Here is a 230,686-nt window from a genome sequence, read left to right as displayed (position 1 = left end):
ATCGGTTACGCTATAATGGTTTGCCTGTACCAGATTGGCACCCACTCAACACGGGCAATAGAGATCAGGTTAAATACCATGGTTTGCAGAGTATCCCGGTGGTGTTAGCGGCACCGGGAATAGATCCTGAGGACTATATTATTTAATTTCGTATTTGTAATATTTCTCATTGAGGTAGGTTGCGACATCTAACACTTCATCATCAAACCAGCCTGTATTTAAATTTACATTACAAAAGTTTACAGCAGCGACAAGACGTTCAAAATTAGGTGTTTTTGCCGTACTATAGGGGTTTGCAGTATGGCAACTTAAGCAATTTGCATCGCTGTGTAGTGATTCGCCTGCGCGTGGGTCACCACCTTGAGCATGCACATAAGATGTACTAGCTAATAAAAGACTTGCACCGAATAGCGTTAAAGCACGTTTCATATAAACCTCCAATAGGTAGGGTATAGATTTGGAAAAGTACAGCTATCTGTTTGAACATATTTACAATTTTATTCTAGCGCTAAGTCATCAATAAAAGCAAAAATAAATTAAAAAATAATTTATTGACCAATAAAACAGGATACCTCATGAGTGAACAAACGTTAATTAAGGGCAAGGATGCGAGTCTTGAAGCTTCATTACTAAAAATGCAGGCTATTTTTGATAATCTAACGATCGATTTAGATAAGCAACAGTGGCTAAATCCGGCAGAAAATATTTATTCGTTACATATTTTTGATAAAGCATGTCCGGCACTTTTTACCAATGGCAAAGGTGCTAGCCGCAAAGCGACCCAAGCGAGTGCAATGGGTGAGTATTTAGAGCGTCTGTCAACTAACTATTTTTTCTCTGATTATTATTTAACCCTGCGTGAAGAACGAGATGGTCAGCAGTTTAATGATTGGCTGTATTATCCCCATGATCGCCATTTTGCCCTAGAGGATTATCGCCAGGCTTTAACACCTGAGCTGTGGCAAATCTATGACCCCCATCAGGAGCTTACCGCACATCACTTGTTAAGCTTCAATGATACGAGTCCAATAATTCGCGCTATTGCTATGACCGAACAAACAACTAGTGAGCGCGTTTATTTTCCAGTTAATATGTTAAGTAATTTATATGCCAGTAATGGTTTATCAGCAGGGAATACGCCATTAGAATCAGCTGTGCAGGGTTTGTCAGAAGTTTTTGAACGCTGGGTAAAAAATAAAATCCTGACTGAAAATATTTGCTTGCCTGAAGTGCCAGATGAGGTAATTGCTGGATTTCCAGCGATTTCGCAAGCTATTGCGGATTTACAAGCCCAAGGACTGGCGGTATCGGTGCGTGATGCGTCATTAGGTGGGCGTTTCCCGGTGATGAATGTCACGCTATTTAATCCGAAAACAGGTCAGTGTTTTGCGTCCTTTGGAGCTCATCCGTTGTTTGAGGTGGCTTTAGAACGTACTTTAACCGAATCCTTACAAGGGCGGCATTTACAAAATCTCGATGGCTTTCAAACGCCTACGCTGGATCAGATTGCTGTTGCTGAAGCAGAAAATTTAGAAAATCACTTTATTGACTCGTCAGGATTAATTAATTTGCACATGTTAGCCAGTACACCTGATTATGAATTTTGTGCCTGGGAGGGTGCTCAAACTACTTCAGAGCAGTGGTCTGAGCTTGTAGCTAAAGTAACCGAATTGGGTTTTAAGGTTTATCGTGCAGATTATCAGCATCATGATTTTTGTGCGACACGCTTGATTGTGCCAGGCATGTCCGAAGTCTATCCGATGGATGAGTTGGTGCTTAAAAATCAAAATGATGGCCGTTTATTACGGGAAGCTTTATTTAGTGCTGAACAGGGTGATTATGCCGCTGTGTTAAGTGTATTAGATCAAGTGGGCTTTAGTGATCATCAAGGTGTGGCATCGCTGATTGGCTTAATGCCTGATCCTAACCAGGCCTGGTCAGTGTTAAAAATAGCCGACCTGCGTTTTTGGACTGAACTGGCATTACAGGACTATGAGGCCGCGGCCGATTCACTTTATATCGCAAAGGCCTATGCGACAGCGGGCGCTGCAAGCTGGCAACCCATTTACGAGTTAATGGATTTATGTTTAGCCTTAAAGTTACAAGATAAAGAGTTTGGGCACTACAAAGCAGTCTTATCAAATTTGTTTGGTCAGGATAGGGTTGACAGGGCGCATCAACATATTGATGGTGACGCAAGATTTTGGGGATTGTCCTTGGGGCGTGCTATGTTTTTTGAAAGCCAGCGCCATCTTGCTATGTTGGCGGTTTTGGATAAATCGCGTGTTGCGAAACAGACTTTTGGCTATCAAGATTGAGGGTTAATTGAGGGTTGTATGTAGATAAAAAGCCTAGCAAAGGCTTTTTATCCTTAGAAGTAAGGCATTAAAAACGATAAATGAGCGACAGATTGGTTTCGCCATCCGTCTTTTTCGCATCACCTGGATTCGAGTTGTAACGATATTTGTAGCTAGCACTGACTGAGAATTTGCTATTGAGAGCCGCGCGTAAGCCGGTGTTGGTTTCAACTTTATATTGTTCGGGCCCAGCAAAATAAAGCAGGTCTTGTACAAAGCTATAGGTCTCATTAAATTGGTGGTCAAAGTCGAGTTTTAGACGTCCTGTTGCTTGATCGAAGTCATCATCTTTTTCAATAAATTTTACTGTTTGATAACCTATACCGGCTTCACCTTTTAATAAGCTTGCATCCGTTCGATAAAGTACGCGACCTAAACCCACTGCTATACTTAAATCCGAATCAAGGTCGGCAAACTTATCGCGCTCTCCACGCGTGTTTACAAAGGCATAAAAATCGCGTGTCGCGTTTAGATATCGATCGGCTTGAAGGTCAATGACATAACGCTCTGAGGTAGTGTCATTGTTTTCTGAGCGATACTGAATCTCAAATAAGCTTTTATATTCAATAACTTCCTGAATGTAATTAACGCGAAGTCTAGCATTTAAACTTTCGCTAACATTATTACCCGTGCGACTATTAAAGCCTGCTTCACCCGTACCGTTCCATCCTAGAGCGGGAGTTTGAGCTTGTGCTAACAAGGGTGTCATTAAACCAGCACTAACTAGGCCAGCTAAGAGTGTTTTTGAAGGGGTTTTCAACATAGTTAATCCTAGTGATAAGTTTAAATAAAAACGATAAGCAGTATATCAAGCTGAACAAGGAGGTCAAATTTACAAAAATTTGATATTATAGGCACATTATTACCAATGGGATGGATCCATGAAGTTTGAATTTTTAGATTTTGAGCAACCAATTGCCGAGCTTGAGGCCAAAATTGATGAATTACGTCACCTTGAGGGCAATCAGGATTTTGATTTGCTGCAAGAAATTAAGTCCTTGGAAGCAAAAAGCCAGGCGTTAACAGAATCTATTTTCAAAAGTCTATCCGATTGGCAGATCTCGCAGCTCGCACGTCATCCACAGCGACCTTACACATTCGATTACATAGCTAATATGTTTGGTGATTTCGAGGAACTTCATGGTGACCGTGCCTTTGCTGATGATAAGGCCATTGTGGGTGGCTTGGCACGTCTTGAGGGTCAACCAGTGATGGTCATTGGTCAGCAAAAAGGCCGTGATACCAAAGAAAAAATTCGTCGTAATTTCGGTATGCCACGCCCGGAGGGTTACCGAAAAGCTTTGCGATTAATGAAAATGGCTGAACGTTTTAATATGCCAATCTTAACCTTTATTGATACACCTGGTGCATATCCCGGTATTGACGCAGAAGAACGAGGCCAGAGTGAGGCAATAGCACGAAATTTAATTGAAATGGCCGAGTTAAAGGTTCCAATAATTTGTACTGTGATTGGTGAGGGTGGTTCTGGGGGTGCATTGGCCATAGGTGTGGGTGATAAAACCATTATGATGCAATACAGTACTTATTCGGTTATATCGCCAGAAGGCTGTGCGTCTATCCTATGGAAAAGCGCCGCGCATGCTTCTGATGCAGCAGCGGCATTAGGGGTAACAGCACAACGCTTAAAATCACTTGGATTGGTAGATGCGATTGTGCCAGAGCCTTTGGGCGGTGCGCATCGTTCGCCAAAGCAAGCAGCTGATAATCTTAAGCAACAACTGCTCGATGAATTGGCACGATTAAAATCGATGCCGATTGATAGTCTTTTAGCTGAACGCTACCAGCGTTACATGAGTTATGGTAACGTTGAGCTCTGACCTTAATCAGGCGTTTGAGCAGTTTATTCATCAATTTCGTCTTATCTCCGATCCCATGCCGCCAGTGGTGGTGGCATGGAGTGGTGGCTTAGATTCTACCGTATTATTGCATGCACTCCAGCAGTTTACCCAGTCTAAGTCACTGCCAATCAAGCTATCAAGTATTCATGTCAATCATGGCTTAAGTCCGCTTGCTTTGGAGTGGCAACAACATTGCGAACAATTGGCGCAAAGATGGGGGATTGCTCATCAGTCAATTCAGCTTAATCTAACACCGGGTCGTAATCTTGAAGCACATGCAAGAGAAGCACGTTATAAGACTATGGCGGCTTGCATACCAGAATCAGTTTGTTTGTTGACAGCGCATCATCAACAAGACCAGGCTGAGACATTTGTAGCTAAGCTTATGCAGGGGGCTGGGCTTCAAGGGTTAACCGCTATGCAAATGCTGCAACCTCTAGTTTATGGTGGAGAAAAACAGTGGCTAGGACGACCTTTGTTAGGCATAGGCCGGCAGAATTTATTGGATTATGCTAAAGCGTTTCAGTTGAGCTGGGTTGAAGATCCTATGAACATGGATACGCATTTTGAACGAGTTTATTTGCGCCAGCGACTTTGGCCCGTGTTGGCTGAACGTTACGATAAGCCCATTCAAAATATCGCAAAGTCAGCAGGTTGGTTGCAACAAACACAGGCTCTGTTGGTTGAATATCAGCAGCAGGATTGGCAGGCTTGGGCGCCCGAGCCAAAATGTTTTGACTGGGGGTTTTTAAGCGATATGAGTTGGCCGCGTCAGCAAGCACTTATCGCACGGTGGTTTGACGAATACCACGGTTTACGTTTGCGTCAACCACATTGGCAATGGTTGTTGACGCAAGCACGTTCGGCTTCTATGCAGCGGCATCCGCAGATTCAGATAGCGGGTCAGCCAATGCAGCGTTATAGACATAAAATATACTATCCAGCCGTAGCGCCACGTTTTGATGTGACGTTTACTGATCTAGCAGCACTTCAAGCCTGGTGTAATGTTCATTGGCCCATTCCTCTTACATTGGCTTGTGACCAGGACATCTTCCCGGTAAGGTTAAGAAATCGTCATATTGATGATGTTTTTGGCGGTGAGCGTTTAAAAAAATGGTTTCAACGCCATAGCGTGCCACCTTGGTTGCGTGATGGGTGGCCAGTATTGCAAAGTCAGCAGGGCTGTTCCTTGCTGGGCGTGAATTAAATTGAAGCTCAGCCCTTTTTGAGCTAAAATGCCATTCCATTCTAAGCTATAAAGTTTTTGCACTTTTTACTGCACTAATCTAATAGCGTTTCTTGCGTCCTCAAGTTTTTTACAAAGTGTGTGTAATGACCAAATATATTTTTGTTACCGGCGGTGTGGTTTCCTCATTAGGCAAGGGCATTGCTGCCGCTGCGTTGGGTGCATTGCTAGAAGCGCGTGGTTTGCGCGTTAGTATGTTAAAGATGGATCCATATATTAATGTAGATCCGGGCACAATGAGTCCGTTACAGCATGGTGAAGTGTTTGTAACGGACGATGGCGCTGAAACAGATCTGGACCTAGGGCATTACGAGCGCTTTGTACAGCGTAATTTTAGCCGGGCTAATTCATTTTCAACCGGACAGGTCTATGAAAAAGTGATTCGTAGAGAACGCCGTGGTGACTATCTCGGTGGTACAGTTCAGGTGATTCCACATATTACTGATGAAATTAAATCACGGATTAAAGCTTCTGCTTTGGATGCGGATGTCGCACTGGTTGAAGTGGGTGGTACTGTAGGCGATATTGAATCTTTGCCATTTCTGGAGGCCATTCGTCAAATGGGCGTCGAGGTAGGTCGTGATAATGCTATCTTTATGCATCTGACATTGCTTCCGTATATTGCAGTAGCCGGTGAAGTTAAAACCAAGCCTACCCAGCACTCAGTTAAAGAGTTACGTTCAATTGGTATTCAACCTGATGTATTGATTTGCCGATCAGAGATTCCATTAGCAGACGCCGAAAGACGCAAAATCGCGCTATTTACCAACGTTGAAGAGCGGGCTGTCATTAATTCTGTAGATGCCAAGTCTATATACCAAGTACCTAGAATGCTCCATGAACAGGGTATGGATGAGCTAGTGTTGAACCGTCTAGGTTTAACTGGCACCAAAACACTGGACTTAAGTGATTGGGATCGGGTTGTAAATGCCCAACTCAATCCACAAGCAGAAGTTGATATTGCCATGGTGGGCAAATATGTAGACCTAACCGAGGCCTATAAATCACTGATTGAAGCACTTTTGCACGCGGGTATTCATTCTGCGACTAAAGTTAATATTCACTACCTTGATTCTGAGGAGTTAGAAGTTTCGGGGGTTAGTCAGCTAGAAAAGATGGACGCTATTTTAGTACCGGGTGGCTTTGGCGAGCGTGGCGTAGAGGGTAAAATCCTTGCGATTAAATATGCGCGTGAATCTCGCAAGCCATACCTTGGTATTTGTTTAGGTATGCAAATGGCGGTGGTTGAATATGCTCGTCATGTTGCGGGTCTGTCAGGTGCGCATAGCACCGAGTTGAATCCAAATACCCCTCATCCTGTAGTCGCCTTAATTACGGAGTGGACGGATGAGCAGGGTGCTATTGTGGCGCGTTCGGCGCAATCTGATTTAGGTGGCACGATGCGTCTTGGCGGCCAAAATTGTAATGTTAAGCCAGGTACTAACCTTGCCAATATTTATGGTCAAGCAGTTATTCGTGAACGCCATCGTCATCGCTATGAAATGAACGAAGGCTATGTTGCTCGACTAGAAGCAGCAGGCCTGGTATTCTCGGCCCATTCGGCAGATGGTAATTTGGTTGAGTCGATCGAGATTCCTGACCACCCCTGGTTTGTAGCTTGCCAATTTCACCCTGAATTCACCTCAACGCCGCGCAATGGTCACCCATTATTTAGTGCATTTGTTTCAGCGGCACTAACGGCTAAACAAAAAGGATAGGTATGCAACTTTGCGGCTTTAATGTAGGTATTGATCAACCTTTTTTTCTGATTGCGGGTCCCTGTGTCATTGAGTCAGAACAGCTTGCCATTGATACAGCAGGCAAGTTAAAAGAATTGACGTCACAATTAGGCATTCCCTTTATTTTTAAGTCTTCGTATGACAAGGCTAATCGTTCTTCAACAGCGAGTTTTCGTGGTTTAGGGATTGATGAGGGTTTGCGTATTTTACAAAAAGTTAAAGATGAAATCGGTGTGCCGGTCCTAACTGATGTTCATGAAGATACGCCGTTGGCCGAAGTGGCATCAGTGGTTGACGTTATGCAAACGCCCGCGTTTTTAGTTCGTCAAACTAACTTTATTCAAAATGTCTGTCGCCAAGGCTTACCGGTCAATATTAAAAAAGGCCAATTTCAAGCACCTTGGGATATGGATCAAGTGGTCGCGAAAGCGCGCGAGGTAGGCAATGAGCAAATCATGGTTTGTGATCGTGGTACGTCGTTTGGTTATAACACGCTCATTTCTGATATGCGCGGTTTGGCCTCAATGCGCCGTACCGGGTGTCCGGTCGTGTTTGATGCCACTCATTCCGTGCAGCAGCCTGGTGGACAGGGCAGTACATCGGGCGGTCAACGAGAGTTTGTACCAGTGTTAGCGCGTTCAGCGGTTGCGGCGGGTATTTCCGGTTTATTTATGGAAACTCACCCAGATCCGGCGAACGCCAAAAGTGACGGCCCTAATATGTGGCCACTGGCTAATTTAAAACCTGTTCTTGAGGTGCTTAAAGCGCTCGACCAGGTTGTTAAACAGCATGGTTTTGTTGAAAACGAGTTACTTTAACTTTCCTGTCACAAAGCCTGATTAGAATTCGATTTATTTTATTAATTTTTACTACTCAAAAGGTTAAAAGATGTCATTGATTAAAGAAATCAAAGCGCGCCAAATTATTGATTCACGTGGTAATCCCACTGTTGAAGCCGACGTAATTCTAGAGTGCGGTGCCGTTGGGCGTGCAGCCTCACCATCGGGTGCCTCAACCGGTTCACGTGAAGCGATTGAGCTACGTGACGGTGATAAGTCTGTATTCATGGGTAAAGGTGTCATGAACGCGGTCAACAATATCAAAAATGAAATTGCTTCGGCTTTAGTGGGTAAAGAAGCGACCGAACAAGCTCATATCGACCAAATCATGATTGATTTGGACGGTACCCACAACAAAGCCCGTTTAGGTGCCAACGCGATTTTAGCGGTGTCAATGGCTTGTGCCAAAGCGGCGGCGATTTCAAAAGGTCAAGCCTTGTTTGAATACCTAAAAAATGACGACTACCGTATGCCAGTACCGATGATGAACATTATCAACGGCGGTGAACACGCTGACAACAGCGTCGATTTCCAAGAGTTTATGATTATGCCAGTAGGGGCACCAAGCTTGTCTGAAGCGCTACGTTACGGCGCAGAAGTGTTCCATACCTTGAAAAAAGTATTGCACGACAAGGGTTATAACACCGCAGTCGGCGATGAAGGTGGTTTTGCCCCAGATCTAAAATCAAACGAGGAAGCGATTACCGTTATCTTAGAAGCGATTGAAAAAGCGGGTTATGTGCCAGGCAAAGATATCATGATCGCACTAGATGTGGCCGCGTCAGAGTTATATAAAGATGGTAACTATGTGCTTGCATCTGAAGACCGTACTTTAACCAGCGCTGAAATGGTTGATTTTTATGCTGACTGGTGTGCGAAATACCCAATTATCTCTATTGAAGATGGTTTTGATGAAAGTGACTGGGATGGTTTCAAGATGCAAACCGAGCGGATGGGTAAGACTGTTCAACTGGTCGGCGACGACTTGTTTGTAACCAATACCAATATCTTAAAAGAGGGTATTGAGAAGGGCATCGCTAACTCTATTTTGATCAAGGTTAACCAAATCGGCACGCTAACTGAAACCATGAACGCGATTCAAATGGCAAAAGATGCCGGTTATACCGCGGTCATTTCGCATCGTTCAGGTGAAACCGAAGACGCAACGATTGCTGATATTGCTGTAGCGACTGGTGCCGGTCAAATCAAAACTGGTTCAATGTCACGCTCTGACCGTGTGGCTAAATACAACCAATTGATTCGCATCGAAGAAGCCTTGAACGAAGCGGGCAGTGCGGTTTATCCGGGTCAGTCGGCGTTTTACAACCTTAAGTAAGGTTACCAATACCCTATGAAGCGCGCATGGCTTAATTTTGCACTTATTGTCGCGCTCTTTGGGGTGATGTTTAGTTTGCTGTCTTCACAAGGTGGTTGGGGTGAGCGACTCTACTTAGAAGCTCGCCTAGCTGAAGTTGAGCGTGAAGTGGCGATGCAAGAAGCCGAGAATGCAGTTTTGCAAGAACATATTGATAGTTTGCACTCGGGTCATCATGCGATCGAAACCGTGGCACGCTATCGACTAGGTATGATCCAAGAAGGTGAGGTGTTTGTTCAGTTTCTTATTGAGCGTCCTGACCCTAGCAGTACAATGGATCAGTCGGTTGATGTATCTGAGCAACCTATCGAATCGCCACTGCCGTTTAATCGTCTTGATAACTAGTCGTTAAATGTCGTCAATTGTTTTTTAAATAGAACATACACGGCACCTGTGCCACCATGTTTAGGTTGTGCTGAACAAAACCCTAGTAGATCAGGGTAGCGAGCTAAAATATTGAGTACACACTCTTTGATAATAGGGCCCGCAATTGAATTGTAGCCTTTGCCATGCACGATCCGAATACTGCGAACACCTGATTGTTTTTTAGTGTTCAAAAAATCTAATAACTTAGGTACAGCTTGTTCTTGAGTAAACCCATGCAAATCAAGTTCACCCTGGCATGGATAATTTCCTTGTCGCAATTTTTTTATATCCTGCGAGCGCAAACTGGGGTGAAACCAGCTCACAAAGCCTGAAGGCAGCATGTTGACCTTGTAGCCATCAGTGTCAGTTAATGGTTCTATCGCATGATCGTTACCTTGTAGGTGCCTAGTAGGTTTTTTCATATTTTTAGGCGCAGTTTGCCGGGCATTGTTGTACTTCGGAAGCTTTGGTTTAAGAGGCTCTACATCGGCAAAAGCTTGTTCTAGCAGTAATTTATCTTCTTTAGATAGCTCAGACACTTTATAATTCTCACATCTTAAAATTTTGCCCCAGTAGGTAAGGACAATAGGTATGCGTATTTTACTGTCAAATGATGATGGCTATTTAGCTCCCGGTATTCAAACATTATTTGAATTTTTAAACAACCATGTGCGTGTACGTGATTGCGTGATGATTGCACCTGATCGCAATCGCAGTGCTGCTAGTAATTCATTAACCCTTACTCATCCATTGCGAATCCATGATTACGCGCCAAATATTCTGAGTGTAGATGGTACGCCAACAGATTGTGTTCATTTGGGTATTAATGGCGCACTTGATTATCAAGCTGACATGGTGATATCAGGGATTAATGAAGGTGCGAATATGGGTGATGATGTGCTTTACTCTGGCACCGTTGCAGCCGCTACAGAAGGACGCTTTTTAGGGTTACCCGCCATGGCTGTCTCTTTATGTGGCCATCAACACTATGATGCAGCGGCTCAAGTGGTGGGGGTATTACTCAATAAATTACCTGGCTTGAAGTTGGATCGCAATACGGTATTAAATGTTAATGTACCAGACATTCCGTTCAAGCAGATTCGTGGCATTCAAATTACTCGATTAGGCAAACGCCATGCATCAGAACCGGTGGTATCATCGCGCGATCCACGTGGTAAGTTGATTCACTGGATTGGCCCTGCTGGACAAGCCGCTGACGCAGGTCAAGGTACAGATTTCTATGCGATTGAACGGGGATTTGTGTCTGTGACGCCATTGCAAATTGATTTAACACACTATCGCATGCTAGAACCTTTAGCTGACTGGTTAAATACATGATTGATGGTATGAGCCTGCTGTAATGACGGTGTTAAATGAAGCGCTTGCCTATCCAAACCCTGCCTATCAACAGCTACAAGGCGTTGGTCTAACATCGCAGCGTCGCAGAGATCAAATGGTGTTGCGCCTGGAGCAGCAATCGCATTTGTCACTGGATGCGGATGTATTGCGTGCGATACGGCATACTCCGCGACATTTATTTGTTGACGAAGCTTTGGCACAACGTGTTTATGAAGATTGCTCTTTGCCGATTGGTTATGGTCAAACTTTATCTAACCCACGTACCGTTGCCATAATGACGTCGTGGCTAAATCGTGATCACTTTTTAGTTAACCAAAAAATTTTAGAGATAGGGACTGGCTCTGGCTATCAAACGGCTATATTAGCTTGGTTTAGCGGTAGAATTTACTCTGTTGAGCGTATTGAACCTTTGCAGAATTTGGCTAAGCGGCGTTTAGCCAGTTTAGATAAGCAGCTGGTCACCTATGCTGTTGCTGATGGTGAGTTAGGTTGGCACTTGTTCAGTCCTTATCCTGCTATTTTATGTGCGGCAGCCGCAGCCAAAGTGCCTGAGTCATTAATCGCACAATTGGCTAATGGTGGTCGTTTAGTTCTCCCAGTGGGTACTAGCACACAACGCCTAATCGGTATTGAAAAAGATCAGTATGGGCGGATTACTCAAGTTGATTTGGGTGAGGCGCAGTTTGTTCCATTACTATCAGGATTACATGAATGAAATTATTTGGCCCTTTATATGATTGGGTTTTGAGCTGGTCGCGTCATCGTCATGCTCCGCGCTATTTAGCTGGGATGAGTTTTGCGGAATCGTCCTTTTTTCCTATACCACCAGATGTGATGCTCATGCCAATGAGCTTGGCTCGGCCTGAAAAAGCAATGTATTTTGCTTGGCTTACCACGTTTTTCTCTGTGCTTGGCGGTGTACTGGGCTATTTTATTGGTATGTGGTTATTGGAGTGGGTTTGGCCCATCATAGAGCGGGTAGGTTACGCACACTACTATGATGTCATGGTTGAGCTTTTTGCAGAATATGGTATCTGGATTATTTTAGTAGCTGGATTTAGTCCTTTACCTTACAAAATGTTTACCATCACGGCAGGTGCAACAAGCATGGCGTTATTGCCCTTTATATTGGCTTCTATTTTGGGTAGAGGCGCACGTTTTTTTCTTGTTGCCAGCTTAATGAAGTGGGGCGGCGTCAGAATGGAACCCTATATTCGTAAATGGATAGAGTGGTTAGGTTGGGCGTTTGTAATATTAGTGTTTGGATTTATTGGGTATAGGCTTTTATGACTTGGCAACACCTTAAATGGACTACACTGTTGTTAGCAGGCCTGCTAGTAGGGTGTGGTCAAGCGCCGCGAGCTTACTTGGATGACAGTGACCGCCGTGCTGCTGCGCAAAAAAACGCGACTGATTCAGCCGCTAGCCAAGCTACAACCTCTTCGTCCGGGGGAGGGTTTTTAGCGCGTTTTCGTTCGCGCTGCTCGGTTAAGGACGGGTATGAGGTGCAACCTGGCGATACCCTGAGTGAAGTGGCGGTAACCTGTAATGTACCTTTCAGTGACTTAGTGGCATGGAATGGGTTAAATGAGCCCTATTTAATTTTTCCAGGGCAGCGTTTACGTTTAGCGGCAGATGCTTCAACACCGACTGCAAGCTCTTCTGGTCATTCAACATCAGTTCAAACGGCTCAAGCATCGCGTTTAAACTGGTTATGGCCGACACCTCGATATGATAATTATCGGTGGCAAAAGGACAGCGTAGGGCGAGAAGGTTTGATTATTCGATTAGCACCCGGTCTTGATGTGATTGCAGTAGAGGCGGGTGAAGTCATGTTTGCTGGTGAGAGCATCAGTCAATTTGGCCAAATGGTGATGATTCGGCACGCTAATGGCTTTATGACTATCTATGCGCATAATCGTCATTTGCTCGTCTCTGAAGGGCAACAGGTCATTAGGGGTCAAAAAATTGCCGAATCAGGCCAGTCTGGTACAGCCGCTCATCCGCAACTTTATTTTGAAATACGAAAAGATAACCAAAAAGTCAATGTCAGTGATTTTTTACGCCCAACCAGTGGGCGATAAAGGTATTATTTTGCGTTAGCCGGCTGCATTATAAGCGCAATAACGACTTCACGATCTTCTGTCGTAAGGATATTGTAGGTTCGGCATGCGGCATCATTCGTCATCACTTCCAAGCTAATCCCTTGTTGAATAAAAAATTGCATGACTGACGCAGGTGGGAAAATCTGGCTTTCACCTGTGCCCAATATCAACACCTCTGGTTTAAGGTCACTCAGGGTCATTAAATTTTGTTGGCTAAGATCCTGCATGTCGAAAACCGGCCAGTCAGCGAGCAGATGATGCTGACTAACAATACAACTTTGTTTAATTGCTTGATCGTTTACATAAACCCGACCAGGCTCGTAACGACGAATTAGATTAACCCCGGGATTTAGGTGTTCGGTAAATTTCATTTTATGCCTCGATAATACCAAAATTACTGTGCTGATTTTACCTTGAATTAATTGACGAATTTTGTAGATTCTGTATCATTTAGGGTTTATTTTTACTTTCAATAACTTCTTAAATATTTAACGCATTAACCTTAAAAGGCCATTTCGTGACTAGCGAATTTCAAAGAATTAAGCGTCTTCCCCCCTACGTATTTAACATCGTTGGAGAGCTCAAAGCCGAAGCCCGTCGTCGTGGTGAGGACATCATTGATTTTGGAATGGGAAATCCAGATCAAGATACCCCAAAGCATATAGTTGATAAGTTGGTTGAAGTGGTACAGCGTGAAGGAACGCACCGATATTCGGTATCACAAGGGATTCCACGGTTGCGCAAAGCCATCTGTAACTGGTACAAAACGCGATACGATGTTGAGATTGATGCCGATAAAGAAGCGGTCGTCACGATTGGCTCAAAAGAAGGCTTAGCGCATCTCGCCTTGGCTACCGTTGATCAGGGTGACACAGTCTTAGTACCCAACCCGGCTTACCCGATTCACCCTTATGGCTTTGTCATCGCTGGCGCCGATATTCGCCATGTTGAAATGTCTCCTAACGTGGATTTTTTTGAAGAACTTGAAAAAGCGATAAAGGATTCTTGGCCCAAACCCAAAATGTTAGTTCTCAACTTTCCAGGCAATCCAACAACGCAAACGGTCGAATTGGCGTTCTTTGAGCGAGTGATTGCGATTGCAAAAGCCCATAATATGTGGGTTATTCATGATTTGGCTTATGCTGATATTGTTTTTGATGGTTATGTTGCTCCGTCAATAATGCAGGTAGAGGGTGCTAAGGATATTGCTGTTGAGTTTTTTACCCTGTCTAAAAGCTATAACATGCCAGGTTGGCGTGTTGGTTTTATGGTGGGTAATCCAACCTTATGTCATGCATTAAAGCGAATGAAGTCCTATCTCGATTATGGCACTTTTACGCCTATTCAGGTGGCGGCGATTGCTGCATTAGAAGGGCCACAAGACTGTGTGCAAGAGATTTGTGAAATGTATCGAATCCGCCGTGATGTATTGTGTAATGGTCTCAATGCAATTGGTTGGCCAGTCGAACCGCCAAAAGCAACGATGTTTGTTTGGGCTCCTATTCCCGAAGCTTATCGTGACATGGGTTCAATTGAATTTTCCAAAAAACTATTGATTGATGCCAAGGTTGCTGTTGCACCAGGTATAGGTTTTGGTGATTACGGTGATGGCCATGTCCGCTTTGGTCTGATTGAAAATGAATTACGTACCCGTCAAGCCATCCGCGGTATTCGTGATATGTTTAAAAAAGATGGGTTAATCAATGGAGTTTAATGTGCAACCGATTAGATTAGGAGTGGTCGGTCTTGGTACGGTTGCGAGCAGCTTAGTTTCTATTTTGGAGAAACAGGCAAAAGCGAGCCGTTCTAAGATCAATCAAACGTTTGAAATTAAAAAAATTGCCGTCCGTGATCTTTCGAGGCCTCGTAGTGTCGCAACCGGTGATATAGCCATAACGGATGATCCATTTGAGCTTGTTCAAGATCCAGATATTGATGTTTTGGTCGAGTTAATGGGCGGCACAACGCTGGCTCGTGACTTGGTTGAACAGGCAATTCGAAATGGTAAACATATCGTGACGGCCAATAAGGCGCTCTTAGCACTCTATGGCAATGAATTATTTGCGCTTGCTGAGCAATACGGTGTGCAGATTTATTTTGAGGCAGCCGTTGCCGGTGGTATTCCAATTATAAAAGCCTTGCGTGAAGGGCTAATAGCTAATGATATTAATTGGCTTGCAGGTATTATCAATGGAACTGGGAACTATATTCTTACTGAAATGAAAAAACCCGGTGCGCAGTTTGATGTTGTATTGGCAAAAGCACAGGAGTTGGGTTACGCCGAAGCCGATCCTACTTATGATGTAGAGGGGATTGACGCTGCGCATAAACTTGCTATTTTGGCATCTCTAGCTTTTGGCATTGAACTGGCTTTCTCACGTGTCTATACCGAAGGGATTAGTCAAGTGTCTGCAGATGATGTGCGTTTCGCGCAGGCTTTTGGTTTTGAAATTAAGCATTTGGGGATTGCGGTTAAAGAAGACGCTGGTTATTCATTACGCGTGCATCCTGCCCTGGTACCTAAAAGTGTTTTATTGGCAGATGTAAATGATGTGATGAATGCCGTATTGGTTCATGGTGATCAGGTCGGTGCCACGATGCTCTATGGTCCAGGTGCTGGAGGCGCTGCAACTGCATCAGCTGTCATGGCCGATCTCTATGACCTTGGCCGGGTTTGGAAAGCCGGGCATTGCCACTGCGTTCCTCCTTTAGGTCGTTACACAGCTGATTTAAAAACATCGGCTAACATACTGAATATAGATGCTATTCATACCGGGTTTTATGTGCGTTGTTTAGTTGAAGACCACCCGGGTATGTTGGCCGCTATTTCTCAAACTTTAGCTGATTTTGCGATTAGTATTGAGCATTTGAATCAAGAACCAATAAGTCATGATGATCAGGCTAATCAAGCCTTATTGGCCTTCACAACCAACAAGGTTTGTGAGGCGACCTTTAATCAGGCACTGGCCAGATTAGAAGGGCTTGAAGGTGTGTTAGGTAAAATTAATAAAATCCGTATGAGTGATTTTTAACTCATGACTCAAGAGTCTCAAGCCTTAACACTTTGGGTATCTCCAGCGCTAGGCGTGCAAGAGGTTGCTCATGCATCAAAAGGATTGGAAAAAAAACAGTTGGCTGCTTGGCATAAGCTTCTAAGTAGAGGCGATTTAATTCCACAACAGCCTAAGCACTTCTATGCAAAAGCCGCTTATCTCATGCATCAAAAGGCTATGCCTGCCATTGCAGCAACAGAAGCCAGTTATCAGGTGCTAGGGTTTAATGAGCAGGATTTTTGGTTGAAAGTCTCGCCTGTTCATTTGCGTCCTGACCGCGATACGCTGGTACTTATTCCTGAAAATGAACTTGCTGTCACGGTTGATGAAGCTAAATCATTAAAATTTGCATTTAATCGACATTTTGAGGCAGAAGGCTTACAGCTTGAAGGCACAGGTCAGGCTTGGTTTTTACGTTTGCCGCAAGTGATAGACTTCAAAAGCGATATATTAGATAGTCTCAAGTATGCTTCAATCCAAGGGCGTTATCCAACTGGGGCAAGTGCCAGCTATTGGCGTCGACTTATGAATGAAGCCCAAATGTTATTTCATACGCATCCCGTTAACGAGCGTCGCCGTGAGCAAGGACAGCTAGAAATAAACAGTGTTTGGATCTGGGGGGAGGGTAAACTCGATCTAGACAATATTGTTTTGCGCAACGATGCGCAAATTTGGTCAGATCATTCGTATTTTACCGGTCTATCAAAACTGATCCAAGCAACGCAAGTTGATCCTGTTTGTCAGTACACTCAGTGGCATCAGCACGTTGATTTTTCAAAAGGTCGTCATCATTTGCTTCAAGTGTCGCCGCCAGAACTGACGAGTGCCGAGGATTATTTGATCTGGTTGGAGCAAAGTTGGTTAAGTCCTATTGCAGCAGGCCTGGTTAATGGTGAATTACACTCAGTTTATATAGATTTTGACTATAGTATGGGGTGGTTGTTAGAGCCTCGTTATTTAAAACGTTTTTGGCGCCGAAACATCCCATTTAAGATGATTAAAGAGTAGGTTAATAATGAATTTTATTGAAACACGCGGCAATGACGGGCACTTCCCGACAAAATTTAGTTTTTCGCAAGCAATCCTAAGTCCGATGTCATCTTACGGTGGCTTATATTCACCTGAATCTTTGCCTAGCTTAGACCAAGCCTTCCTTAAAGACCACCTTGAATCGGACTATAAAACCCTTGCAAAAGCGGTACTGATGAAGTTTGAAGTCGATATCCCTGAACAGGTGATTGACCGTGCTTTGGCCTTATATGATCAGTTTGATGATCCTAAGCATCCAGTACCAGTTGTCAAGGTCACCGATCGTATTTTTGTAAGCGAGCTTTTTCATGGCCCCACGCGTGCGTTTAAAGACATGGCGTTGCAACCCTTTGGCACCTTGTTGTCTGCAGTTGCACAAGCGCGTCAAGAACAGTTTTTGATCCTGGCAGCAACCAGTGGTGATACCGGGCCTGCTGCGTTAGACACCTTTCGCGATAAACCGAATGTTCAGGTGGTTTGTATGTATCCTGAAGGTGGCACTTCGGATGTACAGCGTTTGCAAATGGTCACTGAAGCGGGTAAAAACCTCAAAGTCATTGGGATTAAGGGTGATTTTGATGATGCACAGTCAGCATTAAAAACCCTGCTAACTTCGGATGAGTTTAAAGCGACTTTACAGCAAAAAGGGATCTCGGTATCGGCCGCTAACTCGGTCAATTTTGGGCGCATTATTTTCCAAACGCTTTACCATATACATAGTTATCTTGAACTGGTTCGGATGGGCGAAATTACCCTTGGCGATCAAGTTTATTTAAATGTACCTAGTGGTAATTTTGGTAATGCATTAGGAGGGTATTATGCCTATAAGATGGGTTTACCTGTTGCCAAAATCTTAATTGCGTCGAATGATAATAATGTCTTAACTCAGTTTATTAATGACGGGGTATATGATTTGCGTGGGGCTCAGGTTCAACCGACCAAGTCACCGGCTATGGATATTCTAAAGTCATCGAATATAGAACGTATTTTGTTTGATCTGTTGGGGGCCGAGCGCACCCGCGAGTTGATGTTAGCTTTGGATAAAGACAAGTATTATCAACTTTCATCGGCTGAACTGGCTAAAGTACAAGCGATTTTTGCAGCGGATTACTGTACGGATGAAGAAGGTGCGCACTATATTAAACAGCACTTTGAGCAGGGTTATTTGATGGACCCCCATACGGCGACCAGTTTTAAAGTCGATGCTACCCAAGTGGATAACCCGGCGATTAAGTCGATTATTTACTCGACTGCGGAATGGACTAAGTTCTCACCATCGATCGTAGCAAGTATTTTCGGTGATGAGCAGGTGAATGATGAAACAGCTTTGCAAAAAATAGCTGCAACAGGGAAGGCGTCTATTCCAGCTCAAATTGAGGCTTTATTTAACCTGCCTGCTGTACAAGACAAGGTTATTGATAAAACTGAGATCGAAGCCGAAATACTTGGCTTTTTTGAAGGATAACCCCCAACCATAACGACTGTTATTTTCCTGCGCTTGTATTAGATCAAGCGCAGGAAATCCAGCCGAAGTTGTAATTGAGTACGTCCCATAAACTCATTACGCTGTAATTGATAGAGACAATGAATCTTGGGTTGCTCCGTTTCCTTAAGTGTTAAAAACTGCGTTAATATTTGTTCCGACGGGTTAAAAAATATCGCATTAATTTGATTGGTATTGTCATCTAAGCGCAGCTTTAAACTAAGATGTTGTGACGCCTTACCGACACAACGCCATGAGACGACTTCAAACACCCCATCAAACCGCGGGCTGGGCCAGTCACGCCCATAGGGTTCTAGAGCATCGATATCGTCAAACGTTGTTAAATGCAGCTGCTCTGATGTTAACTCGCCATCACTATAAAGCGTGAGTTTAGGGCGTTCGTTACCTAGCTGTTTTGCAATCTGTAAATTGATTTCACGTCGAAATAGCTCAAGGTGTGAGGCAGGAATTTGGCAGCCCACGGCCGCTTTGTGTCCTCCCTTCGTATTAAATAAGCAAGGGTGCTGCTCAGCCATGCTATTGAATGCGCTGATTAAATTTACGTCTTCGACAATAGCCCGTCCACTGCCTGCGTACTCATCCTCACTCAGTTGCGTAAGCGCAATACAAGGCAATCCGTAACGTTCGCCAATTCGCGCCGCAATGATTCCTTGAATCCCCGGATTGCCAGCGAGCGCAATGACAATGCAAAATGGGTTTTCAATGAGTTGATCTTGTGCTTGTTGAATCGCTTCAGCCATCATCTGTTGTTGTTGCTGTTGTCGCAGTGCATTATCACGATCTAATTGAGTATACGCATCCAAAGCCTCGGCAAGATTCTGGGCATTGATAAATCGAAACGCGTTTTGTACATCATTCACGCGTGATGCTGCGTTTATGCGTGAGGCGATTTGGAAGGCAATAAACTCTGCAGTTAACTGACTGGGTTTTTGGGGATGCGCTTGCTGCACAGCCTGCCAAATTGGATGGTTGAACTGATTCATTTGCAGCAGGCCTGCTTTTACGACGGCACGATTGTTTAAACTTTTTAAGCTTACACTATCTGCAATCGTTCCTAACGCAACTTGGTGGAGTAGTGCGCGTAGATTAGCAGCGTCACTATTAAGCACGCCTTGATCAATCAAGGTCTGGCGTACTTTTGACATTACCAAAAACAACACGAAGCAACCACAGATATGTTTGTCATATTCACAACCCTCAAGTTGTGGGTTAACAATACTTGCTGCACTGACTGGTGGGCCGGCCACCGGAATTTGATGATGATCTGTTACACATACAGCAATACCACGTGCCGCCAAATAAGCAATCTGGGCTTCATCACTCGAGCCTTGGTCCGCTGATATGACTAAATCAATAGGTTGCTTGAGTGCGCTAATACGTTCACATAACTCTTGCGTGAGTCCGTAACCGTCTGCACGCTCTGAAATAATACAGACCACACGTTCTGGCTTAACGCCAAAATACTGCGTTAAACTTTGGTAACCCACCCAAGCCGAGGTGACTCCGTCAGTATCATAATCAGTAGCGAGAACAATTAAGCCATCGGATTGAACTGCACGAGCAATCAGCTCAGCGGCTTGATCAATGTTTTTTAGGTCACGAGGATGCTGTAAGTGCTTTAATTGGGGTTGCACCCAAAAGTGCAGCTGCTTAGAGGAAGACTGCGCAAGGTCAGTGCTATCGAGTCGCTGTGCTAATAATCGAGCCGTTAGTGAACTTAAACCTTCATCAATGGCTTGCTGATAGATGGTGGGATCACAAGAGCGGTGTTGAATGCAAATGGTTGGCGCATGAGAGGAGGTCATTACAGCAGTCACATATTTGAAAGAATGGCTATTCTAACAAACTCCTTGGACACTCGCGACTAAACCAGTTCAGTAAATGCCGCCAGTTTGAAGATTCCATCGGGTTGACTTCCTCAAACACAAAAGCGAGTTCGTCGGGTTCTGGCGCTTCAAAATGGGCTATTTGACGTTGCATTACCTCAATGGTAGCGTCAGATGGATCCTGTTGCTTAGCTAGGCGTTCTGTGATGCGCTGTTTAGCTAGCGCTGGATTGGGGATCAGTACGAGAGTGGCACAGTCGGCTTGATGGCGAGTTGCCAACGAATAAAAACGTTGGCGGCTGATTTTGGCTAAAAAAGTGGCATCAACAATGACATCGCGACCTGCTTGTAAAGCGGCTGCACAAGCCTCATAGAGGCGCTGATAGGTTGCTTGATTGGCCTCACTACTATAGAGCTGGCTTTGGGCTTGTCCCGATACGCGTTCGGTAGCCCTAATCCCAAACCAACGTTTACGTTCGCGGTCAGAGTTTATCCAGATCGCGCCTGTTAGATCAGCGAGTTTTTGAGCAAGAAAGCTTTTGCCGCTTCCAGAAATACCCTGCATTATTAGTATCTTAGGCGGCTTTGTTGATGGGAAAGCATAGGACTCAGCTAAATTAATGTAAGCAAGTGTTTGGTCTAAAACGCTTGTTGCTTCGGCTGAACCTGGCATTAATTGTTCGTAACGTAATCCACTGATCTTAGCGCGAACCATAGCGCGATAAGTTTGATAAAAATTAACAATACCTAAGCCTTCATAGTCACCTGTTTCAATGAGATAGTAATTGAGCAGTTGTTGGCTGCTGAGTTTACCGTTATTGGCATCGAGGTCAGTTAATAGAAAAGCTAAATCCGAAACGACATCAATTAAACGAAACTGTTCGTTAAACTCTATTCCGTCAAACAGGACGAGCTGGTCTTGATAATACGTAATATTGTCTAGATGCAAGTCACCATGGCAGGCTCTAACAAAACCTTGTTGCTGCCGCTGTGCCAGTAAAGGGGCGACTAATGTATGCTGTGTTTGAGTATGTTGTTTAAGAAGATCTAGTCGGGTAAGGTTGGAAGGACTTTGCTGTTGTTCAGCTGTCAGGCGCTCAAATAAGTTTTGTAAGCTAGGAAAATTGGCGAGCATAGGTTGTAGCACACATTCAGCGGAGCCCCAGAAAGAAGGAGGGGCAATAACCTCCGCTTGACGGTGAAATTTGGCAATGCGTTTTGATAATTCTGTCACGGTGTCAAGTGTTAAAGGCGCTTGATTAATTTGTTGACTTAATACCTGGCTAGGATCAAATTGTCGCATTTTGACTAGGTAGTCAACGACTTGCCAATCTGTTTGATCAGCACAACTGGAGGCAAGGCTGAATTCATCTTTGACATTATGACGGTAGACATTTACTACATCCAGGTATAGATCATTGGCTGTGCGACGATTAAGTTGGATTTCTAATTCACAAAAGTGCCTGCGTTGTTCAGGTGTACTGAAATCTAAAAACTCAAAACACACTGCTTTTTTAAGTTTGTAAGCATACTCACCCGTTAAAAATACACAGGATATATGGGTTTGAATAAGCTTAACTTGTGTAACTGGGTGCGGGTAATGCTGGGCTTTTTTTAACCAGTTAATTAAGTTGGTTTGTGTTTTAAGTGTCTTCATCCTAGAGAGTAGTGTCTTTGGTCTGCAAAGCTGGGGGTAATCTGCGCCCAATTATCTTGAATAATGCTCAGTATCTCATTGTCTGGCATTTTAACATTAAGTAAATCACCTAGCCCAAATAGCTTGGCTATTTGATAAAGTGCGCCCTGATTTGGCCAAACAGCTGTGCTTCGAGCTGACTTGCTCAGCTTAATGCCTTGAGCATTTATTAACAGTGGGTGATGCTTGAAAACAAGCTTGGGTGCTTGTGGGTGCCATATTTTGCGGAGGTAGCTCTGAGGCCAGCTTGCACCCAGTAGGTCTTGGCCTCTTACAATATGAGTAATACCCATTTGCCACTCATCCCATGCACAGGCAAGGTGATAGCCATAGATTTGGTCACGTCGCCAAATAATCGGATCCTCACTCGTGTTAGTGCTCACTTGCGAACCACACCAAGCATCATGCCATGGTGCTTGCTGGCAAGGCAGTTTTAACCGCCAAGCTTGGTCACGGTCAAATGGATGGTGACGATGACGACAGTAATTATCATAGTTAACCTGACCCTGTTGCCGATCACGAATCATTTGACGCGAGCAATGACACACATAGCAGGCCTGTTGGTTTTGCAACTGTATTAACGCATGATTGTAGTCATCCAAATGGTGTGATTGATAGTAAATATCATCATCCCAATGTAAGCCAAACGCCTCAAGTTGGTGCAGTTGTTGATTGATCGCTTCGTTTTGAACGCGTGGTGAATCTAGATCATCAATGCGCAGACGCCAAACGCCTTGGTGGGATTTTGCATCACAATAAGATATGACCGCAGCTAATAACGAGCCGAGATGGAGTGGGCCGGAGGGCGAGGGCGCAAAGCGCCCAACGTAGAGTGTGTTAGGCAACGCCTTGTTTTTCACGAATTTCTTGTTGGCGCTTCATTTCAACCGTCAAGGTAGCGGTGGGTCGGGCTTCCATGCGAAGCAGGCCAATTTCATCGCCACTCAATTTGCAATAGCCGTAGTCACCAGTTTCTATGTCTTTTAATGACTTATCAATCTTCGCGATAAGTTTGCGTTCGCGATCACGAGTACGGAGTTCAAGGGCAAACTCTTCTTCTTGTGTGGCTCGATCATTGGGATCAGCCGGTGTTGAAGAATCAGAACGCAAGTGACTTACGGTCGACTCTGCTTCATCCATTAATTGTTTTTTCCAGGCTAAGAGCTTTTGCTTAAAATGCTCTTTCATTCGAGGGCTCATATATTCTTCACCCGGCTCAGGCTCGTAAGCGGGATAATCTTCAATGAAGGTATTGTCAAGTTCCATGGTAGAACGCTCCTAAATACACAAGGAAAAGCAGCTATAAAAAGCGGATTACATCGAGAAATCCAATATAACCCCAAAATTTAAACGGGATTTATATCAGGTTTAGATTGTTTGCACAAGTTATAAAAAGATGAAATAGCGATGTCTTGATGCTGAATGAATGGTAAAGCTGGGTATTTATCTGTTAATTTTGCTATCATTAGCGCACTTTATTATGAGAGGTGTTTATGGCATCTAAGACAGATTTGTCAGCATTGTTATTTGATGTAGATGGTACGCTAGCTGATACCGAAAAAGAGGGGCATCGCGTCGCTTTTAACCAGGCATTTAGCGATGCCGGTTTAGACTGGAACTGGGATGAAGACTTATACGGCAAGCTTCTTAAAGTAACCGGCGGCAAAGAGCGGATAAAATTTTATTTAGCTCAGTTCAATACCCAATTCAATGCGCCAACCGATTTAGATGGTTTTGTTAAAGGTTTACACCTTGCAAAAACTGATCGTTACATGCAGTTAATGGCCGAAGGTAAAATTCCATTGCGCCCAGGCGTTGAACGATTGTTAGATGAAGCTTTAACCGCAGGTGTGCGTTTAGCAATAGTGACTACGACCACACCTGAAAACGTGACCGCGCTACTAAAAAGTACACTGGGTCGTGATGCGATTAAATGGTTTGATGTGATTGCAGCTGGCGATATTGTCCCGGCTAAGAAACCTGAACCGGACATTTATCTTTGGGCGATGGATCAAATGAAAATCAACCCAAATCAGGCGATGGCTTTTGAGGACTCCCATAATGGTTTAAAGTCGGCATTAGATAGTCAGCTAAAAACGCTTATTACCATTAATGACTATACAGCGCATGAGGACTTTACGGGCGCAACATGGGTGCTTGACCAATTGGGTGAACCGCTCAAGCCATTTCAGGTGCTTGGCGGCAAGGTGTCATCTAGTGTTAACGCAACCTATGTCGATATGAGTCTACTACACTACCTTCATCAAGCATAATTTTTAAATCGTAAATAAGGCAGTAAGGAGTTTCACATGTTACTGGCAATAAGAAGTAAGGTTCAGGGTTGGATTGCCTGGGCAATTGTAATTGCACTGATTATTCCTTTTGCACTTTGGGGGATAGACCAATACGCTACGGGTGATCGAATTGTTGTGGTTGCAGAGGTAAATGATGAGCGAATTAGTGCTACTGAGTTTATGCAAGTCTACAATACGCAACGGATTCGTTTACGTCAACAATTTGGCGATATGTATGATCAGGTTGTTGAGGACGAAGAACTTCGTGAACAAGTGCTTGATAGCTTGATTACCAGTGAATTGATACGTCAGTGGGCACACGCTAATCGCGTTGTTATTACCGATGCGCAGTTAGCAGCCGTGATTCAAGGTGCGGATGTTTTTTATGATGAAAACGGGGTTTTCTCGCAACGTATTTATCAGGACTTATTGGCTCGTAATGGCTTCACACCTGCAACTTTTGAACGTGATCAACGTAATTTTTTATTGGAAACGCAATTCCAAAATTTAATGGCGAGTTCAACACCGGTGTTTCCATTTGAAAAACAAGCATTACTTGAGCTGCAGACACAAACTCGTCATATTGATTATGTGCGAGTCGATCAACGTGTATTTAACAAAGAAGCGGACATTACTGACGAGCAAATAGCTCAGTTCTACACGGCTAATGAAGATGACTTTATGTTGCCTGAGCGTGTTTCGTTGGAATATGTCACGTTGTCATTAGATGATCTTGCCAAAGACATCGATGTAACTGAGCGCCAAGTAGCAGATTACTTTGAGTTAAATCAACGTTTATTTGCTGTACCGGAGCAGCGTCGAGCCAGTCATATCTTATTGTCTGATCAAGGCGAAGATACCTTAGCTAAATTGTCCGAATTACAGCAACGTTTAGCGGATGGTGAAGACTTTGCAGCACTTGCTCAAGCTTATTCTCAAGACCCAGGTTCGGCACGCCAAGGCGGTGATTTGGATTTCTTTGAAGCGGGTATGATGGTCGATGAGTTTGATCGGGCGGTTTTTGATTTAGAGATGGGTCAAGTCAGTGAACCAATACTGACCGAGTTTGGCTACCATTTAATCAAACTAACTGATATTAAAGCGATGCAAATGCCCTCGTTAGATGACATTCGTGACGATGTTGTACAACAAGTACGTTTAGAGCAGGCTGAACGAGTGTATTTTGAGATGCTCGAAGATATGACACAAATTGCTTTTGAACAACCAGATAGTTTAGAGCCCATCATTACCCAGTTAAATCTTCAAGTTGCTACCACAACAATGGTGGAACGCAGTGGTGGTAGTGATGAAGTCACGTCTCGCCGAAATGTGATGGAAGCCGCCTTTTCTGAGGATGTGCTGCAACAGCGTTTGAATTCGGCACCGGTCGAAATTGGACCTAACAAGACTGTTGTCGTGCGTATTGCCGAGCATCAACCTTCTCGCTTACAACCTTTGTCCGAGGTTCGTGATGATATTGAGCGTCAACTCGTTCGCGAGTTTAGTATTGCGCGTTCTGCAGAGCGCGCCAAGTCTTTATTGACGCAAGTTCGTGACGGTGTGGCAGTAGAAACACTAATTGGTGAAGGTGTGGAATGGCATCCAGTGGGTTGGATTAGCCGTGAAAATCAACAAATTTTGCCACAAATTACCGCTGCGGCTTTTGCAGCTGCTAAGCCCCGTGATAATCAGCCCACTTGGAATAAAGTTCAATTAGTGACGGGTGATAGTGTATTGGTGAGAGTAAATGAAATTGGTCGAAGTGAGCAAGCCGATGATGCGACTTTGCGTAACCAATTAGCACGAATTCTTCAAGAAACCTATCAAACGGCTGAAGTTGAATCGTTAATGGCTAGTTTACGTTTGGATGCCAAGATAGAGAAACGATCTAATTACCTGAGTTTGAGGTAGTAAGATTGTGTGTTAAGTTTTAATAGCCGTGCTTGTCACGGCTTTTTTATGGGTTGCAACACTAGCAATAGTGACTTTTTATGGTTAGGAATAATTTAAGCTTTTTCTTTTAGCGCTTCATCACTAAAGCGAATGCCTGCCCAGCCATGTAGCATAAACTGGCGAATGTTCTGATGGTCTGTTGCATCCGGGAACCCTAAAACATCGTGCGTGTAAAAGTCACCAAATGCATTCAATGTCGTTTGTGAGTCAAGATTATGCCATTTTGCGAAAGCAAAAATCTTACACGAACCATTGTTTTGTCCTGCCTCATTGGCTTGGCTACCATTGACGAATTTTGTTGGCGTGAAGGTGTAATAATGCTCGATTGTTGCTATCACTTGGTTAAACGCCACGGGGCCCTGATGAAGTTGTTGAATAAGTTCTGAAGGTGAGAGTGTATTAGACATGTTTAGCTTCCTAGTTAAAATTGATCCGTGATTAATCGTGTGACGCCATAAGCAGCCGAATTATGGGGTGCATCTGGGTTAGGTAAGGGCGCTAGTTTATCACCAAATATATCCATGCGTCGTGCTTGCCAGGCCTGGTTTTGTATGCCTCCGCCAATACTGAATATTCGCGAGATTGTTGCGCCCATTTGATTGAGTTGGTTATAGACGGCCTGTTCAAGTTTAACTAAACCTTCGGTCATGCTGATAAATGCCAGTTCATCGTTTAGGTCACTAAAATCGCTGGCTGGGAAGTTTGGGTCGGCAATGGGAAAGCGCTCGCCAATTTGTGCTAATGGATAACGTGCAATGTCGGGATTTGCGATACCCTTGAGTTGTTGACTCAGTTGCGTGAGGCGAGGCGTATCAAAACGCGTCGTGTAAATGGCGCCACCCGCGTTTGAAGCGCCACCCACTAACCAGGCCTGGTTAAGACGGTGACTATAGATGCCATGTTGGGCGGAGGCTAGCGGTTGTTCACTAAGTAGCTTAAATGCCAAAGTCGACCCCATTGCAATCACTAAATCACCGGGTTTTGTGGCGGGCGTAGCTAAAAAGCTGGCAATACTATCGGTGGTGCCTGCATAGACTTGGCAGTGGCTTGGGAGTTTCCAACGCTTCATCGCGTGTTGACTGACCGATCCAATTGGCGTGCCTGGTAATAAAATTTGCGGTAGCGGCCATGTAGCGAGTGATTGAATCGGTTTCGGCCAAGTTAAGTTCGTGGGGTCAACGCCCATCTTTAGCTGGGTATTGACATCTGAATAACTGGACTGCAAAGGTGGATCAAGCAGCTGCGCATAGAGCCAATCTAGTTGGTGCCAAATCTGTCGCGCTTTAGTGTGTTCAGTTAGCCATAGCGCTTTGGCTAAACTGGCTTGGGCGCCTTGAGCGGATGAATCGCTATCTAGCATATGTCGATAAGCGCGTGCTTGTGTTGTAGCACGACTATCGTGGTACATGATGGCGGGTTCGATTACCCGACCACTTGAATCTACGCCTACTAGGGTGCTGGACGTTGCATCAGCAATAAGTGCGTTAACCCGAGGTAAATAATCGGTCAACTGCGCAAAAAGGCCATCAAGCATCAACAACCAGTCTTGCGTGACTTGTTCTGTTGTTGAGCATGATAGTTTTCGTGCATAAGTGTCAATGCGTGACTGGTGAGCAGAAAAAACTGTTTTGCCATTACTAACAAGTTGCGCACGAAACCCAGAGGTACCTAAATCCAAGCCAAGAATAAATGAAGAAGACATAGTGAGATAGCTAAAAACCTGTGCAAAAAATAAAACCCTATTATAATCCTTGCAACAATATTCTCATTACCCTATTTAATTGAACTGAGCATGCGCTTAACACAAATAAAAATTGTTGGTTTTAAATCCTTTGTAGAGGCTACTAAGCTAAACCTTGCGCGCCCTTTGACTGCGATTGTAGGGCCGAATGGCTGTGGCAAGTCGAATAGCCTGGACGCGGTGCGCTGGGTGATGGGGGAGAGCTCGGCGCGTGAATTGCGTGGTGGGGAGATGAATGACGTACTCTTTAGTGGTAGTGATCAGCGTGCTCCGGTTAGTCAATGCAGCGTCGAATTACTGTTCGATAATAGCAGTGCAAACGAAGCGTCAAGTGCACAAGCAGCGTTAGCAGGGCCTTTTGGTCAGCTAACTGAGATAGCTGTAAAGCGTGTTCATCATCGCGAAGAGGGGACGCGTTATTATTTAAATAACCAACCTTGCCGTCGACGTGATGTACTAGACTTATTTAATGGTACGGGCCTTGGGCCTCGTAGTTATGCATTAATAGGTCAAGGCTCGATTAGTCGCATCATTGAAGCAAAGCCTATCGATCTGCGCCAGTATATTGAGGAAGTAGCCGGTATTGCTGGTTATCGGCAACGTCGTAAAGAAACACTCAGCCGCCTTAACAAAGCGCAAGACAACCTGAACCAACTCAGTTTGTTACAAGAAGAGTTGCAGCAACAGCATCAGCATCTTGTACGTCAAGCAGAACAAGCGCAAGCCTTTCAAGATAGTCAGCAGCGCATCAAAACCTTATCTTGGCAGGTTTATCAAACAAAATGGTATCAAACGCTAAATCACCTCGCGGATCTGGGTGATAGACTGCGCAGTCAGCAGCAGGCGTTTAGTGAAACTAAGCAAGCTTGGGATGAGGCCCAGCAGGCTTGGATTGCGGCTAAACAACAACGTCAAGCCAATCAGCAGGCCTGGCAAGCTCAAACTCAAGCCTATCATCAACTGGATAAAGCCGTGAGCCGGCTCCAGCAACAACAAGACTTCATCGCACAGCAAACGCGTCAGCAGCAACAGTTAACCGAACATTTAGAGCAGCAAAAACAGCAGGCAGAATCGGCACTCGTGTCCCTTAAAGATTCCGAAAACGCGCTTCGCCAAGCTTTGGATGAATGGGAGGTGGAACAAGAAAGTCAGTTAGCATTGCTGGACGAATTGGGCGAGCGTATTGCAAATACTGAAATGCAACAAAGTCAGTATCTATTGGCTAAAACGGATGCTGAATCTCGTGTTCAGCGACTTAATCAACAATGTCAACAAGCGGAACTGAGCAAGCAAGATCTATGGCGTCAAATTGAGCAAGCTAAACAGCAGCAGGCCTGGTTAGCCGAAAATCTAGTGGTTAGGCCAACCAGCAATCCATCAGAACTGCCAAGGTCTGATTTGCAGGAACTTAGGGAACGAATTACAGCGTCCGAAGCAGAGCGTTCTCTACTAGCCGAATCTGTGCAAAAGGCCTTAGCGTGTCAACAGCGCTTACAGCAACAATTACAACTAGCTCAACAAGACTGGCAATCTCAGCAGGCACACTACCAAGCGCTCTGTAAGCTACAACAAAGTTGGCAGCAGCAAGCGCAAGCACAACTAGACCAATCAATCCATCAGCAAATAAGCGATAAGCAGTATCAATGGTTAATTGACCTATTGGTAGTTGATCCCGACTGGCAGCCAGCGGTTACGGCATGGTTAGGACCACGAATTCATGGTTTAGTGGCGAGTCACTTTCCAGCCGAGTGGCTTGGATCAGATAAACTTTTCTCGGCTAATGTGCCTTTTATTGTTTGGACAGAGAAGGCTAAGGTCGCGGCACCCGCGAAGGGAAGCTTAGCAGAAGTTATAAAAGCGCCGATTGCGTTACATGCCTTAGCCAATAGCCTACAGCGCCGTGACACCGGTGTGTCGCTGCAACAGCAAATACAGATGCTGTCTGCAAACGAAGCCATTATTGATCGAGATGGCAGATTGTTCTTTCCGCAAGCTTGGCAAGCGCCTTATGAAGGGGAAGGTGCCATTTATTTAGCCCGTGCTGATGAGATTGCCAGCCTAGAACAGCAACTACCTGCGTTAGAACACCAGTTTAATTTAGCCAAAGAGGCGCTAGCAGAACAAGATCAGCAATTACAGACCCATCAGCAGGCCTGGCAAACATTACAAGCACAACTGCCCATTTGGCAGGAACAGTTGCAAGCACTTGAGCAGCAGCAAGCTCAGGAGCAGGCACGCCAAGCCATAGCGACAGAGCAACAGCAACGTTATCAACTGCAATTAGAGCAAGTACAAAAGCAGGTTAAAGCACTGGAGCAAACATTTGAGCAAACGGATGCTGATCTAGAAATGCTTTATGATCAACTTGATCAAGCGCAAGCTGACTTAGATGAGCCACAAGCGGCCTGGACACGATTAGAGCAAACTAAACAGCCGCTTTTGCAACAGCAACAACGCATTGAACAAGCCTACACGCAGCAGCAAGCACAACATCAAGCAGATCAACAACGCTGGCAAACGCTACAACAGCAAAAAATACAATACCAGCAACAGCTCGCTCAAGCTCAGCAAGGGATAGCGCAGTTGCCCACAGCACAGATAGCGCAAAGTGACGTCTCGACGGAGGCTTTGGCTGATCAAGTCGCTAAGCTGGCAGACATGTCTCAGGATTTGACCCGCTTAGAACAAGCCCTAGCTGATTCGGAGCAGTGGGTTGAACAAGCCGAACAGCAGGCACAAACTTGCCAACAAGCACATCAAACCGCGCAGCAAGAATTGGAAACTACACAACAGCAACTTTCTTATAAACAGGAACAATTGCAACAACTTAGCGATCAAATTAAACAAGATGGTTTAGCTTTGCCGAGTGCTAATCTTCCAGCAGAATTAACCGATCGATCATTACATGCCCTTGAGGCGGAGTTGCGTGAAGCCCGAAAGCGTGTTCAGGCGCTGGGGAAAGTAAATATGACTGCGATAGATGAGCGTGATCAATTAGCCGCGCGTCTTGAAGAATTGGAACATAATTACACCGATATTGCAGAATCGATTGCTGAACTTGAGCAAGCTATTTTAGCGTTGGATCATCAGAGTCGCACGCAACTGCTTGATTGTTTTGAACAAGTGAACCAGGGGTTTGCTGAACTATTTCCTCAGCTTTTCAAAGGGGGTAAGGCTGCATTGAGCTGGTTAAGTCATCATGACGACCCTCTTGAAGATGGTCTGGCCGTTATGGCACAGCCTCCAGGCAAGCGTAATAGCCGTATCCAGTTGTTATCAGGTGGCGAGAAAACCTTAACAGCCCTTGCGCTCATTTTTGCGATCTTTCAGTTACGCCCAGCGCCTTTCTGTATACTAGACGAAGTGGATGCGCCACTGGATGATTCGAATGTTATTCGCTTTTGTGGACTAGTCAGAAGCCTATCTGAGAAGGTACAATTCATTATTATTACTCACAATAAAACGACCATGGCAATGGCACATCAATTGCTAGGTGTTAGTATGAACGAGCCGGGCGTATCTCGGTTAGTCAGTGTAGATTTAGCGAAAGCCGTTGAAATGATAGGAGACGATGGCGCATGAATGAAATGCAATGGATATTATTGGCTTTTGCGGTAGTGGTAGTGATTGCCATTTATGTTGTCAGTCAAAAACGCTCTTTTCGTCAATCTAAGCCACAAGAGCAGGCAACTAACGCTAATGCTGTTGCTAAAAAGCGGTGGGCAAAAGTTGGTTTAGGTGCTAAAGAAGATGTTGCGATCCCGTCTATGAAGCCAAATAGCGATTTGCATACTGAATCAAACTCAACTGATAATCGTGATCAACCTATTACTGAACAACCGATCGACACGTCGGATAAGCATGATGCGTTTGATTATTTACAAGCCAAGCTCGAGTTAGAAGCAGAAATGGAGCGAAAGCAAGATTTAGCGGCCTCGACCTATGCCTCACAAACGCCATCTGATGAAGCAAAACATAAGGTTTTAGAAATTGATGATATGTACCCGGCAGACAATACCTTCTACGCAGCCGAAACGCGTGATGGTCGTAGCGAATCAATGAGCGCTGCTAGTCAACTGGAAGTGCCGCTTGACAATTCTGAGCCTGAAAACTTTGCCATTTTAGTGCTATCCATTGCAGACGAGTTTTCGCTCAAAGCCATTGATCAAGTGCTCAGAACAAATGGCTTAACCTTTAATGGTGAAGCGGGCATCTTTGTAAAAAGAGTTAATGATAAAACCGTTCTGCGCGTCGCCAATATTTTTGAACCTGGCGTGTTTCCAGCTGAGTGGGAAGAGGGTGCCAGCACCGCGGGCATTGCGATTATTTTACAACTGCCTACTCACATTAAAGCGCCTCGTGCGATGGACGAGTTGATTCTGACAGCGCGACGCGTATCACAAAGCTTGCGTGGTCGGATGTATGATATGGAACGTCGTATGATTCGTGAAACGGATTTACAAGCAATGCGTGAGCGCGCGCTTGACTATGAAACCAAGCGCATGTGATAGTAAATAGCCTAGCATGACCAATAATACTGTCGATGTGAAAGATTATTCGCAACAAGATTATCAGCAACTCTGTGCCACCATTCTTCAGCACAATAAAGCTTATTATCAGCTTGATAACCCGACTATCACTGATGCTGAATATGACCTACTTTATCAGCAACTTTTGGCGATCGAAGCCAGGCACCCAGATTGGGTTAATCAAGATTCGCCATCGCAACAGGTAGGGTTTAAGCGGCATCAAGCCTTTTCGCCAGTTAGCCATAGTGTACCTATGCTATCGTTAGATAATAGTTTTGATGATCAAGCTCTGATGGCATTTTATCAACGCGTTTATGATCGCCTAGTGCAAATCCAGCATGCCTTAGTGGCTTCAGGCGACTTGGAAATCACTTTTTTTGCTGAACCAAAACTTGATGGCTTGGCGCTTAGTTTACGCTACGAGGCAGGACGATTGGTTAGGGCTGCAACCCGTGGTGATGGCGAAACCGGTGAAGATGTCACACACAACGTATTGACCATTGCAGACATCCCTAAGCGCTTGCATGGGGATAACTGGCCTGCTGTGCTAGAAGTACGAGGTGAGGTCTTTATGACCAAGGCGTCGCTGGCATCGCTAAATGCGCAACAACTTGCTAAAGGTGATAAAGCCTTTGCTAATCCCCGTAATGCAGCGGCAGGTAGTTTAAGACAATTAGATGCGAAAATCACCGCACAACGCACCCTCAGTTTTTTTTGTTATGGCTGGGGCGAGGTCAGTGACGATACCTATTGGCCGCAGGATTATCCCGGGGTAATGGATTTATTGGCGCAATGGGGTTTGCCGATCAATCCGTTGGGTCAGGCGGTAATAGGTCCTGTAGGTATGACAGATTATTATCTTGAACTGTCTGAGCAGCGTGCTAAGCTCGCCTATGAAATTGATGGCATTGTCTATAAATTAGCAGATTTATCGGCGCAAAAGGCGCTTGGTTTTACCGCTAAATTTCCGCGCTGGGCGATTGCACGCAAGTTTCCGGCTCAAGAAGTCACGACTGACCTATTAGGCATCGACATTCAGGTTGGGCGTACCGGTGCACTTACCCCCGTTGCACGATTGACACCTGTGTCAGTGGGTGGCGTGCTCGTATCTAATGCCACCTTGCATAATTTGGATGAGATTCGCCGTAAAGATATTCGCATAGGGGATAAGGTTATCGTTAGACGTGCTGGAGATGTCATCCCCGAGGTCGTTGCTTCCGTCATTGAGCATCGCAAAGAAGATTTACCCCTGTTTGATATGCCGCAGTCTTGTCCTGTGTGTAATTCAGCCGTGTTTAAAGACCCAGATAAAGCGGTTTATCGTTGTAGTGGCGGGTTATATTGTCCTGCTCAACAGCAACGTGCACTAGAACACTTTGTCTCCCGAAAGGCCATGGATATTCAAGGTTTAGGGGCTAAGCTGATCACCCAACTCGTTACTAGTGGTTTGGTATCTCACCCCGATGATTTTTATCGCCTGACACTAGATAGCTTGTTAAAGCTCGATCGAATGGCTGAGAAGTCTGCACAGAATCTTCTTAAAGCAATTATGGCGTCTAAGCACACAACCTTTGCACGCTTTATTTTTGCGCTTGGTATTCCAGAAGTGGGCGAAGTGACGGCAAAAAATTTAGCTAAAATATTTGGCACGATGGATGAGCTAATGGCTGCAGATAGGTCGCAGCTTGTTGCAATTGATGATATTGGTCCTGTGGTCGCGGAACAAATCCGGCGGTTTTTTGCCCAGTCCCATAACCAAGAGGTGATAAGGGAGTTGACCAAAGCCGGCATTCATTGGCCAAGTCCAAGTCAAGATATAACTGAGTCCACAGATCAGGCTACGGATAATCACCCTTTTGCCAATAAAACGCTGGTGATCACTGGCAGCTTTGCTGAATTATCCCGTAGCGAATTAGCTGAACACTTTGAAAGCCTAGGCGCTAAAGTCACCAGTAGTGTGTCAAAAAACACCGATTTTCTTATTGCCGGTGATAAAGCCGGCTCCAAACTAACCAAAGCCGTTGCATTAGGAATACCCGTTATCACGGCTGATGAATTAACGCGCGTTTTAGGAGCAGCAGATGGTTCGACCACGTAATGTGGGCAAGGTAAACCGAAAAAAACCTATTCCAGAATGGGAGCAGGAAGCGTTTACTAGTCGTACAGATATTAAATTAGCCGCGCAGGAAGTGACCGAGATAGGGACGTCACTTGCTGAGTTTAGTGAAAGTCAGCTTAAAAAAATGCAGCTTCCACAAGAACTATTAGACGCTGTACTATTATTGAAAACCATGACGGCCGGCCCGGCGATCAAGCGTCAACGCTTATATATCGGTAAATGGTTGCGTCAGCATGAAGAAGAGTTAGCAGAGATTAGAACGCGTTTAATTGAAGCAGAAGAGCGTGCTAAAAAGCAGAATTTGCACTTTCAAAAGTTAGAGCGTTGGCGTGATCGTTTATTGACTGGTGGTGACGAGGCATTGAATGCGTTGCTTGAAGATTTTCCACAAGCTGACCGTAGTTTGTTACGTCAACATGTACGCAATGCTGTAAAAGAAGCCGCGCAGAATAAGCCGCCGAAGGCTGCGCGAGCTATTTTTCAATATTTAAAAGGTTTGGAGTGGTAATGAATAATCCATTTATTAAAATGATGTTGCGCCGTTTCATTATGCAGCTGGTCAATAAATTTATGCGCAAAACAATGGGTAAATCCCCACGGCGTCCGGGTCGTTTCTAAGGCTTTAATCGGGTTTGCCGGCGCTGGTTGAACAGCCGATAAAATCTTTCTAACTCGAATAGTAGCAGGCCTGCTACTATTAAAATTGCGCCAAGAATCACCGCTAGGCTTAGCTGCTCTTCATTTATCCAGACCCCCAGTGCCACTGCAAACACGGGGGTGATCATCGGAATCATCCCTAACCTTAATGCATCAAGGTGTTTAAGAACATAATAGTAAAGCGCAAAGCCGATAACTGTACCCACAAAGATCAGATAGCCTAAAGCCCAACTCGTTCGCGTTGAAAGTTCTGGCCAGTCTAGTAACACAGTGGGTTTAAACATTAAAAACACAATACTCGTGATCCATAGTGCCCCTGTCACGACATGCAAAGGGGGGAGGTTATGAGCGGTTTTTTTAACCAGAACCGTACTTAATGAGTGAAAAAAGACCCCGATTAACGCAACAATAAGCCCTTGGAACAGGAGGTCTTGTGCAGAAGCAGATTCAAGGTTAGGTATAAAAAGTACCATTAAACCAGCAACACTGACACCGATACCCAACCACTTGGCCAGTGTTAAGCGTTCTGTTTGTAAGACAAAGTAAATTAATAATCCCGTGACAATGGGGTTCATACCCCAAATTAACGCAATCCATCCAGATGGCATGGTTTGGGCTGCCCAATAGACAGGTGTCATTCCGCCTAGCAAGCCGAGCGATGCTGCACCATATACCTTCATGGCTGGCCAGCTGAGATCAAAACGTTGTTGTTTAAATAGTATGATGAGTGGCAGGATAATGAGCGCACTTAAAATTAATCGCGCAGCTACGCCAAAAAACCAGTCTGCTTCGCCACTCCATTGAATCGCTAAAGGCGTCGTAGTCCAGATCAGAATGACCACTAAATAGGCAAGGGTAATGGGCAGCATTAAAGAGCTAAACCTAATGGTGTACGTTAGGTATGCAGGTCTGTTACAAAGACACCGCGTGAACGATCTTTTTGAACTTGATTGGCTAAAAAAATCTGACCATTCATTGCAATATAAACGCCTGCTGGCAAAAGTTGTGCCGCCATCAGCGCACTACCAAGGTTAAAGCTGGCATCTGATTGGCCGAGCTGAAATGGGCGCATTGCACCAGTAATAACAAGCGTTTTATTCTTTAATTGATCGATGCGTTCAGCTAAATAAGCTGCAGTGTGGGGCATAGTATCCGTGCCATGCGTGATCACAATTTTTGAATTTATCGCCGCTGAGCAAGCCTGATAAACTCGTTCACGATCGGCATCATTCATTGCTAAGCTGTCCTTTAGCATGACGTTAGTGAGGGTAATATTTAAGGTATGATTGGCTTCTGCAAGTAGTTTAGGTAAGTGACTCTGACTAAAAGTGAGTTCGCCTGTTAGGGGGTCATAATCCTTGTCAAGGGTGCCACCACAGACTAACAGTGTCAGATTATTTAAGCTATTGTTCATATAAAATATTAACTAGGGCGTAAGATGCCACGGACAATACCGAGAATTTCAATGTCTTGGTTTTTTAAAAAAATGGCTTTCATTTCAGTATTGGCTGGTTGTAAACGCACCCCATCAGCTTCAATAAAAAGTTTTTTCATGGTAATTTCTTCTTGGTTAATGCGAACCACCACTGACTCACCGTTTTCAGCAGAATTACAGCGCTCGATTATAACAATATCGCCATCACAAATATCTTCATCTATCATCGAGTCACCTTTTACTCTTAAGGCAAAGGTTTCTTTTTTAACCAAGCTTTTGGGAACGCTAACCGAGTCATAATCCAATTCCATTTGGCGGGGTTCGCCAGCGTAGGTCCAGCCTACTAGAGGAATATCGATCCACTCTTCATCCATTAGTTCAAATGCAGCATTGCCATCAAAAGCGAGTTTTTGTTGACGTTTGGGTATCAGGTAGGCGAGTTTGCTCATTTTGGAAACACCTGTTTAAACGGTTTAACTTCAACGGCGTCATATATGCCGGCAGCAACGTAAGGATCATCCTCGGCCCACTGGGTAGCCTCTTCAAATGAAGCAAAGTCAGCAACGATTAAACTGCCACTGAATCCTTCTTGGCCATCAAGAAGTGGATGAGGTCCCGCTAAAATCAGGCGCCCCTCTGCATCAAGTGCTTCTAAGCGAGCTAAGTGATTGGGTCGGGCGCTTTGGCGTTTTGGCAAACTATCAGCTACATCCTGAGCGACTATCGAAAATAACATTGCTACTCCTTACACTATGGTGCTGTATTAATCTTTTTTAGTATCGGCCGGTTGAGTGGATTCTTCAGTCAATTTATCCGTCGATTCCTCACTCTCATCTTGCTGAGCATAGCGGCTAATATAGATCCCCTGTATCAAGATGAATGCAAAGGTTAGTCCCATGAGTCCAAAGAGTTTAAAGTTTACCCAAGCGTCTAATGAAAAATTGTAGTACACCCATAGATTTATCACACCACTGAAGACAAAGAAGGCCGTCCACATATGGCTCAAGCGTATCCAAGCCTGATCAGGCATTTGAATTAACCCTTCCATCATGCGACGAACGATCGGTTTATTGCCAAACATGTAATGGCTAGCTAAGAAAACCGCTGCAAAGCCCCAGTTTACAATGGTCGGCTTCCATGCAATAAAAGCTTCATCTTGCAATAGGATGGTTGCTCCCCCTAAAACGACAATAAGGGCGAGGGTAATTAAGTGAATTTTTTCCACTTTGCGGTAGCGCGCATACAAGTAGCCTACCTGTACAATGGTCGCTACGATAGCCACAGCGGTTGCTATATAAATGTCGTACATTTTATAGGCTATAAAAAAGAGAATGACAGGAAATAAGTCGAATAATATTTTCATCTAAGCATGAATCTCATGGTTATTTAAGGTTGTGCGTTATTCTATAAGCTAACTGGTTATAATAACAGCCTAAATAAAGTGAATTGCAGAAAGGAGCCGGGTGAATAAAGTAGATTTTCACTGTCATACCCAAGCATCGGATGGTAGCTTGTGCCCAAAAAGCATCGTTGATTTAGCAATAAAAAATCAACTCGATAGTTTAGCGATAACCGATCATGACACAACGGCAGGCTATGAACAAATACTACCTTATGCACAACAACAAGGGTTTGATCTAATTAGTGGTGTAGAAGTATCGGCGTTATGGCAAAACCGAACGATACATATTGTGGGCTTAAATATGGCGGTAGATGATGCCAGCTTACAAGCGATGTTGACCAAAATACGCGCATTACGCTGGCAACGTGCCGACGCAATTAACCTGCGTTTACAGCAGCGCGGCCATCCTTGCATGGCATCCAGACTAAAAGAATTAGTAGCCGAGGGTGTGGTGGGACGCCCACATATTGCGCAGATATTAGTTGAGCGGCAATATGTAAAATCAATTAATCATGCATTTGATAAGTTTTTAAAGCAGGGTCGAATAGGATATGTCGCCGCTAATTGGCCCGCACTTGATGAAGTTGTAGATGTGATAAATGCAGCGGGCGGGCAAGCTGTATTGGCTCACCCTGGAAAATATAGGCTAACCAGTCGCAAACTAAATGGCTTATTAACTGACTTTAAATTAGCCGGTGGTAGCGGTTTAGAAGTTGTCACACAAAAGTTTGCTAGCGCTGAAGCGATTGGCATGGCTGATCGAGCCAAGCGACATGATCTTTTTGCATCGGTAGGTTCTGATTATCACGGACCGGAACAAACTTGGCGTCAATTAGGTGCCCTCGCGCCATTGCCAGCGGGCGTGACGCCAATTCAGCAGGCCTGGCTAAATGATTAATTTAAACCTCTAACAAAAGAAACCTTTATGGCAAAGCAGTGTATCTATTTTGAAGTCCATCCTGAAAACCCTCAATCACGTCTTATCACACAAGCCGTTGAGCGATTAGAGGCTGGCGGGATTGTCGCCTTTCCAACCGAGTCAGGTTATGCACTTGGTTGCCTGCTTGACAATAAGGAAGGCGCAGAAAGAATTCGCCAGCTTCGCCGCCTAGATGATAAGCATGATTTCACACTCATGTGCCCAGATTTAGGTCATTTGTCTCACTATGCTAAGGTCGGTAATGTTCAGTTTCGCTATTTAAAAGCCCATTTACCCGGTCCTTATACTTTTTTACTCCCTGCGAGTCGCGAAGTACCGCGACGTCTGCAAAACGTAAAACGCAAAACCATTGGATTACGTGTATCACCTAATAAAGTGTGTCAAATGTTATTAAGTTACTTCGATAAGCCATTGATGTCGGTATCTTTAATCCTGCCGGGTGATACGCTACCCATGGCGGATGCCTGGTCAATAAAAGAAGCTTTAGAATCGCAATTGGATGTCATAATTGATGGAGGATTTGGTGGCTTTGAGCCTACAACTATTATTGACTTCACCGATGATATCCCCGTTTTGATCCGCCAAGGGCAAGGAGTGTTTGACGAATGATGGCAATGAATGAGCTCAATTTTATGCAGTTATTGGCTATTTGGGCACTACCAGTTATTTTTGCTATTACTTTGCATGAAGCAGCGCATGGTTGGGCGGCCGAGAAGTTGGGCGATAAAACGGCTCGAATGCTGGGACGGGTTACGCTGAACCCGATTAAACATATCGATCCTATTGGAACTCTATTGGTGCCGGCGGCTTTGTTATTTTTGGGTGGTTTTATTTTTGGCTGGGCAAAAGCCGTACCGGTAAGTACACGTAATTTTAAACACCCCGAACGAGATATGGCCGTAGTCGCAATCGCTGGGCCTGCGGCGAATTTAATCATGGCTGTTGCCTGGGCCTTGGTACTCAAACTGGGTTTTATGTTCGTTGACAGTCAACCAGATATTGGACAATTTTTAATTTATTCAGGTATTGCTGGGCTGAGCATTAATATCATTCTAATGTTGCTAAATTTATTGCCTATTCCACCGTTAGACGGTAGCCGTTTGGTGTCGGCTGTGCTTCCCAAGCCGCTCGCATGGCAATACAACCGGTTAGAGCCATTTGGTTTATTTATTTTACTCGGTCTTGTGGTCTTGGGCGTGGTAAGTTTGCTACTCAGCGGGCCTTATCAAGCAACCTATCGGTTTATGCTAAGTTTGATAGGGGTTTAAGGTGAACGAAGATTTACCTGTTCAGTTAGAACTACCCTTAGCCTGGGTTAAGGGTGAACCGATCACCCGATTACCTAAAAATCTATATATCCCACCTAAAGCGCTTAAGGTGCTGCTTGAAACCTTTGAAGGGCCACTGGATTTACTTTCCTATCTGATTAAGGTGAATCGTTTTGATATTGCTGACATACCCGTGGTGGAGATTACCCGACAATATCAAGTCTACTTAGGCATGATGCAGGAATTAGATATGGAGCTAGCAGCCGAGTATCTTTACATGGCAGCCTGGCTAACAGAGATTAAGTCACGCATTTTGTTGCCCCAGCCGCCTGCAATAGATGACGAACCACTCGAAGAAGACCCCCGTGAAGCCTTGATGCAACAGTTATTGGAGTATCAAGCCTATCAACATAGTGCATCATGGTTAGCTGAATGGGTTACCCAGGCTCATGCTGATTATCCGGTGACGCTTGTGCCTGATTGGGAAGAGGTAGAAAGCTTAACTGCGCAGCAAACGCCATCAACGCCTAATATTGCTATGGCAGATTTATGGCAAGCAATGAGCCGGGTTATTAATCGCCAAGCGCTAGTCAAACCTCATAGAGTGGGTGAGGAGAAAATATTAATCAGTCAGAAGATCACTTATATTGAGCAATGTCTAGCCAAACGACCCGCTCAAAGGCTATCGCTTGTAGAGTTAATGATTAGCAATGAAGGTAAACCCGGTTTGGTGGTCACCTTTATTGCGCTGCTAGAATTATGGCGGCAGCGACGGGTACAGCTTTTTCAACACGAAGCTGATCAGTGGTTAGAGGTTGAGGCTGTAGCATCATGAGTCAACTCAATAGCTTTAACCCTTTACAAGCGCAGTTGATGACGTTACTCATTACCGCCGATGAACCTTTGCAGCCAAGTACATTGCGTCAGCATTTAGCCGCAACCTCTTCGCAACCCTTCAATCTGGATGGACTGCTTATTAACCTTAGCGCTGCGTTACAGCCATTAGGTTTGTGTTTGAAAACGAATCAAGCAGGGGTGCGTTTGATATTGTCACCGGAGCAGCAGGCCTGGTTAACGCAGTTTGAACCTCAGCGCACGCCAAAGCTCTCACGTGCTGCATTAGAAATTTTAGCTATCTTAGTTATTAAGCAACCGATTACGCGAGCAGAAATTGAAGCAATTAGAGGCGTACAAGTCAGCAGCAGTAGCTTGCAACAGCTTAAAGAACTTGGTTGGATTGACCAGCAAGGACAAAAACAAGTGCCAGGCTTACCCTACCTTTGGGGGAGCACCGATAAACTTGTTCAGGATTTAGGGTTAGCCACAGCCACAGCGTTACGTGACCAGTTAGCAGAGCGAGTGGCCGAATACAAATCTAATCTTGATCGGCAGCCGCAAACCTAGTTGAAAGTGCTAGAATTCTTTTTTATTGATCAAAACACAAGGATGCATGGGCAAACACCATGACAGATGAAAAACTACAAAAAATTTTAGCGCGTGCCGGTTATGGTTCGCGCCGTCAAATAGAGCAAATGATTGAACAAGGGTTAGTTCAAGTCAATGGTCGTACTGCAAAACTGGGTGATCGTGCTAATGATCAAGCACAGTTGTCTGTACGCGGTCAGAAGGTTAAAGCGTCCCGCCTTGAGCAGCAACCGACACAAGTTATTGCCTATCATAAACCCGAAGGCTTAATCTGCTCTCGTCACGATGAACAGGGGCGTGATAGCATTTTCAGTCAGTTACCTAAGATTATAAATGGGCGTTGGATCAGTATTGGGCGCTTGGATCTTAATACCAGCGGTCTGTTATTACTAACCAATAACGGCGAATTAGCCAATAGAATGATGCATCCTTCCTATGAAGTTGAGCGTGAATATGCCGTGCGAGTCTTCGGCGAAGTAACCGAAGCTATGTTAACCAACTTACGTACTGGCGTAACGCTTGATGATGGAGTATCAAAGTTTGATTATGTAGGCCGCTTACCGTCTGATGAAGAAGCTCAAAACCAGTGGTTTCGGGTCATTTTGCGTGAGGGAAAATACCGAGAAGTGCGCCGTTTATGGGAAGCGCAAGGCGTGAAGGTGAGTCGGTTGATCCGCGTCAGATATGGCGACATCAGCTTGCCAAAAGGGCTGCGCCGTGGCAAGACAGAGATGTTGAATTGGGTACAAGTTAATAAGTTACTTAAAGCCGTCGCATTACCTGAAGAAGAACGCCCTGATTTACGTCACCGCCCTGAGGCGGCAGCGCGGCAGAAGCGTGTGATGGCTGAACGGGCTAAGCGTTCGGCTAAGTTTGCAAAAAGACGGCGGTAAGCCTTAATGATGTGGCGAAAGGTGACGCGTATCGGGTTAGTCGGCTTGCTGGCCTTGCCGCTATCGATTTATGCCCTTAATGGCTCGGCAAATGATTCGGCTAATGACTTGGATAAGGCTTCAAATAAGGCTCCGATGAATGCAGCGGATCGCCTGTTACCTCGTTTATCGACTATAACGGAGTCCGAGCTTACAGAACTGGCTAACCGTATTCGTTTTAATGAAACGGCGAATCGTGCCGAATGGCAGGTGTTTTGGAGTCCTCATGAAGCTTTTCCTTCCTTAGGCTTAGGGCATTTTATTTGGTTGCCTGCTGATGTGGCAGTCGAGTTTGAACCGGCATTTCCTGCAATGGCGCAGTTTGTTGCTCAACATTACCCCACCGCAGCATGGCTGCTGGCTGAGCATGCGCCCTGGGCAACCCGTGCTGAATTTGTGGCCGCACAACAAGCTGGTCATGAGGATATTCAAGAATTGCAGGCCTGGTTGTTAGCCACGCAAACATGGCAAATGGTGTTTATTTTAGAACGCTTCGCGGAGCGCGCAGAGTTAGCCAAAGCACGACTGGCACTAACGGACCCAGACCCGCGATGGCAGCTGTTCATGCATCTAATGACCAGTACAGCCGGGCGTTATGCCTTAATTGATTACAGCAACTTTAAGGGTTGGGGTGATTTGGAACAAGAGCGCTATCAGGGTCAGGGTTGGGGTCTGTTTAATGTGCTTAATCAAATGCTAGTGACCAATGAAAATATTATGAAGACCAATAAAAACAATCTATTGAAAAGCTTTGCTGATGCCGCTTATCAGGTATTGGAGCAGCGAGTAAGCCTAGCACCGAACCCCGAAGAACGATGGTTGCCTGGCTGGAAAGTGCGCACCCAAACCTACCGTAAGGAGTTTTAATCTTGACGCAATCTTCAGCCTCGACTTGTCATGGCTATTGCACGATTCGTGCCCTATGGCATACCAGTCGGCCTAATTTTTTGATTTTGGCATTGGTGGTTACAGCATTAACCGTCGCTTGGCTCGTTTGGGCGGGCTTTGAGCTGTCACCAGGCCTGGTGCTAATGGTTAGCTTGGCTGCACTTGTAGTTCATGCCAGTGTTAACTGGCTCAATGAAGTGCATGACGCGCGTACTGGATTGGATCAGCTCACCCAGCGCACGCCATTTAATGGTGGCAGTGGTGCCTTACAAGGTTATCCCGAGGCACTAAAAAATGTCCAAACAGCTGCGTATATCGCGCTAGCTGTTGCAGTCGGATTCGGTATCTATTTGGTTTGGTTATGGGATTGGCGCATTATTCCGTTAGGATTGCTTGGGCTGGTGGTGATTCTCAGCTACAGTCCTTGGATGACACGTCAACCGGTTTGGGGTTGGTCGTCACCAGGATTGGGACTGGGTTGGGTGTTGATGTTAGGTGTCGCCTTTGCGCTGACTGGACACTATCCTACTGAGCTGATGGCGCTGGCCTTGCTGCCTTTTTTATTGATCAATAATTTGTTGTTGCTCAATCAATTTCCAGATAAACAGGCTGACCAGCAGGTTGGCCGTCGAACCTTGCCCTTAGCGGTAGGTGATCGCCACGCGCTGTGGGTGTTTAAAGCAAGCCTATTAGTCAGTGTGCTGTTACTAGTAGGCTTGATTGGATTGGGTGTGTTGCCATGGTTGAGTCTAATGGCCTTGGTCGGCTTTGTGCCGGCGGGTTTGATTTGGTCCAGATTGCAACCTGGTTTTGAGCTTAGAAAAGATGTTGTTTTCATCCTAGCGATGAATGTGATGATGATTTTAGGAACCTTAGCACTACTAGCAGTAAGCTTACTAATTAATGCCTGGATAGGTTAGGAAGAGCGATGAAGATTAATAATATGACCGACCTGATCGGCAATACCCCGCTAGTGCGGATAACCCACATGGCCGATTTAGCCGAAGGCGCGGAAGTGTGGGCCAAAATGGAAGGGCAAAATCCAGCCGGTTCTGTAAAAGACCGTCCAGCTTATAACATGATTCTGCAAGCGCAACGCCGCGGTGATATTAAGCCAGGTGATACCTTAATTGAAGCAACCAGTGGCAATACCGGTATTGCGTTGGCGATGGTCGCGGCAATGATGGGGTATAAGATGGTGTTGATTATGCCGGCCAATATGAGTATTGAGCGACGTGCTTCTATGGCTGCTTATGGCGCAAAACTGATTTTAGTCAGTCAAGAAGAGGGCATGGAAGGTGCGCGTGATTTGGCGTTGGCGATGGCAGCGCGCGGTGAAGGGCAGGTTTTAAATCAGTTTGCGAACCCTGATAATTATTTAGCGCATTTTAATAGCACTGGCCCGGAAATTTGGCGTGATACCGATGGCCAGTTAACCCATTTTGTCAGCGCAATGGGCACGACCGGCACCATAGTCGGTACGTCTTTGTATCTCAAATCACAAAATCCAAGGGTGCAAATTGTCGGAGTGCAACCCACCGAGGGAGCATCCATTCCGGGGATTCGTCGCTGGCCAGCAGCTTATTTGCCGGCTATTTATAAACCCGAACAGGTTGATCGTATTATCGATATGTCACAAGACATGGCTGAAGAAACGACGCGTCAATTAGCGGCTAAAGAAGGTATTTTTGCGGGCATTTCGTCAGGCGGTTGTGTCGCGGCGGCCCTACAAATCGCACAAACCACCCCGCATGCCAAGGTGGTGTGCATTATCTGTGATCGTGGCGATCGCTATCTATCAACCAATGTATTCCCAGCGGGTTAGGGCAGAGCAAGCCGATGAGTGCCGTATTAGTATTTGATATTGAAACCGTGCCGGATCTTGCGTCGGCTCGTCAGGTCTATGGCTGGCAAGAATTATCTGATCAAGATTGTTTGGCGGCGCTCAGTTTAAAACGACGCATTGAAACGGGCAGTGATTTCCCCAAACACTTTTTGCATCAGGTGGTGGCGATTTCGGCGGTGTTAAAAACGGCTGATGATGTCAAGATTTGGTCCATTGGTGAGGTTGATGACAACGAAGCCAGCCTCTTGCAGCGGTTTTTCGATGGTATTGGTCGTTTTCAGCCCACCCTGGTTACGTGGAATGGTGGCGGGTTCGACTTGCCGGTATTGCATTATCGTGCGCTAAAACATGGGATTAACGCGCAAGTATATTGGGATATGGGCGACTTTAATCGCGAACGTAAATGGCACAATTACATTAGTCGCTATCAGTTTGCCCATATTGATTTGATGGATGTGATGGCCGGTTATCAACCCAGAGCCAATGCCAAACTCGATGAAATCTCGCTGATGCTGGGGCTGCCAGGCAAAATGGGTTTGAGTGGTGCGGGGGTTTTAGAGCAATATTTAGCGGGTGATATTCAGGGTATTCGTGACTATTGTGAATTAGATGTGATCAATACCTATTTGATTTATCTAAGATTTCAATTAATGCGCGGCTGGTTAGATCAAGCGGCCTATCAGCATACACTGGCAGAGTTAACTGAGGTGTTAAAAAATTCAACCCATTCACATTGGCAGGCCTACCACCAGGCCTGGCAAGCAATGCAATCCACACAAAATTAAAGGTTAGGGCATGGCCAGAGAAATAGAGCGTAAGTTTTTAGTCACCGGCGATGCTTGGCGTGACCAAGTGATTCAGCAGACACGATTTGTGCAGGGCTACCTCAATTCAATCGAGGAAACTTCTTGTAAAAGTTCAGTGCGAATTCGCATTGAAGGTATGCAAGCGAATATTAATATTAAGAGCCTTGAAATAGGTTTAAGTCGTGATGAATATGAGTATCCTATTGCGCTCGACGATGCCGAAAATATGCTTAAAAAACTGACAGTTGGGCCGATTATTGAAAAAATTCGTTATCTGGTACCCGCGGCGATTGGCGTGTGGGAAATTGATGAATTTTTTGGTGATAATGCCGGTCTGATTATTGCAGAACTAGAATTACCTGATGAACAAACAGTCGTGGATCTGCCGGATTGGATTGGAACAGAGGTGACAGATGATTTGAAATACTATAATGTTAGCTTATCTAAAAATCCTTATTGTCAATGGAAGCATCATGAAGCAAATTAAATGTAAACTAAATCAATGGCTTAGTGGCTGTTCTTTTGTTGGAATCATGCTAGTGAGTGGCGCAGGTTATGCCGCACCAGGCCTGCTAGATGTTTATCAGATGGCACTGATCCATGATGCCGAACTTGCCCAAGCGCGCTCTGACTTAGAGGCGGATCAACAGCAGCTCAGTCAAGCACGCTCGTTACTATTACCAAAGGTAAATGCAACAGCCGGCTTAAGTTATCCAGATGTTGATCGTAACCAAAATCGCCAGACCCTAGGTTTGCGTTTAGATCAACCGATCTATAATCGTGAAGCCTTTAGTTTGTTTGATGAAGCAACGATTGGGTTGAATTTGGCAGAGTTACGATTTACTGCTGTTAAGCAAGGATTGATAATGCGTGTAAGCCAAGCTTATTTTGATCTATTGTTGGCTCAACAGACATTAGATTTTGCGCAAGCACGTGAAGCGGCCGAGAAAATCCAATGGGAGCGTGCCCAAGCCGCCTTTGAAGTGGGGTTGGCGAGTCGTACCGATGTGTTGCAAACGCGCTCAGCCTATGACCTGGCGATGGCTGATCGTATTGATGCAGAAAACAGTGTTGATATTACGCAAGAAGCCCTGCGTCGTTTAACCGGTCAACCGGTGTTACAAGTTCAAACCTTACCCCTTGATCAACAATTACAGCCAGATGCACAGTTAGTACGCTGGGCAGAACAAGCGGGGTTAAATCAAGATTTTAGTCAAAACCTTGCTGTGCAACTGGCTACTGAACAGCAACGTCTTGCAGAGCAAGGTATTGCTACACGTCAAGCAGATCGCTGGTTTGACGTAAATTTAAGTTTGTCGCATACCCGTACTGAATGTGGTGGTAGTGATCGTGATCCGATGGTTTGTCGGAGTGGTGATAATACCGAGGTGTCAATTAATGCTACTTTACCTCTTTATCAAGGTGGGCTTACTAGCTCACGGGTTGATGAAGCCCGTTTTCGTAATCAAACCGCAATGACTGCAGTACGTGAAGCGCGTGAGCAGGCTAGTTTAGATGCGCGGGTGAGTTTGCGCAACCTAGAGCGAGGTCAAGCGCGTATTAATGCATTACGCGAGGCAGTTAAATCTAATGAAGCCTTTTTAGAAGCCGCCGAAGAGGGTTATCGGGTGGGATTACGCAATTTGATTGATGTGGTCACAGCGCGATCGAACTTGTTTAATGCGCAAAATAATTTAGCACAAGCGATGCAAGCATTCGTGTTAGACCAGTTACAACTTAAACAAGTTGTAAAGCAACTCAATGCCGATGATTTATCTCAAGTCGATAGGCTATTGGTTAAGCCTTAGATTATTGTATTATGTCCATGAAGTTAGGGCGGCGAGATGCGTTAAAACTCTTTGGGATTAGTAGCCTCAGTTACGGCTTGGTTGGGTGCCAGTCAATAGATGTTGGCGATAGCATTAAAATGGGCGTAACAGGCCGTCCTCGCACGCTAGATCCTGGTCGTGCCACCGATGCGCTGTCTAGTCGTTTAAATCGCTTGATATATCAAGCCTTAATTGACTTTAATGAGGCGTCGCAACCGCAACCCGCCTTAGCTGATTGGCAGATGCTAACCCCCACCCACTATCAATTTACCTTGCGCGAACCCTTCGCGCTCTTTCATCATGGCCAACCGCTGACTGCACAGGATGTAGTCGCCAGCTACAAGCGCGTATTAGATGCGGATTTTGGCTCGCCTCATCGTGGTAATTTAAGAAATATAGCCAGCGTTGAACTGGATAGTGAGAGGCAGGTTAGTTTTAGGCTCCATCAGTCAGATCCCTTGTTTGTGAATCGTTTAACGTTGGGCATTTTGCCTGCTGATTTAATTGCTAAGGGTCACAACTTTGGTCAATCACCAATCGGTAGTGGGCCGATGCGCTTTATCAGTTCAAACGAACAGGGCGTAGTGTTGCAACGCCAAGATGGGGTAGAGATTCAGTTTATTGTGGTGACGGATGCCTTGGTGCGTGTGCTGAAACTGGTGCGTGGTGAGCTTGACTTGATTCAAAATGATTTATCGCCCGAATTAGTGGCTTACTGTCAACAGCATTCAGCATTAAATGTTGCCTGGCAAATTGGCAGTAACTTTGCCTATGTCGGGATGAATATGAGTGATCCATTATTATCAAATCCCTTATTGCGTCAAGCGATTGCGATGGGCATTGACCGTCAAGCAATTATTGATGCGATGTTTAAGGGGCAGGCTCGTTTAGCCGGTGCGTTATTGCCAGCTGAGCATTGGGCAGGCCACGATGCCTTAACGGGTGTTAGCTATAACCCGGACCAAGCGGCCGCTTTTATCAGTGAGTTGCGTCAACAGCAGGCGGTGCCCAGCAGCGGTTTGCTTCCACTAAGCTTTAAAACCTCCAGTGATCCGACTCGAATTCGTATTGCCACACTCTATCAGGCTCAATTAAGGTCGGTTGGTATTGATTTACAAATTCAAAGTTATGACTGGGGCACGTTTTACAGCGATATTGTTCAAGGACGCTTTCAGTTATTTAGCCTAGCTTGGGTAGGGATTAAGAGTCCGGATATTTTTGATTATGTATTTGCTTCCCATGCCTTGCCGCCAAATGGCGCCAATCGTGGGCGTTATCAAAGTGCGCGAGCCGACGAGTTGATTATTAAAGCAGGGCAGAGCAGTGATTTAGCACTTCAAGCGCATTATTACCGCGAATTGCAAGCACATTTAGCTGATGATTTACCGGTTATTCCGCTTTGGTATGAGAATCAATATGTGGTAACGGCAAGAAATTTACAGGGTTATCAGTTGTATAGTGATGGTCGATATGATTCCTTGGTGCAAGTAACAAAAAATTTATAAAAAGTGCTTGACGCTAGGCGCTGACTCTTTATAATACGCCCATCAACGCGAGGGGCTATAGCTCAGCTGGGAGAGCGCTACAATGGCATTGTAGAGGTCGGCGGTTCGATCCCGCCTAGCTCCACCAACACCTTCGCGAAGATGTAATTAGTCCCGTTCGTCTAGAGGCCTAGGACACTGCCCTTTCACGGCGGTAACAGGGGTTCGACTCCCCTACGGGACGCCATTGCGGGAATAGCTCAGTTGGTAGAGCACAACCTTGCCAAGGTTGGGGTCGCGAGTTCGAGTCTCGTTTCCCGCTCCAAATTTCGCTACATGGCTTCCTAGGCCCTTAGCCATGTAGCAAATGTTAAAAAATTAGTCCCGTTCGTCTAGAGGCCTAGGACACTGCCCTTTCACGGCGGTAACAGGGGTTCGACTCCCCTACGGGACGCCACTTTTTAAAGCCAGTTATGCTTGCATGACTGGCTTTTTTTATGGCTATTTTTTATCAAAAGCTAATAAACCGCATTATCTCTGTTAATCTTATGATAAATTTTAAGCATGTTTATCAAATTCAGAAGGAAGTGGCCATGCAACAGAGTGATATAGGTTTAATTGGTTTAGCGGTCATGGGGCAGAATTTAGTGCTAAACATGGCTGATCATGGTTTTCAAGTGTCGGTCTATAATCGTTCGCCAGGCAAAACTGAAGAGTTTATGGCACAACGTGTAGGCGAGTTACCCATTCAAGCCGCTTATAGTCTTGAAGACTTAGTCCAGCAGCTCGCCGCACCACGAAAAGTTATGCTGATGGTTAAAGCAGGTCAGGTCGTCGATGATTTTATTGCCCAGCTTGTGCCTCTACTCAGCCCTGGCGATGTCATTATTGACGGGGGTAACTCGCTTTATACCGATACCACCCGTCGCAGCCATGCCTTGGCAGAACAGGGTATTCATTTTATCGGTACCGGTGTCTCGGGAGGCGAGGAAGGCGCGCGCTTTGGGCCATCGATTATGCCGGGTGGGCATCAGCAGGCCTGGCCGTTAGTCAAACCTATATTTCAAGCGATTGCGGCCAAAGTAGGTGATGAAGCTTGCTGTGAATGGGTGGGGCCAGAAGGGGCCGGTCATTATGTCAAAATGGTTCACAACGGTATTGAATACGGTGATATGCAACTCATTGCTGAAGCCTATCAATTGATGCGCTTTGGATTGAAAATGACCGCAGATGAATGCCAGGCGGTGTTTGCTAAATGGAATACCGGGGTACTTGACTCCTATTTAATTGAGATTACCGCCGATATTCTTAAATTCAAAGATACGGATGGCGAGCCGTTAATTGATAAAGTATTGGATGCGGCAGGCCAAAAAGGTACCGGCAAATGGACGGGGATTAATTCGCTCGAATTGGGTGTGCCCTTAACCCTGATTACCGAATCGGTTTATGCGCGTTGTTTGTCGGCGTTAAAATCGCAACGGGTTACGGCTCAAAGCGTGTTAACCAGTCAAGCCCAAGCGCCTGCGGTAGATCGTGAGGCCATGCTCCAAGCGATTCATGATGCGCTTTATGCGAGCAAAATTATTTCCTACACTCAGGGTTATATGCTGATGAAGCAGGCCGCAGCCGACTATGACTGGCCATTAAATTATGGCGGCATTGCCTTAATGTGGCGTGGTGGCTGCATTATCCGCAGTCGTTTTTTAGGCGAAATCAAACAAGCCTATGAACAAAATCCTGACCTCGATTCGCTGATGTTGACGCCGTTTTTCACCCAAGCCTTAACCCAAGCTGAAATGAATTGGCGTCAAGCCATCGTGTTTGGCGTGCAGGCCGGTATTGCCATGCCTGCCTTATCCGCTGCCTTGGCGTTTTATGATGGTTACCGAACTGCTGATGGTTCAGCCAATATGATTCAAGCTCAACGTGATTATTTTGGTGCCCATACCTATGAGCGTACCGATCGCCCCCGCGGTGAATGGCACCATACCGACTGGGTAGGTTCAGGTGGGTTGGCTCATTCCACAACCTACGAGGTGTAGTTATGCCGGTCTCCTGTACCTATGTGATTTTTGGTGCCACTGGCAACCTGTCATTAACCAAGTTATTTCCGGCTTTTTATCATTTAGAAGTGCTTGGGCGCCTGGACCCTGGTGTGAAAATTGTGGCACTAGGGCGTCGTGATTGGCAACGCAATGACTGGATTGAACAAGCTAAGCAGGCGGTATTGCCAGTTGCGCGCAAAGGCCTAGACAACGCGGTATTTGAACGCTTTAGTGCCCGTTTAGACTACATCAAAGTTGATATCAACGAACCGCAATCTTTTTGTGAGATGGCCGCCTATTTTGAGCAGCACGACTACCCAAAAAACATGGCGTTTTATTTATCGATCAGCCCGAAAGAATTTAACCCAGTGGTGCAGCATCTTGCTAAAGCGCAATTACTGGATGAGCGTGATGGTTGGCGACGCGTGGTGTTTGAAAAACCCTTTGGCTATGATCTAGAAAGTGCTAAGAGCTTGCAAACCCAGCTCAATCGTTGCCTAGATGAAAAACAGATGTATCGCATTGACCATTATCTGGGCAAGGGCATGGTGCAGAACCTGATGGTGTTCCGCTTTGCCAACCTGTTAATGGAACCCTTGTGGAATCGCAATTACATTGATCATGTCCAAATTACCCACGCTGAGGCCAAGCCAATTGGCACTCGTGCTGGCTATTATGATGGCAGCGGTGCGCTACGCGATATGATTCAAAGTCATCTATTGCAACTGCTCGCGATTATTGCCATGGAGCCGCCGGCCTCAATGGAAGCCGAGGATTTGCGCAATGAAAAAGTCAAACTGCTTAAATCCATTCGACCTATTGCTAAATCGGCGGTTAATGCCCAAGCTTATCGTGCTCAATATGCGGCAGGAAAGGTGAATGGCAAGTCGATGCCGGCTTATTTGGATGAGCCTGGGGTAGCACCCGACAGTGTGACGGAAACCTATGCCGCACTGAAACTATACATTGAAAACTGGCGCTGGGCAGGCGTGCCGTTTTATGTGCAAACTGGCAAAAATATGCCTAAAAATCAGACGATTATTTCGATTTGTTTTAAGCATCCCCCTAAACAGTTTTTTCGTGAATCCCAGGTGAAAAAAATGGCGCCTAACTGGCTGGTGTTTGGGATTCAGCCGGAAGAAACCATTCGGATTGAAATGTCGGCAAAACAACCAGGCTTAGAGATTAATACTCGCCAAGTGTCGCTTGATGCCAGTATGCGTCAAGAAGATGAAGAACAACATGATGCCTATGAAGAATTGTTGCTTGATGTCATTAAAGGTGACCGCTCATTATTTTTACGCTTTGATGAAGTAAAGGCGGCTTGGAAGGTGGTCGAGCCGGTCTTGCAGGCCTGGTCTTCGGATCGTGGCTATATTGATACCTATGCTTCTGGCACTTGGGGGCCACGTGATGCGAATAAGCTGTTTGATCAGCCTGGTCAGCAGTGGCGGGTTAATTTGGAACCTGAGGAGGGTACGGATGCCTAATTCATTACCCTCATTACCCGATGACTGGCGCGTTTTTCAAAACACTGAGCAACTTGCACAGCAAGTTGTTAAAGACATTAGCTTGGCGGCCACCCAAGCCATTGCTGAGCGTGGCGTGTTTCACTTGGTGACAGCTGGTGGGCGCACACCTAATCGGGTTTATCAGTTGCTAGCGCAAAGTCAGCAGGCCTGGTCAGATTGGCATATTTACATGGGGGACGAGCGGGTAGCCCCCGTAGGCGATCCACAACGCAATGCTACGCCGTTATATGAACTATGGTTAGATAAGGTGACGATTCCCGATAAGCAAATTCATCTGATGCATACTGACTGGCCTATTGCAGAGGCCTTGGCGGATTATCAACAGCAGGTGGCGGGGGTTACGTTTGATTTGACCTTACTTGGCATGGGAGAAGATGGCCATACTGCCAGTTTATTTCCTAATCAGGCCTGGCGCAATCTAACAGGTGATGTGGCACTGATCGTCGATTCACCCAAACCGCCGCCAGTGCGTTTAACCCTGACCTTGGCTAAACTTAACGAATCAAAACGACTCATTAAGCTGATTACCGGCCAAGAAAAACACCCAGCGGTGCTAGAGTGGTTGGCGGGTAATGAGTTACCAATTGCCGCTCCAGCTGGCGTTGAGAAAACGATGACTTATTTGGATGAGTCGGCTTGGTCTGGTTGCTGAGCACTCGTTTCCTTGGGTGCTTCGTTTTTATTAAAATGGGGAATAGGAATAAAGCGAATTACTAAATATAAAATACTCCCTACCAGTAAGCCCATGAAAATATTACCAAACCACAAAGGTATCCAGATTTGTGGGAAGACCTCTACGAGCCAGCCCCAAAAGCCTAACCCTTCAGTCACTTCAATATTTCGTAAGGTGGGCATACCTAAAATCCAAGCGCCCACCAAATAGCCAAAGGTCCAAATCGGCCACATGGTTACCGGATTAGTAATCCAAGCGAGTGCCACGGAAAAAGGGATATTGGCTTTTGAGAAATACGCAATAATGGCGGCTAATGGCATTTGTAATGGCACAGGTATAAAGGCACAAAATGCGCCAACAAAGCCAGCTTTAGCCATGCTGTTTCTGCTGGGTTTCCATAAGTCTTTGTGTTTAATGCCTGGAAACTTGCGATTGATCCACTCACTATATTTAACCGCACGAATGCCCTTTAAAATGCTGTATTTAACCGATCGCATTTTGCTCCTTTTGCGCCAAAATACTCACCTCTTCAACGTTGGTAATGGCCTCAACCTGATCCAGTAAAGCACCAAGATTAGCCTGTTCGGTAACTTCAATGTCTAGCGCCATATCGACCGTGCCCTCATCTTGGTTAGTCACGGTATTTGAGCGCGTTAAGTTTACATCAAAATCAGTGAGTTTAGCCATAACATCACGCAATAATCCTTTACGATCAAAAGCCAGTATATGTAGCGTCAGTTGCAACAATTGTGACGCGGGTTCCGCTTGGCCTAACCAGTTTACGGCAATTAAACGCTGCCGTTCATGATCGGCTAAATTGAGAATATTATTACAGTCTTGACGGTGAATAGTGACGCCGCGCCCACGCGTTACAAAGCCAATAATATCGTCCGCGGGCTTCGGCTCGCAACAAGGGGCGAGGGTGGTGCGCAAATTTGGCGCTCCAACAACATAAGCCTGGGGTGAATCGTCGGTAATCTGGGCGTTTGATTGTGGTTTTTTTTCAGCAACATTAAAGCGTTTTTTCTGAGCTAGCAGGCCTGGTTGCACCAGTTTTTGTAAGGCATTAAGTAATTGGCGTTCGTTTAGTTGCCCCTTGCCAAGCGCTTCGTAAAAATCCTTTAGCTGTTCAAAGCCAAAATACTTTGCACACTCAGCCACAGCAATGTGTTTTGCATTGAGCCGTTTTGCTTCACGCGCATAGAGTTGTTCACCTAATTCAATGTTGGCTTCTTTATTGCGTCGATTAAACCAACTGCGAATGCGTGTCCGCGCTCGAGAGGTTTTAATGTAGCCAAGGTTGGGGTTCAGCCAATTACGATTGGGCTCACCGTTTCGCATGGATAACACTTCAATGCGATCACCCGTTTTAAGGGTTTGCGTAAGCGGGATGATGTGGCCGTTAATTTTTGCGCCCCGGCAGCCATGCCCAAGGTCAGTATGAATGGCATAAGCAAAGTCTAGTGCGGTCGCATTTTGGGGCAGGGTAATAATCTGGTTTGTCGGCGTAAGCACATAAATATGCTGGCTTTGTAGTTCCGTAGAAATTTCATCAAACACCTCGGCATCATCACGGTGCTCTAAAAGTTGACGCATGGCATTGATGCTTGCCTCTAATCTAGCATCATAACCCTTGCCACCTTCTTTGTATTTCCAGTGTGCCGCAATACCATATTCGGCGTGCTGATGCATTTCATGGGTACGAATTTGAATTTCAACGGTTTTACCTTCTGGTCCAATCACCACGGTATGAATAGATTGGTAACCATTGTCCTTTGGCGAGGTGACATAATCATCAAATTCTTCGCGAATAAAATTCCACTGCTCATGCACAAGGCTAAGACAACGATAACACTCAGCCACATCCTTGACATAAATCCGCAATGCACGCAAATCATAGAGATCATCAAGGCTCTGTTTTTTGCGAGACATCTTTTTCCAGATGCTATAGATGTGTTTTGGACGTCCTGTGACCTTGGCCTCAATACCATCATCTGCCAATAGTTGTGTCAAATAAGCGATAAGGTTTGCAATGTAGTTCTCGCGCTCCACCCGTTTATCAGCTAGTTCGGAGGCAATTTTTTTATATAAATCAGGTTCTAAAAACCGAAATGACAGGTCTTCCAGTTCCCATTTAAGCTGGGCAATACCAAGACGGTTAGCCAAAGGCGCAAAAATTAGTTGTGTTTCGGCCGCTATTTGTTTGCGTACCGTTTCGGGCTCATGCTTTAAATTACGCAAACGCGCAACACGATACCCCAATTTGACCACCATCATGCGAATATCTGACGTCATCGCTAAAAGCATCTGACGTAAGCGTTCCGTTTGTACCGCATCAGAATGGGTGTCGGGATCAAATTCTTTAAATTGATTTAAGCGACGAATGCCGTCAATGAGCTTAACGCACTGTGGTGCAAAACGCTTAGCCAGGTCTTCGCTTGAATAGTAGGGGATAAGATTGGAATCACTGACCAGTGTTGCAATATAAGTCGTATCATCCAAATTTAGTTGGGTTAATACCGAACAGGCCTCTAAACTTGAGACACTATGAAGCATGGGTAACGCTTGTGCTTCAAGGGCTAATTGACAAGCATCCAACAGTTGATCAGAAAAATCGCTCGATAGTCTTGTTGGAAACAGAGATTGCGCGAGTTCTTCAGGAGACATGTTGGATACCTTTAGCAGTCGTTATAGCTGATCACAAACTTATTCAGTTCGTGCGGTTACTTCTAATAGGTGAAAACCAAATTGCGTTTGTACCGGACCTTGTACTTCATTAACTGGCGCACTAAAAACCACCTTGTCAAATTCTGGCACCATCATACCAGGTCCAAACTCACCTAGCTCACCGCCAGAACGGCCTGATGGACATTGCGAGTGGGCACGTGCCAGATCAGCAAAATCAGCACCTTGTTCAATTTGCGATTTTAAATCTAAGCAGGCCTGCTCATCGGCAACCAGAATGTGTCTTGCGCTTGCTTTTTTAGCCATAGAATAATGCTCCTTTTAGGTTATAACATAAAAAAATTTATAAAAAGTTAACGTAATCCAATGAAATGGTTAGAAATATGCAATGCTGTTTCAGACACCAAATCACCTAAAATATGTTCCATTAACCCCTTGTCTGCTTCATAGCGACGCACCTGCTCAACACCGATAACATCACGAACAACAAATCCAAGATCACCTAATCCGTCAATCAAACCGAGTTCGACGGCTTCATCACCAAGCCAAACCAAGCCTGAGAAAAGTAATGGATCATCCGATAAGCGATCTCCGCGACCACGTTGCACCACTTCTATAAATTGCTGATGGGTACGTTCTAAAACGCGCTCTTTAAAAAACTGCTTGGCGGCAGGGTCTTCTTCCCCAAATGGGTTAACAATGCTTTTAAATTCACCTGCTGTCATTGAACGATTTTCAACACCTAGATTATCCATCAGCTCTGTAAAACCAAAAGAGTCAAAGCGGACGCCAATGGAGCCAATAATGGATCCTTTGTTTGCAAATATTTGATCAGCGGCAGCAGCGATATAATAACAACCTGATGCACACAAGTCTTCCGCAACCACATAAACCGGTTTGTTATGCAGGGCTTTTAGTCGCGTAATCTCATCATTAATCAATGCCGATTGCACAGGGCTACCACCGGGTGAGTTAATATGGATGACCACGGCTTGTGCATTACGCGATTCGAAAGCTTCACGAAGTAGGGGGTTAATCGTGTTAGCACTGGTGCGGCTGTTAGGCATGATACTGCCTTGGATGGATACTAAAGCAGCATGACCTTCACTGGAAGCAGGTTTTTTAGCACCATTAAAAAAGCCCACTAGCATAACAACCGAAACCGTAATGTACAGCACTACGGCGATTTTAAGGATGTTTGTCCAGCGACGCGACCATTTTTCTTGATTCACATAGGCATCAGCCGCATTGGCTAACCGATCGAGTGCAGGTGTAGATAAATTAGACGATGACTTGCTTTGCCCCGGGTTTTCAACCGGTTTATTTTCAGTCCAAGGGTTATTGGAATCCATTCTTACCTCAAAAGTTTTGCGACTGGCGTATAATTCAAAGCCTGTATTCTAACCGTTTTTAGTAGGCGTATGTCGGATCAATTTAAGGATCAATTTAAGTTTGATGTCAGTGCGTTCTTAGCCAATTTGACTGAACGCCCGGGTGTTTATCAAATGCATAATGACCAAGACGAGGTTATTTATGTGGGCAAAGCCAAAAATTTAAAGCGCCGGGTATCCAGTTACTTCGTTAAAAATCATGATGCGATTAAAACCCAGGCGATGGTCGCGCAGGTGGCACGCATTACGGTCACCGTCACCGATACCGAATCGGAAGCATTAATTTTAGAAAACACCTTAATTAAGCGGCTCAATCCGCGTTATAACGTGTTGTTTCGTGATGATAAGTCTTACCCCTATCTCTTTGTTTCGACAGGAAAAGACTATCCGGCATTGAGCTTTCACCGTGGCGCCAAACGCCGTGTTGGTCGCTATTTTGGTCCGTTTCCCAATGCCGGTGCAGTGCACCAAACCTTGCAATCTTTACAAAAAATTTTTCCGGTGCGTCAATGTGCTGAAAGTGTCTTCAAAAACCGTTCGCGCCCCTGTTTGCAATATCAAATCAAGCGTTGCTCAGGACCCTGTGTCGGATTAATAAGTCAGCAGGATTATGCTGAGGATGTACGACTCACCTTAATGTTTCTAGAAGGCAAAAGCTTTGATGTCATTGAAGAGCTAGGTCAGCAGATGCAAGCCGCCTCGGATGATTTGGAATTTGAAAAAGCCGCACTGTTGCGCGACCGAATTTCAGCGCTGCGCACCATTCAAAGTCAGCATCTTATTAATCAGCCTGGTTCACAAGACTTGGATGTCATTGCGGTGCAAGTGCGTAATCACCAGGCCTGCGTGACCTTAATGATGTATCGTGGTGGGCATTTATGGGGCGGCGAAAATTATTTTCCAAAGTTTAAATATGCCGACGAACAAACCTTGGCGGAAACATTGAGTGCCTTTATTAGTCAGCATTATGATGGCCACCCGATACCCAAAACCTTGCTCACCAGTCACGAAATGAACGAGCAGGCCTGGTTACAAGAATGGCTTAGCCAGAAAAAACAACAAGCGGTCACGATTAAGCAGGCCAGTCAAGCGACCTCGAAAGGACTGGTGCAATTGGCATTGAGTAATGGCGAAGCCGCGCTTAAACAGCATTTATCTCAAAAGGCCAGTCAATGGGACCGGGTTGTTGCGTTACAAGATGCGCTTAATCTCGCCCAATCGCCCAAATATATGGAATGCTTTGATATAAGCCATACTATGGGCGAGCAAACGGTCGCCAGTTGCGTGGTGTTTGTCGATGGCGTGCCGTCGTCGCAAGCCTATCGCAAATTTAATATTAGTGGTATTACCGGTGGCGATGATTATGCAGCGATGCATCAAGCTTTAACGCGGCGCTATTCGCGTTTAAAAACCGAACAACAGCCCTTACCAGACCTGGTGATTGTCGATGGCGGTAAAGGTCAACTCACCCAAGCGATTGCGGTACTGCGCGAGTTAGAGTTGGATCAACTGCCGTTGGTGTCAGTCGCGAAAGGTGAAGGGCGCAAGGCGGGCTTAGAAATTCTTTATACGCCTCATAATCTTGACGGGATTGATTTAGAAGCCGATGACATTGCGCTGCATTTAATTAACCACATTCGTGATGAAGCGCATCGATTTGCGATAACCGGCCATCGGCAACGTCGCCAAAAAGCGCAAACCCATTCGCAGCTCGAAGACATCCCGGGTGTCGGGCCAAAAACGCGCAAGCTGTTACTCACCCATTTTGGGGGGTTGGCGCAAGTGAAAGATGCGGCGGCCTCGGAACTGGCTAAAGTAAAAGGCATTAGCCCGAATTTAGCGCAAAAAATTTATGACTTTTACCATGGTGAATTATGAACAATGCTACCAACGACGCAATAAATCCTAAGACCAGTATGCCGGAAGCTGAACAGCGTCCTATTTTAGCCGCTACCCAAAAATGGTTGCAAAGCATCGTGATTGGACTCAATTTTTGTCCCTTTGCACAGCGTGAGTTTGATAAAAACGCTATTCACTATGCCTTGGTCGATAGCCGCAACACCGAGGATGTGTTAACCGCCTTGCAAGCCGAATGGCAACGACTTGACCAACAACCAGACATTGCCACCACCTTATTAATCTTGCCTTATGGCTTTGAAGGGTTTTGGGATTATTTGGACTTGGTGGATCTGGCTGAACAGCTATTAGTCATGGAGGGTTATGAAGGCACTTATCAGGTCGCTAGCTTTCATCCCGATTATTGCTTTGCGGATGCTGATGAACAAGATCCGGCCAATTTTACCAATCGATCACCTTATCCGATGCTGCATATTTTGCGCGAAGCCCAACTTAGCCAAGCCCTAGATCATCATCCTGATCCAGATTCAATTCCTGCTACTAATGTCCAGCGAGCACGCGAACTTGGCTTGGCGCAAATGAAAGCCTTACGTCAAGCCTGTTTCAGTTAAAACACCAGGCCTGGTTATGCAGGCTCTTGTTTTTGATTTGCATTAAGGGTTTGACGTTTACGGACTGCACCTCGAACTAAGGCTATAAAAATACCAAGCATTCCACCTAGAACCAGCGCTACGGCAAGGATTAGTTTTTTGTTGGGCTTGATCGATGACTCCGGCTCAATAGGTGCACGTGCAATTCGGTAAACTTCAAACTCAGCCTGCTCAGCTTTTTGCTTGGCTTCAACTAATTTAGCCTTTTGGTTTATAAGGTTTCGTAAACTGTCCGAGAAGGGCACATTATCTTCACGGTTTTTAAGACGCTCAATACGGTGGTTTAGTTTTAACGCATCAAGCTGTCGCAATAAATCAGGTAATTCAGGGATAAAAGGATCGTCTGAACTTCGAGTTTCTATAGCAGATATTTCTTGTGAAAGTGCTTTTGTTCCAAGCCAATAACGAGAAAGGCTTTGGTTGCTAATTTCAACGCGTGCTACATTGTTAGCTTGACGATTGTAATCGGCTGGATTAACAGGGGTTTCAATGCCTAAAGATTTAGCGATATTATAATCCACCTTTAAGCGTGCTATTCGAAATTCTCTATCAAGTTTGGCTTTATCTCGTAATAATGCAATTTGCTGCGTCAGTGATTCACGTTTTTCTTGATCAGCTTCTTCTAATCGTTTGATTTCAGCTTGAATTTCACGATTTAGCCTTTGATTTTCAATGTTAATCTGTGAGTCTAGCCGAGTAATATTTTGATTAATACTTGTCAGTAAATCAGTTCGGACTTGTGCAATGGTGTAAGAGGCCGCTGAGTTAGTAAGCATAGATAAGGCTTCAACCGTAAACTCAGGTTGTTGAGCTTGGTATTTGAGGGTGGCTTCCTTCGATAAAAATAAAACCTTCTCCCTTGGTTCAACAGGCCGATTAACCTCGAGTGATTTGTCAATTTGACGCAGTGCGCGTCCTTGAGAGAGATTATCTTCTAAATAATAATCCCTTACGCTTTGATGACTTAAAAATAGGTTTATAACTTCACTCGAATCCAGATTTTCAAGAAAAGCGCTGTATAGAGAGTCAGCATTTGGTATATCTATTCCCAAGTTTGAAACTTCTGTCAACTGAATTGATTCAACGCTTGATGTTGAGGGTGGAAGAATTCTCATTTCCGCTTGATATGTTTTCGGTATATTTAGCGAAAAGACAGCAGCCAAAGTAGTTGTAATTATGGTGATAGCAGCAATGAGCCATTTTTGTGACCAAAGCGTTTGCCATAACTCATAAAGATCAATTTCATCGTCATGGATATGATTGTTGGTTAGTGTTTTGTTTTCTGTATCCATGTTTTAATCCTTCAAGATTTGGAGCAGGTTATAGCTAAGCAAAACAGTAAAAAGGCCAATGTGTATGGTCATTGTCAAGGCTGGCAAAAAAAACAAAAGACCTAATAAGCAGAACTGGCATAAGCTCAATGCTAGAAAGATTCTAGAGTGCTCTACCACCAGCGCAGGGGGGAAGATGAATGTGGCTAATAGACCAAAAGCGATTGATTTTCTGCTCGCTAGGGCTTTGTAATAATTTGTTCCCGTACGCATGTAAGCACCTTTATAGTGTCTTGTACCTAAAATGGGAACAATTCTAGATTAAGACTAGCTTAGTTGCAAATAATTTGTTCCTGATTTAGGTACATTGGTTTTGTTCCCATAATTGGGACAAATGAAAACTATTTATTCCCCAGAATCTCAGCGTTTATCAGAATGGCTCCGTTTGCAAAGAGAGGCGAAGGGGTTAACGATGCGCCAGGCGGCCGATCTAATCAGTAAGCCACACTCATTTATTGGTAAAATCGAAGTCGGACAGCGTCGATTGGACGTCGTTGAGTTTGTTTGGTATTGTGAACAATTAGGTTTTGATCCTGCGGAGGGGTTGGACGTAATACGCACTGGATTTTATAAGTGATGGTTAAGTGTTCTTAAGTGAAATTTGGCGTTACCCCATTAAATCCTGTGGCGGATTTAAGGTGCAGCAGGCCTGGTTAGATAGTCGGGGTTTGGTGGGCGATCGTCGTTGGATGCTAATTGATGCCAAAGGACGTATGGTAACCCAACGTCAAGCGCCCAAGCTCGCTTTAGTAGAGGTTAGGGAGCTGGAGTTTCCGCAAGCATCGCATCAAGCCTTGCCAGAAGATTTGATAACAGGCCTGCTGCCGCTGCGAGTTAATGCACCGGGGATGAGTGAATTAACTATTATGCCACTCGATGAGCAAGCGAAGGGGCTGCGCTGCCGCGAGGTCAGTATTTGGCAAGACGCTTGCCAGGCCTGGTTAGCGGATGACAGCTGCCATCAATGGTTTAGTGATTATCTAAATCAGCCGGTCTGTTTAGTCCAGCAGCCCTCCACTATGATGCGACCGATTGACCCAGATTATGCCGATTTGACGCCATCAGGTGCGCCTCAGCAAGTTGCCTTTAGCGACGGCTTTCCTTTGCTGCTGATTGCACAAGCGAGCTTAGATGACTTAAATCGCCAATTGGCTAGTAGAACACAGCCTGTCGCCCCCATTGCTATGGCGGCTTTTCGACCCAATTTAGTGCTATCGGGTTGTGAAGCCTATGCAGAAGATCAAGCCAAACATTTCGTGGTGATGAGTGAGCAGGGCGAGCAGTCATTTGACCTCGTGAAACCCTGTGCACGTTGTGTCATTCCGTCCATTAACCTTGCAACCGGTCAGTTTGAAGACGAGCCGACTCGCACGCTCAAAACCTATCGTCGCGATTCGAAAAATCAGCAAATTTATTTTGGTCAAAATCTATTATTAGGTCCGGCTTTATTAAACGCCGTGCAACAAACGCCACAACAAATCAGCGTTGGAAGTAGGGCGTGGCTTGTTTAAGCTCGTTATTTAAAGGATTCTCCAGTGCGCCCAGCGCGCGATGGTGCTAAAATTTTGCGCATTAGCATTGAACATAGAGATGGGTATGAAACTGCAAGACCTTCCAATGAGCATTACCTGGCTACGGGTCGCGCTCATTCCGTTATTTGTATTAATTTATTATTTACCATTTGAAAGTGCCCGATTTGTCGCGATGTTGGTGTTTGTCATCGCAGCGCTGACTGACTGGTTAGACGGCTATTTAGCGCGTCGCTTGGATGCCACGTCAAAATTTGGTGCGTTTTTAGACCCGGTTGCCGATAAACTGATCGTCGCTGTCGCCTTGGTTATGGTTGCGGTAGAGTACCAAGACTTACTGATAACCCTCGCTGCTATTGTGATTATTATGCGAGAAGTAGCGGTATCGGCCTTACGTGAATGGATGGCGCAGCAAAAACTTAGTGATGTCGTGGCGGTATCAAAAATCGGCAAATACAAAACGACCTTTCAACTGGTAGCCCTAGCGATGCTGATTTATGGTGGTAATCTATTCGGGGTGCCTTGGGCAACGATTGGTTTTGGATTGTTAATTTTGGCCGCATTATTAACCCTGTGGTCGCTTGTGCAATACAGCATTGCGGCCTGGCCAAAGCTACGTTAACAGCCAAATTGACGATAAAACAATAGCTTGTAAATGGTCGAGCTATATAGAGCTATGGAATGACAAAATTTTGTCATAAAGCTGCAAAATAACGCTTGACCTTTAATGGCCAGCCCCTATAATACGCACCCATAGCGCGGGAATAGCTCAGTTGGTAGAGCACAACCTTGCCAAGGTTGGGGTCGCGAGTTCGAGTCTCGTTTCCCGCTCCAAATATGGCTGAGTGGTAGAATGGCTATACAACGGATTGCAAATCCGTGGATCTCGGTTCGATTCCGGGCTCAGCCTCCATAGCCACAACAGCTTCAAAAACATGCTGCAAAGCAAGTCATCTGCCCAGGTGGCGAAATTGGTAGACGCAAGGGACTTAAAATCCCTCGCCCGAAAGGGCGTGCCGGTTCGACTCCGGCCCTGGGCACCATCTTATCTTTATGATTCTCTTAAAATCTTTCTGATATATTTCTTGTTATCTATCACTCTCATTATCGTTTAAATTTTTTGGTATGCACACTAGTTGCAATTCTAGTTGCCATTTTGAAGTGTCCACTTCCCCAAAAAATGATCTAGTATCTCATCAATTCACCCTAAGCTGGTCGTACAACATACTCCTACCGCGTATCAGACACTCAAGGCACTTTTAAAATAATTGATGGATGAATAATTAAAAGGTTTGTAACATACAACAAACATTGTTTGCAGACATAATCGAATCACAAGATTTATAACTAAAAATTTACAATGAATAATACTCATAACACAAAACTTAAAATTCTCGTCACCGGCGGAGCCGGTTTTATCGGTAGCGCCGTGGTGCGTCATATTATTAACGACACTGACTATTCTGTGGTGAATGTCGATAAACTCACCTATGCCGGCAATCTTGAATCACTAAAGTCAGTTGAAAACAACGAACGTTATGCCTTTGAACAAGTTGATATTTGCGATGGGGCTGAATTAAAGCGGGTATTTAATCAATACCAACCGGATATCGTTATGCATCTCGCCGCCGAATCGCATGTTGATCGCTCCATCGATGGCCCAGGCGAGTTTATCCAAACCAATATCGTCGGCACCTATACCTTGCTCGAACAGGCAAGAGCTTACTGGTCAGTCCTACAAGGCGATAAAAAAGCACATTTCCGCTTTCACCATATTTCAACTGATGAAGTTTATGGCGATTTACCCCACCCAGATGAAGTGGATCGCCACGCTGCGCTCGCGACAGATAGTGGTGGTCATTGCGTGCAAAGTGAAGCAATCTCTAAAGAACAACCATTGCCTTTGTTTACTGAAACCACCGCCTATGCCCCAAGTTCGCCCTACAGCGCCAGCAAAGCTGCTTCCGACCATCTCGTGCGCGCATGGTTAAGAACCTACGCTTTGCCAACCCTCGTCACCAACTGCTCAAACAATTACGGTCCGTATCATTTTCCGGAAAAATTGATTCCGTTGATAATCCTGAATGCCCTTGAGGGCAAACCACTGCCTGTTTATGGCAAAGGCAACCAAATCCGCGACTGGCTGTATGTGGAAGACCACGCCCGCGCACTCGTGCTGGTCGCCACAAAAGGTAAAGTCGGCGAAACCTACAACATCGGCGGCCACAACGAAAAACAAAACATCGAGGTGGTCAAAACCATTTGTGCGGTGTTAGAAGAACTTTATCCCAGTGAAAATAACCCCAATATTGACAGCTATTCGTGCCAGCCGGGCAATGCCGACAGCTACGCAGCCTTGATTAAATACGTCGCTGACCGCCCCGGCCACGACATGCGTTATGCGATTGATGCTAGCAAAATTCAACGCGAACTCGGCTGGACACCGCAAGAAACCTTCGAATCCGGCATACGAAAAACCGTGCAATGGTATCTCGACAACCAGGCCTGGTGCCTAGGCTATCGTAATTGAAAAGGCTTGAGATAACTTTCGATTTTGGACTAAATATTGGAGCACTATGAACCTTAACACGGCCACCACTCCGGAAGAATTAATGCGTTCGCGTTATGCGGCGTTTGAGCGTAAGGACTTTGATTATTTAGCGATGACTGAAACCAACCTCGAGCCTATGGATGCAGACACAAAAGCCTGGTTGGCTAGTCTGACCTGGTGTCGGTTAGAGATTATCAGTGCCCAGGGTCAGCAGGTTGAATTTAACGCCTATCATCTTGAGCAGGGCGTGCCTTATTGTTTGCATGAGCGCAGTGACTTCGTGCAAAATGCACAAGGACAGTGGTTGTATGATAAGGGTGAAGTTGAGCGGATCAAATTGACACTAGGGCGAAACGATCCGTGTATCTGTCAATCGGGCAAAAAATTTAAAAAATGCTGTGGGGCATAAAATGAACACTATTAAAAGAAACACTATTTTTAAGCCATTACTTGTCAGCATAGTGTTGGTTTTTTTAGTCGGTTGTGCCACCTATCCATTGAACATGAATAAAGCCGAATGGGAAGCGTTAACCTCCTCTCAACAATTACAAGCGCGAGAGCAGCAAGCCTTGTTAGATCAGGCCCGTGCCGAGCAACGAGCCGCCGAAGCGCGAGCGCGCGAGCAGGAAATTGAAAAGGAGCGTATTGCTTGGGAGGTGCGTCGTCAAGAAGCCCGCTATGGTGATCATTTGCAATGCGTGATCAGCGATGTGCAACTGCGTAACGGTGACAACTGGCAACGCATTCATCCTTTTGCGCTGGACTTATTGATTGGCGAGCGCGCGGACATTAATTTAGATGAGTTTCGGGATGATCGGCGCAGTCGCAGCCATCGAGCGCAAGCACAGTTCGACGGTCAGACCCTAAGTCTATGCTCATCAGCGCATGGGTTAGACTGTGTTCGTGTGTTGGGCAATTTTAGTGATTATCATCGCGGTTTTGAACAGGCGTTTAACCAACCTAACTGGTTAAAAGGTTCGGCACGCTGCCAGTTTGTGCCCAAGCGCCGCTAATATTCGGCTTAATTGTGCAGTTTTTTTGTAATGCGCCGATCTGATTTGCAGGTCTTTTTAAGATATGTTGTCATGTATATGCAACGATTAATAATTAAGGAGACCTATGATTCATCGATTGTTTACCGCTGTCGCTTTAAGTTTAATAACCGTTTTTCCGATCAAATCCTTGGCGAATGCCGCCTTAACTGACGTGCCCGAACAAATTCCAAGCCAAACCCCTATAGCCGCGCCAACGGATCTGCAACTGGAGCAATTTTTAACAAGCTTGTTTAAGATTGAAGACCTGCATAATCACTATCAACAAACTCTTGCGGAAAAGCCGGTTGAGGAGATTACCGAGCAGTTGTTAGCGGAGGTGCATGACGCTTTTAATGAAGAAGCGACCGATATTATCAAGGCCCAAGGTTTAACACTGCCTATGTATTCAGAAATGTTGAACCTGATGGAAAATGATTCGTATTTTTTGGCTCGTGTGCAGCGCAAAGCGGATGAAATGCACTAGTCCAGTCACAACATACATGATCACTTCTTTCGGCCTGCTGCCTTAACGCAATAGACGTGCAACAAGGCCTAGCAGGCCTGCTCATTCTCTTATTCTTAAAAGCCTAAAAACTCACCGCTGTTTGTGCTATAAATAACAGGTTAAGGGAATTTACTATTAATGAATAAAGCCTATCTGTTAATAGCACTCTTGCTGTTACTGATGTTAATGGCGTTATTCCCGCTAGATACTGCCACCTATCCCTCGCTACTATTCAGCCTCGCCTTGCTGGCTTGGTTAGCCTATTCATTCAATTATGCTTGGCTACGCTTACGGCGTCAGGCTATTTTAACTCTTACCGTTCATGCCACGAGTGGTTGGCAGGTTTTTGTTAATAGTCTGTTGCTTAAAGTAGTTGCCTTAATTCTCAGTGTGACAGGCGCATTTGGTGCGCTTTGGGTGGTCACAGGCTTGGGTCGCGTCGGTAATTTGGTGTACATAGACTGGGGCGTGCTCATTAGCAGTGTGTTTAGCTTTATGGCTATTTATGCCTGGTTAAGTAATAAGAGTCGTGCGCATCTTAAAACGGGCTTTAATTTTGTGCTACTTTGGCCGACTTTTTGGTTGAACTTGCTTGTGATGTTGTTGCTCTATGTCATTGTTTTTGTTTGGTTTGCCGAGATACCAAACTATACGGCACAAAGTTGGTCGAGTCTGTTTGCACAAGCCCAAGTTGGCATCAATACTGAGATTACAAGTTTGGCTTGGTTGTTAGCGCTCGATAGTGCAACCAGTCAATATCTCTATGGCATAGTGCAACGCGCCAGTTTAGCCGCAGCGGATGATGCGCAGGCTATTTCATTTGGTGTGCAAGGCTTGTTGTGGTTAGTTTTGTTGGTGTGGAATGGGCTTAAATTTGCCTTGGTTTGGTCCGTGTTGCTGGGGTTGGTGACCTATATTGCCCAAGTACAAAGTGATCAAACCGTTAAAAGTGCAACAGCAAAAGGCTTTGCTTTAGGCTTTAGTTTAACCTTAGCAAGCTTGTTTGCAGTTTATTTTATGCTGAATCAGTTTAATGCGGGTGGTGTGATACAAACCATTATGTCACCACTACAAAAAGTTATTCCTGCTTTAGAACCCGCTTGCTCGGACGCGCGCCAAACTGCCCAACGCGACGACATTCAAGCTGACATAAATGTGCAACTGACAGAACAACAGCAAATGATTCAGGCTGAATTAGATGCAGAAATCGACCGGATTGTGGCGACCTTGTTTGATCATCCTGAAATTAAGGCAGGGGTTGAGCAGTTTTTGGATTGGAATTTTAGTATTGCTGGGTCTTATGTGCAGTTATTTTTTAAAGGTGCGGAGTTAGTTGATCAAGCGGGCTTAGAAGATTTTATCGCTAGCAAGTTTAACGACACCGCAGGCCTGGCTATCGAACGGGTGGTGAATGATGAATTAAGTCAGCTCGATCACTTGTTTTTAGCCCGCGCGACTCAGCTAGTCGCTGGGATTGAGTTGTCGGCCAACACGCGCCAAAGTCGCTGTTTTAACCTAGATGGATTCGAGCTGAATGTTGATCAATTGACCTTGGGTTATGCCGGAGGCGGCGGCATTGCGGCGATGATTACCGCGCGTTTATCTGCACGGATTGCCGCTCAAGTGGGCACGCGTATGGCCTCTCAACTGGCGGCACGGGTCGCCGCAAAAGCCGCTACCAAAACAGCGGGGCGCACGGCGAGTATTGGTGCTGGGGCTGGCGCTGCCGCCATTGCTTTGGGGCCTTGTGCGGCAACCGGACCGGGCGTAGGTTTGTGTGCAGGTGCAGTTGGAATCGGCGCGGGTATTGCATCCTGGTTAGCGGTGGATCTTGTGGTGGTGCGGGTCGATGAGCTGATGAACCGCGATGACATGCGTGAATTTATTTATGCCACCTTACAAGAACAACAAACCCTACTCACAACAGAACTAAAAGACAGCTATGCCAGTCAATTAGCAGGCCTGGTAACCGAGATTGAACAGGAAACCTTGCGGGTTTTGGAGTTGGTGCGGTAACAATAGCTTACAATATCTCCATGATCAAACTTCTTCACACTGCAGATTGGCATTTAGGCCGCGTGCTTCATCATCAGTCGTTATTGGCTGATCAGGCGCATGTTTTAAACCAGATTATTGATTATGCCGTTGAGTATCAGGTGGATGCGGTATTGGTGGCAGGTGATATTTATGATCGCTCGATGCCGCCCGCCGATGCGGTGCGCTTGCTTAATCAAACCATTAACCGCTTTGCCGAGTTGGCGATTCCGCTGATTATGATTAGCGGTAACCATGATAGTGCCGAGCGCTTAGGCTTTGCCGCCACACAATTACAAAAAACCGGCTTACATATCCTTACTGATATCCAACGTGTAGCCGAGCCGGTATGGCTGCGTAAGGCCGACACCGCGCTGCAAATCTTTGGCATTCCTTTTGCCGACCCCGAGCGAATTCGGCATGTGTTTAATCAGCCGGTCACGGATTACGATGCCGCGCACAAGCTGTTGCTAGATCAGGTGAAAGCGGCGCGTGACCCCCATTTTCCGGCGCTGCTCATGTCGCATTGTTTTGTTGATGGCGCAGAAACCTCTGAGTCGGAAAAAACACTATCGGTCGGAGGATCGGATCGGGTGTCTTATGAGCCGATGCTTGCGTTTGATTATGTGGCTTTGGGGCATTTACACAGTCCGCAATCAAAGGGGGCGCCCCATATTCGTTATGCGGGTTCACCGCTTAAATACAGCTTTTCGGAGCATTTACATCAAAAAGGCGTTACCTTGCTGAGTTTTGATTCAGCAGGCCTGGTGGCACAGGCGCATTTGCCTTTGCAGCCCTTGCGTGAAATGCGCGTGCTCGAAGGCACATTAAACACACTACTTGAACAAGGTCAGCAGGATCCGCAACGCGACGACTATATTATGGTGCGCTCAACCGATACGACAGCCTTGCTTGATCCGATGGGGCGTTTGCGTGAAGTCTATCCAAATGTGCTGCATCTGGAAAAACGCGTGTTGCAAACCGAGCCATTAGCGCAGGCTAACCCCAACCATATCAAACTCGATGCCGCGCAACTCGTCCGCGACTTTTATGCCCAAATTCAAGGCGAACCATTGACTGACGCGCAGTCTGACATTATTAATGCCACGCTGACTAAACTCTCGCAACCCAATCAAGATAACTCGCTATGAAACCTCGTTACTTAAAAATTCAAGCCTTTGGCCCCTTTGCACAGACTGAAACAATCGACTTTACCCGTTTAGGCCATAATCCATTATTTTTAATTAACGGCACAACCGGTTCGGGTAAAAGCACGCTGTTAGATGCCATGACTTTTGCGCTTTATGGCGATACCACTGGCAAAGAGCGTGATGCCAGTGATATGCGCTGCCAATACGCGGCGGCTGACTTACCTACCGAGGTCGAGTTCAGTTTTGAGCTGGGAAATACGCACTATCGGATTATGCGCAAACCGGTACAACGCCGGCCAAAATCTCGCGGTGAGGGCTTTACCGAGCAGGCAGCAGAAGGTTTTTTGTATGCTACAGATGCCAGTGGGCAAACCCGCTTGTTGGTCGATAAAAAGGTTAAAGAATTGACCGAGCGGGTCGTGGCGTTGATCGGGTTAGATTCAGAGCAATTTCGTCAAGTAATGGTGTTGCCGCAAGGCTTGTTTCGCAAACTGTTATTGGCGGAATCAAAAGACCGCGAACCTATTTTAAGTAAGTTGTTTCAAACCCATTTATACAAACAATTAGAAGACAGCATCAAGGCGCAGGCGGCCCAGGTGCGTCAACAAAAAGACGCGCAACGCCAACAACTGATGGGTATTTTGCAGACGGTAAACTGTCGCGATAAAGAAGAGTTAGTGCAGCAATGCCAGCAGCTTGAACAGGCGATTGCCACGTTTCAGCCCGAATATGATCAAGCGGCGCAGGCTTTAAAACAGCATGAGCAGGCGCTTGAGGCGGCGCAAGCCTTAGGCAAACGTTTTGCGCAGCGTGATGAGTTGGTTGCACAGTATCAGCAGCATCTGCAAGGTGAACCGGGTATAGCGCAATTAAGACGACAAATTCGCCAAGCGCAAGCGGTAGAGAAAGCGTATCCTTTTTATAGTGCGCTCCAGCAGGTTAAGCAGGCGCTAACCGATTGCCAGCTTAAAATGAGCCAGGATCAGCAGGCATTAGCCCAGGCACAAGCCGATTTAGTCACCGCAAATACGGCTTTGCGGCAAGCGGAAACCGCCTACCAAGCGCGTGATGGCTTAACTCAGCAACTGCATCAACTTGAACAACTGCGGCCTAAAATCACCCAATTGGATGAGGCGACAGCACAAGTCAGTCAGTTAGAGCGCCAGGCGCAGCAGGGCTTGCAAGCCTATGAGCAGGCTAAAAACCAGCTTGAGGCCTTGCTTGAGCGTCAGCAAACGCTAGAAAAAAACATTACACAGCTTAATCAAAGCCTACCTGATCAAGTAGCCTTAACCCAACAACGCCATAGTCTGCAAGCCTTGATGACCCAATACCAGGCCTGGTCTAAGTTAACGCAAAAACGCCAACAACGCGTGGCCGACTCGGCTGACAAACAACAATTACTGAATGACGCGAAAGCAGCCCAGCAGCAGGCGCAACATCAGCTCAATCAGCTTGAATACGCTTGGCATTTGGGGCAGGCGGCGATTTTGGCGAAAACGCTACAGCCTCAGCAGGCCTGCCCAGTCTGTGGAAGTTTGACGCATCCACAACCGGCACAATGGCAGCAGGACATTACCCCGGTTGAACAAGCGGATTTAACCCAAGCCAAAGATCAATTGAACAGGGCGCAGCAGGCCTGCTCCGCGGCCGAAATGGCGTTAACCGATTGCCAAACAGCCATCACGGCGTTGGACGAACAACTTGCTGAGTTGCTTGCCTTGAGCCCGCAGCTGCCGAGCCTCGATAATGCGCAACTCATCGCGCAACAACAGCAGCTAACTCAGGCGTTAGATCACGCCGCAACCCTACAGCAACAACTCAACGAGTTCAAGCAGCAACTGCCGACGCTGGTCGCCCAAGTGCAACCGGCACAGCGTACGGTTGATGTGGCTAACCAGGCCTGGCATCAAACCCAAACTGAGCTGGCCTTGGCACAACAAAACTTAACCAGCTTGCAGCAACAGATTCCAGATGACTATCGCGAACCAGGCCTGCTAACTGCACAAATAGCCCAGTTGCACCAGCAACGAGAGCAACTGCAACAGGATTTAAACAACGCACAAGCTCAGCAAGCCCAACAGCAAAAAACGGTCACCATGCTGACCCAGCGCTTAGCATCGCAGCACGCACACCAGCAAACCTTGGTTAACCAGCATCACCAAGCGCAAGCCGATTGGCTGGCTGCGGTGGCAGCGAGCGAGTTTAGCGATGAAGCAGAATTGTTAGCCGATCGGGTAGCGGAAAGCACTTACCAGGCCTGGTTAGCTGAGATCCATCGCTTTGAGCAAGCTGAAGCCAAATATTGCGGAGGCATTGAGCAGTTGAATCTTGAGTTAGCAGGCATGAGCCTGCCTGATCTAACTCAATTGACCGAGCAGCGAGCTCATCAGCAACAGATTTTTAATCAGCATAAAAAACAATGGGATGATTTACAGCTTAACCAAGCAAAACTGCACAGTGCGCAACAACAACTGCAGCGCCTAGAGCAAAAAAATCAGGCTTTGGACGCAGAGTACCAAGTCATTGGTACGCTGAGTGAGGTGCTAAGCGGCGATAATCAGGCCAAAATTAGTTTGCAACGCTTTGTGCTGGGGGTATTGCTGGATGATGTGTTAGCGACGGCCACCCTGCGTTTGCGCGCGATGACTAAAGGGCGCTATGAGTTGCTGCGAAAAGATGCCCGCAATAAGGGTACCAAAGCATCTGGATTGGATTTAGAGGTGTTTGATAGCTATACCGGGCAAAGTCGTCCGGTGGCGACCTTATCAGGCGGGGAGTCGTTTTTAGCCGCGCTGGCGTTGGCCCTAGCCTTGTCCGATGTGGTGCAGGCTTATGCCGGCGGCATTAAATTAGACACCTTGTTTATTGATGAAGGCTTTGGCAGTTTAGACCCTGACTCCTTAGAGTTGGCGATAGATACGCTGAAAAGTCTGCAAATGAGCGGGCGTACTATCGGGATTATCTCGCACGTACAGGAGCTTAAAGAACAAATGGCCTTGCGGATTGATGTTATTGCGAGTGCACAGGGTAGTCAGATTAAGCTGGTGGGGTTGTGAGTGTGCTAGTCGGTATAAATTTTGCTTGGTTTATCAAATTGAATTAGGATAAACCTCTTTTATTTGAGCCGACATTGATGATGCAAGCACACATTCAAACCCTTATTGCCAAAGCGCAAGCATCGCAACACTTAGCCCTGTCTTTTTTATTTTCAAGCATGGATATAGTGCGTCCGCTGCGTAAATTGGTGCATGATTTGCAGTTAGAGCGTGGTTCAACCAGTCTATTACTTATCAATCACCATGCCGATCGCTATGCCACAAAAGTTAACAGCTATCGGGCACAGTTTTTAGCGGATGAAGCCCAGTTTTTAACCGCCGTTAATCAATGGCAGCTCAAGATGGAACAGCACGCGCTGCCGAGTGGGGTTTATGTGCGCTTAGCCCATTTTTTGGAGCGATTGAATCACCTGCAGTCATTGCGTGAACAAATTGATACGCAAACCATTCAAGCAGATCAAGCTATTGAGGCCTTCTCGCAGATTATTAGCGCCGCATTAAGTTTTGTATTTGAGTTAGCGGAGCAGGCCTTGGATGCCGAGATTGCGCGAGCGATGTTAGCGCTATTTAACTTTATGCAGGCCAAAGAATTGGCAGGGCAAGAACGTGCGCTAGGGGTCGTCGCTTTGGGGCTTTCTGAACCCAATAAATTGGCCACCTTAACAGACGCGATTAAAGCGCGTGTTGATCAGCAACAACAAGCCTTTCAGTTGGTGCGAAGCTTTGCCACCTCAAGACAACTCGATCAGTTGGAGCAATTAAAAACGCGACCTTATCGTGCCGACCTAGACAACTGGCGTAAACGCATTGCTCAGCATTGTGCGAGCAATACACCCGCAAGTTTGCCATTAGCTGAGGGCTGGTTTGATTTAATGACCGAGCGGATTGATGGCTTTCAAGCATTAGAAGATGACTTGATAAGCTACTTACAGATTATCAGTGCCAAAAAAATGGCGGTCGAGGATGATCGGTCACTTGCTGAGCCTATTGTTGAAGAAATAGATTCACAAATTAAAACTCAAGTTGATGAAAAAGTGATGCGGATGAAGGGCGTATCGCATTTATTGTTGGCGCAACTCCATGATCAAGCTATGCAATTAGGCACGATTGAAGCGGAATTAATAGTGGCCAAACAAACCCTGCTAGACCGTCGTTTTATTGAGCGCGCTAAGGCGGTGCTGATGATTGAGCATAAGTATTCAGAACAGCAAGCACATCAATTTTTACGAGATCAAGCCATGAAGACAGGGATGAAGATGGTGGATTTAGCCAAACGACTGCTCAAACAGACTGAAAAGCTCTAACTTGGTGCAAATCCAGTAAATAATTATATTAATTTGGTGCATTAAGAGGTGATTGGCCAAAGAATAACATTTCATTTACACAGGTTTATTATTTTAAGCTATTGAAGTTATTTATTATTTTTTTATAAAACTTAAGTTGGCATAGAATGTGTTAATAACTTATTAGAATTGCTTCGCAATTATTTTGGACAAAGGCGTCCATTCCCTTCAGTAAGTTGCTGAAAGGAATGGGCGTTTTTTTTTGCCTCAACCTTGGAGACTATCGACATGAAAAACACCACACTTTCAAGAAGAAACTTGTTAAAAGCAGCCATTGCCAGTGCAATAGGCGCTAGTAGCGCATCGGGTTTAATGAACCTAGCTCAGGCCAGTGTTGGCTTTCCTGAAAAGGAAGAGTTAAGACTCGGTTTTATTAAACTAACCGATATGGCGCCTTTGGCAATTGCCTATGAAAAAGGCTATTTTGAAGATGAAGGCTTATATGTCACCTTAGAAGCCCAGGCCAATTGGCGTGTCTTGGTTGATGGGGTGGTGTCTGGGGCATTAGACGGCGCGCACATGCTACCGGGCCAGGCTATTGCTGCAACCATTGGCTATGGCAACAATGCCGAACTGATTACCCCGTTTTCAATGGATTTAAATGGTAACGCTATTACGGTTTCTAATAGTATTTGGGCTGATATGCGCCCTCATATTAAACTTGATGAAAACGACAAACCTATCCACCCCATATCCGCTCAAGCATTAAAGCCGGCTATTGAAAATTTAAATAATCGCGGAGAATCCTTCCGCATGGGCATGGTGTTCCCCGTATCGACCCACAACTATGAACTCCGCTATTGGCTAGCAGCGGGTGGTATTCATCCTGGTTTTTATGCGCCTGATAGAGGTGATACGTCCGGCACGATTAATGCCGAAGCGCAACTTTCAGTCACACCACCGCCACAAATGCCAGCCACGATGGATGCCGGTACGATTCATGGTTATTGTGTAGGCGAGCCCTGGAATCAACAGGCGGTGTTCCGTAATATCGGCGTGCCGGTCATTTCTAACAATAACATCTGGCGCAATAACCCTGAAAAAGTGTTTGGGATTCGTAAAGATTTTTATGAGCAGTATCCGAACACCACGATTCGAATGGTAAAAGCGCTGTTACGTGCTGCACGTTGGTTGGATGAAAATGACAATGCTAACCGTAAAGAAGCCGTTAAGATTTTAGCCAGACCTATATACGTCGGTGCGGATGAGGCGGTGATTGCCAACTCAATGACTGGCACCTTTGAATATGAAAAGGGCGATCAACGCTCTGAACCAGATTTTAATATTTTCTTCCGCAACCATGCTACCTATCCGTTTTATTCCGATGCCGTTTGGTTTTTAACTCAAATGCGCCGTTGGGGGCAAATCAGTGAACAAAAGCCGGATGACTGGTATCACGATGTGGCTAAACAAGTGTACCGCCCTGATATCTATCAACTCGCTGCAGGTGAGTTAATTAAAGAGGGCAAATTCACCGCGGCTGAATTCCCAGATTTTTCAACAGAAACCGGCTTTAAACCCGCAACCAACGAGTTTATTGACGGCATCACCTATGACGGCTTAAAGCCTAATGATTATCTCAAACAATTTGAGATTGGGTTAAAAGGCGCCGACAAGGTATAGATAAAAGTAAGCGGGTGAGCGCTGTGCTCGCCCAAAAGGATGACAGATGAAACTTCCGTTATTTATCGAGCCCTATGCCAATTTGGCTAAGGGCCACAATCCAAAGCAGCAAATTCTGCTGATTTTTAAACAATTGGGTTTACCGATTATTGGTTTGCTGGTTTTTTTAATGCTTTGGTCGGGCGCGGCAAAAAACATTGAAACTTCGTTGGGTAATTTTCCTGGTCCGATTGAGGTGTATCAGCAATTTAACAATCTATTAGATGAACATCAGGCAGAAAAAGAACGGGCGCAGGCCTTTTATGAACGACAAGAAGCACGAATTGCTGCTCGATTAGAAGTGGATCCTGATTTTGTACCCACGATTCGCCCTTATACCGGCGCACCAACCTTTATTGATCAAATCAAGACGTCATTGTTTACCGTGTTTACCGCGTTTGTGATTGGCTCGCTGATTGCGATTCCGATTGGCATACTGATTGGCATGTCGGATGGGCTGTATCGTGCCGTCAATCCGGTTATTCAGTTGTTCAAACCCGTGTCGCCCTTAGCTTGGTTGCCGTTGGTTACGCTGGTGGTGAGTGCCTTGTACGTCAGTGAAAGTCCGATGTTTCAAACGGCGTTTATTGTATCGGCGATTACCGTACTGCTGAGTTCGATCTGGTCAACGATTATTAACACGGCTGTCGGAGTTGCGACCGCGAGTAAGGATTTGTTGAATGTATCAAAGGTATTGAATCTAAACCCATGGACCCACGTTACAAAAATCCTGATTCCTTCAGCCATCCCAATGATTTTTACCGGTTTACGCATCTCACTAGGGATTGCATGGATGGTGCTCATTGCGGCAGAAATGCTCTCACAATCACCAGGCCTGGGTAAGTTTATTTGGGATCAGTTCCAAAATGGCAGTTCCGAATCCATGTCACGCATTATGGTGGCGGTATTGGTGATCGGGTTTATCGGATTTTTATTGGATCGACTAATGTTGGTGCTGCAAAAGTTTGTGTCTTGGGATAAGTCAGCCGTACTTCGTTAATTTTAGGAGAGAGAAATGGACGCATATTTAGAATTAACGGATGTTGAAATTGCATTCCCAACCCCGACGGTGCCCTTTGTGGCGATTCAAAATATCAATTTAAAAATATCCAAAGGCGAGTTTATTTCATTGATTGGTCATTCAGGTTGTGGCAAGTCCACGGTGTTGAATATCGTCGCGGGGCTTTATCAAGCCACCAAAGGCGGGGTTATTTTAGAAGGAAAGGAGGTCAATGCGCCTGGTCCTGAACGCGCGGTGGTGTTTCAAAACCATTCATTATTGCCTTGGTTAACCGCATATCAGAATGTCGAGTTGGCGGTGAAACAGGTGATGAAAAACAGCAGCAAAGCCGAGATTAAAGATTGGATCGAACACAACCTGAAATTGGTTCACATGGATCATGCGATGCACAAACGCCCGGATGAAATTTCTGGCGGCATGAAACAGCGAGTTGGCATTGCGCGTGCCTTGTCGATGCAACCCAAAGTATTGTTGATGGACGAGCCCTTTGGCGCACTGGATGCCTTAACCCGTGCACACCTGCAAGACTCCTTGATGGAAATTCAGCATGAATTAAACAACACGGTGATTATGATTACTCATGACGTTGATGAGGCTGTGTTGTTGTCCGATCGAATTGTAATGATGACCAATGGCCCAGCCGCGACGATTGGCGAAATTGAGGAAATCAATTTGCCGCGCCCTAGAAACCGGGTGGTGCTAACCGAGGATGCGCAGTACAACCATTACCGTCAGCAGGTATTGAGTTTCTTGTACGAAAAACAAGCCAAAACGGAGCTTTAGCCATGAGTAGCGCTAAACCCAAACTCTGCATTATCGGTCTTGGTATGGCCAGTATGCGGCTATTGGACGAGTTGGTTAAACACCGTGCCACTGAGCAGTATGACATTGCGGTGTTTAGCGCGGAAGCACCAGCCGGTTATAACCGCATTATGTTGTCCTACTTGTTGACTGGTGAACAAACCCTTGCCAGTGTCACCAGCCATACGCCGGAGTGGTTTGCGCAACAGGGTATTGACTTGCATTTGGGGGTGAAAGTCACCGCGATTGATACGACTCAGCAAAGGTTTACCACGGAAACAGGCGAGGTGTTTTGCTACGACCGCTTGGTGTTGGCTACCGGCTCCAATGCCAGCCGGATTGCACTGCCCGGTGCTGATTTGGCTGGGGTGCATTGTTTTCGTGATTTGCAGGATGTGGCGCAACTGAATGATTTGGCTGTACAGGATGCGCGTCCGGTGATGGTGTTGGGTGCAGGCCTGCTGGGTTTAGAAGCCGCCTACGGTTTGGCTGGCAAAGGCCATCGGGTGATGGTGGTGCATCGTTCTGACCGTATTTTGAGTCAACAACTTGATGCGATGGCAGGCAGATTGTTGCAAAAAGCCATGGAGCAGCAGGGCATCGAGTTTGTATTGCAACGCCAGCTTGCAGAGATTCAAGGCACGCATCAAATCGAAGCCGTTCGCTTAAATCAAGGTGAAGCGTTTGAAGTAAAAGCCTTGATTACGGCGGTGGGGATTCAACCGAATAGTGAATTAGCCAAACAAGCAGGCCTGCTGGTGAATAGAGGGATTGTGGTTAATAACGCTTTAGAAACTTCACAACCGGCGATTTATGCGCTAGGGGAGTGTTGTGAGTTTGAGCAGCAAACCTTTGGCTTGGTTGCACCGATCTATCGCCAAGCGACGATTTTGGCAGCGACTTTAATGCAGCTGCCGACGCGTCCGTTTGAACACCAATTGAGTGCGACGCGATTAAAAGTGTCCGGTATCGAGGTGTTTTCGTTTGGTGATCCGAATCAACTGGGTGATCAATTGGTCTTACAAGATCCGAGTTTAGGGCTGTATCGCAAGGTGGTGCTGGTGGATGGCGTGATTCAGTCGGCGATTTTGTTGGGCAATACCCAAGACGCCAATTGGTTGTTTGAACTGCATCAACAACAAATAAAAATTGATAACAGTCAACGCAGTGCGTTGCTGTTTGGCGAGGCATATTACGAGAGGGCTGCAGCATGAAAATAAAATTAATCGTCGTGGGCAACGGCATGGTCGGTCATGCATTTTTGGAACGCTTGGTGAAATCGAGCGGGTTTCACGACTTTGACATTACCGTGTTTGGTGAGGAATCACGGGTGGCCTATGACCGTGTGCATTTATCGTCCTATTTTTCGGGTAAAACCGCTGAAGACTTGTCGCTGGTGCCGGTTGGGTTTTATGCCGAGCATGGCATAGATATTCGCTTAAATCAAAAAGTCGTGGCGATTGATAAACACGCTAAAACCGTGACCACACAAGCAGGCCTGGTTATGGATTACGACCTATTGGTATTAGCCACCGGTTCGTATCCATTTGTGCCGCCGATTCCAGGGAATGACCGCGAAGCCTGTTTGGTGTATCGCACCATTGAAGATTTGGAGGCGATGAAAGATGCCGCACAAACCTCAAAAATCGGCGTGGTGATTGGCGGTGGTTTATTGGGCTTGGAAGCGGCGAAAGCCTTGGTGGACTTGGGTTTAGAAAGCCATGTGGTCGAATTTGCACCAAGATTAATGCCGGTGCAATTGGATGAAGGCGGTGCAGCGGTACTCAAGCGCAAAATCCAACAACTCGGTGTGGGCGTGCATACCTCGAAAGCCACCAAGGTAATTGAAGACGGTGAGCAGTCACGTCATCGCTTGGTGTTTGCCGATGGCGAATCGCTGGAAACCGATTTTGTGCTGTTTTCAGCCGGCATTCGTCCAAGAGATGAATTAGCTGATCTAGCAGGCCTGGTGAAAGGACCGCGCGGCGGGATTGTAATTAATGATCAATGTTTAACGTCCGATCCGCATATCTATGCGATTGGCGAATGCGCGTTACACGATGGCATGATTTACGGTTTGGTCGCACCGGGTTATGCGATGGCGCAAGCGGTAGTCGATCAGTTGAATCACAAGCCAGCGCAATTTGTCGGCGCGGATATGTCCACCAAATTAAAACTGATGGGGGTGGATGTCGCCTCGATTGGCGATCCGCATGGCACAGATGAAGACGCCAAGTCCTATATTTATGAAAACGGTCCCAAAGAAATTTACAAAAAACTGGTGGTGTCGGCAGACGGCAAAAAATTGCTCGGTGCGGTGTTGGTTGGCGATACCGAAGACTACGGCAACTTGTTGCAATTGAAATTGAATGACATGGCGTTACCCGAGCACCCTGAACAATTGATTTTGCCGTCGTTTTCTGGTGAAAAAGTCGGCTTTGGCCCGGATGCTTTGCCGCTAACTGCCCAGCTTTGCTCTTGTTACGACGTATCCAAGCAGGATCTGATTAGCGCCTTAGATGAGGGCGCGACTTGTTTGGCGGATATTAAAGCCTGCACCCAGGCCTGCACCGGTTGCGGTGGCTGTACCCAATTGGTCACCAGTGTGATGAATTTTGAACTGGAAAAACGCGGTGTGGCGGTCTCGAAAGCAATTTGTGAGCATTTCCCCTATACCCGCCAAGAGCTGTATCACCTGGTGCGGGTGAATGGTTATCAAACCTTTGATGAATTACTGGCAGCGCATGGTGAAGGCGATGGCTGTGATATTTGTAAACCGGCAGTGGCGTCCATTTTAGGTTCGGTGTGGAATGCCTATGCGTTTGACAAAAAGAACATCCCGCTGCAAGACACCAATGACCGTTATCTGGGCAATATGCAAAAGGACGGCACCTATTCGGTGATTCCGCGCGTACCGGGTGGCGAGATTACGCCGGACAAATTGATTTTATTGGGTGAGGTGGCGAAAGACTATCAACTCTATACCAAAATCAATGGCGGTCAGCGGATTGTGTTGTTTGGTGCCCAGTTAAGCGATCTACCGACCATCTGGTCGCGCTTGATTGACGGTGGATTTGAATCCGGCCAAGCCTATGCTAAAGCCTTGCGCACGGTGAAGTCCTGTGTCGGCTCAACCTGGTGTCGTTATGGCATTGATGATTCGGTGCAGTTAGCGATTGATTTGGAAAATCGTTATAAAGGCGTGCGCTCGCCGCACAAAATGAAAATGGGCGTGTCCGGTTGTACCCGTGAATGTGCTGAAGCGCAAGCGAAAGACGTTGGCGTGATTGCCACGGAAAACGGCTGGAATCTGTTTGTTTGTGGCAATGGCGGCATGAAGCCGCGCCATGCCGATTTATTCGCGGTGGGTTTAGACCGCGAGACCCTGTTCAAGTACATCGACCGTTTTATTATGTTTTATATCCAAACCGCCGATCGTTTGCACCGCACCTCGACCTGGTTGGAAAACTTGGAAGGGGGTTTGGAGTATGTCCGTCAAGTGGTGATTGAAGACTCATTAGGCATCGCCGAACAGTTAGAGCAACAAATGCAAGCCTTAGTGGACAGTTACGCCTGTGATTGGAAACGCGCGGTGGACGATCCAGAAAAAACCAAGTTGTTCTATAACTTTGTTAATGCCGATCTGCGTGATCCAAATCAGGTCTATGTGCGCGAACGCGGGCAACTGCGCCCGGCGACCGCACAAGAACGGTTGGAATCGATTGAATTGGACGTGGTGTAGGAGAAGGTTATGGCTGAGTTTAAAAAAGTATGCCAAGTTTCTGATTTAATTGATAACGCAGGTATTCCGGCCTTGTTGGGCAACACACCGATTGCGCTGTTTTATGTCAAGGGACAAGTCTATGCTCTGGATAACTTTGATCCGATTGGGCAAGCCAGTGTGATGTCGCGCGGCATTGTTGGCAGTATCAAAGGCCAGTTGGTGGTGGCCTCACCGCTTTACAAAGAACATTACGATTTGGTGACGGGTCAGTGTGTAGAAAATCCAGAGGTTAAGTTGGCGGTGTTTGCCGTTGAAGTGCGAGGTGCAGCAGGTGAGGAGGCGGTATGGGTCGCGCAGCCTTAGCCAGCAGGCCTGCTGAATCGGCGCCGGTGAAAACCACCTGCCCCTATTGCGGGGTCGGTTGTGGCGTGCTGATGCAACCTAAGTCTGAGGGTGAAAGCTGGCAGGCGATCGGGGATGCCAGCCATCCGGCTAATTTTGGCAAGTTGTGTGTGAAAGGCAGTGCGTTAGGCGAAACGCTGGATTTAACGGGGCGACTGCTTGAACCGAAAATTAAAGGTCAGACCGTATCGGTTGAGCAGGCCTGCCAAGCGGTGGCAGAGGGTTTAAGCCGAGTGATTCAACAGTATGGTCCGGATGCGGTGGCTTTTTATGTATCAGGGCAGTTGTTAACTGAAGACTATTACGTGGCCAATAAATTGATTAAGGGCTTTATTGGCACCGCAAATATTGATACCAATTCACGTTTGTGCATGGCCTCTGCGGTCGTCGGGTATAAGCGCGCCTTCGGTGCCGATGCGGTGCCGTGCAGTTATGAGGATTTAGAGCAAGCCGATTTGTTGGTGTTGGTCGGCTCGAATGCCGCTTGGGCGCATCCGATTTTGTATCAACGCATGGCGCAAGCCAAACGCGAGCAGCCGCATAAAAAAGTGGTGGTGATTGACCCAAGACGCACCGCCACCTGCGACTTGGCCGATTTGCATTTGGCGATCAAGCCAGGTACCGATGCCCTGTTATTCAATGGGTTACTGGCCTATCTTGCCAAGCATAATCATCTAGATACTGAATTTATTATCGAGCATACCGAAGGGTTGGTGCTGGCGTTGGATCAGGCCGAGCAAACCGCCGGTCATGATTTAACGCAGTTGGCGCAGGCCTGTGGCGTGGATGAAGCCGATCTAACCCAGTTTTTTGATTGGTTTGCCAATACACTTCGCACGGTGAGTTTTTACTCGCAAGGCGTCAATCAATCCACCTCGGGTGTCGATAAGTCGAATGCGATTATCAATGTCCATCTTGCCACCGGCCGCATTGGTAAGGTTGGGGCGGGGCCCTTTTCGATTACCGGGCAACCGAATGCAATGGGCGGACGCGAAGTCGGTGGTTTGGCGAATCAGTTAGCAGCGCACATGGATTTTAATCAACCCGAATCGATTGATCGGGTTGCCCGATTCTGGCGGGCGCCGAAGATGGCGCAGCAAAACGGTTTGAAAGCGGTCGAACTATTTGAGGCGGTGCATCGTGGTGAGATTAAGGCGATTTGGATTATGCACACCAACCCGGTGGTGTCGATGCCGGATGCGGATTTTGTACGCGACGCCTTGCAAGCTTGTGAGCTGGTGATTGTATCGGACAATATGGCTGACACGGATACCACTCGTTGTGCCGATATTCTGTTGCCGGCGGCGTCTTGGGGTGAAAAAGACGGCACGGTGACCAATTCGGATCGGCATATTTCGCGTCAGCGCGCGTTTCGTTCGGCACCAGGCCTGGCGCAAGCCGATTGGTGGTGGATCTGCCAAGTGGCACAAAAAATGGGCTTTACCGAGGCGTTTAATTATCAAACGCCTTATCAGATTTTTATGGAACACGTGGCGTTATCGGCGTTTGAGAATGATGGCGTGATCAGTCGGCGTGACTTTGATTTATCGGGTTTGTTATCGCTCAGTGAACAGGACTATCAGCAGTTTGCCCCGACACCTTGGCCGATTACCGCCAAGCAACCACAGGGTCAAGCCAGACTGTTTGCAGACGGTCAGTTTTTTACCGCTAACCGCCGCGCCAAATTGATTCCGATTACCCCGCAATCGCCCAAAGAAACGCCTTCGCCGCTCTATCCGTTTGTTTTAAATACCGGACGTTATCGCGATCAATGGCACAGCATGACGCGCACTGCTAAAACCCCTCGTTTATTGCAGCATCGCGATGAGCCGCGTTTAAGCCTGCATCCTGACGATGCCAAAAACTTGGGTTTGGCGCAAGGCGATTTGGCGCGCGTTGGATCGCGATTGGCGCAGGTGGTGATGCCGGTTGAGCTGGATGCAGGCCTGGTTACAGGGCAGGTGTTTGCACCGATTCATTGGACCGGCGTCTATGCCAAACACGGGCGGGTTGACAGTTTAATTCCGTCGCACACCGATCCATTGTCCGGTCAGCCGGAAAGCAAACACGCGGTGGTCACTATTCAGGCCTGGTCAGCGGCTTATCGTGCCGGTTTTTGGACTAAAGACACTGCTTGGCAACCTGATGATGCCCTAGGTTATTGGGTGAAAGTGCCAAAAGCAAACGCCATGTTTTGGCATTTGGCGGATAAGAAAGCCTTTGATTTAGCACATTGGCAATCAGCGAATCCACAACTGGGTGACCCCGATTTGCGTTTAGAAGACAGCGCATTAGGCACCGCGCGTTTCGCTTGGCTGGATGCGCAAGGGGGTTTAAAAGCGGTGCTGTTTGTAGCGCCCAGTGTTGATTTGCAAGCGCCCTATGATTGGGTATCTGGGTTGTTTGACCAGCTCAGTCTTAGTCAAAACGAACGCTACAGTCTGCTCAGTGGCATGGCGATTGAGCAAGAAGATGTCGGAGCGATTATTTGCAGTTGCTTTCAAGTGGGGGATAAAACCTTGCGTGTCGCGATGGCGCAGGGTTGCGATACGGTGCAGAAACTTGGTGAGAAAACCTGTGCCGGTACCAATTGCGGTTCGTGTATCCCCGAATTAAAGGCGTTGCTTGCCCTGTAGATGGCCTAAGGAGGCTGAGATGGATTATTTACCGATTTTTATGCGACTCAAGGGTGAACGCGTCTGTGTGATTGGTGGTGGTACGATTGCCGCCCGCAAATCGGATTTGTTTATTCAAGCGGGGGCCAAAGTGGAAATTATTTCACCCGAATTAAAAGGTGAAATGGCCCGAATGCACCAAGCAGGCCTGGTCAGTTGGCAACCGACGGCATTTGAACCCAGTTTGATTACCGGAGCCAAATTGGTATTGGCTGCCACCGATGATCAAGCTGTTAATGAAGCGGTGCATCAAGCCGCCACGGAGATGGGCATTGCGGTGAATATCGCCGATCAAACCGAGTTGTGTGATTACATTTTACCGAGTATTTTGCAACGCGGTCCGATCACCGTGGCGGTGTCTACCGGCGGACGTTCGCCGACTTTTGCCCGCCATTTGCGGGTGCAGCTAGAGCAAGCCTTACCTACCGGTTTAGGGGAAGTGGCGTTATTGTTACGCCAATTGCGCCAACAATACAATCCGCTGATCGAAGAAGACGAGCGCAAACATTTTTGGCAAAACCTGCTCAACAGTGCCTTTTATCAAACCGCGTTAGAAGGTCGTTGGGATGAGGCCAGACAGATTTGTGCCAAGGCGTTTGCAGGCCATCAAACACCAACCGGGGAGGTTTTTTTAGTCGGTGCAGGGCCAGGTGACCCGGATTTACTGACGATTAAAGCCTTGCGGATTTTGCAAACGGCGGATGTGATTGTGTATGACCGATTGGTATCGGAGGAGATTATCAACCTGACGCGCCGCGAAGCGGAACGGATTTATGTTGGCAAATCCATGTCGAACCATACCCTGCCGCAAGAACAGATTAATCAATTGTTGGTGGATTTGGCGAAGCAGGGCAAAAAGGTAATTCGCTTAAAGGGCGGCGACCCGTATATTTTTGGACGCGGTGCCGAGGAGCAGGCGTTACTTAGAGAGCATGGCGTGGCCTGTACCGTGGTACCAGGCATTTCATCCGCATCGGGTATTGCCGCCTCTACCGGTATTCCATTAACCCATCGCGATTATGCGCAATCGGTCAAGCTGGTGACCGGCCATACACGTCAAGGCATTGTGGACTTGGATTGGGATTGTTTGGTGGATCCCAATCAAACCCTGGTCATTTATATGGGGTTGAGTAATGTCGACATCATTACCCGCCAATTGATAGAGCATGGCATGAACCCAGCCACCCCGATGGCGGTGATTGAAAACGGCACGCGTGCGAATCAACGCGTGTTGGTGACGGATTTAGCGCAAGCGACCGAACAGGTGGCGCAGGCGCAGATTCAAGCACCGGCGTTAATGATGATTGGCAAGGTGGTGCAGTGTGTTGAGCCGAGTGTGTGTATCGATTTAGCGGCGAGTGCTGTCACCGCATCCGAATCTATTGCAGAGGTGCGTTATGGCTGACCATCCGTTTGCCGAATTCTTACGCATCCTCGGTAAAGGACCCAAAACCCGCCGTCCGCTGACGCAAGCCGAGGCGGAGCAGGCCTTGGCGATGATTTTGGCGGGCGAGGTGACGGAGAAACAACTCGGCGCGTTTTTGCTATTAGTGCGGGCTAACGGCGAAACGCCGGATGAATTAATTGGATTTGTGAAGGGCGCAAGACAACATTTTGGCTTGGAGCAGCAGGACTGCTCTAGCGACACGGCCTGCCCAGTAGGCTTGCATTTGGATTGGGCGGCTTATGCCGGTAAATGGCGCTATCCGCCTTATTATTTGTTGAGTTTAAAATTGTTGGCGCAAATGGGGTTCGGTATTTTGTTGCATGGCGACCAAGGGCAGTTTGCCCAGCGTCAATATGCACAAGCGTTTTTGAGCGAGTTAGCCATACCGATTGCAAGTTCGCTTGAACAAGCGCGTGAGATGCTGGGCACCCCTCAATTGGTTTACTTACCCCTCACCCAGTTTGCTGAACCTTTGCGCGAGATTTTGCACTTAAAAGAAGAAATCGGGGTACGCACCGTGTTTAACACCGCGGTGAAGTTGTTAAACCCTTTGAACGCACCGGTGTCGGTACAAGGCATTTTTCACAAGGGCGTGGAGCAGTTGCATTTGCAAACGGCACAAGCCTTGGGTTACAAAACAAACTTAGTCTTTAAAGGCGAGGGCGGTGAAGCAGAAATGCGCCCTGATGCCCTTAGCACGGTGTACGCTTGGCAGGATAGCACACAAACAGAGCAGAAAATGACAGCACTGATTGAACGCCAACAACGCCCAGAACACTGGGATCTAGCCGGTTTAGTGGCTTTATGGCAAGGCAAAAAACAAGATATTTATGGCGAAGCGGCTGTAATGGCGACCGCTGCGGTGGCGTTAATGGGGCTGGCGTCTGAGAATTATGCAACAGCGGTGGCACGCGTAAAGCAGGCCTGGGAGCAACGCGATGTCTAGTCTAGCCCAAACACAAACCCTTAAAGCCAGTCAGCCTAGCATGGCTGTAACTAAAAAAGATGCTCAGCCCTCCGGCTTTGAATCGATAGACTATGATGCCCTGATTGCGCAAATTGATCAGCTAGTGCAACCTAAACTAGCAACCGAAATAATTTCCCTTCATGCCGCCAATAAACGTATCCTCGCACAGGATTACTTTGCCAATTACGCATTACCTGCACACGCGACCAGTGCGATGGATGGTTTTGCGATCAATACGCAATTGGCGAAAGAATTTAACAGCCTTAAAGTGGTGGGGGCTTGCTGGGCGGGTGATCGATTACAACACTTGGCAGAAGGCTGTGCCATGCCGATTGCGACGGGCGCATTAATGCCCTTAGGCGCGAATGCGGTGGTGCCGATTGAGCAGGCAAAATTTGATGCCAATAAAAAACTTTTACTGGCAGATTGGCCGGAAAATTGGAACGTTAAATCAGTCGGTAGTGATTTAAAATTTGGTCAATTATTAGCCCCAAAAGGCCAAGTACTAAACGCGAGAACACTTGGGCTGCTGGCATCAGCCGGTGTGAGTGCAGTTAGGGTTGTAAAATCGCTCAAGGTGTTAATTTTGTCCAATGGTAATGAACTGGTACCGCTTGGCGAAGCATGCCAGCAAGGGCAACAGTATGATGTAAACGCGATTACCTTGGCGGCTTGGCTGCACACTGAATGGGGGATTCAAAGTGACCAGGCCTGTTTGCCGGATAAGCCGACGCAATTGGCCGATTTTTTAAAGGCAGAAGCCCAAGTCTATGATCTGATTATTACCAGTGGTGGGGCGTCAGTAGGTAAGCGAGATTGGATTCGACCTGCGCTAGTCGATTGGACGGCAGCCTATGCGTGGCAGATTAATATGAAACCGGCTAAGCCGTTTAGTTTAGCGCTTAAACAGGTTAATAAAGATCACCAGGCCTGGTTAATTGCCTTGCCGGGCAATCCAGTTGCCGCAATGGCTTCGACGGTCTTAGTCGCTCGCCAGGTAATTCATAACCTGATGAATACACATGTGTCTGCAAGGCGTTTAGCCTTTCAAAAGCAAGCGGCTTATTTTGACTGGACGGTGCCGCACAATAAAATGCAGTGGCTGCTAGTACAAGAAACAACAGTGGGTGTAGTGCCTTTGGCAAAGCAAGGCGCAAGCCATTTAGCGAGTTTTAATCTAGCAGATGGCTGGGTGCAGATTCCACCTCGTCGTACCTTTAAGATAGGCAGTGAGGTAAAGTATCTCTCTTTTCGTGGTTTAGGTTTGCGATGAAAAAACCAGCGCCGCTCGGGGTGGTTATTTTAGCCGGCGGTCGAGGTCAGCGTATGGGTGGACAGGATAAGGGTTGGTTGAACTTAAATGATCAACCGATCATTACTCATTTGCTCAGCCAGTGGCGCCAAAGTTTTGCAGGGCCAATTGTTATTAGTGCAAACCGAAATTTAGCAGATTACCAAGCATTAGGTTGCTTGGTTGTAACAGATGAATCAGTGCCTATGGGTGATTCAACTAGGCCATATCAAGGTCCTTTAGTAGGAATACTGGCAGCTATGCAGACAGAATTGGCTGAAAAGTGGCTCACCTGGCCTGTTGATGCCCCCAGGCTTCCTAACTGGTACTTTAACGAGTTTGCTAACAAATTTAATGACCCTAATAACTGGCTAGTAGAATCTTATCAAAACAGTCACCGTGAGCCCCTGCATATAGGTGTGGATACCTGCTTAAAAAGTCACTTAATAGACTATCTAAAGTCGGGTCAACGCTCCGTAGGAGAATGGTGTGAAGATGTTAAAAGACATTATCCGAGTCACCTTGCTGAAAGTATTCATTTTCAGCAAGGTGTTTTCAATCTTAATACACCTCAAGATTGGTTTAATTATCAACAAGGTGCGAAGTAATATTTTTATGAGTTTAAAAAGCTCGCAGACACATCTACGCATAACACATTTTTTTCGGCTGAAAAAATCCGCGTTAACACCTTTGAAAAGGTAATGTTAAGACTGGCATTAGGAAGACCTATGTAAGCAGTAGATATTTGCACCTGGTCAGGATGTTCCATCGCATTACGAAAATAAGCGCGTCGTGCCCATAATGCACCATCGCTGCGACTTAGGGGCGCATAAGCTTTCACCATACTTGCTAGGTGATCAGGTATTAAGCTTTCTACAATTTGAACACCATCACTATTTAGCAAATAGATTCTTTCAACAGCATGATGTTGCAGCAACTCATGGGTCGCTTGTTTAAAATCAATACCTTGTGCGATGGCTTTTGAGGCCTCAATAAGCATATTTTTTAGAACGAGCTTTTTTTGAGTTTGTCCGCGGTTGCGTTCGGTTTGATCATATAGACTCCGGTTGTGCAACATATGTAACTCATTAAGCAACCATGAGGAATCATAAGCTCCCGTTGGGTTAGGTTTAGCAAAATAATAACCTTGTGCCAAATCGACATCTGCGTCTAGTGCAATTAAAGCATCATCTTGGGTTTCAACACCTTCAATTGTAATGAGTGCCCCTGTTTCGCGCAGTAGATCAACACAGCGCCCTAGCCAGCGTAATCGGGCATGGTCTTTTCTTGCATTGGCAAGCATCGAGCGGTCAAGCTTAACAATGTTTGGTTTGAGCTCCCAGATACGATCAAAATTCGAGTGGCCCGTGCCAAAATCATCAATCGCAATTAAAAAACCATAAGAGCGATAATAATTAACAAATGCTTTGAGTTGCGCAGTGTCCTTGGCCGCATCTTCAAGTATTTCAAGTACAATATTATGTGGCTGGATATTTAGTTTTTGTAGCTGATTAATAACGACCCTAGAACGCATGTTTTTGGGGTTAATTGAGACGCTATTCAAGTTTACAAATAACCATTGATCAAGTGTGTTGAGCTTTTTAAACTCAGTGACATGATTAATTAAGCAGTGACGATCAAATCTGGCGATGCTGTTGGATTTACTTGCTTCCTCAAAGGCCATTAGGGGAGAACAGGCTTCGCCATGGTCGCTTTGCGCCCTGAGTAAGGCTTCAAATCCCACGACCCTGCGATGGGCAAGGCTGACTATGGGTTGGTAATGAGAGTTAATTTTAAACATTTTCTATACAATTAAGTTTTTATTACTCTTAGCGTTTAAAATACCAATAAATACAAAAATGATTAATATCAAATAATTAGGTGTCATTTTGTGTAGTTTTATCTGGTAATCTTAAGTTAATATAGCTTAATTTTGTAATGCTGCACCATTTTGAATGCTTTTGAACCAGTTTTGAATTGCATCTTGATCCATTTGATCGACCCAAACCGCATCAAACAAGGGTTGGGCATGATGGTCTAAAAGCCATTGATTCAGCGATTTGCCGAATGCACAAAATACGTCATATTGACGATTGCCCAGACCTAACAAGCCAAAGTTTAGCTGGGTTAAATCAACTTTTGTTTTGGGCATTTTTTTGGCAAAGGATAAGGCGGCATCAGGGGCACGACCATCGCCAAAGGTGGCGACCACAAATAGCACCCGTTCAAAAAATACTAAATCAGTTGGTTTTAACTCGCCTAAATTTAGTACCTTCTTTTGGGCGGGCGCGAGCTGTTCGGCCGTTTGATGGGCGAGGCGTTTGGCTTTACCCGATTGCGAAGCATAGAGGATGAGCCAATCCGCTTGTTGCAGGCCTGCTAAAGTCGGTGTTAAAACCGGCGTGGTTGACTGAAAAGGGGCTTTTAGCCAATTAAACATTAATCATCATCCAAAATAAGCACACCAGTGTTGACCTTGTGTTTTTCTAAACTGACAAAAGGCTTGAAGCGAAACAGATCCCCGTTTTCACCGGACAAGACCTTGATGCCCATATTGGTCGCTAAGTCGCTATGAGCAGCTAAATGCGCTGGCTCACCGTGTACTGGAATTAATAGCGGCGGTTGTAGCGCTTCGTAAAGCGTAATGATATCGCCTTGGCGTGGATGGCCCGACACATGCAGGTGCAGCTCAGGATGATCTTCGGCATGAATCACGGTCAGTTGTAAACGAATCAATGCCCGCTCCAACTGACGAATTCGGGTGAGATTATCCGGAATGCGTATCGCGCTAAAGATAACCGTGTCGCCTGGGTCTAACTCTAAAAAACGATGTTGCTGTTTGGCTAATCGCCATAAACCCGCATTAGGCTCACCTTGCGATCCCGTGGTCACCAGCAACACCTCATCCTTGGGTAAATAGCCTAAATCTTTGAGCGCAATCGGTTGATAGTCACTCGGCCAATAACCGAGTTGACGGGCGGTAGCGACCATATTTTCTAGCGCGCGTCCAGCCAAGGCTAAATAGCGACCACTGGCTTTGGCCACGCGGGCGAGGGTGATTAAACGTGCGATATTACTACTAAAACAACTGACCACCACACGTCCTGGTTGATTTTGAACCAGTTTTAATAAGTCTGGGTAACAGGCACTTTCTGATGGGGTATGGCCGGGTTTGATGGCATTGGTCGAGTCGGCCACCACCGCTAACAATTGCTCACCGGCTAGATCTTTAAATGCACCTAAATTAAAGGGTTTATCCACCAGCGGTTGGGCATCGATTTTCCAATCGCCAGTATGAAGCACATAGCCCAGCGGGGTACTAATCACCAGGCTGTGCGATTGCGGAATGGAGTGCGTCACCTGCACCCAATTAACTTCAAAGGAACCGATTTGATACTGCTGATGTGGTATTACCGTAATGAGTTCTACCTTATCAAGCAACTCGGCTTCAGCAAATTTGCGCCGAATCAGTGCCATTGCAAAGGGGCTGGCATAGATAGGTTTGCGCAACTTAGGCCACAAATGTACCAAAGCGCCAATGTGGTCTTCATGACCATGGGTAATCACAATGGCGCTGAGTTTGCTCACAAACGGCATCAGCGGGGCAGGGTTGGCTATGACGCGCTGAAACTGCATCGTGGAACCGGGAATGGGCTCAAAACCCAGGCCGCAATCGACCATTAAATACTGGCCGTCATGCGCATAAAGCATCATGTTTTGACCAATTTCACCGACACCGCCTAGCGGTAAACACCAAAAATCGCGTGCATTGGGAATCGGCAGTTGCAACAAAGAGGTGCTATTGTTCATGGGTTATGGGGTACTTTTGTCAGTTTTTGAATCGCATCGAGTAGGTGTTTAAGTTGTAATTTGCAGCAGCCAGTGCCGTCACCGGCCATACAGGCTTCACGAATTTGCGCCATGGAACCGGCGCCTTCGTACATGGCTTGGATGACACGTTTTTTGGCAATGCTGTTGCATACGCAGAGGTTATCGTCCAAGTCACGGGTCAGAATTTCTGGCAGCTGCGCCGTTAATTCGTCAAAGGTAAGTTGGTTGGCCAGCTGGCTAAAGTCGTATTGAATGCTGTCAAAACGGTGTGGTCGCATTAACCTACTCAATTACTCGGGTTTAAATTGACGCTATTATACGAACTCCCTGCCGGCAATGGCGACAAAAACGCGCAATAGTCGTCTTTTATGCTCGATTAAGTTGTTTATAATGAAGCTAATTTTTAAGACATATAAAATGTGAGCGTTTTTTGGATTCATCATCTTTATACTTAAACAGTGCCAGCGGTTTTTCAGTGGCGCCGATGCTAGATTGGACTGACCGACATTGTCGGTATTTTCATCGTTTAATGACTCAGCAGGCCTGGCTCTATTCTGAAATGGTGACGACCGGCGCGATGATTTATGGCAACAACCTACCTCGTTTTATTGGCCGTGATCCAGCGGATAGTCCGGTGGTGTTGCAGCTGGGAGGGTCTAAGCCAGATGAACTGGCGCAGTGCGCTAGGCTGGGCGAAGACTGGGGCTATAATGAAATTAATCTTAATGTCGGTTGCCCGAGTGATCGTGTGCAAAATAATTTAATTGGTGCCTGCTTAATGGCACACCCACAACTCGTTGCCGAGGGCGTTGCCGCGATGAAAGCCGCTGTAGCGATTCCCGTAACGGTAAAATGTCGCATTGGTATTGATGAACAAGAAGACTATCAAACCCTCGCTGATTTTATAGCAGGCCTGGTGCAAGCGGGAGTGGATGGCGTGGTGATTCATGCGCGTAAAGCCTGGCTGCAAGGTTTATCACCCAAGGAAAACCGTGATGTGCCGCCGCTTAATTATGCTTGGGTGCACCAAATTAAAGCCGATTTTGCTGATTTAGCCATTAGCATTAATGGTGGCTTAAAAACCCTTGTTGATGCTAAACAGCATTTATCGACCTATGACGATTTGCCGGCAGTGGATGGGGTAATGATGGGGCGAGCTATTTATGAAAACCCCTATTTATTAGCCGAGGTTGATGGGCTGTTTTATGCTGATCCCATACCTGCCATTAGTCGCGCTGCGGTGTTAGAGGCCATCTATCCCTATATTGAAGCGCATTTGCAAGCGGGTGGGCGTTTAAGCCATATTACTCGTCACATGATGGGCTTGTTTCATGGTTGTCCGGGGGGACGTTTGTGGCGCCGCGCCTTGTCTGAGCAGGCCTGCTTACCAGATGCCGGCATTGAAGTATTACAAAACGCGCACCAACGCGTGCTCATTGAAACCCAGCGGATGGCCGAACAGGAGGCACGTCGTGCAGTATCTTGAGGTACCTTTTGCCCAAAAAGAACAAGCGAAAGCCTTGGGCGCGCGCTGGGATCCATTGAAAAAAAAGTGGTACTTGCCTGATGCCGATCAGCTTGATTTAACACCTTTTCAAGCTTGGTTACCTGCTGATCTGCAAGCTGTTGCACAGGGTGATGCAACTGTTGATGCCGGTGAGCAATCCGCACTGAGTCTTAGTGAGCTGTTGCGTCAAGTGCAGCAACGATTGCTGCAAGCCTTTAGTCAGACGCTTTGGGTCAAAGCAGAAATTGCCAATTTGTCCGAGCGAAGAGGGCATTGGTATCTGGAGTTGAGTGAAAATAATGACCAAGGACAAACGCTAGCCAGTTGTCGCGCGATGATTTGGGCATCGCAAGCTGAATCCTTGTTGGCATCCTTTGAGCAGGTCACCGGTAGTGCCTTAGCGGATGGTCAACAAGTTTTGGTGCAGGTTCAGGTAAATTTTCATGAACGATTTGGTTTTTCACTGGTGATTGTGGGCATTGACCCCAGCTTTACGCTAGGCGCTATCGAAGCCAACTTGATCGCGATTAGACAAGCCTTAATCAAGCAGGGCATTTATCAACAAAACAAGCAATTTGCTTGGCCTGGTGATTTTTTTCGCGTGGCGGTGATTGCGCCGCCAAAAGCGGCAGGTTTGGGGGATTTTCGTGCTGAAGCAGATCATCTAGCCAAGCATCAGCTGTGTGAATTTGTGTATTTTTACAGCGGCTTTCAGGGAGATAATGCCGCTGATGAACTCGCCATTGCTTTTGAAGCCGTTATTGCACGGCATAATGTTCAAGCCTTTGATGCTTTGGTGATTATTCGTGGTGGCGGGGCCAAATTGGATCTAAATCCGCTCAATCACCTCAAGCTCGCCAGTTTGATTGCACAAGCGCCTGTGCCGGTATTAACCGGGATAGGTCATGAGCGTGATAACACCATTTTAGATGAAGTGGCTAATCGCCGCTTCGATACGCCCAGTAAAGTGATTGCAGCGATTAGCCAACAACTGGTGCAGGCCGCTAAACAAGCTAACCAGGCCTGGCAAGTGATTCAACAAACTAGCTTATTACAACTTCAGCAGGCAAAAGCAAATCTAGCGCAATTAAAACAACAACTTCGATTTCAACAAACCCAACAACTCGGTTATTGGCAACAACAATTAAGTCCGTTATATCAGCAAATTCAACATACCAGTTTGCGTCAGATTAACGCGGCACGGATTCAGCTGGATTACCAGATAACCCAAATCCATCAGCAGGCCTGGCGACCGATTCAGCCATTAAAAACACACCTTACTGAGCTTAATCAACAGGTTGCTAAGGGTGCTAAACAGCAAATTAACTTACAGCGCCAGGCGTGCCAGCAATGGATCGGGTTTATTTTAAGTGCGGGGCCACAAACGCAACTTAAGCGAGGCTTTGCGTTGGCAAAAACCAACCAGGGGGCACCGATTTTGTCGGCACAGGCCGCCAAACAAGCCGGTCAATTTAATCTTGAGTTTGCTGATGGTACCGTCAGCGTTATTACTACACACAATAATCAGGAGTCATCATGACCATTAAAGCGAATAGCGAATCGCAGAGTTTTAAAGCTAACTATGCACGTTTACAGGAGATTGCGCAGCAGTTGAGTCAGTCGGATGCAGTAGATATTGATCAATTAGTGCCGATGGTCGATGAGGCGAGTAAGGCTTATCAATTATGTAAATCACGCTTAGATGCCGTTGAGGCCGCTTTGAGTCAGCGAATTGAGCAAGAGGACAAACTGTAATTTAACAAGTACCAATAGAAATATTGAATTTAACATAATATACATTATGCGAACATTGGTTGGTTTTAAAAAAAAAGCGGTTGCTGACATCAATAACCGCTCATAAACTTTTAACTCTTGATGCTTTCTAGTTATCCCATTGAGCCTAACACCACAAAGTATGCAAAGACAGAAATAAACGCCATCAATAATGGAATCCACGCTTTTTCTTCACGACGCGATAAACCTACACCACCGGCGACTACAGCCAGCACAGCACCTAACCATGAAATGGGCGGCATAACAAATGCAAAAACTATCGCAATAACACCGGCAATCATCCCTAAGGTGGTTGCGTTACCTGGTTTGTAAGATTGGGTACTGCGCATGTCATCTTGTAGGTTACGACTGGTTTCTAAACGTGAAACGATGGCACTTACTTCAGCATCTGATAGCTCACCTTCAGCCAATAATTCGGCATCTGACATACCGAAACTTAGTTTACGCTGTTTAATCAGTGTTTTAACAACATCATCCCAATTCGCATTATCAGGCAAATTGTTGATCATCTCTGCAGCTTGTTGTTTAGTCGTTGCAGTCATTGCGTTCTCCTCGTTGTTTACTTTCTACACATTATAATCAAAATTAGCAGGTTTGCATTAAAATGCCTTAAGATTAACTAATCGTAATGGGATCTTGCTAAAATAATCAAAATCCAAAAAATAATTGATTAAGTAAGTCGCTCGTTCCTTTAGGAGACAGAATACATGGCCATGATGCCAGGTTTACAAATAAACATTGGCCAACAACTTAAGTTAACGCCACAGTTACAGCAGTCTATTAAGATTTTGCAGTACTCTGCTTTAGAGGTTCAACAAACAATCGCAACAACGCTTGAAAGCAATTTTATGCTTGAAGTGGCTGAAGAAGAGCCCATTGAATTCACTGAACATGATCCACTTGAGGCTGAGCCCCCCACCTCGGAACAAAACGACCCTGCTGACTTAGATTTACAAGCGGATACCTCCAATGATGCGGAAGCATTTAGCACTGATTATGCGTGGGAGGACATCTATGCAGATAGGCAGTTAGCGCATGAATCTACTGGTCATGCATCACGAGATTCAGACGAATTTAACGCACCTGAAACCTACACCGCAGCGCATACCAGCCTTCACCATCACCTAACCTGGCAGGCTGATATTTATAAATGGGCAACCGAGTCTGACGCCTATATCGCCTCCTATATCATTGATGAAATTGATGAAGATGGCTATTTACGCACGCCCCTTTGTGAAATGCTGCTAAACCTGCAGCGCCAAATTGAAAATACTAGCCTGTCCATACTGGATTTAGAAGATGTATTAAAGGTGATTCAACAATTTGAACCCACTGGCGTGGGCGCGCGCGATTTGCCAGAGTGTTTATTGTTACAACTTAAAGCACAAAAGCAGACCCCTTTTCACGTCACCGCAGTTCAACTTATTCAGCGTCATTTTGACTGGTTGACTTACCACGATTTTAAACGAATTAAAAAAAGTTACGGTTTGCATGACGATCAGTTAGAGCCGTTACTCAAATTAATTCAATCGTTAAATCCTAAGCCAGGTCGACAATTTGCTAATACAGAACTGGATTTAATTGTGCCGGATTTAATGTTAAAACGCCGAGCGCATGGCTGGCTAGTTGAACTCAATAGCCAAGCTTTTCCAAATTTACAAGTTAATCAAGCCTACATAGACTTAAGTAGCAGTATTAAAGACCAGAACACCATCAAACAAATCAAAGAGCAACTGAACGAAGCGCGTAATTTGATTAAAAGTGTGCATCATCGAGGTGAAACGCTGTTACGTGTAGGCCATTTTATTGTAGAGCGACAGAAACGATTTTTCGACGAGGGTGAGCAGGCTATGCAACCTCTAGTATTACGTGAGGTCGCAGAAGCACTTGATTTGCACGAGTCCACTATTTCACGCGCAACCAACCAGAAATATATTCAAACCCCTCGGGGTGTGTTTGAGTTAAAGTATTTCTTTTCGAGTGGTGTCAGCCAATTTGGGAATGAAGATCAGTCCTCGGTTGCCATCAAAGCGCATCTTAAAGAACTGATTGCGCAAGAAGATCCCAAAAAACCCATTAGCGATAATAAACTGATGGCGCTACTGAGTGAAAAAGACATTAATGTTGCGCGACGAACGATTGCAAAATATCGTGAAGCGATGGGGATCCCCTCTTCCAGCGAACGAAAAAAACGCGTAGGATTACGCTAAAATGAATCTAAACACCAACCTTCTGAGGATCGCACTATGTTAAGCCGTCAGCCAATTGAACAAATACAACAACAAGCTCAGCAACAATGGCAACAGCATGCAGAATTTAAAGAGTATATGTCTGCAGTGAATCCGCCGATGCCCAAAATTGATGTCAACTTCTTTGATCATACGTTACATGAGCAAGGTGCAACCCGCGTTATCCCCTTTGATTTAAGTGCGCAACTTGAGACGGCTTATCCGGCCAGCACGCCTAACCTTATGGCCAACTTTATTCGCATCTTAGAAGGAACATCACTGCGTACGGATGCACAAGCTACCTCACAAATGTTTTATGTGATTAGCGGTTCGGGGCGTACTCAAATGCAACATGGCACCATTGAATGGCAAGAAGGCGACTTATTTACCCTGCCCGCCGTTCCTGATGCCCTTCATAGTGCCAGTACCGATAGTGCGCTCTATTGGGTGCATGATCAACCTTTATTAGATTATCTGGGTGTTATGCCGAAGCAACAACGCTTTGAGCCTGTTCTCTATACAAAAGATGTGCTGAATGCCGAATTAGCAAAAGTGCGCGCAGAAGGTACCGGGCGCAACCGCACTGGCGTGTTATTATCCAACCCACATTTCCCATTAACGATGACGTTAACCCATACTTTGTGGTCACTGTATAATGCCTTGCCTGCTGGGATTGTGCAAAAACCGCATCGTCACAATTCTATTGCGGTTGATTATGTGGTTTCGGCCGGACCCGACACCTATACCATGATTGGTAAATCTTTAGACGAAAACGGTGCCATTGTTGACCCAATCAAAGCACCTTGGGTAGCTGGATCGGTCTTTATCACGCCACCAGGTTGGTGGCACTCACACCATAATCTTTCGGATGTAGATGCGGTTGTATTGCCTATTCAAGATGCAGGACTCATCATGAATATGCAAATACTCGATTTTCAATATATAAAATAACACCGGCGTTGAATAATCCAATACCTGAGCAAGGTTGGGTGTTACTTGTTGAAGATGACCCCAACCAAGCAGAAGCAATTTCTGAGGCTTTACACCAAGCCCAATTTCGAGTGTTGTGTGCCAACAATGCTCAGCAGGCCTTAGCGCATTTTGACGCACATCACATCGTTATTTTAATCAGCGATATTATTTTGGGCCATGAATTTGATGGTGGTTTTATGCTTGCTAAAACAATTCGCCAGCAATGCCCATCGCTACCTATTATTTTTTTATCAGAGCGTCGTGATGCAGATGATATTTGGCAAGGACACCAACTAGGGGCACTAGACTATCTTCCTAAACCCTTGTTTATTCCGTTGTTGGTTCAGAAACTCCATAACTTGCTACAAGTTACTCAGGGTCGATTAATGGCTAAAACACTGGAACCTGAATCATCTGTCGTAGATGTTAGACTCACCATAGTGACTAATGAAGCCAAAGTAAGTTGGCAAAACCAGTCTATTCAACTAACATTAACCGAATTTGAAATGCTGACAGCCTTTGCTAATCAACCAGCTGAAACGGTCGTCACTTATGATGCGCTGCGTCATGCAACCCAAGGCGTTGTTGAACGCAATACTATCAATACGCATATTTGTCGGATTAGGCAAGCCTTTCGAAAGGTAGATACACAATTTGATGCCATTCAAAATGTCTATGGTAGAGGCTATAAATGGCGCCGATAAAGGCCTCACTAAAACAGCAATTCGCATGGGTTGTGCTACTATTGGCCTTGTTACCTGCCCTTGTTTTTAAACTCAGTTTTGATATTCAAAATCAACAACTTAGCAATCAAATTTCAGATGATTTAAAGCAAGTTAACACCTTAGCTCGTCTATTAGCAGCCAGTAAACTGGAAGCACAAGATAAAACATCACAGCAAATTAACGAGTATTGGTCTCACCAGCTTGACCAATTACATCAGACGTTGGGATTAGATATTGATCATCAGGCTATCTGGTTGGTTAATCAGCAAGGTCAAGTCTTTTCAGTTCACGGCTGGTTAAATCCGCAGCCTTCAAAGGGTATCGATGCATTTTGGCAAAGATTTTTGCTGCATTGGCAACCCATTTATCAACAGGCTGATAAGATTAATACAGATTCAGTTGATCAATTTATTCGTCAAAGTCTACAAGGTGAAACATTGCAAGTCATTCGTCAAGAAGGTTTATTTCCAGCCAGCTTAATGAGTAGTGCGCCTTTTGTTTTTAGTGATCCTAGCGATGGTCAGCAACATCAAGGCAGTGTGGTTTTTGAACAAACCTTGACAACACTCGTTGACCGATCGATTAGTGGCCTGTCCCCTTTTCTATTTGGCTTAATGCTCCTGTTAATAATATGGGGGCTGGCTGTTTTAGTGATGGCGGCGCATGTGTCTTGGCGTATTAAACAGGTTCATGCAAGTTTAAACGACGGTGTTATGCATTTGCGGGCTTATAACCAGGCCTGCTATCATTCACCACAGCTGCCCATTAAAGATGAAGTGAATGAGCTCAGTGAGGGCATTGCGGCATTATTTAATCAGTTAGCCGATTACCAGCGTTATCTAAACACATTACCGAGTACACTCAATCATGAACTTCACAATCCACTTAATCGTTTAAACCTTGCATTAGCTCGGTTAAATATTGATGAACAGCAAAAACGACCATTATTAAGTGCCGTTAGTCAAATTACCACGCTGACACAACGCTTAACTGAAGCACAAAATCTTAAACAAAGTATTGCAGATACGCAGCTTCAGCCCCTCAATATTTCAGCTCGTATCAATGATTATTTTTATCAGGTAGTTGACTATCTAGGTCAACAGCATATCGACTTTAAACCTTTAGACTCAGCCGAAGTCAACATCATGGCGGATGGGTATTTACTCGAACAGCTCTTTGATAAGTTGATTGATAATGCTGTCTCATTCCATAATGGTCAGCGCCCTATTCAAATCAATTGTCAGTTACAAAAAAATGATATGCAAGGCACCTATTTAGCGATCAGTATTTGTAACACAGGTCCTAAATGGCCATTGGGTGTTGACCCAAGAAACGAGTTTTTTAGTCAACGATTAGACAAATCTGAGCATTCATTAACACAAGATGAACCGCATTTAGGTTTGGGGCTTTATTTAGCTGATTTAATTGCCAAACGACATAAAGGCCATTTGGTTTTAGATAACTACTCGAAGTCTGAGTTGTCAGGCGTATGCGTTACTGTGATCTTACCTTGTTTGAACAAACGCTAACCTAACGGACTGCGCTATTAATGTCGTTAACGCGTCTGACCCAAGGTGTAATGCCAGTTTGATCTTTAATGAGATCCGCTTTTTCAACTGCTTGTCGACGCTGATCATAGCTACCCATAATAAGGATATAACGTGTCTGTCCATTGCGTACTTGCGGCAAGATGCGTGTTTGACTTTGGGTTAAGTTATGTTGACGGATTATCTGCTCTAAACGTTCTGCTTGCACCATGGCTGCTAATTGAATGACAAAATCCGATCCAGCCTGTTGCTCTATCCAACGAATATCATCCATGATCCGCGGTGAATGCAAAGGTGCGGTTGTGACGTCTGCAACCTCAGTGGTTTTGGCGGGCTCCTCAGTCAGCGTAACCTCGGCTATGACTGGTTCAGTTGGCATGGTGGGAGCCTTGGGGGCGCTAATTTCAATTTCAGCAAGCTCTGGCAAGCCATTTGTATGCTGCGGTGACTGTTGACTCAGCTCTTGAATACGTTTGATGATCTGCTGGTCAAGTTGTGCAATTAAATCCGGTGGTGAATGAGGTGTTGGTGTCGCTAAAGCTTGCTCAAGTTGCTGCTGTAATCTTTGCTGAGCTGTTGCCAGTGCGTCTAGTTGCTCTTGAGATACAGCTGACTCCGGCAAAGGCTGCCCCAAAATAGGTTGCGATGCCTCTAATACCGCCAATCGTTCCATTAAACTGATAACGATTGGCGCATCTTCATGATCTTCTAGCAGCATCTGCGTATCCATTAGCTGAGTTTCTAGCTGCAAAATCTGTGCTTCTTGCTCTACTAAAATGGTTTCAAATCGTTCAAATTCTTCGTTAATAATTAAGTATGCTAAATAGAGGATACCGGTCATGGCTAACAATAGACCTAACATCACAACAACACCAAAATAAGGTCCAGTTTTAGCCGGATTTTTTATAGAATTTTTTACTGAATTAGAGCGTGCTAGACGCGGCTTTTTCGATGTGGCTTTTGTTGCCGAAGGCGTTGGATCGGTTGCAACACGGGTGTGCATTTTAGGTTGTTGATCAAACAGCTCATCCCAAGTCGGCTCCGTTTTATTATTCGCTACGGTCGTTTCCTGTTGACTTGCTTGATATACCTTTGCACCAGGTTTAATAGACTCGTTTGATTGTGGAATTACTTTCTCTGCGGCATTAAGCCAATCTGAAAGGCTCACCTCAGTATGGTCCGGATCGCGTTTAGTAGAGATGCGATTTGCTTGAGTCTCAATAGCTTCTAATAGTCTAGCGCGTTCTTCTTCTGCAAGTTGCGAAATACTTTTAGACATAGCGACTCTCTGTGGTGTTAACTCAATTAAATAGTGATCGCCATTTTGGTTAAATGACAGGCAGCATGATTTCTAAAATTTATCATCTGTATTTTATTGTAAAATACTACTTTATGAAACTTTTTACTGGAGTTGAGCAAAATTTATATGGGTACGAACATAACATTAAGTCACGTTTTTGAAGCCATGGGTATCATGTTGCTTGGCTCTGTCATTGCCATTTCCATCGTAACGAGTGTTATTTTGGGACTTTATTGGTTTTTTAAGAATGATGCAAGAGAAAAGGAACGTGTTGAATCGCTGAGCACCAAACAATCAAATAACGACGATGCCTAAACTACACAACAAGTCGTTTAAACAACCATCGCAAACGCCAGAATAACAATAAGGCAGCGAGTGATAACCCAATAATTATTCCCGTCCAAAACCCAAACACGCCCATAGGTTCGAATCTATCGGGCATAAACGCCAGCCAATAACCCAGTCCTAGGCCTATTATCCAGTAACTTAATAGAGTTACCCACATGGTCACTTGCGTATCCTGCAGACCGCGTAATGCACCTGCCGCCGTGACTTGTATGGCATCAAAGACCTGATAAGCCGCTGCAAAAATAAATAGGATTAAGGCCACGGCCATGACGTCTGGGTTTTGTGTGTAGGCACGGACAATATACTGGCTGCTAGTAAGTGTAAAGATGGATAAGAGTAACCCAAGAATAAATGCACTTACCAGTCCCATCCTTAGTAGTTTGCCGATTAATTGCAAATCACGCTGTCCATAGGCATAGCCTACTCTAATGGTTAATGCCATTGCAAAACTTAACGGAAACATAAATAACAACGAGGTAAAACTAATTGCAATTTGATGTGCACCAATAATAATTGTGCCAAGTGGTGCAATAAAAAACACAATAAAAGTAAACATGCCGACTTCAAATAACAATGAAAATGCCATGGGTATTCCTAGCCACAAAATCGGTTGAATACCCTGTCGCCAACTTGGTTTATGTACTTTATTAAGACGATAGGGTATGAAGTCTTTATGTAAGCGTACATAAATTAAGGCGACAAAAAACATCGACCACATCACAATAGCGGTCGCTACACCAGCCCCCACTGCGCCCATACCATCAATAGGTCCCCATCCAAAGATAAACAAGGCATTTAAAGGGATATTCAATATTAAAGCAGCGACACTGAAGCTAAGTGTAGGCAGTGTTTTGCCCAGCCCTTCCCAGTAAAAACGATAGACCTGATAAAGTGTTACTCCGGGTAAGCCAAATGCTGCCCAAAATAAATATCCCACCGTCAGCTCATAAACACGTTCATCAAGCTGCAATAAATTGAGCAAAGGATGCGGGAACCACATTATTAACGCGCAAATCCAGCCAATTGGAATAGCGATCCACAATCCTTGGTGAAGCTGAGTAGCGATTTTATGGGGTTGATTTTCACCTAATGCTTTCGCTGTCAGTGGTGTCAAAGCAAGCAAAACACCGGTGGCAAACATAAACACGGGCAGTAAAATACTGGTACCGAGACCAATTGCAGCTAGATCTTCAACGCCCACCCAACCTGACATCAATGTATCGACCACACCTAAACCTGTCAGGGCAAGCTGTGCGATTAAAATGGGCCAAGCTAGCCGTAATATTTTATTTAACTCAAGCCAGTAGATTGTTGAAATCATTTGCTTTTATGGCTTTTTTTGTGATCTTTTACTGCATCATATCTTGCTGAGTCTGCATCAGTTTTATCTTGATTTTTCGCGTTTAAATCGCAGGAATCGGTTGTTTCTGAGGTATTATCAGGCGCATTAGGATCCGGCCAAAATTCATCATAATGATCATCTGGAAAAGCAAGCCAATGAGGTTTCCAATAAATCACGAGGATTTTAGTTGCCCAATAGGCCATGGCATAAATCACAACCGCTAAAGATAAAATAAGCGGCAGGCCTAGTATTAAGTCCAACAAATCCGTTTGGCCGGTAAAGATACGTGCTATAAACGCATGACTGATCAGCGTGAAATATAACCAAGCAATAGCCGCGAGCCAAGCAATAATCGACATGAGTTTATGGAGTGTGGGACCCGGTTTTGCGTATCTGAACTTTTCTAACAAAGTCTATTTCCCCCAATATTGGTATATAAACCACTGTAAGGCAATCCAAGTACTAGCCACATTGAGCTTACCCTGTTCGATAGCCTGTCTTGCCTGCTGAAAATCAAGGGTAACTAATCGTATGTCTTCTACTTCTTGTTGGTTGCCTGCAAATTTGGGTAAATTCGCCACGCTTACTGCTGCAGCAAATAAATGCAGAATTTCGCTTGATCCGCCAGGACTCGGAAAAAATTGACCAACAAATTGAAATTGATCAGGTTCAAGCGTGCAGCCCGCTTCTTCTTTCACCTCTCTAACCGCAGCCTCTATTGCTGTTTCACCTTCATCAATCATGCCTGCAACGGGTTCAAGTAACCAGGCCTGCTGATCTTGAAAATGTGCTAACGCCCCTGCCCGACATTGTTCAACCAATACGAGTTGTTGTGCTTCAAGATCATAGAGCAAGACGACTACGGCCTCGCCGCGCTGAAACAATTCTCTGGTAATCGGTTGGCTAAGACCCCCGGCATATAAACTATGGCGATAAGTCAAACGGTCTAAATGAAAAAACCCCTCATAGGCACGTTCACTATGGGTAAGTGTTACTTTATATTGCATCTTGAGTTAGCTCTTTAATTTTGACGCGCTGGGTAATACCGCACAGGAGTTCGTAGCCAATAGTGTTTGCATGATGCGCAACCTCATCTACAGATAACTGCTCCCCCCACAGCTCCACTGGATCATTCAAATGAATGTCATTCGCATGATCAGTAATATCAACGGTAATCATGTCCATCGATACCCGTCCAACAAGTGGGCATCTAATTTTATTAATTACCACTGGCGTGCCGTTTTCTGCATGGCGTGGATAACCATCACCATAACCCACCGCAACGATTGCAAGACAGGTTTTCCGGGTAGCTTGCCAAGTTTGACCATAGCCTACCCCTTCACCCTCGGCTATCCATTTAATCGCAATAACACGACTGACCAGGGTCATCACTGGCTTAAAGTTTTGCGTATGAGGTTTTAAAATACCAGCACCATACAGCATAATGCCTGGTCTAACCCAATTTAAATGCGTATGGGGTGCTGTTTGAATCGCAGCAGAATTGGCCAAACTTAAACTATATTGGTAACGTTCATTAGCAGTAATAAGTTGTTGGTGTTGATACTGATTTAGTGAATGAACCTGCTCTGCACAGGCTAGATGAGACATTAAATGGCATTTAAAATGCGGGGCATGATGTTTAAGACGAAACAAAGCTTGATGTAAGCCTTCGTCATTAAAGCCTAAGCGATGCATACCCGTATCAAGTTTTAGCCAAATATGAATCGGATCTTCAATGGTATCAGATAGCAGCCAATCAAGCTGATGCTGACTATGTATCACGATGTCGAGTCGGTGCTGCAGCACAAGACGTAACTCAGCAGCGTCAAACAAGCCTTCTAGCAGCAGAATCGGATGTAAAAACCCAGCCTGTCTTAAGGTAACGGCTTCCTCTACTGAGGCCACAGCAAACCCATCAGCCTGATTTAATGCCTTTGCAACGCGCAGTAGCCCGTGACCATATCCATTAGCTTTAATTACAGCCCATACACGTGATTGACCAACTATTTTCTTAGTCTGTATCAGGTTATGCTGAAGGGCATTCAAATTGATCAAAGCTTCAATAGGTCGCGTCATAAAAAGGGTCTTTAAAAATGGTTATCTTGATCATGTAAATTAACGAAATTTTCAAAGCGAGTGTATTGGCCAATAAAGGTCAATCTTAGTGTTCCTATGGACCCATTCCGGTGTTTGCCGATAATAATTTCCGCCGTGCCTTTATCTTCACTGTCTGGATTGTAAACCTCATCTCGATAAATAAAGATGATTAAGTCGGCATCCTGTTCAATTGCACCGGATTCACGTAAGTCAGACATCACTGGTCGCTTATTTGGACGTTGTTCTAAACTACGATTAAGCTGGGATAAGGCAATCACAGGTATATTAAGTTCTTTTGCAAGCGCTTTTAAACCACGGGATATTTCGGAAATCTCATTAACACGGTTATCTGTTTGGGTTGAACCGCGCATCAATTGTAAGTAATCTATCACTATTAAACTCAAGCCATTGATCTTAGCTTCATCTTCAGCAATACCCGCTGCGGCCGCATCCTTACGTTGCTGCTCACGGATATCTTTATCTATTCGTCTTGCTCGCGCTCGCAACTCGTTAATAGAAAGCGCTGGGGTATCATCAATAAAGATTTGCGATGAAGATAAGCGTGTAACGGCTGAGTTTAGATTGCTCCAATCTTCTGGCTTTAAATCGCCTGTACGCATTTTTTTAGAGTCAATGCGGCCAATTGAGCTAAGCATACGCAAGGCTAATTGTTCGCCAGGCATCTCTAAACTAAAAACCGCAACGGGCTCTTTCGTTTTGGTGGCTACATTTTCAGCCACATTCATAGAAAAGGTTGTTTTACCCATCGAAGGACGCCCAGCAACAATAATTAAATCGCCACGTTGTAAGCCCGACGTCATGTCATCAAATGCGGTTAGATGGGTTGCAATACCGGTGATATTTCCTTCAGTATTAAAAATTTCATCCAAACGGATCATGGCACTACCAAGTAAGTCGTCAATGGTCATATATTGGCGTTGTTTACCTGAACCATGCTCGGCAATGGCCAGGATCTTGGCTTCAGCCGAGTCTAATATATCGCGGGTGGTTGCACCTTGACTGTTATAACAAGATGATGCGATGTCGTTAGACGCCGCAATTAACTGACGCAATATAGATTTGTCACGCACTATGCGGGCATAAAACACCGCATTACTCGGTCCAGGCGTGTTAGTGGCTAGGTCAGCTAAATAATCACGACCCCCTACCTCATCTAGCAGATTTTGACTTTCTAAGTGACTAATCAGTGTCACTAAATCAACAGCACTATTTCGCTGAGCTAGACTATAAATAGCGTTATAAATAAGTTGGTGTTGTTTGGTATAAAAATCCTGCTCATTTATTAAGCCAAAAATATCATCAAATATATCTTTTGACAGCATTAGTGCGCCAAGAACTGACTGCTCTGCTTCTTCTGAATAAGGTGGCAACTTGAAGAGTTCATTGGATGACGTAGGATTCATAGAAAAAGAGAATAAGCCTTACAAAAACAGTCATTATAAAAGACATGGCAAAAAAAAACCGAGCCATTGCTCGGTTTTTTCTGTAAAAGATTAATGCTTAAGCAGCGATAACTTCTACATTGACAGCAGCTACTACATCTGTGTGTAATTGAATGTCAATTTCGAATGTACCTGTATGACGCATAGGGCCTTCTGGTAAACGAACTTGACGACGCTCTACACTAAAGCCTGAGGCACTTAATGCATCAGCAATGTCTTGTGTACCAATAGAGCCAAACAACTTACCTTCATCACCGGCACTTGCTTCAACCTTAATTACCAAACCATTCATTTTTTCATAAACAGCTTGAGCAGATGCTAAAGCTTCAGCGGCTTCTTTTTCTAACTCTGCACGGCGAGCTTCAAATTCAGCAACATTGTCTTTTGTAGCAGGTTTTGCTTTACCTTGTGGAATTAAGAAATTGCGCGCATAACCAGACTTAACAGTCACTTGCTCACCTAACCCACCTAAGTTTTGTACTTTTTCTAGCAGAATAACGTTCATTCTGAAATCCTTTAATTACTCGGCTCCCATCGGCTGCGAAAATCACTGAATGTATCCGCCATGCCGATGATTGCTAAAACTAAAACCGCTTGTGGAAACACAAGCAATAAAATATACATGGCAACTAACCAACCACTTGATGCTTGTTTAACTTGCACCCCATGGTGAATAATTGCAATACCTTGAAACATGAGAATTATTGTTAATAAACCAAATAAATTGCCTAACAAACCACCAGTCCATTCGTTCATAAACAAACTCGCCAGTGCAATGCCAAATGTTGTCCATGCCACAGGTTTTGGCAGTGTCAAACGATGAAAATCCTTTTGAAACTGCCCTGGGTAATAGAGTGCGGCCTGTAACCAACGCGCAATTAGAACCTGACCGAACCATAACAATGCCGCAAACATAGCAAGCAACATCGTAATCATCTTTGTCATTTGTTCAATCGTTTCAATGGGATAGCTCACACCTGCTTCTTCAAGCATTGGGCGCGCTACTTCATTGAATAAATTTAGCCACCATTGTGCTAAATCGCCTATCATTAGGTGGGCTAGCACAAGACCGGCACCCGCTAAGAACGCAGTAGCCTGAAGTGCTAAGCCTAACGAGTTCGTATTGCGAAGAACAACAGCAATCACCCAAATGGGTAACATAAACTCGATCACAACAACCAGGCCTGGTGCAAAACTGCCACTCATAAACGAGGTTAAAATCAAATGCACCAGCGCTGCCGCAGCCATGGTCTTGGCGCCATCAATTACGCCAACCCGCAGCGTAACCAAGGCAATAACAATCCCAGCTAGAATACCTATGGGACTGAAGAAAATAGCCAAAATTGCGGCCATTACCACTACGCCATAGGCTTGCAGCGGACCGCGCATTACATAATTGGCTAAGGCAATCATGGTTTTAACAATTATTTATGTTGATCTGTATAAGGCAATAACGCCAATACACGTGCGCGCTTGATAGCGGTCGCTAATTGACGTTGATACTTTGCGCTCGTACCTGTAATACGACTGGGTACGATTTTGCCTGTTTCAGTAATGTAGGCCTTCAAGGTATCCAAGTCTTTGTAGTCAATTTCTTTTACATTATCTACAGTAAAGCGACAAAACTTTTTACGTCCAAAATTTCTAGCCATGTTACAACTCCTTAATTATTAAGCGCTAACCGCTTCATTGCGATCATCTTTTTTGCCAGCGATTAATGAGGGTTCAGTAATCGCTTCATTACGCTTAATAAACATATTGCGTAATACAGCGTCGTTATAATAGAACGCACTATCTAGCTCGTCTAAAGCCGCCTGCGTACACTCAATATTCATTAGAATATAGTGTGCCTTGTGGGCTTTCTCGATGGTATAAGCTAATTGGCGACGACCCCAATCTTCTAAACGGTGGACTTTACCACCATCTTGCTCGATGATTGCGCGGTAACGTTCAATCATCGCCGGTACTTGTTCACTTTGATCTGGATGAACTAAAAATACTACTTCATAATGACGCATGGTCTCTCCTTTTGGTTCTAAAGAGCCTCCCCAACCTGCCAAAGCAGAAGTTTGAGTGAAGCAAGGAATCCGAGCACTAAAACTCGAAAGGCGTGATTATAAGAGGATAGACATGGGTTTGCAACCAAAACCCATGATTAAACAATATCTAAGGCAAGATATTTGACTAGTTAAGAATGGTTTGATTAATCTGTGATAATACCGCTAGAGGGTCATCCGCTTGAGTGATTGGACGACCGATCACCAAGTAGCTTGAACCAGCACGAATCGCATTTTCAGGTGTCATGATACGATGCTGATCGTCAGCCCTGGCATTTGCTAAACGAATGCCAGGGGTAACCAGTTGAAAATCTTGATCGAATGATGCACGCAGCATCTCTGCCTCTAACGCAGAACAAACTACGCCCTGTGCACCAGATGATGCAGCTAAACCAGCAAGACGTTTAACATTTTCAGCAACAGAACCCTTCAAGCCAATAGCATTTAATTGTTGCTGATCAAAACTGGTTAAGATCGTGACAGCAATAAGCCAAGTAGGATGTCCCGATTGTTCAATCGCATCACGCGCAGCTTGAATCATTTTAGGTCCACCTAGGCTATGCACATTCAGCATCCAGACCCCTAAATCACTTAAAACGCGACAGGCTTTAGCGACCGTTGTAGGAATATCGTGATACTTTAGATCAACAAAAACATCAAAACCTCTTGTTTGGAGCGCGACCACTAAATCTGGTCCGCCTAAAGCAAATAGCTCTTTACCCACTTTAAGACGACATTCTGATGGATCTAGACGATCAACAAACGCTAAGGCTAAAGCGACAGTAGGGAAATCAAGGGCTACGATAACAGGAGAAAAAGGTGTTTTTGCCATAGAATTGCCAATTTTAGTGGTGCGATTGCACGAGGCCTTTAGCGTCAGAAATCTGCGGCTCTACATGCTGCAATTCTGCTTGCGCCTCTAGGTGATTAATATTTTTTTTAAGCTGAAGTATTTCAGCATCTTGCTGCTTAAGCTTTTTGATTGATTTTTTTAACTGCCATTGGGTAGCCCAAAGTTTGGTACTTAGTAGTAGACCAGCTAGAAATAAACCAATTAAAAAACTTAACGCCAATAGAATAGAAAGTGGCAGTGATGCTTGAGCAAAAAAATAATCAAACATCACTGGGTGTGGATTAAATAACGCCAACGAAACGCCTAGAAGCAAAAAGAGTGCAAAACTAATCAAGCTTATAAAACGACGCATGGCATTATCCTAATCAACAAAGTATATCAGCATGAAATTTAGACTCATCTACACGTTCACGTAACTCTTTACCTGGCTTAAAGTGAGGCACCCGCTTTTCAGGTAAAGCAACCGTTTCACCCGTTTTAGGGTTACGCCCTAGCCTAGCTTGGCGATGATGTAAACTGAAGCTACCAAAACCACGAATCTCAATGCGCTCGCCTGCAGCCATTGCAGCAATCATAACATCAACAATCTGGTTTACCGCTAATTCTACATCATTGTGAGTGAGTTGCGTTTGTTTACGAGAAATGAGTTCAATTAACTCTGATTTAGTCATTTGACAGGCATTCCGAACAGTTCATAAATTACAGCTAGGCTGCTTTGTAAAAAAACAAACCAGCGTTTAAGCTGGTTTGTTCACGAACAGTGTCAGAATTATAACTGACCTTTCAGCAAGTCACCTAAGGTGTTTGATGCTGTTTCCTGATTAGATGTGTAACCTTTAATCGCATCAGCTTCTTCTTGCGCATCTTTAGCTTTGACAGAAAGCGATAGATTGCGGCTCTTACGATCAATGTTAGTGATCTTCGCTTCAACCTTGTCGCCTACTTTAAGCACTGAAGAGGCATCACGTGTGTCTTCATTTAATTCTGACGCACGTAGGTAACCTTCTACTTCATCAGCAAGATCAATTACTGCACCTTTTTCATCAACGGCTTTCACAACACCGGTAACGATACTATTTTTACCGTTAGCTGCAACATACTGTGAGAAAGGATCCTGTTCTAGTTGTTTAAGACCTAGCGAAATACGCTCTCTTTCTGGGTCAATCGAAAGGATGATTGTTTCTAATTCATCACCTTTTTTGAAATCACGAATAGCTTCTTCGCCATTTTGTGCCCAAGAAATATCTGTAAGGTGAACTAGACCATCAATGCCACCATCTAAACCGATAAAGATACCAAAGTCAGTGATAGATTTGATGCTGCCAGCAATTTTGTCACCCTTGTTATGGGTCGCGGCAAAGCCTTCCCATGGATTAACAGTACATTGCTTAATACTTAAAGAAATACGACGACGCTCTTGATCAACATCAAGGATCTTCACACGTACTTCTTGACCCAAATGAACAACCTTAGATGGGTGGATGTTACGGTTTGTCCAATCAAGCTCTGATGTATGTACTAGACCTTCAATGCCGTCTTCGATTTCGATGAACGCACCGTAGTCAGTGATATTAGCAACCTTGCCACCGGTTTCAGAACCGATTGGGTAACGAGCAACCATATCTGACCATGGGTCTTCTTCCATTTGTTTTAGACCTAGTGACACACGGTTACGCTCTTTATCAAACTTAAGTACCTTAACTTCGATTTCATCACCAACTTGTACAATTTCAGATGGATGATTAACTCGGCGCCATGCCATATCCGTAATATGCAATAAACCATCTACGCCGCCCAAATCGATGAAGGCACCGTAGTCAGTAAGATTCTTAACGATACCTTTAAGTACAGAACCTTCTTCCATATTCGCCAATAGTGCTTCACGTTCAGCACTGTTTTCCTGCTCAATCACGGCACGGCGAGACACAACAACGTTATTACGCTTACGGTCGATTTTAACAAGTTTTAACTCTACTTCTTTACCTTCAAGGAAGCCAAAGTCACGAACTGGGCGAGTATCCACTAATGAGCCAGGTAGGAAACCACGTACACCTTCTACATCGACCGTCAAGCCACCTTTGACTTTACCAGTGATAAGACCGTTAACAGTTTCGTTATCTTCAATAGCTGCTTCCAAGCGATCCCAAGTTTTAGCACGCTTCGCTTTTTCACGTGATAAACGGGTTTCGCCAAAGCCATCTTCAAGTGCTTCAAGGCATACTTCAACTTCATCACCTACTGCAACTTCTAGATTACCCTGGGCATCTTCGAATTGCTTTTTAGGGATTGCTGACTCAGATTTCATGCCAGCATCAACCATTACGGTTTCTTTATCAATGCTTACAACTGTACCAATAATTAACGCACCCGATTGGAAGCGGTCAAGCTGAAGAGATTCTTCAAATAATTGTGCAAAAGTTTCGCTCATTAGTGGATTACCAAAATTTTAATTTACATAGCCGATTAAACAATCAATTGGGGACAAATATGTTTACTCGGGTCAGTTTAGATTAGATTGATTCCCCAATCATCAATCCTAGTTAAAGTATATCGAGTTGTTTAATAATTTCTGCTGCTTTTTCAACCACTTGCTCAATATTCAGAGATGTGGTGTCAATCTCAAAAGCATCTTCAGCTGGCACGAGTGGCGCCACAGATCTATTACGATCCCGCTCATCGCGCGCTTCAATATCAAAAATTATCTGATCTATGTTAGCAGTAAGACCTTGATTTTTCAACTGATTAACACGTCTTTCTGCGCGAATTCTTGCAGAAGCGGTCAGAAAAAGCTTTAAATCGGCATGCGGAAAAACAACGGTTCCCATATCACGGCCATCTGCGACGAGCCCAGGCCGCTGCGCAAAATCTTTTTGGCGCTGTAATAAGGCAGCACGCACTGGCGCAATGGCAGCGACTTTCGATGCCATTGCAGCGACGTCTTCATTTCTAATCGCTAGGCTAATATCCTTTTCCTGGTAGAAAACCTTCGTGTCTTTAAACACAACAGGTAATGTTTGCGCAAGCTCAACAAGTTTTGTTTCATCATTCTCGGTTAGTGCTTGATCTATCGCACCATAAGCTAGACTTCTGTATATCGCACCGCTGTCTAAAAAATGAAAGCCGGTTAATTTACATAAATGTTGACATAATGTTCCCTTGCCGACGCCACTTGGACCATCTACCGTAATGATTTTACTCATTAATTACGCCTCCTTGGCCTCTACCATTAAACCGATTGATTGCGCAAGCTCAACAAATTTTGGGAAAGATGTATTCACATTTGCACAGTCATCAATACTAATCGGGGCTACTGCTCGCAAACCTGCTACTGTCATCGCCATTGAAATACGATGATCATGATGACTGATTATTGCAGCGGACTGAGGACGTTGAGTACCGCCATTAATAATCATGCCATCTGCTGTTGGCTTGGCATCAATACCGACTGCCTGTAACGCATCAGCCATAACTTGGATACGGTCCGATTCTTTTACACGTAATTCTTCGGCACCTGTCAAAATAGTTTGTCCCTCTGCTGCCGATGCGGCCACGAAAAGAACAGGAAACTCATCAATTGCTAAAGGCACTAAATGCTCTGGTATAGCAATACCTTGTAATTGTGCTGCACATACATGAATGTCCGCCACAGGTTCTCCCCCTACTTCGCGCTCATTCTCAAGGACAATATTAGCTCCCATCAACTTCAAAATATCAATCACACCGGTGCGTGTGGGGTTAATCCCTACATGCTCTATAACAAGATCTGAACCCGGTGCAATCGACGCCGCCACCATAAAAAAAGCCGCCGATGAAATATCTGATGGCACATCAATTTGCGTCGCGGTTAATTTACCCCCGCCGCTCAAGCGAATTTCCGTCGCTAAATCATCCAACTTAGTCGATTCTACTTGATACCCAAAGCCACGCAGCATGCGCTCAGTGTGATCACGGGTAGGCGCTGGTTCAACCACGCGGGTCTCCCCTTCAGCATAAAGGCCTGCAAGTAGCACACATGATTTAACCTGAGCACTCGCCATAGGAAGCGAGTAATCAATGGCTTTAAGTCGGCTTGAACCCAGAATGGTTAATGGGGGCAAGCCCTTATCTTGACTTGCAATCTTTGCACCCATCAAGGTTAATGGATCAATAACCCGCTTCATTGGGCGCTTGCTCAGTGAGGCATCACCCGTTAGGGTGCAGCTAAAGCCTTGGCCGGCGACAATACCACTCAACAACCGCATTGAAGTACCAGAATTACCCATATTCAAAGAGTCTGCTGGCTGCTTTAGCCCTTTCATACCGACACCTTTAATAGTCACCTTACCATTAGTAGGACCCGTTATCTCAACACCCATTGCCTGAAAAGCTTTCAATGTTGCTAAGGCATCGTCACCCTCTAAAAAGCCGCTAACCTCAGTAACCCCATCTGCAAGCGATCCCAGCATAATACTGCGATGTGAAATAGATTTATCACCTGGCACACGGATACGACCAGTTAGCTTTCCACCAGGATGTACAATAAAACGTAAATTTTTCATAGTCTTAATCAATACTTTTAAAATTAAATTGAGAAATATTATGCAGTGCGATTAACAATATGTTTATCACGCGCCGCTTTTGCGGCGCTAAACAACTGATGAAGTTCATCGCCATTTTGAGTTGTTAATAGTTGTGCAAGTTTGGCAAGTTCGGCCTGATAAGCTTCAAGCCACTTGATAATAGCATGATGGTTTTGAACTGCAATATCTCGCCACATATCGGCATCACTCGATGCAATTCGGGTGAAGTCTCTAAACCCACCTGCTGTGTACTGAAACACATTCCCCAGTTCTGGATGCTCATTAAGCATATCAACAAGTGCAAATGCTAATAAATGAGGTAGATGGCTGGTTGCGGCAAAAACCTCATCATGGTAACAGGCTGTCATTTCTGAAACCTGTGCACCAACGGCTTGCCATAATGCTTTAACACGCGCCAAGGCTTCAGGACAAGTATGTTCTAATGGCGTCAAAATAACACGGTGTGCCTTAAAGAGTTCATTATCCGCTGCAGCAACCCCACTCTGCTCTCGACCAGCTATAGGGTGCCCTGGTACAAATTGCGTCGGACATTCCCCTATCAAGTCAGCTATTTCATTAATAACACTGGCTTTTGCACTACCTACATCGGTTATTACGGCATTAGGCGCTAAAAAGGGTTGAATTTGTTGATAAATAGGCGCGATACTTCCTAATGGAACCGCCAATAAAACAAGATCGGCTCCAGCGACGGCAACAGTGGGATCGGTAACAGCATGATCAATCACGCCTAATTCCAGTGCTTTATCAAGATTGTCAGTGTTGCGACCGCAGCCAACGACATCTTGAACTAGGCCTAGTTCTCTAAGCTTAAGGGCAAACGAACCACCTATTAAGCCTACCCCTATAACTGTAAGACGTTGAATTTGATGCAATTAGTTCACCTGTGCCAAAGCTGAAATCAGGTGAGCATTTTCAGCCTCAGTACCTATAGAAATACGTAAAAAATTGGCCATGCCATAATTAGACACTGGGCGAACAATAACCCCTAACTTTAGTAATTGCTGATTAATATTGGCGGCATCGGTTCCCATATCTACACATATAAAATTACCTTCAGAGGGCAATGGATGATAGCCCATCTGACTAATAGCCGCTTCGACTTTAGCACGCTCTTGCTTATTTAACGCCACTGATGCTGTCACAAAGTCTTGGTCACCCAGTGCAGCCACTGCACAAACTTGGGATAACTCATTAACATTAAAGGGCGCGCGAACACGGTTAAGCAAGCCCACCACCTCTGACTGGGCTAGTAAATAACCAACGCGCAGGGCTGCTAAACCATAGGCTTTTGAAAAAGTGCGCGTGACAATAACATTGGGATAAGCGTTTAATAACTCAAGACCCGATGGCGCATCATCCCGTTCAACATACTCAAGATAGGCTTCGTCATAAACCACCACCACATTAGCCGGTACTTTATGCATAAAGGCATCCAAAGCCTGCGCATTAAAAAAACTGCCCGTCGGGTTATTTGGATTAGCTAAATAAATCACCTTGGTTTTAGAAGTAATCGCCGCTGCCATTGCGTCTAAATCATGGCCATAATCTTTGGCCGGCACTTGCACTGGCGTAGCGCCAACAATTTGAGCCGTGATAGCATAAACTGCAAAAGCATATTGCGAAAAGATAATTTCATCACCAGGGCCTGCAAATACACGCCCTACAAACTCAAGCAATTCATTAGAGCCATTGCCTACCATGACTTCATCAAGTGCGCGCTGTGTAAACTCAGCAATCGCGGAACGTAGATAATAGGCATTGCCATCTGGATAGCGCCCCAGCGTTTTGAGCGCGGCCTGTGCGGCCTTCTCTACCTTCGTACTCACGCCCAGTGGATTCTCATTAGAGGCTAATTTTGTAATCTGTGATAGACCCAATTCACGCTGTAACTCGGATACGGGTTTGCCAGGAATATACGGGCTAATATTGGTGATATGGGGTAAGGCTTGATCAACAATAGCCATAAGCTTGCGCTCTCCTAGTTTTAATTAAGAGGTGATACTGGGTAAGAACCCAATAGTTTGAAAAAACGAGCATTAGCCTGTACTTCAGCTAAGGCTTCAGCAACGGCAGGATCCTGTTGATGCCCTGTAATATCGATATAAAATAGATATTCCCATTTTTGTTCAATAGCTGGGCGTGACACAATACGCGTCATGCTGATATTGCGTTTTGCAAAGCTTTCTAGGATACGTGAAAGTGCGCCAGCTTCATTAGCGAGGGACAATATAAGCGCGGTTTTATCTTCACCACTTGGCGTAGGCGCATGACGACCAATTATCCAAAACTTGGTGGTGTTGTTTTGGGCATCTTCGATATGGGATTTCAGGATATTTAGTTGGTAAAGCGATGCCGCTTGCTCTGAAGCAATGGCAGCGACTTCAGTATGCGCCTGCGCCATTTTGGCTGCTAGCGCATTTGAATCGACCGCTTCGAGTTGGACACCGGGCAGATTATTGCGCAACCAAGTACGACATTGCCCTAAGGCTTGCGGATGGGCTAACACCTTTGTGATGTCATGTAGCTGAGTTGACTGCCCCAATAAACAATGATGGATGGGTAACTCAACTTCCCCCGTCACTGTAACTGGCGTACTTATTAAACAATCCTGTGTGCTGGTGACCGCACCTTCAGTAGAGTTTTCTAGAGGCACGACACCATAATCAACTTGCTGTGTCGCCACAACCTTAAACACATCTTCTATGGTTGATACCGGTACAGGTTGTGCAAAACTACCAAACTGTTTTAGCACGGCTGCATGAGTATAGCTTCCCTCTGGACCCAGATAAGCAACTTTTAATGGCTGCTCTAATGCTAAACAGGCCGACATAATTTCGCGAAAAAGTCTGGCCATATCATCATCGGACAATACGCTAGTATTACGTTGTTTGACAGCACGCAAAACCTGCGCTTCCCGCTCAGGACGATAAAAAACGGCTTCGACCTGACCCCCTTGGGTCTTAATGTCCGCAACCTGTTTAGCACATAAAGCACGCTCAGTGATAAGTTGCTGAATTTGTTCATCAATCGTATCGATTTGTTGACGAATCTGAAGAAGTTGTTCTGCTTCTGTTGTCACGCCCTACCCCCTAAGCGTAACGATTGGCAAAGTCGCGCATAAAGTCAATTAGCGCGTCCACACCCTCTTGTGGCATGGCATTATAAATACTCGCTCGCATGCCACCGACCAGCTTATGACCTTTCAGATTGAGCAGGCCGGCTGCGTGCGACTCTTTTAAGAAGGTACTATCAAGCGATGGATCTTGTAATGTAAAAGGTACATTCATCCAAGAGCGTTGTTCTTTTGGGACAGGGTTGTTATAAAAATCGATAGAATCAATTGCTTGATAAAGGCGGTAGGCTTTGGTTTGGTTATGTTCAGCCATCGCTGCCACACCGCCTTGCTGCTTAATCCAATCAAACACCAGGCCTGCTAAATACCAAGAATAGGTCGCTGGTGTATTAAACATTGAATCGTTTTCAGCGTAGGTTTGCCAATTCAACAAGGTTGGTGTGATATCACGCGCTTTGCCCACTAAGTCTTCCCGAACGATAACGATGGCCAGGCCGGCTGGTCCAATATTTTTTTGCGCACCGGCATATATCATGCCAAACTTTGACACATCTATTGGTCGCGACAAAATAGTAGAAGACATATCAGCAATCAGCGGCGTCTCCTCTGGAAGATCGGGCACATCTAAAAACTCTAGGCCACCAATGGTTTCATTAGCGGTGTAATGAATATATTTAGCATTTGCTGAAATTTTCCACTCAGCTTGATCAGGTATCATCGCATGATTTTCACATACCACATTGACCTGCGCATAACGACTGGCCTCTTTTATTGCTTTAGCAGACCACACACCCGTATTAAAATAGTCGACCACATCACCGCTATCAGCTAGGTTGAGCGGAATGGCACTGAACTGTAACGACGCACCACCATGCATAAACAGAACCTTATAGTTATCAGGTATCGCCATGATGTCACGTAAGGTCTGTTCGGTTTGATGCGCCATCGCCATGTAATCTTGCGAGCGATGACTCATTTCCATCACCGACATGCCCGTATTATGCCAATCCAAAAATTCAATCTGTGCTTGCTGCATGACGGGTTCCGGCAACATTGCCGGTCCCGCGCTAAAGTTAAATGTCCGTGCCATTATTGTTCTTGTTCCTGTTGTTGCAAGGGTTGCTCGTCATCGTCATCTGACATATCTACTACAGCCAGCCCGACTACCCATTCATCTGTTCCAACATTAATAAGTTTTACACCTTGCGTATTGCGTCCAACGACTGAAATCTCGGCGACACGTGTTCTAACTAAGGTGGCTTTATTGGTAATTAATACAACCTCTTGATCAGGTGTGACGGCTACCGCAGCAACGACTTTACCATTGCGATCGGTGGTTTTGATCGAAATAACCCCCTGACCGCTTCGATTAATGGTTGAATAGTCATCAACTGGCGTACACTTGCCAAAACCATGCTCTGTTGCAGTCAAAATCAGGGTATTAGCTTGGGCAATTTGCATTGAAATCACCGCTTGTCCCTCAGCGAGCTTCATGCCACGCACGCCGCGAGCCTGTCGACCCATCACCCGAACATCACTTTCTTTAAAGCGGATAGCCTTACCACCATCCGCAAAAAGCATAACTTCTTGCTCGCCATTTGTCAGTGCGGTGCCTACCAATTCGTCACCGTCTAGCAAATCTAGTGCAATAATGCCATTCGCACGAGGACGAGAAAAATCAGCCAATTTTACGCGTTTAACAATCGCATGCTTGGTGGCCATAAACACAAAATGATCATTATCAAACTCGCTGACGGGAAGAATAGCGGAAATATTTTCGCCCTCGTCCAATGGGAACACATTCACTATGGGTTTGCCACGGGCACCGCGCCCTGCTAACGGCAGTTGCCAGGTTTTTTTCCAATACAGCTTGCCGCGATTAGAGAAACACAACAACATATCATGGGTGCTAGCAACCAAAATTTGACCCACTTCATCCGCTTCTTTCATTGCGGTCGCTGACTTACCACGCCCTCCGCGTTTTTGGGCGCGATAATCGCTTAAAGGCTGGGTTTTAATATAGCCATCTTGCGAAAGGGTGACAATACGATCTTCAACCGCAATTAAGTCCTCTTCATCAAGATCTAAATAAGCGTGATCAATTTCAGTCCGACGCGCATCGCCATATTCCTCTTTAACCGCAATGAGTTCTTCGCGGACTACTTCAGTTAAACGATCTGGGTTGCGCAAAATCTCCAGGAATTCAAAAATCTTCGCAATCAGTGCTTTGTATTCTTCAAGAATTTTGTCTTGCTCTAACCCGGTGAGGCGATTCAAACGCATATCTAAAATGGCTTGCGCTTGTACTGGCGATAGGCGATAGCTGTCTGCCGACACCATACCAAAACCAGCCGCTAAGTCTTCTGGGCGGGTATCTTTTGCTTCTACACGTTCTAATAATTGCAGTACATGCCCAGCTGGCCAATCACGTTCAAGCATCCGCTCTTTAGCGATTTGCGAGGTTGCAGAAGACTTAATCAGCTCGATCATATCGTCGATATTGCTCAAGGCGACGGCAAGGCCTTCTAACAAATGTGCCTTCTCTCGTGCTTTGCGCAATTCAAAAATAGTGCGACGGGTCACCACTTCACGACGATGACGCACGAAGGCTTGAATAATCTCTAATAAATTAAGTAGCTTGGGTTGGCCATTAATCAGCGCCACCATATTAATACCAAACACGGTTTGCATGGCGGTTAACTTATAAAGGTTGTTAATCATTACATCGGCGTTTTCCCCACGACGCAATTCAATCACAATCCGCATGCCATCTTTGTCTGACTCATCACGTAGTGCGGTAATGCCGTCAATTTTCTTTTCTTTAATCAGCTCGGCAATCCGCTCGATCAACTTAGCCTTGTTAACCTGATAAGGTATTTCATTGACAATGATAGTTTGTTTGCCAGATTTATCGGTTTCAATTTGGGTTTTAGCGCGAATTTGTACGCGACCTCGTCCCGTCTCATAGGCTTCACGAATCCCCCGCGTACCGTTGATAATGCCATAGGTAGGAAAGTCAGGGCCTGGCAAATGCTCAATTAAGCCGGCGACATCAATATCCGGGTTGTCAACATAAGCTAAACAGGCATTAATGGTTTCAGTGAGGTTATGTGGTGGGATATTAGTCGCCATACCAACTGCAATACCAGCTGAACCATTGACCAACAAATTGGGGATGCGACTTGGCAATACATTCGGCTCAGATTCAGAACCGTCATAGTTAAGCGTAAAATTAACCGTCTCTTTATCAAGATCTGCTAATAGTTCATGGGCGATTTTAGCCATCCGTACTTCGGTATAACGCATTGCGGCGGGGTTATCACCATCAATCGAACCAAAGTTACCCTGACCATCAACCAACATATAGCGCAATGAAAATGGCTGCGCCATACGTACAATCGTGTCATAAACGGCCGTATCACCATGAGGATGGTATTTACCAATTACGTCACCTACAACACGTGCCGATTTTTTATAGGGCTTATTGTAGTCATTGTGCAATTCATTCATCGCATACAATACACGACGATGCACGGGTTTTAGACCATCACGAACATCAGGTAACGCGCGCCCAATAATGACGCTCATTGCATAACTAAGATAAGACTGCTTCATTTCCTCTTCTAAGGAAATGGGATGTATTTCACGTGCAAATTCCGACATGCCGCATCCACTTTTGATTAATTTGACATAAATATGAATTATACCCTATTTCGCTGCAATATCCCCAGTCCTAACAACAGAAAAAAAGACAAGCCAGCGGAGTTTCGCTAAACTATGTGCACGCTTTTAGGCCGCTAAGGATAACAAGATGTCACAGTCAGCAAACGTCGATGTGCAACAAATAAATTTATTTAATCAACAAGCGCACCAATGGTGGGATCCAAATGGTCAGTTTAATGCACTGCATAAACTTAACCCATTACGAATGGACTTTATTCAACTGCATCAAGATTTTCCGGCACAAAAAATCCTCGATGTTGGCTGTGGTGGCGGAATTTTAGCTGAAGCCATGGCGCAAGCTGGCGCAGACGTAACTGGATTAGATCTCGCAGATGACCTGTTACAAGTCGCCCGTTTGCATGCGCTAGATAGCGGGGTTAAGGTGAACTATGTGCTAGAAGATGTGGCCGACCATGCGCAGGCGCACGCTGAACACTATGATTTGGTGACCTGTATGGAAATGCTGGAACATGTGCCTGATCCGCAAGCCATTTTGCACGCCTGTGCCAAAGCCGTTAAGCCAGGTGGCTGGGTGATTTGTTCAACACTCAACCGCTCCAATAAATCCCTGTTGTTAGCGGTGATTACCGCTGAGTATGTGCTGAACTTGGTTCCTCGTGGTACGCATCATCATGATAAGTTCATTAAACCCAGTGAACTAACCCAGATGGGACGACAAGTAGGCCTGGTGATGCAAAGCACGGCGGGTATGGAATTTAATCCCATTCTTAAGCGCTATCGGCTTAACGATGATTTAAGCATTAATTATTTAATGGCCTTCAAAAAAGTATAGTCATGACCATAAAGACTCAACCCTTCGATTGTGTGCTGTTTGATTTGGATGGCACCCTGCTTGATACCTCGTATGATTTTAGTTATGCGCTCAATTTATTGTGTGAACAACATCAACTGACCCCGCCAAGCTATGATCGGGTTCGTAACACCGTATCACAAGGTGGCGCAGCGGTCACTGCCCTCGCATTTAATCCAAACGATATTGAGGCATTTGAACAACACCGCCAAGCTTTTTTAGACCTTTATAAACAACACATTCACCTGCATACCCAGGTGTTTCCTGGCTTGTTAGCAGGCCTGGTTCATTTAGCCGAGATTAACATGCCTTGGGGTATTGTGACCAACAAACCGCAAGGCTTAACCGAACACTTATTAAATCACTTTAGTTTTCCCAGCGCACCGAAAACGGTCATTTGTGGCGACACCTTGGCAGTGAGAAAGCCCGATCCTGAACCTATGTTATTGGCCGCATCAGAATGTGGGGTTGATCCTGAACGCTGCTTATACCTTGGCGATCATCCACGTGATATCGAGGCGGGTATCAATGCGGGTATGCAAACAGGTGCGGTGTTGTTTGGCTATATGCCACCTGAAAAAATGACTAATCTCGATCAAGCTGATTATATTTTTAGAACACCCTATGATATAACTCAATTTTTAACAAAACAGGTTAACCCATTGTTATGAATGATATTTCCACTCAAAAAACCTTTTTAATTACCGGTGCAGCGCATGGTTTAGGCCAAGCATTAGCCAAAGCACTACACCAACAAAATCATCAACTTATTTTGATTGATAAAGAACTCAAAGCACTTAATCAACTTTATGATGAATTGGCGGCAGACAACTGGGGCAATGTTTATCTTTTTCCAATGGATTTAGCCGGTTCTGCTCAAGACGAGTTCATGCAACTTGAATCAGGACTAGCTGAATTTAAGCAACTAGATGGCGTATTTCTGAATGCAGGGATCCTACCGGCACTCACACCCATCGAGCATTTTGATCCTCTGCAATGGTATGAGGTGATGCAAACCAATCTGAATGCCAATTTCCATCTGATCCAAAGCTGTTTGCCCAAACTGACAGCCGGTCACGATAAAGACAACCAGGCCTGGTTAGTAGCTATTTCCGATCAAGCCGTACAAAAACCCAATGCCTATTATGGCGCCTATGCCGTTGCAAAAGCAGGATTAGAGCAGCTGATCAAATTAACCGCCATCGAAAACCCAGCCATAAAAGCCATTATTGCCCAACTCCCCCCTTTAGCAGGTCATTTCAGATCTAAGCTTTTTCCTGGCGAGCCACCCTGCCAAAATGAAACAGTTGAGTCTGCCGCCGAGCGAATAGTTAACGCCTGTTTTAAGCAACAAAAACAGGATGATATAGCTATATATTAAGCCCTTGTGCCAGATTAGGTACGAGTTACATGTTGGAACACGTAGACCATGAATGTTATTCAGTATATCGACAAGATTAATTCACGCTTGGCAGACGGCCACACCAGCGAACACACCTTTCGCGCTGATTTAGAACAACTCTTGTCGCACCTGCTTCCCGACTGCAAAATCACCAACGAACCTTCAAAAATCACCGACTGCGGCAACCCGGATTTCGTTGTCACCCGCAAAACCGTACCCATTGGCTATATCGAAGCGAAAGATGTCGGCAAAGACCTGAATCACAAAGGCTACAACGAACAATTTAATCGTTACAAGAAAGCCCTCGATAACCTCATCATCACCGACTATATCTGGTTTCAGTTTTTTGTTGAAGGCGAAAAAGTCGCCGAGGTGCGTTTAGCGCAACCCGCGTTTGATAACCCGCAAAAATACGAGATTGACCACCAGGCCATCAACCTATTTGAAAGCCATATTCGTGACTTCTCCATCAAGGTCACCCAAGCGATTAAAAACCCCGGCAAACTTGCCGAATTGATGGCGGGCAAAGCACGTTTATTAGAAAGTATTCTGGAAGCCGCCCTCAACGCCGACCTCGAAAATAACACCCAAAGCGAACTCACCAATCAATATCACATTTTTCGCGATATGTTGATTCACGATCTCGAACCCAAACAGTTTGCGGATCTCTATGCGCAAACCCTCGCTTATGGTATGTTCGCCGCGCGTTATCACGACCCGGATTTACAAACTTTCGACCGCGACGAAGCAGCGCGCCTGATTCCAAAATCCAATCCATTATTGCGTAATCTATTCCAGTCGATTGCCGGACACAATATTGACGACCGCATCCTCACCACCGTCGATAACCTCGCCGAAGTGTTTCGCCATACCGATGTTAAAAGTATTCTGCATGGCTATGGCAAAAGCACCGCGCAAACCGACCCGATTATTCATTTTTACGAAACCTTTCTCGCCAAATACGATCCGTCTTTGCGTAAATCGCGTGGGGTTTGGTACACGCCCGAACCGGTGGTCAGTTTTATTGTGCGTGCAGTCGATGAAATTTTAAAAACCAAATTCGGTTTAAAAGATGGCCTGGCAGACACCAGCAAAACGAAAATTGAACTGCAGTCTCAAGTGAAAGATAACCGGACAAAAAGTGGCTGGCGAACTTATGAAAAAGAAGTCCATCGCGTACAAATTCTCGACCCAGCCACCGGCACGGGCACTTTTTTAGCCGAAGTGGTCAAATACCTTTATCAAAGCCGGTTTCAACATATGCAAGGCATTTGGCCGAGTTATGTGGAGGAACATTTAATCCCACGCTTAAACGGCTTTGAATTGCTCATGGCTTCCTATGCGATGGCGCATTTAAAACTCGATATGCTGTTGGGCGAAACCGGCTACACCGCCGAACAACGCAAACAATCCGACAACCGCTTGCGTATCTTCCTCACCAACTCGCTGGAAGAATACCACCCCGACACCCACACCCTATTTTCGCAATGGTTGAGTAATGAATCCCGCGAAGCCAATGCCGTTAAAAAAGACACTCCGGTCATGGTGGTCATTGGCAACCCGCCTTATTCCGTTAGTAGCACCAATAAAGGCGAGTGGATTCAAGACCTGGTGCAAGACTATAAAAAAGACCTCAACGAACGCAATATCCAACCGCTGTCCGATGACTACATCAAATTTATTCGTTACGGCCAGCACTTTATCGAAAAAAACGGTGAAGGCGTGTTGGCCTTTATTACCAATAACTCGTTTATTGACGGCCTGATTCACCGCCAAATGCGCAAACACCTGCTTGAAACCTTTGACGAAATTTATATCTTAGATTTGCACGGCAACAGCAAAAAGAAAGAAACCGCCCCTGATGGCTCTAAAGATGAAAACGTCTTCGATATTATGCAGGGCGTGTCGATTAACCTGTTTATTAAAAACGGTTCACATATCACCAGGCCTGGTGAGTTGGGCAAGGTTTATCACGCAGAGTTATTTGGAAAGCGAAAAGAAAAATACGATTATTTAACTCGTAACCTAAGTGCGATTGACTTCCAAACTTTAAACCCTGTCGCGCCAAATTATGAGTTCTTCCCAAAAAATCAAGAATTAGAAGTCACCTATAAACTTGGGGTTTCAATTGAAAGCTTAATGCCTCTCAATGCAACAGGTATTACTACAGAAAGAGACGACGTGTGTATTCACTTTACTGAATCAGAAGTCAAACTTGTAAAACAGGCGCTCATTGAACTAGAAGCAGAAGATTTTAGAGCACAGTACTCTCCCAAAAAAGACGGTAGAGATTGGCAGGTCGGCTTTGCAAAAGCTGACGTTAAAGAAAATAGTGGCAAAATCACATCTATAACTTACCGCCCATTTGATAACCGCAAAACGCTCTACACGGGAAAATCAAAAGGTTTTATGGCTTATCCTCGTTACCAAGTTATGCGCCATCAGCTTAGACCAAATACAGCATTATTAACAACGAAAGTAACTAAAGATGAGGTTGGAGCATTTATTACTAATGGGTTAAGTGGGAGAAAGTCTTTTAGTGCGTATGATGTTACTCTTACTTTCCCTCTCTACCTCTACCCCGAAGACGGCAGCGAACGCATTCCCAATCTCAACCCCGATGAAATCAAAGCCTTTGAAGCCGCGCTGAATCTGCCGTTTGCCGCTGAAAACCCGGATAAATCCTTTGTGCCTTCGTGTCTTGGTGGTGAAAAAAACCAATTCACCCCAATCGATATACTCGATTATATTTATGCGGTACTCCACAGCCCCACCTACCGCGACACCTATAAAGAATTCCTGAAAACCGATTTTCCGCGTGTGCCTTATCCGAACCCGGACACTTTTTGGCAACTGGTCGAACTCGGCGACCAAATCCGATTATTGCATCTGATGGAATCGCCGTTACTCGACACGCCGATTACCCAATACCCCATCGGCGGCGATAATAAAATCACCCGCAAAATCTCCAAAACCAGCCCGGGTTATGAAGCGATTAACGCAACTCACGGCAAAGTCTGGATTAACGACACCCAATACTTCGATAACGTACCGCACCAGGCCTGGTTGTTTTATATTGGCGGTTATCAACCGGCACAAAAATGGCTGAAAGACCGCCAAGGCCGCGAACTGAGTTTTGACGACATTCTGCACTACCAAAAAATCATCGTCGCCCTCAGCGAAACCGCCCGCTTAATGCAAGAGGTCGATCAGGTTCTGTATCCAAAGGATTAAGAGCATGGCAAAACCAAAGAAACCAAAAGTTAGTAATGATGAAAAGCTGGAACTGAAGTTGAACCAGGATATAGAGCTGGTTTAATTGCTCAAATCCAGCTAAGGCCAGTGCAATATTTTCCAATCGTTCATCAATATCAAGCGGATACTCATGTGTTATGAGGTTGCGAATCTCACGCAACTTATCCCACTGCTCAACACTCTCAATAATATTCAGCTTCTCTAGCCGATTCAAAATATCAATCATCGGTGTGCTGGCATCATCGATTTCGCGTAATGCTAACAATAACTGCCGAAATAGCTTGGCTCCGAGTTTATCCTGAATTTTAATGTAATTAAACAAAAAGCTATTTACCACGCGTTGGTTAGCATAATCTGCAAACCAGTCCGCATTTATAGCTGAATTTTTAATATCACCTCATCCTGCTTGCAGCTAATAAATAACGCATCTAATGTCTCAAATAGTGCATCTAAGCTTAATGTTGACTGCATAACAATATTCCTTGTTGTCTAGCCAATTGATCAATCGCTCGATTTTGACCTTTGTCAAACACCAAATCTATTTTCTGTTCGCCAATTAGGTGCTGCAGCTTAACTAAAAAATCCACTTTCTTTAAGGCTAGATTGTCAAATTCGGTCGGCACAACATACAAATCAATATCCCCCCCGCGCGCTTGCTCATCCACTCGACTGCCAAAAAGATAAACATCTCCCAAGCCGAACACCTGGACAAAGGTTTTTTTGATAGCTTCAATCTGCTGTTGATTTAATCGCATCGTTTTAGCCCCATAAGTTTTCTTAACAGCTAAATAATACCGCATTTTCATCACTTGCTCATCAGCTGGCTTATAGGGAAATTAGTGCTAAATTCCCTTTTAGTTAGGACTAAATAAACATGACAAAAGTTATAAGAAAATCCGTTGTGACGATGGAACAGATCCCGAATGTCTTAAATATTTAGAGATTGAAGTTGATACGGACTATTCCGCTCAACATCAGTCCTTAATAGAATACACAGATGAAACCGGTCAAGATACTGTCTGTCCGTGCTGTGGTTCTGACAGAGATAGACCTTACAGGGACGACGATCTCTAAAGTAAATGCAGGTTCCAGTGGAGGCTGGAGTCTAAACTAACGGTAGAGCTATTCCCATTCACACTTTAATCGTTTCACCTTGTGCAACTTGGTATCAGCGGTAATCAAAGTTGCCTTATTTGCAAGGGTGGTAGCTGCAATTAACCTGTCAGCCGGGTCACCATGAACAAAATCATCCATCTGTGCCAACTCTGCAATCTCTGATGTAATGGGCAACACTGTTAAGTCCATTGCATCAATAATCGCTTGGATATAGTCACTCGCTTTGGTAGCCTGTGGTAACACCAGCCGCTTCTTGTCCACCAACATTGCAATTTCCCAAAGGCTAATATCAGAACACGCTAAAGAGCCCTTCTTGAGGCCCGTACGAATAAGCTGATTCGCTTTATCTGGGAGTTTTTCAGGGCTTGAAGCCCAAAAAATTAATACGTGTGTGTCACAGATTATCTTCATCGTGACCCCATTCCGCCAAACCACGCGTATCGATCACATCATGCACGGCAATATCCTTGCGCCAAGCAACAAGCTTATCTAGCGCCTGCTGTTGCTTATTTAAATGATCGTCTGGTACCAACCGTGCGATCACCTTTCCGCGATTGGCAATCTTAACCTCTTCGCCCTGCTGCACTTGCTTCAAATACTGCGGCAAATGTTGACGAAATTCTGAAACGCTCACATTCATTTCGCACACCTTATTTGTACACATTAATGTACAAATCATACCATTAATTTAAACATAAGCTGAGTTTTTTGATTTACGGGCTTATAGCTACCGCTTTAAGGCTGCAAACTTATCCGCCAAGGTGCCAAAGCCGTTATTGTTTGCCGCAGTTTTGGCGGGTTTTTGACCAACGGTTTTTCGATCAGCTGTATTTTGAGTAGCAGACGCTGCCAGGCCTGCTGAACTGAGCGATGGATTAGACTTCATCGACAAACTAATCCGTTTACGCGCAACTTCAACATCCAATACCGTCACCTTAACCACTTGGCCTGCTTTAACCACTTGATGTGGGTCTGAAACAAATTGATCGGCTAAATGCGAAATATGTACCAAACCGTCTTGGTGAACGCCGACATCAACAAAAGCACCGAAGTGCGTCACATTGGTGACCACCCCTTCTAACACCAGGCCTGGTGCAAGGTCTTTAAGCTCGGTGATCGACTCGTCAAAACGCGCTGTTACAAAACTGGGGCGCGGATCACGCCCCGGCTTTTCAAGCTCGGCCACTATATCCATTAGGGTTGGCAAGCCAATAGTGTCGGTCACAAATTCATTTAATTTAAGTTGCTTAATCAAGGTCGGCTGACCAATTAAATCAGCCACTTTCACCCCTAAGCGGGCGGCCATCTTGGTCACTATCGAATAGGATTCAGGATGAACAGCTGACTGATCGAGCGGATCGTCACCGTCACGAATCCGCAAAAAGCCAGCCGCCTGCTCAAAGGCTTTTGGTCCTAAACGTGGCACCAACCGCAATTGCTTGCGTTGACTAAAGCGGCCATTGGCATCGCGCCAAGCGACAATGTTGTTAGCTTGGGTTGAGGATAAGCCAGACACATAGGAAAGTAAGGCGCTCGAGGCGGTATTTAAATCCACCCCTACCGAGTTAACACAGTCTTCAACCGTGGCCTGCAATGCTTGCGCCAACGCAATCTGATTCACATCATGTTGATACTGGCCGACACCAATTGCTTTAGGGTCAATCTTGACCAATTCTGCTAAGGGGTCTTGTAAACGTCGCGCAATCGATACGGCGCCACGAATGGTCACATCTAAATCTGGAAACTCTTGCTGAGCTAGACTCGATGCTGAATAAACTGATGCACCGGCTTCAGAAACCATGGCCTTTTGCGTGCTAGTCAGCCCAAACTCCTTCAAGGTTTCACCCACCAACAGATCGGTTTCGCGTGACGCTGTACCATTGCCAATACTGACCAGCTCAACCTGATACTGCTTAATTAGCTTTGCCAGAATGGCTTTACTCTGCTGCCATTGTTGTTGCGGCACATGAGGATAAATAACCTCTTGATGCAAAAACTTACCGGTTTGATCCACCACCGCTAACTTCACCCCGGTTCGATAACCTGGATCGAGCGCCAGAGTGACCTTGGCGCCTGCCGGGGCGGCGAGTAACAAATCTTTTAAGTTGTGGGCAAATACCTCAATGGCCGTTTGCTCCGCCTGTTCACGCAAACGGCTAAATAATTCAGTTTCTAGCGATTTGGCTAATTTTAAGCGCCAGGCCTGCTGCAACGCCTGCATCAACAAGCTTTCACAAGGCGTATTGGTGATGCGTAATTGATAAAAGGCTCGCATCTGCTCTACATAGGGGTGAACCGCATAATCCTGTTGATCTGGCAGTTCAAGTTTAAGGCGCAAAATCGCAGCCGCTTCACCCCGAAACAAGGCTAAGGCACGATGGGATGGAACTTTGCTAATCGCTTCTTGATAAGCATAATAATCTTTAAATTTCTCGCCTTCATCCACAGCGTCTTTAATCTGTGTGCTCACCACCACACCTTCACGCCATAACCTTTCACGCAATTGTGCAACCAGGCCTGCTGCCTGTGCAAAATGCTCTACCAGAATATCTTGCGCCCCACTGAGCGCAGTCGCGGTGGAATCAATGCCTTTTTCTGGGTTAATAAAGGCTTGCGCCTGCTGTTCAGGGTTCAGATTGGGGTCAGCTAAGAGCGCCAAGGCCAAAGGCTCCAGGCCTGCTTCTTTTGCTTTGGTGGCTTTTGAGTTGCGCACGGGTTTAAACGGACGATATAAATCTTCTAACAGCGTTTTGCTTGCACAGGCGAGAATGTCGGCTTCGAGTTCAGGGGTGAGTTTTTGCTGGGCGGCAATACTGCTCAGAATCGTTTGTTTGCGTTCTTCAAGGCTGGTTAAGTAAGCGAGGCGTGCTTCAATATCACGCAGTTGATGGTCCTCAAGACCTGCCGTCGCTTCTTTGCGATAACGCGCAATAAAAGGCACGGTCGCCCCTTCAGCAAATAACGCCATCGCGGCGGCAACTTGATTCGGCTGCACGGCTAATTCATTGGCAATAATCTTAGCAAAAGTTTGCTCTGTCACCCTAGTTACTCCTGATAGTTAAAAAAAACCCCAGAAAACTGGGGCTTGAGCGTAACACTTACAGATATAAATTAATCGCTTGTTCGGTTTATCCTTGGTGACGCATGTGCGGAAACAGCAGCACGTCTTTAATTGAAGGTGAGTCGGTGAATAGCATCACTAAACGGTCAATCCCGATGCCCTGTCCGGCAGCGGGTGGCATGCCGTGTTCTAGCGCGGTGATAAAGTCGGCATCATAATGCATAGCTTCGTCATCACCCGACTCTTTAGCGCGCACTTGCTCCATAAAGCGTTCCGCCTGGTCTTCGGCATCGTTTAACTCCGAGAAACCGTTCGCCAATTCACGCCCACCAATAAATAACTCAAAACGGTCGGTAACAAACGGATTGGCATCATTACGGCGTGCCAAAGGTGACACTTCTGCCGGGTATTCGGTGATAAAGGTTGGATCCATTAGGCGATGTTCAACCGTTTCTTCAAAAATTTCGGTTTGGATTTTACCCAAACCATAACCAGGCCTGATATCAATTTTCAGCTTTTCTGCCAAGGCGATGCAGTATTCGATATCGTCTAAATCATCGACATTGACACCTTCGTTAAACATCGCAATCGATTGCTTTAACGGAATACGCGCAAACGGCTGATCGAAATGGAACACCTGTCCTTGATAAGGCACTTCACCGGAATTTAACACCAAATGCGCCAGTTCTTTAAACATGTCTTCGGTGTAATCCATCATGTCGTTATAGTTGGCATAGGCTTCATAAAACTCGACCATGGTAAACTCCGGATTATGACGGGTTGATAGCCCTTCATTACGGAAGTTACGGTTGATTTCAAACACTTTTTCAAAGCCGCCGACCAACAAACGTTTCAAGTAAAGCTCTGGCGCAATACGCAAGTAAAGCGGCATATCCAATGCATTATGATGGGTGACAAACGGCTTGGCGGATGCGCCACCGGGAATGACTTGCATCATCGGGGTTTCGACTTCCATAAACCCTTTGCGCACAAAAAATTCGCGCATCGCGTGAATAACCTTGGAACGCACTTCAAACGTCTTGCGGCTTTGCTCAGACATAATCAAATCCAAATAACGCTGGCGATAACGCACTTCTTGGTCTTGCAGGCCGTGGAACTTGTCTGGCAGCGGACGTAGTGACTTGGTAATCAATTCAATGGATTCAACGTGAATAGATAACTCGTCGGTATTGGTTTTAAACAAATAGCCGCTTACCCCAACGATATCACCCAAGTCCCATTTTTTAAACTGCTCGTTATAGAAGCCTTCTGGCAGTTCATCACGGGTAACATACACTTGAATGCGGCCACTCATGTCTTGCAAAGTCGCAAAACTGGCTTTACCCATAATGCGACGCAACATCATACGACCGGCCACCTTAACGCGCACTGGCTCCATCGCGGCTAATTCGTCTTTGGTTTTTCCAGCGTAGCTATCTTGTAAATCCTGCGCTAATACATCACGACGGAAGGTGTTCGGATAGGCTTGACCCGTTTGACGCAAACCGTCCAATTTGGCGCGGCGCTCGGCAATGATTTTGTTTTCGTCTAGCTCAGGCGTGTTTGAAGATGTTGATTGCTGTTCTGACATGATAGATTCCTAATTTTGGCTGTTTTTTTACCACAGAGAGACGAAAATTTTTTAATTTGTGAGGTGCGTAGCCTTTGTGCTCCAGCGACGCCTCTTTTTTCGCAGAAAAAAGCCGAAGGAGTCGGGGCACAAGGCGAAAGCACCTTAACAAAACTTATAAAAACTTAGCTACTTCGCGTCTCTATGGTTAATCCAATTACAATCCGGCTTTTAAGCTGGCTTCAATAAACTGATCTAAATCGCCGTCCAATACGGCGGTGGTATTACCGGTTTCTACACTGGTACGCAAATCTTTAATCCGTCCAGAATCTAATACATACGAGCGAATTTGACTGCCCCAACCGATATCAGATTTGGATTCTTCAAGGGTTTGCTTTTCACTATTACGTTTTTGCATTTCCAGTTCATACAACTTGGCACGTAGCTGCTTAAAAGCTTCATCCTTATTTTGATGCTGCGAGCGACCATTTTGACACTGCACCACCGTATTGGTTGGCAAATGGGTAATCCGCACCGCCGATTCGGTTTTGTTAACGTGCTGGCCACCCGCGCCACTGGCACGATAGACATCAATTCGAAGATCGGCTGGGTTAATATCGATCTCAACATTATCATCCACTTCCGGCGAAATAAACACCGATGCAAACGAGGTATGACGGCGATTACCGGAATCAAACGGAGATTTACGCACCAAACGATGCACACCGGTTTCGGTACGCATCCAACCATAGGCGTAATCCCCCATCACATGAATCGTTGCGCCTTTTATACCAGCGACTTCGCCGTCGGACACCTCTAATACATCAGCTTTAAAACCTTTAGATTCAATCCAGCGCAAATACATCCGCAATAACATACTCGCCCAATCCTGCGCTTCGGTGCCACCAGAACCAGACTGGATTTCTACATAACAGTTATTGGCATCCATTTCACCGGAGAACATGCGCTGAAACTCAAGCTCATCCAATTTTAACTGGAATTGATCAAGTTCTGATGCGACTTCAGCAACCATCGCTTCGTCTTGGTCCATTTCAGCCATTTCAAGCAATTCTTTACAGGCGTCTAAACCACCGGCCAGCTCATCAAGCGTGCCAACTATCTTATCCAGTTGCACTTTTTCTTTACCCAGAGCTTGCGCTCTTTCTGGATTATCCCATATTTTAGGATCTTCAAGCTCACGTGAAACTTCGATTAGGCGTTCTGATTTGGTTTCATAGTCAAAGATACCCCCTAAGCACGAGGCTACGACTGGCATAATCTTCGATACGATTATAAATTGGATTGAGTTCCATACCCTGCTTCACAACAAATTTTAAAGCGCGCATCATAGCACTTTTCTGCAATTTTGTCCTAAGGATTCAACGAGTTTGGCCGTAAAGATTTAAAGTAAATAACCGGTGAGGACAACAACATGAACATGATCAATCCAGCGGCAAAAACCATGCCTAATGCAGCACAAACGAACCCAGAAAAAGGTTTAAGCCAAGCACATGAAAAATCAAATAAATCATCACCCGGCTTGGTGGTGAATGTTGGTGGTGTTGAGCAACAAGTCACTAAAGAAACCGCGCGTATTCAAGCACAAGCGAGCATAATCCAACATCTATTTGGTGATAAATCGAATGGTGAGCAGAATGCATCTAAAATTTTATTCCAAGAAGCAATTGATCAAATCAATCAAGCACTTGAAACTGATTTAGGCCCTGATGCGATCAACGCCGAAAAATTGGCTGAGCAAGGCGGAATGGATTATTGGTCCCCAGAAAATACCGCTAGTCGTATCGTATTAGGCACAACAGCGATGTTTGAAGCCTTTAAAAAAGCGAATCCTGATTTAGAAGGTGAAGCGGTTTTAGATCGTTTTTTGGAGGTCGTAGGCGGTGGCATTGAAAAAGGATTTAAACAAGCGACCGAGTTACTTACTGGGTTTGATGTATTTGATGGCAGTATTAAAGAAAATGCCGATAAAACCTACCAACTTGTCCAACAAGGTTTACAAGACTTTCGCGCACAACAACTTGAAAAACTAGCGAACGCCGCTGAAGCTGACGCCGCTAAAACAAGTGACATGGATAAAGTTGCCGTAAACTAGCGAATTAACAGTACCGATGTTTTGGTTTGTTGTAATACTTTTAACGCTAAACTACCAAAAAACAATTGATGTAATGCACCATGGGTCAAGGCACCCATGACAATCAAATCAATTTGCTTACTTTGCTGATAGGTTAATAACGCTGTTTGCGGGTCCCCCGCTAACAGCGTTGCTTGATACTGTCGCCCTGCTTTTGATAATGAAATCGCTGCCGCATCTAGAATTGGCTGGCCAATTTGTGGATTATTATTGACATGGACTAAATGAATGTCGATATCTGCATACAATGGACTGTCACATACAAACCGTAATGCTTTTCGCGCTGCCTCCGTATCGTTGTATGCCAACAAGAGTGTTTTGGGTATCGAAAACTGCCCATTCACAATATAAATGGGCTTGTGTATAGCCCGAATCGTATCTTCTAGTTGCTCGCCAATACCCTGCTCTTGATCCCTATGCGCTTCTCCACGCATACCCAAAACCAGCACCCTAATTTCGGCTTCGATATCCTGTAATGCAGTCGCCAAATTGCCATGGCGTTGCTTGGTGGCGATTTTCTTAATGTCTGAAATTGCTAAACGCGCGACTTGCGCGTCTAGCATCTGCTTACCCAGTGCAATAAGACGTTTACTTTCAGCTCGTTCCTGTTGCGACAAGTCGTCCATCAAATCTTCACGCATATTAGGACGATAACTGGCTGAGCGATCTATGTGATTTAATAGCATACTGTGCTCAAGGCTATGTAATAGTTCTAGTGGTGAGTTGACTTGCTGGGCGATCCATGCAGCCGCATCAACCACCGAATCAGCAGTGACAGATGGATCGATACACGCCACCACCCACTTGTTTGCCAGGTTTTCCATCAATGACCTCCCATGAATTTTTCAGCTTTTTTTGGATCAGGGTGTGCCGCGTATTTAGCGACCAAATCAGCACTGGCTGTATTTAATCCAATAACCTCAACATCTGCACCTTCACGTCGTAGCTTTATCACGGTTTTATCAAGCGCATAAACCGCACTAATATCCCAGAAATGCGCCGCTGATACATCAATGATCACCTTATCAAGCGCTTCTTTATAGTCAAAATGATTGATGAACTTTTCCGCAGAATTAAAAAATATCTGACCCTTTACTCTATAGGTTCGACTACTCGTCGCTTCATTATAGGCTGATTCTATCGACATAAGTTCGGTCATACGATAAGCCATAAATAATGCGGCTAAAACCACACCTGAAATAACACCAAAGGCCAAGTTATGCGTCCAAAGCGTAACAATGACGGTTGTCAGCATCACAACGGTGGCTGATAAAGGATTGGTTCGCATTTCAGGGATGGATACCCAGCTAAATGTTCCGATGGATACCATAATCATAATCGCTACTAAGGCGGCCATGGGCACGACGGCTAAATAATCGGCCACAAACACCACCATAATGAGTAACACCGCGCCCGCGGTAAAGGTCGATAAACGTCCACGCCCGCCGGATTTAATATTGATAACCGATTGGCCAATCATCGCACAACCTGCCATACCACCGGTTAAGTTAGATGCAATATTCGCCACGCCCTGACCTTTACATTCACGGGCTTTATCAGAATCGGTATCGGTCATCTCATCCAACACTTGCGCTGTCATTAGAGACTCAAGTAACCCTACAATTGCAATAGCAGCAGAATAAGGCAAGATAATCCATAGCGTTTCTAAATTAAACGGCACATCTGGAATTAAAAACACCGGTAGGCTATCAGGTAATTCACCTAAATCGCCAATTGTACGCACGTCGATACCCATGGCTAAGACAATAGCGGTCAGCACAATAATCACCACCAGCGGTGAAGGCAGCATCTGACCAATTTTTGGAATATAAGGAAATAAATAAACAATAAATAAACCTATAATGGTTAAGGCGTAGACATGCCAGGTTACATTGGTCAATTCCGGTAGCTGGGACATAAAAATTAAAATCGCCAGCGCGTTTAAAAATCCCGTCATCACCGATCGTGAAATAAAACTAATAAAACGATCAAGTCTGAGATACCCGGCTAATATTTGCAGCAGGCCTGCTAAGATACCCGCAGCCAATAAATACTCAAGCCCATGATCCTTAACCAGGTTAATCATTAATAAAGCCGTTGCAGCAGTTGCAGCAGAGATCATTCCGGGACGCCCGCCCACTATGGCAATAACAACCGCAATCGTAAACGAGGCATATAACCCGACTTTCGGGTCTACACCAGCGATAATCGAAAACGCAATCGCTTCCGGAATTAACGCCAACGCGACGACGATACCGGCTAGCACATCACCTCGGACATTACCAAACCAGTCTTTCTTTTTTTGTGATAACAACATACAAAGCCCGTCGTTTATTAAATAAAAAATTATGTTTTGAAATGTTTTATTTCAAACAAGAGAAGAATGAAGGGTTTAAATTTGATCAGATCAAGAAAATCCAATGCATTTAAAAACTGCACGAATTATAGCGGATGCCACTGACAAACACAATCAGCAGGCCTGGTTAGGAAAGTCCAGAAACAAAAAACCCAGCCTAAGCTGGGTTCTTTAGATTACGCGATGATTAAATCACCTTGCCGGCATAGTCTGCCAAACCTGGATCATTACTCACACCCACTAGGGTTGGGTGATTGACTTTGTCTAGCTTAACAACACCATTGTTTTCTTTAGCTTGACGACGTAGATAATCTGCAACGATATCCCAAACTAGACGACCTTCGCCCACTTGATCTACCTGCGCCCAACCAGTCACTGAATAGGTTTTATTCATTTCGATTGGCGTACCGTCATCAAGAACCATATTCGAAATACGGTTACCCAATGCCTCGTTCGGGTCAATAGTGTAGTCCATACCACCAAGACGAACCATGTCACCGCCCGACTGTAGATAAGGGTCGATAACAAAAAGGTTTTCCGCAATGCCTTCAAAAATATCTTTAAGCTGTGCGCCAGTCATTTCTGTACGGTAAGTTTCGCCATAAGTCAATGAGGTTTCATCCATCACGCGCTCCATGGTAATCATCTCACCGGCCATAACTGAAGTACCCCAACGCACACCCGCAGACATTGCGATTTGTGCATTGTGCTCTTCACGTAGGGCGTTAACGATGATTTGGTCCCAAGTTCCCATGAAGTTACCACGACGATACAGGGTATCACCAGCAACAGCCAATTCTTCGTTCAGAATCTCACCATAGGTTTTGCCTAAACGGTCTTGGTTTACACGGTATTTCGGGTTACGCGCTTCAATGACGTTTTCATCATACTTACGTGCATACAAGTCATCAATGTAGTTTTGCATTTCTGGATCAGCAGGCAATACGTTTGCAAAAACAGGTAGCAAACGATAATGGACGTCTTGCAACTTACCGTTCTGGATGTCTAAATCCATTACACCGACAAACTTACCGTTAGATCCGGCATTGGTAACATAACAAGTACCACCATCAGGACGACGTACTTTAGTCGGAGCAGGCATACCATCATGCGTATGACCACCAAAGAAAGCATCAATACCTGATACACGACCCGCCATTTTAATATCCACGTCCATACCATTGTGAGAAATCACCACAATGGCCGCCACATTTTCATTAGCCTGAATATGGTTAACGGTATCTTGTAGCTCGTCTTCACGTAAACCGAATGACCAGTCTGGGAAGTTGGCGATCGGGTTCGCGTTAGACATACGAGGGAAGGTTTGACCAATTACTGCAACGCGGTTGCCATTGACTTCTTTAATGGTATAAGGCTTGAATGGCAGTAAATTGTCTTCATCATACAATCCATGACCATATTTTTCAGCCAACTCATAGTATTCATCACCAAACAAAGCATCTTCACGAAGGCGCGTATTGTTAGAAATGTATTCGCCATTAAAGGCTTGTAAGTTACGCAACACTTCTTCTTGTGTATAGGTAAATTCCCAATGCCCTGTCATGATGTCCATGCCAAGAATATTAGTCGCTTCAACCATATCCATACCACGTGTCCATAACGCAGTCGCAGAACCATGCCAAGTGTCACCACCATCCATGTAAATAGTATTTTCACGACCGCCAGCTTGCTTACGCAGCATATCTAGTAGTGTTTTGATATGGGCATACCCGCCTAGTTTGCCATACTTTTTAGCTGCTGCATCAAAGTCTAAATAGGTAAACGCATAAGCTTCAGGCGAACCTTCTTTAATTTCAACACCGCTTTCAGCTAGGCTTTCCAGTAGTTTCTTACCTACGATGTGTGGGCGTTGGCCATGCGCATCACCTACACCAAGGTTAACATTCGGTTCACGGAAAAAAATAGGTTTTAACTGAGCGTGACTATCTGTTGTGTGGATTAAACGGACATTGCCTTTCATTGGCATATCGTACATTGAAATATCTGCTTCTTGTGGCTTACCACCCATTGCACGCGCACCAGCAGGTAACATACCTGCCGCAGCGGCTACGGCCATTACATGTAAAAACTCACGACGATTTAAAGACATAAGGTCTCTCCGTTTATTAGATTATGATCACAAGCGCACGCGCTTCCCAAAAAGTGAAACTATGTTAACCAAAAGCAACAATAAAGTCAAACCACCCTACTGGTTCTTACAAAAGAATTATCTTATAACACATTAAAGCGCTTTTATGAGCAAGCTCATTTAACCCACCCAACGGCGTGCGTTTCTAAATAAACGCATCCATGGGGCATCTTCGGTCCAGTCATCAGGACACCATGAATGCTGTACCGCACGGAATACGCGCTCTGGATGCGGCATCATAATGGTGACACGCCCATCATCGGTGGTTAAACCCGTAATACCCTGAGACGAGCCATTTGGATTAAATGGATAACGCTCGGTAGGCACCCCTTTCGCATTAACATAACGCAAACCAATATGCGCTTGCGTTGCGTCGCCTCTGGCCTGCACAAAGTCCACGCGTCCTTCACCATGAGCAACGGCTACAGGAATTCGGCTCCCTGCCATACCCGCTAATAAAATAGATGGCGACTCTTGCACTTCAACTAATGATAGGCGGGCTTCAAACTGTTCCGAACGATTCCGCACAAATGCCGGCCAATGCTGGGCACCCGGAATGATCGATTTTAAATTCGACATCATTTGACACCCATTGCACACACCTAAACTAAAGGCATCTTCACGATTAAAATAAGCTTCAAACGCATCGCGGGCGCGTGGATTAAATAAAATAGAGCTTGACCAACCACGCCCGGCGCCTAATACATCACCATAAGAAAAACCGCCACAGGCCACCAAACCCTTAAACTGATCGAGGGTGACTCTGCCTGACAAGATATCACTCATGTGAACATCGACTGCACTAAATCCAGCTCGATCAAATGCAGCGGCCATTTCTTGCTGGCCGTTAACGCCCTGTTCACGCAGAATAGCTACTCTTGGACGCACACCCGCTTGAATAAACGGCGCACTAATATTGTCATTAATATCGAATGTCGTTTTAGCCACTAACTCAGTAGCAACACTATCTGTAATGGCATCAAACTCCTGTTGGGCACAATCGGCATTGTCGCGTAATGCTTGCATACGATATGACGTCTCTGACCACCAGGCCTGGTAATGCGATCGCGCACCATTAAGAATCGTTTGCTGCTGATGCACAAATTTTATCTCATCACGATTGTTTAACTGACCAATCCAATGGCTTAGACTGTCTAAGCCCTGATCAATAAGAATGGCATTAACCTTATCAAGGTCAGCTTGTTTAACTTGCAACACCGCACCTAACTCTTCGGCGGCTAGAGCTGCAATAGGCTCGTCACCTAGCGCAGTGACATCAATGTCAATACCACAATGACCCGCAAAAGCCATTTCCATTAAGGTCACCAATAAACCGCCATCGGCACGGTCATGATAGGCAATAATCAGACCCTGCTCATTCATTTGCTGAATAGCATTAAAAAACGCAATTAAATCTTCAGCGCTATCAAGATCAGCGCTGTGTTCGCCTACTTGATTGTAAACCTGAGCAAGACAACTGCCACCAAGTCGATTTTGTCCCCGACCCAAATCAATTGCAAGCAGTTGTGTCTCACTGACATCAGTACGCAACTGGGGTGTTAAGGTTTTACGCACATCCAGTACAGGCGCAAAAGCGGTAATGTTGAGCGATACCGGCGCAATAACAGCCTTCTGCTCGCCTTGTTCCTGCCAAATAGTTTTCATCGACATGGAATCTTTACCAACTGGAATCGCAATACCCAATGCCGGACATAATTCCATCCCGACGGCTTCTACGGCAGCAAATAGCGCAGCATCTTCACCTGGATGCCCTGCTGCTGCCATCCAGTTAGCTGACATCTTGATGTCACTGAGGTTTTCAATTCTTGCAGCTGCAACGTTGGTAATCGCTTCTGCGACAGCAAGTCGAGCGGAAGCCTTTGGATTGATTAGCGCAACCGGCGGGCGCTCGCCCATCGCCATAGCCTCACCAAAATAACCTTGATAATCTGCCGCCGTGACGCCCACATCAGCCACCGGCACCTGCCAAGGGCCGACCATTTGATCACGGGTGACCATACCCGTAATCGAACGATCACCAATGGTAATTAAAAATGATTTGCTGGCAATGGTGGGCAGTTTTAGCAGCCGCTCGGTCACTTCTTCAAGATTAAGAATGGCCGACTCAAAACCAGGCTGGCCTATCAAGCGTGTGGCTACGTCACGCTGCATCTTAGGGGGCTTACCCAACAATACATTTAACGGTAAGTCGACTGGATTAGCATCTAACAAGGTATCATGGACTTGAAGCTGCTGTTCTTTAGTTGCTTCACCCACAATCGCATAAACAGCACGCTCACGTTGGCAAATAGCCTCAAACTCAGCCAAACGGTCAGGATAAATGGCCAACACATAACGCTCTTGCGACTCATTACACCAGATTTCCATCGGCGACATGCTGGGTTCATCATTAGGCACCTTGCGCAAGTCAAATAAACCACCTCGACCAGCGTCGTTAACCAGCTCAGGGAAGGCATTCGATAGTCCGCCCGCTCCCACGTCATGAATGGACGCAACGGGGTTGGCATCCCCTAGATAGGTACAACGATCAATGACTTCCTGGACGCGACGCTCCATTTCCGGGTTATCACGCTGTACCGATGCAAAATCTAAGTCTTCTGCACCTGTGCCCGTATCGACACTAGAAGCGGCACCACCCCCTAAACCAATTAACATGGCTGGGCCGCCTAATACCACCAATTTTGCCCCAACAGGTATGTCTTGCTTTTTAACATGCATAGCACGAATATTACCCAAACCACCGGCTAACATAATGGGCTTGTGATAACCACGCATTTCCTGACCATCTTCAAGCAAAAAAGGCGTTTCGTAGGTTCTAAAATAACCATTGATCGCTGGACGGCCAAACTCATTATTATAGCCTGCTGCACCAAGCGGGCCTTCCAGCATAATTTCTAATGGCGATACAATCCGCGCTGGACGCCCATAGTCACGTTCCCAAGGTTGTTTAAACCCTGGAATGTTTAGGTTAGAAACCGTAAAGCCCGTTAAGCCAGATTTGGGTTTTGAACCCTGCCCGGTAGCGCCCTCATCTCGAATCTCACCACCCGCTCCAGTAGCCGCGCCCGGGAAAGGTGAAATCGCTGTAGGATGGTTATGCGTTTCGACTTTGATTTGAATATGCGTCGGTTCACTTGAATAACCATAGGCAGCCGTTTGCGGGTCTGGAAAAAAACGTGTTGCATCTGCACCGGCCAATACCGCCGCATTATCACTATAGGCTGACAGCACACCCTCGGAGTGATGACGATAGGTGTTGCGGATCATACCAAATAACGTTTGATCTTTAGATTGACCATCTATGACCCAATCAGCATTAAAAATCTTATGGCGGCAATGCTCAGAGTTTGCTTGCGCGAACATCATTAATTCTGCATCGGTGGGGTTACGTTGCAATTGATTAAAGTTAGTTACTAGATAATCTATTTCATCATCACTTAAAGCTAAGCCTAATGATTGATTCGCGTTAACCAGTGCTTTACGACCGCCATTTAACACATCAACATAGTTCACATTTCGTGCTTGGCCCTGCTGAAATAAACTGTTCAAGTCAGCTTCATTCGTCCAAATCTGCGAGGTCATACGATCAAATAGCGGCGCATAATATGCCGATGCTTGGCTAGAATCATGACCCGTTAGGTAGAATGCCGTGCCACGCTCAATACGTGTAACCTCTTCAAAACCGGATAAATGGGCAATATCTGTGGCTTTAGTTGACCAAGGTGAAATCGTTCCTGCTCGCGGGGTTACAAAACAACTGGGTTGCTCGGCCATTTTAGCCACATTCGCTTGCTGACCATTTAATAACAAGCCGAGTGCCACTAGACGCTCACCTGATAATGACACGCTACTTGTTATCATGTAAAACCACTGGCTGCGTAACTGAGTTAACGAGCCATGTTGTTGTAATTTAGCCGTTAATTGTTGCAGACGATATTCAGAATGGGCAGACTGACCCCAGATAATATACATAACCTAACTTCCAATGAAAAAACCCTCATGACGAGGGTTGATGAGATGAAATGATTTAATCGAATAACAGACCAAGCTGCTCAAGATACGCGCGTCGTTGCTCACCATTAATGGGCGTGTCACTTGCTTGTGCATTAAGCTGAACTAGTGTAACACCATCACGTTCACTATCCTCAGCAAGCATCAACACCAACACCCTACTACGCTGGCCAGCAAAAATTCGATTTAACCAATTTAGACTCGACGTATCTTCATTCACTTCAACCAAAATAATGCGCTCACTGCGTGATTGACTAACAATGTTCCAATCAGCGCGTACAGCCTGTGCCTGTAGATAATCCCACGCTTGTTCTATTGGTGCTGCAAGCGCAATACCGCGGATTTCTTCACCATGCAAAACTTCGTGATAGTAAGGCGCTTGCGCGATTTTCTCAACAGCACTTTCGCTGGTATCACCCGCAAATACTAGAAAACGATGCAAGGCTAGCATTTCCATCATCGGATCATAGGAACGTAAGCGCCATTGTGTGATGTCACCCGATGAGTCAGCAGTCATCATGTTGTGTTGCACAAAAACAGCAACCTGTCCGTCTTGCTCGGTAATCTGAAAACTATAGCGATCATATAAACCTGTTACTCGCTCTTCACGCCAGCGATTTAATAAGCGAGTAAGCAGGCTAACTTCTAATGCCACGGGGGCAATGTCCGTGCGTGCCAAATAGTCAGTTTGAACCAGTCCCAAATCAAAATTGGCCATTGCAATTTCGAAACCCTGACCAGCAACAAAGCGCTGCAACAAATTGTAAACTTCAAAGCTGGTCTTATCCTCAAACACCAACCAACGCTGTACTAAGTTGGACTCGACACTTACGCCAGTAGCACTCACTCTGGGCAGGGTGTCATTTTCTTGAAGCACCGGAGCAGACAAGTGTCTATTAAGTTGCGCACGTTCTTGCCCAGGTGAGACAAAATTGGGCGGCAACTCTAACCCCTGCATCAATCGCCCTTCACTGTCTCGAAAGTCGGTTTCTCCGCCTTTAAATACGGAACACCCGCTTAATAGTGCTAAAGCGGTTACCAGGCCTGCTGCTTTGTATGTCGAATTCAAATAGTTACTCCTGCTTGAGTCAGTGCCTCAGATACTAATCCATGAAAAGGCTCAGATAAAGGCGTTAAGGGTAATCGAATCGCGGGATTTATCTTACGAGTTTGCGCCAAAGCCCATTTAACGGGAATGGGGTTTGCCTCTACAAATAAATGTTGATGCAAAGACGCGAGCGGTTGATCAAGCTCGTGTGCAAGATTTGAATCGCCGTCAAGTGCAGCTTGATAGGCTCGTGCTACCTGATCGGGTACAATGTTGGCTGTTACTGATATGCCACCATGCCCACCTAGTAAAATAAAATCTACTGCCGTTGCATCATCACCGCTATACAAATAAAAGTTAGCCGGTACGAGTGCTTGAATTTTGGCAACCCGAGAAAGATCGCCTGTGGCCTCTTTCACTCCTATGATATTCACTATGCTTGATAAACGGCCAATGGTTTCTGGCTGCAAGTCACATGCAGTTCGGCCAGGCACATTGTATAAAATCTGTGGAATATCAACAGCTTCTGCAATTTTTTTGTAATGTAAAAACAAACCTTCTTGGGTGGGTTTATTGTAATAAGGCGTGACCAATAAACAAGCATCAGCCCCCGCCTTTTTGGCGCAGCGAGTGAGCGCAATCGCTTCACTTGTTGAGTTAGCACCTGTACCGGCTATGACAGTGATTCGTCCTGCAACTTTCTCAGCTACAAAACGAATAACATCACAATGCTCTGTCATATCAAGCGTAGCTGACTCACCGGTTGTACCCACTGCAACAATGGCTTGCGTACCCGATTCAATATGCCATTCAATTAAACTGGCTAGTGCAGCATAATCAATCGTTTCATCATCATTCATTGGGGTGACCAGTGCCACCATGCTGCCAGTTAATGCCAAAACCTACTCCACAAAACCAAGAAAAATCAAAATTATGAACGTGCAACATCGAAGTTGCATTAAAGATCGTAATATTAACGCCAAGGTTAAATTAGTTCAACTGTGAAAACCTATATTACAAATCATTATTAGCGACTATTGCGTCATATTCGATTTGATACCATACTAAGAACCTGATTCATTATAAACACTTGGAATGATAAAAAGGATCTTGCCCCATGGATTTTGCACTAGAATCGGATCAAAACCTGACCTTGCCAGCCTTTAAACTTGCAGCCACACCCGACCAGCTCATAACGGAAAAAGATCTTGCTGGCCGATCACTTGTGCTCTACTTCTATCCAAAAGATAACACGCCTGGTTGTTCTCAACAGGGGCAAGATTTCCGGGATTTGTACCAGGAATTTACGGCGTTAAATTGTGCCATAGTCGGTGTATCAAAAGATACGCTAACGAAGCACCAAAACTTTAAAGCAAAATACAATTTTCCCTTTGAGCTGATTAGCGATCCAGAAGAAGTGATATGCCGTGCCTTTGATGTAATTAAATTAAAAAAGAACTTTGGTAAAGAATATATGGGAATAGAACGTTCTACCTTCTTGCTCAATAGCACAGGGCAAGTTTGTGCTTCATGGCGAAAAGTAAAGGTAGCCGACCATGCTCAAACTGTTTTAAACACCCTAAAAAACTTGTAATTTTCAAGGATCAGCTATGACAAATTCGACTAGATCAACTCGCTTGTTTATTTTGGACACTAACGTTCTAATGCATGATCCCATGGCTCTGTTCAATTTCGATGAACATGACCTTTACATCCCCATGACCGTTTTGGAAGAACTGGATCATGCAAAGAAAGGCATGTCAGAAGTTGCACGAAATGTCCGTGAAACCAACAGGTTACTTGATCAAGTTATCAATGGATCTAACTTTGAAATGCTTAAGCAAGGTTTAAACCTTGAAAATATTCATCCAGCCAAACGACGTGACCACAGCCACTTAGGTAAATTATTTTTTGAAACTGAACCACTGGAAGTTGAGCTACCCGTCAATATCCCGAGTCACAAAGCAGACAATCAAATCCTAAAAGTAGGTCTAGCTTTACAAGCACAAATGCCAGAGCGCAACATTACTTTGGTGACCAAAGACATTAATATGCGCATAAAAGCTTCGGCTGTAGGCTTGCACTCTGAGGACTATTTTAATGACCGCGTGCTTGAAGATGCCGATTTGCTCTACACCGGTTATGAAACACTAAATGATAACTTTTTTGAGCAGCATGGCAGCGATATGAAAGCCTGGCAAAGCGAAGGGAGAAGTTTTTACGAGCTTAAAGTGGCTCCCGATTGTAACTGGTACCCAAACCAATGTTTAATCAGTCCAAACGATTCAGGCTTTAGTGCTATTATTCGCAAGATTGACGGTGAACTTGCCACACTACAAACCTTAACTGACTATTCATCTAAAACTCACACTGTGTGGGGTATCAATGCTCGTAATGTCGAGCAGAATATGGCAATGAACTTCTTGATGGATCCAGAAATTGACTTCGTGTCCTTGCTTGGACCGGCAGGTACGGGTAAAACCCTACTTGCACTGGCATGCGGCTTAGAGCAAACGCTGGATAGCGGTATTTACAATGAAATCATCATGACACGCGCTACCATTCCCATTGGTGAAGACATAGGTTTTTTACCCGGAACGGAAGAGGAAAAAATGACCCCTTGGATGGGGGCTTTAATGGATAACCTAGAGGCACTCACTGCAAGTGATGGTGAGCATACCGACTGGGAAAAACAAAGCACCAATGAATTGCTCAACAAACGCATCAAAATCAAATCACTCAACTTCATGCGCGGCCGCACCTTTATGAAGAAATACATTATTATTGATGAAGCGCAAAACATCACCCCTAAACAAATGAAAACACTCATTACACGTGCTGGTGCGGGCACCAAAATTATTTGTCTAGGTAATATTGGTCAGATTGATACACCCTACCTTACAGAAACAACATCAGGACTAACCTATGTTGTTGATCGCTTTAAGGATTGGGAACATGGTGCACACATGACCCTTAAACAAGGCGAACGCTCAAGACTGGCTGAGTTTGCTTCAGATGCGCTTTAATAGTCAAGCGACTGGGAAGATTGTTTACAGCCATTTAAATTCAGCGTAAAATCCTGATAAGTTAAAATTTAATAAAGTGAGAAAAACCCATGCCAAAAATCTTAGCTGTTGATGACTCTAAATCCATGCGCCAAATGGTATCCATGTCGCTCACCTCGGCTGGTCATCAAGTCACTGAGGCTGAAGACGGTGCAATTGCACTTGATATTGCCAAGCAACAACAGTTTGATGTTGTGGTAACGGACATCAATATGCCTAACATGAATGGTATTGAACTGATAACGGCGCTAAGAGCGTTACCAAACTACAAATTCACCCCTATTTTATGTTTAACCACAGAATCTTCTGGTGACATGAAAGGCAAAGGAAAAGAAGCCGGCGCTACCGGCTGGATTGTTAAACCTTTTAGTCCAGAAAAACTCTTATCCGTAATAGGTCGTGTTATTTAATTTAGGAGTGGCTACCATGAGTAATCAGCTATCGTTACCTGAGTCATTGACCATTCAAAATGTGCAAGCTGAGTACACACGACTAGGTGAAGCGCTTTTAGGCTTGGAAGGCGGTATTACCTTACAGGCTGACCAAGTCCAAAACGTTGACACGGCAGGATTACAATTGCTGGTGGCATTTGTGACTCGCGTTCAACGTGAAGGCCAAGCTTTGACTTGGCAAGACCCGAGTGACTCGTTAATTAAAAACGCAGAAAACCTTGGCTTAACTGAGTTTTTACAACTATAAACACAGGCTATCATGTCTAAAACGCAGCAACATCAGGCGATTGCCCTTCAGTATGATGAAGGGGACTTGCCTCGGGTCACCGCTTCGGGTCAAGGACGGGTTGCGGAGCAAATTATTCAGCGGGCTAACGAACACAATATCCCCCTCTATCAAGATGCCGATCTAACTGCAGCATTAGCCCAACTTCCTCTTGAATCGCGTATTCCCAAGCCCTTATTTCATGCTGTAGCGCAAGTTTTGGCTTTTGCTCATCATGTTAATCAGCAACAGGCACGCTCAAATTAATTTACGCAACACAGACACAACGACGCCCCAAATAACCAGCTCACTTTCCTCGGCAACAACAATTGGTTGATAGTGCTTGTTTTCAGGGTAAAGCCACATTTTGCCCTCCTTTTTAATCAAGCGTTTTAATGTTAAATCACCATCTATCGAAGCCACAACAATTTTGCCCGACACGGGTTCAATGCTGCGATCGATTACCAACTGATCCCCTGGCAAAATCCCCGCTTCAATCATCGAGTCACCCTGTACCCGAACGATAAAACTAGTCTGCGTACTTGGTGCAAAGGTTTCATTTAAATCGATAGTATCTTCTTGGTTATCGTCTGCAGGTGATGGAAAACCGGCGATGACTTTATGACTAAACACGGGAAGCATAACCTTGCTCACTGGATTAACTAGCTGCCATTCGCCAACCGATGTCACTGAAGGCTCATACAACTGGTGCAACCAAGCTTTCATCATGCTCACCTTAGACACCGGCACACGCATGACTTTGGTCGGTTCACCAAAAGGTCCACTGCCTGCTTTACGCCCGGCACCTTGTCGTTTGCCACCGTGTGCTGATTTTACTGATTTAGTCATCACACCCCTCTCACTCTGCTAACCATTCTAAAGGCTGAATTATCATGCCTTTAGGCGGTTTAAGTAAAAACTTACATAAAATACGATAGCTATCCAAGTCTAGCGCTTGCCCCTTAGCAGGCCTGCTGGCTAAACACGCCGCTAACTCGCTATCATCCACTACTTCGGCAATGACTTGCCATTGATAGATCACTAACCCTCGCTCACTTTCGGCTGTTTCACGCACTAACACAGGGCCCGGCCATGGCCAGGCCTGCTGCTGCCAACTCAGCAATGCCATATCTTGGCGCAGGTTATACGACTGCGGTAACTCTTCTTGCACGCAAGGACCACGGCATTGTTTGAGCTGATAAGCAAAACAGGCGCCTTGCGACTTTTTTTCTAAACCCGTTAGGCGCTGACACAAATTCGCTTCCTTGACCTTTTTTCGCATGGCTTCTTCAGCTTGTTTTTGTGAGCGAAACAAACCATAACTATCCCGTAAATCCTCGACGGTTAACGCATCACTGGCCACTAACCTCAAGTGTGCGTAACCCTGTTTATCCAACGATTTAACCCAACGCCACAGACGCGTTTGTTTGCGTAACTTAACATTATATTTCGGCGATAACGCTTTGATTTGCTTAGATTCAAGCAATTGTGCGGTTAAATCCCCTTCACACTCTGTCCAATCAATATGATGAATTTCGCTAAGCATCTTAAGGTTTTTAGCCGTACGTTGATCTGGATTAAAATGGTTTAGAATACGCGTGCGCAGTTGTACCGATTTCCCAACATAGAGCAGACGTCCGCTCTCGCCATAAAAACGATAGACGCCAGGCACATCATCACATTCATCCAACGCATGTGGATCTAAATGCGCCGGCAAACTCGGCTGCATTACGAGTTGCGCCAGCATAGACCATAGCTGTTCTGGTGCAACCTCATCACTCAGTTTCGCCAAAAATGCCACCATCAGTTCCACATCCCCCATAGCTCGGTGACGATCTACTTGGGGTAAGTCATAGCGCGCCACTAAATGATCTAAGCCATGCCGAGGATACTGCGGGAAGAGCTGTTTAGACAATTTAACGGTACACAGCGTCGTCGCACGCCAGTTTAAGCCCAGTTGCTTAAACTGATGTTTAATAAAGCCATAGTCAAAACGAGCATTATGTGCAACAAACACTTTATCGGCTAACAAGGCCGCTAATTCATCAGCGATTTCATTAAAACGCGGCGCATCCGCGACCATGGCATTAGTAATCCCGGTTAAACGAGTAATCCAAGGCGGAATCGTGCGCTGAGGGCGAATAAGTTGTTGCCAAGATTGCACCCATTCGCCGTCGTGAAAGCGCTGCACCGCAATTTCAATAATTTCGTCGCGCCCCGGTTTGCCGCCTGTCGTTTCTATATCAACCAGCACCCAATCATTGAGCGTAAATGTAGCCGGTTTAGCCGCCCACCAGGATCCAATCTGTGTCATTTAATTCACCACCAAGACTTCATCAATACGTGTGGTATAACGCGGTGAGCAATGAGCGCGACGCATCGCCCACTGCGCCTTTTCCGCCAAGCCTTCGGCGGCAAATTGAATACTGCCACGGCCCATTTTTTGATTAATAGCATCAAGAGTGGTCATTAGTGCGTCTGATTTTGGATTAGCTGAGAACTTAGGTTCAGGTGCAAATACATCTAGCTGTAATGGTCCTTTATTACTAATAGCCGATAAGGTTACCGCCGCTTTGTGATAGGCCAGGCCTGGTTGCCAAACGCGCTTGAGTAAACGTTTGGCCAGTTTAATTAATAATTGGCTATTATCGGTGGGATAGACCAACCCCATGCCGTGCGAATTCGCATAATAAGGCTGTTTGCTATCATAAGGATTGGTACGCAGATGAACATGAATATGTTGGCAAACTGAGCCTTGCTGGCGCAATTTTTCAGCGGCCCGCGCGGTATAACTCGCCACCGCTTGCGCTAACCAATCAAACTCTACTACTGGCTGACCAAATGAGCGTGAACGAATAATCTGTTGCTTGGCCGGTGCCACCGCTTCAAGACTTAAACAACTTTCACCGTTTAGCTCGGCAACTAATCGTTCCATCACGACCGAAAAATGTCGGCGCAATGGCTTGGGGTTAGCCTGCTGTAAATCATAAGCAGTATGAATATTTAAGGCTTGCAACCTGGGCGCCATGCGTCGGCCCACGCCCCACACATCCTCTATGGGTACTTGACGCAATAACGCAGTTTGAGTCGGGGCACTCAACGCAGTTAAATCCAACACGCCGTCAAACTGCACCTGCTTTTTAGCCAAATGATTAGCCAGTTTAGCCAGGGTTTTTGATGCGCCTATACCGACTGCGACCGGCAAACCTAACCCCTGTTTAATTTTGCTGCGGATCATTTGGGCATAGTCAGTTAAATTCCACGCCGTCATGCCCGACAGGTCTAAAAAGGATTCATCAATTGAATAGATTTCTTGTCCCGCGGCATATTCACCCAGCATACGATGCATTCTTGCACTCATATCACCATAGAGTTCATAATTAGAACTAAACACGGCCGTGTTGTAACGGGTTAATAAATCAGCCACTTTAAAATAGGGTTGAAACATCATACTAGTCGGCTTGGCTGAGGCATAACCCCCGTGCCCATAATCGCGAGCGTGGTGCTTAACCAAGTCCTTTGCAATCTGATTGGCTGCGACAATACAGCCATCATTATTTGATAGCACCACCACTGGACGCTTTGCGAGGTCTGGTCGAAATGAAATTTCACAGGACGCATAAAAACTATTCGCATCCACCAATGCAAACACCGCCATCACGCCTCCTTGAAAAGTGTTACATATTTATTTTTAATTGTAACACTTTTCAAAAAAACAGACCAAGAAAGGCTAAAGCTTGTGCAAAATTGACTCAATTTGTTGTTGCGCTAACCAAGCCTGCCAAGGCGCTAGCTGCTCTTCGGGTAAACGAATCACTAAGGTGACTTGTTGCTGATACGCAACAGAGATAATTTGGCCTTCAAGATTGTTTAATTGATAACGTACAACCTGCTCTTGAGCAAAATCACAGATCACGGTCTGATCTACCCAAGTGCGCGCAAGACTCACCGTTAAGTCGGCCAATACCGCTTGCGTTGCTTGACTGTAAGCGCGGGTTAAACCGCCTACCCCCAATTTGATACCGCCATAAAAGCGCACAACGACCACAAGTAGATTGCCAAGCTGCTGATGGGTTATGACATTTAAAATTGGTTTACCCGCACTACCTGAAGGCTCACCATCGTCACTCATGCCTGCACTCGCACTGGCGTCCCCACCCAAACGGTAGGCCCAACAATGATGCCGTGCATCTGAATAGATTTCTTTTAACTCAGCCACACAGGCCATCGCTTCAACACGCGTACTCACCGGATAGGCATAGGCGACAGACCGGCTCTTCCTTATCTCTATTTCGGCCAGATGTGAAGCGGTGGGCACAAAATAACTCATGACACCTCACCCAATATTGCCATTAAAACAGCTAAAACAATTAAAATAGTTCCATTCTAGTCTATTAAACACATGACATAAACAATGACTCTCCACTGGGATATATTTTGCCGCGTAATCGATAATTATGGCGATATTGGCGTTAGTTGGCGTTTAGCCAAGCTGTTACACCATGACCACCAGCAACAGGTGCGTTTATGGCTTGACCAACCTCAAGCATTGGCGGCCATGGAGCCACTCTATCAGCCTGGTTTATTGCAACAACACTGTCAAGGTATTGAAATAAGGCATTGGCAAAAAGATTTTGAGCAGACGCAACCCGCTGAGGTGGTGATTGAAACCTTTGGTTGCGAGTTGCCTCGCCCCTATCTCGATGCCATGCGGGCATTACCCGCAACCCAACGCCCGATTTGGATAAATTTGGAGTACCTAACGGCAGAAACCTGGGCAGTCGATTTTCATTTGCGTCCCTCTAAGCAGGCCTGCGGTCTCGATAAAACTTTTTTCTTTCCCGGCATGCAAACTGGAACGGGAGGCTTAATGCGTGAAGCCGATTACTACCGGCGGCAAAAAAAAGCGCCTAATAGCATAACATTACCAAACAACCAACAACTTGCAGAGGCCAGCATCAATATATCGGTTTTTGCTTATAAAAACAGTGCATTACAAGACTTAGTTAACACACTAACTAAACCGGGTACACCCTTACCAACCGGGTATCAATCGGTCAATTTACTCATTCCTGAAGGACGCACACTAGACGGACTCGCAACCGACATTCAACAAAGTCTTGCAAAGCAGGCCTGCTGGCAGCAAGGCCAACTCAGCCTGTACCGCCTACCTTTTATGTCACAAAGCGATTATGACCAACTCTTGTGGCAGGCTGATCTTAATTTTGTGCGCGGCGAAGAATCCTTTGTGCGCGCACAATGGGCCGCCAAACCCTTTATTTGGCATATTTACCCAACTGATGATGGCGCTCACTGGGATAAGTTGCAGGCTTTTAATGATGCCTATCAAGCGGGATTACCGCATAATCTAGCCCATACTATCAGCCATTGGCAACAGGCATGGAACCAGCAACAACTCGATCAGCAGGCCTGGTTGCAACTGATTGAACATTGGCCAGCCTGGCAACAGCATGCCAAAACATGGCCACAGAAACTCGGTAAGCTTGGAGAATTAACGAGTAATCTAGTCAAGTTTGTAGAAAGCAAGGTATAATGCGGTGATTTTATTTTCTAGGAAAAATTTTAAATGAAAACTGCACAAGAATTTCGCGTTGGGAATGTCATGATGATCGGAAACGACCCAATGGTTGTTTTAAGAAGCGAGTATAACAAATCTGGTCGTAACGCGGCTGTGGTCAAAATGAAGCTGAAAAACCTTCTTAATGGCAGTGGTACAGAGCAAGTTTATAAAGCAGATGATAAATTCGAAGCGATTGTTCTTGATAGAAAACCTTGTACTTACAGCTATTTTGCAGACCCACTGTATGTGTTCATGGATGAAGAATACAATCAATATGAAATCGAAAAAGATAACTTAGGCGATGCGATCAACTATATTGAAGATGGCATGGAAGACCAGTGTGAGGTTACTTTTTATGAAGACAAGCCTATCTCCATTGAAATGCCAACAATTATCGTTCGTGAAATCGCTTACACTGAGCCAGCTGCACGCGGTGATACCTCAGGTAAGGTCATGAAAGTCGCACGCCTACATTCTGGTTACGAATTGCAAGTTGCCGCCTTTATCGAAATTGGCGAGAAAATTGAGATTGATACACGCACAGGAGAATTCCGCAAACGTGCGTAAGGTGTGAAGACTTAATTCTCACTGATAAGGGCTGTGTAATACACAGTCCTGATAATAATCTTCAATCATTCGCCTTTCTTCTGCCAAAAACCCCATAATGCCCTGCTCAAACAGATTTTGCCTTAACCAATGCGCTGATTGAGTTTTCACAGGTTCGAAACCCCGCGCGATTTTGTGTTCACCGCCTGCGCCCGGCTCAAATTTCTGCAATCCCTGTTCTATTGCAAACTCAATCCCTTGATAATAACAGGCTTCAAAATGCAGCGCATTGACATCTTCAATACACCCCCAATGGCGACCAAACAAGGTCGTGTCGCTGTGAAACATCAACGAACCCGCGATGTTCTTGCCATCACGCTGCGCCATTACCAACAGCACTTGATCCGGTAACGCCTGTGCTACCGCTTGGAAAAAGCCTTGATTTAAGGTCGCCACACTGTATTTTTCGTGAAAGGTTTTTTGATAAAAATAGGCAAAATCCTGCCAATCTTGCTCGGTTGCAGTGTGACCATTGAGACGTTTTAAGGTGACGCCCGCCGCTGCAACTTTACGGCGTTCTTGATTGATATTTTTACGTTTTTTCTGTTTCAGCTCAGCCAGAAAATCATCAAAGGTCTGATAGTTTCGGTTAAACCAGTGGAAATGACAATCGTGACGAATCAACCAATCCGTCTGCCGGTTTAACCAGGCCTGGTCGCTGCGTTCGCCCTTATGCTCGGCAAATAAAATATGCCAGCCGCTTACCTGCTGTTCGGTAGCGAGCTTTTGCAAATGCTGAACCAACAGCGTGCGGATGTGATCCGCTTTTTGATCGACATGCAGGTCGGCAGCGATTAAAAACCGCGAACCGGTCACCGGTGCATAAGGAATGGATGTGACCCATTTTGGAAAATACGGCATACCCACCGACTGCCACGCCTGCGACCAGGCCTGGTCAAACACAAATTCGCCATAGGAATTAGTTTTCGCATATAACGGCATCGCGGCGATTAAGCGCCCTTGGTCATATAAACCGACATGCTGCGGATACCAACCAAATTCCGCACTCACGCATTGATGATCTTCCAACGCCTGCAAAAACTCATGGCGCAAAAACGGATTATTATCCGTCACCAACCCATTCCAGGCCTGGCGATCAATATCCGCAATCTGTCGCACTAAACGCAATTCCACACCCATCTCAATACAGACACATTCAATTATAAATCCTTGCTTACGTTACTCTATCTTGCCAAGCTAAACCATGGATAACTTAGACAAAACTTTTAACTATTCTGATAGATAACGGATTATTCAATAATTTTCCACAATTTTAAGATAGTAAAAGCCAGGCACCAGGAATAGAATGAAAGTTCATTCTATTTTGAATGATTAATAACTAAAGGAGATAATAATATGCGCACTCTTATCGGATTCATCTTATCCTTAGCACTTGCAACTAGTGCTCTTGCCCAGCCAAATAACAATAAGGCTCTAGAAGGTATGACACAAGCACAGGTAGTATGGGATATCACCAACTCCAACCCCGGTTTTTTAACCGTTCAAATGCAGGTTATTAAGGAAACTTACCAAAACTTAAAAGATGCTGGACTAGAACCAGAAATGATCTTAGCCTTCCATGGTCAAAATGTTAATTTCTTAACGACAGGTCTTGAAACGGTTGAGCTCGATCAAATGGTTCAGGTTGAGACGTTTAACAAACACCTAAATAAACTATTACAACTTGACGGCGTCAAAGCTGAAGTCTGTTCAATTGCTAACCGTGTTTTTGGGGTTGAAAATGGTGATATTCGAGATCCACTCATCGTGGTTGGAAACAGCTATGTGAGCTTTATTAGCCTGCAGCATCAAGGCTGGGGCATTATTGGAATTCACTAATATTGCAGAACATTTTAAGCAATAAAAAACCACCGATGGGTGGTTTTTTGTTTATGCGTTAGCTTAGTTGCTTGCCATTTTCAGCTTGATCATTAAACGCTTCAGCGAGTTGTTGATGAAAGTTTTGTACCCGATCAAGCCAGCCTTCATAGTTATCTTGTTCAGGAAAACGCTGCGCGAGACTTCCCGCCATCATGTCATCAAATAGGGATTGCGCATTGCTAAACTGTTGTTCCAATTTTTCAATAGCGGCTTGCCAAGCCTGAAGGTAGGCAGGCAGATCACTCATTTCAATACCATATTTATCAGCTGAATCGCTGCTCGACTGTATATCGCGATACTGTGCTAGCGCACCTTGTTGATACGAAACAGCTCGTGTTTCAGTACGAGTTAAATCAAGGCTGACAGATTGAAGCTGACTAAAGTCAATATTAAGGTCTTGTGCTTGCTCAAATGCCTTTTCAATATCGCCATTAAAAAAGTGATTGGCTAAATGATCAACCTGCTCAAAAACCTCAAAAATCGCCCGTAATTCATCTTCACTTAAATCCCCATCAACAGAAAATGCAAAGCGCTCTTCGAATGCCGTCATTTCTAGCATTTCCCGGCTTTCAAATTGACGAACGCCTTTTGGTCCCTCTTCAGACAGCTGCTGACGGCTAAATTCTTGATAGTGCATAAAAAGTTGCCTAAAGTCGACTGTAACCTTATCGCCTGCACGGGTTTCGATTTGCAAATTCATAGTTTCAGAATATTGATAGGCCGCTTGATAACGCTGTACACTGGCAGTAGACAAGTCCGATGGGGTAAAAACATCTCTTTTTACCGGGGCATTTGTCATGTTGTTAAGTTGATTGGGTTGATTACTGGACTGAGTATTCGATTGCCCCATCCATTTTGGTAAGTTTTGTAAAGGCGTAAGCTGTGACATGTTCGGCTTCCAGTTAATGTTGTTTATATAGATATCGGCAATGACTGAATTTTCTTTAAGTAGGCACAGAGATAATCCACCATCTAAAGATCAACTAAGTTAGAATTAAAATAGTTTACTGTTAACCTTAGAAATAGATTTCAAAAGGACTCGCTATGCAATTTGATACTATTCACAACTTTTATAGACGCCATGTTATCAATGAAATCACCGACAACTACATGGAATCGGGTCTGAATGAAGAGCAATTAGCGGATATGGGCTGTATCGCGCTTAACATACTGCCACCCCGTTACATACGTCATGACATTGATATGAGTTTTTACATGACCCCAGATGAATTTGACGAAATACAAATGAGAGTTAAGTTAGCGGTACAAAAAGCCTATAAGCGGATTCAAGAATCCAATCATGATTAGGCACTCATAAATCAACCATGCACAAATAACTGCCCTAACTGACCCGATGGAAAGCCCTCACGCGCAAACCAATTCAGGTAATGCCCCGGCAAATCCGCAATAATTCGCCCCTTGTATTTGCCATAAGGCATAGTGACGGTAACAAGTTTTTTTAATTCTTCTGAGTTGATCTATGCAAATACCTGCTTCGCTCTACCTTGACCTTGGTGGGCGCGGCTGGATTCGCGGTGTTTATATAGGTCGGTTGGATTACAAATCCATAAAACAAACAATCACTAAATTAATTACGCAACACTAAAACTGGATCTTCTTAACCTCGCCATTTTCGCAAATTACGGCATATTGCCTGAGTGCGCGTTTGCGGTTGAGTTCGCGCTTTACGGCACGTTTCATTATTTCAACCACCACATTAGCATCCAGTTTTTGGGTCTTTCGGATGGTTTAATCTCTGTGGTATCCATCAGCGATTCCTTTTAAATTTTCATAATGCTGGTGATGAGCGATAACAAGTTCACCTTGCTTCTTTGAAAAAATCAGCCGTGGCTCGATCATATTCAAGACACAATATACCGAGTCCACTGCTTCGATATAGTGGTAAAACAAATTATACACACTCTTGGGAAACCGGCGTTCAATGTCTCGGGCCATTGGGTCCGGCGATGATGATTAATTCTTTAGACATTTAATTCCAACTCCGCCTAGCGATGGGATTGAAAGCCCTTTACACCCTGCCGCATATCATGAAAACTCGGGGCTGCTGCCAGTAGGGTTTGGGTGTAGGTGTGTTGTGGGTTTTCGAGGATGGTTTGTACGTCGCCCTGCTCGACGATTTTGCCTTCGGACATGACAGCGACGCGGTGGGCGATGCGCGGAATGATGGATAGGTCGTGGGTGATGAACAATAATGAGAGGTTGTAGGTTTGTTGTAGGTGGTTGAGCAGGTCCAATACTTGCGCGCGCACGGTGACATCTAACGCGCTGGTGGGTTCGTCGCAGATAATCAATTCCGGTTCGACCGCTAACGCACGCGCAATACCGATGCGTTGGCGTTGACCACCGGAAAACTCGTGCGGATAGCGCAATTTGTGTTCCGGCAATAGTCCGACCTGTTGCAAGAGTTCGTCAATGCGTCGTTCTTGGTCGGTTTTGTCTTGCGAACCGACTTTGAGGCTGACCATGCCTTCGCGGATGATTTCGCCAATGGTCATCCGCGGGTTGAGCGCAGAATATGGGTCTTGGAAAATGACTTGAATTTTTTTGCGTAACGGTTTGATTTTGCGCTCGGTGAGTTGAGCGAGATTGACGTCTTGATAACGGATTTCGCCTTCGGTGCTGTCGATCAGCCGCAAAATCGCTTGGCCGATGGTGCTTTTGCCACTGCCCGACTCACCTACTAGCGCGAGGGTTTCACCGCGTCGGATGGTTAAATCGACGCCATCGACGGCTTTTACATGCCCCACGGTGCGCTGCAATAGGCCCTTTTTAATCGGGAAATGGACTTTTAGGCCTTTTAAATCAAGCAAAGACGCGTGCTCTGCCGCCGGTTTGTAATTGCGTTGTGGCAAAGCATCGGCGAGCAATTGTTGGGTATAGGGATGGCTCGGGGCTTTAATAAAGTGCTCGACTTCGGCGGTTTCGACAATCTGACCTTTTTGCATCACCGCAACGCGGTCAGCCATTTCCGCCACCACGCCCATATCGTGGGTGATAAACAAGATCGACAGGCCGCGCTCGTCACGCAGTTTTCTGAGCAGTTTGAGTACCTGCGCTTGAATCGTGACGTCCAACGCGGTAGTAGGCTCGTCGGCAATCAATAAGTCCGGTTCACACGCCAGCGCCATTGCAATCATCACCCGTTGTTTTTGCCCACCGGACAGTTGATGCGGATACCAGTTAATGCGTTGTTCCGGTTCAGGAATGCCGACTTCGGCAAACAGTGCTATCGCTTTGGCTTGCGCGGCTTTGGACGACAAACCTAAATGCACCCGCAAGACTTCGGCGACCTGGTCACCGACGCGCATCACCGGGTTAAGCGAGGTCATCGGCTCTTGGAAAATCATCGCTATCGACTTGCCGCGTACTTTTTGCATTTGCGCTTCGGTTAGGTTAAGCAGGGATTTTTGATGCAGCTGAATATCCCCTGCTTCGATATTTAAAGCTTCCGGTAATAGGCGCATCACAGCTAATGACGTTAAGGATTTGCCACTGCCCGATTCGCCGACCAGCGCAAAAATCTCGCCGGCATCAATCTGAAAGCTAATGCGATTAATCAGCGCCGAGTCACCGACCTTGACCACTAAATTCTGAATCGCTAATACCGGCTTTTTCACACTAACTTCCTCTTTAAACAAAAGGGACGACCGCTAGGCGGAAGACCACGAAACTTAATACTAACATCAACGCCACGTTAATCAACGCAAAACGCGCTCTGGGCACCAGGTGTTCGGCGGTTTGTTGACATATTTCTTGCTGTTTTTCGGCGATAAACCAATCCACCCAACGTTGTTCAATGTGCGATAGATTTTGCAGGTGGCGCGTGAGTTCTTCGTTTAAACGCGCAGCTAGGAGTCGCTGCAGGCTTTTATGCTGCCAGAAAGCGATTAAGGCCGATTTATAGCCATAGGCTAATACACCGTTCCAAACAAACACCAAGGCCAAGCCAACAAAAAACAGCCAACTCCCTAGCCAAAAACTCAACCCCAACGCCACAAGCAGCAACCCATTTTGAATGGCAAAATAACGCCAAAACGCACGATGCCAGGCCTGCTCAAGCTGGGTTAAATAGGCGCTGGCGTGCGCACTGAGTTCCGCTTGCATTTTATCGCGGGTTTTCTGCTCCAGCTTTTCGCTCACCCAGTCTTTGGTTTTTTGACCGGCCAGCACACTCGCTGCGACGCCCGCGCCCCAAGCCAAACCCTTTACAATCAACGGTGCCGCAAACCAAGCCATCTTATGCCCTTTGATTAAGCTTCAATCTGAACCTTGCCAACCGCATATTGATGAATCAATGCCGATATTAAGGTTTGGTAAGGAATACCGCTTTCTTGCGCTTTGCGTTTGACAGCTACCACATCTGCCATATTTAAACGCAGGGTAATATTCTTGGATTTTGATAAATTCTCGCGAGCGGCTTGGCGTGCTAAAGCAATTTCCTGCTCAGCGTCAATCGACGATTTTAAAGCCCCTGACTCGAGCGCCTCCAGAATGGATAATTCTTCTTCATCAAACATTTGAATCACCTAAATATTGTTTTTTAGCTTTACGACTTGGAATGATCGTTTTTAAGAATATAGCCTGTTCTGAGCGAATAAATGGCACCATGTACACATAACCTAACGCAGCAACAACATAAATTTTTTGACCAGGATAGCGTGATTGGTCTGGATGATCTAAGACATCCAAAATGCCACCATCATCAATCGCCATTACAATATCTTCAAAGCCTATTCCACGCTCTTTCTTCAATAGCTTGTTCTTTTCTTCATTCCACTCAAACATAAATATTACCATACAATGTATGTATAAAAATCACAAAGCTATAAATCATGCGTTATTCTTCGGGTCTAACACGCGTTGGACGCGGTCGGAGAATAGGTTGGCGGCGAGCACAAGGATAAACATAAACACAAACGCGCTAAACAACGACCACCAGACCATCGGCTCGCGTGCCATTTCTAAACGCGCTTGGTTAATCATATTGCCCCAGCTATGCATGGTCGGGTCAACGCCCACGCCGACATAGGACAAGACCGCTTCCGCCAAAACCAAGGCGCTGAAATCCAATACCACCGCAATCAGTACAATGTGCATCACGTTCGGCAGAATATGGCGGCTGATAATTTTAAAACGACTCACCCCAAACGCGCGCGCGGCAGTAACGTATTCGACTTGGCTGATTTTGAGGGTTTCAGCGCGCAATAATCGACACAAACTGGTCCAGGAGGTCAGGCCTAGAATCAGCACCAATACCAACAAACGGAAATCCGCCCGTTCAGTCGCGGTTTCAAACCACTGCGGGTTATTGGTAATAATGGTTTGCATCACCAACACCGAGGCGGCGATTAACAAAATCCCCGGAATCGAGTTCAGCGTGGTGTAGAGATATTGAATGACATCATCGACCCAACCGCGAAACAACCCAGCACTAATGCCCAAAATCAATGCCAGCGGCAACATCACCAAGGTGGTCAGCACGCCGATCAACACGCCGGTGCGCACGCTTTTAAAGCTTTGATAGAGCACATCACCACCGACCTTGTCGGTGCCGAGTACATGATAGTAATGCCCCAAATAATACAACCAAGCCAAGATGACCAAGCCCAGCGTAAAGGTCAAATACGCCGTGCGCCAAGGTAAATCCGCTTGGCCTTTTATCACCAGGCCTGCTTGTTCGCCAAATCGACGCCCCAAGGCACGCGCACGCCAAACCAAATGCAAACTGATTAATAGCCCGCTTATCGCCAAGGCGATCGCCACGGCAAACACGGATTTTTGGGTGATATCGGCGGCACGCTGTGACGCATCCGCTAAATGCGCACCGGCATGCACCAGATCTAAATGCTGTTGTAGCACCCGCCCCTGTTCGTCTTTAACGATTGAGGTGCTATGCTCTTTGAGCGCAAAAGGCGCAGAATAGGTGCGCTCGGTTTGGCTGCGAATTTCATTAAACACCCAGTCTAAGGCACTGGTGGTTTGACCGGCATATTGGCGTTCCTGCCCCGGTGTTTGATCCGGCAAGGCTAAACGGAAATGCAATGAATCCAGCAACGCAATTGACAAATAAAACAGCAAAATAATCGCTGAACTCATTGCAATTTTGGAACGGAAAATCGCCAGCCATTGCGCCTTAACCTGGGGTGAGCGCGAAATCGTCCAACCCCAGGCGCCGAGTGCAAGCACCAGCCCCCACACCATAATATCTGTCCAAAGCCATACCCACATCATGATAAACGCACCCTTGGATCAAAAATGGTATAGGATATATCGGTCAGAATCAGCCCGATGATATAGAGCACCGCGCCGAAAAACACCATCGCTTTCACAATCGCAAAATCCTGTGCATTAATCGCATCAATGGTGTAACTGCCTAAACCGGGTATGCCAAAGAAGGATTCCATAATTAAGCTGCCCATAAATAGGCTCGGAATCACCACCACCACGCCGGTCAGAATCGGCAACATGCCGTTACGCAACACGTGTTTAAACAACACACTGATTTCCGACAGGCCTTTGGCGCGCGCGGTGCGCACATAATCGCGGTTGATTTCTTCCAAGAAAATACTGCGATACCAACGGGTGCCGGCCCCTAAACCGGCAAACACGCCAATCAAGACGGGCAGAATCAAGAACTTCACACTCGCCCAGCCGGGTTCATAGCCGGATATCGGCACCCAATGCAGGATCTTGCTAAACAGCACCTGCCCAGCAATAATATAAAACAGGCCGGATATCGACATAATCATCACCGCAATCACCATCGCGGCGGTATCCAACATCGTGGCGCGGAACAGCACGATCAGCAGCGCCAGCGTAATAGTAGTAATCAGTCCAATCGCAAAGGTCGGCAAGGCAATCGCCAAACTCGGCCACATACGTTCTTTAATGTCCGAAGCAATATCGCGTCCGGCATCGGATTTGCCAAAGTCAAACACAAACAACTTCAACGACTGCTCAACAAATAAGGTATCGCTCAACTTCACCAGGCCTGGTGCATCGCTATTAAAAAACAACGGCTTGTCATAACCACGCTCGGCCTTCCAGCTTTGAATCAACTCCGGTGTCGTTTGCTTAGCGCCCAATTGCGCACGCGCCATGTCATCCGGCGTATTGACCATAAAGAACAATACAAAGGTAATAAAATTGACGCCAATCAAAATCGGAATGGCATAAATCAAGCGACGAACGATATACGCCATCATAAATTGCGCCCTCCCGTTTTAGACGATTGCGGCTGAATCCGTTGTTGTTGACGCGCGCGATAGGCGCTGACCGCCCAAATCGACAAGCCGATCATAAGCAGGCCTGCTAACCACAAAGGCCAGACCACGGGACGATTCCATTCCCCTTGTTTTTGCAGCCGAAGTTCAGGATCAACCGATAAATATTTTATATTATTATTGGCTAAACGATTCGGCCAGACATTGTGATACCAACTGTGATAGAGCGCTAATGAACGCGGATGCAATGCAAATACCCAAGGCGCGTCTTGGCGCACAATCTCCAACATGTCTTGAATAATCGCTAAACGCTCTGGGCTGTTTTCCATATTGCGCATTTGTTCAAACAAGCGATCAAACTCGGGATTGGCGTAATTGGCCGAATTGATGCCGGAACCGCCACTGGCCACCGATCCATTTGGCCCGTAAAGCAGGAATAAAAAGTTTTCTGGATCTGGGTAATCAGCGCCCCAACCCCAAAAGAAAATCTGCGCATCACCATTACGCACTTTTTCTTGAAAACGATTGTAGTCGGTCGAACGAATCACCAACTCAATACCCAGCTCCTCAAACTGTTTACGCATCCAATCCATCCGCGCACGATCATCTGGCCCAGTGGCGACCGCATCAAAATGCAGCTGCAAAGGCCGCCCAGTGGCCGGATTCAACCCATTCGGATAACCCGCTTGTGCTAGCAGTTCCCGCGCGGTGGCCAGTGATTTACGTTGATATTCGCCATTCACCCAATCATGCACATAAGGGTTAACGCCTTCCTCACCTTCAATATGCCCAAAAATGCCCGGTGGAATCGGTCCTTGCGCTGCCATACCGCGTTCATTCATAAAAATCGAAATAAACTCTTCATAATTCACCGCAATACTAATCGCTTGGCGCAATTTTTGGCGGTCACTACTATAGCCCCCAATCACCTCATCGAGCATATTAAACGCCAAATAAAACACCGTTGGCTCAATGCCCGAACGCATTTGAATGCCCTTTTCTGCCATTTCACCGGTCAAGTTCAGCTCTCCGCTGACCGACACCTGCACCGCCTGATCAAAACTATCCGAACTCACACCCGAGGCATCGTAGTAACCTTGCAAAAACTTATTCCAATAAGGCACACTTTCTTTTTCCAGGGTGTAGACCACCTGATCTAACAGCGGCAAACGCTTGCCGGCATCACGCAATAAACTATCTGGCATGTAATAAGTCAAACCAGAGTCAGGATAAAACTGTTCATGAAATACCGGGTTACGCACCAAACGCATGCGTAGATTAGGATTATTCTCTTCTAAGAAAAACGGTCCGGTGCCGACCGGAAAGGTATTGAAATTAATATTGCGTGCCACCAGGCCTGGTTGCGCATAAAACTGCTCCACTTCCCAAGGCACCGGCGCAAAGAAATTCATCGCCAGCCAATACATAAATTGCGGATAGACACCTTCAATCTGAATGCGCAATTGATGATCATTGATCACCTTCACGCCTGGTATCTCATAAGGACGCAAATCAAAAAACGCCTCACGCGCTACCTCGGCGCGGTCGGCACTGACCTGCTCACTGAATTCACGCAATCCGACAATATAGTTCATCATGGTATCCAATACCGGCGAATGATTCTGTCGCACGGCCATGCGTTTGATCGCATAGGCATAGTCGGCGGCGGTGAGTTCACGCGTCGCAAGCTGAGACAATTCAAACGGCGAACGCAAATTCGCCGCTTTGCGCGCATTCAGCGGCAGATAAACAAAATCGCCCTGCTCATCACGTGCAAACGCCGGATGAGGTTGAAATTGAATACCCGGTTTTAAATTTAAAGTAAATTCAGAATAGGCCAGATCGGTTGCACCCTGTTCGACCTCGACCCCTTCGGCATTAAAATAACGCACCTTGGGCATCTCAGTCAGCGTCAAGGGTTCTAGTGTGAACGGACGTTTTAAATAATGATATTGCAACGGCGGCTCAAGAATTTGGCTGATAATTTGCCATTCATTTGAACTATAAGCACGCACCGGATCAAGATGTTTGGGCGGCGCGGAAAACGCCGTAAATAAGGTATTTGAGGCGACTGCTTCATCGGTGTAAGGCTGGTTCCATTGATCAGCGCAAGCCACTAAACCTAGTGCGATAGCTAATACAATAAAGGGTTTGACTAAAAACGCGAAGCACTGACCAGGCCTGGTTAATTGCATTGTTTGGTTCACCTTTAGGATTCACGTTATAATGTTGGCATTTTAACGAGTCACATTTAGCCAAAATGGAGAAAAATATGGGCTTTTTAACCGGCAAACGCGCCTTAATTGTGGGCGTCGCGAATAACAAATCCATTGCCTATGGTATTGCAAAACAAATGCATGAGCAAGGCGCAGAGATTGCACTAACCTTTCAAACTGAAAAACTGAAAAGTCGTGTTGAAAAGGTGGCAGAAGAATTAGGCTCTAACATTGTGCTACCGCTTGATGTAGCGGATGACCAGCAAATCACTGATGTATTCGCTGAATTAAAAAATCATTGGCCAGAGGGTTTGGATATTCTTGTACATTCGGTCGCCTTTGCGCCGCGCGAAGAATTGGAAGGCCGTATGATTGATGCTTCGACCCGCGATGGTTTCAAAATCGCCCACGACATCAGTGCCTACAGCCTGACTGCTTTGACCAAAGCCGGCTATGAGATGCTAAAAGCCCGCCAAGGCTCGGTGATGACCATCTCCTATTTGGGTGCAGAGCGTGCCGTGCCTAACTACAATGTTATGGGCATTGCCAAAGCCTCGCTTGAAGCGACTGTGCGTTATTTGGCGGCCGATTTAGGCCAAGACGGTATCCGCGTCAATGCGGTTTCAGCCGGCCCAATTCGTACCCTAGCGGCATCTGGCATTAAAGACTTCCGTCAAATGCTGGACAAAGCGGCGCAGGCGACCCCATTACGCCGCAATGTGACCATTGAAGAAGTCGGCAATACCTGTGCCTTCTTGTGTTCAGACCTCGCGTCAGGTATCACCGGTGAAATCACCTATGTCGATGGTGGCTACAACACCACGGCGTCAACCTAATCTTTACACCTTTCACTTCAAACCTCTTTCAATCACTGAAAGAGGTTTATCGACACCTTCCCGTCAATTTTTGGTTTCTTTACAACTTAATTAACTCAAACCCATTCGCGGTTAAAACGTCCGATTGACTGGCTTGGGTTAACACCGCACACGTCGGTTGGCTTTGTAAATAACGCTCACCTACCACACGAACTTGCGCTAAATCCGCGTTTAAAACGGCTTGGCGATAGGCGGTACGTTTGGCATGATCACGACCATACAGCTCTTGATAAAAGGCTTTTTTGGCTTCACCTGCCGGAGAACCGGGTTTGTCCATCGCACTGACGATATTTAAAATCGCTTCGTCCACTTGCTCTTGGGTGGCGGACGTCATTAACCAATCCAACGCGCGTTCAAAATCGGCAAAGGTATCCATCAAACGCGGATCACGATAAGAAAACATCACCAACGCACCGCTTTCAGCATCAAAACTCGCCCCGCCGCCATAGGCGCCGCCTTTTTCACGAATCGCGCTATGCAAAAAGCCGTTACGTAAACAAGCACTCATCACTGACAATAACGGCGCATCCTGATGCCCCCACATTACGGCGGGATAGGCTTGCGCACAGAAATTAACTTGCGTTGAGGTTAACCAGGCCTGGTGGTTAATCGAATTGGATTGCGACAAGGTTAATTGACCGGTTTGGGTACCGGCGCATTGGTCCAATAACCCATTAATACCCGACCAGGCCTGCTGGTAACCCGTTTTATCCACCACCAATAACGCTTGTTTCGGTGCTTGCGCGATTTTGTCACGAATAGTCGCCAATTGTTGCGCAAAGGCCTGCAAAGCCGATTCACCCTCTAACGACTTATCGAGCTGTTTAATAAACTGAATCCCCGCTAAACCGGAACGCTGAAAATTCCACTGTGCCACCGGCGAAAATGCCTGCGTTGCCGCACTCATCGCCAAACTATGACCCGCGCCAGTAATACGATGCTCCATTGAGGCACGCATTTGTGCTACCAAATCACGTAAGCGTTCGGTTTCGCTGAAATCCACCGTCAATAGGGTTTGTTGCATCAACATCGCTAAATCTTGATGATGACGATTTAACGCTTTGCCCGTGAGCATAAAATGGCTGTGATAAGCGGTGTTATCCGCTAAATCCGCGCGCACCGCAGAAGCGGCTGAAATGCCACCTGTCACCGCCGCTTGCAAGGACTGAGTATCAAGATAATCACGCCCACCACAACCCACTTCAGTTAAGCAGCTATTAAACAACGGCATTAAGGCTTGTTCTTGTGGCGTTAAATCTGGCATATCAACAATTAATTGTTCATAAACCAAACCATTGGTGCCGCGTTCATAAGCGGTCACTTTGCCGCCCGTTTGTTGTAGAGTTTGCTTTGGCACGACCTGATTAATCTCTGGGGTAACATCATCTTTGGTAACTTTCGGCAGAATAGTTGGATCATCTTGCTGAGCTTGGCGTTCTTCTAAGGCCACGGCTTGGTCGATAATGGTTTGTTTTTGCTGCTCTGTTAAACCGCTTTGAACTTGTGCCAATTTTGCTCTTTCGGCCTGCTCGCGTTGACTGCTTAGTTGCGTATCCGGCTTGAGGGTTAAACGCACACGATGCGGATTATCCAACAACCAGGCCTGCACTAAATTTGGAATAAAGTCCGGCTGTGCAATATCTTGCTGCAGTTGCGACAATATTTTGTCAACATCCAATAACGCGACCGGATCACCTTGATGTAGCGCACCCGGTAATGCCCCAAGCATCAGCTCTAAGCCATAAGGATAGCTGTCGCCACCCAATTCGCGCTGACTTAATTCCAACTGATGCAACATGGCTTCGACTTGTGATTGTTCCACGCCCTCTTTAACAATACGCTGCAGCTCATTGATAATAAGGTCTTCAATCGCTTGCGCATGCTCGGGTTCAGACCCCTGCACCCCGACTACAAACGCCATTTCTTTATTAGAGTCTTCCAAGCCGCATAACGGCGATGGCGCAGTGGCCAGTTTGGTTTGCTCCAAAACAAAACGTAACGGGGATGCACTGTTATCTAGCAACACCGAGGCCAATAAATGTCCTTTCAGCACGTCCATCGGGTTTTTATTTAAGCCTAATAACCAACCCATGACGATATGCGTTTTGTTGGACACGTCTTCTTCATCTAACGCATAGGCTTGTTCTATGGTTTTTGGTGCCGTAAAACGCTGTTCAGTTGTAACATAAACTGGCTCAATGGCTTGTTCAAAACGCGCTAACGCCAGCTTTTCGAAATCCGCCTGTAACGTCGCCGGATTTTGATTGCCATAGGTCATAAACACCGCATTCGACGGATGATAATGGGTGCGATGGAAATCTACCAACTGCTGATGGGTTAAATCCGGAATCGCTTCCGGTTCACCACCGCTGTTGTAATGATAGGTCGAGGTCGGATATAACTCACTTGTCAGCGCCTGCCACAGGGTCGAAACCGGTGAACTCATCGCACCTTTCATTTCATTGAACACCACACCTTTATAAGTTAATGGTGAGTTGGCATCGGTTAAGGTTTCAAATTCAAAACGATGGCCTTCTTGGGCGAAGTCGAGTGCGTCTAAATTAGGGAAAAATACCGCGTCCATATAGACTTGCAACAAGTTTTGATAGTCCTTATCGTTTTCGGTCGCAAACGGATAAGCCGTCCAATCGCTGGAGGTAAAGGCATTCATAAAGGTATTAATCGAGCGGCGAATCATCATAAAGAACGGATCTCGCACCGGAAAACGCGCCGAACCACACAGCACAGTATGCTCCAAAATATGCGCCACGCCAGTAGAATCTTCTGGCACGGTACGCAACGCCACCATAAATACTTTATGCTCATCGTCTGCGGCTAAATGATAATGCATCGCGCCAGTCAATTTATGACGAAAGGTTTGCACCTTAACTGACAGGCTATCGATAACGTCTTCACTGATAAATTCAAATGTTTCAAAACTGGTTGACATAAAACCTCACAAATAAAAAAACCGTTTTGCAACGGTTTTGGTTGTATGGTGAACGAGGTAACGTTTTTTACAAGTCGCCCTGTCTGTATGAACCTGCTCCTTCGATTTTGGCTGCGCAAAAAGAGGCGTCGCTGGCTCATACAGACAGGAAAAAATCAAACTACCCCATTTTAATGATTACACACCTTTAATAGATAACTTCACACGACCTTGTTTGTCGATTTCTAACAAGCGTACCTGTATTTCCTGACCTTCTTTCAGATAATCAGCAACATTTTCGACACGTTCTTCAGCGATCTGAGACACATGCACTAAGCCCTCACGCCCAGGCATATAGGCTACAAAGGCACCAAAATCAACAATCTTCATTACCTTGGCATCGTATACTTTACCAATTTCAGGCTCGGCAACTATTGCATTAATCTTGGCAATTGCAATATCCGCTGACGCTTGATCTGTTGCAGCAATACGCACCGTGCCGTCGTCTTCTAATTCAATCACCGCACCACTTTCTTCGGTAATCGCGCGAATGGTCGCTCCACCCTTACCAATGATTTCGCGCACCTTATCGGCCTTAACCTTCATCGTGGTAAAGCGTGGCGCAGTGTCAGCCACCTGGGTATTGGAACTATTAATAGCTTTCGCCATCTCGCCTAGAATATGTAAGCGTCCTGCCTTGGCTTGTTCCAATGCAATCTGCATAATTTCTTCGGTAATACCCTCGATTTTAATGTCCATTTGCAGCGCAGTAATACCCTGATCGGTACCGGCAACTTTAAAATCCATATCGCCCAAATGATCTTCATCACCCAAAATATCAGATAAAACAGCGAAGCCTGCTTCTTCTTTAATCAGACCCATCGCAATACCTGCAACGGGGGCAGCAATCGGCACACCGGCATGCATAAGTGACATACTGGTACCACATACCGTCGCCATCGAGCTTGAACCATTCGATTCGGTAATTTCTGATACCACCCGAATCGTGTAGGGAAATTCATCAGCCGTCGGTAGCATTGCCGCCACGCCGCGACGTGCTAACATGCCATGACCAATCTCGCGACGCCCTGGCGTGCCCATACGACCGCACTCACCCACTGAATAAGGCGGGAAGTTGTAATGCAGCATAAAACGATCTTTGTACGAACCGGTTAGTTCATCAACAATTTTGGCATCTGTTTCCGTTCCTAAGGTCGTAACGACTAACGCTTGGGTTTCGCCACGCGTAAACAGCGCCGAACCATGGACTTTCGGTAGGACACCTGTTTGGCAATTAATCGCACGAATGGTATGGTTATCACGACCATCAATGCGCGGCTCACCCGCTACCGAACGCCCACGTACAATCGCTTTTTGTAACTTACCAAACAAACCTTCTAGTTCTTTTTCTGACGCACCGTCAGGATTGGTTTCAGATACAGCAAGCTGCGCCATCAATTTCGCTTTAGCTGCATCCAACGCTGCATAACGCGCTACTTTGTCTGCAATGGTGTAAGCCGCTTCAACATCAGAACGGACTAAATCAAATACTTGATCTTTTAGTGCCGTATTTTCTGGCGCAGGTCGCCAATCCCAGCGAGGTTTGCCACAAGATTCAGCCATGTCACGAATCGCCTGAATCGCTACTTGCATTTGCTGATGACCAAACATGACTGCACCTAACATCACATCTTCTGGTAACTCACTGGCTTCTGATTCAACCATTAATACGGCAGAATCCGTACCCGCAACGCTTAGCTCAAGATCCGAGGTTTCTAAAGATTCTTTTGATGGGTTTAATAGGTACTCTCCATCACGATACCCAACAATGGCGGCACCAATCGGACCATTAAAAGGAATACCAGAAATAGCTAAGGCAGCAGATGTGCCAAGCATGGCAGGGACTTCGGTGCCCACTTCGGGGTCTAACGCTAGCACCGTGGCAATGATTTGCACTTCATTCATAAACCCTTTGGGGAATAAAGGGCGAATCGGGCGGTCAATTAATCGCGATGTCAGTGTCTCGTATTCAGACGGACGTCCCTCACGCTTTAAAAACCCACCTGGAATTTTGCCTGCTGCAAAGGCTTTTTCTTGGTAATTGACCGTTAAAGGGAAAAAATCCTGCCCCTCTTTTGCTTGCTTTGCGCCCACAACCGTAACCAGTACGCGCGTATCGCCCATACCAACGATGACAGCACCGTCAGCTTGGCGTGCAATTTCACCTGTTTCAAACGTGACTTGATGCTGACCATACTGGAAACGCGTTAAATGTTTTGCCATGCCTTACTACCTACTTAATTTTAATGTCTTGAATTATCTCGGCTATTGTAGCCTTAATTGGCCCATTCGGATAGAACAACGGCCACAAAAAAGCCCCGACCAAGCGGGGCTTTTTAAATTTGGAGCGAAACCAAACTTATTTACGTAGACCTAAACGACCAATTAGGTTTAAGTAACGCTGACCATCTTTTTTGTGTAAATAGTCGAGTAACTTACGACGACGACCCACCATGCGCAACAGACCCACACGAGAGTGGTTGTCTTGTTTGTGCGCTTTAAAGTGCTCAGTTAAGTATTTGATGCGGTGGGTTAAAAGTGCAACCTGTACTTCAGTTGAACCGGTATCCTGTGCATTTTCGCCATACTCAGCGACAATTTTTGCTTTTGTTTCAGCAGTAATCATACTTTTCTCCAGAAAATCGATCGATACAAAATAACATCGTTTCCGCGATCGATAGCAGAAAGATGCATGCATTATCCATGTTTTTAATATGTGTTCAAGGCTTTTTAACGAAAAACAATAAAACCGTTAGCTCAAACAACCTGTCACCGCTTTAAAAACCGTCGTGAAAACTTAAAGAACGCGGCGGCTGGAGCACAGCTCAAAGAATTAGGAATATATTAAAACCGTCAGCGAGGCAGCGGATACGAGGCAAAGCTGGCTGAAAAAAGCGGAGTTTACAAAAAGTAAATGAGCATTTTTGAACGCTAGCTTTAACAAAGTAGCCGCAACGCAGCTAGGTTTTAGTTAGTGGCGGCCATACCCATGCATATAATGCTCAATCTGCGCCATATTCTCACTCATCGCACGAACCAAGTGATCCAAACTCACCACGGCATTTTCAAGGATATTTACCGCAATAAACGGATGCTCAACTTTCAAACGGTCGTACATAGGGCGCGTTAACACCAACAACTTTACTTTTTTTGATTCGCAGAACATCCTAAGGTTACGGGGCTTGCGATCAAAAAAAGACATTTCACCAATCAAATTACCGACACCTTGGTTGCCTACATTGACTTCATCTTGGCCATCATAGCTAACAAAACCGACGCGCCCCTTGGTAATAAACATCATTGCATCACCGACTTCGCCAAGATCTGAAATAACCTCGTTTTGCTCATAACTACGATCAATTAAATAGGCCGTTAAGGTATCCACTTCTTCACGCGTCAGTGATTCACAAATCGCATTGGTTTGGAAGTACTCAAATAATTCACTACTTTTAACTTTTGTCATCATCTAATCCTTCGTTAACAAGTCGGCTTACGTGCTAAAAATGCGTTCATGGGCCGTCCATCGGGTAAGGTGGTTAGTTTATCAACAATTATGTCAAAATGCCTAAATCGATTGGCTAATTCACCAGGTTGCAAAATAAAACGTGGGTTTTTAGGGGATCCAAACGCCTGAACACCTTCTCGAAAGGTCTCAATCAACACATACCCGCCTGGTTTAAGATGATGTTCAATATAATCAAATAAATGACGGTCTAAAAAACGGAGTTGGTAGATCAAATCAAACTTCTCTGTAGGTCGTTGTTGTGGCTGAGTTAAATCCGCCAAACGAAAGTCAACTGACACCTGCTCCGCTTGCGCAAGATCACGCGCACAGGTTAAAGCAGGGGGTTGATTATCTACGGCCACAACATGCCACCCTCGCCTAGCTAACGCGACTGCCTCACGTCCACCGCCACAGCCTAAATCGAGTGCGTGTAGACGGTTATTTTGAGCGAACAAAGCTGCATTACTGACTTGTTGCAATAAAAAGGCATTAGCTTGCCAAAGTCGTTGGCGTTGGGGTCCACTTACTTTTGGCCAATGCGCAGGATTTAATTGCAGAAATTGTTCAGGACTCAACCAAGACTTTAATTTATACCCTTTGGCTGCCAACCAGGCCTGATACTCAAGAACAAGATCGGGGGTCGCTATCAGACCCAACGCAAGATCACGGCTTGGCAACTGATTTAAACAGGTTAAGTTTTTAGGCCAGTGCCAGAGAAAGGCACGCTCAAAACGCACTTGCAGAAAGTCTGCTGGATCACGTGTATCTAGCCATAAAATATCAGCATCAAAACACCGCGGTTGATGATGAACTAGATCTTTAGCTGTCCAAACGTGGCTGGGTCGCACAGAGGGCATTGGCATCATCCGGGTTTAAACGAAAACCACGCTTTATCTTTAAACGTTGTTTATCTGCTTGCCACTCACCCATGGCAAAAAACATACCCTGATCATCATAGAGTCGCATCATGTGAGTGGTATCTGTTTGTTCAGGCAATGAGTCGAATAAAAACCCACCCAGCCAAAGATGCTCTTTTTGAGCTGCCGTTAAATATAAGGCTGGATATTCCAACAAAGCAATGTCTAAAGGATGAATGGAGGAATTAGGATAGGTACAAATCTCTTGTAATGGACGCATCTCATGGGCGTTAAAGATACCTGTTTGGGTTCGGTGCAGTGCAGACAAGTGTCCAACTGTACCGAGCTTCTCGGCAATCTCAGCGCCTAAAACCCGAATATAAGTGCCTTTAGAACAATGCACTTCAAAGCGAATTTGCTGCGCATTAAAATCAATTAAATCAAGTTCATAGATTGTAACTTGGCGTGGTTCACGCTCAATTTCAATCCCCTTGCGTGCATAAACATGCAAAGACTTACCCTCGAACTTAATCGATGAATACATCGGTGGCGTCTGTGCAATTTCGCCTCGAAATGAGGCCAGTACCTGCTCGATAAGTTCGGCACTTAATGCCGGCACAGGCTGAGAGTCTATCACCTCACCATCACGATCGCCAGTATCGGTTTTGTGACCTAAATCGAGTGTGGCAATATAACGTTTGTCCGAAGCCAATAGCATACTTGATACTTTGGTCGCTTCACCTAAACAAACCGGTAGCAAACCTGTTGCAAATGGGTCCAACGTACCTGTATGCCCCGCTTTTTTTGCACGGTAAGCTTTGATCACCTGCTTCACAACAGCTGCCGAAGTCATACCTACTGGTTTATCTACTAGGACAATACCATTGACAACCCGACGCCGCTGTCTTGAATTCGACATGACTTAGTGCAGCGCCTTACGAATCAGCGCTTCAATATGATCGACGCGATCAGGCACCGTGTCATAGTAAAAGCGCAACTGCGGTGTTATGCGTAAACGTAACGCCTTTGCTAACTCAGAACGCATAAAACCTGATGCCTTTTTAAGTGCTTGTTCGGCATCAACGACGGCTTGATCACCTTCTTTGGCACCTAACACTGAAAAGTACACCTTCGCAATACCCAAATCTTTGCTCACCTGACACTCGGTCAGGGTTAAAGCTTGCAAGCGCGGATCTTTAATCTCACGACGTAACAAGCTGGATAAGACCCGAAATACTTCTTGCGAAACACGATCGGTGCGACTAAATTCCTGACTCATTAATCTAGTGTCCGTTTAACTTCATAGCGCTTAAAGACCTCAATCTGGTCGCCCACGCGAACATCATTATAATCCTTCACACCGATACCACACTCCATGCCCTGACGCACTTCTTTGACATCATCTTTAAAGCGACGAAGCGACTCAAGCGCACCTTCGTAAATCACCACGTTATCACGTAACACACGAATAGGTTGACTGCGTTCTACAATACCTTCTGTGACCATGCAACCCGCAATCATGCCGATTTTTGGTGCTTTAAACACATCACGTACTTCAGCGATACCAATAATCTCTTCACGTTCTTCAGCCGACAATTTGCCTTCAATAGCACGTTTAACTTCATCGACCACTTCATAGATAATGCTGTAGTAATAAAGGCCGACTGACTCACGCTCAATTAAACGCTTCGCGGTTGCATCCGCACGGACGTTAAAGCCAAACACTAGCGCTTCTGAAGCTATTGCCAGGTTAACATCGCTTTCAGTAATGCCACCGACACCACTGCTTACAACATTCACCTTCACTTCATCATTACTCAGATCAGTTAAGGCATTGGCAATCGCTTCAATGGAACCCTGTACATCGGCTTTTAGCACGATATTAACCGACTTGGTTTCACCTTCGGCCATTTTGTTAAACATATTGTCTAACTTGGCACTTTGCTGACGAGCAATCTTCACTTCTTTGTACTTACCTTGGCGGAACAAAGCAACTTCACGCGCTTTACGTTCATTGTCTACGGTGATCATTTCATCACCGGCTGACGGCACACCAGACAAACCCAAAATTTCTACAGGAATCGATGGGCCGGCTGAATCAACCTGTTTACCTAATTCATTGACCAAAGCACGTACACGGCCAAACTCCATGCCACATAATGCAATGTCACCCTTTTTAAGCGTACCCGATTGAATCAGCACGGTTGCAACCGGACCACGACCTTTATCCAGGCGTGATTCTATTACCACACCCTTAGCATGGCCTTCTACCGGTGCATCTAACTCAAGAATTTCTGCACTTAACAGCACCGCTTCAAGAAGGTCATCGATACCGGTGCCCTGCTTGGCTGATACCGGTACAAATTGCACATCACCGCCCCAAGACTCTGGTACGACATCTAATGCCGCCAGTTCTTGCATCAAGCGATCAGGATTGGCACCTTCTTTATCCATCTTATTCATGGCCACAACCATCGGAACACCGGCTGCTTTGGCATGCTGGATAGCCTCTTTGGTTTGTGGCATCACACCGTCATCGGCCGCGACAACGATGATAACAATATCGGTGGCTTGCGCACCACGTGCACGCATTGCGGTAAAGGCCTGGTGCCCCGGCGTATCAATAAAAGTAATATCGCCGTTAGGTGTCTCAACATGGTAGGCACCAATATGCTGGGTAATCCCGCCAGCCTCACCATGAGCTACCTTAGCCTTACGAATATAGTCAAGTAACGAGGTTTTACCATGGTCAACGTGCCCCATTATCGTTACGACAGGGGCACGATGCACATATTCACCATGATAAGCTTGCTGCAATACTTCTTCTTCAAGCGCATTTTCTTTTAGCAGCACCGGCTTATGCCCTAATTCTTCGACCACGATGGCCGCCGTCTCTTGGTCTAACACCTGATTGATCGTTACCATCGTCCCCATCGTCATCATAAACTTGATAACTTCAGCGGCTTTAACCGCCATTTTATCGGCCAACTCGGCGACCTGAATGGTTTCTGGGATATTCACTTCTCTTACCACAGGCCCTGCTGGACGCTGGAAACCATGCTGGTTATCAGGCGATGCGCTGCTACGAGATTCATGACGCTTTTTCATCTTCCGACGGCCACCCGCTGGGCGCGCATCATCTGACACAATTTTAGTTTTAATCGTTTTCTTACCCTTTGGTGGGCCGTCTTCTAGGCGGCTCTCAAGGGTTTTCGCTTTTTTATCTTTTGACTTCTTGTTAGCTTTTGAAGCTGTATCGTCCGCTACCGCCTGTGTTGCACTCGCATCCGCTGAGGCAACCGACGGTGTTTCGATTGGAGCCGAAGCTGGCGCGACTGTCTCAGTTACTTTTACACCCTCTACTTTCGATTTAGCCGGTGATGGGGTGACTGCGGCTGTCGGTGTCTCGGCTAACTCGTTTACCGGCTCTGGGATAACTTCTGCCACCTCGGGCTTAGCTTCAACTGCCGTTCGCTTAACATAAGTACGTTTTTTACGCACTTCAACATTAACGGTACGTTTACCCGAGCCTGAAGATAAATTAAGTGTTTTCACCTGCTTACGATGCAAGGTCACTTTTTTAGGCTCAACATCTGCAGTTTCACCGTGTAGGCTTTTTAAATAGGCAAGCAAGGTACGCTTTTCTTCATCACTAATGGTATCTGACGCTTTTTTACCTTTAATACCTGACGCACTCAGTTGAGCTAATAGTTTTTCTACAGAAAGGTTTAGGGTCTCTGCGAACTTGGATATAGATACTTCTGTCATACTCACCTCTTTCTTTCTGTTACTCAAACCAAGGCGCACGTGCCTTCATAATCAATTCAGCGGCATCCTGCTCTGGCAGAGAAACTAACTCTAATAACTCATCTGTGCCCAATTCTGCTAAATCCTCTTGGGTGACAACACCCTGACCAGCTAATGTTTTAGCCATTTCAGGGGTCATCCCTTCTAGCGCCAACAAATCGTCAGCAGGTTCAGCTAGGGCTGTTTTTTCTTCATTTGCAATTGCAAGGGTCAACAGCGCGTCTTTTGCACGTTGCTTTAATTCATTCACTAAATCTTCATCAAAACCATCGATTTCCAACATCTCAGCCGTTGGCACATAGGCGACTTCTTCTAAAGACGTAAAGCCTTCATTAACTAATACTTCAGCCAATTCTTCATCCACTTCTAGATGGGCTACAAACAAATCAATTTGCGTGCTGGCTTCGGTATTATGTTTTTCTTGCATGGCCGTGTTACTCATCACATTCAATTCCCAACCGGTCAATTCTGACGCGAGGCGAATGTTTTGGCCACCTTTACCAATTGCAAGGGATAGCTGCTCATCTTCCACAGCCAAATCCATTTCATGGCGATCTTCATCAACCATAATCGAGGTGATTTCTGCCGGTGCCATCGCATTAATCACAAACTGGGCATCGTTAGCGTCCCATTGAATAATGTCGATACGCTCGCCATTAAGCTCGTTAGTAACTGCTTGAACACGCCCGCCACGCATCCCAACACAGGCACCAATTGGATCAAGACGCGGATCATTTGCACGCACAGCAATTTTTGCTCTGTAACCGACATCACGTGCTGCCGCCATCACATCAATTAAATCGTCGCCAATTTCAGGGACTTCAATTTTGAACAACTCAATCAGCATTTCTTTACATGCACGTGACATGAATAACTGAGGACCACGTGGACGAAAATCAACTGCTTGTAAAAAAGCACGAACGCGATCGCCCATTCTAAAGTTTTCACGTCCCACCAATTCGCTACGAGGGATAATGGCGTCAACGTTATCGCCCATGTCTAAAATGACATCACCACGATCAATTCGCTTGACTTGGCCGGTTAAAATTTCGCCAATACGTGGCTGATAAATTTCAACCGTTTTACGACGTTCCGCTTCACGAACTTTTTGAATAATAACCTGTTTAGCCGTTTGCGCACCAATACGACCAAAGGCAATCGACTCGATTTCTTCTTCGATATATTCGTCAGGTTGAATGTGTGGATCAATGTCGGTGGCGTCCATCATGCGCAAGAACATTTCTGGTTCGCCTTCAATCGCCACATCGTCTTCTATGACCAACCAACGACGGAAGGTTTTGTATTCACCGGTGTTGCGATTAATCTCAACACGTACATCATATTTGTCATCATAGTTTTTGACCGTAGCCATGGCTAAGGCGGTTTCAATCGCATCAAAAATGATTTCCTCGTCCACGCCCTTTTCATTCGACATGATTTCTACAACGGATAATACTTCTCTACTCATGCTGTTACCGCCTTACAATTCCACTACTAAATTTGCTTTATCAATATTTGAAAATGGAATCTCATAGACTTCTCGATCCACTTCCACCAAAATCTGTTCCGCCTGAACTTCAAGTAAAAGACCTTTAAATTTACGTCGTCCCATCTCCGGCGCGCGCGTTCTGACATTAATCGTCTTGTTAACATAAGGCCCATAGTGCTCTGGCTTAAACAAAGGACGATCTAAGCCAGGTGATGACACTTCCAAGTAATAGGCCGATGATATTGGGTCTTCTACATCCATAATGGCACTAATTTGACGACTCACCATCGCACAGTCATCGACATTCACACCCACTTCAGGACGATCAATATAAATTCTCAAGGTCGAATCCTTGCCAGCTGCAATATATTCGCAGCCCCATAAGGTCATACCTAAGGCTTCGATGGCTGGGGTGACTAAGCCTGCAATTTTATCTTCCAGTGTCATGCACTATCCTTGCGTGTCATTTTTGGGTGACTTAACTAACAAAAAACCCCGTAAAAACGGGGTTCTCAATCATTAGACGGTGGCTCTTAACACTAAGATTTAACCATCTAATCGGGGTATTTGAAAAACTGCACAAAGGATAGACAGTTAACCACGGCTTGTCAAGGTGCAATAACCAGATAAAGCCAGATCAGTCGCGGATTGACTGTAATTTTACATAAATCATTGCCGTCATTAATGCGTCATTAAATGCATCATGTTGTCCCAAACTGGGTAGATTAAGTTGTTCAAGCAGCGCTTGAAAGCTTAAATCAAACACTTCGTGATCAGGTTGCAACCAATCTTGATAAAAGTGTTGATGATACAACTCCGCTACATCAATTTGCGCATTAGGCAAGCCAATACCTAACCAGGGTTTGACAATTGCATTCACCATACTCACATCAAAGGTTAGATAATAGCCCACTAGCGACCTGGAACCGACAAACTTTAAAAACTGGTCTATCGCATCACGCTCATCCAACCCTACAGTAACATCCATATTTCGAAGCTGATGAATCACAATACTTTCAGGGTTAATATCGCAATACTGTCTGAACTGCAAATTTAAACTTTCGCTGGTAAGAATCTCTCGACCTCTAATTTTAATCGCACTGAGCGTTACAATCTTATCTTGCTTTGGATCTAACCCCGTGGTTTCACAGTCAAAGCACACCACCTCGTTATCCACTGTAGGTGCAAACAAAAATTCGTAAGCCTTATTTTTTAACCGATGCTTTAACCAGGCCTGCTGAATCGAACGCGGCAATTTAAAAGGCAACATTACAAGCCCCCTTCCATCTTATAATGCTGCTCGATAAACTTTTTAAAATTATTCACCACCCCAAAGGCATCTTTTAGTAGGTCTTGCTGCAATTGACTTAAACTGTCCGTTTTAATCGAGTTGTCGATGGGCAACCCCAACGCTTTTTGTTGAAGCATACCTTGCAAACGAAGCGTGTTTAAAAAGTTAAGTGTTTCCCCTAACTCCACGCCAAATCGTTCATCAAATACATTATGATTGATCAGGTCACGAATACGCCAATGGGTATTGGTTTTTACCACCCCGTACTCCAGCGCTAGGCAACGAATGCCATGAATAATCGGAAAAATACCACCTTTTTTAAGATCAATCGAGTGGCCAGCATCTTTTTGCGTTTTTAGGCGACCAAATAAGCCAATCGGTGTTTCAAATTGCAACACACTACGTGCAAACTGCGCTAAGAACATCTGGCGTTTTTGTACTTGGTTGGACAGCACATTTTTTAAACGAGCCAATCGATCTGGATCGCCCTGCACCGCTTGCGCATCTAATAATATAGACAGATGCATAAAGCGCTCCTGTGAAGGGTTATCAAACCAATCTACTACCTGTGCTGCAAACGCTGTTTCACTCAAGCGCCACAGTGGATTGGAAACCATAATCTCGCCTGGACAGGGCGGAAAGCCCAGCTTAATCAACTCAGCCGAATAGTGATTACAAAATTCCGCCAATGCTGACGCATCAATCTTGTCATCAAAAATCACCGCATTATCCTGATCCGTTCGCACCACCTGCTCAGAGCGACCTTCACTCCCCATGACTATAAAGGTGGCTTCGGTAAACTGCTGCTCGGTATCTAAAATCTGCCAAAGTTTGGCTTGTAACTTACGGTGTAACTCGTTGACTAACTTAGCAATATAATGCGTCTTTACACCCTTATTGGAAAGCCCTTCCACTAAATCATCAATTTGTTGCGTTACCTTTTGCAAGTCAGCTACACTCATGGCTCGCTCAAGTGTCAACATCACCAAGCCCGACTGGTTGGCAAACAAACTCATCAACTCTTTTTGATGCAGCACACCAATAAACGCTTGCTTATCGCGCACCATCAAACGATCTACACCAAAGCGCGTCATTTTTAACAAGGCATTAAACAGGTAATCATTTTTATCAATTGAAATTACCGGATAACTCACCATATCGGCAATGGGACTCGCCAAATCAAAACCATGGATTGCCAGGCCCCGCAACAAATCCGACGAGGTAATCACCCCCTGCTTATCTCCTTCGTTCACTAAACAGGCATCCGTTTTATGGCCTTCCATTTGCTCTACACACACTTTGATTGAGGTGCTAGCATCCAGAGTGACTAGCGCATGCAACGGGGCAATTTTGACTGCATCCATCATGGCTTCTGACGAAGACTCGATTTGAAGCTGTTGATGAAAGCGACCTAATTTTTCGGTGATGTCGTTAAAGTAGAATGCTTCAAAATCAGGGTTATTTAACAGGCGCTGAAACTCTCGATTTGGCATGCGATAAGCAAGTGTTTCTTCAACGGCATGATAGGTCAGTTGGGTTTGCTGCTGCAGCAACATGGCGGCACCAAACTGCGCATTAGGACCATAAAGCGCACAATGATTACCCCCTTCTTCATCATGGCATTCTGCTACACGACCTTTGAGTACTAGGTACAAATAAGGATCATTTTGCTGAGAAAGAGGCACCGTTTCTTCACGCGCAAAATACACCAAGTCCATCGCCTGGGTCGCGGTTTGTAATTCAACCTCTGGCAAGCGATCGAATGGATGCACCTGGGCTAAAAAATTCATTAATTCAGACATCGCCATAACCCATCCTTTATCACAATAAAAAAGGGAGCCGAAGCTCCCCTTAATTATGGATATAAATCCATTAAATCACCAGTAAAAACTGATTATTTACCATGTGCTTGCGCCATGAATTCGTCAGTATTGCCACGGTCATTGGTGAAGTAGCTCACCAGGACTGTGACCAATACCGCAAACGGTACAGAGTAAAGCGCTGGGTTAACCAATACATCGATACCTGCAAACGTATCCATACCGAAGAAACGCGCGAAGGTGAAGATCAATGATGCGATTAAGCCCGCAGCCATACCGATAATGACGGCTTGGCTAGTCAGCTTGCGCCACCATACGGCAAATACCAACGCGGGTGCAAAAGTACTCGCGGCAATACCAAAACACATCGCAACCAACATAGCTACGTTCTGTTCTTGCAGCCAAATAGACATACCAATTGCCACAACAGCAAGTGTACCCGCACCGATTTTCGCAAAGCGTACTTGCTCCGCATCGGTTGAATTAGGGCGCAATACACCTTTATACAAGTCGTGCGACAAGCTCGTAGTGGCTGAAATCAGCAGGCCTGCTGAGGTACTTAACATCGCGGCCATGGCACCGGCTGCAATGACACCCATCAACAACTGGCCCCCCATCATTTCACCTAGCATCGGCATAGTCATGTTCGTCGCAACACCACGTTGACCGGCTGCTAATAACTCAACCAATACCGGATATAGTGCATACATCGCGATCAAACCGACGAAGAATACACTGCCGTAGAAAATCGCTAGACCCCAAATGGTGAACTCAGCTGATTTACGTGCATCTTTTGCATTGGATACGGTATAGAAACGAATCAAGATATGGGGCAGACCCAGTACACCCAAGAACAAAGCCAATACCAAACTGGCGTTATCCATTAAGCTACGCAATTGCACACCCGGGGTGATGGCTGTTGGTGCTTCAGTCATCATGCCGCGAGCAGTTTCAACGGCCAATGCACTTTCAGCGGTGGTCATTCCGGCTAAAGCTGAAACAACTTCAGGATTCGCCGCTGCAACAACCGGTGGCACCATGTCTTTACCTTCGATAACCATACCGACCGGGTTACCACCGAAGAAGGCAATAATACCAAAGATCAATAAGAACATCAGTGCGCCAAATAGAATCGCACCCTGCACCGCTTGGTTATAAGAGGTGCCTTTCATACCGCCCATAATAACGAAAATCGCCATTAAGGAACCGGTTACGATAACCGTTGGCAAATAATCCCAGCCCAATAATAGACCGAACAATAGACCGGCACCCACGATCTGTGGCACCAAATACATGACACACAACACCAGTGTTGAGATCATCGCAATCATGCGAATGCCTTTTTCACTACCTTCATAGCGTGCATTAAGAACGTCAGCGACAGTAAATTTACCGACATTTTTTAATGGGCCAGCAATAATAAGTAGCACCACAATCCAGGCCGCAAAAAAGCCTAGCGCTAGCCACCAACCATCTACGCCCATCAAGGCAACTGCACCGGCCACACCTAAAAAGCTCGCGGCACTGGCATAATCACCAAACATGGCCATACCATTAACGCGCGGTGAGATACCACCACCGGCCACATAGAAGTTAGCCGTGGATGCCGTTGAACGACGATGATAATAACTAATGTATAGCGACAATAAAATACCTAAAACAACTACACCAAAGGCAACGATATTTTCCATTTTAATTCGCTCCCTCTTCTTCGAGTTGTTCTAATCTACGCAGATACAGACGGGTAATCACCACCCCTGTAACAATAATAAGCAAGCCACCCCAAACAGCTAGGGGTAAACCGATAATTTCTAATGCGGCAATATCCTTAAAGGTGGCTGATGTCATCAAGGCCACCCCAAAGTAGAGCACAGTGTAAATAGCCAACAGGATAGACGCGAATTTGATTTTTGAACTATTCATTCACGCCTCCCGCTTTGTTTACAGGATTAATCATTTTATTTTCTCCTCGTTAAAAAACTGCAACTGGCAACTTATTGGGTAATGGATAGTTGCAGATGCGCTATATTATGTGTAGCGAAAACGAACTTCGCAATATTTTCGCCTTTCAGACACACAAAATATTTTAGGGCTTGCGCAAGGAATACTTGCGCTTAGCCCTAAAATTCATAACCCAACAGACTTGAACAACACTAAGCCTGTTGGAGCTGTTTTAAGATGGCTGGATCTTCCAAGGTTGACGTATCTTGGGTAATTTCTTCGCCTTTAGCAATGGTACGCAATAAACGACGCATAATTTTACCGGAACGGGTTTTAGGCAAGTTCGTGCCAAAGCGAATTTCATCCGGCTTAGCAATCGGACCAATTTCTTGCGCCACCCAATTACGCAGCTCGTTAACCATCGCATCGCGTTCTTCGCCAGCCGGTAAGTCCGAATTCAATACCACAAATGCAAATACTGACTCCCCTTTCACATCATGGGGTTTGCCGACCACTGCCGCTTCAGCAACCTTAGGGTGGGCGACCAATGCGGATTCAATTTCCATAGTGCCTAAACGATGACCTGACACATTTAACACATCATCAATACGGCCTAAAATCCAAATATAACCATCTTCATCTTTATGTGCGCTGTCGCCGACGACATAATACTGATTATTAAACTTGGCGAAGTAGGTATCAATATAGCGCTGATCATCACCCCAAACCGTTTGTAACATTGACGGCCAAGGTTTTCGAATCACTAAATAGCCGCCTGAGTTATTACCAATTTCATTGCCTTCTTCATCGACTACAATCGCATCGATGCCAGGTAATGGGCGCGTACAAGAGCCCGGTTTAAGTGGGGTTGCGCCTGGGAAAGGGGCAATCATGTGCGCACCAGTTTCAGTTTGCCACCAGGTATCAATAATCGGACACTCACCGCGACCAATCACTTCGTGATACCACATCCAAGCTTCCGGGTTAATTGGCTCGCCCACTGTACCTAAGATACGCAACTTGGACAGGTCGTACTGTGCTGGAATATCTTGACCAAACTTCATCAAGGCGCGAATCGCGGTCGGTGCGGTATAGAATACGGTAACGCCATGATCCTGACACACCTGCCAAAAACGCCCTGCATCAGGATAGGTCGGCACACCTTCAAACATTACAATGGTTGCGCCCATCGCTAACGGGCCGTAAGCAACATACGAGTGACCAGTAATCCAGCCCACATCAGCGGTACACCAGAACACATCTTGGTCACTTAAGTCGAACATCCATTCATTGGTTAACATTGCATTTAACAGATAACCGCCGCTGCCATGCTGCACCCCTTTTGGCGTGCCAGTCGATCCAGACGTGTACAACAAAAACAATGGGTGATCAGCCGGCAACATGACTGGGTCATGATAGTTACTCATGCCCGCTTCAGCGTCATGCCACCATATATCACGCCCTTCTTGCATAGCAACTTCTTGCTTGGTGCGCTGGTATACGATTACTTTTTTAACCGAATCACAACCTGTGCTTAACGCTTGATCTACTGCCGCTTTTAGCGGTATCGCCTTACCGCCACGTAAACCACCATCTGTGGTAATAACCATCTTCGCGCCAGCATTTTCAACACGATCTTTTAAAGACTCGGCAGAAAAACCACCAAACACCACCGAATGAATAGCACCCACGCGTGCACAAGCTTGCATCGCAATGACCGCCTGCGGAATCATCGGCATATAAATAATGACGCGATCGCCCTGTTTAATACCTTGTACTTTCAAGGTATTGGCAAAACGGCATACTTCGTCGTGCAATTCTTGATAGGTATAGTGATGCACATCACCTTGATCACCTTCAAAGATAATCGCCAACTTATCACTTTTCGAGTCCAAATGACGATCAATACAGTTATAGGAGACGTTCAATTCCCCATCAGTAAACCAACGATATAACGGCGCTTTTGAATCATCTAAAGCCTGAGTAAAAGGCTTATGCCAGCTCAATTTTTCTTTCGCTAAATCAGCCCAAAATCCGACATGATCTTGCTCAGCTTTGGCATACATAGCATTGAGCTTGTCTGGATTAATACCCGCTTGTTGTTTGATGGCAGCAGAGGGTTCAAAGACCCGTGTTTCTGTCAGAATTGACTCAATATTGTTCGACATCTTGCCTCCAATTAGGATCTTAACAAATTTTAATTGACGTTTTATTGCACGATATGACGCGTATTTTAGCGATTTTTTGACGCGCCTGCATACTATTGACACAGATAGGCTATAGCTTAATCGAGATATGACTCAAAAACGATCTAATTAGTCCGTTTTTTAACCACTTCAACTGACCAGGCCTGCTGATGCAATAACTCTAATAACGCATCATCTGGACGCACCAGTCTATTCGATTTAAGCTGCATACTGACCCGCGCGCCAGACTGCAAACGGTAACATTCCACCACCAGGGGCAACCCCTGTTCGTCGGGCTGCGCCCAATAAGGCAGCAGATGGTCAGCTAAATCCGTCACCTTGGCATTATCAAGATCTGCAACATCACAAAAAAGCTTAATGGCACGCGCCTCTTGCGCACGCATCTCCGCCAAGGTCACCAGTTGCTCGGCATCGAGCTTAATGCCACCATTAAAACTATCTTCTGATACCGCACCTTTAATCAACACGACTTCATCTACAGCAAGCCAGTCGCGTACCGCATCAAATACCGCCGGTCGGCATACCACTTCAAGCCTCGCGGTCCGGTCATCTAAAGTAATAAACGCCATCTTGTCGCCACTGCGGGTATTTTTAGTACGAATCGCGACCACCAGGCCTGCTACCCAACGTTTTTCATATTTATTCGGCGTCAATTTTGCCAGTGTTAAGCGCGCATAGTCGGCTAACTCTTGGCGATAGGCTTCAATCGGATGACCGGTTAAGTAGAGTCCAAGCGTGTCTTTTTCCCCTTGCAGTTTTTGCCGCTCAGGCATTTCAGCGACTTGAACCAAGCTAGCCGGTGGCGCTAAGTCTAAACTAGCATCACCAAACAAATCACTCTGTCCGGATTGCGCATTGGCTAAAAACTGATCCGCCTGGGTAAGCGCCATGGTCACCGATTCAAGCATGGCATGACGATTATCATGCAAACCATCAAATGCGCCGGCACGAATCAAGGCTTCTAACACCCGCCGGGTAATTTTCTTACCAGCGCGATTGGCAAAATCAAATAAATCGCTAAAAGGGCCATGGGCCTGCCGATCCGCCAACACCTGATCCAATGCCGCCTCGCCAACACCCTTAATCGCGCCTAAGCCATAAATAATGGTCTGCGCATCCGCTGCTTGAAAGCGAATCGCACAGCGATTAATGTCCGGTGGCAACAGGGTTAAGTTCATCGCATAACACTCATTAATCATGTGCACCACCTTATCGGTGTTGTCCATGTCAGAGGAGATTTGCGCGGCCATAAAATGCGCGGGGAAATGAGTTTTGAGCCACGCCGACTGATAAGACACCAAGGCATAGGCCGCTGAGTGAGATTTGTTAAAACCATAGCCGGCGAACTTTTCAACCAAATCGAAGATTTTCATCGCTAGCTGGCCATCGACGCCATTATCAATGGCACCCTGCTCAAACTTACCACGCTCTTTAGCCATTTCTTCGGGCTTTTTCTTACCCATGGCACGACGCAGCATATCGGCACCACCCAGCGTATAACCGGACAGCACCTGTGCAATCTGCATCACCTGCTCTTGATACAAAATAATGCCGTAAGTCGGCTCTAAAATCTCTTTTAAGCTTTCATGTTGATACTGCGCATCGGGATAAGACACCGCCTCTTTACCATGCTTACGCGCAATAAAGTTATCAACCATCCCCGATTCCAATGGACCGGGACGGAACAAGGCCACTAGGGCGATAATATCTTCAAAACAGTCTGGACGCAGGCGCCGAATAAGATCTTGCATCCCCGCTGATTCCAACTGAAATACCCCGGTGGTTTTACCGGTTTTGATCAGCTCAAATACCTTCGGATCATCCAGCGGAATGCGGTTAATATCAACAAAGCCTTCATCATCCGGCTGCTTGCCGGCATTAATGGCCTGCAACGCCCAGTCAATAATGGTCAGCGTTCGCAAGCCCAAAAAGTCGAACTTGACTAAGCCGATGGTTTCCACATCGTTTTTGTCTAATTGGGTGACGACCCCTCGACCATCGGCTTCAGAATAGAGCGGACAAAAGGTATCCAACGGGCGCGGACCGATGACCACCCCACCGGCGTGCTTGCCCACATTACGCACAGTGCCTTCTAATTTAAGCGCGTAATCCAACAGCGTTTTGACTTCTTCATCGTCACGATAACGCTGTTGTAAATCCTCTTCTTTTTCTAAGGCATCCTTGAGCTTAATGCCTAACTCGTTTGGAATCAGCTTGGCCACCCCATCGACCATACCATAGGGATGCCCAAGCACACGCCCCACATCACGCACCACCGCTTTAGCGGCCATGGTGCCATAGGTAATAATTTGCGATACATGATCCCGACCATAATGGCGTGACACATAATCAATCACCTCATCGCGTCGTTCCATACAAAAGTCAACGTCAAAGTCAGGCATCGAAACCCGCTCAGGGTTCAAAAATCGTTCAAATAGCAGGTCATATTGAATCGGATCTAAATCAGTAATTTTTAACGAATAAGCCACCAAGGAACCGGCACCCGAACCGCGTCCCGGTCCAACCGGGATTTGATGGTTTTTAGCCCATTGAATGAAGTCGGCGACGATTAAAAAGTAACCCGGGAAACCCATTTGCAAAATCGTGTTTAACTCAAAATCGAGGCGATCACGATACTCCTGCTGTTTGACGTTAAATTCATCCGCCGCTAAATGACCAAACAAAAATTCTAATCGCGCATCCAAGCCCAGATGACATTCCTGCCGAAAATATTCGTCCAGCGTCAACTCTGGCGGAATTGGAAAATCCGGTAAATAATAGGTGCCCAAAGCCAGACTAAAGTTACAGCGCTGCGCAATGAGCAAAGTATTGGTAATGGCTTGTGGTATGTCGGCAAATAAAGCCTGCATTTCAGCGCTGGATTTTAAATACTGCTCTTCGGAGTAGGTGCGCGGCCGGTTCGGGTCTTCAATCACATATCCGCCATTAATACAGCAGCGAATCTCATGGGCATCAAAATCGTCACGGGCTAAAAACCGCACATCATTAGTGGCCACTACCGGCCAGTGCCAAGTCTGCGCAAGCGGCAGCACCTGTTGAATAAATGCTTCTTCGCCGGGGCGTTGGGTGCGCACCAGTTCCAAATAAACGCGATTGGCAAAATGCGCCTGCCACCAGGCCTGCTGCTCGGTGGCGAGGGTTTTATTGTCTTTCGACAAGGCTTGGCCAATATTACTGCGCAAGCCTAACAACACAATTAAGCCCGCCTGGTGCTCGCTTAACCAGGCCTGCTCGACCAGTGGCAATTGATTGGCTTGATAAACTTGCTGATTGGTTAAATAGGCTTTCGAGATGAGTTTCGATAAATTAAGGTAGCCGGTGGCATCCTGACATAGCAGGGTAATGCTAAATACCTGGCCATCATGATGCACCCACAAATCAGCGCCTAAAATAGGCTTAATACCTTGACTGCGTGCGGCGCTATAAAACTTTAATAACGCAAACATATTGGATTGATCAGTCAAAGCCAGCGCGGGTTGCCCTTCTTCCTTGACCTTTGCCATCAGCGGTTTAATATGGAGTAAACTATCTCTGACTGAAAATTCAGAATGCAAATGCAAATGTACAAAGGTTGCTGGAGTATCAGCCATAACTGTTAATGTGAGCCAAAAGTATTGAAAATGGAACTCGCTATTCTAAAGAACTCGCTGGCTTTGTGCCAGCTAATTTCGGCAAGACCGCTATGAGCAAGCAATGGCGCAGTCTTGACACCCATCTACCCGCCTGGCTTGAAGACGGCATCGAACAGCCGTTTCCAGACAGCGCATTGGCATTTGACGACCCACCAGGCCTGCTCGCCCTCAGCTCAAGAATTACCGTTGATTTATTGCGCCAAGCCTATCCGCGTGGCATTTTTCCTTGGTCTGCCGATGACGAACCGGTGACCTGGTGGTCCCCTGAACCCCGCGCAGTACTCTACACCGCCGACATTAAAGTTCGTCGTAGCCTGCGCCAGGCCTGGCGACAGCAGCCTTGGCAAATCAGCTTTAATCAAGCTTTGCCCGCTGTCTTAAACCACTGTGCCAACTGCCCAAGACCAGGACAAGATGGCACTTGGCTGCGTCAAGACCTGCAAGCAGGCCTGCTAGCACTTCACCAACAAGGCCATGTGCACAGTGTGGAGGTTTGGTTAAGTGAGCAATTAGTCGGTGGATTATATGGCTTAAGTTTTGGGCAGATGTTTTTTGGCGAATCCATGTTTAGCCTCGTCCCCAATAGCTCAAAACTAGCCCTAGTCGCTTTGGCTAGCCATTTGCAACACTGGGGCTGGCCATTGATTGATTGTCAGGTCACCAGCGATCATTTAATGTCGATGGGCGCGGTTGAATTGAGCCGTGCAGACTTTGAACGGCAACTGAAGCAACAAATAGCCCTACCCGATCGGTCGCGCGCCGCTTGGCAGATTGATCCCACTCTACTAAACAAGGTCTTAGGAGGTGTTTAATGCGTGATTTGATTGGTGGCCGTCATGCGCGCCCCGTGCATTTAGCCTTATACAAGATTCGCTTCTACCCCAATGCGTTGGTGTCGATTAGTCATCGTATCAGTGGGTCGCTGCTCGCCATCTGCTTGATTTTCGGATTAATGCTATTAAACGCTGTGGCACTAGGGTGGATTAATACTTCAGACATCACCCAAAGTGTTCCTGGTAAGCTATTAATTTTATTAACACTTTCATCTTTACTATTTCACTGGTTAAGTGGCCTGCGCCATCTTATTATTGACTGGTGGCCTGCAAAGGATCATCAGGTTCCGCAGGCCTGGTTTAGCGGCTGGGCGGTCAGTTTAGTATTCTTTTTGTGGGCAGTCGGCACACTATTACTGGCGTTGGCCTTGTTTACTGGAGGATTTGTTGGAGGGCCTAGCTAATGCGTAACCTGGCTAAAATTTGGCCGAATGGCAAATGGAGTTATGCTTGGCAGCAACTCAGCGCCGTTTATTTACTGGTATTTTTGCCTTGGTTTGTTTGGACTATTTGGCCCGCACTGATGGGCTTAGATTATCAGCCTGCCCAACCAGGCCTGCTATGGCTGACCAGTTTAATTGCGCTGGCTTTGCTATTCATTCACAGCTGGATTGGACTGCGTGATGTGGTGATAGACTATTGTCCTGCTCGCCATTTGCCTATGGCGATCAGAGCCCTTAGCCTAGTATTCATGTTGATGATATTCAATATCACCCTGCTGCTGACGCGCTGGCTGCTTTTGTAACACCTGGATTTGGACTAGGCTAGAACCTAACTTGGACTTCACAATGACTGATAATACAAACACGGGACACAATACTCCGGCACATCCAACCAATTCGTCGCTGACCACTCACCAGTTTGACGTGCTGATTGTGGGTGCCGGTGGTGCGGGCCTGCGGGCCGCGCTGGAATTGCAACGCGCTGGCAAACAGGTCGCACTGGTGTCCAAAGTGTATCCAACTCGCTCCCACACGGTGGCCGCACAAGGCGGCATTAATGCCGCGCTGGGCAATATCAGTGAGGATAATTGGCATTGGCACATGTTTGACACTGTCAAAGGCAGTGACTATCTGGGCGATCAAGATGCGATTGAATTTATGTGTCAGCAAGCGCCGCGCATCGTGCGCGAACTCGAACATTTTGGCGTGCCCTTTTCACGACTGGATGATGGCAAGATTTACCAACGCCCCTTTGGCGGCCAAAGTCAGCATTTTGGTCAAAGCCAAGCGACCCGAACCTGTGCAGTCGCCGATCGCACCGGCCATGCTATTTTGCACACCCTCTATCAACAAAACCTCGCCGCGGGCACGCAAACATTTAGCGAGTTTTTTAGTCTGGATTTACTGATCGAAGACCAACAAGTAACCGGTTTGGTTGCGCTAGAAATAGCGACCGGCCAATTGCATCAGTTTAACGCCAATGCGGTGCTATTAGCCACCGGGGGTGCGGGCCAAATTTATCGCACCAACACCAATGCCAGCATTAACACTGGCGATGGCTTAGCTATGGTGTTACGCGCAGGCCTGCCACTGATGGACATGGAGTTTTGGCAATTTCATCCCACCGGTGTGGCCGGACGCGGCATGCTGATATCCGAGGCGGCACGCGGTGAAGGCGGCTTGCTTCGCAATAGCCTAGGCGAAGCCTTTATGGTCAACTATGCGCCCAAGGTGAAAGACCTGGCCTCTCGAGATGTGGTGTCGCGGGCAATTGCAACTGAAATTCATCATGGACGTGGTTGCGGCCCCAACAAAGACTACATTGAACTGGATTTAACCCACCTCGATGCCGAGTTGATTAAACAGAAGCTCCCCGGTATTCGAGACATTAGCCTCACCTTTACCGGTATAGACCCAATCGAGCAACCAATTCCAATTCACCCTTCTTGCCACTATATGATGGGCGGTATCCCCACCAATATTCATGGTCAAGTGATGACTCAAACCAACGGCGAAAACTATCCGGTCGCAGGCCTCTATGCAATTGGCGAGTGTGCCTGTGTATCCGTACATGGTGCGAATCGTTTAGGCGGCAACTCACTTCTTGATATTGTAGTGTTTGGTAAAGCGGCCGCCGATCATATTTTAAGCAGGCCTGCTGAAGTATGCACCACTAAAACACCCGCGCCTAAGGCAATCAACCCAGCGCTGTTAAAACGCATGCAGGCTTTTCAAGCGAGCCGCGACACTGAAATCCCCAACGACGCCAACAATGACGACTCAGTTGTCAGCTTTAAACGCGATTTACAGCAGATGATGCAACGTCATTGTGGCGTGTTCCGTGATCAGGCCACCCTTGCCGCCGCTAAACCCATGCTCGAACAACTGGCACAGCGCTTAAAAACATTGCGCGTCCAAGATCCGGCGCAGGGATTTAATCTAGAGCGTATTCAGGCGTTTGAATGCGAAAACCTGCTTGCCGTTGCTTGGGCCACGCTTGAAAGCGCGCTCGCTCGTACTGAAAGTCGGGGCGCCCATGCCCGCGATGATTATCCCGAGCGCGATGACCAGGCCTGGTTAGTGCATCTGCTGTTTTTTATGCAACCGCATATCACGCTAAAGCAAAAACCGGTACAAATGCAACCCAAAACCGTGGCACCCTTTCCACCGATTAAACGGGTTTACTAGGGTCGGATTAAGAGGAGAACGGCATGCTTTTTAACATTCAACGCTATCAGCCAGAGGCCGCATCAGCCCAACAAGTTGGAGCGCAGAACGCAACCTATTGGCAAGAGATGACCCTTGATGATGCGCTGGTTAAACCTGGCATGATGCTTCTGGATGCCCTAAAACTGCTACGCGAACAAGACCCGACGTTAAGTTTTCGCAGCTCTTGTCAAGAAGGTGTCTGTGGCTCAGATGCGATGCAAGTTAATGGGCGCAATCGTCTGAGTTGTATCACGCCTTTAGCCGAACTCAGCCAACCTATTGAGCTGATGCCGGTGCCTGGTTTGCCGATTCTGCGCGACTTAATTGTCGATATGACGCTGTTTTTTGACCGCTATGCCCAAGCCAATCCAACGCTTAATGCCGGCAAATTTAACCCAGACCAAGAACACCTACAAAGTCCCGCCGACCGAGCCAAACTCGATGGCTTATACGAATGTATTTTATGTGCCTGCTGCAGTACCAGTTGCCCATCATTTTGGTGGCACCCCGACCAGTTTTTAGGTCCAGCTGCGCTACTTGCTGCCGAACGGGTGGTGATTGACTCTCGTGACATTCAGCCAAAACAGCGCTTAGAGGCGCTTAGTGACCCTTATCAGTTGCATCGATGCCGGGGCATTCAACAATGTACCACCAGCTGTCCAAAAGGCCTTGACCCAAGTCGAGCGATTCGACAACTTAAGCACCAGCAATGGACTCAATCTTGATAAACAGCCATCACAGCGACCAGTGGCGACAATTGGCCATAGCCGCACGGCGTGGCAATGCCGAATCCGAACAATTGCTCGCCCCCTTTATCGCCCAACTCGCCCAAGATGGCCGCTTATTAAGCCAGTATGGCCAAGCCTTAGCAGGCCTGCTTAACAGTGAGGAACAAGACTTGCTGATTTGGTTACTTGACCCTGACCTTGCCCCATCAGAATGGCTAGCCTTACTCAAGCAAATTCGCCTTAGTTATCAACAGGATTTAATTGCACAACAATAGTGTACGCAGCAATTTTAACTATGCTATAATTCGCGACAATTTTAGCCAGGATAAGAAAACGGTTTTATGTCAAAGCAAGATGTGATTGAATTTGAAGGTACCGTGTTAGAAACACTACCGAATACCATGTTTAAAGTGCAGTTGGAAAACGGCCACGAAATTTTAGCCCACATTTCTGGGCGTATGCGCAAAAACTATATTCGTATTTTAGCCGGCGATAAAGTCAAGGTAGAACTCACCCCTTATGACTTAACCAAAGGCCGCATTACCTATCGCGGTAAATAATTCGCTGCCCAATCACAAACGCCACCGCATAGTGGCGTTCGTCGCTAATCGATACCTGCCAATCATCAATCGCTAATTTTTCAGCGCGCACTGCTGCTTCGCCACTCAAAGCCACCCCTGGCTTACCTAAACGATCATGCGTTAGCATCAACTGTTTAAAACTAATCCCCTGTGCGATGCCCGTGCCCAAAGCTTTTGCCAGCGCCTCTTTAAGCGCCCAACGTTTGGCTAAAAACTTAACCTGCTGCGCAGGATGGCTTAAGCAGGCCTGGTAATCTGCCCATTCCGCTTCAGCGAGTAAGCGTTTGGCAAACGCCTCACCTTGACGCGCAATGACCTGCTCGATACGCGCCAATTCGACTAAATCAGTGCCTATGCCAATAATCACAGGCTAGCACGCGCCTCACGCATTAAGCGCTTCATTTCACGAACCGCTTCAGGCAAACCACTAAAAATGGCTTGTGCCACAATCGCATGACCAATATTCAGCTCTTCAATACAAGCAATCTGCGCAATCGGTTCGACATTGTGGTAATGCAAACCGTGACCGGCATTCACCACCAAGCCTAAACTATGCGCAAACTCTGCCGCCGCACGAATTCGAGCCAGTTCTTGATTACGCTCGGCAATCGTCGGTAAGTCAGCATAACGACCAGTATGTAGTTCAATTACCGGCGCGCCGACCGCTTTCGCCGCGCGAATTTGGGTTTCATCGGCATCAATAAACAAGGACACACGACAGCCCGCTGCCGCCAAACGACTACAGGCTTGGGTTAACCAGGCCTGCTGACCCGCTACATCTAAACCCCCTTCAGTGGTCAATTCTTCGCGTTTTTCAGGCACTAGGCACACATCTTCCGGCTGAACATCGCACGCAATGGCCAACATTTCCTCAGTAACCGCCATCTCTAAATTCATCTTGGTTTGCAAACAGGCTTTTAGACGATACACATCTTCATCCTGAATATGACGACGGTCTTCGCGCAAATGCAATGTAATACTATCCGCACCGGCCATTTCAGCGTCTAATGCCGCTTTAATCGGGTCAGGATAACGCGTGCCACGGGCCTGACGAAGCGTGGCGACATGGTCAATATTTAAACCTAAAAAGATTGGATTCGAAATCGGATTCATGATAATGCATCCTTTGCATGAGTTAATGATGCTTGTAATAAATGCCGTGTCCCTAGCGGACGACCAGCAAGATAAAGATTCAAATGGGCTCGAAAAAACCGTTTTAGCGGCACCAGCGCTTGTTGCTTGTCAGTCCAATCCTGTCCATCGACTAATGCCAACAAAGCATAACCGGGCAGATCCCAGACCTCAGCTTCATGGTCAGCATAAACGGGTAATCCCTGCGGTCTCAGCCGATAGATTGCGGCTGGATCAATCGGCGCCGCGGCGACAAACCCTGCAGCCTGTTCTGCCAACCAGGCCTGCAAAGGATAGCCTAATTCCTGTAATAAGTGCAGCTCAAAATGGCGCAATAATCCGGCCTGCTGTTGGCGCTTTGTTGTAAGATCCCCAGTTAACTGACTTAATGCCTGCAAGGTTTGAATATATGCCACAAATAGGGTTTCACAAGGCTGAGCCAAAGGCAAACATAGATATAACAGCTCGTTTAAATACAGACCACAGAGATTGGCCTCACCTTCTAGCCAATGGATTTGACCATAAGCTTCTAAATGATTCGGCATCAGCCAGTCTTGATTGGCTGGACTGGCTTGCCACGCCACTTGCAAGGGTTGAAAAGGTTGTAACCAGGCCTGCTTTTGTCGCGCAGCTTTCGAGGCTTGACGCACCCCCCGAAAAGTCGCAAATCGCTTGCCCTGCTGTGGCATCAACAAGGTGACCTGAACACTGGTCTCCTTGTAAGGCCGACTATGCAGAACATAAGCAGGCTGCTGAATAACACTCACAACACATGCTCACAAATCGGTATAACCTAAACTGGCTAATGCCCGGTCATCATCAGACCAGTTTTGCTTCACCTTCACCCAGAGTTCCAAATGAACACGTTTTTCAAGCTGCGCCACCATATCCATCCGCGCTTGGCGGCCCATTTCTTTAATCCGCACGCCTTTGTCGCCAATCACAATACGTTTTTGGCCCTCACGCTCAACCAATATCAATGCACTGACCAACCAGCGATCCTGCTCGGTGTCCATTTCAAACTGCTCAATCGCCACCGTAACGCCATAAGGCACTTCTTCACCCAATGAACGCATCAGTTTTTCACGGACAATTTCTGCCAGCAAAAACTTGGTGGAACGATCGGTAATATAATCCTCTGGAAAAATCGCTGGCTGTTCAGGCAAGCGTGCCAGCACTTCTTTGCTGATAATCTCAAGGCCACTTTTTTTATAGGCCGATACCGGAATCAACGTATCAAATTTGACCGCTTCACCTAACATTTGCAAATAAGGCAACATATCGGCCCTGCGCTTAATCTTATCAATTTTATTCACCAATAAAATCACCGGCACATCCGCCTCTGCAAGCTGTTGTGCAACGGCACGATCCTCACGGGTAAATTTAGGCGCTTCAACTACAAATAAAATCACATCCACGCCGCTAAACGCACTGCGCGCAGCGCGATTCATATAGCGATTAATCGATTTTTCGCCATCAAGGTGTAAACCGGGCGTATCCACATACACAATTTGATGATCAGGTGCGGTAAAGATGCCGTGAATCCGGTGACGGGTGGTTTGGGGTTTGGCCGAGGTAATACTTAACTTTTGACCCAACAACTCATTCATCAAGGTAGATTTACCGACATTGGGGCGTCCAACGACCGCAGCAAAACCGGCTTTAAAGGCTGTACTCATACTTGTCCTAGGGCTTCGAGCGCAATTTCAGCGGCTTTTTGTTCCGCTTTTCGTCGACTGGTATCCGTCGCTTCAAATTTGGTATTTAGCGGCGCAACATAACAGGCCACGGTAAACACCTGAGCATGTGCAGCACCGTTGACACTAATAATACTATAGTCTGGCAAAGGGTGTTGCTGGGCTTGCAACAACTCCTGCAAGCGTGTTTTCGGATCTTTGCCGACTTTTTGCGGGTCTAGGCTATGAAGACTTTTTTCATAAAGTGATTCAACAAAGCTTCGACACGCCTGTAAACCGCCATCTTGATAAATAGCCGCAATAATAGCTTCTAAAGCATCAGCTAAAATAGATTCACGACGATAGCCGCCGCTTTTCAGCTCACCCGGGCCAAGAATCAACATCTCGCTTAAAGCCAATTTCTTAGCTAACTTAGCCAGTGTTTCACCTTTAACTAGATGGGCGCGAATTCGACTTAAATCGCCTTCTGGCAACGTATTAAATTGCTCAAATAACAAATCTGCGACCATGAAATTTACCAAGCTATCGCCCAGAAACTCTAAGCGCTCATTATTTTTTGCACCGGCACTACGATGGGTTAAGGCAAGCTCTAACCAGGATTCATCTTGGAACACATAACCTAAGCGTGCCGATAACTCGCGCAACTTAAATTGGCGTTCAGCTTGTCCCGCCATTATTCAATCCCTCGCCCAATTCGACCCCATTGTAGACCTTGATCCCAATTCATCCAAATGGCAAAAGCGCGCCCTTTTAAATACTCCTCAGACACCAAGCCCCAGCTACGACTATCGGCACTATGATCACGGTTATCACCGATAGCAAAGTAATAGCCCTCTGGTATCACCACATCATAAATATTCACCGCACGGCGATCCGGATCAATTAATAGTTCATAACTGCGCCCATCCGGCAGGGTTTCACGAAGATGCCGTGCACCGGTCATCACAGAACCAGAGTTTAAGCCAATATAGCGGCCAATCGCTTCTTGCGCTAAGGGCTCACCATTCAAATACAACACTTTATCAATATATGAAATGCGATCACCGGGCACACCAATAATACGCTTAATATAGTCAACATTTGGATCAAGTGGGTAACGGAACACCGCGACATCGCCTCGCTCTGGATCGCCTAATGGAATGATACGGCTTTGCAACACAGGCATCCGCACACCATAGGAATATTTATTCACCACGATAAAATCGCCAATCTCCAATGTGGGATACATCGAACCTGATGGAATTCGGAAGGGTTCGATAATAAACGAACGTAACACCAACACAATCAAAAACACCGGAAATAACGAACGGGCATATTCAATGAGTACCGGCACGTTCTGCGTCACGGCGGATTGATCGCGCTTTTTCTTCCATACCATGCGGTCGATTAATACCAATACCCCGGTAATCACCGTCGCCAGGACTAAAATCAATTCAAAATTCATTATTTGTCACCGCCTCCGGTATTGAGTACCGCCATAAAGGCCTCTTGCGGTAAATCAATGCGACCAATGGTCTTCATACGTTTTTTCCCTTCTTTTTGCTTCTCTAGCAATTTCTTTTTCCGCGACACATCGCCACCATAACACTTTGCCAACACGTTTTTGCGCATGGCTTTCACGTTAGTGCGCCCAATTACTTTGCCGCCAATCGCTGCTTGAATCGCCACCTCAAACATCTGACGCGGAATAATATCTTTCAATTTTTCAATCATTTCTTTACCGCGCGTCACCGCCATCGAACGGTGGGTAATCACCGCCAAGGCATCGACCGGTTCACCGTTAATAAGGAAATCAACCTTAACCAAATCATCGGCCTGAAAACGCTTAAACTCATAATCCATCGACGCATAACCGCGGGTGTTAGACTTAAGGCGATCAAAGAAGTCCAACACCACCTCACTCAACGGCAGCTCAAAACTAATTGAAATTTGATTACCTGCATAGCTCATCGCTTTTTGCACGCCACGTTTATCAATACACAACTTCATCACCGCACCAATGTAATCTTGGGGCACTAGAATATTGGCAAGAATAATCGGTTCACGAATTTCAGCAATAGTGCCCACATCCGGCAGTTCAGACGGGTTATCAATTCTTAATACGTCATCTTTTTTGGTCAACAATTCATAAACCACCGTCGGCGCGGTGCTAATTAAATCGAGATTATATTCACGTTCTAAACGCTCTTGGATAATCTCCATGTGTAACATGCCCAAAAACCCGCAACGAAAACCAAAACCTAAGGCCTCGGAGGTTTCAGGCTCAAAATTAAGTGCCGCATCATTCAAGCGCAGCTTGCGCAAGGCTTCACGTAGATTTTCATAATCTTCGGAACTAATCGGAAACAAGCCCGCAAAAACCCTCGGCTGGACGGGTTTAAAACCAGGCAAACGTTCAGCAACCGGATTTTTCGCTTCGGTTAAGGTATCCCCAACCGGTGCGCCATCAATATCTTTAATCCCGGCGATGACATAACCCACCTCACCGGCGCCTAAAAAATCCTGCGGGCTGCGTTTTGGGGTAAAAATACCAACATCAGTGACTTCATAATCTTCACCGGTAGACATCACGCGCATTTTGGTTTTCTTGCCGATCTTGCCATCAATCACGCGCACTAACGACACTACACCAAGATAATTATCAAACCAAGAATCAATAATCAAGGCTTTTAAAGGGGCCTCCAAATCGCCTATTGGGGCTGGAACTTTTTTAACCAATTCCTCTAGGGTTTCCACAATCCCTATACCCGATTTGGCACTGGCCGCAACCGCCTCAGAGGCATCAATCCCAACAATTTCTTCAATCTCCAGTTTAACCCGATCAGGCTCCGCTGCGGGTAAGTCAATTTTATTTAACACCGGAATAACTTCTAAGCCCTGCTCAATCGCGGTATAACAATTAGCGACTGTTTGCGCTTCTACACCTTGTGATGCATCGACCACCAACAACGCCCCTTCGCAGGCCGCCAAAGAGCGTGATACTTCATAAGAAAAATCAACATGGCCGGGCGTGTCGATGAAATTAAGCTGGTAGGTTTCACCGTTTTGTGCTTGGTACAACAAGGTCACACTTTGCGCCTTGATTGTAATGCCGCGTTCTCGCTCAATGTCCATCGAATCAAGAACCTGCTTCTCCATTTCACGTTCGGATAAACCACCGCAATGTTGAATAAAGCGATCGGCAATTGTCGATTTGCCATGATCTATATGAGCAATAATCGAAAAATTACGAATGTGAGATAAGGGTTGCGACATGCGGACTCCAAACAAAAACTCAATAAAAAAGGGTGCGATTGCACCCTTACTTGACCAAACCTGCTATAAGCAGGCCTGGCAAACCGGTTAAATTGGCATTATTTTACGCTAATTTAACCTAATGCACCAGCTAGGCTTGCCGCCAAACTAGTCTATAGTTAAAGCTATAAAATTAGAGCGTCCATTGCGAATCACGCGCAGTGGCACCGATTGTCCGGCAGGAACGGCTTGTAACACCTTATCGACATCCTCTATGCTGCGTAACGGTTGAAAATTAATACTCACCAAAATGTCGCCACGCAACAAACCACTGCGGCTGGCCAGGCCCTCACGCACCTGCTCAATCTCAACCCCAAACTGGATGTTTAACTCGCTAAGTTGCTCTTCATCTACTTGACGAAGCATTACATTCAACACCTCACTCGACATTGCAGGCGTGCGACTGCTGCGGCCCCACGCCGTTTCATCCAATGGGGCTAACTGCGTGCGAATGATGATCTCTTCACCTTGACGCAGAATCAAAATCTCCGACTCTTGACTAATGGGCGCAATCCCTACCGCTGGTGGTAAGTCTGTTGATTTTTCTATCAATGTATCATTAAATTTTAAAATAATATCGCCTGACTGAATACCTGCGCGTTCTGCGGGTGAGTCAGCAAAGGCTTGCGCAACTAATGCACCACGTGGCGAATCCATATTAAATGAGCGTGCTAAATCACTGGTGACTTCTTGCACTTGCACACCCAAATAACCTCGCGCCACCTCACCGGTTTCACGCAGCTGCTCCACCACATTCATGGCAATTTCAATCGGGATTGCAAAAGACAGCCCCATAAAACCACCACTACGAGTAAAGATTTGCGCATTAATGCCGACCACCTCACCATTTAGGTTAATCAAAGGTCCGCCGGAGTTACCCGGGTTAATCGCCACGTCGGTTTGAATAAAGGGCACATAACTGTCATCCGGTAAATTACGCCCTTTGGCACTGACAATTCCTTTAGTTACCGTGTAATCTAATCCAAATGGCGCCCCTATCGCGAGCACCCACTCACCAACACGCAGGTTGTCAGCGCTGCCAATTTGAACAGTTGGCAAATCTTGGGCGTCAACGCGCAACAATGCAACATCTGTGCGTGAATCACTACCAATGAGCTCGGCTTCATATTCTTTACGGTCGCTCAAACGCACAACAATCTTATCCGCACCATCAATAACATGGTGATTGGTTAGAATGTAACCATCTTGGCTAATAATAAAACCTGAACCGACCGACTGCGCTCGGCGCTCTGGACCACGGCGCGGCTGGGATTCTTGGCGCGGATCTAAGCCAAAAAAGTGGCGTAAAAACTCTTCAGGCATGCCTCTAAACTGAGGGGGCACCTGGCCATGCGGCTGCCCATTACGACGTTCTGTCCGCGTTGTTGAGATATTTACTACCGCCTGATGGTTCTGCTCTACCAACTGAGTAAAATCTGGAAAGGATGCTGGAGCTTGCGCCAACGATTTGACAGGCATCAACATCGGGAAGGCAATGCAACTTAAAAGTAACAGCTGTTTAATTGTTCGATTCATACATCCTCTCAGATCCATTTTGTCTATCTTGGGTTGCTAAAACTCGGTGAATCACCGGCATTGTGGGTTGATGATACTTGGATATACCCCACCAGGCCAAGCCTAAGCCTAGCAGGCTCCCTAAAATTATCACAAACTCACCCGCGCTCGGCCACAACCAACTGGCCAATAACCCCGCCGCCAAAAATGCCAACAGTGGCGCGCCATAGGCTAAAAAAGCCTGCCACACTAGCCGATTACCCGCTAAGCGTAATTCGACTTGCTGTCCAACCACCAGGCCTGGTATGGCCGCGACCCGCACATCCTGCTGAGTTGATTGGGCAAGCCAACGCGATAAGGTACCTGTGCTACAACTGCCTTGCGATTGACACGAATGACAGCCCGACTCGCGCCGAGTTTGCACCCATGCCCAATCACCTTCAATACGTATCACTTGGCCGTGAGCCGTTAAGTCTTCAGTCATAAGTTATAAATAGTGCATCAAGTTAAAAATTCAAGCTTCTATGCTACCATATTGGCAAAATCAAATCGGTGAGGCATTTTTTGAATACAGACATTCTGATTATTGGCAGTGGTATTGCCGGGCTGTCGCTGGCGCTGAAACTAGCCCAGCATTATCGCGTCACCGTCCTCGCTAAATCGAGCCTTAATGAAGGCAGCTCCCAATATGCCCAAGGTGGCATTGCAGCGGTACTCGACCCCTTTGATAGTGTTGACGCCCATGTGCAAGATACCCTAATTGCCGGTGCCGGTTTATGTGAAGAACCCGCCGTCCGATTTGTTGCTAAACATGCGCATCAGGCGATTCAAGAACTAATTCAAATGGGCGTCCCTTTTAGTCCGGCACTACAACCCGATAGCAGCTTTCCTTTTCATCTCACCCAAGAAGGCGGTCATAGCTATCGACGCATTATCCATGCTGCCGACCATACCGGCCAAAGCGTTATCGACACCCTCATCCAAACTGTTCACAACACGCCCAATATCACTCTACTGCCTAACCACATGACGGTAGATTTATTACTGGATCGCCAACGCCAAGAATGTATTGGTGCCTATGTATTAGACAAGGCCGCGGGACAAATTTTTCCGCTCAAAGCTGCTGTGACCGTACTCGCCACCGGTGGCGCCTCCAAAGCCTATCTTTACACCAGCAATCCCGATACCTCAACCGGTGATGGCATCGCCATGGCATGGCGTGCGGGCTGTCGCGTGGGCAACATGGAGTTTAACCAGTTTCACCCTACTTGTTTATACCACCCGCAAGACCGCTCGTTTTTAATTTCTGAAGCGGTGCGGGGTGAAGGCGGTCGGCTAGTATTAGCCAATGGCGAGGCCTTTATGCATAAATACCATCCTGATGGTGAATTGGCACCGCGTGATGTGGTGGCCCGCGCGATTGACCAAGAAATGAAAACCCGTGGTATTGATTGTGTGTATTTAGATATTAGCCATAAACCCGCCGAGTTTTTGCAAAATCATTTTCCTACCATTTATCAACGTTGTTTAAAAGTGGGCATTGATATGACCCAACAGCCCATCCCAGTGGTGCCGGCTGCACATTACACTTGCGGTGGTGTGGTCACCAATCTACGAGGTCAAACAGATCTAGCCAGGTTATACGCCATAGGTGAAACCGCCTATACCGGTTTGCATGGTGCCAACCGCCTAGCGAGCAATTCATTGTTAGAAGGCTTAGTCTTTGCAGAAGCTGCTCGTCAAGATATTTTAAGCAAACCCCTGACTCAGCCGCTCAAAGACCCTAAGCCTTGGGATACCAGTAAAGTCAGCCGTGCCAAAGAGCGTATCTTAGTGACCCATGACTGGGATGAGGTCAGACGGGTGATGTGGGATTATGTCGGTATTGTGCGCACTAACAGCCGACTCGCGCGCGCATTAAGTCGTATTAATACATTAGAAGCCGAGGTCGAAGAGTTTTATCGCCATCATTTGCTGGATGTCGATACCCTTGAATTACGCAACTTAACCCTGGTAGCTAAGTTAATGGTACGTTCGGCACAAGCTCGGCAAGAAAGTCGCGGTTTACACTACAACCTCGACTATCCGGATATGCTAGCAGACAGCCGCGCCACGATTTTGTCACCCTTGGCGCCCTAGATCAGTGTAAAACTAGGTCAGTCAAAACTGACTATTGACCAGGTTTGGGTGATGATGTCGGTGAGCGTGGCGAATGCCTGCCCTTCTTTGATGCCTAGTCGTTTCCATTCGTCGGTCAGTTCTTTACGAATTTCAATACTTTTTAGGCGTTGGTTGTTTTCATAAGTTTTAATGTTGAGTTTATAGGGTCGAATTCGACCCCTTCAAAGCCTAGCTTATTAATGCCATCACAAGCAGCGCCTCACTGTCACCGAGAGGCCGTGCACCTTCAGTCATCGCAAGCAGTGCCCCACGTCATCGCGAGGCTGAAAGCCGTGGCGATCTGGTTCGGGCTCGCGAGCGCAGCGTGGCGATCTAGCTCATCAGGGTGCGGCAAATCACCATAGACCTCATCCGACGAGATATGATGAAAACGAAAATCGGCTTTTTTATCCACAGCCAGCTTAAATCAATAAACACGTGACTGCTCCAGCAAGTTATAGGTGCCGACAATATTGGTTTGAATAAAATCAGCCGGCCCGGCAATCGAACGGTCAACATGCGATTCAGCTGCCAAATGCATCACAATATCTGGCTGATGCTGATCAAACACGCGCTTAAGCTCTAAAGCATCGCAAATATCAAATTTTTCAAATACATAACGCGGATTATTTTCAACCGATGTAAGCGATGCTAGATGACCCGCATAAGTCAGTTTATCGACATTAACGACTGAATAATCTGTGTCGTTGATAATATGGCGCACCAATGCACTGCCAATAAAACCAGCACCACCTGTAATTAAAAATTCAAGTCTTGAATTGTGTTCGTTATGCAACCTAAATACCTTTTTTACCCAGCACTACGCCCACGGTGCGAATCAGCGTTTCAATTTCCAGCCAAATACTCCAGTTTTTTATGTAGTACAAATCATACATGAGCTTTTGGCGCGCATCTTCCACACAACAACCGTAGGGATACATCACTTGCGCCCAACCAGAAATTCCTGGCGCAACAAGATGGCGTTCGTTGTAAAAAGGAATATCTTTTTCTAACTCATCTGTAAACACCTTTCGCTCAGGTCGTGGCCCCACAAAATGAATATCACCTTTTAAAACATTCCATAACTGTGGCAATTCATCAATTCGAGTTTTTCGCATTAGGGCACCAAACGAATAGGCGCGTGGATCGTCTTGTTCTGCAAATTTAGCGCCGTTTTTTTCAGCATCAAGATGCATCGACCTAAACTTATACAAGGTAAACTCCTTGCCGCCACGACCTACTCGTTGCTGACTAAAAATCACCGGGCCTGGCGATTCCTTACGAATGCGCCAAACAGCATACAGCATCACAGGCCAAACGAGTGCCAACAAACTCAACGCTGCCACAATATCAATGACACGTTTAATCAAATATTGGCTAGTCGAATAGGCTGTTATTTGCTCAAGATAGGCTAAATCTGTTGACTCATAGTTAATAAAACATTTCCGCAACAAACCTTCCATAAACTGCTCAAACTTAACCAGTTTCACCCCGGCTAAATCGGCACGAGTTAATTGTTTAATCCAGGCCTGTTGTTCTTTTTTAGCAAGTACATCGGTTACCTGTCCTTGTTCAGGCAAAACGACATAGTCAGGCTTAAACTCATCCAACGTTATATCGAACTTTGAAGGATGATCTAAAAACAACCATTGAAAGTTTTGTGCATTTAACCTAGCTTTTTCAAACTCAGTGAAGTTATAGACTGATAAAAACAGCACTCTAACAGGGCTTACCTGACGAACATAACACAGATGGTTAATGGCCATACGCAAGGTTAACAATATAAAAGGGGTGATAAATGCCCAAATTAATATCACCTTGCGTCCAAACTCATGAGTTGCCAAGACGATAAACGCAATGACCAATAGCGCAATTAAAATAAAACCCCAAACCTGAAACACCAGCTTTAGCTTTTGTGCCAGAGTGCGACTCGCGTAACGACTATAGCCATTCGCTAAACTACTGCCCAACACCATCGCCAGGCCTGCTAACAACCCCAACCAAAAATAAGCTTCTTTCCAAGCGGCATCAGCAAAAACATAATGCACAAAAAACAATAATATTAATGGCGTTAGTAAATCAGACAATGCAAAATAAGCCAACATTTTGCGCGAAGAATAGCGAATAATACGCTGCATAGACAAGCCTAAAACCCAAGAAAAAATATTAGCTAATTATAACACCAACCCGCCGTCATCGCGATAGATTGCTGGACGTCATCGCGAGGCCGAAGGCCGTGGCGATCTCCTTCAGGCGTACTCGGCTAGAGATTGCTTCACTTCGTTCGCAATGACACTCACACGTTCAAGCGACCCGATATACCCTGCCCCGCCTGTCACTAAAACTTGACTCATCATCCAACCCACATTACCCAAAAACAAAAATGCCGGACTCAATCCGGCACATTTGATTTCATCACCAAAAACCTCACCCGTCCTGCATTAAACACTTTGGACTGGCTACACTCCTTCGTACACAAAGACACGTTAAAATGTGACGTAACAATGTGAACGGAAGCAAATTATGAGACAACAAAAACGCTATGACGACCAACTCATTCGGCACAAAAACGGTCTTCTCTTCTAATATTGCAAGCGCTTGTGCAAATAACGCATCATTATCAGCCAATAAATAGCGCAATATAATGTTCGTATCACAATAATTCATGCCTTGTCATCCGCAACGGCCTGCCAAGCAACCTGCTTTTCTGTATCCATAAGCTCAGGTTTTGCATACTTTGAAAGCGCACCCGCAATACTTGCTGATCCATTATTTAGACCAACGCCATCTTCTGTAACAATAAATACTTTGACATGCTTATTTAGTACACGCGCATAATCTTTAAACTCAATAAAAGGGCTGGTAATATCGGTTTCAAAGGCTTCTACATACATTTTAAACACCCCCATAACACAAATTGGACTATCATTTTACCCGAAAACAACGACTTAACACCAATTCAAGGTCATCGCAATAGATTGCTTCACTGCGTTCGCAATGACCTTTTGTTGACCGTCATAGCGAGCACCAATCCACCGTCATCGCGAGGCCGAAGGCCGTGGCGATCTCTAGATTGCTTCGCTACGCTCGCAATGACGTTGCTCAATGCCAATTCTGCTTTCCAGCCTAACACATCATAAGCATAACTCGGGTCGGCATAACATTACGCATCTAATATTTTGGTTTTTGCTTGTAATGCATCAGGTCAATTATTTGAATTTCGTCTCTGGATTTAACGAGTCTAAAAATGACCGAATAAGGAAATCGATTAACTAAGCAACGTCGAGTACGCTTTGATAAAAGCGTCCAAGCTTCAGGATGGGCTTTAATACGAGAAACAGCCGCAACAAACTCTTGCACAAACTCATAACCTAGCCCGCCCATCTGCGCGTTATAGTAGTTACGCGCGTCCAACAACGAAGAACGAGCTTGCTCTGTAACGACAACTTTCACCGATTAAGCTCGCCCAACACAGATTCCAAACTGTAAAGCTTTGCTCCGGCATCTATCTCGTCGCATATCTGTTCCGCATGATTTGCCCATGCTTGATCATGCTCAGCCGAATGCGGAGCATTAAAACTCCCCAACAATAAATCCATAAGTCGCACCCTATCAACAGGAGAAAGATGCAACGCCTCTTTAAAAACAATATCCGCTTGCATAATTAAACCCATCCAATACACAACAAGACTCTATTTTAGACCGAATAATTCAAAACTTAAAATTCAACATTCAAAATTACCGATACCCATTCGGATTTTTCGACTGCCAGCGCCAAGCGTCTTCACACATGCGCTCGATGCCCAACTCCGCTTTCCAGCCCAATACTTCAAACGCATAATCCGGGTCGGCATAACACTGCGCCACATCCAAAACAAAAACGCCCAAACTTTCAAGCCTGAGCTTTTTCATAAAACACCTTACCCACACGCTGGATATGTTCAACCAAACTGGTATTTTCCAAGTGCGCAAACAAAGACAAATCCATTTTATAAGGCAACAACACATCATCCAATTCACTCTCAAGCTGTGTGAATGTCTGCCAATCCAAATCACCGATAATCGTCAGATCAATATCTGAATTAGGGCGAAAGTTCCCTTTAGCGCGTGAACCATACAAAATCACTCGTTGAATATCTGGATACTGAGCAAAAACAGAATTTAGCCTTGCGTAATCAGCTGAACTTCATCCAGAACTATTACACATCGTCCGTACCCAAGGAGCTATCCACTAACCCTTCAAACTTAACCTCAAACTCTAAAATAAAAAATGCCGGACTCAATCCGGCACAAATCGATATTAAGCCATTAAAAATCAAGCATGATTTGGAACATTAACCTGCCGTGCAAGTTTCAAAAGCTCTCGCAACGCGTTATTAACTGCCGCATTATTAGGGAAAGCGGCGGCCACATCAGGCTCTACAATCACCACATTTGACGCTTGTCGCAAACGCTCAGCATACTTGCCAACCTCCGCACTATCAAACAACGCAGGGTCATATTCATCTTTCATGTCATCATCGATATTGCTCATACTTCCTCCGCTCATCTTTAGTTGCCTGTCTTGCACTTATGATACGAATGAATTTTCCTCAACTTCTGTATGCACCACAAGTAATACATTCATCGCCGCTGATAAACCCAATGTTAAAAAACGTGACTCACCAACAGACGAAAATGGATCCAAAACAGTACGTGAAAGATCATCGTAAAAAACACTGCTTGCCTCTTCAAAAGAAACGCCATGTTTCTGAAGATTTACTTTGGCCTTATTCTCATCCCAGTCAAAAATCACGCTTTCATCCAATTATTTTCAAATTAGTATACACCCAGATATTAAAAGGGACTAGATTAACTTGGCATCGCAAACACACGAATGACACCTGGCAAACTAATTCAAAACGAAGCATTCGCCCCACCAGGAAGTGCCCTTGGGGTGCAACTACGCTTTAAACATGCGCGCCAGTGCCTCATCCATCGTCACCACTGGCTTCCAGCCCAGCAAATCACGCGCTTTTGAACTATCCACCTGCAAATTGCCAAACAACCGATCCGCCACCGCACCCTTACCCAACACGCGCGCCGCAAACCGCATCAACCCCACCGGCACTGGCAACAACCGCGAATTAACGCCGCACCCAAAGGCAAAGGTACGCCCTTTTTAACCCATTTTACCAAACTGCCAAAATTACACGGCGCATTTGCACCATACACCAATGGTGGGCGAGTAATCACCACTTCCACGCCGGTTTCTTTAGCCATCGCCAACAACCCCTGCTCCGCCTCATACTTAGACAAACCATAAGGATCAATAGGTGTTTGCGTAATCTCAGAAACAAAAGCATCACCAGGCCTTGTAATTTCACCATTCACCTTAACCGAACTCACAAACACAAACCGCTTAACTCCAGCCTGCGTCGCCAAACGCGCCAAAGCCAAAGTCGCATCCCGATTCACCCGGCGATACTCCGCCAAAGGATCCGCTACCTCATCGCGCATAATATGCGCCCGCGCCGCCGCATGCACCACAACATCACAATCCTTTAAAGTCAATGCAAGCGAATTTCCCACGTCATCACGAGGCCCATTCACCACGTCATTGCGAGGAGCGCCAGCGACGCGGCAATCTCCAGCCAAATCCCCCACAACCTTCTCAACGCCATCCGGCAGCTCAACCAACTCATTACGAACCAAAGCCGTCACCTCAATCCCATCCGCAACAAATCGCTGAAGCAAAGCCGAGCCCACAAACCCAGTTGCTCCGGTTAAAAAAACTTTCATTATTTGTATCCTTTAGGATTCTTCGATTGCCAGCGCCAAGCGTCTTCGCACATTCTGTTTATATCAAATTCCGCTTTCCAGCCCAACACCTCAAAGGCATCAACTTAGACGCGCCATACGGATTGGTGGTCGATAACGGAAAAACCAAAAACAAAAGTAATGATTCGTGAATTAAATAGAAGTAAAGCTCAAAGAATTCTCAGCTAGACAGTTCAACAATTTAACATCTGCCGTAATGAGTTTTGAATTTCTAACCACCGCTGTTGCGGCAACAATCGCGTCAGGCATTTTTAAAGAGGTATTTAATCTTAAATTACAAACGATTTGCATTAACTCTGTATTCGTAGTTTCAAGGCTCACCACGTCAATACGAGATTTAAATTGCTCAAACAACTGAATATCATTATTTGAGAGCTTAGAGTAAGATAAAAACTCCAACTCTGTGATAACTGAAATAGCCAATGCATCTGCCAATGAGACAATTCTCAGCACCTCTTGATTACCACGCAATAATTGAATTACCGCATTCGTATCCAAAACATAGCTACTTCCATTCATCACGCAGCCTTTGCTGTTCGTCTAACGCATTGCCTTGCCATTCTAATTGTCCGGCTAAATCAGAAAAATCAAATTTAGCTTTAGCAGGTTTCAAACCCTCTCTAGGCAAGATAAGAACTTCAACCTCATCAAAATTAAAATCATTAGGCAATTGGATATGTAATTGATGGTCTTGAACCTTCACGTATTCACGTAACGCAATCATAAATAGCTTCCTACCGTTAAAGTTAAATCTTATTCTACCCGAAAACAACGACTTAACACCAAGCCGCAGTCATCGCGAACCATATTTTCCGTCATTGCAATAGATTGCTTCACTCCGTTCGCAATGACACAAATGCCCGTCATCGCGAGGCCATAACTTTTCGGTCATCGCGAGGCCGAAGGCCGTGGCGATCTTCAAGCCGACCACATCCAAAAACAAAAACGCCGGATTCAAACCGGCGTTTCAAAACACACAACTAGACGCTACCGACACAACACATTACTTAAAAATACTCATAAACCTATCAATAGAAATCACATTTTGATGCGCTTGTAACTTTTTATCATCACTCACCAACAAACACCTTTCAGACAACGCAGAAGCCAAAATCAAACTATCTGACAACTTCAACGAGCCCGCCTTGCGAATATGAATCGTTTGCTCAACAACACCATCGCTTAGTCTTATCTCTTGCATCAAAGCAAGAACCGAACGAATATTACTTTCATCAGCCTTATCCAAGTTTGGATAGGCTAATAGCTCAATTTTCGAAATACTCGAATAAAAAAGTATTGATTTTGGTAACACAACCCCATGTTCAAGTAAATAAATTAACGCATTAGTGTCGAGCAAATAACGATCATTCCCACTCATCACGCATCGCCCGTTGATAAGCCACCGCATCACAATGGTTAAAAGCCTTCACCTTAAAAGCTGAAAAATCGATTACATCAGCACTTTCTATACCTTGAGACACATTAGCTTTATCACTCAACACAATCACCTTCACATGCTGGTTTTTAAACTGCTCAAAATTCGGAATACGCACATACTCAGACACCACATCTGTTTCAAACTCTACAGCATACATACTCAAACCCTCGCAAAAAAACTACACCAAACCCTATATTACCCAAAATGATGGCTTAACACCATCCGGCAGTCATCGCATGCCTTATTTCCCGTTATCGAGAGGCCATAACTTTTCTGTCATCGCGAGGCCAAAGGCCGTGGCGATCTTTAGATTGCTTCACTTCGTTCGCAATGACAATGAAGAGTTCGCAATGACACGGGTTTAACGATAACCTTTAGGATTCTTCGATTGCCAACGCCAGGCATCTTCACACATCCGCTCTATGCCCAATTCGGCTTTCCAGCCCAGCACATCAAACGCATAATCCGGGTCGGCATAACATTGCGCCACATCACCAGGCCTGCGGGCTACAATCTCATAGGGCACCAATTTACCCGAAGCCTGTTCAAACGCCTTGACCATTTCCAACACCGAATAGCCGCGCCCAGTGCCTAAATTCACCGTCACCAGGCCTGGCGATTGCATTAATTTACGCAACGCCGCGACATGCCCTTTCGCCAAATCCACCACATGAATATAATCGCGCACGCCGGTGCCATCCACTGTAGCGTAATCGCCGCCAAACACCGACAACTTCTCGCGCAACCCCAACGCCACTTGCGACACAAATGGCATTAAGTTATTCGGGATGCCATTCGGGTCTTCACCAATCAACCCAGATTCATGCGCCCCGACCGGATTAAAATAACGCAACAAACCAATCGACCAGGCCTGGTTGCCGTGGTTGTCACTGGCATACACATCGCGCAAAATGTTTTCCACCATCAGCTTAGACGCGCCATACGGATTGGTCGTCGATAACGGAAAATCCTCTTTAATCGGCACACTCGCCGGATCACCGTACACCGTTGCCGACGAACTAAACACCACCCGCTTGCAACCAAACTCCGCCATCACCTCAAACAAGGCCACCGAACCCGATACATTGTTATCGTAATAACGCAACGGCATCGCCACCGACTCGCCCACCGCTTTGAGCCCGGCAAAATGAATCACCGCCTCAATATCAAACCGCTCAAACACCGACCGCAACAAATCATGATCCCGAATATCCCCCTCAACAAAAACCAACCTAGCGTCATTGCCTTTACCGTCATGGCGAGCCATAGTACTCGTCATCGCGAGCGTAGCGTGGCGATCCCCGCCGTCATTGCGAGGAGCGTCAGCGACGTGGCGATCCCAAGATTGCTTCGTTACGCTCGCAATGACGCTCACCCGCTTGAGCGACTCGCGTGAAGAATTGGACAAGTTGTCTAAAACCACCAAATCAAAGCCTGCCGCCAACAACTCAACACACGTATGCGACCCAATGTACCCTGCGCCACCGGTCACTAAAACCTGACTCATCATCCACCCACACTATCCAAAAACAAAAACGCCGGAATCAAACCGGCGCCAATACCTATAACATTTAAAGTCATGCCTGTATCAACAAACCATCCAGCTCACGATACAACTTGAACTTTTGATCTACCGACATCAAATTCGCTTGATGTTGAATAGCCGTAGCAATGATTAATCGATCTTGCGGATCACTGTGATGCGACTCAAGGGAAACAGCACGCATGGCGATTTCAGGTGTAACAGCCAACAACTCAATTTCGGATAAAGTCAACGCTTGCTCAAACCACCATGCCAAATCACAACCAAGCTCAATACGCTGATTATGAACAAGCCAAGCAACTTCAAACAAACTAATCGCACTCACGCCCACTCTATCGGCTTGAGCAATCATCTCCTGCCAAACGGGTTTCAGCTTTTTATCCCCGGCCATCCACCAAAGCCAGATATGCGTATCAACCACCAACATCAAGATAAATCCCAATCGCTTGCAGGCACACTTGAAATCACATCACCTTTAAAGCTGATCGGCGGCACACTCGCAGGCTGACGCAATGATTTCGCCAAAGGCTTGTCGCTAGCAGTTTGAAAAGACTCACTCAACACAATCACCTTCACATGCTGGTTTTTAAACTGCTCAAAATTCGGAATACGCACATACTCAGACACCACATCTGTTTCAAACTCAACAGCATACATACTCAAACCCTCACAAAAACTAAACCAAACCCTATATTACCGAAAACAACGACCTAACACCAATCCGCAGTCATCGCCAGCGCCATGCATCAATGCACATCCTGTTTATATCAAGCTCCGCTTTCCAGCCAAGCGTTTCAAACGCATACGTGGGGGCGGCATAACTATTGCGCCACATAATCAACGCTTAATCAGCTAACACCGAACTGAGACGCGAGTTTGTCATCCAAAGTCAATAAACGAATCTTATTGACGCGTGCTGTGGCGGCAATAATCGAATCCGGTAACTTTAATGACGTCAGCTTTCTTAACAGAATGGTTTCGCCTTCAACCTTCTCATCAATCAACAAAACATGGCAGGCCTGCAAAAACTGTTTAATACGCAATTCCTCAGCATCAGAAACGCCTCGAAAACCCAGTAACTCCATCCGTGTTATTTGACTTACCGCGCTTAGAGATAAATCAAGATTAACAGATTCAGCTAGCTCAATCGCGCTAGGGTTTCCTTTCAATAACCCTATCACAACATTGGTATCCAGCAAGAATTTAAGCCCACTCATCACGCATCGCTCGCTGAATGTCAACTGGGTCACCATCAAAAATGGTCGAATCCTGCAAAACACCCACAAATTGATGCCAATCCGCCGTTTCTTTAGGTGTTTCGGATTCTGTCAAGATCGTGACATAAGCCCGCACCTTATGATCTAGCGCAAACTTCTCTAAAAATTGAATCTGACCACCGGGATAAATTTCTGCTTCAAGTGTCTGTAACATAGAACCTCCTAAATAAAAACCAAACCCTATATTACCGAAACCAACGACTTAATACCAACCCGCAGTCATCGCAAGGCCGAAGGCCGTGGCGATCTCGCTACCGATACCCATTCGGATTCTTCGATTGCCAGCGCCAAGCATCTTCACACATCCGCTCGATGCCCAATTCCGCTTTCCAGCCCAGTGTTTCAAGCGCATAAGTTGGGTCAGCATAACATTGCGCCACATCACCCGGCCTGCGAGCCACAATCTCGTAAGGCACAGCTTTGCCCGATGCCTTTTCAAACGCCTTGACCATTTCCAACACCGAATAGCCGCGCCCGGTGCCTAAATTCACCGTCACCAGGCCTGGTTGTTGCATTAACTTCTGCAACGCCGCCACATGCCCTTTCGCTAAATCCACCACATGAATATAATCGCGCACGCCGGTGCCATCGACGGTATCGTAATCGCCACCAAACACCGACAACTTCTCGCGCAAACCCACCGCCACTTGTGACACAAACGGCATCAAATTATTCGGAATCCCATTCGGGTCTTCACCAATCAGCCCAGACTCATGCGCCCCGACCGGATTAAAATAACGCAACAAGCCAATCGACCAGGCCTGGTTGTCGTGATTGTCACTGGCAAACACATCACGCAAAATGTTTTCAACCATCAACTTAGACGCGCCATACGGATTCGTCGTCGATAACGGAAAATCCTCTTTAATCGGCACACTCGCCAGGTCTCCGTACACCGTTGCAGACGAACTAAACACCAGCCGCTTGCAACCGAACTCGGCCATCACTTCAAACAACGCCACCGAACCCGATACATTGTTATCGTAATAACGCAACGGCATCGCCACCGATTCCCCCACCGCCTTTAACCCGGCAAAATGAATCACCGCCTCAATCTCAAACCGCTCAAAAACCGACCGTAACAATTCACGATCTCGAATATCCCCCTTGATAAAAACCAATCTACCGTCATGGCGAGCCATAGTACTCGTCATCGCGAGCGTAGCGTGGCGATCCCCGCCGTCATTGCGAGGAGCGTCAGCGACGTGGCGATCCCAAGATTGCTTCGTTACGCTCGCAATGACGCTCACCCGCTTGAGCGACTCGCGTGAAGAATTGTACAAATTATCCAACACCACCAAATCAAAACCCGCCGCCAACAACTCCCAGCACGTATGCGACCCGATATACCCTGCCCCGCCTGTGACTAAAATCATTTCAACACCCCTAACCTTCTCGCCAGGCCTGGTGCTTTGGTGCGCAATAAACCACGCACCGCATAATGGCTAAAATAGTAACTCGCTTTAATCAAATTCAAACCCTCTACTTCACGATACAAGCGCCAAGTAAACTTAGCGGCATTGGCCTTGTTAGCTGAAATCGAATCCGTGCGCACACGATACTGCGCAAGCGTTTGGTTTAAGCCGTAGGCATAATCCGTTTTTTTCAATAACTTTAGCCACAACCCCAAATCCTGACGCTTGCGAATCAACGGCATCGATACCTTGCCAAAATATTGCGTGTCATAGATCGCGGTTAAACAACCAATCGAACAGGTCTTCAATAAATCCGAATAACAAACCCTATCCGGCACACCAATATGCCCAAACACTTGGCCGTTTTCATCAATCTTGTCATACGCCGCATAGCTAAACGGATAATCATTCGCCTGCATAAACGCCAACTGCTTTTCCAACTTATCCGGCAACCAAAGATCATCACTATCCAAAAACGCAATATAACGTCCCTGCGCCGCTTCAATCGCCGTATTTCGTGCAACTGCCGCTCCCGAATTTTCAGACAACCGAATCAACTTAATCCGCGAATCCTGCTCAACAAAAGACTGAATCACCTCAACCGAATTATCCGTCGAACAATCATCAACAATAATCAACTCCCAATCAGAAAACGACTGATCCAAAACAGACTGAATAGTTACAGAAATAAACTGCACGGAATTATGAGAAGGGGTAATAATTGAAACAAAAGACATGTGCTTACTTTAGACCTAACAGCATTGTTTTAGTAAACGGCCCAAAATGACCTGCCTTAATTACGCTTGGCGATTTTTTTAACCAAAATGCCAAGATGAACAAAAAGGCTTTCCAACCAAAAATACGCTTGAACATCTCACGTTTAGCAAGGGTTTTATGGGAACTGGTATAAAAATCCATACCAGAAGTAATATTGGGATGAACCCCTGTCGTTACCGGATAGAACCAAACATGCAACCCCGCTTTTATACAATCGGTCATAAAAACATACTCCTCCCCTGAAGGCAAATTGGTACCCAAACCAAAGCGTTCATCAAAATTTATTCCGTTCTCACGAAGCTTTTCAACATTTGCACAAATCTCTATTGAAGACACTTTTGCAGCAGACAACATGGTGTGCTTAAATGATGCATCGCTGTAACTGCGTGGTAATGAATCATTTTCAAAAACAAACTGACAAGTTGCCACGTCAACCTGATTTACTTCCATCCAATTAACCAGTTGACTCATTTTTGCCAAGTCAAAATCCACATCATCATCCATAATGTAGGCATACTTGGTCTTAACGCTGCTCAAGCCAACATTCCGACTTTTAGAAAGACCGGGGTAATCCAAGCGAATGTAAGTCACATCATCACGAGAAATAAAATCAGACAGCGCTTCATTAGTATATGATTCATCATAAACTTGATGGACAACAACATAACAAACATCACTATGAACTGGCTTTAAATTTAAACCAGAAATACGTTGATTAGCTGTTGAGACTATTATGGTTAGCATACTTCCTCGCCCTTTTTCTAGTCGGTATAATATATTTAATCTGTGACAAGGTTAATGCCGCAATAGGCAACAGTAGCACTACCAGCGGTAAACGATGCCTTACTGCACCACCAATATAAAACTCCCAAATCGAAAAAACGGCAACAAATATAGTAAAGAATAAAAATATAAACATATATCTTTTCATGTTAAGCAGTGCAAGACCTATAACAATAAAAACAAACGCAGCATCTAATAAGTGTGCCTTCATAGTCATTGGGTTAACGCTGTGAAGTATGGGTAAAGGTGACAAAAGGAATTGTAAAAACAGCAAAGGTAAATCTAAAATAATATCAAAATAAGAGCGCCAAACAACCACACCGTAAACCATCCCACTTGCCTCATAGGTCTGATTAGCTGAGTTCCTCAAGTAAGCAAAAAATTCTGGGGTAAATCTGTAATGCGTAAAAAACTCAAACAATACGGGAACTATAACTATTGAAAAACCAAAAAATAAAGCTTTTAATTTGAAGCTGCCGTAAACTAAAGATAATGCAATAAGCGGCACAATAGCCATGATTGGACGTGGTATCACAATCACTATAAACGCCAAAAAGAACCAAAGCCAACCATACTTTGACTTGGTTACCAGAAGGACAATAGAATAGAATAAAATAGCGAATCCAAGAAGAGTTACCCACTCACGCAATGGGATTGTTAGAAACAGCAAAGATGCTGGATAAATACATATCAATAAAATGTAAAATTGAAATATCTTATGAGTTAACCTTATCTCCTTGTGGATCGAATAAATCTCAAATGCCCGCCAGATTAAAGCGTATGAAAAAACTGAAATACTTATCAAAAGAATCATAAAAAATTCAAGAGTGTAAGCTGACATTAATTTTAGAGGCTGGGTAAACAAAAAATACTGATGAACACCTTTTGACTGATATACAGGCACCTCATTATCCGTTAACATTGAAAAAAACATACGAGTGTCTGGATAAAATGGCAAATAATCAAAAAAATGATTAGAAATAAAAATAAAGTAATAGAACACCAAAACAAAAACAAAATACAGTGTGTTGACATGAGATTTAACAAGCATTCTTATAAAAATTGAAAAAAATAAAGACACCACTACTAAATAAATAATAGAAAACATAACATTTTCAGGTGCTAAAAAATCAATTTTTTCCACTACAAAACCTTCTACCAAATAATTGCAAAATTCCAAAAATAGTTGATTTTAGGCAGCGCGTCAATGACTTTAAGAACCCACTATAATAATAATTTGAAACTAATAATTTAAAACCATATAAAAAATTTAAATTTTCAAAAGCAGATGGGGCTAATACATTTAAACAATAAGCCTTATAAGAAATTGAGGAAATTCTATTTCTATTTTCATTAATCCACCAATTAAAGTATTCAAAGTTAGCACCTTTCATCTTCAACTCTTTTCGGCCGCCAATACACCAGTGAATAGAGTCCGTATCAAAGAAAATAAAATGATACCCTCTTCCCTCCAATGTGATAACGAAGTCATAATCTTGATGCCTTTTAAATCGTTCATCAAACAAAGGTGTAGCGTCTCTCCTATTTTTTATGACTAAAGTACTGGTTTGCATTAAGCCATTTTTCAACATCAAATAATCAAATACTTTTTCATCTTTTTTTATATTATTGGGTTTTCTAAACAAGTACTTTTTACCCGAGTAAACATGTACTGGCGAATATATAACCCATGAATCATTTTTGTCTATTTTTTTAATAAAATCTTTTAAGGATAAAAGCCTATCCTTTCCCCAATAATCATCCGAATCTAAAAAACAGATATACTTACCTTTTGCTTCTTTAATACCTGTATTGCGTGCCGCAGCTCCATTAATATTTTCCTTATGTTTAATTAATACCATTCTATCATCACAATAGTCATCTATAGTTTTCTCTAATATAGCAACATCCCTTGACCCATCGTCAACAATTATCACTTCAAAAGAATTTTCCATTTGATTTACAAGGCTAGTTAAACATTTTTCTATTTGGTTAGCTCGATTATAAACAGGTATCACAACTGAGAAAAATGGGGTTTCTGACATTCTTTATTTCGCTTTAGTTTTCTTTCTTGCAACCACCAGGCCTGGTGGTTGTTATTTTTTAATTTAAATTCTGTTTTACGATGTGTTGCATTATTTCAAGTTCTGCCGAGGTTTTCAGTTCTCGCGCGAGCACGTGAATGTTCAATTTTATACCGCTTGGGCTTTCAGCCAATTTCGTATTATCTTCGTAATGATAATTGATAGCTCCGTTTGGCATTTCATTCTATTCGCGTTTTTCCATCTAGCACCATACCCAAAGGGCATAAAGGCTTGGTTCAACAATAACTCCAAACTTTATCGAACATACTCCATCAATTCTTTCAGCAGTATCATCAGTCCGGCCAATACAAACAAAGCAGGCGTAATTTTTAATAACTTGCCCCATAAGTTGAGTTGTTCTAGGTGCGTGTGTTTAAAAAACTTAAGAATTCAAAAAGTCGATAATACTTGTAATAAACAAACGCATTAAGCTTGCAGCGAATGTAAAAATAAAAACCGATGATATTAACCGCAACCAAGGTTAGGAAAATATCGATCTGTGAGAACTGATTTAAGTACACCCCAACCTGGTTGACCACGGTTTTATCATATAGATTCGCCGCAAGTAGGCTGGTAGAAATGAGCAACCCGATAAAAGTGATGACAGCCGTTTGCAATCCTTCTTTATAACGGGTTTTATGCTTGCGTTTTTCGTGGTGCGCTTTGGCCGACGCGATCACGTTTTCAGCAAGCTGCAAATCCTTTTTAACAACCGGATCATCAAATAATATTGCAAAGGTTTGAAAATAGGCCTTAAAACCATTCAACTCCTCAAGCAAGCTAGACACGCGCAACATGGATTCACAGTTTTTAGACTTTTTAATATTCCGCTCTGCCAACTTTATGTAATCTAGCAAGCCGCTGGAAACTTGTGAGGCATTAAACTGCTCAACCACAATCGGCAACGCGATATCGATTTTTTGATGATGGTGAGCATCGCCATGCACAAGGGTTTTAACCAAGATATAGAGTGAAGTGCGAAGTTGATCAATCACGTCTTCGGTTAGCAAGTCTTGATGATTTGATAACTGCAGGCCGTTGAATTGAATGACACCGCTATTCACTTCAATCACAAACGCAGTATTGATTTCTAGGTTTTTAGTTGCAAGCGGATAGGCATGATTTACACTGCCCAGGATTTGTTGACCCTGTTTTTGAAACGACACATCTGCCGTTGCGTAATATTCACGCGAAGGCGGTTTTTTTACAAAGTATTTTGCGAAAGGAAGGGTGTCTGAAAGATAATCAAGCTGGATGCGTTTGAATTGAATATGGTTCGTATTAACGATTTCAACCCAACCGGCCAAATCATTTGGCAAACCGATGTAACTAAATTCGATTTGCCCGCGATTGGTCGGAATCCAGCCAAACCAGGCCTGCAACAAATCCGACATGGTTATTTCAATAAACCAATATCACACAACTTCGCTTGTTTAACAAAACGCAATTGATTGTTCTGCTCGATCAACGCCAAACCCTTGGTATAAACCCGACCATCCGAATGCCATGCTCTATTCGCTTCGCAATCATTTTGCAAACAGCGTATTGCTTCGCTTTCCATGCGTTTGTTCGCCTTCAACGACCACAAAAAATTAGCCAACAGCAAGCCAACGACAAGCAACACAACAGCGATAAAAAAAGACATTACAGCCTCCGAATAATTGAATATTTATCATTTTAAAAAATGGTCAAATAGTATAGCAACAAATACGCCACATTGACACACCACATAACGACCACCAGACCTGTTGGTTTATTTGTATTTTTTACATTGCATATCCGCCACCGTACCGATGGCGTAGCGCACAATATAAACATCCCACCAGTGGCTTACTTTTTTCAATGCCCTTCCTCTTAATCACCACATACAAAAGGCTTAAAAGCCTGTGTCTTTAAATGCTACATTTGAGTGTTGCGCTATCAGCTGTTGCAATAACCCATCAAAACAACGCAATTGGCCCTACCAAAGCACCGAACACCCAAAGCACCGAACACCCAAAACGCCGTTTCCCAGCGTTTGTAGCGTTGCTCTTGTTGGGTTTGCAGTTGGCTGGCAATGGCATCGGATAAATCTTGGATTTGTGATTTCACTTCATCATGCAGTTGCGCCACTTCAAATAAGCCTGCCAACAAACACTACCAAATCAAAAAACGTCATCTACACCAGGCCTGCCTCATCCTCATAAAACCGCATCCCCGCCAACAAACTGGCATGCAAAAACTTATGTTTGGCTGAAACCGGCTTTACACCGGCGGGTAAAGATTGAATGAGCTTGGCTTTTATCAGTTGTTTGTTCATAGCAGGCCTGGTTATTTTCTATTTACTTTTCGCAAGTACAACTCCACGGTCGCAGCGCGAAGGATTTGGTTGCTTTTATCGAGCAGTTTGTTATTTAAATGCGGTTGTAAGTAGTCGTTTAAAAAGTCCTGTTGTGTGATTTTTTGATATTCTGAATTCTCACGTTTAAATAAGGCTGTTAATTGCTCGGCGATTTCTGGTGAACGTATCCAGGCATTGTAATCTGTGTAACCTTTGGTGGATTTTAAGCCTAAAACCGATTTTAAAATACGCATGCCTTTATTAAACGCACGTTTCGGGATGCTTGCTTTACCCAATACGCCAGCCGGTTTGCCGGTTTTTTGCCAAGGAATATCTTTAAAATATTTCGGGAAAAACTTTTGCAACATGGCGGAATAGAGTTTGTTGTTCATTCGGTATTCATCTGGCAATGACATAAGCAAAGAAAAAACATCATTATCCATAATAGGTTTTCGGTTTTCTACTTTGACCAGACTATTTATTGTACCCATATTTGTAAACCTTCTATTTCGGTGCATGTAGATAAAAGGATCAATATGCAACAAATCGTAAAATGAATCTAACTCACCACAAAGCAAAAAATGTTTTTTAAATTTTTTACGAGCAAGTACAGCATCAACTTTATGATTTTTGAACTGTGGGTAGATCAATTCACCAGTCATTAAGCCACCGCCATACCCATTCAAATTAATCACCATTTTTTCGGCAACGGAATCTCTAAACTGACTACCGTGCATGTGCATCATGTCTTGCATGCCATCGGTGTTCCAGATTTTTTCAATACGCGGAGTAAACCAATTACCGCTAGTAAAGTGAAACTCTTGATAATCCCAGTTGGAACGTGCAATGACCTGTTTGGCAATTTGAATATCATCACAGCCATCTATACCAAAGGTATAGGCGTAACCTTTATGGTCAGGATAAAGATGATTCACCGCGGCGAAAATGGCGCGTGAATCCAAGCCACCACTCAAGGCGATACCAATATTTTCTGCTGGAGCAAAGCGGCGCTCCACCGCTTTAATAAAGCGATTCCCTAATTCATCGACCGCTTGCTCAAATGTCATATTAGATGGCTTAATTTCAGACCATTTCCAATAGTAATGCTGCTCAATACTTTGGCTTTGAATATCAAAGGTTAAAACGGTCGCGGGCTTTATCAGCTTAATCTGCTCAAACCACGTATGCTCACCGAGCAAATAGCCCAAGTCCATAAAGCAATCAAAACTGGTTGGGTCGATGGTTTTATCAATATCATTGAGCGCCAAAATCCCTTTGACTTCGCTTGCCCAGGCAAACTGATCTTGATGCCAATACCAATACAGCATGCGCATACCGTAACGATCAGAAATCAACTTAATTTGCTGGCTCTTTTGGTCATACAGCGCCGCACAAAAATAGCCGTCCAGCTTATTTAAAAACGCATCGAGTTGGTTGGCTTGATAGGTTTTAATTAAGGCATCACCAATCGTCGTGCTTTCAAACAAGTCAAATTGACTGGCGATTTCATCGAGGTTATAGACTTCGCCTTCAACCCACACAAATATACCGTCGCTTTCAATCGGTGAGCTTTTTTCACCAATGTGACCCAAATGCACGCGCGAAGCTTCAACTCGCTCATCAAGCAAAGGGGTGTCTTTAATAAAATGATCGTACAGATGCATCGCATCCGTCATTTTTTCAATCGTATTCGCTGGATTGCTCTGCGTAACACTAAAACCATAAATTCCAGGCATTTATTTTCCTTTATTCTTCATAACTTTTAATCTTCTTAAGCCAATCACCATATACAGCAGGCGGTTTCGCAAAAAAAACACGATCGAATACTTTTAGTGCAACATCTTTTGAATAAAGCCCCTTGTTCAAAGTAGGCCAATGCATGACATCATCCCTGTTAATAATTTGCGAAACAGTTACGGGCAATCGTTTCCAATCCATAGCGGCTAAGATAGCGGCTCTGTGCATTCCACCTCTGGTACGCCAAACATATTCGCCACCACTAACCAAAACACGAACTGATACCAAGTTTGAAGAATCATAAATAAAACCTTTGTCTTTAATTGAACGCATTAACATATAAATCCGTTCAACTTCAAGATGAATCTTATGAACACTCACACCGTGATCAAACAAACTTGAGGAGACATTTAATCCGTAACGCTTGTTCTCTTCTAAAATACTACTGCTTATAACTTTTGAAACTTCCTCAACGGATCTATTGTCCCAAGGTAAAACCATTTCATACACTTTTTTTGCGTCATTAAATTTTGACTCTTCTCTAGTCAAACCTAAAAGCTGATTTGGATGATCAATGTTTACTAAACTAGCAAAGTCTGTAAGTAATCGTTCAATTTCCTTTTTCACAGCTTTTTCACCTTGCCCCCACGCGCGTAACGCTGCTTTAGCCGCTTGATAATAAACCGCTGATGAGTTTTCAGTGTAGGTTGAATATAGCCAGTCTCCGCCTTTATCAAACGGCAAATCCATAATAAATGGAAAGGTTTTAGCGTGATATATGCCTTCACGTGGATCGGTCACTTTGCCACGCAAATCAGGGATGGCGCTGGTTTTTGTCAGCCTGTACCCCGTGGTTTTCGTCAGAAAATCGTTAATCTTATGTTTTATATTCATCTAGCTTTGGTCTTTTTTTCGGTTTAATTGATTAAGCATGTGCCGCCATACGTTTAAACTGTGCATTGCGCTCAATCAGCTGTTGGTAATTACCTTGGTCGATTACCCGACCTTGGTCTATGTAATAAATCTGGTCGCATTTTTGCACGGTTTTTAGGCGGTGGGCGATCATGATGATGGTCTTTTGACCGCTAAAGTCGTGAATGGCTTCCATAATCATTTTTTCGGTAATGCCATCGAGTGCGCTAGTGGCTTCGTCGAATACCAATACATCCGCTTCATGGTAAAGCGCACGCGCGATGCCGATGCGTTGGCGTTGGCCGCCGGAGAGTTGTACGCCACGTTCGCCGACTTTGGTGTTGATGCCCTGCTCTAGGCTTTGCACCAGTTCGTCCAAGTGCGCGAGTTTTAATGCTTTGTTGACTTGTTCTAGGTCAATGTCTTTTTCCGGGATGCCAAAGGCGACGTTTTCGGCAATACTGCCTTCGGATAGAAATATGCTTTGCGGCACAAAGCCAATGGTGTTTTGCCATGCACGGCGGTTTTGGTCGGTGATGATGGTGTCGTCGATTTTTAGCTGGCCTTGTTGTGGCTGGATTAGACCCAGTAGCATATCAATCGCGGTGGATTTACCCGAACCGGATGGGCCGACGATACCGACCACTTGATTTACTTTTATCTGTAGATTCAGGCTGTTGAGCGCTGGTGTATTTTTGTTTGGGTATGTAAATGTAATATTTTCTAATGTTATTGTGGATTTAGGACTAATATGCGATGGCATTTTGTTTGGTTTGTCGCTTGCTTGGCTAACCGGCGTTTGTGAGTTGGCTAAGTCTTTTTTAATTGCATCAAATGCAGAAACCGCCCCCTTTACACGCGCGACACTGCCATAAATTTGCTGGAAAGCAGGCAGTAGTTTAAAACCCGCTAAGGCATAAACGGAAAGAATAGGTAAGACCATGCCTAAGTTGCCTTGGTGGCTCACTAAAAGATATAGCACCAATCCGATCATGGCACCAAAGGCAATTAATTCCATAAAATAACGAGGGACTAAAGCAATAGCCTCGTTAACACCCGTGCTCCGGGCTAACTTGCCTCCCGTTTTGTCAAAACGATGGATGAAATCTTGTTTTCGACCCAATAACAACACATCTTTTATGCCACCAAAGCCTTCATTCATTAACCGAAAGCGCTGCGTTGATAAATCTGAAATAATCCGACTATTTCTCTGTAATCTCACACGAACTAAGCGATAAAGCACTATATAAGCAAATGCAAAAATTAATAGACCCGCTAACGCCACAATCGGGTCATAAATGATTAAACCGATCGACATGAGTGCGGCGAGGACAATTTTCGCGTTCATTTGCAGCACAGGAAAAATGATACTGCGTGTAACACGCGCTGATTCTGTGGTGATTTGTTTTACAAGTTGCGCACTGCTGCCACCTGCATGAAACAACCAGGGTTGCTGCATATAGTGTGTGTATAAACGATCACCAATTTGGGTGCCAACTCGTGCAGCAAAAAGCGACAAATGCCAGGTAGTGAAAATCGAAATAGCCGATGCTAAGGCAAGCGCGCCTAATACCGCAACCCCCGAATAAAAAACGAACATCTGCGGACTATCTAACCCACTGGCACCATAAAGCGTGGCAAGGAGATTATCACGTTCAAGTATCGACATATCCCCGACAAGCGCCATAAACGGTGCAATGGATGCCACCCCGATTATTTCAGCTATCGCCATAATGACCACCAGCACCTGCAACACCAGAAATCGCTTGCGTTGGCTAGGTGTGAGCAGGGAGTAGAGTTCTTTTATTAGTTTGATCATGTGTACTTCTTAAATAACCTATGCATTAGTGTTTATTTTAAAATTGCAATCTGTGGCAAACTGTCCTACAGAAAACGCTAAAACTTTACGGGCGTTCAAGCTAATGCACCTAAATGAAACTCCACCAAGTTTTTAGTTTTTTGGTCAATCACGGCTTTTGACCAATGCTTGTATAGCACGTCAATATTATTGGTAATTTCGTTTTCCGTGAGCGGTGTTTTAAGCAGGCTTGGTTGTGCTATAAGCTCATCAACTTTATTGATAACCGCGCCTGTATTTTTCAGCATTTGATAGGTTGGATTTTCCTCACGCAAGAAAACTCTCGCACCTAAATACAACATAATCACGATATTGCCGACCGCTTGCTGGCGCTTGTGATTCATTACTACAAAACCACACTGTTTAATTAAGGCAACATAGTCATCAATTGGCATAAAATCTGTTACAGGCTGAAAGTTATCTCCGAAAAAAGCTTTGCCTTTTTCAATCACAGCTTGTTTGCAGCAATCGTCACCGTAACTCAAGGGAGCAATAACTTGTAATTGTGATTGTTCTGAATTACCTAACTGTTGTAAGAGCTCAAACGCTTCAAGATGATTGTTGGTAAAAGAAGCACTATTGCCAACTAAAACCTTAGATCCTGAAATTCGCTGTCCAATAAAGTTTTTTATCAATGACTCTTCTAAGCTGCCATAATTCCACGGTAAAAAATCCGGCAATGGCTTTAAAAGCCCTGCTGATTTCAATAAATCGTAATCTTCCTTTAAAACCGGCGAGATACTGCCAATCCGTTTCAGCGCTCTTTTTCTAAACAACACTTCAATCGCGCTACGAGCGATTTTTTTAATCAATTTGACAGGATGAATGCTTTGTTTAAGGGATTCTTGCCGGCATTTATTTTTTAATGCCAGCGTATCCGCTAGCAACAAATCATCAGGGTTTGCATAAATATAATCGTAATAATCATAACCCCAGCCCAGCCATGCAAACTTTACGCCTGCCGGTGCAAGCGCCACTAATGGATATTTAAACAGATCAAAACCATGCACCACAACCAAATCAAACTCAGCTAACTTCTTCAAAAAGCTAGGCTTAAACGTATCAAAAAATACAAACTCCAAATCTCGATGATTTTTCGAGACATGCCCATCATGCCCATTCGCAAACATCCAAACTGTGTTTTGACCTGGGTAAACATTTTCAAACGTGATTAAAGCATGGCTGATAAATTTATTGTCAGTGGTAATGTGAAGGATTCTTTTCATTTAAATTAAATCGGTCTCTTTGATTTGATGAGCTGCCCCAAACGGCTTAAAAGATATTTTTGCTTAGGGCTGTTCGGCTTATCGGGTTGTGTCATTTCAATTACCCCAGCTGTTAGCGCCGGTTTTAAATAATGCTTTCTAAAATGCTCGTTATTTCGCAAGCCTAATTTTTGTTGCAATTCATCACGCGAATGCTCGGCATCCATCACTTCAATCAACCTTGCGACTTCGGCGGTCACTTCCGTGGTAGCTTCCATGGCATCTTCCGTGGTCACTTCCGTGTTTTTGAAAGTCAGCGTCACCCCGGATGCCTTGGATTGTCACACGGGATCAGGCAGGCCTGCTTCACGGCAAGCTTGGGTTATCAACACACTGCCGCGCCCCAGTTTTTCCATGTAGCCCTGCAAATAAAGCGCGTGCGCTTTAGTCGGCGTATTGCGTAAAATAAAACTTATGACTTGCTCAATTACCTGGAATGGCAACCACTTTTGATACTCAAACCCTATGATGCTTTTGTTTGCAACGCTTTGCTCACCATCACTAGGGTAAAGGCGGCGATGTCAACCCTTCTGAACCTAGATGCGGCGTAATTGAAAGTTTTTTATGGTCATTTCCAGTGTTTGGTTCGGTTGGCTGTGAGCAATTCAGCAGCGGCGACAATGTGTCGGTTTTAATGGTATGACTGGATTCTGCAACAATGTTTTTAGTTGTAAAGTAGCCCTGATAAAGCGTTGCTATGGCAAGGGCAATCGTAGCGAAAACAGTCGCCAAGCCTACAATCAGATAATTTGAGGTTTTTGCACGGGTTTGATTAATTTCATCAACCAGCTTTTGGTTTTCTGATTCGTAATGATTACGTTCGGTTTCAATGCGTTCTCTGTCTTCCAGTGCATCCGCTAAATCCATTTCTAGTGCCGTGACTTTAGGCAAGGTTAAAGCGTTTATTTCTGCAAATAGCACTTGTGCTTTGACCAATTCTTCCTGTAAAAAAGAATAATATTCAACCCGAGTTTCTGCTGAAAGCCTTTGCGCGTTGATGGTTTGGATAATATCAAGCAAATGCTGAATGATGTGCTGTTTCTTGCTGGGGTCTTCAATATCCCCCACGCGACCTTGGAAAATGCGATTGGTTTCGTAAACAAATAAATCCAATGCATCAAAATAGCCGCGTTTACAGTGTTTATAGGCTTCAATTAAGTTGGATTGTATTTCAGTTTTATTCGATTGAACGCAGGTAGTGGCTTTTAAAATATGATGCCCGGCATAACGCAGTTGATTCACCGTTTGTGGCGCAATGGATTGTAGGGTATTCGATACAACACGAGCCAGATTTTCCGTCGCAAAATACCAGTCTTTCACAACCCTTAAATCAATATTGGGTTCTTCGCCCGGTGCGATATTAATATCGGCTATTGATGCGAGACGATCTATGTCCTCTTTATGACAAGGCGAGTATGCAAAATCTTCGGGTGGATAATCATGCGCGGCATCATCGGCATAACGTTTCCC

226 protein-coding genes, 7 tRNA genes and 1 pseudogene (2 of these 234 running past the window's edge) are annotated in these 230,686 nt (G+C 45.5%); 100 read left to right on the top strand and 134 right to left on the bottom strand.

Features of this window, described 5'->3' with window-relative positions; all coding sequences use genetic code 11:
* On the top strand, positions 1–146 hold the end of the coding sequence (locus BM293_RS01775) for a YcgN family cysteine cluster protein (RefSeq protein WP_093446387.1). It extends 271 nt beyond the left edge of the window; the window shows 146 of its 417 coding nt (coding positions 272–417); the start codon falls outside the window, past its left edge; it ends in the stop codon at positions 144–146.
* Here the strand turns inward: BM293_RS01775 and BM293_RS01770 are convergent.
* Positions 139–429, bottom strand: coding sequence for a hypothetical protein (locus BM293_RS01770; protein WP_093446385.1), 291 nt, complete (start codon positions 427–429; stop codon positions 139–141). The two genes, BM293_RS01775 and BM293_RS01770, sit on opposite strands and share 8 nt — an antisense overlap.
* Before the next feature lie 146 nt (positions 430–575).
* Here BM293_RS01770 and ycaO point away from each other — a divergent pair, with 146 nt between their 5' ends.
* Complete coding sequence (gene ycaO, locus BM293_RS01765; RefSeq protein WP_093446384.1) at positions 576–2,318, top strand: 30S ribosomal protein S12 methylthiotransferase accessory factor YcaO; 1,743 nt, start codon at positions 576–578, stop codon at positions 2,316–2,318.
* A gap of 67 nt (positions 2,319–2,385) precedes the next feature.
* Here ycaO and BM293_RS01760 read toward each other — a convergent pair whose 3' ends face one another.
* A complete protein-coding gene (locus BM293_RS01760) occupies positions 2,386–3,120 on the bottom strand; it encodes a DUF481 domain-containing protein (RefSeq protein WP_093446382.1) in 735 nt (244 codons plus the stop codon).
* A 118-nt stretch (positions 3,121–3,238) separates the two neighbouring features.
* Here BM293_RS01760 and BM293_RS01755 point away from each other — a divergent pair, with 118 nt between their 5' ends.
* The 6 genes from BM293_RS01755 to BM293_RS01730 all read left to right on the top strand — a co-directional run bounded on the left by BM293_RS01755 (position 3,239) and on the right by BM293_RS01730 (position 9,760).
* The gene (locus BM293_RS01755; protein WP_093446381.1) at positions 3,239–4,195 is read left to right on the top strand and encodes an acetyl-CoA carboxylase carboxyltransferase subunit alpha; all 957 of its coding nucleotides are present in this window, start codon (positions 3,239–3,241) and stop codon (positions 4,193–4,195) included.
* Positions 4,176–5,423, top strand: coding sequence for a tRNA lysidine(34) synthetase TilS (tilS, locus tag BM293_RS01750; RefSeq protein WP_093446379.1), 1,248 nt, complete (start codon positions 4,176–4,178; stop codon positions 5,421–5,423). Before BM293_RS01755 ends, tilS begins: the two co-directional genes overlap by 20 nt.
* Before the next feature lie 125 nt (positions 5,424–5,548).
* On the top strand, positions 5,549–7,180 hold the full coding sequence (locus BM293_RS01745) for a CTP synthase (RefSeq protein ID WP_093446377.1): 1,632 nt from the start codon (positions 5,549–5,551) through the stop codon (positions 7,178–7,180).
* Between the two features lie 2 nt (positions 7,181–7,182).
* Positions 7,183–8,019 (top strand): 3-deoxy-8-phosphooctulonate synthase, encoded by an 837-nt coding sequence (gene kdsA, locus BM293_RS01740; RefSeq protein WP_093446376.1) that lies wholly within the window; start codon positions 7,183–7,185, stop codon positions 8,017–8,019.
* A gap of 70 nt (positions 8,020–8,089) precedes the next feature.
* On the top strand, positions 8,090–9,376 hold the full coding sequence (gene eno, locus BM293_RS01735; protein ID WP_093446374.1) for a phosphopyruvate hydratase: 1,287 nt from the start codon (positions 8,090–8,092) through the stop codon (positions 9,374–9,376).
* A gap of 15 nt (positions 9,377–9,391) precedes the next feature.
* A complete protein-coding gene (locus BM293_RS01730) occupies positions 9,392–9,760 on the top strand; it encodes an FtsB family cell division protein (RefSeq protein ID WP_093446373.1) in 369 nt (122 codons plus the stop codon).
* On the opposite strand, the gene BM293_RS01725 is transcribed toward BM293_RS01730, so the two are convergent.
* On the bottom strand, positions 9,757–10,320 hold the full coding sequence (locus tag BM293_RS01725) for a Smr/MutS family protein (RefSeq protein WP_093446372.1): 564 nt from the start codon (positions 10,318–10,320) through the stop codon (positions 9,757–9,759). The genes BM293_RS01730 and BM293_RS01725 overlap by 4 nt on opposite strands.
* A 52-nt stretch (positions 10,321–10,372) precedes the next feature.
* On the opposite strand from BM293_RS01725, the gene surE reads away from it, so the two are divergent.
* Genes surE through BM293_RS01705 form a run of 4 tightly spaced genes read left to right on the top strand, consistent with a single transcriptional unit; the run spans position 10,373 to position 13,224 of the window.
* Entirely contained in the window at positions 10,373–11,119 is a 747-nt protein-coding gene (gene surE, locus BM293_RS01720; RefSeq protein WP_093446370.1) for a 5'/3'-nucleotidase SurE, read from the top strand.
* Positions 11,120–11,141: 22 nt separating this feature from the next.
* Positions 11,142–11,855: a protein-L-isoaspartate(D-aspartate) O-methyltransferase gene (locus BM293_RS01715; protein WP_093446369.1), complete on the top strand. Its 714-nt coding sequence runs from the start codon at positions 11,142–11,144 to the stop codon at positions 11,853–11,855.
* On the top strand, positions 11,852–12,430 hold the full coding sequence (locus BM293_RS01710) for a YqaA family protein (protein ID WP_093446368.1): 579 nt from the start codon (positions 11,852–11,854) through the stop codon (positions 12,428–12,430). The genes BM293_RS01715 and BM293_RS01710 overlap by 4 nt, the downstream gene beginning before the upstream one ends.
* Positions 12,427–13,224 carry a M23 family metallopeptidase gene (locus BM293_RS01705; protein ID WP_093446367.1) on the top strand — a complete coding sequence of 266 codons (798 nt, stop codon included), beginning with the start codon at positions 12,427–12,429 and terminating at the stop codon, positions 13,222–13,224. Before BM293_RS01710 ends, BM293_RS01705 begins: the two co-directional genes overlap by 4 nt.
* A gap of 5 nt (positions 13,225–13,229) precedes the next feature.
* Here BM293_RS01705 and BM293_RS01700 read toward each other — a convergent pair whose 3' ends face one another.
* Positions 13,230–13,616: an Mth938-like domain-containing protein gene (locus BM293_RS01700; RefSeq protein WP_093446366.1), complete on the bottom strand. Its 387-nt coding sequence runs from the start codon at positions 13,614–13,616 to the stop codon at positions 13,230–13,232.
* A 146-nt stretch (positions 13,617–13,762) separates the two neighbouring features.
* Here BM293_RS01700 and alaC point away from each other — a divergent pair, with 146 nt between their 5' ends.
* From alaC to thrC, 4 genes are read left to right on the top strand one after another with little or no spacing between them, the layout of a single operon-like run.
* On the top strand, positions 13,763–14,959 hold the full coding sequence (gene alaC / locus BM293_RS01695) for an alanine transaminase (protein WP_093446364.1): 1,197 nt from the start codon (positions 13,763–13,765) through the stop codon (positions 14,957–14,959).
* Between the two features lies 1 nt (position 14,960).
* Positions 14,961–16,277 (top strand): homoserine dehydrogenase, encoded by a 1,317-nt coding sequence (locus tag BM293_RS01690; protein WP_093447820.1) that lies wholly within the window; start codon positions 14,961–14,963, stop codon positions 16,275–16,277.
* A 3-nt stretch (positions 16,278–16,280) separates the two neighbouring features.
* On the top strand, positions 16,281–17,306 hold the full coding sequence (locus BM293_RS01685; RefSeq protein WP_093446363.1) for a phosphoglycerate mutase: 1,026 nt from the start codon (positions 16,281–16,283) through the stop codon (positions 17,304–17,306).
* Between the two features lie 7 nt (positions 17,307–17,313).
* On the top strand, positions 17,314–18,792 hold the full coding sequence (gene thrC / locus BM293_RS01680) for a threonine synthase (protein ID WP_093446361.1): 1,479 nt from the start codon (positions 17,314–17,316) through the stop codon (positions 18,790–18,792).
* 38 nt (positions 18,793–18,830) lie between these two features.
* Here thrC and BM293_RS01675 read toward each other — a convergent pair whose 3' ends face one another.
* Genes BM293_RS01675 through dksA form a run of 4 tightly spaced genes read right to left on the bottom strand, consistent with a single transcriptional unit; the run spans position 18,831 to position 23,619 of the window.
* Complete coding sequence (locus BM293_RS01675; protein WP_093447818.1) at positions 18,831–20,636, bottom strand: single-stranded-DNA-specific exonuclease RecJ; 1,806 nt, start codon at positions 20,634–20,636, stop codon at positions 18,831–18,833.
* 28 nt (positions 20,637–20,664) lie between these two features.
* Positions 20,665–22,314 carry a bifunctional aminoglycoside phosphotransferase/ATP-binding protein gene (locus BM293_RS01670; protein WP_093446360.1) on the bottom strand — a complete coding sequence of 550 codons (1,650 nt, stop codon included), beginning with the start codon at positions 22,312–22,314 and terminating at the stop codon, positions 20,665–20,667.
* On the bottom strand, positions 22,311–23,213 hold the full coding sequence (gene gluQRS, locus BM293_RS01665; protein ID WP_093446358.1) for a tRNA glutamyl-Q(34) synthetase GluQRS: 903 nt from the start codon (positions 23,211–23,213) through the stop codon (positions 22,311–22,313). Before gluQRS ends, BM293_RS01670 begins: the two co-directional genes overlap by 4 nt.
* Positions 23,191–23,619: an RNA polymerase-binding protein DksA gene (dksA, locus tag BM293_RS01660; protein ID WP_093446356.1), complete on the bottom strand. Its 429-nt coding sequence runs from the start codon at positions 23,617–23,619 to the stop codon at positions 23,191–23,193. The genes gluQRS and dksA overlap by 23 nt, the downstream gene beginning before the upstream one ends.
* A 227-nt stretch (positions 23,620–23,846) precedes the next feature.
* On the opposite strand from dksA, the gene BM293_RS01655 reads away from it, so the two are divergent.
* Both BM293_RS01655 and BM293_RS01650 read left to right on the top strand, forming a co-directional pair.
* Positions 23,847–24,626 carry an HAD family hydrolase gene (locus BM293_RS01655; RefSeq protein WP_093446355.1) on the top strand — a complete coding sequence of 260 codons (780 nt, stop codon included), beginning with the start codon at positions 23,847–23,849 and terminating at the stop codon, positions 24,624–24,626.
* Positions 24,627–24,662: 36 nt separating this feature from the next.
* A complete protein-coding gene (locus BM293_RS01650; RefSeq protein ID WP_093446353.1) occupies positions 24,663–26,558 on the top strand; it encodes a SurA N-terminal domain-containing protein in 1,896 nt (631 codons plus the stop codon).
* 95 nt (positions 26,559–26,653) lie between these two features.
* On the opposite strand, the gene BM293_RS01645 is transcribed toward BM293_RS01650, so the two are convergent.
* Together BM293_RS01645 and BM293_RS01640 are read right to left on the bottom strand one after the other, a co-directional pair.
* Positions 26,654–27,007, bottom strand: coding sequence for a HopJ type III effector protein (locus BM293_RS01645; protein WP_093446352.1), 354 nt, complete (start codon positions 27,005–27,007; stop codon positions 26,654–26,656).
* A gap of 14 nt (positions 27,008–27,021) precedes the next feature.
* Entirely contained in the window at positions 27,022–28,302 is a 1,281-nt protein-coding gene (locus tag BM293_RS01640) for an FGGY-family carbohydrate kinase (RefSeq protein WP_093446351.1), read from the bottom strand.
* A gap of 90 nt (positions 28,303–28,392) precedes the next feature.
* On the opposite strand from BM293_RS01640, the gene smc reads away from it, so the two are divergent.
* Genes smc through yjgA form a run of 4 tightly spaced genes read left to right on the top strand, consistent with a single transcriptional unit; the run spans position 28,393 to position 35,497 of the window.
* Complete coding sequence (gene smc, locus BM293_RS01635; RefSeq protein WP_093446349.1) at positions 28,393–31,923, top strand: chromosome segregation protein SMC; 3,531 nt, start codon at positions 28,393–28,395, stop codon at positions 31,921–31,923.
* Positions 31,920–32,849, top strand: coding sequence for a cell division protein ZipA C-terminal FtsZ-binding domain-containing protein (locus tag BM293_RS01630; RefSeq protein WP_093446348.1), 930 nt, complete (start codon positions 31,920–31,922; stop codon positions 32,847–32,849). Before smc ends, BM293_RS01630 begins: the two co-directional genes overlap by 4 nt.
* A 16-nt stretch (positions 32,850–32,865) precedes the next feature.
* Complete coding sequence (gene ligA, locus BM293_RS01625) at positions 32,866–34,968, top strand: NAD-dependent DNA ligase LigA (RefSeq protein ID WP_093446346.1); 2,103 nt, start codon at positions 32,866–32,868, stop codon at positions 34,966–34,968.
* Positions 34,952–35,497, top strand: coding sequence for a ribosome biogenesis factor YjgA (yjgA, locus tag BM293_RS01620; protein ID WP_093446345.1), 546 nt, complete (start codon positions 34,952–34,954; stop codon positions 35,495–35,497). Before ligA ends, yjgA begins: the two co-directional genes overlap by 17 nt.
* A 106-nt stretch (positions 35,498–35,603) precedes the next feature.
* Here the strand turns inward: yjgA and BM293_RS01615 are convergent, their stop codons facing one another.
* The 5 genes from BM293_RS01615 to BM293_RS01595 are packed head-to-tail and all read right to left on the bottom strand — an operon-like array spanning position 35,604 to position 38,444.
* Positions 35,604–36,515 (bottom strand): DMT family transporter, encoded by a 912-nt coding sequence (locus tag BM293_RS01615; RefSeq protein ID WP_093446343.1) that lies wholly within the window; start codon positions 36,513–36,515, stop codon positions 35,604–35,606.
* Positions 36,516–36,541: 26 nt separating this feature from the next.
* Positions 36,542–37,060 (bottom strand): asparaginase domain-containing protein, encoded by a 519-nt coding sequence (locus tag BM293_RS01610; RefSeq protein WP_093446342.1) that lies wholly within the window; start codon positions 37,058–37,060, stop codon positions 36,542–36,544.
* Between the two features lie 8 nt (positions 37,061–37,068).
* Complete coding sequence (locus BM293_RS01605; protein WP_093446340.1) at positions 37,069–37,530, bottom strand: LexA family protein; 462 nt, start codon at positions 37,528–37,530, stop codon at positions 37,069–37,071.
* Positions 37,527–37,817 (bottom strand): YciI family protein, encoded by a 291-nt coding sequence (locus BM293_RS01600; RefSeq protein WP_093446339.1) that lies wholly within the window; start codon positions 37,815–37,817, stop codon positions 37,527–37,529. The genes BM293_RS01605 and BM293_RS01600 overlap by 4 nt, the downstream gene beginning before the upstream one ends.
* Before the next feature lie 27 nt (positions 37,818–37,844).
* Entirely contained in the window at positions 37,845–38,444 is a 600-nt protein-coding gene (locus BM293_RS01595) for a septation protein A (RefSeq protein ID WP_093446337.1), read from the bottom strand.
* A 100-nt stretch (positions 38,445–38,544) separates the two neighbouring features.
* Between BM293_RS01595 and BM293_RS01590 the strand changes: the two genes are divergently transcribed.
* The 20 genes from BM293_RS01590 to pgl all read left to right on the top strand — a co-directional run bounded on the left by BM293_RS01590 (position 38,545) and on the right by pgl (position 54,130).
* Positions 38,545–39,381 carry a PHP domain-containing protein gene (locus BM293_RS01590; protein ID WP_093446336.1) on the top strand — a complete coding sequence of 279 codons (837 nt, stop codon included), beginning with the start codon at positions 38,545–38,547 and terminating at the stop codon, positions 39,379–39,381.
* 27 nt (positions 39,382–39,408) lie between these two features.
* Positions 39,409–40,032, top strand: coding sequence for an L-threonylcarbamoyladenylate synthase (locus BM293_RS01585; RefSeq protein ID WP_093446334.1), 624 nt, complete (start codon positions 39,409–39,411; stop codon positions 40,030–40,032).
* Positions 40,029–40,691, top strand: coding sequence for a site-2 protease family protein (locus BM293_RS01580; RefSeq protein ID WP_093446333.1), 663 nt, complete (start codon positions 40,029–40,031; stop codon positions 40,689–40,691). The genes BM293_RS01585 and BM293_RS01580 overlap by 4 nt, the downstream gene beginning before the upstream one ends.
* Before the next feature lies 1 nt (position 40,692).
* Positions 40,693–41,526: a segregation and condensation protein A gene (locus tag BM293_RS01575; protein ID WP_093446331.1), complete on the top strand. Its 834-nt coding sequence runs from the start codon at positions 40,693–40,695 to the stop codon at positions 41,524–41,526.
* Positions 41,523–42,095 carry an SMC-Scp complex subunit ScpB gene (locus BM293_RS01570; RefSeq protein WP_093446330.1) on the top strand — a complete coding sequence of 191 codons (573 nt, stop codon included), beginning with the start codon at positions 41,523–41,525 and terminating at the stop codon, positions 42,093–42,095. Before BM293_RS01575 ends, BM293_RS01570 begins: the two co-directional genes overlap by 4 nt.
* A gap of 59 nt (positions 42,096–42,154) precedes the next feature.
* Complete coding sequence (gene rluB, locus BM293_RS01565) at positions 42,155–43,009, top strand: 23S rRNA pseudouridine(2605) synthase RluB (RefSeq protein ID WP_093446328.1); 855 nt, start codon at positions 42,155–42,157, stop codon at positions 43,007–43,009.
* 6 nt (positions 43,010–43,015) lie between these two features.
* Positions 43,016–43,915: a hypothetical protein gene (locus tag BM293_RS01560; protein WP_093446327.1), complete on the top strand. Its 900-nt coding sequence runs from the start codon at positions 43,016–43,018 to the stop codon at positions 43,913–43,915.
* Positions 43,916–43,917: 2 nt separating this feature from the next.
* On the top strand, positions 43,918–44,856 hold the full coding sequence (locus tag BM293_RS01555; RefSeq protein WP_234968853.1) for a prenyltransferase: 939 nt from the start codon (positions 43,918–43,920) through the stop codon (positions 44,854–44,856).
* 8 nt (positions 44,857–44,864) lie between these two features.
* Positions 44,865–45,761 (top strand): cysteine synthase CysM, encoded by an 897-nt coding sequence (gene cysM / locus BM293_RS01550; protein WP_093446324.1) that lies wholly within the window; start codon positions 44,865–44,867, stop codon positions 45,759–45,761.
* A gap of 14 nt (positions 45,762–45,775) precedes the next feature.
* Positions 45,776–46,567 (top strand): 3'-5' exonuclease, encoded by a 792-nt coding sequence (locus tag BM293_RS01545; protein WP_093446322.1) that lies wholly within the window; start codon positions 45,776–45,778, stop codon positions 46,565–46,567.
* Between the two features lie 10 nt (positions 46,568–46,577).
* Positions 46,578–47,075 carry a CYTH domain-containing protein gene (locus BM293_RS01540; protein WP_093446321.1) on the top strand — a complete coding sequence of 166 codons (498 nt, stop codon included), beginning with the start codon at positions 46,578–46,580 and terminating at the stop codon, positions 47,073–47,075.
* Entirely contained in the window at positions 47,062–48,396 is a 1,335-nt protein-coding gene (locus BM293_RS01535; protein WP_093446319.1) for a TolC family outer membrane protein, read from the top strand. Before BM293_RS01540 ends, BM293_RS01535 begins: the two co-directional genes overlap by 14 nt.
* Before the next feature lie 11 nt (positions 48,397–48,407).
* Positions 48,408–49,922: an ABC transporter substrate-binding protein gene (locus tag BM293_RS01530; RefSeq protein WP_093446318.1), complete on the top strand. Its 1,515-nt coding sequence runs from the start codon at positions 48,408–48,410 to the stop codon at positions 49,920–49,922.
* Positions 49,923–49,973: 51 nt separating this feature from the next.
* Positions 49,974–50,049 (top strand) — tRNA-Ala (locus BM293_RS01525).
* A 23-nt stretch (positions 50,050–50,072) separates the two neighbouring features.
* Positions 50,073–50,148: transfer RNA gene (locus BM293_RS01520), tRNA-Glu, on the top strand.
* Between the two features lie 2 nt (positions 50,149–50,150).
* Positions 50,151–50,226, top strand: a tRNA-Gly gene (locus BM293_RS01515).
* A 56-nt stretch (positions 50,227–50,282) separates the two neighbouring features.
* A tRNA-Glu gene (locus tag BM293_RS01510) sits at positions 50,283–50,358 on the top strand.
* 136 nt (positions 50,359–50,494) lie between these two features.
* Complete coding sequence (gnd, locus tag BM293_RS01505; protein ID WP_093447817.1) at positions 50,495–51,943, top strand: decarboxylating NADP(+)-dependent phosphogluconate dehydrogenase; 1,449 nt, start codon at positions 50,495–50,497, stop codon at positions 51,941–51,943.
* Between the two features lie 2 nt (positions 51,944–51,945).
* On the top strand, positions 51,946–53,436 hold the full coding sequence (gene zwf / locus BM293_RS01500; RefSeq protein ID WP_093446316.1) for a glucose-6-phosphate dehydrogenase: 1,491 nt from the start codon (positions 51,946–51,948) through the stop codon (positions 53,434–53,436).
* Positions 53,429–54,130, top strand: a complete 702-nt coding sequence (gene pgl, locus BM293_RS01495; RefSeq protein WP_093446315.1) for a 6-phosphogluconolactonase — start codon at positions 53,429–53,431, stop codon at positions 54,128–54,130. Before zwf ends, pgl begins: the two co-directional genes overlap by 8 nt.
* Here pgl and BM293_RS01490 read toward each other — a convergent pair.
* The 4 genes from BM293_RS01490 to BM293_RS01475 are packed head-to-tail and all read right to left on the bottom strand — an operon-like array spanning position 54,097 to position 58,188.
* Positions 54,097–54,648 carry a DUF2062 domain-containing protein gene (locus tag BM293_RS01490; protein WP_093446314.1) on the bottom strand — a complete coding sequence of 184 codons (552 nt, stop codon included), beginning with the start codon at positions 54,646–54,648 and terminating at the stop codon, positions 54,097–54,099. The two genes, pgl and BM293_RS01490, sit on opposite strands and share 34 nt — an antisense overlap.
* Complete coding sequence (locus BM293_RS01485; RefSeq protein ID WP_093446312.1) at positions 54,635–56,818, bottom strand: RelA/SpoT family protein; 2,184 nt, start codon at positions 56,816–56,818, stop codon at positions 54,635–54,637. Before BM293_RS01485 ends, BM293_RS01490 begins: the two co-directional genes overlap by 14 nt.
* Before the next feature lie 39 nt (positions 56,819–56,857).
* Positions 56,858–57,142, bottom strand: a complete 285-nt coding sequence (locus BM293_RS01480) for a peptidylprolyl isomerase (RefSeq protein WP_093446310.1) — start codon at positions 57,140–57,142, stop codon at positions 56,858–56,860.
* Positions 57,143–57,189: 47 nt separating this feature from the next.
* Entirely contained in the window at positions 57,190–58,188 is a 999-nt protein-coding gene (locus BM293_RS01475) for a S49 family peptidase (protein WP_093446308.1), read from the bottom strand.
* Positions 58,189–58,257: 69 nt separating this feature from the next.
* Here BM293_RS01475 and uvrC point away from each other — a divergent pair, with 69 nt between their 5' ends.
* Positions 58,258–60,105 carry an excinuclease ABC subunit UvrC gene (gene uvrC, locus BM293_RS01470; RefSeq protein ID WP_093446306.1) on the top strand — a complete coding sequence of 616 codons (1,848 nt, stop codon included), beginning with the start codon at positions 58,258–58,260 and terminating at the stop codon, positions 60,103–60,105.
* Positions 60,102–60,695 (top strand): DUF1415 domain-containing protein, encoded by a 594-nt coding sequence (locus tag BM293_RS01465; protein WP_093446304.1) that lies wholly within the window; start codon positions 60,102–60,104, stop codon positions 60,693–60,695. The genes uvrC and BM293_RS01465 overlap by 4 nt, the downstream gene beginning before the upstream one ends.
* Positions 60,696–60,709: 14 nt before the next feature.
* Here the strand turns inward: BM293_RS01465 and BM293_RS01460 are convergent, their stop codons facing one another.
* Positions 60,710–62,026, bottom strand: a complete 1,317-nt coding sequence (locus BM293_RS01460) for a Wzz/FepE/Etk N-terminal domain-containing protein (protein ID WP_093446302.1) — start codon at positions 62,024–62,026, stop codon at positions 60,710–60,712.
* A gap of 373 nt (positions 62,027–62,399) precedes the next feature.
* Here BM293_RS01460 and BM293_RS01455 point away from each other — a divergent pair, with 373 nt between their 5' ends.
* The 25 genes from BM293_RS01455 (at position 62,400) to BM293_RS01335 (ending at position 89,869) form a co-directional block, all read left to right on the top strand.
* Positions 62,400–62,642: a helix-turn-helix domain-containing protein gene (locus BM293_RS01455; RefSeq protein ID WP_093446301.1), complete on the top strand. Its 243-nt coding sequence runs from the start codon at positions 62,400–62,402 to the stop codon at positions 62,640–62,642.
* 7 nt (positions 62,643–62,649) lie between these two features.
* On the top strand, positions 62,650–63,576 hold the full coding sequence (locus BM293_RS01450) for an MOSC domain-containing protein (RefSeq protein ID WP_093446300.1): 927 nt from the start codon (positions 62,650–62,652) through the stop codon (positions 63,574–63,576).
* Positions 63,577–63,661: 85 nt separating this feature from the next.
* On the top strand, positions 63,662–64,216 hold the full coding sequence (pgsA, locus tag BM293_RS01445) for a CDP-diacylglycerol--glycerol-3-phosphate 3-phosphatidyltransferase (protein WP_093447816.1): 555 nt from the start codon (positions 63,662–63,664) through the stop codon (positions 64,214–64,216).
* Positions 64,217–64,352: 136 nt separating this feature from the next.
* Positions 64,353–64,428, top strand: a tRNA-Gly gene (locus BM293_RS01440).
* 5 nt (positions 64,429–64,433) lie between these two features.
* Positions 64,434–64,507: transfer RNA gene (locus tag BM293_RS01435), tRNA-Cys, on the top strand.
* A gap of 43 nt (positions 64,508–64,550) precedes the next feature.
* A tRNA-Leu gene (locus tag BM293_RS01430) sits at positions 64,551–64,637 on the top strand.
* Positions 64,638–64,954: 317 nt separating this feature from the next.
* Positions 64,955–66,124 carry a dTDP-glucose 4,6-dehydratase gene (locus tag BM293_RS01425; RefSeq protein ID WP_093446299.1) on the top strand — a complete coding sequence of 390 codons (1,170 nt, stop codon included), beginning with the start codon at positions 64,955–64,957 and terminating at the stop codon, positions 66,122–66,124.
* 46 nt (positions 66,125–66,170) lie between these two features.
* A complete protein-coding gene (locus tag BM293_RS01420) occupies positions 66,171–66,554 on the top strand; it encodes a YchJ family protein (RefSeq protein WP_093446298.1) in 384 nt (127 codons plus the stop codon).
* Between the two features lies 1 nt (position 66,555).
* Positions 66,556–67,158 (top strand): hypothetical protein, encoded by a 603-nt coding sequence (locus BM293_RS01415; protein WP_093446297.1) that lies wholly within the window; start codon positions 66,556–66,558, stop codon positions 67,156–67,158.
* Between the two features lie 106 nt (positions 67,159–67,264).
* Positions 67,265–67,663 (top strand): DUF4168 domain-containing protein, encoded by a 399-nt coding sequence (locus tag BM293_RS01410; RefSeq protein ID WP_093446295.1) that lies wholly within the window; start codon positions 67,265–67,267, stop codon positions 67,661–67,663.
* Between the two features lie 159 nt (positions 67,664–67,822).
* Positions 67,823–69,700 (top strand): hypothetical protein, encoded by a 1,878-nt coding sequence (locus BM293_RS01405; protein WP_093446294.1) that lies wholly within the window; start codon positions 67,823–67,825, stop codon positions 69,698–69,700.
* A 20-nt stretch (positions 69,701–69,720) separates the two neighbouring features.
* Positions 69,721–70,869, top strand: a complete 1,149-nt coding sequence (locus BM293_RS01400; RefSeq protein WP_093446292.1) for an exonuclease SbcCD subunit D — start codon at positions 69,721–69,723, stop codon at positions 70,867–70,869.
* A complete protein-coding gene (locus BM293_RS01395; protein ID WP_093446291.1) occupies positions 70,866–73,928 on the top strand; it encodes an AAA family ATPase in 3,063 nt (1,020 codons plus the stop codon). The genes BM293_RS01400 and BM293_RS01395 overlap by 4 nt, the downstream gene beginning before the upstream one ends.
* A gap of 77 nt (positions 73,929–74,005) precedes the next feature.
* Positions 74,006–75,232, top strand: a complete 1,227-nt coding sequence (locus BM293_RS01390; RefSeq protein WP_093446289.1) for a nitrate- and nitrite sensing domain-containing protein — start codon at positions 74,006–74,008, stop codon at positions 75,230–75,232.
* 267 nt (positions 75,233–75,499) lie between these two features.
* Complete coding sequence (locus BM293_RS01385) at positions 75,500–76,894, top strand: CmpA/NrtA family ABC transporter substrate-binding protein (RefSeq protein ID WP_093446287.1); 1,395 nt, start codon at positions 75,500–75,502, stop codon at positions 76,892–76,894.
* A gap of 46 nt (positions 76,895–76,940) precedes the next feature.
* A complete protein-coding gene (locus tag BM293_RS01380) occupies positions 76,941–77,933 on the top strand; it encodes an ABC transporter permease (RefSeq protein ID WP_093446286.1) in 993 nt (330 codons plus the stop codon).
* 15 nt (positions 77,934–77,948) lie between these two features.
* Positions 77,949–78,737, top strand: coding sequence for an ABC transporter ATP-binding protein (locus BM293_RS01375; RefSeq protein ID WP_093446284.1), 789 nt, complete (start codon positions 77,949–77,951; stop codon positions 78,735–78,737).
* A 2-nt stretch (positions 78,738–78,739) separates the two neighbouring features.
* A complete protein-coding gene (locus BM293_RS01370) occupies positions 78,740–79,969 on the top strand; it encodes an NAD(P)/FAD-dependent oxidoreductase (RefSeq protein ID WP_093446283.1) in 1,230 nt (409 codons plus the stop codon).
* Complete coding sequence (gene nirB / locus BM293_RS01365; protein WP_093446281.1) at positions 79,966–82,497, top strand: nitrite reductase large subunit NirB; 2,532 nt, start codon at positions 79,966–79,968, stop codon at positions 82,495–82,497. Before BM293_RS01370 ends, nirB begins: the two co-directional genes overlap by 4 nt.
* Positions 82,498–82,506: 9 nt before the next feature.
* Positions 82,507–82,842: a nitrite reductase small subunit NirD gene (gene nirD / locus BM293_RS01360; protein ID WP_093446280.1), complete on the top strand. Its 336-nt coding sequence runs from the start codon at positions 82,507–82,509 to the stop codon at positions 82,840–82,842.
* The gene (locus tag BM293_RS01355; protein WP_093446278.1) at positions 82,824–85,517 is read left to right on the top strand and encodes a nitrate reductase; all 2,694 of its coding nucleotides are present in this window, start codon (positions 82,824–82,826) and stop codon (positions 85,515–85,517) included. Before nirD ends, BM293_RS01355 begins: the two co-directional genes overlap by 19 nt.
* Before the next feature lie 19 nt (positions 85,518–85,536).
* The gene (cysG, locus tag BM293_RS01350; RefSeq protein ID WP_093446277.1) at positions 85,537–86,961 is read left to right on the top strand and encodes a siroheme synthase CysG; all 1,425 of its coding nucleotides are present in this window, start codon (positions 85,537–85,539) and stop codon (positions 86,959–86,961) included.
* A complete protein-coding gene (locus BM293_RS01345) occupies positions 86,954–87,949 on the top strand; it encodes a glycosyl transferase family protein (RefSeq protein ID WP_093446275.1) in 996 nt (331 codons plus the stop codon). The genes cysG and BM293_RS01345 overlap by 8 nt, the downstream gene beginning before the upstream one ends.
* Positions 87,942–89,243: a molybdopterin molybdotransferase MoeA gene (locus tag BM293_RS01340; protein WP_093446274.1), complete on the top strand. Its 1,302-nt coding sequence runs from the start codon at positions 87,942–87,944 to the stop codon at positions 89,241–89,243. The genes BM293_RS01345 and BM293_RS01340 overlap by 8 nt, the downstream gene beginning before the upstream one ends.
* A complete protein-coding gene (locus tag BM293_RS01335) occupies positions 89,240–89,869 on the top strand; it encodes a molybdenum cofactor guanylyltransferase (RefSeq protein ID WP_006460305.1) in 630 nt (209 codons plus the stop codon). Before BM293_RS01340 ends, BM293_RS01335 begins: the two co-directional genes overlap by 4 nt.
* Positions 89,870–89,874: 5 nt before the next feature.
* Here BM293_RS01335 and BM293_RS01330 read toward each other — a convergent pair whose 3' ends face one another.
* The 4 genes from BM293_RS01330 to BM293_RS01315 all read right to left on the bottom strand — a co-directional run bounded on the left by BM293_RS01330 (position 89,875) and on the right by BM293_RS01315 (position 93,370).
* Positions 89,875–91,062, bottom strand: coding sequence for a sensor domain-containing phosphodiesterase (locus tag BM293_RS01330; protein ID WP_093446272.1), 1,188 nt, complete (start codon positions 91,060–91,062; stop codon positions 89,875–89,877).
* Between the two features lie 126 nt (positions 91,063–91,188).
* Positions 91,189–91,701 carry a flavodoxin domain-containing protein gene (locus BM293_RS01325; RefSeq protein ID WP_093446271.1) on the bottom strand — a complete coding sequence of 171 codons (513 nt, stop codon included), beginning with the start codon at positions 91,699–91,701 and terminating at the stop codon, positions 91,189–91,191.
* On the bottom strand, positions 91,701–93,071 hold the full coding sequence (locus BM293_RS01320) for a ribonuclease J (RefSeq protein ID WP_093446269.1): 1,371 nt from the start codon (positions 93,069–93,071) through the stop codon (positions 91,701–91,703). The genes BM293_RS01325 and BM293_RS01320 overlap by 1 nt, the downstream gene beginning before the upstream one ends.
* The gene (locus BM293_RS01315; protein WP_093446268.1) at positions 93,068–93,370 is read right to left on the bottom strand and encodes a (2Fe-2S)-binding protein; all 303 of its coding nucleotides are present in this window, start codon (positions 93,368–93,370) and stop codon (positions 93,068–93,070) included. The genes BM293_RS01320 and BM293_RS01315 overlap by 4 nt, the downstream gene beginning before the upstream one ends.
* Positions 93,371–93,522: 152 nt before the next feature.
* On the opposite strand from BM293_RS01315, the gene dusA reads away from it, so the two are divergent.
* The 3 genes from dusA to xseB are packed head-to-tail and all read left to right on the top strand — an operon-like array spanning position 93,523 to position 96,354.
* Positions 93,523–94,578: a tRNA dihydrouridine(20/20a) synthase DusA gene (dusA, locus tag BM293_RS01310; protein WP_093446266.1), complete on the top strand. Its 1,056-nt coding sequence runs from the start codon at positions 93,523–93,525 to the stop codon at positions 94,576–94,578.
* Positions 94,565–96,139, top strand: a complete 1,575-nt coding sequence (gene xseA / locus BM293_RS01305; protein WP_093446265.1) for an exodeoxyribonuclease VII large subunit — start codon at positions 94,565–94,567, stop codon at positions 96,137–96,139. The genes dusA and xseA overlap by 14 nt, the downstream gene beginning before the upstream one ends.
* A complete protein-coding gene (gene xseB, locus BM293_RS01300; protein WP_093446263.1) occupies positions 96,136–96,354 on the top strand; it encodes an exodeoxyribonuclease VII small subunit in 219 nt (72 codons plus the stop codon). The genes xseA and xseB overlap by 4 nt, the downstream gene beginning before the upstream one ends.
* A gap of 131 nt (positions 96,355–96,485) precedes the next feature.
* Here xseB and BM293_RS01295 read toward each other — a convergent pair whose 3' ends face one another.
* Positions 96,486–96,935, bottom strand: coding sequence for a hypothetical protein (locus BM293_RS01295; protein ID WP_093446261.1), 450 nt, complete (start codon positions 96,933–96,935; stop codon positions 96,486–96,488).
* Between the two features lie 165 nt (positions 96,936–97,100).
* On the opposite strand from BM293_RS01295, the gene BM293_RS01290 reads away from it, so the two are divergent.
* The 4 genes from BM293_RS01290 to BM293_RS01275 are packed head-to-tail and all read left to right on the top strand — an operon-like array spanning position 97,101 to position 101,847.
* Positions 97,101–98,603, top strand: coding sequence for an RNA polymerase factor sigma-54 (locus tag BM293_RS01290; protein ID WP_093446260.1), 1,503 nt, complete (start codon positions 97,101–97,103; stop codon positions 98,601–98,603).
* Positions 98,604–98,639: 36 nt separating this feature from the next.
* Entirely contained in the window at positions 98,640–99,572 is a 933-nt protein-coding gene (locus tag BM293_RS01285; RefSeq protein ID WP_093446258.1) for a cupin domain-containing protein, read from the top strand.
* Positions 99,573–99,580: 8 nt separating this feature from the next.
* Entirely contained in the window at positions 99,581–100,297 is a 717-nt protein-coding gene (locus BM293_RS01280; protein ID WP_234968852.1) for a response regulator transcription factor, read from the top strand.
* The gene (locus tag BM293_RS01275) at positions 100,285–101,847 is read left to right on the top strand and encodes a sensor histidine kinase (protein WP_093446255.1); all 1,563 of its coding nucleotides are present in this window, start codon (positions 100,285–100,287) and stop codon (positions 101,845–101,847) included. The genes BM293_RS01280 and BM293_RS01275 overlap by 13 nt, the downstream gene beginning before the upstream one ends.
* A gap of 1 nt (position 101,848) precedes the next feature.
* Here BM293_RS01275 and BM293_RS01270 read toward each other — a convergent pair whose 3' ends face one another.
* Entirely contained in the window at positions 101,849–103,144 is a 1,296-nt protein-coding gene (locus BM293_RS01270) for an SPOR domain-containing protein (protein WP_093446253.1), read from the bottom strand.
* Positions 103,145–103,291: 147 nt separating this feature from the next.
* Here BM293_RS01270 and BM293_RS01265 point away from each other — a divergent pair, with 147 nt between their 5' ends.
* On the top strand, positions 103,292–103,480 hold the full coding sequence (locus BM293_RS01265; protein WP_093446252.1) for a hypothetical protein: 189 nt from the start codon (positions 103,292–103,294) through the stop codon (positions 103,478–103,480).
* Position 103,481: 1 nt separating this feature from the next.
* Here BM293_RS01265 and BM293_RS01260 read toward each other — a convergent pair whose 3' ends face one another.
* The 20 genes from BM293_RS01260 to gyrA form a co-directional block, all read right to left on the bottom strand.
* Positions 103,482–104,834 carry an MATE family efflux transporter gene (locus BM293_RS01260; protein ID WP_093446250.1) on the bottom strand — a complete coding sequence of 451 codons (1,353 nt, stop codon included), beginning with the start codon at positions 104,832–104,834 and terminating at the stop codon, positions 103,482–103,484.
* Entirely contained in the window at positions 104,831–105,265 is a 435-nt protein-coding gene (locus tag BM293_RS01255; protein ID WP_234968851.1) for a hypothetical protein, read from the bottom strand. Before BM293_RS01255 ends, BM293_RS01260 begins: the two co-directional genes overlap by 4 nt.
* A gap of 3 nt (positions 105,266–105,268) precedes the next feature.
* Complete coding sequence (locus BM293_RS01250) at positions 105,269–105,862, bottom strand: NUDIX domain-containing protein (protein WP_093446249.1); 594 nt, start codon at positions 105,860–105,862, stop codon at positions 105,269–105,271.
* Positions 105,852–106,931 carry an alanine racemase gene (gene alr, locus BM293_RS01245; protein WP_093446247.1) on the bottom strand — a complete coding sequence of 360 codons (1,080 nt, stop codon included), beginning with the start codon at positions 106,929–106,931 and terminating at the stop codon, positions 105,852–105,854. The genes BM293_RS01250 and alr overlap by 11 nt, the downstream gene beginning before the upstream one ends.
* Before the next feature lie 11 nt (positions 106,932–106,942).
* Entirely contained in the window at positions 106,943–108,376 is a 1,434-nt protein-coding gene (gene dnaB / locus BM293_RS01240) for a replicative DNA helicase (RefSeq protein WP_093446245.1), read from the bottom strand.
* 97 nt (positions 108,377–108,473) lie between these two features.
* The gene (gene rplI, locus BM293_RS01235) at positions 108,474–108,920 is read right to left on the bottom strand and encodes a 50S ribosomal protein L9 (protein WP_093446243.1); all 447 of its coding nucleotides are present in this window, start codon (positions 108,918–108,920) and stop codon (positions 108,474–108,476) included.
* A gap of 11 nt (positions 108,921–108,931) precedes the next feature.
* On the bottom strand, positions 108,932–109,828 hold the full coding sequence (locus tag BM293_RS01230; protein ID WP_093446241.1) for a DUF2232 domain-containing protein: 897 nt from the start codon (positions 109,826–109,828) through the stop codon (positions 108,932–108,934).
* An 11-nt stretch (positions 109,829–109,839) separates the two neighbouring features.
* Positions 109,840–110,067 carry a 30S ribosomal protein S18 gene (rpsR, locus tag BM293_RS01225; protein WP_093446239.1) on the bottom strand — a complete coding sequence of 76 codons (228 nt, stop codon included), beginning with the start codon at positions 110,065–110,067 and terminating at the stop codon, positions 109,840–109,842.
* Positions 110,068–110,085: 18 nt separating this feature from the next.
* Positions 110,086–110,433 (bottom strand): 30S ribosomal protein S6, encoded by a 348-nt coding sequence (gene rpsF / locus BM293_RS01220; RefSeq protein WP_093446237.1) that lies wholly within the window; start codon positions 110,431–110,433, stop codon positions 110,086–110,088.
* A gap of 166 nt (positions 110,434–110,599) precedes the next feature.
* On the bottom strand, positions 110,600–111,304 hold the full coding sequence (gene pyrF, locus BM293_RS01215) for an orotidine-5'-phosphate decarboxylase (protein ID WP_093446235.1): 705 nt from the start codon (positions 111,302–111,304) through the stop codon (positions 110,600–110,602).
* Positions 111,305–111,317: 13 nt separating this feature from the next.
* The gene (locus BM293_RS01210; RefSeq protein ID WP_093446233.1) at positions 111,318–111,677 is read right to left on the bottom strand and encodes a lipopolysaccharide assembly protein LapA domain-containing protein; all 360 of its coding nucleotides are present in this window, start codon (positions 111,675–111,677) and stop codon (positions 111,318–111,320) included.
* Between the two features lie 13 nt (positions 111,678–111,690).
* Positions 111,691–111,996 carry an integration host factor subunit beta gene (locus BM293_RS01205; protein ID WP_093446231.1) on the bottom strand — a complete coding sequence of 102 codons (306 nt, stop codon included), beginning with the start codon at positions 111,994–111,996 and terminating at the stop codon, positions 111,691–111,693.
* A gap of 98 nt (positions 111,997–112,094) precedes the next feature.
* A complete protein-coding gene (rpsA, locus tag BM293_RS01200) occupies positions 112,095–113,753 on the bottom strand; it encodes a 30S ribosomal protein S1 (protein WP_093446229.1) in 1,659 nt (552 codons plus the stop codon).
* Positions 113,754–113,865: 112 nt separating this feature from the next.
* Positions 113,866–114,525 (bottom strand): (d)CMP kinase, encoded by a 660-nt coding sequence (gene cmk, locus BM293_RS01195; protein WP_093446227.1) that lies wholly within the window; start codon positions 114,523–114,525, stop codon positions 113,866–113,868.
* Between the two features lie 3 nt (positions 114,526–114,528).
* Complete coding sequence (gene aroA / locus BM293_RS01190; RefSeq protein ID WP_093446225.1) at positions 114,529–115,863, bottom strand: 3-phosphoshikimate 1-carboxyvinyltransferase; 1,335 nt, start codon at positions 115,861–115,863, stop codon at positions 114,529–114,531.
* A gap of 38 nt (positions 115,864–115,901) precedes the next feature.
* On the bottom strand, positions 115,902–116,777 hold the full coding sequence (locus BM293_RS01185) for a prephenate dehydrogenase (protein WP_093446224.1): 876 nt from the start codon (positions 116,775–116,777) through the stop codon (positions 115,902–115,904).
* Positions 116,778–117,869 carry a histidinol-phosphate transaminase gene (hisC, locus tag BM293_RS01180; RefSeq protein ID WP_093446222.1) on the bottom strand — a complete coding sequence of 364 codons (1,092 nt, stop codon included), beginning with the start codon at positions 117,867–117,869 and terminating at the stop codon, positions 116,778–116,780.
* A 20-nt stretch (positions 117,870–117,889) separates the two neighbouring features.
* Entirely contained in the window at positions 117,890–118,984 is a 1,095-nt protein-coding gene (pheA, locus tag BM293_RS01175; RefSeq protein WP_093446221.1) for a prephenate dehydratase, read from the bottom strand.
* A gap of 10 nt (positions 118,985–118,994) precedes the next feature.
* Positions 118,995–120,068 carry a 3-phosphoserine/phosphohydroxythreonine transaminase gene (gene serC / locus BM293_RS01170; protein ID WP_093446219.1) on the bottom strand — a complete coding sequence of 358 codons (1,074 nt, stop codon included), beginning with the start codon at positions 120,066–120,068 and terminating at the stop codon, positions 118,995–118,997.
* Positions 120,068–122,641 carry a DNA gyrase subunit A gene (gyrA, locus tag BM293_RS01165; RefSeq protein ID WP_093446217.1) on the bottom strand — a complete coding sequence of 858 codons (2,574 nt, stop codon included), beginning with the start codon at positions 122,639–122,641 and terminating at the stop codon, positions 120,068–120,070. The genes serC and gyrA overlap by 1 nt, the downstream gene beginning before the upstream one ends.
* 148 nt (positions 122,642–122,789) lie before the next feature.
* On the opposite strand from gyrA, the gene ubiG reads away from it, so the two are divergent.
* The 4 genes from ubiG to BM293_RS01145 are packed head-to-tail and all read left to right on the top strand — an operon-like array spanning position 122,790 to position 128,148.
* On the top strand, positions 122,790–123,494 hold the full coding sequence (gene ubiG, locus BM293_RS01160) for a bifunctional 2-polyprenyl-6-hydroxyphenol methylase/3-demethylubiquinol 3-O-methyltransferase UbiG (protein WP_093446216.1): 705 nt from the start codon (positions 122,790–122,792) through the stop codon (positions 123,492–123,494).
* A gap of 2 nt (positions 123,495–123,496) precedes the next feature.
* The gene (locus BM293_RS01155; protein ID WP_093446214.1) at positions 123,497–124,183 is read left to right on the top strand and encodes an HAD family hydrolase; all 687 of its coding nucleotides are present in this window, start codon (positions 123,497–123,499) and stop codon (positions 124,181–124,183) included.
* Positions 124,180–124,893 carry an SDR family NAD(P)-dependent oxidoreductase gene (locus BM293_RS01150; protein WP_093446213.1) on the top strand — a complete coding sequence of 238 codons (714 nt, stop codon included), beginning with the start codon at positions 124,180–124,182 and terminating at the stop codon, positions 124,891–124,893. Before BM293_RS01155 ends, BM293_RS01150 begins: the two co-directional genes overlap by 4 nt.
* A 48-nt stretch (positions 124,894–124,941) precedes the next feature.
* A complete protein-coding gene (locus tag BM293_RS01145) occupies positions 124,942–128,148 on the top strand; it encodes a type ISP restriction/modification enzyme (RefSeq protein ID WP_093446211.1) in 3,207 nt (1,068 codons plus the stop codon).
* Here BM293_RS01145 and BM293_RS10265 read toward each other — a convergent pair.
* The 7 genes from BM293_RS10265 to prfB all read right to left on the bottom strand — a co-directional run bounded on the left by BM293_RS10265 (position 128,090) and on the right by prfB (position 135,229).
* Entirely contained in the window at positions 128,090–128,491 is a 402-nt protein-coding gene (locus BM293_RS10265; protein ID WP_200770588.1) for a hypothetical protein, read from the bottom strand. The two genes, BM293_RS01145 and BM293_RS10265, sit on opposite strands and share 59 nt — an antisense overlap.
* 133 nt (positions 128,492–128,624) lie before the next feature.
* The gene (locus BM293_RS01135; protein ID WP_093447814.1) at positions 128,625–128,924 is read right to left on the bottom strand and encodes a nucleotidyltransferase family protein; all 300 of its coding nucleotides are present in this window, start codon (positions 128,922–128,924) and stop codon (positions 128,625–128,627) included.
* 367 nt (positions 128,925–129,291) lie between these two features.
* Positions 129,292–129,696 carry a type II toxin-antitoxin system VapC family toxin gene (locus BM293_RS01130; protein WP_093446210.1) on the bottom strand — a complete coding sequence of 135 codons (405 nt, stop codon included), beginning with the start codon at positions 129,694–129,696 and terminating at the stop codon, positions 129,292–129,294.
* Positions 129,680–129,925: a type II toxin-antitoxin system Phd/YefM family antitoxin gene (locus BM293_RS01125; protein WP_093446208.1), complete on the bottom strand. Its 246-nt coding sequence runs from the start codon at positions 129,923–129,925 to the stop codon at positions 129,680–129,682. Before BM293_RS01125 ends, BM293_RS01130 begins: the two co-directional genes overlap by 17 nt.
* 87 nt (positions 129,926–130,012) lie before the next feature.
* Positions 130,013–132,325 (bottom strand): Tex family protein, encoded by a 2,313-nt coding sequence (locus BM293_RS01120; RefSeq protein ID WP_093446207.1) that lies wholly within the window; start codon positions 132,323–132,325, stop codon positions 130,013–130,015.
* Between the two features lie 88 nt (positions 132,326–132,413).
* Positions 132,414–133,937 carry a lysine--tRNA ligase gene (lysS, locus tag BM293_RS01115; protein ID WP_093446205.1) on the bottom strand — a complete coding sequence of 508 codons (1,524 nt, stop codon included), beginning with the start codon at positions 133,935–133,937 and terminating at the stop codon, positions 132,414–132,416.
* A 196-nt stretch (positions 133,938–134,133) separates the two neighbouring features.
* Positions 134,134–135,229 (bottom strand): peptide chain release factor 2 gene (prfB, locus tag BM293_RS01110; RefSeq protein WP_096777331.1). Its coding sequence is split into 2 segments (ribosomal slippage): positions 134,134–135,156 and positions 135,158–135,229, totalling 1,095 coding nucleotides; the frame shifts between segments, so codons are not numbered across the junction.
* Between the two features lie 119 nt (positions 135,230–135,348).
* Between prfB and BM293_RS01105 the strand changes: the two genes are divergently transcribed.
* Complete coding sequence (locus tag BM293_RS01105; RefSeq protein WP_159428442.1) at positions 135,349–136,029, top strand: DUF5610 domain-containing protein; 681 nt, start codon at positions 135,349–135,351, stop codon at positions 136,027–136,029.
* Here BM293_RS01105 and BM293_RS01100 read toward each other — a convergent pair.
* The 6 genes from BM293_RS01100 to dapA form a co-directional block, all read right to left on the bottom strand.
* A complete protein-coding gene (locus BM293_RS01100) occupies positions 136,026–136,892 on the bottom strand; it encodes a universal stress protein (RefSeq protein ID WP_093446202.1) in 867 nt (288 codons plus the stop codon). The two genes, BM293_RS01105 and BM293_RS01100, sit on opposite strands and share 4 nt — an antisense overlap.
* On the bottom strand, positions 136,892–138,382 hold the full coding sequence (locus BM293_RS01095) for a SulP family inorganic anion transporter (RefSeq protein ID WP_093447813.1): 1,491 nt from the start codon (positions 138,380–138,382) through the stop codon (positions 136,892–136,894). The genes BM293_RS01100 and BM293_RS01095 overlap by 1 nt, the downstream gene beginning before the upstream one ends.
* A 229-nt stretch (positions 138,383–138,611) precedes the next feature.
* A complete protein-coding gene (locus tag BM293_RS01090; RefSeq protein ID WP_093446200.1) occupies positions 138,612–140,534 on the bottom strand; it encodes a 5'-nucleotidase C-terminal domain-containing protein in 1,923 nt (640 codons plus the stop codon).
* A gap of 159 nt (positions 140,535–140,693) precedes the next feature.
* Positions 140,694–144,566, bottom strand: a complete 3,873-nt coding sequence (gene purL / locus BM293_RS01085; protein ID WP_093446198.1) for a phosphoribosylformylglycinamidine synthase — start codon at positions 144,564–144,566, stop codon at positions 140,694–140,696.
* Positions 144,567–144,621: 55 nt separating this feature from the next.
* Positions 144,622–145,674 carry an outer membrane protein assembly factor BamC gene (bamC, locus tag BM293_RS01080; protein ID WP_093446196.1) on the bottom strand — a complete coding sequence of 351 codons (1,053 nt, stop codon included), beginning with the start codon at positions 145,672–145,674 and terminating at the stop codon, positions 144,622–144,624.
* Complete coding sequence (gene dapA / locus BM293_RS01075; protein WP_093447811.1) at positions 145,671–146,534, bottom strand: 4-hydroxy-tetrahydrodipicolinate synthase; 864 nt, start codon at positions 146,532–146,534, stop codon at positions 145,671–145,673. The genes bamC and dapA overlap by 4 nt, the downstream gene beginning before the upstream one ends.
* Before the next feature lie 236 nt (positions 146,535–146,770).
* Here dapA and BM293_RS01070 point away from each other — a divergent pair, with 236 nt between their 5' ends.
* From BM293_RS01070 to BM293_RS01050, 5 genes are all read left to right on the top strand, one after another.
* A complete protein-coding gene (locus BM293_RS01070) occupies positions 146,771–147,247 on the top strand; it encodes a peroxiredoxin (protein ID WP_093446194.1) in 477 nt (158 codons plus the stop codon).
* Between the two features lie 16 nt (positions 147,248–147,263).
* Positions 147,264–148,679 carry a PhoH family protein gene (locus BM293_RS01065; RefSeq protein WP_093446192.1) on the top strand — a complete coding sequence of 472 codons (1,416 nt, stop codon included), beginning with the start codon at positions 147,264–147,266 and terminating at the stop codon, positions 148,677–148,679.
* Between the two features lie 89 nt (positions 148,680–148,768).
* Entirely contained in the window at positions 148,769–149,128 is a 360-nt protein-coding gene (locus tag BM293_RS01060; protein ID WP_093446190.1) for a response regulator, read from the top strand.
* A 16-nt stretch (positions 149,129–149,144) separates the two neighbouring features.
* On the top strand, positions 149,145–149,417 hold the full coding sequence (locus tag BM293_RS01055) for an STAS domain-containing protein (RefSeq protein WP_093446189.1): 273 nt from the start codon (positions 149,145–149,147) through the stop codon (positions 149,415–149,417).
* Positions 149,418–149,429: 12 nt separating this feature from the next.
* On the top strand, positions 149,430–149,702 hold the full coding sequence (locus BM293_RS01050) for an EscU/YscU/HrcU family type III secretion system export apparatus switch protein (RefSeq protein ID WP_093446187.1): 273 nt from the start codon (positions 149,430–149,432) through the stop codon (positions 149,700–149,702).
* On the opposite strand, the gene BM293_RS01045 is transcribed toward BM293_RS01050, so the two are convergent.
* The 4 genes from BM293_RS01045 to BM293_RS01030 form a co-directional block, all read right to left on the bottom strand.
* On the bottom strand, positions 149,694–150,284 hold the full coding sequence (locus tag BM293_RS01045; RefSeq protein ID WP_093446185.1) for a LexA family protein: 591 nt from the start codon (positions 150,282–150,284) through the stop codon (positions 149,694–149,696). The two genes, BM293_RS01050 and BM293_RS01045, sit on opposite strands and share 9 nt — an antisense overlap.
* 10 nt (positions 150,285–150,294) lie before the next feature.
* The gene (locus tag BM293_RS01040; RefSeq protein WP_093446183.1) at positions 150,295–151,749 is read right to left on the bottom strand and encodes an exonuclease domain-containing protein; all 1,455 of its coding nucleotides are present in this window, start codon (positions 151,747–151,749) and stop codon (positions 150,295–150,297) included.
* Positions 151,750–153,093, bottom strand: coding sequence for a Y-family DNA polymerase (locus BM293_RS01035; RefSeq protein ID WP_093446181.1), 1,344 nt, complete (start codon positions 153,091–153,093; stop codon positions 151,750–151,752).
* A 72-nt stretch (positions 153,094–153,165) separates the two neighbouring features.
* Entirely contained in the window at positions 153,166–153,765 is a 600-nt protein-coding gene (locus BM293_RS01030) for a YigZ family protein (protein WP_200770587.1), read from the bottom strand.
* Positions 153,766–153,849: 84 nt separating this feature from the next.
* Between BM293_RS01030 and earP the strand changes: the two genes are divergently transcribed.
* Both earP and efp read left to right on the top strand, forming a co-directional pair.
* The gene (earP, locus tag BM293_RS01025; RefSeq protein ID WP_093446180.1) at positions 153,850–154,989 is read left to right on the top strand and encodes an elongation factor P maturation arginine rhamnosyltransferase EarP; all 1,140 of its coding nucleotides are present in this window, start codon (positions 153,850–153,852) and stop codon (positions 154,987–154,989) included.
* A 33-nt stretch (positions 154,990–155,022) separates the two neighbouring features.
* Complete coding sequence (efp, locus tag BM293_RS01020; RefSeq protein WP_093446178.1) at positions 155,023–155,583, top strand: elongation factor P; 561 nt, start codon at positions 155,023–155,025, stop codon at positions 155,581–155,583.
* A gap of 18 nt (positions 155,584–155,601) precedes the next feature.
* Here efp and BM293_RS01015 read toward each other — a convergent pair whose 3' ends face one another.
* Positions 155,602–156,762 (bottom strand): GNAT family N-acetyltransferase, encoded by a 1,161-nt coding sequence (locus BM293_RS01015; protein WP_234968850.1) that lies wholly within the window; start codon positions 156,760–156,762, stop codon positions 155,602–155,604.
* Positions 156,763–156,978: 216 nt separating this feature from the next.
* Here BM293_RS01015 and BM293_RS01010 point away from each other — a divergent pair, with 216 nt between their 5' ends.
* Positions 156,979–157,461, top strand: coding sequence for a DsrE family protein (locus BM293_RS01010; protein ID WP_093446177.1), 483 nt, complete (start codon positions 156,979–156,981; stop codon positions 157,459–157,461).
* A 58-nt stretch (positions 157,462–157,519) separates the two neighbouring features.
* Here the strand turns inward: BM293_RS01010 and BM293_RS01005 are convergent, their stop codons facing one another.
* Positions 157,520–158,392 carry a hypothetical protein gene (locus BM293_RS01005; RefSeq protein ID WP_093446175.1) on the bottom strand — a complete coding sequence of 291 codons (873 nt, stop codon included), beginning with the start codon at positions 158,390–158,392 and terminating at the stop codon, positions 157,520–157,522.
* Positions 158,393–158,547: 155 nt separating this feature from the next.
* Here BM293_RS01005 and BM293_RS01000 point away from each other — a divergent pair, with 155 nt between their 5' ends.
* A complete protein-coding gene (locus BM293_RS01000; protein WP_093446174.1) occupies positions 158,548–158,811 on the top strand; it encodes a late competence development ComFB family protein in 264 nt (87 codons plus the stop codon).
* Between the two features lie 26 nt (positions 158,812–158,837).
* Here the strand turns inward: BM293_RS01000 and BM293_RS00995 are convergent.
* The 8 genes and pseudogenes from BM293_RS00995 to BM293_RS00960 form a co-directional block, all read right to left on the bottom strand.
* A pseudogene (locus BM293_RS00995) lies at positions 158,838–158,981 on the bottom strand (DUF3820 family protein); the annotation flags it as partial.
* Positions 158,982–159,509: 528 nt separating this feature from the next.
* A complete protein-coding gene (locus BM293_RS00990) occupies positions 159,510–161,141 on the bottom strand; it encodes an ABC transporter ATP-binding protein (RefSeq protein WP_093446171.1) in 1,632 nt (543 codons plus the stop codon).
* A 13-nt stretch (positions 161,142–161,154) separates the two neighbouring features.
* Positions 161,155–161,760, bottom strand: coding sequence for a hypothetical protein (locus BM293_RS00985; protein ID WP_093446169.1), 606 nt, complete (start codon positions 161,758–161,760; stop codon positions 161,155–161,157).
* A gap of 14 nt (positions 161,761–161,774) precedes the next feature.
* Positions 161,775–162,041 (bottom strand): hypothetical protein, encoded by a 267-nt coding sequence (locus BM293_RS00980; protein WP_006459022.1) that lies wholly within the window; start codon positions 162,039–162,041, stop codon positions 161,775–161,777.
* On the bottom strand, positions 162,034–162,309 hold the full coding sequence (locus BM293_RS00975; protein WP_093446168.1) for a BrnT family toxin: 276 nt from the start codon (positions 162,307–162,309) through the stop codon (positions 162,034–162,036). Before BM293_RS00975 ends, BM293_RS00980 begins: the two co-directional genes overlap by 8 nt.
* A 45-nt stretch (positions 162,310–162,354) precedes the next feature.
* Entirely contained in the window at positions 162,355–163,755 is a 1,401-nt protein-coding gene (locus tag BM293_RS00970) for an ABC transporter permease (protein WP_093446166.1), read from the bottom strand.
* Complete coding sequence (locus BM293_RS00965) at positions 163,752–164,729, bottom strand: ABC transporter permease (RefSeq protein ID WP_093446165.1); 978 nt, start codon at positions 164,727–164,729, stop codon at positions 163,752–163,754. The genes BM293_RS00970 and BM293_RS00965 overlap by 4 nt, the downstream gene beginning before the upstream one ends.
* Positions 164,726–166,942 (bottom strand): ABC transporter substrate-binding protein, encoded by a 2,217-nt coding sequence (locus BM293_RS00960; protein ID WP_093446163.1) that lies wholly within the window; start codon positions 166,940–166,942, stop codon positions 164,726–164,728. The genes BM293_RS00965 and BM293_RS00960 overlap by 4 nt, the downstream gene beginning before the upstream one ends.
* Positions 166,943–167,019: 77 nt before the next feature.
* Here BM293_RS00960 and BM293_RS00955 point away from each other — a divergent pair, with 77 nt between their 5' ends.
* On the top strand, positions 167,020–167,799 hold the full coding sequence (locus BM293_RS00955; protein ID WP_093446162.1) for an enoyl-ACP reductase FabI: 780 nt from the start codon (positions 167,020–167,022) through the stop codon (positions 167,797–167,799).
* A 79-nt stretch (positions 167,800–167,878) separates the two neighbouring features.
* Here the strand turns inward: BM293_RS00955 and BM293_RS00950 are convergent, their stop codons facing one another.
* The 16 genes from BM293_RS00950 to dnaE all read right to left on the bottom strand — a co-directional run bounded on the left by BM293_RS00950 (position 167,879) and on the right by dnaE (position 191,355).
* Complete coding sequence (locus BM293_RS00950) at positions 167,879–170,788, bottom strand: insulinase family protein (protein WP_093446160.1); 2,910 nt, start codon at positions 170,786–170,788, stop codon at positions 167,879–167,881.
* A 177-nt stretch (positions 170,789–170,965) separates the two neighbouring features.
* Positions 170,966–173,050, bottom strand: coding sequence for a polyribonucleotide nucleotidyltransferase (gene pnp, locus BM293_RS00945; protein WP_093446159.1), 2,085 nt, complete (start codon positions 173,048–173,050; stop codon positions 170,966–170,968).
* Positions 173,051–173,186: 136 nt separating this feature from the next.
* Complete coding sequence (gene rpsO, locus BM293_RS00940; RefSeq protein ID WP_093446157.1) at positions 173,187–173,453, bottom strand: 30S ribosomal protein S15; 267 nt, start codon at positions 173,451–173,453, stop codon at positions 173,187–173,189.
* 345 nt (positions 173,454–173,798) lie between these two features.
* Entirely contained in the window at positions 173,799–174,290 is a 492-nt protein-coding gene (locus BM293_RS00935; RefSeq protein WP_093446156.1) for a Crp/Fnr family transcriptional regulator, read from the bottom strand.
* Positions 174,291–174,304: 14 nt separating this feature from the next.
* Positions 174,305–175,189 (bottom strand): class I SAM-dependent methyltransferase, encoded by an 885-nt coding sequence (locus BM293_RS00930; RefSeq protein WP_093446154.1) that lies wholly within the window; start codon positions 175,187–175,189, stop codon positions 174,305–174,307.
* Positions 175,152–176,108, bottom strand: coding sequence for a tRNA pseudouridine(55) synthase TruB (gene truB, locus BM293_RS00925; RefSeq protein WP_093446153.1), 957 nt, complete (start codon positions 176,106–176,108; stop codon positions 175,152–175,154). Before truB ends, BM293_RS00930 begins: the two co-directional genes overlap by 38 nt.
* Positions 176,109–176,111: 3 nt before the next feature.
* On the bottom strand, positions 176,112–176,468 hold the full coding sequence (gene rbfA / locus BM293_RS00920) for a 30S ribosome-binding factor RbfA (protein ID WP_093446151.1): 357 nt from the start codon (positions 176,466–176,468) through the stop codon (positions 176,112–176,114).
* Positions 176,468–178,957: a translation initiation factor IF-2 gene (gene infB, locus BM293_RS00915; RefSeq protein WP_093446149.1), complete on the bottom strand. Its 2,490-nt coding sequence runs from the start codon at positions 178,955–178,957 to the stop codon at positions 176,468–176,470. The genes rbfA and infB overlap by 1 nt, the downstream gene beginning before the upstream one ends.
* Before the next feature lie 19 nt (positions 178,958–178,976).
* Positions 178,977–180,464 carry a transcription termination factor NusA gene (gene nusA, locus BM293_RS00910; RefSeq protein ID WP_093446148.1) on the bottom strand — a complete coding sequence of 496 codons (1,488 nt, stop codon included), beginning with the start codon at positions 180,462–180,464 and terminating at the stop codon, positions 178,977–178,979.
* A gap of 12 nt (positions 180,465–180,476) precedes the next feature.
* Positions 180,477–180,932, bottom strand: a complete 456-nt coding sequence (gene rimP, locus BM293_RS00905) for a ribosome maturation factor RimP (protein ID WP_093446146.1) — start codon at positions 180,930–180,932, stop codon at positions 180,477–180,479.
* A 190-nt stretch (positions 180,933–181,122) separates the two neighbouring features.
* Positions 181,123–181,755 carry a 3'-5' exonuclease gene (locus BM293_RS00900; RefSeq protein ID WP_093446145.1) on the bottom strand — a complete coding sequence of 211 codons (633 nt, stop codon included), beginning with the start codon at positions 181,753–181,755 and terminating at the stop codon, positions 181,123–181,125.
* The gene (locus BM293_RS00895) at positions 181,755–183,584 is read right to left on the bottom strand and encodes a putative nucleotidyltransferase substrate binding domain-containing protein (RefSeq protein WP_093446143.1); all 1,830 of its coding nucleotides are present in this window, start codon (positions 183,582–183,584) and stop codon (positions 181,755–181,757) included. Before BM293_RS00895 ends, BM293_RS00900 begins: the two co-directional genes overlap by 1 nt.
* Before the next feature lie 86 nt (positions 183,585–183,670).
* Positions 183,671–185,287: a sodium/solute symporter gene (locus tag BM293_RS00890; protein WP_093446142.1), complete on the bottom strand. Its 1,617-nt coding sequence runs from the start codon at positions 185,285–185,287 to the stop codon at positions 183,671–183,673.
* 1 nt (position 185,288) lies between these two features.
* The gene (locus BM293_RS00885) at positions 185,289–185,519 is read right to left on the bottom strand and encodes a DUF485 domain-containing protein (protein WP_093446140.1); all 231 of its coding nucleotides are present in this window, start codon (positions 185,517–185,519) and stop codon (positions 185,289–185,291) included.
* A gap of 230 nt (positions 185,520–185,749) precedes the next feature.
* The gene (gene acs / locus BM293_RS00880; RefSeq protein ID WP_093446139.1) at positions 185,750–187,705 is read right to left on the bottom strand and encodes an acetate--CoA ligase; all 1,956 of its coding nucleotides are present in this window, start codon (positions 187,703–187,705) and stop codon (positions 185,750–185,752) included.
* Positions 187,706–187,848: 143 nt separating this feature from the next.
* On the bottom strand, positions 187,849–191,355 hold the full coding sequence (gene dnaE, locus BM293_RS00875) for a DNA polymerase III subunit alpha (protein ID WP_093446137.1): 3,507 nt from the start codon (positions 191,353–191,355) through the stop codon (positions 187,849–187,851).
* A 92-nt stretch (positions 191,356–191,447) separates the two neighbouring features.
* On the opposite strand from dnaE, the gene aat reads away from it, so the two are divergent.
* The 7 genes from aat (at position 191,448) to infA (ending at position 196,169) form a co-directional block, all read left to right on the top strand.
* Complete coding sequence (aat, locus tag BM293_RS00870; protein WP_093446136.1) at positions 191,448–192,209, top strand: leucyl/phenylalanyl-tRNA--protein transferase; 762 nt, start codon at positions 191,448–191,450, stop codon at positions 192,207–192,209.
* The gene (gene sdhC / locus BM293_RS00865; RefSeq protein WP_093446134.1) at positions 192,209–192,634 is read left to right on the top strand and encodes a succinate dehydrogenase, cytochrome b556 subunit; all 426 of its coding nucleotides are present in this window, start codon (positions 192,209–192,211) and stop codon (positions 192,632–192,634) included. Before aat ends, sdhC begins: the two co-directional genes overlap by 1 nt.
* A complete protein-coding gene (locus tag BM293_RS00860; RefSeq protein WP_093446133.1) occupies positions 192,634–192,975 on the top strand; it encodes a succinate dehydrogenase/fumarate reductase transmembrane subunit in 342 nt (113 codons plus the stop codon). Before sdhC ends, BM293_RS00860 begins: the two co-directional genes overlap by 1 nt.
* A gap of 43 nt (positions 192,976–193,018) precedes the next feature.
* Positions 193,019–194,860, top strand: coding sequence for a succinate dehydrogenase flavoprotein subunit (gene sdhA, locus BM293_RS00855; protein WP_234968848.1), 1,842 nt, complete (start codon positions 193,019–193,021; stop codon positions 194,858–194,860).
* Between the two features lie 23 nt (positions 194,861–194,883).
* The gene (locus BM293_RS00850) at positions 194,884–195,606 is read left to right on the top strand and encodes a succinate dehydrogenase iron-sulfur subunit (protein WP_093446131.1); all 723 of its coding nucleotides are present in this window, start codon (positions 194,884–194,886) and stop codon (positions 195,604–195,606) included.
* Positions 195,591–195,884 (top strand): Sdh5/SDHAF2/SdhE family assembly factor, encoded by a 294-nt coding sequence (locus BM293_RS00845; RefSeq protein ID WP_093446130.1) that lies wholly within the window; start codon positions 195,591–195,593, stop codon positions 195,882–195,884. The genes BM293_RS00850 and BM293_RS00845 overlap by 16 nt, the downstream gene beginning before the upstream one ends.
* Positions 195,885–195,950: 66 nt before the next feature.
* Positions 195,951–196,169, top strand: coding sequence for a translation initiation factor IF-1 (gene infA, locus BM293_RS00840; RefSeq protein ID WP_006459050.1), 219 nt, complete (start codon positions 195,951–195,953; stop codon positions 196,167–196,169).
* On the opposite strand, the gene acpS is transcribed toward infA, so the two are convergent.
* From acpS to BM293_RS00795, 9 genes are all read right to left on the bottom strand, one after another.
* Positions 196,150–196,557 carry a holo-ACP synthase gene (gene acpS / locus BM293_RS00835; RefSeq protein ID WP_093446128.1) on the bottom strand — a complete coding sequence of 136 codons (408 nt, stop codon included), beginning with the start codon at positions 196,555–196,557 and terminating at the stop codon, positions 196,150–196,152. The genes infA and acpS overlap by 20 nt on opposite strands.
* Positions 196,554–197,303 carry a pyridoxine 5'-phosphate synthase gene (gene pdxJ, locus BM293_RS00830; RefSeq protein WP_093446127.1) on the bottom strand — a complete coding sequence of 250 codons (750 nt, stop codon included), beginning with the start codon at positions 197,301–197,303 and terminating at the stop codon, positions 196,554–196,556. Before pdxJ ends, acpS begins: the two co-directional genes overlap by 4 nt.
* Positions 197,300–198,088, bottom strand: coding sequence for a DNA repair protein RecO (locus BM293_RS00825; protein WP_093446125.1), 789 nt, complete (start codon positions 198,086–198,088; stop codon positions 197,300–197,302). The genes pdxJ and BM293_RS00825 overlap by 4 nt, the downstream gene beginning before the upstream one ends.
* Before the next feature lie 9 nt (positions 198,089–198,097).
* The gene (era, locus tag BM293_RS00820; protein ID WP_093446124.1) at positions 198,098–199,000 is read right to left on the bottom strand and encodes a GTPase Era; all 903 of its coding nucleotides are present in this window, start codon (positions 198,998–199,000) and stop codon (positions 198,098–198,100) included.
* Positions 198,997–199,692 (bottom strand): ribonuclease III, encoded by a 696-nt coding sequence (gene rnc / locus BM293_RS00815; protein WP_093446122.1) that lies wholly within the window; start codon positions 199,690–199,692, stop codon positions 198,997–198,999. The genes era and rnc overlap by 4 nt, the downstream gene beginning before the upstream one ends.
* Entirely contained in the window at positions 199,692–200,462 is a 771-nt protein-coding gene (gene lepB, locus BM293_RS00810; protein ID WP_093446121.1) for a signal peptidase I, read from the bottom strand. The genes rnc and lepB overlap by 1 nt, the downstream gene beginning before the upstream one ends.
* Positions 200,462–202,273, bottom strand: coding sequence for a translation elongation factor 4 (gene lepA / locus BM293_RS00805; RefSeq protein WP_093446119.1), 1,812 nt, complete (start codon positions 202,271–202,273; stop codon positions 200,462–200,464). Before lepA ends, lepB begins: the two co-directional genes overlap by 1 nt.
* A gap of 147 nt (positions 202,274–202,420) precedes the next feature.
* Positions 202,421–203,848, bottom strand: coding sequence for a DegQ family serine endoprotease (locus tag BM293_RS00800; protein ID WP_093446118.1), 1,428 nt, complete (start codon positions 203,846–203,848; stop codon positions 202,421–202,423).
* Entirely contained in the window at positions 203,832–204,311 is a 480-nt protein-coding gene (locus BM293_RS00795) for a SoxR reducing system RseC family protein (protein WP_093446116.1), read from the bottom strand. Before BM293_RS00795 ends, BM293_RS00800 begins: the two co-directional genes overlap by 17 nt.
* A gap of 80 nt (positions 204,312–204,391) precedes the next feature.
* Here BM293_RS00795 and nadB point away from each other — a divergent pair, with 80 nt between their 5' ends.
* Positions 204,392–205,966 carry an L-aspartate oxidase gene (gene nadB / locus BM293_RS00790; RefSeq protein WP_093446115.1) on the top strand — a complete coding sequence of 525 codons (1,575 nt, stop codon included), beginning with the start codon at positions 204,392–204,394 and terminating at the stop codon, positions 205,964–205,966.
* A 448-nt stretch (positions 205,967–206,414) separates the two neighbouring features.
* Here the strand turns inward: nadB and BM293_RS00785 are convergent, their stop codons facing one another.
* The 36 genes from BM293_RS00785 to BM293_RS00630 form a co-directional block, all read right to left on the bottom strand.
* Positions 206,415–206,783: a GDP-mannose 4,6-dehydratase gene (locus BM293_RS00785; protein WP_369793677.1), complete on the bottom strand. Its 369-nt coding sequence runs from the start codon at positions 206,781–206,783 to the stop codon at positions 206,415–206,417.
* A 1-nt stretch (position 206,784) separates the two neighbouring features.
* Positions 206,785–208,125 (bottom strand): exopolysaccharide biosynthesis polyprenyl glycosylphosphotransferase, encoded by a 1,341-nt coding sequence (locus BM293_RS00780; protein WP_093446113.1) that lies wholly within the window; start codon positions 208,123–208,125, stop codon positions 206,785–206,787.
* Positions 208,126–208,650: 525 nt separating this feature from the next.
* Positions 208,651–208,881 carry a hypothetical protein gene (locus tag BM293_RS00775; protein ID WP_093446112.1) on the bottom strand — a complete coding sequence of 77 codons (231 nt, stop codon included), beginning with the start codon at positions 208,879–208,881 and terminating at the stop codon, positions 208,651–208,653.
* A 277-nt stretch (positions 208,882–209,158) separates the two neighbouring features.
* The gene (locus BM293_RS00770) at positions 209,159–209,440 is read right to left on the bottom strand and encodes a type II toxin-antitoxin system RelE/ParE family toxin (protein WP_093446110.1); all 282 of its coding nucleotides are present in this window, start codon (positions 209,438–209,440) and stop codon (positions 209,159–209,161) included.
* Entirely contained in the window at positions 209,437–209,661 is a 225-nt protein-coding gene (locus BM293_RS00765; RefSeq protein ID WP_234968847.1) for an addiction module protein, read from the bottom strand. The genes BM293_RS00770 and BM293_RS00765 overlap by 4 nt, the downstream gene beginning before the upstream one ends.
* Before the next feature lie 64 nt (positions 209,662–209,725).
* Positions 209,726–209,899 (bottom strand): hypothetical protein, encoded by a 174-nt coding sequence (locus BM293_RS10140; RefSeq protein ID WP_234968846.1) that lies wholly within the window; start codon positions 209,897–209,899, stop codon positions 209,726–209,728.
* Positions 209,880–210,122: a nucleotidyltransferase domain-containing protein gene (locus BM293_RS00760; RefSeq protein WP_093446107.1), complete on the bottom strand. Its 243-nt coding sequence runs from the start codon at positions 210,120–210,122 to the stop codon at positions 209,880–209,882. The genes BM293_RS10140 and BM293_RS00760 overlap by 20 nt, the downstream gene beginning before the upstream one ends.
* A gap of 180 nt (positions 210,123–210,302) precedes the next feature.
* On the bottom strand, positions 210,303–210,521 hold the full coding sequence (locus BM293_RS00755) for a hypothetical protein (protein WP_093446106.1): 219 nt from the start codon (positions 210,519–210,521) through the stop codon (positions 210,303–210,305).
* Between the two features lie 36 nt (positions 210,522–210,557).
* Complete coding sequence (locus BM293_RS00750) at positions 210,558–210,782, bottom strand: BrnT family toxin (protein WP_234968844.1); 225 nt, start codon at positions 210,780–210,782, stop codon at positions 210,558–210,560.
* Between the two features lie 147 nt (positions 210,783–210,929).
* Positions 210,930–211,082, bottom strand: coding sequence for a hypothetical protein (locus tag BM293_RS10305; protein ID WP_234968843.1), 153 nt, complete (start codon positions 211,080–211,082; stop codon positions 210,930–210,932).
* A complete protein-coding gene (locus BM293_RS00745; protein WP_234968842.1) occupies positions 211,082–211,768 on the bottom strand; it encodes an NAD-dependent epimerase/dehydratase family protein in 687 nt (228 codons plus the stop codon). Before BM293_RS00745 ends, BM293_RS10305 begins: the two co-directional genes overlap by 1 nt.
* Positions 211,769–211,939: 171 nt before the next feature.
* On the bottom strand, positions 211,940–212,326 hold the full coding sequence (locus tag BM293_RS00740) for a PIN domain-containing protein (RefSeq protein WP_093446104.1): 387 nt from the start codon (positions 212,324–212,326) through the stop codon (positions 211,940–211,942).
* Positions 212,313–212,531, bottom strand: coding sequence for a hypothetical protein (locus BM293_RS00735; protein ID WP_093446103.1), 219 nt, complete (start codon positions 212,529–212,531; stop codon positions 212,313–212,315). The genes BM293_RS00740 and BM293_RS00735 overlap by 14 nt, the downstream gene beginning before the upstream one ends.
* Positions 212,532–212,810: 279 nt before the next feature.
* Positions 212,811–213,185, bottom strand: coding sequence for a PIN domain-containing protein (locus BM293_RS00730; protein WP_093446101.1), 375 nt, complete (start codon positions 213,183–213,185; stop codon positions 212,811–212,813).
* Positions 213,172–213,402: a hypothetical protein gene (locus tag BM293_RS00725; RefSeq protein ID WP_093446100.1), complete on the bottom strand. Its 231-nt coding sequence runs from the start codon at positions 213,400–213,402 to the stop codon at positions 213,172–213,174. The genes BM293_RS00730 and BM293_RS00725 overlap by 14 nt, the downstream gene beginning before the upstream one ends.
* A gap of 204 nt (positions 213,403–213,606) precedes the next feature.
* Positions 213,607–214,755: a UDP-glucose 4-epimerase GalE gene (galE, locus tag BM293_RS00720; RefSeq protein ID WP_234968841.1), complete on the bottom strand. Its 1,149-nt coding sequence runs from the start codon at positions 214,753–214,755 to the stop codon at positions 213,607–213,609.
* Positions 214,756–214,822: 67 nt separating this feature from the next.
* Complete coding sequence (locus tag BM293_RS00715) at positions 214,823–215,215, bottom strand: type II toxin-antitoxin system VapC family toxin (RefSeq protein ID WP_093446098.1); 393 nt, start codon at positions 215,213–215,215, stop codon at positions 214,823–214,825.
* The gene (locus tag BM293_RS00710; RefSeq protein ID WP_093446097.1) at positions 215,215–215,445 is read right to left on the bottom strand and encodes a hypothetical protein; all 231 of its coding nucleotides are present in this window, start codon (positions 215,443–215,445) and stop codon (positions 215,215–215,217) included. The genes BM293_RS00715 and BM293_RS00710 overlap by 1 nt, the downstream gene beginning before the upstream one ends.
* Before the next feature lie 191 nt (positions 215,446–215,636).
* On the bottom strand, positions 215,637–216,005 hold the full coding sequence (locus BM293_RS00705; protein ID WP_093446095.1) for a type II toxin-antitoxin system VapC family toxin: 369 nt from the start codon (positions 216,003–216,005) through the stop codon (positions 215,637–215,639).
* On the bottom strand, positions 215,992–216,219 hold the full coding sequence (locus BM293_RS00700; RefSeq protein ID WP_093446094.1) for a hypothetical protein: 228 nt from the start codon (positions 216,217–216,219) through the stop codon (positions 215,992–215,994). Before BM293_RS00700 ends, BM293_RS00705 begins: the two co-directional genes overlap by 14 nt.
* 97 nt (positions 216,220–216,316) lie before the next feature.
* On the bottom strand, positions 216,317–217,441 hold the full coding sequence (gene galE / locus BM293_RS00695) for a UDP-glucose 4-epimerase GalE (RefSeq protein ID WP_093446092.1): 1,125 nt from the start codon (positions 217,439–217,441) through the stop codon (positions 216,317–216,319).
* Complete coding sequence (locus BM293_RS00690; RefSeq protein WP_093446091.1) at positions 217,438–218,217, bottom strand: glycosyltransferase family 2 protein; 780 nt, start codon at positions 218,215–218,217, stop codon at positions 217,438–217,440. The genes galE (BM293_RS00695) and BM293_RS00690 overlap by 4 nt, the downstream gene beginning before the upstream one ends.
* Positions 218,218–218,221: 4 nt before the next feature.
* Positions 218,222–219,001, bottom strand: a complete 780-nt coding sequence (locus BM293_RS00685) for a glycosyltransferase (protein ID WP_093446089.1) — start codon at positions 218,999–219,001, stop codon at positions 218,222–218,224.
* Positions 218,973–220,184 (bottom strand): hypothetical protein, encoded by a 1,212-nt coding sequence (locus tag BM293_RS00680; RefSeq protein ID WP_093446088.1) that lies wholly within the window; start codon positions 220,182–220,184, stop codon positions 218,973–218,975. The genes BM293_RS00685 and BM293_RS00680 overlap by 29 nt, the downstream gene beginning before the upstream one ends.
* Entirely contained in the window at positions 220,171–221,085 is a 915-nt protein-coding gene (locus BM293_RS00675) for a glycosyltransferase family 2 protein (RefSeq protein ID WP_093446086.1), read from the bottom strand. Before BM293_RS00675 ends, BM293_RS00680 begins: the two co-directional genes overlap by 14 nt.
* A gap of 398 nt (positions 221,086–221,483) precedes the next feature.
* Entirely contained in the window at positions 221,484–222,518 is a 1,035-nt protein-coding gene (locus tag BM293_RS00670; protein ID WP_093446085.1) for a hypothetical protein, read from the bottom strand.
* A gap of 2 nt (positions 222,519–222,520) precedes the next feature.
* Positions 222,521–222,769 carry a hypothetical protein gene (locus BM293_RS00665; protein ID WP_093446083.1) on the bottom strand — a complete coding sequence of 83 codons (249 nt, stop codon included), beginning with the start codon at positions 222,767–222,769 and terminating at the stop codon, positions 222,521–222,523.
* A gap of 275 nt (positions 222,770–223,044) precedes the next feature.
* The gene (locus BM293_RS00660) at positions 223,045–223,254 is read right to left on the bottom strand and encodes a hypothetical protein (RefSeq protein ID WP_093446082.1); all 210 of its coding nucleotides are present in this window, start codon (positions 223,252–223,254) and stop codon (positions 223,045–223,047) included.
* Positions 223,255–223,282: 28 nt separating this feature from the next.
* A complete protein-coding gene (locus BM293_RS10210; RefSeq protein ID WP_159428441.1) occupies positions 223,283–223,423 on the bottom strand; it encodes a hypothetical protein in 141 nt (46 codons plus the stop codon).
* A gap of 11 nt (positions 223,424–223,434) precedes the next feature.
* Entirely contained in the window at positions 223,435–225,180 is a 1,746-nt protein-coding gene (locus tag BM293_RS00655) for an asparagine synthase-related protein (protein WP_093446080.1), read from the bottom strand.
* A gap of 10 nt (positions 225,181–225,190) precedes the next feature.
* Positions 225,191–226,075, bottom strand: coding sequence for a hypothetical protein (locus BM293_RS00650; protein WP_093446079.1), 885 nt, complete (start codon positions 226,073–226,075; stop codon positions 225,191–225,193).
* A 31-nt stretch (positions 226,076–226,106) separates the two neighbouring features.
* The gene (locus BM293_RS00645) at positions 226,107–227,912 is read right to left on the bottom strand and encodes an ABC transporter ATP-binding protein (protein WP_093446077.1); all 1,806 of its coding nucleotides are present in this window, start codon (positions 227,910–227,912) and stop codon (positions 226,107–226,109) included.
* A 95-nt stretch (positions 227,913–228,007) separates the two neighbouring features.
* Positions 228,008–229,177 (bottom strand): TDP-N-acetylfucosamine:lipid II N-acetylfucosaminyltransferase family protein, encoded by a 1,170-nt coding sequence (locus BM293_RS00640; protein ID WP_093446076.1) that lies wholly within the window; start codon positions 229,175–229,177, stop codon positions 228,008–228,010.
* A gap of 5 nt (positions 229,178–229,182) precedes the next feature.
* A complete protein-coding gene (locus BM293_RS00635; protein ID WP_200770584.1) occupies positions 229,183–229,479 on the bottom strand; it encodes a Fic family protein in 297 nt (98 codons plus the stop codon).
* Between the two features lie 18 nt (positions 229,480–229,497).
* Positions 229,498–229,659 (bottom strand): hypothetical protein, encoded by a 162-nt coding sequence (locus BM293_RS10260; protein WP_200770583.1) that lies wholly within the window; start codon positions 229,657–229,659, stop codon positions 229,498–229,500.
* A 58-nt stretch (positions 229,660–229,717) separates the two neighbouring features.
* A protein-coding gene (locus BM293_RS00630) for a hypothetical protein (RefSeq protein WP_093446074.1) crosses the window boundary here: on the bottom strand, positions 229,718–230,686 show its 3' portion. Its footprint extends 9 nt past the window's final position; 969 of the gene's 978 nt are visible here — the last part of the coding sequence; the start codon falls outside the window, past its right edge; it ends in the stop codon at positions 229,718–229,720.

It is taken from the genome of Thiomicrospira sp. ALE5, assembly GCF_900112445.1.
Taxonomy (GTDB): domain Bacteria; phylum Pseudomonadota; class Gammaproteobacteria; order Thiomicrospirales; family Thiomicrospiraceae; genus Thiomicrospira.
Note: the sequence above shows the minus strand (reverse complement) of the source record. Positions and strands in the feature narration are given on the sequence as shown.

What these genes read in the sequence shown, in the direction of transcription:
- pgl (WP_093446315.1), top strand. Translation starts at nt 53,429, where the DNA reads ATGCCTAATTCATTACCCTCATTACCCGATGACTGGCGCGTTTTTCAA.
- BM293_RS01480 (WP_093446310.1), bottom strand. Translation starts at nt 57,142, where the DNA reads ATGGCTAAAAAAGCAAGCGCAAGACACATTCTGGTTGCCGATGAGCAG.
- BM293_RS01730 (WP_093446373.1), top strand. Translation starts at nt 9,392, where the DNA reads ATGAAGCGCGCATGGCTTAATTTTGCACTTATTGTCGCGCTCTTTGGG.
- BM293_RS01760 (WP_093446382.1), bottom strand. Translation starts at nt 3,120, where the DNA reads ATGTTGAAAACCCCTTCAAAAACACTCTTAGCTGGCCTAGTTAGTGCT.
- sdhA (WP_234968848.1), top strand. Translation starts at nt 193,019, where the DNA reads ATGACTGATAATACAAACACGGGACACAATACTCCGGCACATCCAACC.
- BM293_RS01585 (WP_093446334.1), top strand. Translation starts at nt 39,409, where the DNA reads ATGGCAAAGCAGTGTATCTATTTTGAAGTCCATCCTGAAAACCCTCAA.
- BM293_RS01700 (WP_093446366.1), bottom strand. Translation starts at nt 13,616, where the DNA reads ATGAAATTTACCGAACACCTAAATCCCGGGGTTAATCTAATTCGTCGT.
- BM293_RS01060 (WP_093446190.1), top strand. Translation starts at nt 148,769, where the DNA reads ATGCCAAAAATCTTAGCTGTTGATGACTCTAAATCCATGCGCCAAATG.
- BM293_RS01265 (WP_093446252.1), top strand. Translation starts at nt 103,292, where the DNA reads ATGGGTACGAACATAACATTAAGTCACGTTTTTGAAGCCATGGGTATC.
- BM293_RS01640 (WP_093446351.1), bottom strand. Translation starts at nt 28,302, where the DNA reads ATGTCTTCTTCATTTATTCTTGGCTTGGATTTAGGTACCTCTGGGTTT.
- BM293_RS00705 (WP_093446095.1), bottom strand. Translation starts at nt 216,005, where the DNA reads ATGAGTGGGCTTAAATTCTTGCTGGATACCAATGTTGTGATAGGGTTA.
- BM293_RS01325 (WP_093446271.1), bottom strand. Translation starts at nt 91,701, where the DNA reads ATGTTTAATTGGCTAAAAGCCCCTTTTCAGTCAACCACGCCGGTTTTA.
- cmk (WP_093446227.1), bottom strand. Translation starts at nt 114,525, where the DNA reads ATGAGTAAAATCATTACGGTAGATGGTCCAAGTGGCGTCGGCAAGGGA.
- BM293_RS00860 (WP_093446133.1), top strand. Translation starts at nt 192,634, where the DNA reads ATGCGTAACCTGGCTAAAATTTGGCCGAATGGCAAATGGAGTTATGCT.
- BM293_RS01090 (WP_093446200.1), bottom strand. Translation starts at nt 140,534, where the DNA reads ATGTCTTTAAATCGTCGTGAGTTTTTACATGTAATGGCCGTAGCCGCT.
- BM293_RS01000 (WP_093446174.1), top strand. Translation starts at nt 158,548, where the DNA reads ATGCAATTTGATACTATTCACAACTTTTATAGACGCCATGTTATCAAT.
- BM293_RS00890 (WP_093446142.1), bottom strand. Translation starts at nt 185,287, where the DNA reads ATGGAAAATATCGTTGCCTTTGGTGTAGTTGTTTTAGGTATTTTATTG.
- BM293_RS01345 (WP_093446275.1), top strand. Translation starts at nt 86,954, where the DNA reads ATGGCTGACCATCCGTTTGCCGAATTCTTACGCATCCTCGGTAAAGGA.
- truB (WP_093446153.1), bottom strand. Translation starts at nt 176,108, where the DNA reads ATGTCGAATTCAAGACAGCGGCGTCGGGTTGTCAATGGTATTGTCCTA.
- BM293_RS01490 (WP_093446314.1), bottom strand. Translation starts at nt 54,648, where the DNA reads ATGCGATCGGTTAAATACAGCATTTTAAAGGGCATTCGTGCGGTTAAA.
- BM293_RS00845 (WP_093446130.1), top strand. Translation starts at nt 195,591, where the DNA reads ATGGACTCAATCTTGATAAACAGCCATCACAGCGACCAGTGGCGACAA.
- rbfA (WP_093446151.1), bottom strand. Translation starts at nt 176,468, where the DNA reads ATGAGTCAGGAATTTAGTCGCACCGATCGTGTTTCGCAAGAAGTATTT.
- BM293_RS00900 (WP_093446145.1), bottom strand. Translation starts at nt 181,755, where the DNA reads ATGTTGCCTTTTAAATTGCCGCGTTCGATTCAGCAGGCCTGGTTAAAG.
- BM293_RS01045 (WP_093446185.1), bottom strand. Translation starts at nt 150,284, where the DNA reads ATGACTAAATCAGTAAAATCAGCACACGGTGGCAAACGACAAGGTGCC.
- BM293_RS01210 (WP_093446233.1), bottom strand. Translation starts at nt 111,677, where the DNA reads ATGCGTCGTTTTATAAGCTTGATTAGTTTTGCACTCTTTTTGCTTCTA.
- BM293_RS01125 (WP_093446208.1), bottom strand. Translation starts at nt 129,925, where the DNA reads ATGAATGTGAGCGTTTCAGAATTTCGTCAACATTTGCCGCAGTATTTG.
- earP (WP_093446180.1), top strand. Translation starts at nt 153,850, where the DNA reads ATGACTCTCCACTGGGATATATTTTGCCGCGTAATCGATAATTATGGC.
- sdhC (WP_093446134.1), top strand. Translation starts at nt 192,209, where the DNA reads ATGCGTGATTTGATTGGTGGCCGTCATGCGCGCCCCGTGCATTTAGCC.
- BM293_RS01250 (WP_093446249.1), bottom strand. Translation starts at nt 105,862, where the DNA reads ATGCAATATAAAGTAACACTTACCCATAGTGAACGTGCCTATGAGGGG.
- BM293_RS01055 (WP_093446189.1), top strand. Translation starts at nt 149,145, where the DNA reads ATGAGTAATCAGCTATCGTTACCTGAGTCATTGACCATTCAAAATGTG.
- BM293_RS00640 (WP_093446076.1), bottom strand. Translation starts at nt 229,177, where the DNA reads ATGAAAAGAATCCTTCACATTACCACTGACAATAAATTTATCAGCCAT.
- BM293_RS01610 (WP_093446342.1), bottom strand. Translation starts at nt 37,060, where the DNA reads ATGAACAATAGCTTAAATAATCTGACACTGTTAGTCTGTGGTGGCACC.
- BM293_RS01595 (WP_093446337.1), bottom strand. Translation starts at nt 38,444, where the DNA reads ATGAAAATATTATTCGACTTATTTCCTGTCATTCTCTTTTTTATAGCC.
- BM293_RS01035 (WP_093446181.1), bottom strand. Translation starts at nt 153,093, where the DNA reads ATGGCGGTGTTTGCATTGGTGGATGCGAATAGTTTTTATGCGTCCTGT.
- yjgA (WP_093446345.1), top strand. Translation starts at nt 34,952, where the DNA reads ATGGTTCGACCACGTAATGTGGGCAAGGTAAACCGAAAAAAACCTATT.
- BM293_RS01285 (WP_093446258.1), top strand. Translation starts at nt 98,640, where the DNA reads ATGTTAAGCCGTCAGCCAATTGAACAAATACAACAACAAGCTCAGCAA.
- BM293_RS01145 (WP_093446211.1), top strand. Translation starts at nt 124,942, where the DNA reads ATGAATGTTATTCAGTATATCGACAAGATTAATTCACGCTTGGCAGAC.
- nusA (WP_093446148.1), bottom strand. Translation starts at nt 180,464, where the DNA reads ATGAGTAGAGAAGTATTATCCGTTGTAGAAATCATGTCGAATGAAAAG.
- ubiG (WP_093446216.1), top strand. Translation starts at nt 122,790, where the DNA reads ATGTCACAGTCAGCAAACGTCGATGTGCAACAAATAAATTTATTTAAT.
- era (WP_093446124.1), bottom strand. Translation starts at nt 199,000, where the DNA reads ATGAGTACAGCCTTTAAAGCCGGTTTTGCTGCGGTCGTTGGACGCCCC.
- BM293_RS01600 (WP_093446339.1), bottom strand. Translation starts at nt 37,817, where the DNA reads ATGTTATTTTCGATAGTCGCTCAGGATGTAGCTGATAGTTTGCCAAAA.
- lysS (WP_093446205.1), bottom strand. Translation starts at nt 133,937, where the DNA reads ATGTCAGAACAGCAATCAACATCTTCAAACACGCCTGAGCTAGACGAA.
- BM293_RS00980 (WP_006459022.1), bottom strand. Translation starts at nt 162,041, where the DNA reads ATGTTTGATGAAGAAGAATTATCCATTCTGGAGGCGCTCGAGTCAGGG.
- BM293_RS00755 (WP_093446106.1), bottom strand. Translation starts at nt 210,521, where the DNA reads ATGAGCAATATCGATGATGACATGAAAGATGAATATGACCCTGCGTTG.
- BM293_RS01395 (WP_093446291.1), top strand. Translation starts at nt 70,866, where the DNA reads ATGAAACCTCGTTACTTAAAAATTCAAGCCTTTGGCCCCTTTGCACAG.
- BM293_RS00745 (WP_234968842.1), bottom strand. Translation starts at nt 211,768, where the DNA reads ATGAAAGTTTTTTTAACCGGAGCAACTGGGTTTGTGGGCTCGGCTTTG.
- BM293_RS01405 (WP_093446294.1), top strand. Translation starts at nt 67,823, where the DNA reads ATGAATAAAGCCTATCTGTTAATAGCACTCTTGCTGTTACTGATGTTA.
- BM293_RS01335 (WP_006460305.1), top strand. Translation starts at nt 89,240, where the DNA reads ATGAAAAAACCAGCGCCGCTCGGGGTGGTTATTTTAGCCGGCGGTCGA.
- BM293_RS01005 (WP_093446175.1), bottom strand. Translation starts at nt 158,392, where the DNA reads ATGTCACAGCTTACGCCTTTACAAAACTTACCAAAATGGATGGGGCAA.
- rpsF (WP_093446237.1), bottom strand. Translation starts at nt 110,433, where the DNA reads ATGCGTCATTATGAAGTAGTATTTTTAGTTCATCCAGATCAAAGTGAA.
- BM293_RS00700 (WP_093446094.1), bottom strand. Translation starts at nt 216,219, where the DNA reads ATGTTACAGACACTTGAAGCAGAAATTTATCCCGGTGGTCAGATTCAA.
- BM293_RS01070 (WP_093446194.1), top strand. Translation starts at nt 146,771, where the DNA reads ATGGATTTTGCACTAGAATCGGATCAAAACCTGACCTTGCCAGCCTTT.
- lepB (WP_093446121.1), bottom strand. Translation starts at nt 200,462, where the DNA reads ATGAATTTTGAATTGATTTTAGTCCTGGCGACGGTGATTACCGGGGTA.
- BM293_RS00740 (WP_093446104.1), bottom strand. Translation starts at nt 212,326, where the DNA reads ATGAATGGAAGTAGCTATGTTTTGGATACGAATGCGGTAATTCAATTA.
- BM293_RS01485 (WP_093446312.1), bottom strand. Translation starts at nt 56,818, where the DNA reads ATGTCTCCTGAAGAACTCGCGCAATCTCTGTTTCCAACAAGACTATCG.
- BM293_RS01755 (WP_093446381.1), top strand. Translation starts at nt 3,239, where the DNA reads ATGAAGTTTGAATTTTTAGATTTTGAGCAACCAATTGCCGAGCTTGAG.
- BM293_RS01150 (WP_093446213.1), top strand. Translation starts at nt 124,180, where the DNA reads ATGAATGATATTTCCACTCAAAAAACCTTTTTAATTACCGGTGCAGCG.
- BM293_RS01580 (WP_093446333.1), top strand. Translation starts at nt 40,029, where the DNA reads ATGATGGCAATGAATGAGCTCAATTTTATGCAGTTATTGGCTATTTGG.
- dksA (WP_093446356.1), bottom strand. Translation starts at nt 23,619, where the DNA reads ATGGAACTTGACAATACCTTCATTGAAGATTATCCCGCTTACGAGCCT.
- BM293_RS01570 (WP_093446330.1), top strand. Translation starts at nt 41,523, where the DNA reads ATGAGTCAACTCAATAGCTTTAACCCTTTACAAGCGCAGTTGATGACG.
- BM293_RS00950 (WP_093446160.1), bottom strand. Translation starts at nt 170,788, where the DNA reads ATGTCAACCAGTTTTGAAACATTTGAATTTATCAGTGAAGACGTTATC.
- BM293_RS10210 (WP_159428441.1), bottom strand. Translation starts at nt 223,423, where the DNA reads ATGAACAAACAACTGATAAAAGCCAAGCTCATTCAATCTTTACCCGCC.
- BM293_RS01100 (WP_093446202.1), bottom strand. Translation starts at nt 136,892, where the DNA reads ATGGAAAACCTGGCAAACAAGTGGGTGGTGGCGTGTATCGATCCATCT.
- BM293_RS00650 (WP_093446079.1), bottom strand. Translation starts at nt 226,075, where the DNA reads ATGAATATAAAACATAAGATTAACGATTTTCTGACGAAAACCACGGGG.
- BM293_RS01650 (WP_093446353.1), top strand. Translation starts at nt 24,663, where the DNA reads ATGTTACTGGCAATAAGAAGTAAGGTTCAGGGTTGGATTGCCTGGGCA.
- BM293_RS01710 (WP_093446368.1), top strand. Translation starts at nt 11,852, where the DNA reads ATGAAATTATTTGGCCCTTTATATGATTGGGTTTTGAGCTGGTCGCGT.
- BM293_RS01645 (WP_093446352.1), bottom strand. Translation starts at nt 27,007, where the DNA reads ATGTCTAATACACTCTCACCTTCAGAACTTATTCAACAACTTCATCAG.
- BM293_RS01320 (WP_093446269.1), bottom strand. Translation starts at nt 93,071, where the DNA reads ATGAACAATAGCACCTCTTTGTTGCAACTGCCGATTCCCAATGCACGC.
- BM293_RS01745 (WP_093446377.1), top strand. Translation starts at nt 5,549, where the DNA reads ATGACCAAATATATTTTTGTTACCGGCGGTGTGGTTTCCTCATTAGGC.
- pgsA (WP_093447816.1), top strand. Translation starts at nt 63,662, where the DNA reads ATGAAACTGCAAGACCTTCCAATGAGCATTACCTGGCTACGGGTCGCG.
- BM293_RS00675 (WP_093446086.1), bottom strand. Translation starts at nt 221,085, where the DNA reads ATGTCAGAAACCCCATTTTTCTCAGTTGTGATACCTGTTTATAATCGA.
- BM293_RS00955 (WP_093446162.1), top strand. Translation starts at nt 167,020, where the DNA reads ATGGGCTTTTTAACCGGCAAACGCGCCTTAATTGTGGGCGTCGCGAAT.
- galE (WP_234968841.1), bottom strand. Translation starts at nt 214,755, where the DNA reads ATGATGAGTCAGGTTTTAGTGACCGGTGGCGCAGGGTACATTGGGTCG.
- BM293_RS01050 (WP_093446187.1), top strand. Translation starts at nt 149,430, where the DNA reads ATGTCTAAAACGCAGCAACATCAGGCGATTGCCCTTCAGTATGATGAA.
- rnc (WP_093446122.1), bottom strand. Translation starts at nt 199,692, where the DNA reads ATGGCGGGACAAGCTGAACGCCAATTTAAGTTGCGCGAGTTATCGGCA.
- BM293_RS00685 (WP_093446089.1), bottom strand. Translation starts at nt 219,001, where the DNA reads ATGCTAACCATAATAGTCTCAACAGCTAATCAACGTATTTCTGGTTTA.
- BM293_RS01605 (WP_093446340.1), bottom strand. Translation starts at nt 37,530, where the DNA reads ATGAGCAAACTCGCCTACCTGATACCCAAACGTCAACAAAAACTCGCT.
- purL (WP_093446198.1), bottom strand. Translation starts at nt 144,566, where the DNA reads ATGTATATTATCTGGGGTCAGTCTGCCCATTCTGAATATCGTCTGCAA.
- BM293_RS00970 (WP_093446166.1), bottom strand. Translation starts at nt 163,755, where the DNA reads ATGATGTGGGTATGGCTTTGGACAGATATTATGGTGTGGGGGCTGGTG.
- BM293_RS00985 (WP_093446169.1), bottom strand. Translation starts at nt 161,760, where the DNA reads ATGGCTTGGTTTGCGGCACCGTTGATTGTAAAGGGTTTGGCTTGGGGC.
- xseB (WP_093446263.1), top strand. Translation starts at nt 96,136, where the DNA reads ATGACCATTAAAGCGAATAGCGAATCGCAGAGTTTTAAAGCTAACTAT.
- hisC (WP_093446222.1), bottom strand. Translation starts at nt 117,869, where the DNA reads ATGGCTATTGTTGATCAAGCCTTACCCCATATCACCAATATTAGCCCG.
- ycaO (WP_093446384.1), top strand. Translation starts at nt 576, where the DNA reads ATGAGTGAACAAACGTTAATTAAGGGCAAGGATGCGAGTCTTGAAGCT.
- BM293_RS01290 (WP_093446260.1), top strand. Translation starts at nt 97,101, where the DNA reads ATGGCCATGATGCCAGGTTTACAAATAAACATTGGCCAACAACTTAAG.
- BM293_RS01315 (WP_093446268.1), bottom strand. Translation starts at nt 93,370, where the DNA reads ATGCGACCACACCGTTTTGACAGCATTCAATACGACTTTAGCCAGCTG.
- pnp (WP_093446159.1), bottom strand. Translation starts at nt 173,050, where the DNA reads ATGGCAAAACATTTAACGCGTTTCCAGTATGGTCAGCATCAAGTCACG.
- BM293_RS01205 (WP_093446231.1), bottom strand. Translation starts at nt 111,996, where the DNA reads ATGACTAAATCAGAGTTAATTGAACTCATTTCTCGTAAACAAACGCAA.
- BM293_RS01155 (WP_093446214.1), top strand. Translation starts at nt 123,497, where the DNA reads ATGACCATAAAGACTCAACCCTTCGATTGTGTGCTGTTTGATTTGGAT.
- infB (WP_093446149.1), bottom strand. Translation starts at nt 178,957, where the DNA reads ATGACAGAAGTATCTATATCCAAGTTCGCAGAGACCCTAAACCTTTCT.
- acs (WP_093446139.1), bottom strand. Translation starts at nt 187,705, where the DNA reads ATGTCGAACAATATTGAGTCAATTCTGACAGAAACACGGGTCTTTGAA.
- efp (WP_093446178.1), top strand. Translation starts at nt 155,023, where the DNA reads ATGAAAACTGCACAAGAATTTCGCGTTGGGAATGTCATGATGATCGGA.
- alr (WP_093446247.1), bottom strand. Translation starts at nt 106,931, where the DNA reads ATGACGCGACCTATTGAAGCTTTGATCAATTTGAATGCCCTTCAGCAT.
- nirB (WP_093446281.1), top strand. Translation starts at nt 79,966, where the DNA reads ATGAAAATAAAATTAATCGTCGTGGGCAACGGCATGGTCGGTCATGCA.
- eno (WP_093446374.1), top strand. Translation starts at nt 8,090, where the DNA reads ATGTCATTGATTAAAGAAATCAAAGCGCGCCAAATTATTGATTCACGT.
- cysG (WP_093446277.1), top strand. Translation starts at nt 85,537, where the DNA reads ATGGATTATTTACCGATTTTTATGCGACTCAAGGGTGAACGCGTCTGT.
- tilS (WP_093446379.1), top strand. Translation starts at nt 4,176, where the DNA reads ATGGTAACGTTGAGCTCTGACCTTAATCAGGCGTTTGAGCAGTTTATT.
- BM293_RS00735 (WP_093446103.1), bottom strand. Translation starts at nt 212,531, where the DNA reads ATGATTGCGTTACGTGAATACGTGAAGGTTCAAGACCATCAATTACAT.
- BM293_RS10305 (WP_234968843.1), bottom strand. Translation starts at nt 211,082, where the DNA reads ATGCGGTTTGCGGCGCGCGTGTTGGGTAAGGGTGCGGTGGCGGATCGG.
- cysM (WP_093446324.1), top strand. Translation starts at nt 44,865, where the DNA reads ATGAAGATTAATAATATGACCGACCTGATCGGCAATACCCCGCTAGTG.
- BM293_RS01420 (WP_093446298.1), top strand. Translation starts at nt 66,171, where the DNA reads ATGAACCTTAACACGGCCACCACTCCGGAAGAATTAATGCGTTCGCGT.
- BM293_RS00800 (WP_093446118.1), bottom strand. Translation starts at nt 203,848, where the DNA reads ATGAATCGAACAATTAAACAGCTGTTACTTTTAAGTTGCATTGCCTTC.
- smc (WP_093446349.1), top strand. Translation starts at nt 28,393, where the DNA reads ATGCGCTTAACACAAATAAAAATTGTTGGTTTTAAATCCTTTGTAGAG.
- BM293_RS01380 (WP_093446286.1), top strand. Translation starts at nt 76,941, where the DNA reads ATGAAACTTCCGTTATTTATCGAGCCCTATGCCAATTTGGCTAAGGGC.
- BM293_RS00665 (WP_093446083.1), bottom strand. Translation starts at nt 222,769, where the DNA reads ATGTCTTTTTTTATCGCTGTTGTGTTGCTTGTCGTTGGCTTGCTGTTG.
- BM293_RS01465 (WP_093446304.1), top strand. Translation starts at nt 60,102, where the DNA reads ATGAACAATGCTACCAACGACGCAATAAATCCTAAGACCAGTATGCCG.
- BM293_RS01295 (WP_093446261.1), bottom strand. Translation starts at nt 96,935, where the DNA reads ATGACTGCAACGACTAAACAACAAGCTGCAGAGATGATCAACAATTTG.
- BM293_RS01065 (WP_093446192.1), top strand. Translation starts at nt 147,264, where the DNA reads ATGACAAATTCGACTAGATCAACTCGCTTGTTTATTTTGGACACTAAC.
- rpsO (WP_093446157.1), bottom strand. Translation starts at nt 173,453, where the DNA reads ATGATTACTGCTGAAACAAAAGCAAAAATTGTCGCTGAGTATGGCGAA.
- BM293_RS00670 (WP_093446085.1), bottom strand. Translation starts at nt 222,518, where the DNA reads ATGTCGGATTTGTTGCAGGCCTGGTTTGGCTGGATTCCGACCAATCGC.
- lepA (WP_093446119.1), bottom strand. Translation starts at nt 202,273, where the DNA reads ATGTCGCAACCCTTATCTCACATTCGTAATTTTTCGATTATTGCTCAT.
- BM293_RS00935 (WP_093446156.1), bottom strand. Translation starts at nt 174,290, where the DNA reads ATGACAAAAGTTAAAAGTAGTGAATTATTTGAGTACTTCCAAACCAAT.
- BM293_RS01370 (WP_093446283.1), top strand. Translation starts at nt 78,740, where the DNA reads ATGAGTAGCGCTAAACCCAAACTCTGCATTATCGGTCTTGGTATGGCC.
- BM293_RS01460 (WP_093446302.1), bottom strand. Translation starts at nt 62,026, where the DNA reads ATGGATACAGAAAACAAAACACTAACCAACAATCATATCCATGACGAT.
- galE (WP_093446092.1), bottom strand. Translation starts at nt 217,441, where the DNA reads ATGATTTTAGTCACAGGCGGGGCAGGGTATATCGGGTCGCATACGTGC.
- BM293_RS01615 (WP_093446343.1), bottom strand. Translation starts at nt 36,515, where the DNA reads ATGCTGCCCATTACCCTTGCCTATTTAGTGGTCATTCTGATCTGGACT.
- BM293_RS01540 (WP_093446321.1), top strand. Translation starts at nt 46,578, where the DNA reads ATGGCCAGAGAAATAGAGCGTAAGTTTTTAGTCACCGGCGATGCTTGG.
- rpsR (WP_093446239.1), bottom strand. Translation starts at nt 110,067, where the DNA reads ATGGCTAGAAATTTTGGACGTAAAAAGTTTTGTCGCTTTACTGTAGAT.
- BM293_RS01560 (WP_093446327.1), top strand. Translation starts at nt 43,016, where the DNA reads ATGATGTGGCGAAAGGTGACGCGTATCGGGTTAGTCGGCTTGCTGGCC.
- BM293_RS01030 (WP_200770587.1), bottom strand. Translation starts at nt 153,765, where the DNA reads ATGAGTTATTTTGTGCCCACCGCTTCACATCTGGCCGAAATAGAGATA.
- BM293_RS01275 (WP_093446255.1), top strand. Translation starts at nt 100,285, where the DNA reads ATGGCGCCGATAAAGGCCTCACTAAAACAGCAATTCGCATGGGTTGTG.
- BM293_RS00795 (WP_093446116.1), bottom strand. Translation starts at nt 204,311, where the DNA reads ATGACTGAAGACTTAACGGCTCACGGCCAAGTGATACGTATTGAAGGT.
- rpsA (WP_093446229.1), bottom strand. Translation starts at nt 113,753, where the DNA reads ATGAGCGAAACTTTTGCACAATTATTTGAAGAATCTCTTCAGCTTGAC.
- BM293_RS00765 (WP_234968847.1), bottom strand. Translation starts at nt 209,661, where the DNA reads ATGGGTTTAATTATGCAAGCGGATATTGTTTTTAAAGAGGCGTTGCAT.
- rimP (WP_093446146.1), bottom strand. Translation starts at nt 180,932, where the DNA reads ATGACACTGGAAGATAAAATTGCAGGCTTAGTCACCCCAGCCATCGAA.
- BM293_RS01230 (WP_093446241.1), bottom strand. Translation starts at nt 109,828, where the DNA reads ATGATTGCCTTAGCCAATTATGTAATGCGCGGTCCGCTGCAAGCCTAT.
- ligA (WP_093446346.1), top strand. Translation starts at nt 32,866, where the DNA reads ATGACCAATAATACTGTCGATGTGAAAGATTATTCGCAACAAGATTAT.
- BM293_RS01130 (WP_093446210.1), bottom strand. Translation starts at nt 129,696, where the DNA reads ATGAAGATAATCTGTGACACACACGTATTAATTTTTTGGGCTTCAAGC.
- BM293_RS00850 (WP_093446131.1), top strand. Translation starts at nt 194,884, where the DNA reads ATGCTTTTTAACATTCAACGCTATCAGCCAGAGGCCGCATCAGCCCAA.
- dnaE (WP_093446137.1), bottom strand. Translation starts at nt 191,355, where the DNA reads ATGGCTGATACTCCAGCAACCTTTGTACATTTGCATTTGCATTCTGAA.
- BM293_RS01415 (WP_093446297.1), top strand. Translation starts at nt 66,556, where the DNA reads ATGAACACTATTAAAAGAAACACTATTTTTAAGCCATTACTTGTCAGC.
- BM293_RS01705 (WP_093446367.1), top strand. Translation starts at nt 12,427, where the DNA reads ATGACTTGGCAACACCTTAAATGGACTACACTGTTGTTAGCAGGCCTG.
- BM293_RS01675 (WP_093447818.1), bottom strand. Translation starts at nt 20,636, where the DNA reads ATGACCTCCTCTCATGCGCCAACCATTTGCATTCAACACCGCTCTTGT.
- BM293_RS01715 (WP_093446369.1), top strand. Translation starts at nt 11,142, where the DNA reads ATGACGGTGTTAAATGAAGCGCTTGCCTATCCAAACCCTGCCTATCAA.
- kdsA (WP_093446376.1), top strand. Translation starts at nt 7,183, where the DNA reads ATGCAACTTTGCGGCTTTAATGTAGGTATTGATCAACCTTTTTTTCTG.
- BM293_RS01400 (WP_093446292.1), top strand. Translation starts at nt 69,721, where the DNA reads ATGATCAAACTTCTTCACACTGCAGATTGGCATTTAGGCCGCGTGCTT.
- BM293_RS00975 (WP_093446168.1), bottom strand. Translation starts at nt 162,309, where the DNA reads ATGTTTGAGTGGAATGAAGAAAAGAACAAGCTATTGAAGAAAGAGCGT.
- BM293_RS01475 (WP_093446308.1), bottom strand. Translation starts at nt 58,188, where the DNA reads ATGGATTCCAATAACCCTTGGACTGAAAATAAACCGGTTGAAAACCCG.
- thrC (WP_093446361.1), top strand. Translation starts at nt 17,314, where the DNA reads ATGAATTTTATTGAAACACGCGGCAATGACGGGCACTTCCCGACAAAA.
- uvrC (WP_093446306.1), top strand. Translation starts at nt 58,258, where the DNA reads ATGTCGGATCAATTTAAGGATCAATTTAAGTTTGATGTCAGTGCGTTC.
- BM293_RS00715 (WP_093446098.1), bottom strand. Translation starts at nt 215,215, where the DNA reads ATGTTGGTGGTTGATACGCATATCTGGCTTTGGTGGATGGCCGGGGAT.
- BM293_RS00965 (WP_093446165.1), bottom strand. Translation starts at nt 164,729, where the DNA reads ATGATGGCGTATATCGTTCGTCGCTTGATTTATGCCATTCCGATTTTG.
- BM293_RS01390 (WP_093446289.1), top strand. Translation starts at nt 74,006, where the DNA reads ATGATGCAAGCACACATTCAAACCCTTATTGCCAAAGCGCAAGCATCG.
- BM293_RS00730 (WP_093446101.1), bottom strand. Translation starts at nt 213,185, where the DNA reads ATGAGTGGGAATGATCGTTATTTGCTCGACACTAATGCGTTAATTTAT.
- BM293_RS00725 (WP_093446100.1), bottom strand. Translation starts at nt 213,402, where the DNA reads ATGTATGCTGTAGAGTTTGAAACAGATGTGGTGTCTGAGTATGTGCGT.
- rplI (WP_093446243.1), bottom strand. Translation starts at nt 108,920, where the DNA reads ATGAACGTTATTCTGCTAGAAAAAGTACAAAACTTAGGTGGGTTAGGT.
- BM293_RS01355 (WP_093446278.1), top strand. Translation starts at nt 82,824, where the DNA reads ATGGGTCGCGCAGCCTTAGCCAGCAGGCCTGCTGAATCGGCGCCGGTG.
- BM293_RS01385 (WP_093446287.1), top strand. Translation starts at nt 75,500, where the DNA reads ATGAAAAACACCACACTTTCAAGAAGAAACTTGTTAAAAGCAGCCATT.
- BM293_RS00930 (WP_093446154.1), bottom strand. Translation starts at nt 175,189, where the DNA reads ATGCCCTCTGTGCGACCCAGCCACGTTTGGACAGCTAAAGATCTAGTT.
- BM293_RS01135 (WP_093447814.1), bottom strand. Translation starts at nt 128,924, where the DNA reads ATGCGATTAAATCAACAGCAGATTGAAGCTATCAAAAAAACCTTTGTC.
- BM293_RS01630 (WP_093446348.1), top strand. Translation starts at nt 31,920, where the DNA reads ATGAATGAAATGCAATGGATATTATTGGCTTTTGCGGTAGTGGTAGTG.
- BM293_RS01655 (WP_093446355.1), top strand. Translation starts at nt 23,847, where the DNA reads ATGGCATCTAAGACAGATTTGTCAGCATTGTTATTTGATGTAGATGGT.
- BM293_RS01770 (WP_093446385.1), bottom strand. Translation starts at nt 429, where the DNA reads ATGAAACGTGCTTTAACGCTATTCGGTGCAAGTCTTTTATTAGCTAGT.
- BM293_RS01685 (WP_093446363.1), top strand. Translation starts at nt 16,281, where the DNA reads ATGACTCAAGAGTCTCAAGCCTTAACACTTTGGGTATCTCCAGCGCTA.
- BM293_RS01530 (WP_093446318.1), top strand. Translation starts at nt 48,408, where the DNA reads ATGTCCATGAAGTTAGGGCGGCGAGATGCGTTAAAACTCTTTGGGATT.
- rluB (WP_093446328.1), top strand. Translation starts at nt 42,155, where the DNA reads ATGACAGATGAAAAACTACAAAAAATTTTAGCGCGTGCCGGTTATGGT.
- BM293_RS01375 (WP_093446284.1), top strand. Translation starts at nt 77,949, where the DNA reads ATGGACGCATATTTAGAATTAACGGATGTTGAAATTGCATTCCCAACC.
- BM293_RS00710 (WP_093446097.1), bottom strand. Translation starts at nt 215,445, where the DNA reads ATGTATGCTGTTGAGTTTGAAACAGATGTGGTGTCTGAGTATGTGCGT.
- pyrF (WP_093446235.1), bottom strand. Translation starts at nt 111,304, where the DNA reads ATGGCAAAAACACCTTTTTCTCCTGTTATCGTAGCCCTTGATTTCCCT.
- dapA (WP_093447811.1), bottom strand. Translation starts at nt 146,534, where the DNA reads ATGGTGGCACTGGTCACCCCAATGAATGATGATGAAACGATTGATTAT.
- BM293_RS01340 (WP_093446274.1), top strand. Translation starts at nt 87,942, where the DNA reads ATGTCTAGTCTAGCCCAAACACAAACCCTTAAAGCCAGTCAGCCTAGC.
- BM293_RS00655 (WP_093446080.1), bottom strand. Translation starts at nt 225,180, where the DNA reads ATGCCTGGAATTTATGGTTTTAGTGTTACGCAGAGCAATCCAGCGAAT.
- gyrA (WP_093446217.1), bottom strand. Translation starts at nt 122,641, where the DNA reads ATGTCGGAATTTGCACGTGAAATACATCCCATTTCCTTAGAAGAGGAA.
- BM293_RS00885 (WP_093446140.1), bottom strand. Translation starts at nt 185,519, where the DNA reads ATGAATAGTTCAAAAATCAAATTCGCGTCTATCCTGTTGGCTATTTAC.
- aat (WP_093446136.1), top strand. Translation starts at nt 191,448, where the DNA reads ATGAGCAAGCAATGGCGCAGTCTTGACACCCATCTACCCGCCTGGCTT.
- BM293_RS00645 (WP_093446077.1), bottom strand. Translation starts at nt 227,912, where the DNA reads ATGATCAAACTAATAAAAGAACTCTACTCCCTGCTCACACCTAGCCAA.
- aroA (WP_093446225.1), bottom strand. Translation starts at nt 115,863, where the DNA reads ATGAAAAATTTACGTTTTATTGTACATCCTGGTGGAAAGCTAACTGGT.
- BM293_RS01455 (WP_093446301.1), top strand. Translation starts at nt 62,400, where the DNA reads ATGAAAACTATTTATTCCCCAGAATCTCAGCGTTTATCAGAATGGCTC.
- BM293_RS00775 (WP_093446112.1), bottom strand. Translation starts at nt 208,881, where the DNA reads ATGTATGTAGAAGCCTTTGAAACCGATATTACCAGCCCTTTTATTGAG.
- zwf (WP_093446316.1), top strand. Translation starts at nt 51,946, where the DNA reads ATGCCGGTCTCCTGTACCTATGTGATTTTTGGTGCCACTGGCAACCTG.
- BM293_RS01535 (WP_093446319.1), top strand. Translation starts at nt 47,062, where the DNA reads ATGAAGCAAATTAAATGTAAACTAAATCAATGGCTTAGTGGCTGTTCT.
- BM293_RS10140 (WP_234968846.1), bottom strand. Translation starts at nt 209,899, where the DNA reads ATGAAAAAGCTCAGGCTTGAAAGTTTGGGCGTTTTTGTTTTGGATGTG.
- BM293_RS00690 (WP_093446091.1), bottom strand. Translation starts at nt 218,217, where the DNA reads ATGTCTTTTGTTTCAATTATTACCCCTTCTCATAATTCCGTGCAGTTT.
- BM293_RS01040 (WP_093446183.1), bottom strand. Translation starts at nt 151,749, where the DNA reads ATGACACAGATTGGATCCTGGTGGGCGGCTAAACCGGCTACATTTACG.
- BM293_RS01270 (WP_093446253.1), bottom strand. Translation starts at nt 103,144, where the DNA reads ATGTCTAAAAGTATTTCGCAACTTGCAGAAGAAGAACGCGCTAGACTA.
- surE (WP_093446370.1), top strand. Translation starts at nt 10,373, where the DNA reads ATGCGTATTTTACTGTCAAATGATGATGGCTATTTAGCTCCCGGTATT.
- BM293_RS01425 (WP_093446299.1), top strand. Translation starts at nt 64,955, where the DNA reads ATGAATAATACTCATAACACAAAACTTAAAATTCTCGTCACCGGCGGA.
- gnd (WP_093447817.1), top strand. Translation starts at nt 50,495, where the DNA reads ATGCAACAGAGTGATATAGGTTTAATTGGTTTAGCGGTCATGGGGCAG.
- BM293_RS01260 (WP_093446250.1), bottom strand. Translation starts at nt 104,834, where the DNA reads ATGATTTCAACAATCTACTGGCTTGAGTTAAATAAAATATTACGGCTA.
- BM293_RS01670 (WP_093446360.1), bottom strand. Translation starts at nt 22,314, where the DNA reads ATGAAGACACTTAAAACACAAACCAACTTAATTAACTGGTTAAAAAAA.
- BM293_RS00780 (WP_093446113.1), bottom strand. Translation starts at nt 208,125, where the DNA reads ATGCAGCGTATTATTCGCTATTCTTCGCGCAAAATGTTGGCTTATTTT.
- pdxJ (WP_093446127.1), bottom strand. Translation starts at nt 197,303, where the DNA reads ATGAATCCGATTTCGAATCCAATCTTTTTAGGTTTAAATATTGACCAT.
- BM293_RS01410 (WP_093446295.1), top strand. Translation starts at nt 67,265, where the DNA reads ATGATTCATCGATTGTTTACCGCTGTCGCTTTAAGTTTAATAACCGTT.
- serC (WP_093446219.1), bottom strand. Translation starts at nt 120,068, where the DNA reads ATGGCACGGACATTTAACTTTAGCGCGGGACCGGCAATGTTGCCGGAA.
- BM293_RS01545 (WP_093446322.1), top strand. Translation starts at nt 45,776, where the DNA reads ATGAGTGCCGTATTAGTATTTGATATTGAAACCGTGCCGGATCTTGCG.
- BM293_RS01010 (WP_093446177.1), top strand. Translation starts at nt 156,979, where the DNA reads ATGCGCACTCTTATCGGATTCATCTTATCCTTAGCACTTGCAACTAGT.
- BM293_RS01015 (WP_234968850.1), bottom strand. Translation starts at nt 156,762, where the DNA reads ATGGGTGTGGAATTGCGTTTAGTGCGACAGATTGCGGATATTGATCGC.
- BM293_RS01105 (WP_159428442.1), top strand. Translation starts at nt 135,349, where the DNA reads ATGAACATGATCAATCCAGCGGCAAAAACCATGCCTAATGCAGCACAA.
- BM293_RS01330 (WP_093446272.1), bottom strand. Translation starts at nt 91,062, where the DNA reads ATGTTTAAAATTAACTCTCATTACCAACCCATAGTCAGCCTTGCCCAT.
- infA (WP_006459050.1), top strand. Translation starts at nt 195,951, where the DNA reads ATGTCAAAGCAAGATGTGATTGAATTTGAAGGTACCGTGTTAGAAACA.
- nirD (WP_093446280.1), top strand. Translation starts at nt 82,507, where the DNA reads ATGGCTGAGTTTAAAAAAGTATGCCAAGTTTCTGATTTAATTGATAAC.
- BM293_RS00895 (WP_093446143.1), bottom strand. Translation starts at nt 183,584, where the DNA reads ATGGCGATGTCTGAATTAATGAATTTTTTAGCCCAGGTGCATCCATTC.
- dnaB (WP_093446245.1), bottom strand. Translation starts at nt 108,376, where the DNA reads ATGAATCCTACGTCATCCAATGAACTCTTCAAGTTGCCACCTTATTCA.
- BM293_RS00960 (WP_093446163.1), bottom strand. Translation starts at nt 166,942, where the DNA reads ATGCAATTAACCAGGCCTGGTCAGTGCTTCGCGTTTTTAGTCAAACCC.